The sequence below is a fragment of the Vibrio sp. 10N genome, assembly GCF_036245475.1.
Taxonomy (GTDB): Bacteria; Pseudomonadota; Gammaproteobacteria; order Enterobacterales; family Vibrionaceae; genus Vibrio.
The window spans coordinates 2,358,726-2,589,411 of sequence record NZ_BTPM01000001.1 but is presented as its reverse complement, the minus strand read 5'-3'; the positions used below and the strand labels follow the sequence as shown (position 1 = coordinate 2,589,411).

The following is a 230,686-nucleotide window of genomic DNA, read 5'->3' as shown; positions in this document are numbered from 1 at the left end:
GGACTTCCAACTCGGCTGGTTTGGTAAAGTATGGCCTTGGTACGTGAAGTTTGTCTGTCCAGTGCTTGTCGTTACCGTGATTTGGGCGTCATTTGGCTAATCACTGAATGAATCAAGAATGAAAAAACACCGCTGAGGGAAACCTAGCGGTGTTTTTGTTTATCGGAACTGACCTGCATCTTCTAGGAAGTCAAAGCCAGCACTGGCAAGCTTTTCGATAAGAGCAGTTTTGCTGATGTCGAAGTAGCTGACGAGCTTATCTAAATCCCCGCCAAAGTCGTCACGCAGTTTCATGTTGACGATACTCATTAGCATCACAGGATCCATAGTTTCAAAATTGGCTAGATTCATCTTTAAATCTCTACTTGTCTTCAAAATCCGAAATCAATAAGTTCGCCGCCGCGAATGCCGCTTGCTCACGGACATCTTTTGGTAGGCTTTCATTTGCAGCTACTTCGTTTAGCGCACGAACAGCACATGAAATTGCTTGTGGAATGTAGGCTTGATCGCCACTGCCAATTTGGGCGTAGATTTCGCGAACCAAATCACAACAACCGTAAACTTGCATAATGTTTTTCTCTATAAATGATAACTGGTCTCAATATACACAGGCTGCAGAGGAAACTCAAAAGGCACACTTGATGTGAAACAAAAAAGCCGATGTTTTGGTTAAACATCGGCTTATCAATCGCAATATTGGCTAAATTACGCTTTAGCAGGAATCGCTTCTAGTAGGGCTACCATTTGGTTCCAGAATAGCTCTACCGTGTCGATTTTTACTTTCTCGTCAGGCGAGTGAGGGAACTTAATGGTTGGGCCGAAAGAGACCATGTCCATGTTTGGATACGGTTCTTTGAATAGGCCACACTCTAGGCCTGCGTGGATCACCATGATGTTTGGTTTGTGACCGTAGATACCTTCGTACATATCGCGGAAGATAGCCATGATCTCTGACTCTGGGTCTGGTTTCCAACCAGGGTAAGCACCAGAGCACTCAATCGTCGCACCGGCAAGCTCTGCGACTGATGCTAGCATGCCTTCTACTTGAGAGCGGCCAGAATCGATAAGCGAGCGAATAAGGCATAGCACTTCAACTTTATCCGCTTGCGTTGTGATCACACCAACGTTGAGTGAGGTCTCAACGACACCTTCAATATCGTCACTCATACGAATAACGCCATTCGGGCAAGCATTCAGTGCAGCGATAAAGCGTGATTGAGCGTTAGACTCAAACACATCGCCAAGATCAGCGGCTTCGTTAAAGCTAACGATGTCAGTTTCAATAGCGCCTAGCTCAGATTTCAGGAGCTCAGTGTAGAAGCTGTAAAGTTCTTCTAGCTTCGCTAGGTTTTCTTCTGGTAGTGCTAGAGTAACAAAACCTTCGCGTGGAATAGCGTTACGTAGGCTGCCGCCACGGAATTCAATTAGGCGAGCATCAAGCTCTTTTGCGTGACCCGCAAGGAAGCGGCCAAGCAGTTTGTTGGCGTTGCCGCGACCAGTGTGAATATCGCAGCCAGAGTGGCCGCCTTTCAAACCTTTGAGGGTTAGCTGACGTGCAACATAGCCTTGAGGAGCTGCTTCGCGAGTGATATCGAACGTGATAGCTGCGTCGATGCCGCCAGCACAACCCATGTACACTTCGCCTTCTTGCTCTGAGTCAGTGTTTAGAAGAATGTCTCCTTCTAGCCAACCTGCCTCTAGGCCGAATGCGCCAGTCATGCCTGCTTCTTCATCGATAGTCAGTAGAACTTCTAGTGGACCGTGTTTGATTTCATTTGAAGCAAGCACAGCTAGGCACGTTGCCATACCGATGCCATTATCAGCACCTAGCGTGGTGCCTTTCGCAGTTACCCATTCACCATCAATGTATGGCTGGATTGGGTCTTGAGTGAAATCGTGGTCAGTGTCTTCATTTTTCTGAGGCACCATGTCGATGTGCGCTTGTAGAACCACACCTTTCTTATTTTCCATGCCTGCCGTTGCTGGCTTTTTGATAAACACGTTGCCTGTCGCGTCGCGCTTAACATCAAGACCTTGCTCTTTGGCCCAGCCGATAATGTACTGTGCTAGGGCTTCTTCATACTTTGAAGGGTGAGGGATTGAGCAGATTTTGTCGAAAAATTGCCAAACCGGTGCCGGTGACAACTTGCTGATTTCAGAATGGAATTCAGACACGGAACTCTCCTTTATGCAGACTAGGCTAGATTGTTATTCCTCAGATGTTTGAATTCAAGGTGAGAACATCTGGTTTTCTAGCTTATTTAAGATAAAGCCAAGGATACCATTAGTTGTAAACAACGAGTAGTAAAAGCAAGACAATTATGTAATAGCGCCTGTAACTTGGATACCACTCGATGGGTGTTCTGGTGCATATTAATGACAATATTATCCGTAATAAAATTACAAAAATGACGGTAGATTACAGGTAATATGAATTTTATGTGACTTAGGTCGCTATAAGTGTTGTAATTTAAATCCAATATGGTATTCTTTTGAACAGTTGAGTGATTCAACATAGCTTGTTCAAGGATTGAGCCCGATTTATCGCCTCCAAGGAACCGAGATTCAAAGCAACTTTATCCATTATTTGTTTTGTTAGAAGGTGATGTTATGCAAGGTTTAGCAAGCGCGATGTTTTGGACCAACCAAAACGTATACACGAAAGACTTCGCGTACAATGTCTACTACGGTAGATAGTAATTAAGATTTTCCCCTAAATTGAGAATTTATTGTTGGTTATATACCCCAATTGATGACCAAATTATTCTACCGCCACTCTCTGGAGTGGCGTTTTTTTTGCCTTTTCTCTAAGAAATGCCATCTTTACGTCAAAAAAGTTGGTGGATTTTTGTTCGGTTATCCCACCTTATCGCTATGATGAAATAGGGCGCAGATGCGGTAACTATTTCAATTTGTTAGCAGTCGTTACCGGATGGGTTTCATATCAAGCGGAAAATATGTTGATTAGAGTCTAAATTCTAGCTGGAATTTGCGTTTTGATAACCTTATAATTCGCGCCAATCGTTTACGCAACCGTTTACTTTTTACACTTTTTAGGGATTCGATTATGCTCGAGAAGCTGTTCAAGCTCAGTGAAAATGGCACCACAGTGCGCACTGAGATTATCGCAGGTATCACTACCTTCCTGACGATGGCTTACATTATTTTTGTTAACCCAGCAATTCTAGCTGATGCCGGCATGGATCGCGGCGCAGTATTCGTTGCAACCTGTCTAGCAGCTGCGATTGGCTGTTTTATCATGGGTTTTGTCGCTAACTACCCAATTGCTCAAGCGCCGGGTATGGGTCTAAACGCCTTCTTTACCTATGCAGTTGTATTGGGAATGGGTTATACATGGCAAGTCGCGTTAGCGGCGGTATTCTGCTCTGGTATTTTATTCATTCTATTGAGTGTGTTTAAGATCCGTGAGTGGATTATTAACTCCATTCCTATGTCGCTTCGTACTGGTATCTCAGCGGGTATTGGTCTGTTCCTAGCGCTGATTGCACTAAAGAACGCGGGTATCGTAGTTGATAACCCAGCAACGCTTGTATCTCTGGGTCACATCACTTCTCTACCAGCTACGTTAGCTGCTGTAGGTTTCTTCATTACTATCGCTCTTGTTCACCGTGGCGTGAAAGGTGCGGTAATGATTGCCATCCTTGCAGTAACTGGTCTAGGCCTTATTTTTGGTGATGTTCAGTGGGGCGGCATTATGTCTACGCCACCAAGCATTGCACCAACGTTCATGCAGCTTGATTTCTCAGCAGTATTCGAAATCGGTATGATTTCTGTCGTGTTTGCTTTCCTATTTGTTGACTTGTTCGACACGGCAGGCACGCTCGTGGGTGTGGCTCAAAAAGCAGACCTTATTGGTAAAGATGGCAAAATTCCTCGCCTAAACAAAGCACTACTGGCTGACTCTACTGCAACTTCAGTAGGTGCACTACTAGGTACTTCGAACACGACTTCTTATGTAGAAAGTACAGCAGGTGTTGCAGCAGGTGGCCGTACTGGTCTAACTGCAGTTGTCGTTGGCATTTTGTTCGTACTTGCTTTATTCTTCTCGCCTTTAGCGGGTATGATCCCAGCTTATGCGACAGCAGGTGCGCTATTTTATGTAGCAATTTTGATGATGTCTGGCCTAGTTGGTATCGACTGGAGAGACATTACTGAAGCAGCACCGGTTGTTGTCACTTGTTTGCTGATGCCATTTACATTCTCAATTGCAGAAGGCATCTCACTAGGTTTCATCGCTTACGCTGCTATTAAAGCATTGAGTGGTAAAGGTCGCGACGTATCTATGAGCGTATGGGTAATGTCAGCTATCTTTGTCATCAAATACATTGTGGCTGCTTAAGTCACGGACACGTTTCAATTAGGTTATTATTATGGCTAACAAATTCATCATCACTTGGGACAATATGCACGCATATTGCCGTCAACTAGCTGAGCGTCAAATGCCGGCTGAGCAGTGGAAAGGCATTATCGGTGTAAGTCGTGGCGGTCTAGTACCAGCAGCGATCCTAGCGCGTGAGCTAGGTATTCGTTTTGTAGATACAGTATGTATCTCTAGCTATGACCACGATCACCAACGTGATATGACGGTTCTTAAAGCACCTGAGCATGACGGTGAAGGTTACCTAATCGTTGATGATCTTGTAGACAGCGGCGATACAGCACGCAAAATCCGCGAAATGTATCCAAAAGCTAAGCTGGTTACTGTTTGTGCTAAGCCAGCAGGTGTTGAACTTGTGGATGAGTACATTGTGGACATCGATCAAGATTGTTGGATCGAACAGCCATGGGATATGGCGTTGTCTTACGTTGAGCCAATTAACCGTAAGCAAAAATAAACAGTGATGTTTGAAAAACCGCGATAGTTGATATCGCGGTTTTTTTTCGTCTGGTCATTGGTTTATCTTTTGAATTTTACTCCGCCGGTTTGTTGGTTAACGGGCTTTTAGGAGCTTGGCGTCGATTGGTACCAGTTTAAGGTTTGTGGCATAGAGTCACGTACCGTACAAGCTATTGGGGGCGTATCGGTGACGTTTGAGCACGGCCCTGAGATATTAGAGCAAGCCGATACCATCATTCTTCCTGGTTGGCGAGATGTGGATGAGCAGCCGCCAGAGGTATTGGTGAATGCACTCAAGCGCGCACATGAACGTGGTGCACGAATTTGCAGTATTTGCACCGGGGCATTTGTGCTTGCGGCAGCGGGATTGTTAAACGGCCGCGCGGCGACAACACATTGGCACCACTCACACCTACTTTCACAGCGCTATCCAAGCCTTCGGGTGTCATCATCTTCGTTATACATTGAAGATGGGAACATTGTGACCTCTGCGGGCTCGGCCGCCGGGTTGGATATGATGCTCTATATTGTGCGTCAGGATTATGGTTATAGAATTGCCAATATGGTGGCACAGCGCTTGGTTATACCTGCATACCGAGATGGTGAACAGTTACAGATCGTTGCGCAAGAGGCGATGGCGACATCGCAGACTAAGATTGCAGAGGTCATGGATTGGGTGAGAGAGCGATTGTCTGAACCTCACAATGTGGACTCCCTTGCCAGTCAAATGGATATGACGCCGCGCACCTTCCAGCGAACGTTTAAAAATGTTGTAGGGCTTCCAGTGATTGAATGGTTAACGCGAGCAAGAGTGGATGGCGCTAAGGAGTTGCTTGTCACTACTTCTTCAACGGTGTCACACATTGCCTACCATTGCGGGTTTGCGTCTGAGAGTACCTTTCGACATCAGTTTCGAAAGCTAGTAAGTCAAACACCCACTGCATTTCGGCGTCAATCATCGAGTCATTTGCAGCAAATGCGAGACAAAAACACTGAATATTAGCGATTATTCGATTATATTGTTGCTGTTAACACGTAATGCTAGGTGCGCGTATGTCCGAAGAAGTCAGCAAAAACATCTCTGAAACCTTGTTTGAAAAAAACAAGCAGGCCAAAGAAACCTCTCACCTTATCCGGTACATGCCAAGCAGTATCCGTGTGCTTGAGGAACGTCAATCAAAGCAGCCAACCTCTTGGTATCGTAATTTGTTGCGTCTGCAGTGGGTTTGGCAGGGCATGGATCCGATTGAGCTAGAATCGGTACTGGCAAAAATTGCCTCTTCGGATCATTCAAGAACCGTTGATGAGTGGCTTGATACCGTCATGGGGTACCACGGTGGTAACTGGAACTACGAGTGGACTAAGCATGGCATGATGCATCAAAAGCGTGCCAACGATTTGCAAGGTGATGCAGCGGCGGAAGAGCTATTTAAAGCATCTCTAAGTTTTAGCATCGCAGGTTACCCGCATCTTAAAAATGACAACCTAGCTCTGCAAGCACAAGTGCTGGCAAATAACGCCTACAATGAGGCTGCGAAACGCACCAGTCACACCATCAAGCAAGTAGAGATCCCGTATCAGAATCGACGCATTACCGCCAATCTTCACTTGGTAAGTACCGATAAACCTCAGCCGGTTGTTATTGTGAGTGCAGGGCTTGATTCGTTGCAAACAGATATGTGGCGACTGTTTAGAGACTACCTAGCGCCTGCAGGTATCGCCATGCTTACCGTAGATATGCCATCAATAGGACACAGCTCTCATTGGCCGTTAACCGAAGACACATCATGTCTGCACCAGGCGGTATTAAGTGAGCTTCCGCATATTCCTTGGGTGGATCATTTTAGAGTCGGTTTGCTCGGTTTTCGCTTTGGTGGCAACGCCATGGCGCGTTTGTCGTTTCTTGAGCCAGATAAAATCAAAGCGTGCGTGACGCTTGGCGCGCCCATTCACCATTGCTTGGCGACACCGCAGATCATTCAATCAATGCCAAAAATGTACATCGATATGCTCGCGTCACGACTTGGTAAAGATGCGGTGGACATAAACAGCCTTGCCGGACAACTGATGGCGTGGTCGCTGAAAATCCAAGGATTCTTATCATCTCGCCGAACCAAAGTGCCGATCCTGGCAATGAGTATGGAAGGGGACATAGTGTCACCGCTGTCCGATAACCGCTTGTTGGCGATGTTTAGTCAATATGGCAAAGCGCGTGAGATACCAGCGAAAGGTATCGCAAAGGGGTATGCGCAATCCCTCGAAATGGCTATTAAGTGGTTGGAGGACGAACTTTTAAAGTGACATTTGTGCAGATTTAGTGAACTATGTGAAATGATTGTGTAATCAAGTGCATGATAAAAATATAAATTCAACACAATTTATTATCGCTATTTATGTTTTACCCCTATTTTACATAGAAACGGAGTTTCACTATGTCAGAAACGGCGAAAACCCCTACACACTATCGCTTAATTGCTGCGTTTAAAGCTATTGGGCCGTATTTGCGAGAAACCTTGTGCAAAGACGGTACCTATCATTTCGATTGTCTTTCGGTTTGCGTGGATGATAGCAAGTCACCAGAAGACAGAGAGTTTTGGGGCTGGTGGCTTGACCTAGCGCTAGTCGATGGCGAGTTTGAAGCGACTTATCAAATTGGTCGTTACAATCAAACTGGCGAGTGGGTTTTGGAAACAGCACCAAAATCGGCTATTGGTGAGATAAATCGCACCCAAGAGGTGTTTCATCAAAAATTAGTCGCGACACTAGACGATAAATTTGAATTGGCAGTCTCTATCCACGACGACTCGGTAGAGTTCGTATAATCGCCTGTTGTTAGGCTCCAATGCCTGCTTTAAGCAGCGCTGGAGCCTTTTTTGTGTCTCTTTTCCCCTCGCTTCGCTTTTTTACTTGTACAAATGATGTTTGATTGCTAAAACATCACTCCTTATTAAATTTTTCACGTCAAACAAGTAGAGATGACTTCGGATATTACTCGTCAAACTGCCGACAAGAAAACGGTAGTGGTGAAGTTAGGTACTAGCGTCCTAACAGGTGGTTCCCTAGCGCTAAATAAAGCGCACATGGTTGAGCTGGTCAGACAATGTGCTGAGCTGAAAAAGCTTGGACACTCCGTTGTAATGGTATCGTCTGGTGCTATTGCCGCGGGTCGCGAGCACCTAGGCTACCCCGAACTTCCCAAAACGATGGCGAGTAAGCAGCTTTTGGCCGCCGTTGGTCAAAGCCAGCTTATCCAAGTATGGGAGTCTTTGTTTGCTATTTACGGGCTTAAAATCGGTCAAATGCTGCTAACGCGTGCCGATCTTGAAGACCGTGAACGCTTTCTTAATGCGCGCGATACCATCAATGCTTTGGTTGAAAACGACATCATCCCAGTTGTGAACGAAAACGATGCAGTCGCGACCAGTGAAATTAAGGTTGGCGATAACGACAACCTATCGGCATTAGTGGGGATTTTGTGTGGTGCGGATAAGCTATTGCTGCTTACCGACCAGCGCGGTTTGTTTACTGCCGATCCTCGCAAAGACCCAAATGCAGAGCTGATCCGCGAAGTGACAACGATTGACGAAACGCTTCGCAAGATCGCAGGTGGCAGCGGCACCACTTTAGGTACTGGTGGCATGGCCACCAAGCTGCAAGCGGCTGACATTGCTCGCCGTGCGGGTATTGAAGTGATTATTGCTGCCGGCAGTGCGGAAAACGTCGTATTCGACTCTCTGTCTGACGAGCCTCAAGGCACCCGTTTCTTGCCGCTACCAGAAGCGCTGGAAAATCGTAAACGTTGGATACTCGCAGGTCCTGCAGCAACCGGTAATATCGTTATCGATTCGGGCGCAGTGAATGCGGTAATAGGCAAGGGCAGTAGCCTTCTTGCTAAAGGGGTAATAAAAGTTTCAGGCCGCTTCGCTCGTGGTGAAGTGGTACGTGTGACGACCAATGACGGAGCTTTGGTTGCAAAGGGAATTTGTGGCTACTCCGATGTGGATCTGGCCAAAATAGCTGGCAAGCACAGTAAAGAAATTGCTGATACGCTTGGCTATGATTATGGTGCAGAAGTGATTCATCGCGACGATATGGTCGTCATTCAAGATTAAGAATAAAGGGAACCGTTATGGACATGATTAAATTAGGCCAAAACGCGAAGCAAGCCAGCTTTGCTTTGGCGACCGCGTCAACGGCGCAAAAGAATCGCGCACTGCAAATCATCGCCGATGAACTTGAAGCAAACGCCGACGTCATTTTGGCCGCGAACGCGAAAGACATCGACCTAGGCCGCGAAGCCGGTCTAACTGATGCGCTACTTGATCGCCTACTTCTGAACGAACAGCGCCTGAAAGGTATTGCGGATGACGTTCGCAACGTTATCACGCTGTCTGATCCTGTTGGCAGTGAAATCGACAGTAAAGTGCTTGAAAACGGCATGAGCCTATCGCGCCGCCGTGTGCCACTTGGTGTTGTTGGCGTAATTTATGAAGCGCGTCCAAACGTTACGATTGATATCGCAGCACTGTGCTTGAAAACCGGTAACGCCAGTATTCTTCGTGGCGGTAAAGAGACGTTCTTCTCTAACATGGAATTGGTTAAAGTGATTCAGTCTGCACTTGATAAAGCGGGTCTGCCTGCTGCATCAGTACAGTACATCGAAAAACCGGATCGTGAGCTGGTTTCTCAGCTGCTTAAACTGGATGATTACGTAGACATGATCATCCCGCGTGGTGGTGCTGGCCTGCACAAAATGTGTAAAGAGAACAGCAACATCCCAGTGATCATCGGTGGCTTTGGCATCAGTCATATCTTCGTGGATGACAGCGCGGATCTTACTCGCTCTTTGGATGTGGTTGAGAACTCAAAAGTGCAACGCCCATCGGCATGTAACTCATTAGATACTCTGCTTGTGCACGAGAACGTTGCTGCTGAGTTCCTTCCAATGATCGCCGATCGCTTGAAAGGTAAAGTATCACTGGTTGCAGAGCCAAAAGCGAAAGCGATGTTGGCGGGTTTTGATGACTTGCGTGATGCCGGTGAAGGCGATTTCGATACCGAATGGCTAAGCTTCACTTTAGGCGTGAAAGTCGTGGCTGATGTTGAAGAAGCGATCGACCACATGCGAGTTCATAACGCTAGTCACTCAGATGCTATCATGACTAACAGCCTAGTGAACTCAGAGAAGTTCATTAATTCTGTTGGCTCAGCGGCAGTCTACGTGAATGCCTCTACACGCTTCACGGACGGTGCGCAGTTTGGTCTTGGTGCCGAAGTTGCAGTATCGACTCAAAAACTGCACGCTCGCGGCCCTATGGGCTTGGAAGAGCTAACCAGCTACAAGTGGGTGGGTAAAGCGGATTACTTACCGCGCCCTTAAGCAAATTTAATATAAATAGAGTCAGCGCACCGTGCGCTGACTCTATCACTCTCAGCATTCTTTCCAACTCTCCGCGCAATTACGTTTCCACACAAAAAATACACTTTGGATACCCTGTACTACTTCATCTAGCTTCTTTTGCTGTACTATCATGAAGATAACGCGTTCTTTAGAGGAAAGGTGTCACATGCAATCTAAATTGGAAGAGCTTGATCTCAATCTACTCAAGTTGCTTCGTGTCGTCGTAGAAACTCGCAATACCTCGCAAGCTGCTGAAATCCTGGGCGTGTCTCAAACCAGTGTCAGCCGCGGCATGGCAAAGCTAAGAGAAACTTTTGGCGATCAATTGTTTATTCGAAAGGCTCACGGTGTAGAGCCTTCTGAGCTAGCAGAGAAGCTAGCCGAAGCCGCAGAAAACATGTTAAAGCCATTTAGCGAGGTGTTGGAAGCCTACCAGACATTTGACCCTGAAGGGTACGATGGCAGTGTATCTATTGCTGTTGAGCACAGCCTGCTGGAGATATTTGGCCCTGGACTGTATCGAGCTCTAAGTCAGGCATTACCCAATGCGTTAATTAGATTGGTATATTGGAAGGAAGACTCGCTTCATCATATGTTTGATAGGCAACTGGATTATGTAATTCACTACACTTTACTCCCGCTGCCACAAGACATTTATGTCCATCATTTATCGGAAATTACCCTCAGTCTCGTCGCTCGAAAAGATCACCCTGTTCTCAGTCAAACTACCCAATGGGAGGATATTCATCATCTTCCCTTGGTTAAGTTGGTGGCGGAAGCAATGAAAAGTAAGCACGACCCTTTTGATGAGCTCTATGTTAACAAAGGGTATGATCCCAAGATTTGTTTAGTTACCCACAGTGTGCCAATAGTGGTGGAGAAGTTGCTGAATTCTGATGCGATTAAATTCAGTAGTAGCTATTTGCTTTCACACAGCGATGAGCTCGAATGTTACCCGTTGCCAACCATACCAAGAGATTTAAGGAAGTTCAGTGTCTCTGGCAGTTATCTACAATCAAAGCGTGGCTACCCAATCAATCAATTTTTGCACCAAACACTACAAAGCTTCTTCAATTCCATTGTACAGCCTATGAGTCACTAATTTTCAGATAGTGCGAGACTTTAATCCAACGGGTCTCGCCTCTCCCTCGCTCGATATCTTTCTCTTCCATCGACTACTTTTACGCTTCGTAGCCGTTTGCTGCTCTGATACATCAATTTTGAATTTCTGATATACGTTCATTTGCTTCTATAACGCCCTTAAACTCCCTCCCAACAAAACATCTCGTTTCATTAATTAAGAAGCGTTTGATGGCAACGAAATTTAAGGAATATGAATTTCAGAACTCACAAAGGATGGACATAAATTAAATATATCAGAAGCAGAAACACTATAATGACTACTCTAATCAGACCTGTGCTTGCCGCATCGGTAATACTAAGCGCGCCTGTTTTATCCAATGCACTGCCACTAGATAGTGACCAACAGCAATCTCAGCTAATCGAACACTGGGAAGCGTCACTGACCGAGTTCTCAGAGATCGCACAGCCTCAGAGTTCAGGTTTTACTATCCGAACTCACCCAGAGAAGTCCAATACAGCATGGGAAGAGCTTTCAGACACCAACCACGTTTACAGCAACCCTTATCGTGTGTCTTTATTCTCTCCTCAAAATGGTGAAGATGGCGCTAGGCTATGGTCGCAAACAAAGTCAATTGCTGCCTATGGTGTAGGTGTAGCGGGTGCTTTAGCTCTCATGCCAGAGTCCATCACAAATTGGGAAAAAGGCGGGGACGATCTGTTTAGTAAATGGGTTGATAACGTTAGCAGTGGTCCTACTTGGGATCGCGACGACTGGGCTATCAACTATATCGGCCACCCTTATTTCGGAGGAGTGTACTATCAAGCTGCTCGTAAATCTGGTTATCGACAGTGGGATTCGTTTGTATACTCAGCCATGATGTCGACGTTTTATTGGGAATATGGCATCGAAGCCTTTGCTGAGGTCCCTTCTATTCAGGATCTTTTTGTTACGCCTATCCTAGGTTGGGTATACGGCGAGTGGGCGTACAATAAAGAGCAAGAAATCCGACTGACGGGGGGAACGGTCTGGGGTTCAAAGTCACTGGGTAACATATCGATGTTCTTACTTGACCCTGTTGATGGTCTTGGAAATGGCGTTAACCATCTGGCAGGAAAAGAGATTGTAAAAGCAGGTACTGGGTTTATAGGGGTACAAAATGTCAACACGCCGAATGGTGTTTCTGAGCGTCAATTTAGGTTTGAAGTGCAGTACGCCCTCGATACGACGCCAGGCTCGTCACGAACCAGAAAGAGCTACCACTCTCAAAGCAGTGAAGACCCTGTGACTTATAGTATCGTTGGAGTTTCGGCGGGTGCGAGTTATGTAGAGCCATCGGATTACTGGGAGCTAGACTCAGGTATGGGTGCCTCCTTCACGGTGGGCTTACACTTCAGCCCTGCACTGTCTGGACACCTAACTTATACTCGGGCGTCGCTGAATGACCGAAACACTCGTCAATCTGTGACCTACGAAAGCTACAGTGCGAATGGCCTCTATTACTTTAATACGGATTCCAAACTACGCCCATTTGTGACGGCTGGCTTTGGTGAAAGCTTGAAAAATGAGGACACTAAAACCAAGCAGTTCAAGCTAAACGCTGGAGCAGGGTTGCATTACGCACTTCACCCAAACTGGGCTCTGCAGGCCGAATGGAGACACTCAGGGCGACCTTCAGCCAAAGCAAGTGAAAGCATAGCGACTGGTCGATTGGTATATCGGTTTGGCAAAGGCGAACAGAGGTAGTGCTAGTGTAACGAAACTGCACCAGAATAGTTGTGTTGCTCTGGTGCGGTTTTCTATGGATTCTCCAGCCTTTGTTGATGACCATGTTGCCAAATGTTATTTTTATGTTTGATGAATGGCATTGGAAAAGGCTTCATGGATGAGCAAATCAATAAAAAATCTTGATTTAAATCTCTTAACGCTTTTAAAAGTGGTTGTTGAAACACGAAACGTTTCTCAAGCTGGTGAAATACTCGGGATTTCTCAAACTAGCGTTAGTCGCGGCATGGCAAAGTTAAGGGAGACTTTTGGCGACCAACTTTTTATTCGCAAAGCGCACGGTGTAGAGCCATCAGAGCTTGCTGAAAAGTTAGCAGAAGCTGCAGATAATATGTTGACTCCGTTTACTGAAGTGCTGGATGCTTACAGCTCCTTTGAACCTCACAATCACGAAGGCTCAATTGTGATCGCATTTGAGTTAAGTTTGCTTGAAATATTTGGACGAGGGATATACCAAGCTTTAGCCGATGCCTTGCCTAAGGCAAGCTTGTCTATGGTTTACTGGCAGCAGGACACACTTTCACAAATACTCGATCGTCACGTAGACTATCTGGTTCATTTTGAGCCTTACTCGTTGCCTCAAGACATCTATACGCATCATTTATCTGATATTAAAATCAACCTAGTTGCACGAAAAAACCATCCTGTATTGAGTCAGACTTCTGACTGGGAGGTTATTCATAAGCTTCCAATGGTTAAGCTTTTTTCGGATGCTGTGAGTGCTAAGAGTGATCCTTATACAAATGCACTTTTTACTTCAAAAGGTTACACGGCTAATATTGTGCTGAATACGCACAGTATTCCTATCGCAGTAGATAAACTAACCAAGTCGGATGCGTTCAAGTTTAGTAGCAGTTACTTGCTCACCCACAGCGATGAGCTCTCCTGCTATCCACTTCCGATTATGCCCAAAGAGTTAAGAAGCGTGTCTGTCGTTGGTGGTTATTTGCAAGCCAAGCGTGGCTATCCTCTCAATCAGTATTTACACCAGACAATACAAAGTTTTTTTAACAAAGTTCTGCAACCTGACATAGAGCTAGACAAAACCTAGTTTGATATCAGGTGATACCTTGAATCCACTTCTTACTTCTTATTCTTAGAATGGAGCTCATACACTTAATGAGCTCCCCAAGCAAAAATAACAAGAAGACTGATAACGGTCCGATATTAAGGTAATAAACGGCCAGAAATGATATCGGTATCGTGATTAACCATTGCGCAATGAGATCTTGGTAAAGGCAAAACTTGACGTCTCCTCCAGCGCGTAGAATCCCTGTAATTGCCATCATAGGAATAGAGCGAAGCATAATCCCCAAGCACAAGACAAGAATAAAATACTTTGCCAGCTCGAACGATTCTTCGGTGAGCGCTGGAAACATTGAGAGCAGCAAATTTTGAGATAGATATACGGTCAGTGCGACGACTGAAGCACAACTGATATTGAGTACCATTGCGCTTTTGGCATAGATCCAACTGCTCTTGTACTTTCTGGCTCCAAGGTTGTTGCCTATCAAAACACCAGCAGCACTTGAGAGTCCTATCACGACAGAGAGAGCAAATGATTCAATTGGCGCCACTACAGATAGAGCAACGAGCCCTAAGACTCCAGTCTGTCCCATGATGGCGTGGCAGGCAAATAACCCCGCAGCCCACACTAGGAAATTCAGAGTTGTAGGGGCAGATATCTTCATAAAGTGAGATAGCTGTTTGACTTGAATGCAGTTAACTACATCTCGAGAACTAAAAGCAACCGTATATTTTTTACTGTAGATGAACATATAGAGCAAAAGGAACTCGGCGATCCCACTTAATAGAGTTGCAATGGCCGCGCCTTTAAACCCGAGCTCAGGAAAGCCCAGATGTCCAAAAATGAGTACCCAATTGAGAAATATATAAATCACCAAGCCTACGGCACTAAAAAAGGTACTGACACCGGGCTTATGCATCGCTCTCAAGCCAAACAGCATCGTGGTTATGAAGGCCACGCTTAACATGCTTGGCGCGGCAATAGATAAATACAACTTCCCTAGTTTGATAACTGAGTTATCCTCAGTCACTAGTGACACTATCTGAGTAGAGAATAGTAGAAATATTGATGCGCAAATTACCCCTAGAATACTCGATACAACCCATGTCAGGGCTGTGTTTTCTCTAACTCCTTTCTCATTCTTTGCTCCCCAATATTGAGCTGTTATTAACGCGCCTGCCGTCGTAGTGCCCACTATCATGATAGTGGTAACAAAAATGGCTCGTGCTGCCACACCAATGGCGGCTAATTCTATATCTCCCAAATGACCAAGCATGATGACGTCGATAAGACCTCGGCTTGAGTAAAGTACATTCTGGAAGGCAATAGGTAGAGCGATGAGTATCATCTTTCTGATGAAATGGCTACGGAGTGAGAGAGCATTCATTAAATTTAACAACACCAGAGGCGATCCTTGCTATATCTGAGTGGCTATTCTTAACCCTATCACAGCGCAGAAGTGTTTGTTGTTTTTATGTTAAGGAGGTTTGCTGGAAAAGTGATTATTAGTTGCCATGTACTAAAAATAAAAGCTGAACCTCATAAAGGCTCAGCTTTTTGGCGCGGCTACATTCTTTACTTGACTCAATTCACACAGATTTCGCCACACTGACGAACCGCAAGTCGTTTTTCTATAAAAGACAGATCCAGGCCATCAAGTGTCGTATCAAATATCACACAATCTAGCCAGAATACGTCCAATAGTAGGTGAATATCATCGGCTAACTGTTCTAGTTCTTGCTTAGTTAGTGCGTGGCTATCATGGCTCCAAGACTTTGAAATATCGATTACAATTCTTCGACCAAGTCTCGCGTTTTTGCTGTAGTCAGCTTCATTTATTCCTGCTACAAGAATCACTTTGCAAGCTCCGTCCCCAATGTCTAATAGGCCATAGGGCCTGTCATTGAGATGGATGGATTCTTGATAGTAGGTTTGCCGTAGTGGGTGCCTACTGTTCATTTTTACCTCTTAATACAGTCAAGTTTTCACTGTAAGCCTACTTAGCAACCGCCACAAACTGAACGAATAAGAGTTATTCATTATTGCAAAAAGCCAAGTTGCAAATATGAATAACTGCTAAACGTAGCGCGGTGAAGGGAATTCTTTAAACTGCCAGCCAACAGACAAAAATGTCTAAATCTTATTCGACACTTTAAAGAATTTTTGGAGAGAACCGTGAATCGCCCAATGTTGTCAGCCCTTTTTAATACCAAACCTCTTTTTGTGGCAGTTGGACTTTCCGCTTCGGTATTACTCACCGGATGCAAGAGCGAGCAGGCTGCAGAGCAAACTGCCCCTGTCGTTCGTCCTGCTTTCACTGAAACTGTTACTGCGCAGGCTGTAGCAGATTTGTACTTCAATGGTGTGGTTCAGTCTTCTAACCGCGCAGACCTATCATTTCGTACCTCTGGTCGTCTTGATGAACTCTTGGTTCAGCAAGGAGATAGGGTTTCTAAGGGTCAAGTGATTGCAAAACTTGATTCTGTTGATGCAGAGATCACGTTAACTGCAGCCAAAAATGAGTTGGTAAACACGCACACAGAATACCAACGCGCTTTGCAGCTATATAACGGTAAACAAGCTATTTCAAAAAGCCAATTAGATGAAATTAAACTTCGTTATCAGCTATCAGAAAGCAAGTTGGAAGATGCTCAGCGTCGCCTAGAAGACATGACATTGAGAGCACCATTTGACGGCATGGTTAGCCGTAAAATGGTGGACAATTATACTCAGGTTCAAGGTAATGAAACGATTGTTTCCATCCATGATTTGAGCCTGCTAGAAGTAATGATTCAGGTTCCCGAACGAATTATGGCGCAGTCAAATGGTGCTCGAAAAGTGCTAGCAAGTTCGTCTTTGTTCCCAGGTAAAACCTTTGACTTGTCAGTGAAGACATTTGAAACCGAACCAGATCCAGCATCGCGAACGTATGGTGTCACGTTGAAATTTGAAGATACGCAACAGGCGGCTCTGCTTCCTGGCATGACAGTACGAGTATTTTCTGTGTCAACCGAAAAAGAAAACGGCATGCTGACTGTTCCACTTTCTGCTATTTCGCCGGACAACCTAGGGAATCAGTATGTATGGGTAGTGGATAGTAACAATATTATTCATCGTCGAGTGATTGAAACGGGCTCTATGGCAGGGGATCGCGTGGAAGTATTATCAAAGCTCAATTCTGGAGAGAAGGTGATTACAGCAGGCACTTTGGGCTTGTCCGAAGGGCAAGAAGTTAGACCAATGGCAACTGAGGTAGCAGAATAATGAACATCGCAAATTTCACCATAGCCAAACGCACGAGCGTTTGGGTATTAATCGCGCTGACTCTTATCGGTGGATACATCAGCTACTTAAAGCTTGGTCGATTTGAAGATCCAGAGTTTGTTATTCGCCAAGCCGTGATTGTCACCCCATACCCAGGAGCTACTGCGCAAGAAGTTTCTGATGAGGTTACTGACGTTGTAGAGGGGGCTTTACAGTCTCTGCAAGAAGTGAAGGAAATCACTTCGGTGTCGAAACAAGGCATGTCAGAAGTCACGGTTGAAATCAAACGTGCATTCTCCAACAACGAAGCGGAATTGCAGCAAGTTTGGGATAAAGTCAGACGCAAAATTGGTGATGCTGAGCGTTCCCTACCTCCTGGCACAGGAGCGCCGATCGTTAATGATGATTTCGCCGATGTGTTCGCCCAGTTCTATGCTGTTACTGGCCGAGGTCACAGTGATAAGCAGTTGCAGGACTACGTAGATACGTTACGCCGAGAGTTGGCTTTGGTACCGGGTGTATCGAAAACGGCTACGTTAGCCGAAAAAAATGAGGTTATTTTTGTTGAGATTGCCAGTGACCGCCTTGAGCAGCTTGGTGTGTCTGCCGACCAGGTTTACAACGTATTAGAGCGTCAGAACATGGTTTCTACCGCAGGCACTATCAACACCAATACGATGCGTGTTGCAATCACTCCAGTGTCTAGCATCAGCTCATTTGAACAACTAAAAAATCTGAAAATTGCCATTGGTGATAACAATACGATCATGAAGCTGTCGGACGTCGCCAGCATCACTCGTGGCTACGAAGAGCCATCATCAGTGCTTATGCGTTACAACGGCAAACGTGCAGTTGGCCTTGGAATATCCAACGTTGCTGGTGGCAACGTAGTTGAAATGGGCGATGCAGTAAAAGCGCGTATTGCTGAACTAGAAAGTCAGCGTCCTCACGGGATTGAACTGCATGAAATTTCGATTCAGTCTGATTCAGTACGTGACTCAGTTTCTGAATTTATTAATAACCTGATTGCCGCAGTCGTTATTGTGTTTGTTGTTCTGCTGCTATTTATGGGGGTAAGAACGGGTCTCGTCATTGGTTTTGTTCTGGTGCTGACCGTGGCAGGTACGCTGATCATCATGTTGATTGATGACATTGCGATGCAGCGTATTTCACTGGGTGCTTTGATCATTGCTCTTGGTATGCTGGTCGATAACGCAATCGTAGTAACGGATGGTGTCCTCACTCGTCTACAGAAAAATCCAGATGCTGACCGCAATCAAGTCGTTGCCGATATTGTCAACGAAACTAAGTGGCCACTACTTGGCGGTACAATCGTTGGTATCTGTGCATTTAGCGCTATTGGTCTTTCACCATCGAACATGGGTGAGTATGCAGGGTCGCTATTCTGGGTAATTCTGTACTCTATGATGCTTAGCTGGGTGCTTGCGGTAACCGTTACGCCAATGCTTTGCCATGATTATCTGAAAGTTAATGCGAATAAAGTATCAAAGCCAAGTAAGATCAGTGCTGCGTATCAGCGTGTACTGCAAGCGGTATTAAACAATCAGAAAAAGAGCTTAGTCGTTGTTGTTGGTCTGTTTGCTGTTGGTGTTGTCACTTTCAGTCACGTACCTCCAGGCTTTATGCCAGAGTCACAAAGAGAGCAGTTTGCTATTGATATTCGTCTGCCACAGGGAACAGACATCGAGCGTACGCATGAGATCGTTGCGCAGATTGAAAAAGACGTATGGGAAAAAGCCAATATCACTGGCACGACAAGCTTCATCGGTTCGGGCGGGCTTCGTTTTATGCTGACGTACTCTCCGGAACCACCAAACTCGAGCTATGCGCAAATGTTGGTGGACGTGGATGACTACAAAGTCATAGAAACGTTAGTCGCTGAGCTACAAATTGAACTGAATGAACGTTATACCGATGCTTCAATTAATGCTTGGAAGTTTATGCTTGGCCCTGGCGGCGGTAAAAAAATCGAGGTTGCTTTTAAAGGTCCTGACAGTGAAGTACTGAGACAACTGGCTGAACAAGCAAAAGAGATTATGGAGCAGTCACCTGCATTAGTAGCGATTCAGGATGATTGGCGTCAACAAGTGCCAGTCATTAGGCCAGTCTACTCAGCAGAAAAAGTGCAGAGTTTTGGTTTGACAACGGTAGAGCTAAATCAAGCGATTCAACAAACCTTGTCAGGTCGCAATGTGGGTGTTTACCGTGAAGGCAATGATCTTATCCCGATTGTGGTCCGTTCTCCAGAATCAGAGCGTCACCATGATCGTGTGATTGAGAATACCAAAGTATATAGTGCCGCGATTGGACAGTTTGTTCAGGTAGAGCAACTGGTTGAAAGCTCAAGCGTTGAATGGCAAGACGCAATGCTGCGCCGTATTGACCGAGTGCCAACTATTATGGCACAGGCTGACCCTGCGACTGGTATTCTAACGTCAGAAGCGATGGAAATGGTTCGTACAGATATTGAAAACATGCCATTACCTGTAGGGTATGAACTGGAATGGTTCGGTGAGTACAAAGATGCCAAAGAAGCCGACGAAGGACTCAAGATATCTGCACCTTACGGTTTCACCGCCATGGTTTTAGCCGTAGTGTTTATGTTTAACGGTATTCGTCAGGCTCTGGTAATTTGGTGTACGGTACCTTTAGCCGTGTGTGGTGTGGCAATTGGACTGGTGACCTTCCAGACACCTTTCGAGTTTATGGCAACTCTGGGTTTCTTGAGCTTGATAGGTATGATGGTGAAAAATGCCATCGTTCTGGTCGACCAAGCTGACAAGGAGATAGCCTCTGGTACGCAGCCTTATGAGGCCATTATATCGGCAGCAATGAGCCGTGCTCGACCGGTTATCCTTGGCGCTGCTACGACGATATTGGGTGTCGCTCCTCTGCTTGTTGACCCGTTCTTCAAGAGTATGGCCGTCACGATCATGTTTGGTTTGTTGTTCGCTACGGCGTTGACATTGCTGGTGATTCCTCTGAATTATGCGCTGTTCTTCAGAATCAAGCAGCCAACCGAACCACAAACGAACTAAGTTACGCAGAGAGCCTGAGTCAAGTACTCAGGCTTTTTTTTATTTGCAATATTGCTTTCTCATGCGTTAAACCAAACTTGGTGTTATTTCCTCTTTGATTGCACTTTTTAAGACCATAATAATCACATTGTGAAAGCCACATACACACTCTGTTACTTTTGGTTAGTCAAATACTGGTGATTAACCCATTTATCATCCCCTTAGTGCAAATATGAATAGCTCTTATTCATTCCACTGGAAAATGAAATCCGTATACTTATCCTCATTGAAGGGAATCAGACAAAACATAAATTCAATATTTACTTAAAAGAGATACACAAATGAAAAAGTCTAAATTAACTATTATTGCCGCTTCTATCGTAATGTCTGCTTCTGCAATTGCATCAGAGCGTGTGAATTTTGCTAACCCTTATGAGCTTTATACTGGTGCTTCTGTTGGTTATGGTTCTGATGGTGCGTATCTAGCGGCTCAGTTTGATACTCAAATGTCACGAAACTGGTCTGTACTGGGTAAGTACACGACAGAAGATAGCTTCGATAATCACAACATTTCTCTTAGCGCAATCAGCAAGACAGGTCTAGGTTGGACACTGGCTTATGACCACGACAAGAACTACAAAAATGAGAACTTGACGGCAAAATCTACTGAACTATCAGTGCACTACATGTTCGGCAATAACATTGGCTTCTCATTCTTGCCTGAGCTTTCTGTAGGCTCAATGACCCACAATGAAATGTCAAACCGTGCGTATTACAGTGATTTAACGTTGAACGCAATCTACAACACATCATCAGGCCTATGGGCTAGCGTAGCACCAACATATAGCTACAGTTATAACGACCTAAAAACCAACCAGGGTAACGAGAGCCTACGAGGTTGGGATGTAAAAGCGAGCTTAGGTTACACCTTTATGAACAATCACAGCTTGGCTTACGAATATAAGCGTGAACATGGTGACAATCTGTCACTAATTAAATACTCATTTGGATTCTAATGATAGTGAGGCCTGATTATTCAGGCCTCATTGTTTCTATTAGCAATCAGCCAAGTTGTTTATTTATGAAAAGTCACAGCATTAAAAAATATGTCCATATTGCTTTCATGTTCTCACTCTATTTAACATTCTTTTACGTGATGGCAGCTAAGTTCTCTTAGTCACTTATTTAAAATACAGAAACACACCAAGGTAAATAAAATGAATATTATTGAAGTGGATAGCTTCCTTGCTTTCACTCTAGCCATTGTTCTTCTTTTTGTCGGTAAGTTAATGACAAAAAAGTACGAAATATTAAGGAAATACAGCATACCTGAGCCAGTGATTGGTGGCTTTGCATGCGCCATTGTCGTCGCTGTCATTTATGCCTTTTTTGATACCACAATTAGTTTTGATTTAGGCATACGTGACGCGTTGTTGCTTTATTTCTTTGCTGGTATTGGTCTGAGCGCAAACTTCTCTACTTTGCTTAAAGGTGGTAAGCCACTATTAATCCTTACTGCATTAAGCGTGGTCTATATCACGATCCAGAACGGTATTGGAGTGAGCGTTGCTACCATGCTTGGCCTAGAGCCAGTATTGGGTCTGATGGCGGGCTCTATTTCACTTATCGGCGGTGTGGGTACCACGATGGCATGGGCGCCGAGCTTCAATGAGATGGGTCTAGAGAGCGCCGCTGAAGTTGGACTCGCAAGCAATACTCTTGGATTGATTTTCGCCTGTTTAATTGGTGGCCCGATTGCCAACTATCTAATCAAAAAACATCGTCTTCAGTCACAGGGTGATACTCAACTGGACATCGGTATTTGCCACAACCAAACCGTAAAGCTCGATCACTTTGGTTATCTCTACGCATGGTTGATGCTGAACCTCAGTTTGATCCTTGGTTACTTTATTGACATGGGGCTTAGCAAGATGGGGTTGCAATTGCCAATGTTCGTGGCTTGCCTAGTTGCGGGCATTCTAATTGGTAACTTTAAGCTTCTGGTTCTTAAAAAGAAAGTGAGTGAAAACGCGCAGTTAGGTCAAACTCTGATTTCTGATATCTGTCTGGGAATGTTCTTAACCATGGCACTGATGGGGCTTCAGCTTTGGCAACTGCAGAGCACCATGCTGTTCATCGGTACTGTTATGTTGTTCCAAGTTGCAGCATCGATTTTGTTCACCCTCTTTGTCGTATTTCGCTTCATGGGGAAAGATTACGAGTCGGCGGTTATTAGCTCTGGTTTTGGCGGGATCACATTAGGCTCAACAGCCACAGCCATCGTTAATATGACGGCAGTAACACAACAATATGGTGCGGCTCATAAGGCCTTCATTATCGTACCTTTGGTATGTGGTTTCTTTATCGACATTGCCAACGCCCTAATTATAAATACATTTTTGCAATTTTTGTAACGGTCATCGTTAGACCGTTCATGTTTTAAATTTAAATATCAGAAAGGTAACAAAATGAAACCGTTCATTGTTTTGGTGACAGTTTTAACGCTGTCATCAACCAGCTTGGCTCAGGATTCAATCTTCCCAATTTGGGGAGAGCAAGCGGCGCAGCGTGGCTACACGCTACCAAAGCCCTATGGCTTGTCGCTCTCTTATATGGACATAAGTAACCCAGTCACTATTGATAACATCAATCTGGCTGGTGGGGTTGGCGATATCATTGATATAGACGCGAAACAGGCGCAGTTTGAAGGCTCTAATGTCACCCTACGTGGCGATGTTTGGTTACTGCCTTTTATGAATGTGTATGGAATTTTGGGGTATACACAAGCGCAAAGTACCGCAGACATTGATTCTATCTCCATCATCGGTATTTCTATTCCTGTAGAAGATGCCAAGTTCACTTTGGATATGAGTGGTATTACTTATGGCGTTGGAACTACGGTTGTTGGTGGTATCAATAATTGGTTTGCACTACTGGATTTGAATTACACCTATACCGACATTGATGCTATTGATGGCAGTATAAAGACGTTTGTTGCTGCGCCGAGAGTAGGACATCGCTGGCAATACGACGGTGGTCGAGAACTCAGAGTGTTTGTCGGTGCCATGTATCAAGATGTTCAGCAACATCTCTCTGGAGATATCAAAGCACTCGGGCTGGACTTGGGTGACATGAACTTTTTAATCGACGATACACGATTTGAGGTCAGCCAACGAAGCGAACAAAAATGGAATGCACTGGCGGGCTTTCAATACTCACTCAACCGTGATTGGGATGTATTGGCAGAAGCTGGGTTTGGCCAACGTAAATCCGCCTTTGTATCTTTGGGGAGACGTTTTTGATGAAACTCAGACTGCTTCTCTTTGCTGGGTGCTGCACATTGCTGACGGCCTGTGCACCTAGTATGCAAAGAAATGCGCTCACACCTGATATGGCGGTTGCTGATGAGGCGATGTTTGATCCCAGTATTCGTACTTGGGGGGACTTAACTCATAATTATGATATCGGGCAGCAGGGAGCGCATTCGCTCCATACACAGCTAGACAAAAGCCTCTTGAATGATATGGGGAATCAAACCAAATCCATAGATCATTTGAGTATCTCTGGTGGCGGTGCAGAAGGCGCCTATGGTGCGGGTTTACTCAACGGATTATCTGATAGTGGACAGCGACCAGAATACCGCTTGGTGACAGGCATTAGTACTGGAGCGATCATCGGTTTGTATGCATTTCTGGGGCAAGACTTTGATCCGGCACTGAGAGAACTGTATACCCAAACATCAGACGAAGACATCTACAATAAGAGAGGTTTGTGGGCTCTCACTCACAGCCCATCTCTCATTGATACGACGCCGTTTGAACAGATGGTGAGAGCGTTTATAGACCAAGATGTGTTAGATAAGGTAAGAGAGCAACATCTGCGAGGACGATTGTTTTTGGTTAAAACAACCCACTTAGATGCTCAGCGCTCAGTCATCTGGAATATGGGGGAAATCGCCTTACATCCAGGAGATAAATCAGTAGAACTGTTTCAGGATGTCATCATTGCTTCAGCGGCCATACCCGGTGTATTTAACCCAGTGTTAATTTCGGTAAATATTGATGGTGTTAAATATGACGAGATGCATGTTGATGGCGGCGTAGTGTCCCAAGTATTTTTTCTGCCTGATTATTTTGATGCCTCAGAGGCTGTCGACAATACTCGAGAACTGATTGAACGACTTGAGTTCACAGAAGAGACGCATATCAACAGTCACGTATGGGTTATCAGTAACACGCGCTTAGGTGCGAAGTGGAGTGAAACGATGCCTTCGTTCACGGGTATCATGGGACGTTCGATACAAACTATGATCAAATATCAACGACGCAACAATATTGCCCAAATCTATCGTCAGGCTCAGGAAACGGAGAGCGAGTTTCGCCATAGTTACCTGCCACATTTAATCCCCGAAGCTCAAACGGATGAACCATTTAACGCGGGCTATATGCAGTATCTGTATTGCTACGGCTATCTTAGAGGGTTTGACTATCAGCACTGGGAAGGTACCCCACCTGACTATTGGCAGATGCAAAATGAAACCAAAGAAAAGCTAAAGAGTTCAAGCGCTGTTGGACATATAGAACAGTTTGACTGGGATACATTGGAGCCTGGGCTGCACAAAAGAATGAAACAATGTTTGGTCACTGTCGCAGTTAAGCCTTAGGAACGATGAATCTAGAAAGTAAATTGAGCACGAGTGATTGCGAGACATTTGCCTAGCAATCACATCTTACGAGGCGCCTTTAGCGTGTTGCTCGAGCTAAAAAACGATCCAAATGATTGGCAAACTCGCGGCGCTCTGTCTGCCCAAGGGGGGCAGGACCGCCAGTTTGAACACCACTAGAGCGCATGGTATCCATAAAGTCACGAATATTGAGGCGAGCCTTAATCGTATCTTTGGTGTAAAGCTCACCGCGTGGGCTGAGCGCCACAGCGTTTTTGGTGATGACTTCATCTGCCAATGGAATATCGGAGGTAATAACCAAGTCACCGGCGTTCACTCTTTTGACGATTTCATTGTCCGCAATGTCAAACCCAGCAGGTACGGTTAGTGAGTGGATATTGTCTCTTTTTGGCACAGGCACGGTGTGGTTAGCCACAAAGGTGCAGGTTAAACCAGTACGCTCAGCGGCGCGGCACAGTGTTTCTCGAATCACTTTTGGGCAAGCATCAGCATCGACCCAAATCTTAACAGCTTGTTTTAACGGTTCAGTCACGAGATTGCTCCAATGCAGTCAATCGCTGAGTCAGCGCGGCAACTTGTTGTTCTAATTCCTTCACTCTTAGCTCGATAGGTTGCTCGGCCTTTTCAGCCGCGATTTCTACTTTAGGTACGTGCTGACTGCTCTTCCAAGATTTGATCACGGTGATCAGCGCAGGCATAGGTACTTTTGTCTTCAAACGCGCCTTTACTAGGGCAACGGTCGGCTCTTTTCCCTCAGCATGCAATGAGCTGATTGCAGCTTCAATCTCAGCAGAGACATCTTTGGTAATCATGGTGGTTATTCCGTTAAATAGGCTTTGCATTAATAGTACCTTCGAATCTAAGGGAGGTACAGGCGGAGCTTATGTGACGGGCATCACCAGTTAACGGTCACACGCGAATCTAAGGTATTAGCCAATTTGGAAACCCCCTGTGCGAGATCTCTCACACGAGCTGTGAGATAAAGAGAAAAGATCGCCAGAAATTTGGAAGGAAAAATCCTTAAGCCTTTGTTTAGTATAGTATTTAACCTTGATTTAACAGTGTCGGTGCAAAACTTTTTGTATTGGGTAGATTGTCCAAAATCGCCATTAGGGTAAATTAGAACCTGTCGGAAGGATGCTGACACGGAACAGGAATGACATTGGAAGGTCATCTTCAGGAAGAAGATTTGGTTACCAAGGGAAACGTAACCAGCACGGAAGTTAGGATAGCGCGGGAAGCGAACAATCATCAGGACGGTGATTTTTAAGGAAATGGATATACTCAGGAAGAGTGCAGGAACCCCATCAGGATGATGGTCAAGGACACCGCTCAAGGAACAAGTGAAGCGAGCTGACTGGGATGGTTAGCGTCATTGGATGAGATGGACACCGCTAGGACGGCGACGAATGGATATAGCTGAAGGATTCAGCCACTATTACGGATGATGCATGGAGCATTTTTAGTAGCCGGACTGCTGCGAGTAAGACTATAGCCCCAATACGCAAGTGTTGGGGCTTTTCTTATATATAAGCCCTAAGTTTTATATTTATGATTTAAGTGTCGCATTTACTCCAAGGAATCATGAAGTTATCTTGATGGTTATCAACGAAAAGGAAGTCAATGACAATAGTTACTCGCAGAACCATTCTCGTCCCCTATACCGACTATTTAGAGTCGGATTTTCTGATGCTTAACGTGTGCGCGAAAAATCGCAAACACATGAATGGTCCTCATACACTAGCGACTGCACGCCAGTTATTTCAAGCGATACTAAGTGAACCTAAGCTCTTTGCGATGGCGGTATTGGATCTGCGTACGCGCGACTATATGGGGCACATTTTTATTGAGCGCGGCGCGGAGGGTGAAGGAGAGATAGGCTATATCTTTGATAAGCAATATTGGAACAAAGGGATTGCGACAGAGGTACTCAGAGCCTTTATTCCCGATGCGGTACATACCTTAGGGCTGAAAAGGCTAGAAGCAAGCGTCGATACAGACCACGATTCTTCGATTCGGTTACTGAGTAAACTCGGGTTTGAGCAGTACGGACAAGCGGAAGATGAGCATGGCCCGTACTATCAGTTTCAATCTACATTCGGTGTGCTGGAAAATGAAAGTTCAGCACATGAAAGCCTTTCATCACCAGCTTACCTTGATAATAGTCATCACCAAGTGCTGAAAACTCAAACTCATAAATAGTATGCCAACCGAAGCGGCCGTTGGCATCTCTGAACCTGTGAGCGCCAAACGAGACGCTCAGCATTTGTAGATCCAACTCTTTACAGCGACGCGTTACCGCCGCCTTAGCAATCTCAGATTGACGCCGCTGCTGCCAAAATACAAAGCAGAACATACTCAGCGCCAATATCATCAAAAGATTATCTATCATTTCACTTTCCTAGTGAGTTTTTCCTTGTGTTGCCGCCTGTTGTAGCGCGACCAATGCGCTGGCGAGCTCTGGTGATGGGCTAGAGTGCAGCAATGGCAAAAGCACCAAACGCAGGCTCGGCATCATCACCAGATCGGCAAATAGTTGATTAAACAAGCCTTGGTTACCAGTTTGTGCCAAACGTACCAAGAACTTCTCGGCTAAGGCTGGGGTAGTCAGAGGCTGCCATGCTCGGCCAGCAATGGCGATCAGCACTTCTTGGTGGCTCAAACGCGCACTGGCCAAAATTTCAGTCACCAGTGACTCAAGTTGCTCAGGCTTGCCACCTGATAGCGCGCGAGCATAGGCCGCTAACAAGAACAGATCCGGATCATCGGACTCACATTCAAATTGAGCAAGTTCGCGTAAACTTGTGGAGAGCTTTTCTGGCAATGCCACATGTTCAAGTGCACCAAGCAGAGCATAGCGTGGCTCGCTGGCGAGGTGTCGCAGACTGGTGCGGATCAAACGGCCATTTTCTTCTTGCCCAAGTCTTGCTGCCATATCTGTGATGCCTTGCAGTCCAACCGTTTGCCAGTTTTCCCAGCCAAGGTCGCCGCGGAAGTAATCACGAGCATGCTGGTAGTATTGGCTGGTGGTGAGATCGAGTTCTGCTCTCAATAAGCTATGGAATACAGCTAACTTGTCGTCTGTAGGCTTAAACGTAAATGGGTTGTTGGACAGCTTTTGTTGCTGCTCTTCACTCATTTCTTTTCCAAGACGCGTTCCCATAGCTTCAAGAACATATTTTAGAAACTGGCCAACATCACCTTGGCTTAGCAAACCACGCTCATCAAGCTGGAATTTTAGGAACCAAATCCAAGGCTGTTTTTCTTCGTTCCAATAGGCGATGGCAAACTGAGCCTGTCTTTGAATCGGATAAGGGTAAGGCTGGCTAGCACGTTCGACGGCAGCAAACTGGTCGTTATCAATCAGTTGTACGCGTCTTGAGATATCGTAGATATGATATTGGCAGCCACTGTTGACCAATAGATCCGTCAAAGTATGAATGGTTTCCATGGAGGGGTTCCTAGTACGGTTTGGGTATAGAACAATAGATGGTATTCTATCGCCAATTTTCAAGTCATTGACGACCATTTTCAATAGCGATGATGCAAAGTCGTGAAATAGTTCGTCGCGCTACTAGATAGATCTATGAAGTTATTACTTGTTGAGCTGAAACAGCAGCTTAAAAAACACGCACTTTGGCAGCAGCATGCCCCAGATGCTCAGGCATTGAGTAGCCAACAGCCGTTCGCAGTCGATACCCTTGAGCCCCAAGAGTGGTTGCAATGGATTTTTATTGCCCGAATGGAGTCTCTGATTGAGGCAGGTGGCGACACGCCAAAAGGGTTTGAAATCACGCCATACTTTGAAGAAGTGTGGAAACTGCGCCCGGAGTTGGCCGAGGTACTAACGGTGCTTAAACAAATAGACGAGGCCGCAAAATGAGCGAATCGACTGCTTTGCCAGAGGTGGAGCCACTAGAGATTGTCTATCGAGATGAGTACCTCATCGCGGTGAACAAGCCTGCGGGTATGTTGGTACACCGTTCATGGCTCGATAAAAACGAAACACGTTTTGTCATGCAAACTCTGCGCGACCAAATTGGTCAGCATGTTTTCCCTTTACACCGCTTGGATAGACCGACATCGGGAGTGCTGTTGTTTGCGCTTTCCAGTGAGATAGCTGCAAAAGCGATGCCGATGTTTGCCGAGCACAATATTGAGAAAACCTACCATGCTATCGTCCGTGGCTGGATTGAGGCAGGAGATGTTTTAGATTACCCACTGAAAGTGGAATTAGACAAAATAGCCGATAAGTTTGCCGATCAAGACAAAGAGGCGCAGCCAGCAGTCACCGCATATGAGCCTTTGGCCAAGGTTGAAGTGCCTTACTCAACAGGACGTTTTCCAACCAGCCGCTACTGCTTAATGGAAATGAAGCCGAAAACGGGTCGCAAGCATCAGCTTCGTCGTCATATGCATCATTTGAGTCACCCCATTGTTGGTGACACGACTCATGGTGATGGCCGACATAACCGCTTGTTTAGAGAGCATTACGATGCCCATCGTTTGCTGCTGCATGCCTCTTGTTTGGCGTTTAACCACCCAATAACGGGCGAGCCTGTTCGCATTCAAGCAGGGTTTGATCCAGTTTGGTTGGGACTGATGAGCGAATTTGGTTGGCAAGAGTGTGACGCCATCCAAGATTACACCTAATTACGTTACTTTACGGGTTAATTAGTGGATTTCTTAATAGGTGAATTTTCGCTAAACTGTGGGCTTAACCATAGGAGGTGTTATGCATTGTCCATTTTGTTCAGAAAATGACACAAAAGTTATCGATTCCAGACTGGTAGCCGATGGCCATCAGGTGCGCCGTCGTCGTCAATGTTTGGCGTGCAGTGAACGCTTCACCACCTTTGAGACTGCCGAGCTTGTGATGCCAAAGGTGATTAAATCTAATGGTAATCGTGAGCCGTTTAATAAAGATAAGATGGTGGGTGGCATTCAGCGTGCGTTAGAAAAGCGCCCAGTGAGTGCTGACGCGATTGAACTTGCGATCAGTCATATTGAATCTCAACTTCGTGCTACTGGTGAGCGTGAAGTCCCAAGCGAAATGATAGGTAACCTAGTGATGACCCAGCTAAAAGAGCTGGATAAGGTGGCGTATATTCGTTTCGCATCTGTTTACCGTAGTTTTGAAGACATTCGCGAGTTTGGTGAAGAAATCGCTCGCTTGGAAGACTAACGGCTTACCCCATTCAGCGATAGGTATGGATTACTATGAGTCAGTTTAGCGCTATTGACTATCAGATGATGAGTTTAGCGATTGACCTTGCCAAGAAAGGCCGTTTCACCACTGCCCCAAACCCCAATGTGGGCTGCGTGATCACTCAAAATGATGTCATTGTCGGCCACGGCTACCATAAAAAAGCAGGGGAGCCACATGCCGAAGTGCACGCGATGCGTATGGCGGGTGATAAAGCCAAGGGCGCAACGGCGTATGTCACCCTAGAGCCTTGCTCTCACTATGGCCGCACGCCACCTTGTGCTGAGGGGCTAATTAAGGCAGGCGTTGCCAAAGTTGTTTGTGCCATGTCCGATCCGAATCCACAAGTTGCTGGACGTGGTTTTGCGATGCTTGAAGAGGCGGGTATTGAAGTGCAGGTTGGTATCTTGGAGCAAGATGCGCGAGCACTGAATCGCGGTTTTCTAAAGAAAATGGAAACCAATCGCCCCTTCGTTCAGCTTAAAATGGCGGCCAGCCTTGATGGACAAACTGCGCTTGCTAACGGTAAAAGTCAGTGGATCACAGGCGCTGAAGCGCGCCGCGATGTGCAAGCCTATCGCGCGGAAGCTGGGGCAGTGTTGTCTACTAGCCGCACTGTTATTGATGACAATGCATCTTTAAATGTTCGTTGGAATGAACTGCCAAGCCAAGTGCATTCAGTGATTGACTCCACTGAGCTTCGTCAGCCTGCACGAGTGATTTTGGATAGACAAAATCAGCTCAGCCCCGATTTAAAACTGTTTAGCACCGAAGGTGCCATCATCCGTGTTGCCCATGAAGGTAGCGACCTCAATATCCCTGAAGGGGCGAGTGAACAGCTAGACCTCGCTCAGACGTTAGATGCATTGGCGGCAGAGCACCAAATTAACCATGTCTGGGTCGAAGCTGGAGCGACGTTAGCACGTTCCATGATTGAGCAGCAGCTTGTCGATGAGCTTATTGTCTATTTAGCGCCTAAGCTTATGGGGGCTGATGGTCGAGGACTGATCGGCGCGCTTGGGCTTGAGTCGATGCAACAGGTTATCGATCTCGACATTAAAGATATTCGTATGGTAGGTAACGATATTCGAATCGTTGCCACGCCACAGCACATTAAGAAATAGAAGATGTTTACAGGAATTATTGAAGCCGTTGGTACTCTTAAAGCGATCACGCCAAAAGGGGAAGACATCAGTGTTACCGTTGAGGTAGGCAAACTGGACATGGGCGATGTGAAGCTCGGTGACAGTATTGCGACCAACGGCGTATGTTTAACCGTGGTGGACTTCTCTGAGAATAGTTACCAAGCGGACTTGTCGCTGGAAACCCTCAAGAAGACAGGGTTTGCTCACTACAGTGTGGGCGACAAAGTGAACCTTGAAAAAGCGATGCTGCCGACCACGCGTTTCGGTGGCCATATTGTCTCTGGCCACGTTGATGGCGTGGGTGAGATTGTCGATAGACAACAAGTCGGCCGAGCGGTTGAGTATTGGGTGCAGATGCCATCGGAGATCACTAAGTATGTCGCCGAAAAAGGCTCGATTACTGTAGATGGTATTAGCTTGACGGTGAACGACCTTCGAAAAGATGCGTTTAAGCTAACTATCGTGCCGCATACCTCGGAAGAGACGACCATCGACCAGTTCCAGGTTGGTCGAAGAGTAAATCTTGAAGTCGATGTCATGGCTCGCTACATGGAACGCTTGCTGCAAGCGCAGACTCACTCTGAGCCTGAGTCGAGACTGACGATGGAATTCTTACAACAAAACGGTTTTGCTTAATATCGCGAATCTGATTCTCGAAAACCTATGATTCGCAAAAACCATGAGTCGCAAAACCCAGATAACAACAAGCGCAATAACAGGAACGTGAAATGCCAATTAGTACGCCGCAAGAAATCATTGAAGATATCCGTTTAGGAAAAATGGTCATCCTGATGGATGATGAAGATCGTGAAAACGAAGGCGACCTTATCATGGCCGCTGAACATATTACTCCTGAAGCCATCAACTTTATGGCCACCCATGGTCGCGGTCTTATCTGCTTAACCATGACCAAAGACCGCTGTGAAACGCTGGGTCTGCCACCTATGGTGCAAGACAATAACGCGCAATACACCACAAACTTTACCGTGTCGATTGAAGCGGCTGAAGGCGTCACCACAGGTATCTCTGCTGCTGACCGAGCGCGTACTGTGCAAGCGGCTGTGGCGAAAGACGCAAAAGCGGCCGATCTTGTTCAGCCAGGGCATATTTTCCCACTTGCTGCTCAAGATGGTGGTGTACTGACTCGCGCAGGTCACACCGAAGCGGGCTGCGATTTAGCAAAATTGGCGGGTCTTGAGCCAGCATCGGTGATTGTTGAGATCTTAAACGACGACGGCACCATGGCTCGTCGCCCAGATCTTGAAGTCTTTGCTGAAAAGCATGACATCAAGCTAGGCACGATTGCTGATCTAATCGAGTACCGCAACAACAACGAAACAACGATTGAGCGTGTGGCTGCGTGTCATCTGCCAACTGAGTTTGGTGATTTTGAGCTGGTCACTTACCGCGATACCATCGACAACCAAATCCACTACGCTATGTGCGCTGGTGACTTGACGGCAAGCACGCCACTGGTACGTGTTCACTTGCAAGACACGTTCACTGATATTCTGCGCTCAAACCGCAACTCAGATCGCAGCTGGACTCTGGACAAAGCGATGAAGCGCATTGGCGATGAAGGTGGTGTGCTAGTGATTCTTGGTAATGAAGAGAGCACAGACTTCTTGATTCACAAGATGAAAATGTTCGAACAGCAAGACAGCGGTACTGCGCCAACCATGGCGAAAAAGCAGGGTACATCACGCCGCGTAGGTGTGGGCTCGCAAATTCTAGCCGACCTTGGCGTGCATGAAATGAAGCTGTTGTCATCGGCAGATAAAAAATACCATGCACTTGGCGGTTTTGGTCTGACAGTAACCGAGTACGTTACAGAATAATCAAACAAGCCTTTGCTTCTGATAAGCAAAGGCTTTTTCTCATCAAGACCGCGCGCTATTTTGGGCAGCTTTGTCAAAGCCTTGTCTCGGCAAAGTTAGCGGTAGATATTAATAAAAGACTTGTGCTAGAATCCGTCGATTCTCGCGCGATGAACATAGTTTATAAGGAAAGCATATGAAAGTTATCGAGGGTGGCTTCCCAGCACCGAACGCAAAGATTGCTATTGTGATTGCTCGTTTCAATAGTTTTATCAATGAAAGCCTATTGTCAGGTGCTATCGATACTTTGAAACGTCACGGTCAAGTGAGCGAAGACAACATCACGGTTGTACGCTGCCCAGGTGCAGTAGAGCTACCGCTTGTTGCTCAACGTGTTGCAAAAACAGGCAAGTTTGATGCAATCGTATCGCTAGGTACAGTCATTCGTGGCGGTACACCACATTTCGACTATGTTTGTAGTGAGTGTAATAAAGGTCTTGCACAAGTGTCTCTGGAATATAGCCTACCAGTAGCCTTTGGTGTATTGACTGTTGATACCATCGATCAAGCTATCGAGCGTGCAGGAACCAAGGCTGGTAATAAAGGTGCAGAGGCTGCACTAAGCGCGCTTGAAATGATCAACGTTCTTTCTGAAATCGATTCCTAATGGGGGCCAGTGTGAAACCAGCCGCACGTCGTAATGCACGTCAATTTGCTCTGCAAGCAATTTATTCTTGGCAAATTACTAAAGAAAATGTTGCCACTGTTGAAGAACAGTTCTTATCAGGTGGTAAGTATGATGAAGAAGAACATCATGCTGCTGAGCCTGCGTTGACTGCGCCAGAGACTGACGTTGTATATTTCCGTGACCTACTCACGGGTGTCGCGTTGAATCACACGGAGCTAGACAGCAAGCTACGTCCATTTGTTTCTCGCCCAATGCAAGATCTAGACATGATGGAACTTGCGCTACTTCGCCTAGCGATGTATGAGATGACAAGCCGTGAAGACGTACCTTACAAAGTGGTTATTAACGAAGCGATCGAACTTGCAAAAGTATTCGCTGCAGAAGACAGCCACAAGTTTGTTAACGGTGTACTAGATAAAGCCGCACCGCACGTTCGCAAGAAGTAACAAACAACGTTTGTCTATTCGTAAAAAGGTCAGCAATTTGCTGGCCTTTTTTATATACTCTGTACACCTTTTCGTTGCCAAGTCGACAAGATGTCTGGTGAATTTAGTTTAATCGATAAGTACTTTGCTCATAAGCAGCAAAACCGCAAAGATGTGATTCTCGCTCAAGGAGACGACTGTGCGATTGTCGCCCCTCCAGCAGGCACTCACATTGCTATTAGTACCGACACCTTAGTGGCGGGTACTCACTTTCTCGCCGACGCCAATCCAGCGCAAATTGCTCACAAAGCCCTCGCGTCAAACATCAGTGATCTCGTGGCCATGGGCGCTTCCCCCGCTTGGGTTTCTATGGGTATTTCGTTACCTGAAATCAATACGGCGTGGTTAGAGCGTTTCTCTAATGCGTTTTTCAAGCTTGCTGACTATTACGGTATTCAACTGATTGGTGGCGACACCACTAAAGGTCCTCTCACCATTACCCTTACTGTTCAAGGTACGCTGCCAGAAGGGAAGGCGCTGACTCGCCATGGTGCGCAGTCCGGAGACTGGGTCTATGTCACAGGCCTTCTTGGTGATGCCAAAGCTGGACTTGATGTGATTTTAGAAAACAACATCAGCGCGGATAACAGCCTTAACCAAGAATTGCAGCGACGTCACTTTGAAGCCACACCACGCGTGCTCGCAGGAATAGCCTTGCGAGATGTTGCATCAGCGGCTATCGATATTTCTGATGGGCTGGTGGCCGATTTGGGGCACATTCTAAAACGCTCTAAGGTTGGCGCAAGGCTTAATGTTGCTGCGCTTCCTGTATCTAAAGAGTTACTTCAGTTCGTTGGTAGCAGCGCCCGTGCTCAGCAATATGCATTGACCAGTGGTGAAGAGTACGAGCTATGCTTTACGGTACCAGAGGCCAATCGCGGTCAACTTGAAGTGGCGTTAAGTAACACGCCGTTTACCTGTATTGGGCAACTGACCGGCACCGAATATTTAGAGCTTCATAACGACGATGCGCCAGTTGACTGGCAACTCGATGGTTTTGATCATTTTAAGGGAAATCAATGAGCAATCCTCTCGACTTAATCTCACTTAAAAACCCTTGGCACTTGTTAGCAACCGGTTTTGGAAGCGGTCTGTCGCCGATTATCCCCGGCACCATGGGAACACTCGCGTCGATCCCTTTGTACCTGTTACTGGTTCAGCTACCGTTAAGCGTTTACCTCATTGCCGTGGTTATTGCTTGTATCATTGGCATCAAAATTTGCGACGTCACCTCGCAAGACATGGGTGTGCACGATCATGGCTCAATCGTTTGGGATGAGTTTGCGGGCTTTTGGATCACCATGGCGATTGTCCCAGCGCTAAAGCTGCCCGCCGATGATTGGAAGTGGTTAATCACAGGCTTTGTGCTGTTTCGCTTCTTTGACATGGTAAAACCTTGGCCTATCGGCTGGCTCGACAAACGGATGCATGGCGGATTGGGTATCATGATTGATGATATTGTTGCCGGCATTATGGCTGGGCTATGTTTGTACTTAGTTGGGCATTTCGCTGGCTGGTTGGCTTAAATGACGAGCTTTAGCCTTGTGTGTTCACAAGGCTTTTTCATTTCTGGTCGGAGGACTATGGTTCGGTAGCTTTATAAGCTTTTGTTATTTAAGTGTTTTATTGGACTGATTCTACAAATTCATATCTGGATGACAAAGCTTTACTATACGTTTGGTCAAAAGTTGCTATGATTGCCGCCTCTTTTACGTTCTGTAACAATTGGTATGTTTAGCAATCTACGTCTGTTTATTAATTCTTTTCTTGTCATGGTCAATACGGCTATTACGGCTGTGGTGGTTTGTACATTCTCGATCATCAAATTAGTTCTACCTTTCGCGTCTGTTAAGACCCTGATGACAAGCTTATCGAATAAGCAGATGTGGCTTTGGGCAACGATTAATTTGTGGCTTCTTAATCTGAACAACAATATCGAATGGGATGTAGAAGGCGGCGACGATCTGACGCCAGAACAGTGGTACATGCTACTGTCTAACCACCTTAGCTGGGCAGACATTGTTATCATTACCTCAGTAATGAAAAACAAGATGCCAATGTGTAAGTTCTTACTTAAACAGAGCCTGTTGTACGTCCCGTTCGTTGGCCTTGCGTGCTGGGGACTCGATATGCCATTTATGAAAAGGCATTCACAAGCTTACCTTGTAAAGAATCCAGAGCGCCGCAACGACGATTTCAATGCGATTCGCAAGGCGTGTAAGAAGTTTGAACATGTACCCACCACTATGATCAGTTTTGTTGAAGGTACGCGTTACAGCGAAGAAAAACTAGCAACGGTTAAAACGCCTTATAGACATTTGTTGAAGCCAAAAACAGGCGGCGTTGCGTTCACTCTTAATGCAATGAATCACCTGTTAGATGGTGTCGTCGACATTACACTAGCGTATCCAGAAAACCGCGAAGATCCGTTTAAGGACTTGTTGAAAGGTAAACTGACCAAAGTAGTGGTTAAGATAGATGTCTACCAAATGGATGAGAATCTAAATGGGGATTACTTTAATGACAAAGTATTCAAGCGCCGTTTCCACAATTGGCTTAATGATGTCTGGAAACGCAAAGATGAGAAGCTAGAAGCTATCTACTCGCAAAGCTAAGTTGTTTCAGAGACAATAATGCCAGATACAAAAAAAGGTCTACCCTAAGGTAGACCTTTTTAATGCGACTAAAACAGTTAAGCAAACTGTCTAGGTATCACTCTGCAGCACTTTTCGGCTTCGTTAATTAACACCGATACTGCATGAGTATGGTAATTCTCACCGCTCTTCCAAACGGTTTCTCCGAATATCTGACACAACTCAAAATCAGAAATAGTTCCCTTCATTTCCTTGTAGGCGACGGCTGAGATGATTTTTTGCTCTAATGCTTTAGGGCAAGATTCAACACGCCAACGACTCACTTGAATATTCGGCAAAGCACACTCCTTTGTGGTCACATTTTCGTCATCGAAACCACGATAACACCATGAAAAAGCACGATCAAGGTGATCTTACTCACATTTTTATAGGGTGTATGACGTGCTAGAGCTAACTGTTTGTAAACCTGAGAAGTTCTGCCTATAAGGTGAAAGAATAAACTTTTGGTGGACGAATTAAGCATCCACCGTTAAAAGTGACAAGTGTCTAATTTTTAAGCGAACTGCCTTTTGCCAATGATGATTTGCTTAGCTCGAATTACGAGTGAAGGAATACACCATGTCATCGCAATAGGGAATGCAAAACTACTTAACATATCTACGAAGGCGGCGGTGTCTTGATCGCCCTTAGACAGTTGGTTTGGGAGCACAAAAGCTAACAGTAGGTAGGTAAATGCGACTAATAAGACGCTAAACCACCATGGATCGCTATCCTGATATGTGATCACTGTGGTTGCGTTGCTGTGAGTTTTTTGCTGATTTTCCTTAATCATGGATTCTACTTCCTATTCATCCAATCTAACCGTTTCATTCAACCACGCGAATGGCTCAAAACAAGTAACACAGCTCAATAACGTAAGCGACATCGAAAAAATTAGTGATTGTATTGTCAGTTTTGGTCAGATGTCACATTCGGTTCGGCTGATTGTCGCAATGTATGAATGAGGCGGGGCGCTATACACGATGGGGCTCTCATAATTGAGTAAATATTCTAACGCTTCTTTCAGCCGTCACTACACTGATGAAAAAGCCAGCAAAATAAAGGAATAACGATGGACTACAAAAGGATCAACGTGAGCCGCACGGAGGATGTGGTGACTGTGGCGTTAAATCGACCTGATAAGCTCAATGGCGTTGACATGGGGATGTTTGAAGAGCTGATTCACGTGAGTCGCGCGCTACGTAAAGATCGTCAGCTCAGGGCGGTGATTTTGACGGGGTCAGGGGAGAACTTTAGTTCGGGTCTCGACTTCAAATCTATGATGACTAATAAAAGCAATGCGGCGAAGTTGCTGTTCAAATGGTGGCCGGGTCAGTCCAATCGAGCTCAACAGGTAAGCAGTAATTGGCGCAAATTATCCGTCCCAGTCATTGCCGCAATCGACGGTTATTGCTGGGGCGCAGGGATGCAAATTGCGCTCGGAGCAGATTTTCGTATTTGTTCGCCAAGGGCGAACCTATCCATTATGGAATCAAAGATGGGGTTAACATCGGACATGGCAGGCTCTATTGCGCTGCGTGAGGTGATGCCAAAGGATAGAGCGATGCTCATCTCTATCTGTGGCCATGAGTTGTCAGCGGAAGAGGCGTTAAAATATGGATTGGTAACAGAGGTCAGCGAAGACCCATTAAACGCTGCTCAAACGCTCGCAACTAAAGTAAAACGCATGTCTCCCGATGTGAACGCAGCCATGAAGCACATGTACACCCGATATTGGACAGCGCCAGCTTGGAAGCTATTGGCCTACGAAACCTACAGTCAAATACGCATCATGTTGGGAAGGAACTTTGGGCGGATGCAAAGTGCGTTAAGAAAAAAAACGCCGCCTGAGTTTCAGCCCAGACAGCGTTATTGGTAGCGGGGGAAACTAACGGACGATCAGATCCTCCCCGCAAACTCGGCAGCGGAAAAGCTCTTTGATGCCAGAGAGCTTTTGCCATACACTGCGCTTGATTCTAACGATCGCGACTCGTCGTTTACACTTGCACATGGAATATACCTAACGTTGTTATTATGTGATCTTAGTTCAAATTTTATATAAGCCATGTATATAGTTACAGTTCTATAAATAAAAGTGAATAGCGGAAAACTCTGTTGTGTTATTTAATTAAGTTAATAATTTTAAATTATTTTTAGTGCAAATTTATTGGTTTTTATTATTGGCCTGGGTGATGTATCGTGCGAGGAAACAAACCGCGTAGAAGTCAGTGGTTACCTGCAATTGGTCGAACGAAAGCTTGACTGCTGAGCTCGCTTTTATTGTTTTATCCTTTGACGTTAACTGCGTCGCAAAATATGGTTTTGGTTAATGCTGTTGTCTATCAGCATCCAAAAGCCAATAGCGTAGTGAAGTTAACCTTGACCCAAGGTGAAATTGTCTTTCAGTGGACTGATCAGTAATCAAAATTGTTTGTTCGATGAACAATTGCTCATATTTATCAATATTATGAATGTGGCTGTGTGACCTATTCGCTATGATAGAGGGTACTCTATTAACGCGAATGGTTTCAGGGAGCCCTTAGTGAGCGAATTTCAAGATCTCTCAATTCACATCGATCAAATCTCACAGGCCGAAGACACGCAGCAGCCACAGATCCTCAATCAATATATTGAGCAAGGTCTAGATGCCGCATCGATTGCGCTTATTCTAGAAGCGTTTCCTATTGAGCAAAGGGTCAGGCTTTGGCGTGAACTGCCGCTCGAAAGCCACATTGATGTCCTTACCGAGTCTCGTGGTGAAGTGCGTGTATCGATCCTCGATGCTCTATCAGAAACCGAGTTAAAGCTTACTCTTGCTAAGCTCGACAACTTATCTTTGATTGAATGGGCAGACTCACTGCCTGACGAGATCATCGAAGAGGCCATCTCCCTCCTAGAGCCCGCAGAGCTAGAGCTTTACGATCTTGCGAATGAATACCAAGAAGAAGAGCTGGGTCGCTGGGTTGAGCGTAAAGTGGTGGCACTGCCATTTAATATTTCCGTCGCTCGTGCCAAAGTGCTGGTGGACAAGTACACCCATGAGCCATCGGGTTACGTTTATTTGATCGATAAGCAGCACCGCTTTCGCGGTATGGTCGAATACGCTGAGTTGGTCGGTGCAGAGCCATCGACACGCGTCAAGTCCTTAGTGCTGGAACATGTGAGCACGTTAAGTGCCACGCTAGAGCTCACTGAGGCCGTAGATGCCATGGAGCGTTCTGCGTTTACCTCACTTCCCGTACTCGATGAGCGTAAGCGGTTGCTGGGCGAGATTGATTGGAAGTTTGCGTTAAGCACTCAGCGTGAAATTTATGAAACTCGCCTTATGGCGGGTACCGGTATGGACGAAGGCGACGATTTGTTTGCGCCGATCCTCAAAAGCTCACAAAAACGGGGTGTGTGGCTCGGTATTAACCTGCTTACCGCCATTCTTGCTTCTGTAACGATTGGTCTGTTTGAAGATGTCATTGCTCAAGTGGTCGCACTGGCGGTTCTGATGCCGATCGTGGCCTCAATGGGCGGCATTGCGGGTAGCCAAACTTTGACCTTGATGGTGCGCTCTATGGCGCTGAATCAGATCACCTCAGGAAACCGGTTTGCGCTGATAAAAAATGAGCTTGGTATTGGCGCGATTAACGGCCTGCTTTGGGCTCTGATTATTGGTGCCGTAGCTGGCCTGTGGTTTCAATCGCCTCTGCTTGGTGGCACGATTGCCCTGGCGATCGTCGTTAACATTATCACCGCAGCCTTGTTTGGTGTGTTGATTCCCCTGATCCTCGATAAACTGGAACTTGATCCCGCACTGGCAGGTTCTGTCATCTTGACCACAGTGACGGATGTGGTTGGCTTTTTCGCCTTCTTAGGGACAGCAAGTTTAGTGCTGTTGTAGGAAAAGGCGGAGTTAGTTTGTATTTTTGTAACCAGCTAGTGAATATATTAGCTGGCTTACAAAAAACGAATTTTAAGTAACATATTGAATAAAAGTTAGTTTTATCCTCATTTTGGTACAAATATTGGTGAATTTGATCACCTTTGTTAACGCGTCTACTTTTCCTATTTTGCTTATCTAGCGCTCTGTTTGATTGGCGTTATAATTCCGCGCCATTTATTGGTGGTGAGAATGAAAGCATCAGTGGTATTGACTGGTGTTTCTCTAATGATTTCAATCAACTTGCTTGTCTTTGAATACGTGGACAGGCAATAGGTGTTTAAGTGATGAAACTGATCAAAACAACAATTGCTGCGGCGTTAATGTCTACTATGCTAACAGGCTGTATCGGCCAAATGGCGACAACAGGTGCACTTATGTATGAAGTGAACCTAAAAGGTGTTGATAACCGTTACGCGCGTGCAGGTCTTTACACTTTGATGTCACCAGTGTACGCGATCACAGCGGCTGCTGACCTATTTGTTGTTAACTCTATTGAGTTCTGGACGGGTACGAACCCTATCACTAAGAAAAAAGCAGTAGCGGACACACCTGCTGAGGCTTACATCAAAGTAAACCACAAAGTGGGCAAGAAGTTCTCAACAGCGCCAGTGAAGCTATCGAAACTTGACGACAGCACAATGCAAATGGAATTTTTGGATGATGCTGGCAAAGCACGTACATTAGTGGGCGTAACTGGCCAAGACAGCGTTGACTTCTACCTAGATGGTCAGTACGTGACAACCGCGACGCACCAAGAACTAGAGCAGTACGCGACCGCTTCTTAATGTTTTTGGCTTGATAAAGCTCGAACAAACAAAAAGGCCGACTGGGTGCTGATCCCGGTCGGCCTTTTTACCAATTAATAGGATGCGGAAAAGGAGCGAATTGGTATAACACGATCTTACCATGCTGCTCAAAAAGCGCGATGAGCAGAGCGTGGCAGAATGTAAAATTCGGTATGTAATCTTCTCTGCAGAAATACTTGTTAGCGTTTAGATACCTTGAATGCGCTTGGCGGTAACAATCAGTCCCTGTGTATAACTAAAGCCGTAACCATAGCCATAACCACCGTAGCCGTTTTCGCCTCTTCCACCTGCCTCAAGTATCGCTTTATAGTCGTAGTCACCACTCGTGATTGGGGTAATAGAGACCACCTCAAAGCCATCATGATTTAGCGTGGCGACCGCTTTTTGCAGATCTTCTGCGAGACGGACGCTATCCACTACCGATTTCGAATACCCCGTTTTTCGCCACACGGGAGAATCGCTATAGTCGACAGCTTCATGTTTCCCCACTTCGCAAAAATGCGCGGGTACATGAACGATTCGATTCATTTGATTACCTTACTGCTATTGTTACTCTGATATGCCTGACGGGTTAGTCTGACGCTAACTCTCATCAAATAGGCTTGGCGAGTTTAACTTACTCTTGTGCCGATATGCACAAATTAGTCATTTATTCATACAGTTAAATGTTGTAAGTGAGCTATGTCGCACAATTAGCGTTCGTTCGGTAATGTCTGTGCTTTAGGGCGTTACTTCGTGAACATGGCGAAATACGCAATCTCATACATAATTAATGTGTCTTTTGTAAGTAAGGAGACATCGTTATGAAATGGATAATTGCAGCGGGTATGGGAATGCTACTTATGTTCTCAAGTGCCAGTGTTGCCGGTTATAGTAGCGGAAAAATTGGCTTTTTAGTCGACTGCGCCGTAGACGGTAAAGTGACTCGAATGCCAATGACAGCATGCAGACAAAAAGGGGGCGAGGCCAGATAGCCTACAGTGCCAGTTCGCCTTAGCGATGACTTAAGAGTCAAGATTTATGAGCTAAGGCGAACCTAGATGAGGAAAAAGTTAGAACTCCGCTTTAATCCAAATCATACGGTGATCGGACGAGACATCCTTACCGTTACCCCATTTGCCTACGCGCGAATCGTTAAACAGCAAACGACCTTCTTCGTAACTTGCTGCCCAGTAAACCCCGGAATCAACGACGTTTAACGTCTGAGAAGGGAGTGCATAGTCCACAGCTAGGCCAAAGGTTGAAGTGAGGCGATTAGGCGCTGGGTGTGTAGAGCTGTTGTCAGTGGCATGTTCTGCCGCCCCGAAGCTTGTCGGGTACAGTTCACCGTTAGAAACCGCTTGATTGACGAGTGGGTCGTTGTGTAACGCTTGCATAACCGCGCTGATGCCATCGCCTGCGATAGGGTCAAGGTTTTGGTCACCCATCATCACAAATTTGGCACCGCTATCAAGCCCACCTGTGCTACCTTCATCGTCGTAGAAGTAGTCTTTACCTTGAATGTAGTCATGCCAAAACGTCACTTCCGCTGCATTTTGCGCTTTGTTTTTGCCCGTATCGAAAACTGGTGGTGTAGGGTGAGACATTAACAAATGTACCACTTCATCACCATCGGCTGTTGGAATGATAATTGGTGCATCTACATGGTTTTTGGAAGACAGTCTAACTTGTTGCCACTCTTCATTGGTATACCAGTTGTCACCGCAAGCCATACCAGCAGGAATTGGGTTGTTGGCGTCATCGCATAGAGTAATGGTTGGTATCTCTGCGCCTACCATGTCTTTCCATTTGAACTCTTGGAATGTGCGTGTATTCGCCGTATCTATCTGATACTTGGACATCAGCGCAAACGCATACTGGCCGTGATAAAAACCAAAGCCCCATGCGTCGCCGGGTAACTGGCCTGCAACGCCATTGTTATCAAGATCAAGTTCTGAAAGTAGGCCAGTATTGGTCGCGTAAGACTCGGAAAAAGGGTACTCAATCGGCTCTAAGTTAGCATCACCGCCCGCACCATCTAGGCTTTGAGCGACCGAGAGGTAGTTGGTTTGAAAGCCGATCAGCGCAGTTTTATCTTCACCAGTACCGTCATTGTTGTACTCGGCCATCATCAGCACGTCAGGACGGTTTTTCTGAATAATCGCCGCAACATTTCGGATTTGAATGACCTTTTCTGCTCGGCTTTTGTCAGCATCGTCGATAGTGCCATCAAGGTAGCTGGTAACAAGCTGCTGCTGAGTCTCTGGGGCTATTTGCATTTCCGCAACCAAATCGTCAAAGGTCGCACGATCAAAAGAGAGGTTATAGGTCGCAATTTTCACTTGAGTTGCCTCTGTCACCGTCTGCTCGTCGGAGTCCTTACAACCAGAGAGCAGCACTGCTCCTACAAGTAATGCGAGTGTTGTTTTTATTGTTTTCATAAATTATCCCTAGCTCTATAAATTTGAGGCCGAAGTCTACTGTCATAGAGAGTGCATTTGTGTGATCTTTGTTGCATTTTGTTTGTGCAAAGCAGTCGTATTTCAACAAATTGTGATATTCAGCGCATGTTTTTAAGCTCATTTATGACATTTGAGTATTGCTGAGGATGCAGTGCGGATGAGTTTAGTCGTTGATAAGCCGTAATCATGATCACGATAGATTTTATTGTTTGGAGCCGCCGGATAAGGTTGAGTTAGACTCCGCCAAATTCTTTTTTTGTTAGATGGAATGCCGTTTAGCAGTAATGGCTTAGGAACATAATGAACATCAAAGCACTTTCTATCTTGGTTGGTTTGGGATTGATGCTGACTGGCTGTAGCCAAGACAGTGATACCAACGAATCCAGTTCCTCTTTTTCGACAATTCAAGGGCTAGCCTCGGCCGGTGGTGGGATCAAAGGGCGTATTGCCTTAGCACAGGTTGATGCAAGCCCTGATAGAACAAGTGTTCTCAACAGCATGGTGTACACAGTGCCAAAAGGTGGTGAATTTACCATCGCTAATGCTGGGCAATTGGTGTATCCAACGCTGCTTAAGATTGATGGAGCATCTGGCGTTAAAGCCATTAGCGAGTACACCATTTTGATGGACAACAGGTCTCAATACTTGAACCTAAACCCGCTGACCCGATTGCTTATTGGTAAGGTCGCGGGTATCGATGCCGAGCTTGTGTTTGAAGATTTTGAGCAGCATCAGTCTAAGTTTACTGCGACAGCGATTGAAGCCGCACAAGTTGAGTTGAAGTCCACACTAAAACCATTGTTTGAAGCTGCGGGAGTGAGCCTAAATAGTCACTTGCTTCGTGAGCATTATCCTGCTGACCACACTAAATTGGACGCAGTCTTATCCGCTTTAGCGTTAGAGTATCACTCTGACGGCGCTGTGGTGACTTATCGACCTAATCATAAGCACACTCTAACGCTTACTTATGCGCAAGATTGGCAAGGGGAGCAGTTGTTGCCTGAGGACTATGGGATGGAGGCGCTCAAGTTAGAACTGGCGCTGCTTAATCAAGCCTCGCAGATACTCGAAGCAATGATTCTTCTCAAAGATGATCAAGCCGGGTTTGAAGCATACCTAGCGCCAGAAGCACATTGGTTTGGAGCAAACCGAGCAGAGCTACATCAAAACTATTTTAATGTTTTGCCGAATGAAAACGATGCGTCTTTAGAGCGTTATCGCGATTTAGTGCTGCTTGACAGTCAGCCTGAGAAAAAGCGTTATCTGGTAGGGTATACGACGGCATTTGAAGCCAGCACGTCTAGCAGCATTGCGCGAGACCAAGCTTGGTTTGAGTTTGATGAAGGTAAGCTGAAGTTCCTTGGTGACGATAAGGCCTACCCGACTTCATTTTATGCAGTATACAAGTTAAACCAAGCAGCCAAACCTTATAACTGGGGTGAGTTTGACACCTTTGATTGGGTGTTTGAAACGTCTGGCTTTTTAACGGCATCTGACTGCGAGTCAGTCCCTGAAGTGGGGGAATGGCAATTCGGCAATCCAGCATTTTTCGATAAGTTAGCGCCGCTAAGCTCGATTATTGATGGTCTAAACTTTGTCACCGTGATATCGCCGTCTGACCAAGTGATTCAAATGGACAAAGTCTACCGTACGCCGAACTCGACCAGTTGCCATCTCGTTGATAGTGGAAACTTTGTTAGCGGTATGCTTTCTGGATACCCAATAAGTGAAGCAGGTTCAATCCCAAGCAACCAAACATATACAGTGGCATTCCACTTTGATGATCAAGTTTTGGACAAACAGATTTATCTGACTGAGCCGCCAGCATCACAGCCGGAAATGATGCCGTATTTAGCAAAAGTACAGCAACTTGATGGACGTAAGGATGAGTTTGTCTACCAATGGTCAAGACCAAGTACGTTTGTCACTGAGGGTGATTTGTATCTGTATTATCCCCAACAAGAAGGCGAGGGCAGCCGCGTCACTATTGGTGAGGGGATGACCGAAGTCTCAGAGCCTCAAAAGAACGATGTGGTTCGAATATTCCATAACGCTCTTGACCCATATGGGCGTATTATCAACCAGTACTATGTGTCGGCAGATGATACGCCGCTCGGCACCAATCAGTAACGGATACCTACCTGTAAAAAAGCCAGCAATATACATTGCTGGCTTTTGTTTGTATGACACTAACGGGTCGGTGATTAAGCTTGTCCCTTAGACACAATCCGACTGATGCGTGAGTAATGGAGGCCAAAGTGAGTGCCAATCTGCTTTTGTGTGTAGCCACCACTGCGAAACGCGAGGCAAATAGCTTCATCTCGGCTATTGGCTTTCTGCTCATATTGTTTCAGGCTGAGCGGAGCTGCGCGTCGCTGGGCACTTGGGATCTCACCCATTGCTTCGGTAAGTGACCCTAATTGCGTTAAGTGACGCTGAATAAAGGCCTCATCACCTAAGAAGATTTGGCGTTTTAAGTGTTGCCATGGATTGTAGTCTTTACCTTCGAGCACAAACTGCTTGTAGTGGCTAAGCGCTTGCTCGCGCTCCGTGCCAAACGATTTGAGAGTTGGTTCGATGACAAACCATGCAGGTTTAGATTTGCTGTCGTTTAGGTAACCCCAACTGCTCCACGGGTAACTTTCTGGATCCACAACCATATTGGCCTTGACTGGGCTGAGCAAAATATCGCGTCCGACATCAAGGAAGTGTGCGTCTCTATCAATAAGAATCGATTTAAAGCGACCCTGATACAAATGCCCACTGCGACCGTGTTTTTGATTGAAGCGCTGCGTATAGACACCGTTGAGCTGACGCATACCAATACTTAAGTTGCCATCTGGCGTTTCAATCAGCAGGTGATACTGATCTTTCATTAAGCAGTAACCATGAACCATCCAGTTGTAGCGCGTTGCCGTGTGATCGAGCACTTGAAGAAACAGCTCAAAATCTTCGCGGTCTTGAAAAACAGACTGTCCGTCGTTGCCTTTCGAGTTTACGTAATAGAGGGCGCCTGGGTATTCGATTCGTAGTGGTCTGCTCATAACGGTGTCGGTCGTCTCATAAGTGTATGAACGTTCTACTATAAAGGATCAGCTTTGAAAGGCAAAACGCAAGACTTGACCCCTATTGGATTTGCTCGTGATGCGTTGTCCAATATGTCAGCACTTTTGATAGGAGCGTGCTGACACATTGGATTGTGAAGATTTAGTGGCTTACGCAACCGCCGCTTTGGTGATACTAAGTGGTGTCACGTTGTGTTTATTGCGTTGCCATACACGCTCATGGAAGAAGTAAGCAACCGAGTTAATGGCTGGCTCAATCGTTGCCATTAGACCGCCAATAAAGGCATCGCCAGTCAGTAGGTAAGTAACACTGAATGCTACGCTAAAGTGAATAACAGCAAAGCTGGCCGTTTTCACTTGAGTCTTTGACTCACGTCGTTTTAGGTAAGGCAGTTTCTGCCAAAGCTTCTCATGAAGATAAAACGCGCCGGTATTGATAGTCGGCTCCACCATAGCGACCAGACTACCAAGCAAGAAGTCTCCAGTCAGAGCGAACGCAACCATGGTTGCGATAGAGAAGTGGATACCTGCAAAAGTAAGTGTCTTGATCATTACGTTACCCTCATGAACGTTAATCTGTGTCGATGAATTCATTATTGATAATAATTCTCAGTAACAGAAGTAAATTACTCCTATTTAGTTGATAGTTTTTTCCTATCAATGTCTTTAGATTGGGTTCGATGTTGAGGGTTGTTTTGCTGAAAGCCCCCAGATTCAGTGATGAGGTGTTGCTGCTTTCAACTTTTTCTCGGGATCTAGGCGCTTACTCTTTGACTTTGTTTGATAGTCAAACTAAATTGATAGTCAAGTATTTTGATAATCAAACTAAGTGTATCCCATGTCTTTTGAATCTGCGCCTCACTCTCATGACTTTTCTAGTCATAATCACCAAGGTGAAAAACGAACGCTCTATGTGCTGCTGCTGACGGTCACCACTATGGTCGTCGAAATAGTGGCAGGAACCTTTTACGGTTCGATGGCACTCTTGGCGGATGGTTGGCACATGGGCACACACGCCGCGGCCTTCTGTATTACGCTATTTGCCTATCGTTATGCGAAGAAACATCAGAACAATGAGCGTTTTTCATTTGGTACAGGTAAAGTCAGCGTGCTTGGGGGTTATACCAGTGCCATTGCACTGGGTATTGTGGCGCTTATGATGATCGTTGAATCGGTGCATCGATTGTTCAATCCACAGCCGATTTATTTTAATGAGGCTATTGCTGTTGCTTTTATTGGACTTGCGGTGAATGTCGCGAGTATGTTTTTACTGGGTGAGCACCATCATCACGATCATCATTCGCATGACCATGACCATGACCATGACCATGACCATGACCACGGGCATACACATCATCACGACCACAATCTAAGAGCTGCCTACTTGCATGTTTTAGCGGACGCATTGACCTCCGTGCTCGCCATTGGAGCCTTAATTCTCGGTAAGCTCTATGGCTGGAATTGGCTGGATGCATTTATGGGCATTGTTGGGGCTCTGGTTATTGGTAAGTGGACGCTTAATCTTTTAAAACAAACCAGTCCTATTTTGCTCGACGAGAGCGTAGAGGAAACGTATCGAACTGAGATTCGTCATGAACTTGCCCCCTCAGCAGAGGTGGTTGATTTGCACATGTGGAGAGTGAGCGGTCATCATTATGCTGCGGCCATTACCTTAGTGTCTCAAGACACGCTTTCTTTGCAGGCGTACAAACAAAAACTCAGCAAGTTTGATAAGATTAGCCATCTCACATTAGAAGTACGTTCGACTTAATGCAGGATCTAGAAACGCTAAACCAGCTATTGACCGAGTTTTACGACAAGATGTCATCTTGGGAGCAGTCCGTTGTTAAAGAGACGGGATATTCATTGGCGCAAGTACACACCATAGAGGTTTTGGGTGTGCATGGTGCAATGCGAATGAAAGAGCTTGCCGATAAACTGGGGATCACAACTGGTACCCTGACGGTACAGGTCGATAAGCTGGTTGCTGCAAACTTGATTGAGCGTTTCCCACACCCTAATGATCGCCGCGCGATTGTGGTGGGTTTGACGGAAGAGGGGGAAGCGATTCATCGTCATCACAACCAATTGCACCTGAGTTTGGTCAAAGACATCACCCGCCATTTTGATGAGGGGCAAGAGGCTTTGCTTATCTCGTGCTTATCGAAGATGAATCGAGAGTTCTAAGCCAGTTAAGAGTCGTTATTTTCTCATTGCTTTTTTGAGCGCTTAGCAGTACATATAAGCAGATCCCACTACTAGGCTTTCTGTGTGAAGCGAACGATTAACTTCTTCCCATTACTGCTGACTTTGCTAACGATGTTGCTTTTGAGCAGCGTCGCCGAGTCTATTAGTGAGATGACGTTTTCTTATCAGCCTGCGGTGGTAAATCCAGAGCGGGCGCCCGACCTCGCCAACGAGAATCAACTTTTACGTCCTTCTACATGGCGAGTACCATTACACAAAGCCCAGTTTCGACCGAGCGATCCCTTGCCTTGGTTGATGGTTGCGTTTTCATTGACGACGTGGCTTATGCTTGCGCAGCTAAGGCGTACTACCCCAAGTAGCTATCTCGCCTTTGCTAACCCTCGACTCGGTGGCTGGCAAGAATCCAACCTACAATTTCGTTTCATCCACTCGCGTTAGTCACGTTTTCAAAGATTTAACTTTCTTATTTCGTTAAGCTTTTGGAGTGTCTATGTTTGATGCGACTCAAGAGGTGTTGATTGCTATTTGGCATCAAGACTTCGACGCACTGCTGTCGCCTGGCAGTGCCGTACTGATCTATGTTTTGGTCTCTTTGTTTATTTTTCTCGAAAGCAGCTTCCTGCCTGCTGCACCTTTGCCATGCGATAGTGTCGTAGTGCTGGTGGGTACCTTGTCTGCAGTAGGGGTTCTTAACCCATTTCTCGCGTTTGCGCTGCTTATCATTGCCGCTTCCGTGGGCAGCTGGCTTGCGTATTTACAAGGGCGCTGGCTAAACCGCCTGCCGGTTGTCCAAGGTTGGGTAAACAAAGTCCCCGAGAGCAACATGAAGATGGTGGATAACCTTTTGGGTCGCCATGGGCTTATTGCTCTGTTCATGGCTCGATTTGCCCCAGGTGTTCGCTGCTTAGTGCCGATGGTGATGGGGATTCGACTGCATGAAGTGCAGCGTTTCCATTACTTTGCTTGGTTCAGTGCCAGCTTGTGGATTGCCTTGCTGGCCGGTGTAGGATTCCTCTTACCATCTCTACCTGAACCTATTAGCCGTTTTGCCACCATGGTGTTAATGGCAGCGCCTGTCGCAACGCTCTGCGCGGCGATCTTCACCTTTGCGACTTGGCGTCTACGTCGGCTTATCGGTGATAAAAAACGTCGCCTCAACAAGCTTTAATAGCTTTCTATTTCCTAGTTAACACATAGGAGGCGTTAGCAGCGCCTCTGATTAGAATCCCATGTTGAAAAATTTTAAGACTCCTCAGCTCGATCTTAGTATCTTGCTGGCGATTATCTCGATCATGATGCTTGGCTCGCTGACCATTTGGAGTGCCAGTGGTTACAGTGAAGCGATGATGACTAACCACTTGATGCGCTGTGGCATCGCACTGACCTGCGTGCTGATCATGGCGTCGATACCGGCGAAACAGTATCGACGTTTCTCACCACACCTCTATTTACTCACCATTATCTTGCTAGTCGGCGTGGTGCTGGCAGGAGACAGCAGTAATGGCTCTCAGCGCTGGCTCAGTATTGCTGGGGTTCGGTTTCAGCCCTCAGAGTTGGTAAAGCTGGCTATTCCAATGATGGTAGCTTGGTTTATTCAAAGGGAAGGCACAAGGCCAAGTGGCTTGCGGCTGATTGCAGCTATTTTGATGACCGCCATTCCGGCAGGTCTCATCTTTATTCAGCCAGACTTGGATGGGGCCATCTTCGGTGTGATTTACATGCTGTTCGTGCTCTATTTCGCTGGCATGAGTTGGAAGATCATCGGAGGCTTTGTCGCTTTGGTGGCAACCTCAGCCCCTTTGCTATGGTTTTTTGTGATAGAAACGTATCAAAAGAAACGCATATTGCAGTTTTTGAATCCGCAAAGTGATCCGCTTGGCTCGGGCTATCAGATTATCCAGTCTCATATCGCCATTGGTTCTGGTGGGGTGACGGGGACGGGCTGGACCAATGCGACTCAAAGCTCGCTAGGCTTTATTCCAGAAAGTCACACAGACTTCATTTTCTCTGCGTTTGCAGAAGAGTGGGGGTTTGTTGGCTGCGTGTTGCTGCTGTCGCTCTACCTGTTTATTACGCTGAGAGCGCTATGGCTTGCCTGCCACTGCCATCATGCCTACAGCCGTTTGGTGTGTGGTGCACTAGCGCTCAGTTTCTTTTTGTACGCGTTTATTAACACTGGCATGGTCAGTGGTCTATTACCTGTTATGGGCAGCCCGCTGCCGTTTTTTAGCTATGGTGGTACCGCAATGATCACGCAAGGCGTGTGTTTTGGGATCATTATGTCTCTCTGCCGAGCGACATCACGTTACGATTAAAATGAGGTGAGAAAAAGCGCCTTACTAAAAGAAGGCGCTTGAGTGAGAGTCGATAACGTAGGGCTAGTTACCAATCAAAGCAGGGATACCCGGTAATTGACCAACGACCGCGAGTGAGCCAATACAGATTACAAACGCAAGACCTGGGATCAGGTACTTGTCCTTTTTAGACAGCGTTTTAGCGCGCTCGCTATCGCCAATGAAGCCCATGTTGTCGAGCAGCATAGTCGTTGCCCAGCCAAATACAGGGTTCACAAAGGCACACGAGAAGATACAGATACCGGCGCTGAGTGAGTCTTTGTGTTTGTGAATCATCTGCATGCCTGCTTCAAGCAGAGGCAGGAATACACCAACAATCAAAGCGACGCGCAGCACTGGCTCCCACATGGCTAAATCCATTGGATAGCCCAGCACTGAGGCCAAAATACACAAAATACCCGTAAGCAGTGCGCCGCCTGGAATAGGGCGTTTGGCAATTGCTGCCGGGATCATGTAGGTACCCCAAGAGGACGCAAGGTTTGAGCCGCCAAGTAGCGAGCCGACACCTTGACGAATCGATGCCACCATCATGGTGTCGTCAACGTTCATCAATACGCCCTTGGCTTCTTTTGGATAGTTCAACTCTTGGAACACACGGTGACCCAAATAGTCAGGCGACCACATCGCCACAGCCAACAGTGCAAATGGTACAACCGCAATGTAGTGCTCCAGTGTCGGCCAACCTAGTTTCCAGCCGGTGTCTTCACCCCACCAGTAGAATGGACTTAAATGTGGCAAGCCGGGTTCGGTGGTAAAGGCAAATTCAGCGCCCATGGTGTACGCGACAATACCAGCAATTGCAGAGCAAAGCGGGATAGCGAGCCAGCGTTTGTTCACTTTGGCTAGGTAGGCGTACACCAACACAGTCACGCCAATCACCGCAAACGAGATATAGCCATGACCACTAGCACTTGCCCATGCTTCGGTTTTATTGATTTGACTGATTAGGCCGACGGCACCCAAATAAATCAGCAAGCCTCCCCGTACACCAACCCCGGTGAGGGTCATCAACTTGGAGCCCCCTTTGGTGAGCGCGAGTATCATCCCGAATGCGCACACCATTATACCGAGTGCGAGTGGGTGTCCACCTGCGGCAGCCACAAGGGGTATCAGCGGTATCATCGGCCCATGCGTTCCAGCAAGGTTCGCATTAGGGTTAAGAATCGCAGAGAACAAAATAACGAATAAAGCGCCCGCAATAAGCAGCTCATAACGTACGTTCTCTGCGACAAACTCTGGTGATAAGCCAAATTGAGCCGCAAACACAGCGACCATGGCCGTCACCATGACCACTTTACCTATGGTGGCGGCAATCGCCGGTACCCAGTCCTCTATTTCGATACTGTAATCACGAAAGGGTAAGTGGATACCCCATCGTCTGAAGCTCATGATCTTAAGATCATGGTTCAGAAACTCTTCCCTGCTTTTAAACTCTTGAGCCTTGCGGCGCATATCCCTATAAAAGGTTTTACTACTTCCAGACATTCGTCTTTTTTCCTTATGAGAGGGAGAACAACCAGTCTTCAATCAAGTCTACTTGCGCTCGGTATACCAACCTTCGATTGATACGAGTCGGCATCCCAGCCGCTACCGAACTCCTTCTTTTTATGCCAGAAGGGAGACTTGAATACTTGGTTTCTCCTTAGTGATAGCCAGTGCCAATCATCAGCACTGGCTGGATCCGTGTTTCACTATTGAATGAAAGGTAAATAAATTGAAAATGCCTTTTATTGATTTGGATTAGCATGTCACCAATGATCGCGGGGTAAAGTGAGTTTTTTGTTGTAGTTGCGAGTCCGAGCACAGGTTCTTGCTATTAACTTATGAAATCAAACACCTAGCAATAATGAAGATATCAGAGCACGCCAATCGAACGGAGCAATTATTCGGACTCCGCGCCGAAGACATTCATAAATGGATCGATGGTTTCTTCGAACACGATCGATTTGATCATGCTCTAAAACAGGGGGCAGTGACTCGTGATCCCTACGATCATCGTCGGTTTCGACACTGTAAAGAAGCGCTGAATGAGGCGTATCAAGAGTTCAGTGGCCAGTATTCGCGCCAGCAGATACGCAATGTGTTTGAAACTCATATTCGTGATGATTACGACGGCTATATTCCTTCCCGTGCAGATTTTGAAAACGGCACGTTTCAAACCAAATACCACGATGCCCATGATGGCGATGAACTCAGTGCTGTGCTGAGTGCGAATGAGTTAATGGATTACTTTGATGGGTTGCATGCTCGTCATACCGAAAGTCGCGGTGTTTTTAATCGTTTTACTTTGCGCATTGTCGCACCGTCGATATTGGCGCTGATCTTGTTTGTCGCGGCGATAATTTTTGCCATCGTCCCTTTTGTTGAACAGTCGATGGTTGAGCAAAAGCGCAATATGTTAGCGCAGCTCACTTCCTCTGCGGTAAGTATTGTTGATAACTACATTGAGCTAGAACAAAAAGGTCAACTGAGTTCCGATGAAGCAAAGCGCCGTGCCAAGAATGAAGTTGAAACTATGCGCTATGGTCCCAATAACCGTGACTACTTCTTCGTTATTGATACCCAGCCTAGCATGGTGATGCACCCCTATCGCGCCGATCTGACTGGGCAAGATCTCAGTGATTATCGAGATAGTGATGGTGTCGCGGTGTTTGTTGAATTTACTAAGCTGGTCGAGAATCACCAACATGGTTTTTTAGAATACCTGTGGCAGTGGAATGACCAAGCGGATGTGACCACGCCGAAACTGACCTATGTGCAAGGCATTGACGAGTGGCAATGGATCATAGGTACAGGTGTTTACTTGGATGACGTCCAGCAAGGTATCGATAAGCTTGAAGGCACGCTTTACACCATTTTTGCGGCCATTTTTGCCGGTCTTGTGGTCTGTATGGGCTTTGTGATGTCGCAGAGTAAAGTGATTGAAAATCGCAAAAAACGTGCAGAAATAGCCTTACATGAAGCAAAAGATCGCTATCGTGCGTTGGTGGAGTCGTCTAACGAAGGTTACCTCCTTGAAACCGATGGGCAAATCATATACTCAAATGCCTGTCTGCATCGTATGGTTGGCTTTAGCGAGCACGACCTCGAAAAGCAAGGCAGTTGGTCTCGTTTGTTTTCTAACTCGCCTCAAAATGCCAAAGTGTTGGCGCACCTTGAAGCGTTATTTGATGGCCAGGCGGAGCCAGCAGAGTTTGAAGCGCAGCTAACCACCAAGCATGGCAACACCCTAGATATTATATTTAGCTCGTCGCGTATATTTTTGTCCGAGAAGCAGGGACACGTTCTCTCGTTTCGCCCGATTACGCGTAAAATCTATGGTGGCAGTTTTGGTGTGGTCGATGAAGTGCGAGACTATCAGCCAATCGGTGCCGATATCATTCGTAAAATTGAGCAGAGCCATTCGTCGGCTCATGTGGTGGAAACGCTCAATCAATTAACCTTGGTCATCAGGCAGATGATTGAATCGGGCTGCCGACCTGAGTTGTTACGTCGCATCATCGGTACCGCCTATGATGCGGCCATCTGCCGATTTATCGATCTGGCGATTGCCAAGCTTGGTGAGCCGCCAGTGCCATTTGCGTTTATCTCATTTGGAAGCAACGCCCGTCATGACATGACATTGTTTTCTGACCAAGACAATGCGATTGTTTTTGATGCTGCCAAACTAGAACCTTCTGATCTAAGGCGGGTTCGACGTTACTTTCTGAGTTTGGCAGAAAATGTCTGTTCCATGTTGAACCGGGCAGGGTACCGTTACTGTGAAGGGCTCATCATGGCGTCCAATCATCAGTGGTGTTTGAGTCTGGATGAATGGAATCACAATTTTGAACGCTGGATCACCGACGCAACACCTGAGTCGATACTTGAACTGAATGTGTTTTTCGACATCCGAGCTACCTATGGTGAGCGCCTGTTGGTGGAAGCGATGCACGATAATATTCAGCAGCAACTTAAACGCCGACCACAGTTCTTTACCACTTATGCGCAAAACTGTTTGCAGCATGACATCCCACTTACGCAGTCAAAACAGATCAAAGCGGACAATCATCAAGGACAGCAGACTTTAAACCTCAAACAATGTTTGAGGCCGATGGAGATCTTCTGCCGCTTGTACGCACTAAAACATGACATCCGAGAAAGTAATACGGTTACCCGCCTTAAACTGTTGGCTGCTCGTCAGGAAATAGAAGCATCTACACTGCGTGACATGCTGTATGTATTTGATCACATCTGGCAGCTGCGATTTATGAACCAAATTGATGAATACACTGACCTTTGCAAAGTGAATGATGACATTGTTCTTGCTAAGCTCTCAACATTGGAGCGGCAACACTTAGAGTCGGTGCTAGAGCGTGTCAGTTTATTTCATGACAAAGTGGAGCGTGACTTTTTACGGTTATAGCACTTAGGTTCTTTGTGCCTTTTTGAGCAAGCACAGTGCTTGTATTGCAGCCATTGCCGTCGTTCAGCGGCGTGGGCTCACACAGCAAAGTAATATATTTGGTTCTTGGAATATAAATCGATAGACTTCGCGCGTGATTGGATGATGTTTTGTGTGAGGAAGTTTTGGCGAAATACCTAGTAACGGCGGTATTACAACTTATCGGTACGGAAGGCTTAACAAGCTTGAGTTGGAAATCGCAGAGCAAAAGCCTGGCACTATGCTCACATTGAGTGAGAGTTACTCCAAGGGTGCAGCACAAGAGTATCAAGCTCAAAATGGCCAATATCAATACACGTTTTTAGATGCGTTGTATGGCGATATGGAAGCGCCTTATTTGCTATCAGAAATGGATCATCGAGGTTACGACGTTCCTTGGATTAGTGAGAGTACGTTAGCCCATCATACAGTCGATAAGCACCTGACGGTGTCTCACAGTAGCAAAGGCGATTTGACTCGTCTTTATTGCAAAGATGATGACCACTTTTACGGACAGCCCCATCAGCAGGCGCAGTACATTCACATTTTGCGTGATACGACAGACAAGTACCGAATCGACGTGCCAGAAGAGATAACGGAGTGTCAATCCGAATCAAAAAACTGTTTTTCTATCTACGAAGACTACAAACAAGAGTTTGCCGTACTCTACTTTCCACCGATAGAGAGCAGCGCATACGTTAATGACACCGCCTATTTGATAAAAATGAACAGCGGCGCAATGGTGAAGTTGGCACTGAAAGATCTCATTGGTGCCGAGAACCAAAAAGCTGAACCAAAAGCTATTGGATAGCTCTGAAAGCATTCACCTGATTTTGGATAACCAACAAACCGTGATTAGCTTGGATGTGCAGTAAGTGCTGCTAGTTTGAGGCGCTGTAAGAAAGATGAAGCCGACCTTTTAGATCGGCTTCGTGATTTATAAGCCTTGTGTTTTCGCCATGCTATTGGCGATTTTAGGCGCGTACCAAAGACTTGGGGCGATAATGAATGACGCCGGTACTGCGGTAATCACAATGAAAGATTGCAATGCAGAAATGCCGCCACTGCCCATCGAAATCAACACGATCGCTACCGCACCCATGATGACACCCCAGAAAGCGCGAATCAGCGCATTCGGCTCTTTGTCGCCGGAGATCACCATAGTAATGGTATAGGTCATTGAGTCACCCGTGGTCACAATGAAGGTGGTGGTCAGAATTAAAAACAGGATTGAAATCAACAACGGAAACGGCAGTTGCATAGTGATTGCCAATAGCGCGCCTGGCATATTGAACCCTTCAAATCCGGCCTTAATGATACCAGGGGTAGCCAGCTCAAAGGCCAGCCCAGACCCACCCACGATGGTAAACCAAAAACAGGTCACCAAGGGAGCAGCAATACTAATGGAGAGAATTAATTGTCGAATGGTGCGGCCGCGTGAAATACGCGCAATAAAAATAGCCATCATTGGTGCATAGCCAATAAACCAGCCCCAGAAGAACACGGTCCACCAACTCAGCCATTGAGTATCACCGCGGTACATCGCCATCGGCACAAACTGATCAATCATGGTACCGAGACCTTGAACATAACTGTCGATAATAAAACCAGTTGGCCCAGCGATTAGGATGAACAAGATAAGCGCAGCAGCAAGTATGACGTTGTAGCGGCTGACTAATTGAATGCCACGATTAACACCACTCAGTGCAGACAAGGTATAAAACAGCATCGCAATGATGACCACCGTCGCCTGAGTGGCAAAGGTGTCGGGAATAGAAAACAGAGCTTGCATCGCATAACTGATCTGAAGGCCAAGAAACCCAATCGGACCAATGGTGCCCGCCGCCACAGCAATGATGCTCAAGGCATCGATGGTATTACCGACCCAGCCTTCAATGGCGCGCTGTCCAAGCAATGGGTAGAGCAGAGTGCGGGGTTTAAGTGGTAGGCCTTTGTCGTAATGCAAATGCATCAGCACTATCGATGACAGTCCACCCAATACTGCCCATGCGAGAAAGCCCCAGTGCACAAAGGATTGTGACAGCGCGTTAATTGCGTTGTTTTCTGGTGATGAAGAACCAAATAGCGGTGGTGGAGATAAGTAGTGAGCGATAGGTTCGGCTGCGGCCCAAAAGACGCCGCCACCTGCGAGCAGAGTACAAAGTACAATCGACATCCACTTGAAGCTTTCAACATCAGGGCGTGCCATTCCACCAAGCCTTACATCACCAGTGCGACCAAAGCAAAGAGCAAGACCGATGATGAAATTTGCCATCAAAAGCAGTTGCCAAAAGGCACCAAAATAACGGGTGGCAAGGTCAAAGCCTGAATTTACGGCGTTGGAGAGGGCGGCGGGGTGCGTCAATGCAAGGAGGACAAAGAGTGTTAAGAAAGAACCGCTGAGCCAGAATACAGGGTTGTTCATTTCTAGCTTTTCAGCAAGGCTCTTGATGCGTTCAGGTGGATGAATCGCATCATACGCGGATATTGATGCGGCTGAGCAAGCCTCAACCGTATTGGAATTTGACATTAAATTATCACTGTTCACGGAGCGCGGAATATCTGTCGCGCTGTGGATTTCAATGTGGTCACGTGGTTTAAAATGTGACCTGCATCATAAAATGGTCGGGCATCCTAACATAAAGCCTATTCAGGATCAGAAGTTTTTTTGAACGCTCAAGCTGTTGCTATGAGTGAGGTGTTGTATGGAAGTGGGGCTTTGGGGGGTTAGGTATTTGTTGGTTGAATGGCTTTATTTGACTAGAACAACGAATCGCTGGCGCCGTATCACCTTATGGTCTTAGCTGCTCTATAAAACCTTGATAGTCGAGATAAGCTTTACGAACTCTTTCGGGTATGGGTTTTTCATAGACGCGGGCATCATCAATTTTAGCCATCGACCAACCTTGGAAAATAGGCTCCTCATAACAGTTCATCGTTCCTTGGCGAGGAGTGGAAAGCAGTGCATGGCGCAAGTTCTGCACATGATACCAAGGGGAGCTTTTGCCTCTGAAATGGTTAAGGATAGGGTATTGAATCAGGAAAATTTCGCAGCACAGTAACTGCGCGAGCAAACAGTCAACGCTTATACGTGCCTCCTCAGGATAGTAGTGGACGACTTTATTGAGTTCTCGGTTACATTCTTGGATCACACTGGCCAAATATCCCTCCTAAACCAACGGCATAGGTGCTCAACCTTAACAGCAGAACTTAACGAGCACTCTATACACAGTAAGCCACGAATCTGATGATCGCCAGTAAAGTCTGATTTTAGATTTGATTGCAGGGAGTTACGTGATCGCAGGGAGTCGGGTAGGACAAGGGAGTGTTGGTTATTCTTCTTATTAGAGCCACTGTTTTCGAGTACGCCGACTTACTCGGTGTAAGCCGGCGTGCGGGGTTGGATACATAAACCTAAAGCAAGTCCACTAATCCAAGTGAAGCTCTAGTGCTGGAGCAACCTACAGAATAGGATCAATGTTTTGTTCAGTGTATTGACCTTCTTCGACATCAACAGGAGTGTAGTGTTGATAGATCAAGAAGCCTTCTTGTTCGGTTTCTTCAGTACTAGGTTGGTCAATGTATGCGGTACATGTGTAGCCAATGCTGTAGGTGCCTGCGCCTACGTGTCCAAATTCGTAGCTATAGGTTGTATCGCCGGACTGGTCTTGACCCGTGACTACAGTCGCAACAGCAACCGGAGCCTGTCGTTCACCGGTGGCACCAACGTCACCCATTGTGGTGCGATCTCTTGAGCCAGCATACAGATAGACTGCATGCACAGGGTCAGCGTTGCCAATGGCATTGTATGATGCACTGTCTGCTTCACAAGCTTGGTATTGAGTAGGGTTCACATTGCCGCGTATATGGCCAGCTTGTGACGCGTTAATCAGTGTTACGCCATTACGGTTCATCAACATGTGGTCGAGACCTTGTGGGTCGGTTAGCGCCGTTCTTAAGTCAAACTCAACGATATAGCTGTTTATGCCTGCAACAATCTCAATCGATTCACTTGGCTTGGCGAATGCCAGCGTGCCTTGATCCGGATCGAGTGGTTTAAAGCCAAAGCAACTGCCTCTGTTGGGTACTACCAGACCTTTTAGGCTGCCATCGACTCTTTGTACATAGGAAGTGGAATCATCGTTAAGGAAAAGGCCGTCTTTTGCGTACAAACACATCGCGTAGTGACCCGTCTTGATTTCGTAGTCTCGTATGATGGTTTCGGCATTGCTACCTTGGTACTGCATTAAATCGATCTGACGAAGAGTTCCTTCTGGTTTAGAGACATCCAGTAAGATGTGCTCGCCGATCTTCTCGCCACTTTGAGGGTCAATAGGGACGAGTACAACGTCTTTAAAACCAAGAACCACTTTTTGAGCGTCATCGACAGGAGCATCTGACACTCCTAATGAGAACTTACCCGTACTAGGTGCAGGAGAAGAAGACGAAGAATCGCCACCACCACAACCTACCAAAAGAGTGGTTGTAGCGATAGCAAGGGCAGTGAGTGAAAGTTTCATAGTAGCATCCGAGCAATTACTGATTTATTTGTCATTAATTGTAGTTGCTATGCATGCCAGCCCCTGTCAGAGGGATGTTAAGGGTGTATTAAATTTTATAAATTTCAAATCTGAGACAGCTACTAGTATTTACTGGGCTGAGGTGTGCCTCGTGAGCGTTTTTTCACTTTGTTTAATAGTGTTAGTACCCCATAAGTCACGAAGAAAGGGACGGAAGTGAGTACAATTAGCTTGATAAATGACATGGCGAACATAAACAGAAATGGTGCCGACTTTTCATCATTTTGGGGTTCAAGTGCCATGGCTGACTCGTTTATCGACTCTGCCCATGATGAGAATTCAACACTCCACATCAGCCCACTGACAATCAATGAGATTAGTAGGATAACTGCACTTCTTTGTTTCCAGTTTTTGGTTAAATATTTCATTGAGTCCCTGCCTTTCTATTGCGCTGCGGCATCATTTTTTTGGTCATTGTTTTGATCCAAGTCCAATGCAAAGCTAGGTGCACACCAAGCATCGGCATCACCAGATTACCAAGGTCGTGGTGCAGTTTCGCCCAAACAGGCAAGATATCGATAGGTAGTCCTAGTCGCGGGAGTAGGGCTTCCGAAACTAGGAAGCCACTCAATGTCGCCATCAGCATAACCAGATAGAAAAGGGCATCCCAAATAGCGTTGAATCGATCTTTGTTGGATTGACGATGGACAAAATTCTTAGGTAAGGCAATCAGCCAATCCCAGTGAAGCAATAAATGTATAATCAGCGGGACAATGAACAGTAGGCTCAACCACTCGTGAGCCCATGTTCCGGTGACTTTTGGAATGCAGACTAAAATGAAGCCGATCAGTAATACGCCATCCATCACGTATTGTGTTTTGACTAAGCTGTCTTTCCAAGTTCTTGTTTGCATAATGAGGCGTCCGAATCAAACTGCGTGCGTTAAGAGTTCATGTCTATACGCTACCAATTTAAAGTCGTGATTCAATTTGTTTTACAGTGATTTACAAATTGAGCCTCTTCACTAGCCTTTGACGCTGGAAGGCCATCATACTCCATTTTTAAGAATGTACTCTCGACACGCGCGATACGTCTGAGCTCCCTCTTTACTTTGAGGAGGCACATTCCTCATTTTGTGCATTTGTCGCAATACCTGGTTTCTTTTGCGGCGATCGAAGTTGATGCGTGTTTCTGCTAAGCCGCCAAATTTCACATGATCATAATGAATGTGCCAATACGCGCCTTTCCCCGCTTTGTAGGCATTGGCTCCACCGGCCAGTTGTAAAACGTTGGCTTGTAATTGCGACACCGGACTAGAGCGGTTGTCCTGCAAAGGTGCTGCATGTGATGTGAGCTTGCGGCGTTGAACTAGGGCTGCTCTCGCGGCGTGGTGGCTTTGCTGCGAGTCTGAGGCTTGATGGGAATACATCCGCTGTTTCTCCTTGATTACTATGCGCTCTTTTTGAGCTTAGATATATCTATAGGAAACGAGCGGATGAAAATCAAAGTTAGAACTGATAACCCCATCCAACAAATGCAAACTAGTCACGAGTGATTTTCGTTCTACTTACACGAAAGCGCCTTTAGTAAGCGGTGCCATCAATATAGGTTTTTAACCATTCGTAGGCTTGTGAGCCGATAGGGTCACCAATTGCCTGACCTGCGGGTATGGAGTCGTAGAAATGCACGCCAGCCCATAGACGACTGATACCGCAATCATCGGAGAACCCATCCCATGTATTCCACCCAAGTACGGTATGAGATTGTGGTGTAACACCGGGCTCAACGAGAGATGTGCCAGGCTGCTTGTCTAACACGGCAAACTGAGGTGGAAGGAACCCTGGAACCCAAAAGCTGAGATCGTTTGCCTCTTGCGAAGTTAAGCCAATTTGCTCAGCCAAATAACGCTTCGTAGAGGTGGCGTGTGCTCGGCAGAAACTTGCACTGGCTGATGGGTATTCAGGATGGTTGGCCGATTGAAGGTAAGGACGCCATTCACTGCCTTGTAGATCGTTGACAATCCCCTTGCCCGGACCGCCCCAAGCGCTGATGGCTTCGTCTCCGTATAGGTAGCCGATGGCGCTAAATGGCCTTACCGCATCGTATTTCCTTTTGTTGTCCCAAATGGTGATCCCTGTGTCGAAGGCTGCCACGTTCACCAGAAAATCGAGTTGAACAAATTGTTCGAGCGACAAACCATGATAGAAGGTCGCCGCGAGGGTTGAGTACCCCAAACTAATAATTTTATTGTCATAGAACTCAGACAGCAGCTTTTGCTCATCGGTTAAGTTGATTTGTGCGTCAATGACTTCATCCGCTTGCTGCTTATAAGCAGCCAAGGGAGTACCCGAGAGTGAAACTGCATAAGATTTGTTGGGAAACGGTGCTTTTAGCGTTGGGGTTTCATAGCTAAATGGTGTGGTTTGACCAAACTGCGGGACAACAAACTGCTGTGAGAAAAACAGGCCGTTTCCAGAACTCAACGTATCTGGTTGCCATCGTCGTGGGTTGATGAGTGCTTCCGCTTTGTTTCGCGGTCGATAGCCTGTGCAGTCAGCATAAGGTTTAGGGAAGTACTGGTTGCAATCGGTACCAAGCTGATTCATACCATCGGCCTCTCGAGCGGCAACAATGGCTTGACCAGCGGTGTTCCCAACGCCAGCAGGCTGGCTGAGATCTAAAGTTTGATTGTCTGGATCCAGTCCGACTGAGGTCAGCATCTGGTCCCAGTCGTTGGCATATTGCGGCATCAAACTCATCAATATCTTGTGACTTGCGTACATAATGGCGATGTTTCGCTTACTGTCCCCGTCACCTGCATCGATACGCCCTAAGTTCGAGTGGACACCTAAGCTCTGTGCGCTATACGGAGCAATGGCGTCAAACCATGCTGCTGTAATTAAGGTTGTGGTGCGCAAGACAATAGGCGCATCACCGGGTGCGACCGTCGACAACAGATTGGGAACGGTAGCCTCAATGACCGTAGCGGGCGCACAAATGTTTGGAGCCCCTTGCGGACACTCAAACGCATACCCAATGCTTGGCAGTGAAAATAGGATGGGTGGAAGGACTCGCCTTGTAAAATAATTCCTAGCTTTCATGTTGTTATCCTTTTCTACATGTTTGTGGTTGCTATCAACACGTTTCAAACTAGCTATAGCAACGTGTTGATATTATTGGATTAACATTGACAGACGTTGTTGTACCTATCACGGAGATAGGTGATAAATATGTTAATAATGAAGTGCTCAATAACGAGGAAAAATCGTAGTTGTGGAACCAAAATCACGAATACTTTAGGGGCTTATTTGTAAGGGAAGTCGGTTTTGTGGAAGTGAAAACAGAGGGTTGATAACGTTCGAACAAAAAGCGCTCTCGGGGGTAATTGCCCCCGAGCTGAGTTGGGTGCCTAGCGCTCTATCTCGGTGTTATTTCTTCACTACTAAGTTGAGCAAAAGTAGCAAACCAATCGGGAATAGCGATGCAATCAACATCCAAGTCCAGCCTTGCGTAAACAGCACGATGCCAGCACCGAGTGAACCAGAAGCTTGAAAAGCCGTGATGGAAAAATCGTTCACCGCCTGAACCTTAAATCGCTCGCTTGGATTGTATGTCTGGGGTAGCAGCGATGTACCGCCAATAAAGAGGAAGTTCCAGCCGATACCTAAGGCCACTAACGCCCACCAATAGTGATGAACCGAGTGACCAAGCAGTGCAACGGCGATACAGGTAAGAAAGACCACACAGCCAAGCGTAATGAGTTTATAGACGCCAATGCGTTTTATGATCATAGGTGTGACAAGAGAAGGGAGATACATTGCCATGACATGACTCTGAATAACCCATTTGGCGTTTTGAATATCATGTCCATGTGCAGACATCGCCAGCGGGGTTGCTGTCATCAAAAACGCCATCACAGCGTAAGCGGTTAAACCAGAACCGATTGCCAGCCAGAGCAGAGGCTGCTTAAAAAGCACAGTAAGATCTCTGGACTCCCCCTCTTCAGATTGACTCTCTTGTAGGTTAAGCGGCTTCATCGCAATGGCAAGGATAGCCGCGCCAATAAGCTCCAAAATACCCAGCGCCGCATAAGCTCGTGCATACTCAGAGTCGAACAAAGGGATAGCCTGACCAATGTTGAGCAACTCTGGCCCCAACCACGCTGCAGCGATGCCGCCCACCAACACTAAACTAATGACACTAGGGTGCTGAGCAGGGCTTTTACAGCTTTCAATGGCAGCAAAACGATACTGACCCACGTAAGCTAATTGGGTGCCGAGCAGAAATGCACTGAGACAGAATCCCCAAAAGTGGCTCGACTCTATGCTCCAAGCGGCACATAGGGCACTAAAGCTGCTCACAATGGCTGCCAAAACAAACGCTCGCTTTCTACCGAGCTTTCTCTGTATTCGAGCGGCGGGGAAAATGTTCAGCGACACTCCGACGATGAGCGCCGTAACAGGTAAAGTTGCGAACGTTGGATCGGAGTGAAGCTGCGCGCCCACAATGCCCCCGAGAAACACATTCAGTGCGCCTACAGACAAGACGAAAGGTTGCACAGTAGCAAGTAACCAGGCATTCCATGGTAGTGATTTCATTGTTTTTCTTAGGTAGTGCTTTTGATGGTGCTAATGGTGAAGGAATTTAACAGAAAAGCAATCGCAGTGTTTTCGAGTTTAAAAAAGGCTCGTTATATTTGATACTATCAGTATCAAGGAAAGCAATTTTGTACAAAAACCTTTAGGTAATACTCAGTGTCAAGGAAAGAGCGAGCAAACTACAGGGTTACTGAAGCACTCAATGGTATAGAAATCGTTGATGCTCAATATACGCATCAGACATTCTCAAAGCATGTACATGAAGGGTATTGTATTGGCGTGATTGAGGAGGGAGCACAACGCTTCTTTCGCAGTGGTGCTAATCATATCGCGGATGAAAGCAGCATTATTTTGGTCAATGCTGATGATGTGCATACCGGCGAGTCTGCGACACAGGATGGATGGAGTTACAAAGCACTTTACCCCACGCCGGAGCATTTTGAACTTATCTCGCAAGACTTGCTCGGTGGGAAAAGCCTCATTCCTTATTTTGAAGACTCTGTGATCTCTAATAAAAAGATCGCGAGTCAACTTAAGCTGATATTCAATCAAATAGAGGCAGGCGCCTCGGTACTGCTTGTAGAAACGCTGATCTATAGCACGCTATTGATGCTCGCGACTCAGCATGGTCGTTCGATGGATTTACCTAAAGATGTCGGCCTGAATCGAGCTAAATTGCTTCTCGCTAGAGAGTTTTTAGATGCACACCCAGAGCAAGACGTGACGCTTGAGCAACTCGCCACGATTGCTGGCTGCAGTAAGTACCACTTTGTGAGGCAGTTTGGGAAAACATTTGGCATTACCCCTCATGCCTATCAAATACAAGTGCGGCTCATCAAAGCAAAGGCTCTGTTAAAAGCCGGGATATCCATCGCTGACACGGCCATGGACTGCGGATTTCATGATCAGAGCCACTTCTCTCGACACTTTAAAAAAGCATTGGGAACAACGCCCAAGCATTTCCAACACCAAGCAACTTTGTACAAGAAACCTTAGTGCGGGGCGCTTAGTCTTATCCTATCTCAATGGATGGAAACGGCTATGGACCCAAAAACACAATCAATGTCGCGAACTCGGCTCTTCGAATCTTTCTCGATAATTTACCAAGCATGTCTTGCTATTTTCCCTTTATGCGCTGCCGTCATTCCGTGGGGCGTATTGTGTGGCTCTTTGGGGATACAAGCGGGTTTGTCCCCGTTTCAGGTACAAGCGATGTCTTTATTTGTGTTCGCCGGCGCGGCCCAATTGGCAGGTGTCTCTCTTATCGGTTCAATGAGTCCATCGCTACCTATTTTGTCGTCGACTTTTGTGATTAGCTCGAGACACTTGCTCTATTCAGCCGTGTTTCACGATAGGGTAATTGGTTTACCTTGGATAAAACGCGTTGTGTTTGCATTCTTTCTCACCGATGAAATGTTCGCAGTGACCAATGATTACATAGCCAAGCAACGCCGCTTTAGCTACTTATACGCCGTGTCATCGGGAATCATGTTCTATGTAATGTGGAACCTCTCAACCTTACTTGGCATAGTGGCGGGGTCAAGTATTGATAACTTAGAAGAGCTCGGTCTTGAGTTTGCTATCGCCGCCACATTCATCGCGATTGTGATTCCTTCCATAAAGAGCAAATCGACGTTGTATGCGGTTGTGACGAGTGGGGTATCGATGCTGCTGTTGGAATCCACCCACTTCAACTATTCACTCATCGTGTCCTCTTTACTCGGTATGGCCGCAGGCTACCTAACTAGCGAGAGATCAAATCATGCTTGATACCAACCTCTTAATTTTATGTATGGCGGCGATTACTTTCGCCTGTCGATACTTGTTCTTTATGAAGTCTATTCCCATCCGTTTAGGTACCAATGCCAAGAAAATGCTGAGCTATAAAGCACCTTCCGTTCTGACGGCGATGTGGGCTCCTATTGTTTTTCTCGGACATCAAGGAACAGACATGACATTCGCATCAAGTCCATTCTTGTACGCTGGATTGGTGACGGTCGCGATTAGCCTAGTCGTTAAAAATACGCTGTTCGTGGTTGGCGTTGGAATGGCAACCTTTGCCGCGTTTAGCTGGTTGATTTAAAGCAGGCAGTGACGAGAGGTGGTTAATGGCTGCTGTCGAACACGCCTTGCCAGATCGCCAGCATCTCATCGCCAAACAGGTAAAAGGTCATGGTTAGTGACTGATACTCATCTCGTCGGCAAACCTCGAGGGCAATTTGCGCGGCTTCCTGGGGCGGGTAGCCATAGATACCGCATGAGATAGCGGGCAGAGCAACGCTCTTACAGTCGTTTTCAAGCGCCAGATCGAGTGACTGTTTGTATGCTGAGTCTAGCACCTCTTCCGGATGAGCGAATTTATCGTAAATCGGCCCCACAGTATGGATAACGTAGCGGGCATTCAAGTTTCCTGCGATGGTGATGCGTGCATCACCAAACGGACAGCGTTTGCCATCCACTTCTTTCACGTCATAGCAGGCTTTAAGCAGCTCAGGGCCTGCAGCGCGATGAATGGCACCATCGACACCTCCGCCTCCCAGCATTCTGGTATTGGCGGCATTCACAATGGCATCGACGTTAGCTTTGGTTATGTCACCGTCGATTAAAAAGATATTTTGCATAGCTCAAGCCCTTAACATGATGTGTCATGATGCATTTTAAACGACATTACGCAAAGGTGGCTAACGGTGACTTCTCGATCTTAGCTCTGTCTGAGGATCACTCTTCATACATTGAGTAGAATTTCTCCACCTCGCCGATAGTTTCCCAAGTGCCCTCAAAGCCAGCAGGGATAACGAACGCATCACCTTGTACCACGGTTTCACTGTGACCCGCTTGATCGGTGATGATGGCCTTACCTTTAATGATGTAACAGAACTCATCTTCACTATAGCTGATGGTCCACTTACCTTCTGTTGATCCCCAAGTACCACAGAAAAAATTCTCTTTGCTGTTAGCGAATTGATTGTGAACTCGTTGAATAGGGTTGCCGGATAAGCACTTTTTAGGGTCAGTGCTGGTGGCTTGTTGTTGGCTCAAATCTGGTGAGATTCGTCGTAGTGTTTTCTCGATTGTCATAGTCATTCCATTTAGTCAGGGTGAGAAAGAGTAACGCTCAGTTCTATCATCGACGCGCTGTTGTACCACGCTAACGGATTAACATTAATTTAACAACATTTGTTCTATACAACTTTTGGGTAACACGAAGCAGCCAATTGATGGCTGATGAGAGTTCTATTACCTATACTTTGTATGGTCTTTAGCAAACGGAGGTTTGTATGACGATCTCAACTCGGTTAGACCATTATTTGCGCGAACATGATATCCCTTATCAAACCATTACTCATAACCACAGTCGCAGTTCATTGCACAGTGGGGTTGAAGCGGGAATCCCCTTAGTAGCATTAGCAAAAGGGGTGGTGCTGGAAGATCATGAAGGCCATCACATGATGGCGGTATTACCTGCAAATAATAAGGTCAGTTTGTCAAAGCTGAATGATGAGCTAAATGCCAGTTATCATTTAGTGAAGGAAAGACAGGTCTATCAACTTTTTGAAGATTGTGACCACGGTGCCGTCCCTCCAGTAGGAAGTGCGTACCATATGTCGACAGTATTTGATGAGCTACTTACCCATCTTGATCATGTGTACATCGAAGCGGGTGATCACGAAACCTTACTGAAACTAGAACGAGCAGCATTTCAAGAACTGATAGCGGACAGGCGATGCTTCAGGTTCAGCAGTCAGGTTTTTCATTAATGATAAGCGACCTATTTAGGTCGCTTTGTTTTAAGCAGCAAGTTTATTGCAACTTGTGTCGTGATCTTTTTTTGATGAGGTGAGTGTCCCGTCAACCTCACAACTTCATTAGAAACGAGAAACTATATACAAGATATTACATGAATTTTCCCTCAGCTCTTGAGTAGCACTCTCCATCGATGTATATGCGACTTTGAAGTAAATACACCCCTCTTTTATGGGTTAAGCAATGAGCTTTAACCTGAATTAATGTGTAGAGAGGAATGGGCTTAATAAAGCGAACATTAAGTTGCGCTGTCATCGCATGAACGTCACGAGAAAACAGACAATGGGTCATCGCCGTATCGTGCAAGGTAGTAATCGAACCTCCTTGCATAACACCTTGGTAACCTTGTACTTGTTCTGTTGGCACAGTCTGTCCGTGCACTCCTCCATCAGGCATCAAAGATAAGTTTGGCAGGACACACACCAAAAGTATGAAAATAGTATGATTTTTCTTAATTTGGCGGCGTGTCAACGGTGTTTATTGTGATTGACTGCTAGAGTTCCTTCAGACTAAATGGAGGATGAAACGTTGACAACGGCTCGAAAACAACTTGTTTCGATAGATGCAACATCCTATTACCACTGCGTTTCTCGCTGTGTTCGTCGTAGTTTCCTCTGTGGTGAAGATGCCTCAACTAACACGAGTTATGAACATCGACGTAAATGGATTGAACAGAAGATTTATACGCTTGCTCAAGTCTACTGCATCGATATTTGTGCTTATGCCATCATGAGTAATCATTATCACTTGGTTTTGAATATCAACAGGGAACGCGCCCAAGCACTTACTCTTGATGATGTAGTCGAGCGTTGGGGTATGGAGCACAAACTGCCTAGTTTAATTCAACGTTGGCAGACTAAGCAGCTCTCGTCTCACCTAGAGGAAGAGAAGTGTCTTGAGATAATAGAAGCGTGGAGAGAAAGACTGTGGAACCTTAGTTGGTTCATGAAAGAGCTTAACTATGATATCGCCTGTAGAGCAAACCGAGAGGATAATTGCACTGGTCACTTTTGGGAAAGCCGATTCAAAAGCCAAGCTTTGCTTGACGAAAGAGCATTGGCCGCCGCAATGGCTTACGTCGATCTAAATCCCGTACGGGCTGGAATAGCCAAAACGCCAGAAGATTCCGAATATACTTCCATACAGGCCAGAATTAACTCACTCAATAGCAATCAAGCAACAGCGCCTTGTCTTCATCCATTTGTGGGTAATCCTAGCAATCGTATGTTGGATGGTATCCCGCTTCGGTTAGTTGACTACATAGAGTTAGTTGATTGGACCGCTCGTCAACTTAGGGATGGGAAAGCTGTCATGAGTGACAAGATCCCACCAGTATTGGAGCGTCTCAATATCAATCAATTAAATTGGCTAAAAGTATGTACGCAGATGGAGAAGTCTCGGGCAACCGCACTCGGGGCGCCCATTTTGGCTGAACAAACGAAAACAGTGCTAAACAAGCAGAAGCTCTACATGTATCGTTTAGAGTAAGCTCAAAGTTTAGAATCAACTTACAAGTCAATTTAAAGTACCACTCAGTGCTTGCTTTATGAGTGCCTGATAAACGTCTTTACTCTCATCAAACTACTTCCTACACGTACTCACATACACAAATCTTCCATGTTTTGTCTTAACGAGAGGGCTGTCTGCTAACGCTTCAGTTTTGAGTGCGAGTGATTTTCTGAAGTGTGTGTCCTTCCAATGTGAGAGTAAGCTCAAAGTTTAGAATCAACTTACAAGTCAATTTAAAGTACCACTCAGTGCTTGCTTTATGAGTGCCTGATAAACGTCTTTACTCTCATCAAACTACTTCCTACACGTACTCACATACACAAATCTTCCATGTTTTGTCTTAACGAGAGGGCTGTCTGCTAACGCTTCAGTTTTGAGTGCGAGTGATTTTCTGAAGTGTGTGTCCTTCCAATGTGTTGAGCAACTTAACGCAGACAAAACAATTTGCCACTCTTGTAAAGTGGGAGTCCTTAAGCCTCGCGTGGGTCAATACGGCAAGTTCATGTCTTGTACGCTATTCCCACGTTGCAAGCACAAGGAAACGCCCTGTGATAAGTGCGCTAGTCCTATGAGTCACGACATCAAAGAGGGTTATCAAGTTTGCATTAATTCTAGTTGTGAACACGAGCGTCCAGTGTGTTTAAACTGCGGTAGTGAGATGAAATTGAGGCGCGGTAAGTATGGTGCGTTTTGGGGGCGTTCGACTTATCGTAGGAACATTGAAAATAATTGTTCCTATAAGATCAACGCTGCTTAGGTAGCAAAATCTAATCTGCTACATATTTGCTATACAGAAAGCCAAAAACAACAAAGGGCTAGCAGTCACTAACTTGCTAGCCCTTTTAATATGGCGCTCCCGACAGGATTCGAACCTGTGACCTGCCCCTTAGGAGGGGGCCGCGCTATCCAGCTGTGCCACGGGAGCTTAGGGCTTATATTACTCAATTATATGAATAAGTTAAGCCCGTTTTCCTACTATTCACTCTGTTTGTGCATTACGTCGCCAATCTGAATACTGTTGGCTAACGTTGGCTGATCAACCGTCGCTTCAGCGTCACGCTCATAAACGCGAGAGACGGTTAAGGTAATGTCGCTGCGGCTGACTTTATTGCGGGGTAGGCCGTTTTGGTCGATGAACGAGCCTGTGTGCCATAGGCGCAGTTTGTCACCGGCTTGTACGCCGTGTACGCGGCCAAGGTCGATGGTGACTTTATTGCCGTAGGAGGCAACCACTTCAGGCAGTGTCATCTTACAAGAAATTTCCGCTTCTAAGTCGAGCATAATGTTGCGACTGATTCGTTGTAGCATTTCTCCGTAGGTCGAAGTCCAGAAGCGGGCACTTTTGGTGTCGACTTTACTGGTCTTTGCAAATGGCCATTGGGCAATCTCTCGATAGGTATGCTGGAAGATTTCATGACCAGTTTTGCCATCAAAGATAGCCATATCCATCGCGAACTGGCGGTTGATGCGATCGTCTCTTAATAGACCACCCTGGTCGATGGTCGCGGTGAGATCTTTGATTGCACCCGTCACTAGGTACTGCGCGCCAAGATCGTCGGCGATCATTTTGATTCGCTCTGGCTGGCGCTTATTGATTTCGTAGCGCGTGGTGCCGACAGAGACAAAGCTATAAGAGCGTGCGGCAAGCTGTTTATCGATGACGGCGCTGTAATCTTCACCCAGTTTATAGATTTGCCCCATTACCGCTTGCTGCGGATCAACAATGTCGAACATGGCAACGCCAATGGTCTTCTTATATTGCTCTTTATGGCAAGCCTTTGCCGTTGGGTAGATGTCGATGCGCGCTTTTACCACCATCTGATTGCCGCTTACGTATTTGTCGTCAATGACGATGTGGCGAACTTCAGAGTCAATGAACTGGTACTGCTCCTTATCGTCTTCTAGCATTGGCGCCAGTGTCGATAGGCTGCCAATGTCGGCGCCAGAGAAGTCGACCGCTTTGTATACGGCATCTTCAAGCGCGTAGATCCTTGCCGCCTTCTCAGAGGAGACAATGGTCGACGTACCCGTGACTTCATACCACTCGGCATAGGCATTACTGGCACTCAATGTCAGTAATGCTGTTGAAATTAAAGAAGAAACGATTTTTTTCATACAACCTTTCCAAATGCGGAACAATATTTGCTTACTATTTTCTAGCGAATATTGGAGCGGGCTTTCTTATTTAGGACAGAATGAGAAAAGCAAAGATTGTTCCAACCTGAATCAAGGTTGCCACAATTGACCCAATTAATAACTTTTGGAGAGTGTGTAATGAAAAAGTGGCTACTGATGGCGTCAGTGTTAACGCTGACAGCTTGTGCCTACTCACCAATCTATAACGGTAAAGAGTCGTACTCGGGCAGCAAATTCATGCTGATGGAGAGTCCTCGTCATACCATGGATTACTTTGTAGAAAGCTTAACGGAAGAGTTGGTGAATTCGAACACCAGTGTGTCATCACGCACACCGGTTGCCGTGGCTTCTTTTGTCGACTTGCAGAATATGGATGCGACTAACTGGCTGGGTAACTCTGTGTCAGAAGGGTTTATTCATCAGTTGCAGCGTCGCGGTTTTAAGGTCGTAGACTTTAAAACCACAGGTTCCATCCAGGTGACGAACCAGGGTGACTTTGCACTCAGTCGTGACTGGAAAGATCTTGCCCAAGAGCAACAAATTCAATTTGTCCTGACGGGTACCATGCTGCGTCAAGAGGGCGGAGTGTTGGTAAACGCTCGTGTGATTGGTATGCAATCGAGAATTGTTGTGGCATCAGCACAAGGCTTTTTGCCAGCGGATCGAATTGGCCGCGACCTCGATACGCTCAATCAAATGCGTACTGAAGATGGTGTGTTGATTCGCTCAGACCCAACTATGACAACACCAACCACAGTGATTTTACGCCCATAGGACATGAAGATGAGAGTAATTTTTGCCGCTTTAATCGCAATGGTCATGATTGGTTGTACCCCAATCGGCGCGATGGATCAGAATACGTTAACCGCGGTGGGCTACGCCAGTATCAGTGAGCAAACTGGCCGCAATGATGAAGAAAAGCAGGTGCGTGCGATGCGTGCCTCAAAGATTGATGCTTACCGTGAATTGGCTGAGCAAGTATACGGCTTGCGCGTATCGGCCAGAGCGGATCTTCAAGACCAGCGTCTTGGTGTTGAATCAACAACCGGAGCTGTCGATGGCGTGATCCGCGGAGCAGAAGTGGTACGCAGCTATAAAGTTGGCGACAGCTATGTCACGGAATTGATACTGGACATCGAGAAAATGGACAGACTTCGTGACTACGGTGAAATCCGCCGTGTACCAGAGAAGAAGCGCCAAACCTTGTTCTAAGCGTTAAACTCTGTGCAAAGGATGATTTGCGAATAACGAGGCGGCAATGCGAAGCATTGCCGCCTCTTTTTTATACTAGGCCATGGCAATTTTCCTAGGCGCACCAAAAAACAGCATGTCTGAGATACCCAGCTTATTCTCGAACTGAATACCGACTCGTAGCTGTCGGCTACCTAGAATTTGGCTGCCAAATACCACGTGCCCGGTGTACTTTTTATTGCCCAGCTTCACTTCGACGCGTTCGCCCACCAACAGTACTTTACGACATTCCACACCGATGCCGCCCTTGGAAATATCGATGATATTGATCGCACTGTAGCTTGAGAATAGCCCAACTTTTTTGATTGCCCCTTTGGCATAGCGCATCGCAAAGCGAGGGTGTTCCCTCAGCTCGCTGGACGCGATGACTTTATGATAATTTGTAAGCGCTTTCATTTTAATGTTGCACATCCATATGTTTAGGTGAGAATAAATGGATCGTTAGGTCATTTTTATGTTTACCTTATCAATCTGGTTCAATGGATGGCTAGTATTGTGATTCTGTTTTGTGAGCTATCGAAATAAATGCTTTAACTCATTAATTATAATCGACTATATGGAATTGTGTAAGGTATCAATACACCTTTATAAAAAGTGAACGTAATGGTTTCGAACGAGATAAAGGCCAAGCGTTGTGTGATTACAAACACGATTTTAAGCTGAGATTTGGCTGATTTCGCGCAATTGTTGTCAACCTAAGATACCCTACAATTGGTAAGCGCTTTCTTTCAGGGAGGGAAGTATAGTGCAGTGGTGGCGTCTTATAAGAAGAGAGAATGGCTACGCGGTGTTAGCCATATTAAGTTTAAGTTTTCTGGCATGGTATCACTGGGGAATGAAGGTCACGCATCGAATCGACCTCGATGTCCCAGGGGTGACGATGATGAACGATGTTATCAATGGTGGTAACTCACTTGGTCATTTTGTTCAACGAGAGCAAACCTTGAGCTTTTCCTGTCAAACTCGTCGATCCAACACTTTTCCTTTTTGTAGTGTCGTGATCCCTACGTCGCCAAGAGCCATAGATGGGCTTGATTTGCGACGTTTTCATTCGGTCAATATTAAGCTTTCTTACTCAGAAGCCTCCGATCTTAAAGATTCTGTGTTGGTGTATCTGCTCAATGCTGAGCGCGATACCATTTCAACAGCAACAATTTCTCGCGCCAATTTGCAGACGATCATTCCAGTGAATCAACCTACGTACTCCTACACTCTGCCCATTGCGAACTTCTATGTCCCGTCGTGGTGGTCGTTTTTGCACGCCAAGATCTCGGATCATTCTGCGCGCCTAGATAATGTCACCGATATTCAGATTGCCACTGGAGACAGTCATGCTAGAAAAAACACCACGATAACCATAAGGGCGGTTGAATTTGTGGGTAAATGGCTGACATTACTAGAGGTGCAATTTCTGTTGGTGGCTGGATGGGTGTTGGCAGTTACGGTGGATGTGCTCACGCGTCTGGTTGCGCTTAAGCGCTCCCTTCAGGCGAACCAAAGCCGCGCTTCATTTTTGGACTTGAGCTTAACTCACGCCAATCAAGAGCGAGATAAATATCGAAAACTCGCTTCATTGGATAAATTGACTGGCCTCTATAATCGTCAGGGGATACAAGAGCGCTATTTGCAGCGACTGGAGAGTCAAGGCTCACTGTTTCTGATTATGTTGGACATTGATAACTTTAAACACATCAATGATACCTATGGGCACAACGAAGGGGATGCGATCTTAGTGAATCTTGCGACCGCTTTGTCTGCTCATTTACGTGAAGACGCCGTGATTGGGCGTTGGGGAGGCGAAGAGTTTGTCGTCATTTGTGTTGCGAAAAACCATACTGTGGCCACCCGCATCGCAGAGCGTGTTCGCCTGGCCATTGCAGAAAGCCAGCTGAGCCTGTATCTGCGGGTTACCTGTTCGGTAGGGGTGACCAATGTTGATAAAAGCGCAACGCTACAAGAGAATCTCGAGCGAGCCGATAAAGCGTTATATCAATCTAAACAAGAGGGCAAAAACCGAGTATCGACGGGATTCTATCTCACCGCAGAACCCCTAGCATAGAGAGGATAAAACTACGCCTGTTTTTTATGGTTTGAGGTTTTCAGGTTTGGATTACAGGCTAGGGAGCAGCGCCTAGGCTTTTAGGTTGGTGCCCAGCGTAGACAAGGTATGCGTTTGGCCGCCAGCGTTGTAGGTCATGCCTATTTTGCCGTGGCTTTGCTGCATAAGGTTATTGAGTTTGTTGAAGCTTAACTGAGCGCGCTGCAAGCTTTGGCCGTTGATGTCGTTGAGCTGCTGACAGTCGAGAACGATCGACTTAATGTCCGCCACTTTTTGGGTCAGTGGCGCTTCGTCGGTGAGGCGGTGAACGTCTTGGTGTTCACTTAAACGCTTGTCGGTCTGCTGTAACTGCCCAACGAGCGTCATCTTTTCTTTGGCGATGCGTTCAATCTCGCTCGATTCGCGCGCCGCGATGGCTTTGGTCTCTTCAGCAAGAAGAAGAGACAGGGCTTTTGCGTTTTTGAGTTGGTAGTCAATCAAATCGACAAGTGCTGCCATTACCTTTACCTAAAATTCAATCAGTCTGCGGACTCGATTATCGTAATCCGCCAAGTTCGTCTTCAAACTTCATCATATTGTCAGCCAGCTTTTCAGCATCGACGGTGTAGGAACCGTTGGCGATAGCATCTTTAATTGCTGCGACTTTTGCTGAGTCGAAGCTTGGCTGGCTAGCCATTTGCTGATGCATTTGGCCAAGGGCTTTGCCGCCTTGGCTTAGCGTAACAGCGTCTTGTTTTGCTGAAGGTTGACCAACTTGAGTTGACGCGCTCTCTTTGCTGGCGTCCGAACGAGCAGGAGCGCGACTTGTCGTCGTTAGCGTCTGTCCAGATCGAATGTTATCAATGCCTGCCATAGTTTCGCCTTTTAAAATTGCTCAATATTGCGTTGGTTGTGGCCACGTATTGCAGCCCTGAATGTCACACATAGTATTTGTGTATACCGTCCATATCGACGGGCAATTGAAAATCTTTAGAAAAAAATCAAAAATTCACAGTAATTTCTGCAACACCGGTGACAATTCCCTCAATTATACGCTGAGACCTATCATTTTTCACTCTTACTTGGTCACCATTTGAACCGTCTGATAACGCTGTGCCTTTGGTTGAGATGGTCATCTCGCCTTTCACTGCTCGAATCACCACTTTCTCGTTACGGCATACGACACACACGTCATTGCGTTCAATGACATCCCCAAGCTTTACATTCCGTTTCAACTTAGCACCGACAACATTGTTCATGTCACTGAACCCACCGCGTCGAGCGCGGTTTCTATCGACCATGGTCATGGTGACGTCTTGAGCTTCCACTAGGCTGCCGCGGGTAAGCGGTCGAGTCGCGGTAACCAAGGGCATAGAAATCGCCATACGCACCGGAACGTAGATGCGCCAATCGTCGTCAGGACATTCTACCAACACCGTCACGTTGCTGCTGGTATTGCGCGTGGTCGAAGACGAGGTCACGAGCGGAGAGGGGCAATCAGTTGCATGAATGCGACTGTCGATACGACCAGGGGTTGCGATGATTTCTCCACCAACAGGTTGCTCAATGGTATCTAAAACATGAGCTTGGGCAGCCTTTTGAATGTTTTCTATTTGCTCAGGCGTTGCTGCGTGCGTTAATACGCTAAAGAATATCGAGAGCCAGACGATAAAGAGGCAAAGCCAGTGAGACTTTTGCCAAAAAGTGCGACTGGATGTATGCAAAAAAGATGTCTTATAATACAGCATTCTGTTACTCGGGTTCTCTGAGGCGCAGATAGACTATCACTTTTTTAGCTTAAAAGTTTGAGATGGAGATGAACTTATGACCGGTATCTTGGATTCGGTGAATCAACGAACGCAGCTAGTAGGTCAAAACCGACTAGAGTTGTTGACCTTTCGTTTGATGGGCCGCCAGCGTTACGGCATTAACGTGTTCAAAGTTAAAGAAGTGCTGCAGTGTCCAAAGCTCACCCGTATGCCTAACCTAAACCCTTTAGTGAAAGGGGTGGCGCATATCCGTGGTCAGACTATTTCAGTGATTGATTTAAGCTTAGCGGTCGGTGGCAGACCAACGACCGATATTGAAAACTGTTTTGTTGTCATTTCAGAATTTAACCGCAGTGTACAAGGCTTTTTGGTAAGCTCTGTTGAGCGCATTATCAATATGCACTGGGAGTCGATTTTGCCACCGCCAGAAGGCGCAGGTAAAGAGAACTACTTAACCGCAGTCACCAACATCGACAACGAGTTAGTTGAAATTCTCGATGTAGAAAAGATCCTCGCTGAGATTTCACCTGTACGTGAGACGATGGATCACCGTATTGCGGATGAAATTGCCGTGGCAGAGCAAAAAAAGCAGAAGCCAATGGTAAAACGCATTATGATTGCCGATGACTCCGCTGTTGCGAGAAAACAGGTACAACGAGCGATTGAGTCTATTGGCTTTGAAGCCATTTTGGTTAAAGATGGCAAAGAGGCATACAACAAGCTGGTGGAAATGGCCGCGGAAGGTAATATCCATGACCAGATTTCGCTGCTTATCTCTGATATTGAGATGCCAGAGATGGATGGTTACACGTTAACGGCAGAGGTTCGCCGCCATGCCGAATTAAAAGATTTGCACATTATCCTTCACACCTCATTAAGTGGGGTATTTAACCAAGCGATGGTTGAGCGAGTTGGCGCCAATGAGTTTATCGCCAAGTTCAACCCAGAAGAGCTTGGAGGCGCTGTAAAAGCCGCAGTCATCGCTGACTAAAAAGTAAATAACAATGAGAGCTTGTCGGCTGTGGGAAGCACAGCCGAAAAAAGCAAGCCTTGAGTAAAGTAGTATAGAGAGTTGAATGACAGCGATAACCATTAGCGATCAAGAGTATCGTGATTTTAGCCGCTTTTTGGAATCCCAATGCGGTATTGTGCTTGGCGATAGCAAGCAATATTTAGTGCGTAGCCGTTTGAGTCCATTGGTGTCAAAATTTGGTCTGGGCACTTTGTCACAGCTGTTAAAAGAAGTTGTCATTGGACGCAACCGTGAATTACGTATTGCCGCCGTCGATGCCATGACCACCAACGAAACTCTGTGGTTTCGCGATGGTTATCCGTTTACGGTGCTGGCCGATAAGCTGTTGCCAGAGATGGCCGCCAACAAAAGGCCAATTAAAATCTGGTCAGCGGCAAGCTCATCCGGTCAAGAGCCTTACTCGATGGCCATGACCATTCTAGAAACGCAAACCAAGAAACCGGGTTTACTGCCAAACGTCTCAATCACCGCTACCGATATTTCAAACACCATGCTCGATATGTGTCGAGTGGGTGAGTATGACAACTTAGCATTGGGCCGAGGTTTGTCGCCTGAGCGTCGCCGTGTATTTTTTGAAGATGCGGGCAACGGTAAAATGAAGGTCAAAGACAATGTGAAACGTTTGGTCAACTTTAGACCGCAGAACCTGATGGATTCTTACGCCTTGCTCGGTAAGTTCGATATCATTTTTTGTCGTAACGTATTGATTTATTTTTCACCGGATATGAAGGCTAAAGTGCTAAATCAAATGGCGCGCAGTTTAAATCCGGGCGGTTATTTGTTGTTGGGCGCTTCAGAATCGCTGACAGGCCTGACCGATCAATTTGAGATGGTGCGCTGTAATCCGGGCATCATTTACAAGCTCAAATCCTAGCCGCTAACGTTAATCGTTATCTCTTGCTAAAGCCTTGGTGTATCACCAAGGCTTTTTTATTTGCTATGCTCACCCATAGCGCTGCTGTGGATGAGCAGCGCTATGACATTCCTAATCATCCAATGGGTTATTGGCGCAGTGTTTGCAAGACGGTTTTCGCCATAGCACTTGCTCAATGGCCGGCTCGCGAGAGAAATGAATGCAATTATTTACAATGGCAAACATTTTTGGCGCGGATATTGCTTTGTAACTACGACAGGCACCTGTTTTTGAACGATGAGGTTTCAATGGCCATCTCTTTTAACAATGCACTAGGCATTCACCAACATACCGTCGGGGTACGTGAAAAGAATGCAGAAGTCATCTCTACCAATATTGCACAGGCAAATACCCCTGGCTTTAAGGCGAAAGGGATGGACTTTGACCGTGCGTTAAAAGCGGCAAGCTCAGGGGCAAGTATTGGTCTTAGCCGCACCGATGGACGGCACATTTCTGCCTCCACTAATGTTTCTGGCGAAGTGTTGTACCGCACTCCGACTCAACCAGATACGGGCGACGGTAATACCGTCGATGTGGATCTAGAGCGAAACTTGTTCATGCAGAACCAATTGCGTCATCAAGCTTCGATTGATTTTCTAGGAAGCAAGTTCAAGAACATGACCAAAGCGATCAAAGGGGAGTAATTTAGATGAGCTTATTTAACGTTTTCAATGTAACGGGTAGCGCAATGAGCGCCGAATCGGTTCGTCTGAATACCACCTCAAGTAACCTCGCTAATGCCGACAGTATTAGTAGTTCAGCGAAAGACACCTACAAGGCACGCCATGCTGTGTTTGGTGCTGAGCTGAACAAAGCAAAATACAACCGCGACCACACAGTGCCGGTGAAAGTGATGGGCATTGTGGAAAGTGATAAACCACTAAGCGCGGAGTACAACCCAGATCATCCATTAGCGAATGATGAAGGCTACATCTACAAGCCGAACGTCAACGTGATGGAAGAGATGGCAAACATGATCTCAGCGTCACGCTCATACCAGACCAATGTTCAGGTGGCGGATGCGAGTAAGCAGATGCTCATGAGCACGCTGCGAATGGGTAAATAGAGATAGGAGATAGCACATGGCTGGAATCAACAATGTTGGTCAAGGCAGTTTATCCTACCTTGACCAATTAAAAAAACTGCAAGATCAAAGCAAGACTGAAGAGAGCACGGGTAAACAGGATCTGAAACAAGAAGATTTCCTGTCATTACTCACTAAGCAGTTGTCTCAACAGGATCCGTTTAAGCCGGTCAGTAATGACCAAATGATTGCGCAAATGGCGTCATTCGCGACCGTGGATGGCATTGGCAAAATGAACACTCAGTTCGAAAGCCTCAACTCATCAATGACTTCTAACCAAGCGCTGCAAGCGTCTTCGTTAGTGGGACGTGACGTGCTGGTACCGGGCGCGGCAGGTATCAAACCTGCTGATGCTGGTATGGCCGCAATGGTGAAACTGCCGCAATCAATGGATAACGTGCTTGTTCGTGTAGAAAATGAAATGGGTCAATTGGTTCGTACCTTCGATGTGGGTGCACAGCCTGGCGGCGATGCACGCGTAGAGTGGGACGGCAAAGATGATCAAGGTAATCCAATGCCTGCTGGCAAGTACAGAGTGAAAGCCTCTGGCTTGATGGAAGGAGAAAGCCGAGAGTTTGAAGTGTCGACGTACGCCAACGTCAACAGTGTACTTCTTGGTAAAGGCGATGGAAACGTACTGCTCAACCTAGCTGGCTTTGAAAGTCCAGTTCGACTGGCAGAAGTACTGGAAGTCGGCAAAGCATAACCGCTGGTTAGATTAGGAGATTAGGAATGTCATATGTATCTTTAAGCGGTCTATCTGCGGCACAGCTAGATCTGAATACCACCAGTAACAACATTGCCAACGCCAACACATACGGCTTTAAAGAGTCGCGTGCGGAATTTGGCGATGTGTACTCAAATTCTTTGTTCACTAACGCAAAAACCACCCCAGGTGGCGGTGCGCAGGCGAGCAAAGTCGCGCAGCAGTTCCATGAAGGGTCGAGTATTTATACCAACAACCCAATGGATCTTCGTATCAGCGGCACAGGTTTCTTTGCAGTGGCAAAAGATCGCCTCACTCCGCAGCAAAACGAACTGACGCGTAACGGTGCGTTTCACTTAAACAAAGATAACATGCTCGTGACGTCTAACGATGAGTTCCTGCTTGGTTACAAGGTCGATCCAAAAACCGACCAAGTGACTTCTTATGAAGCAGAGCCGATTGAAGTTCGAGCGGAATATGGTGTTCCTGAAGCAACCAAAAACGTTGAGTTAGGTGCGAACCTGCCAGCGAGCGCGGAAGAAAACGATCCGACACAGTTTAACTTTAACGATGAAACGTCTTATGACCGTGCCACATCGGTAACAGTGACGGATTCAAAAGGTCAGTCATATAAAATGACCACCTACTACCTAAAATCAAGCAACCCAGCGACGCCAAATACTTGGAATGCGTTCTACACGCTAACCGATGGTCAGGGTGAAAAGCCGCTGAACATTGAAACGGGTGATACGACGGCAGCAAACGGCCACGTGGGTCACTCCATCACATTCAAAAATGACGGCACCTTTAACCAGGTGAACGGCGGTGCACCAGTGAAAACGGTCAGCTTTGCGGATGCGGGCATTGACTTGAACGATGCAGATCCTTCACAGGCGATCAACATGAAGCTAGGTACGCATACGTCATTTGCAGCCCCATTTGAAATCACTAAGCTTGATGAAGATGGTGCGATGCCAGGCTTTTTGACCAAAGTCGACTTTGACGAAGCGGGTAACGTACTGGGTACTTACTCAAACGGCAAAAACGTCAACCTTGGCCGTGTGGCATTGGTTCGTGTTGCTAACGAGCAAGGTCTTGACAAGAAAGGCGGCACTCAGTGGGATGCGACTTCTGCATCTGGTGAAAAGATCTGGGGTGAATCCAACAAAGGCTCTTTTGGTACGGTTAATAACGGCACCCTAGAGCAGTCGAACATCGACATGACCCAAGAGCTCGTGGATCTGATTTCAGCGCAGCGTAACTTCCAAGCAAACTCGCGTGCATTGGACGTACACAACCAGCTGCAACAAAACATCCTGCAAATTCGTTAATCGCAGTTAGCTCGATAACTGGGTTTTAATAGCTGGGTTTTTATAATAAATAACCGCGTGATAGGTTTTTACCTGTCACGTGGTTGTGTGTGTTTTTTCAGCAATGTTTTGCCGCCCGGTGCCGCGTTGCCGTTATTCCTTGCCATTGCCGCGCCTGCCTCCCTTGCCGATCTGGCAATTACTGACTCTAAATTACTGTATCCATCTGATAAATATAGAAAATAAATATTGGCATAGAGATTGCTTTATTGCTCTCGTACTTTGAATATTGGAGCTATCAATGGATCGTGCCCTGTATCTCGCCATGAGCGGTGCAAAGCAAAATATGCAGGCTTTGCAACTAAGAGCGAATAACCTTGCTAACGCAAGCACACCTGGCTTTCGTGCCGACCTTGCCCAAGCGCGCTCAATGCAAGCTTATGGTGAAGGTTTGCCAAGCCGTGTGTTTAGCATGACAGAGCGTCCTGGACATAGCTTCGAGCAGGGCAGTGTTGTGACCACCGGTCGCGATCTCGATGTGACTATTGAAGGCCAAGGTTGGATTTCTGTGCTGGATAAAACTGGTAAAGAGGGCCTTACTCGAAATGGCAGTCTACGAGTTGATCAAAATGGCTTGTTGGCGAACAGCAATGGTCATTTGGTATTAGGCGAGCGTGGCACACCGATTACTGTTCCGGTGCCATTGAGAAAAATCGAAATCGGTCGCGATGGTACTGTATCGGTTATCCCTCAAGATGCCCCTGCCGATGAAATGGAAGTGGTGGATCGTATCAAGCTCACTAACACCGATAATCGCTCACTATTCAAAGACACCAACGGTTTGTTCCGCAGCAAAGATCCTGCACTTGGTTTTGAAGCCTCTGCTGCTGTGCAGTTGATGACTGGCGCAGTGGAAGGCAGTAACGTCAATGCCGTTGGTGAAATGACAAGTTTAATCGATCTGCAGCGTCAGTTTGAGATGCAGGTGAAACTCATGAGTACAGCAGAAGACATGGACAAAGCGTCTGATTCACTGCTGCGCATGGGTTAATGGTAAGGACATAGGGGAAGAATATGCATCCGGCACTTTGGGTAAGTAAGACTGGCTTAGACGCGCAGCAAACCAATATTTCAACCATCTCAAACAACTTGGCGAACGCCTCAACCGTTGGCTACAAGAAAAGCCGAGCGGTATTTGAAGATCTGTTTTATCAGAACATCAACCAGCCTGGCGGTCAGTCATCGCAAAACACGGAGCTGCCAAGCGGCCTAATGTTGGGTGCTGGTTCAAAAGTGGTTGCGACTCAGAAAATTCACACTCCGGGTAATGCGCAAACCACCACCAACAGCCTAGACATGATGATCGAAGGCGATGGCTTCTTCCAAGTGTTAATGCCAGACGGCAACATTGGTTATAGCCGTAACGGTCAGTTCACGCTAAACGATGAAGGCATCATTGTGACGTCCGGTGCCGGTTATGCCCTAGAGCCAGAAATTGCCATTCCAGAAGACGCGATTTCGATTACTGTCGGTACCGATGGCGAAGTGTCAGTGCGAGTGCGTGGCCAGCAAGATAACCAGGTGGTGGGTAACATCACGACCGTTGACTTTATTAACCCAGGCGGCCTTGAGCCGATTGGTCAAAACCTTTACTTACCAACGGGTGCCAGTGGCGATCCAAACGAAGGCGTTCCAGGTCTTGATGGCTTTGGCAAAATTCGTCAATCAACGCTAGAGACTTCAAACGTGAACGTGACGGAAGAGCTGGTTAACATGATTGAAGCGCAGCGCGTTTACGAAATGAACTCCAAAGTGATCTCGTCGGTCGACAAGATGATGAGCTTTGCTAACCAGCAGCTATAGTAAGAGGTCTGACTTATGAAAAAACTGTTTTGTATCTCGCTATTGGCAGTCTTGTCTGGTTGTGCGCAGTTTGGGCCACAAGAAACCGTCGACGAAGTCGCGGATAGCACTACGGCGGTTGATGCGGTAGAGGGCGATCGTTCTCAATCAACAGGCATTGTAGATACTCTGCGTGGCCGTACGGATCCAGTCGCAGACGACCCAGCTTGGGCACCGATTCATCCGAAGAGCAAACCAGAGCATTACGCGGCGGCAACAGGTTCGCTGTTTAACACCAACTATGCACGTGATTGGTATGACGACTCTAAACCACGCGGTATTGGTGACATCATTACTGTCGAGTTGAATGAAGCGACGAAAGCGGCAAAAAGTGCCGATGCGGATTTGTCAAAAGCCAACGACTCATCAATGGAACCTCTGGCTGTCGGTGGTCGTCCGGTGACGATTAACGACTATGATTTTTCTTATGAGCTGAAAAACGACAACAGCTTTAAAGGCAATGCGTCAGCAAACCAAAGTAACAGCATTTCCGGTTCGATTACCGTAGAAGTCATCGAAGTACTTGCGAACGGCAATCTGGTGATTCGTGGTGAAAAATGGCTAACATTGAACACCGGTGACGAGTACATTCGTTTAAGTGGCACGATTCGCCCAGATGACATTGAGTTTGATAACACCATTGCGTCAAACCGTATTTCTAACGCAAGAATTCAGTATTCTGGCACTGGAAACCAACAAGATATGCAAGAACCTGGATTCTTGGCACGATTTTTTAATGTCTCCTTATAGGAGTGGATTAATCGAATCGTAAGCGGCAAACCCTCTCCTAAGAGGGTTTGTTTGTTTTTAGGGTAACATCATGAAAAAGTTTACGTTTTTACTATTGGGTTTGTGCTTTGCCGCGGCAAGTGTACAAGCGGCACGCATTAAGGATGTGTCAGAAGTTGCCGGTGTGCGTAGTAACCAATTGGTGGGTTACGGTCTGGTAACGGGTTTGCCGGGTACCGGTGAAAAAACACCGTTCACCGAGCAAAGTTTCCGTTCGATGCTGGAAAAGTTTGGCATTCAAATGCCAATCGGATTTAAACCTAAATTCAAAAACGTTGCAGCGGTTATCGTAACTGCAGAGCTGCCTGCTTTCTCAAAGCCGGGGCAAAAAATTGATGTCACCGTGTCGTCTATCGGGGCGGCAAAAAGCCTCCGCGGCGGCACACTGATGCAAACCTTTATGCAAGGCTTGGATGGTGAAGTTTACGCCGTTGCTCAAGGTAACTTAGTTGTGAGCGGATTTAGTGCTGAAGGTCTCGACGGTTCAAAGATTGTGGGTAACAACCCTGTAGTTGGCATGATCTCAAGTGGTGCGACGGTAGAGCGTGAAGTACCAAGCCCATTTTCTCGCGGCGATTACATCACCTTTAACCTGCTAGAGTCAGACTTTACTACGGCGCAAAACATGGCCAATGCCATTAATGACTTCTTAGGACCGCAAATGGCGAACGCATTGGATGCAACTTCGGTACGCGTTCGTGCGCCACGTGATTTAAGCCAGCGTGTTGCCTTTCTATCTGCGGTGGAAAATGTGGAATTTGATACCGCCGACAGCGGCGCAAAAATTATTGTTAACTCACGTACTGGCACCATCGTAGTGGGCAAACACGTCAAGCTGAAAGCGGCGGCTGTGACCCATGGTGGTATGACGGTAGCGATCAAAGAGAACCTTCGCGTTAGTCAGCCAAATGCTTTTGCTGGTGGTGAGACGGTGGTTGTACCGAACTCGGACATTCAAGTGACCGAAGGCTCGGGCAAAATGTTTAAGTTTGAACCAGGTTTGACGCTTGATGACTTGGTGCGTGCCGTCAATGAAGTTGGTGCGGCACCATCGGATTTGATGGCGATTTTGCAAGCGCTAAAACAAGCTGGCGCTATCGAAGGCCAGCTGATCGTAATCTAGGAGCGCTAACATGATGAAAAACCCCAACGATATCGGATTTATTCACGATATCGGCAGCCTAGACAAACTTCGTCAGCAAGCGGTCAGCGGCAAAGAAGGTGACGATGATGCAGCACTGAAAGCGGCAGCGCGTCAGTTCGAATCTATCTTTACCACTATGATGCTTAAGTCGATGCGTGATGCGAATACGCATTTCGAGTCGGACTTATCTATGAACCAAAACAGCCAGTTCTATCGCCAGATGCTCGATGAGCAGATGTCGAGTGAGTTAAGCGCGAATGGCTCCCTAGGGCTTGCGGACATGATTGTCGCTCAGCTAGGTGCTGCGCGTGCGCCAGAGTCGCAAGCGGCTACCAACCATGAACTTCGCGTGCGTAATGAGTCGTTTGATTTGCCAGAGCGTGAAGCTAAGTACGATGAAGCCAAAGCGCGCCGTACGGCTGCAGCATTGGGACTCGATGGCACAAGAACCAACGCCAAACAAGTCGACTTTGCAACGCCAGAGCGTTTCGTGAGCTCGCTGAAACCTTATGCCGATCGTGCGGCGAAATCGCTGGGCGTGGACTCTTCGCTACTGTTAGCGCAAGCGGCACTAGAAACGGGTTGGGGGCAAAAAGTGGTCAACAACAGCCAAGGTAGCAGTAACAACCTATTTAACATCAAAGCCGACCGGAGCTGGGGTGGTGACAAGGTGGCAACGCAAACCTTGGAATACCATCAAAATGTGCCGGTGCAAGAGCGTGCCGCATTCCGCTCTTATCGCACCTACGAAGAGAGCTTTAATGACTATGTGAAGTTCTTGAATGAAAACCCGCGCTATCAATCGGCACTGAATCGCAGTGAAGGCTCTGAGTCGTTCATTCGTGACATTCATAAAGCGGGTTACGCTACCGACCCAAGTTATGCCGATAAGGTACTTAGGGTGAAAAAGCAGATTGATGATATGGCGCTTTAGTCTACATCAACATTCCAATAATCATCGCTCGGCTCACAGGCCGAGCGATGTCGTTTCTAGCATAAAAAACGACAGAGTGCTGGTCGTTTTTTGTCCATAAAAACATCTACTTCCGACTATTTCTACCAACTGGCATACATGTTGCATTTTAACTGTCAACGACGGGCAAATCATGACGATTATTGCCCGATATTGAGGTTTTTGGGGGCGATATGGCGTCAGATCTTCTGAACTTAGGTACACAAAGTGTACTCACAGCTCAGAGACAGTTAACTACGACTGGTCATAACATTTCTAATGCAAATACAGAAGGTTACAGCCGTCAATCTGTGGTTCAGGGTACCAGTGATCCTAGGCAGTTTGGTGGGCAAACCTACGGTATGGGTGTGCATGTGGAAAATGTTCGCCGCTCTTGGGATCAGTTTGCCGTCAAAGAGCTCAATATGGCCACTACTCAGATGAATTTCCGCAATGAAAGCTTGTCGAACATCGACTTGTTGTCGAGCATGCTGTCATCGGTGGCGTCGAAAAAAATCCCTGAAAACCTTAATGATTGGTTTGACTCAGTTAAAACGCTCGCTGATACGCCGAATGATGTAGGTGCACGAAAGGTGGTGCTGGAGAAATCTGAGCTGATACGTCAAACCATGAATAACTTCCACGAGTCTATTCGACAGCAAGCAGATACGGCAAATAAGAAGCTCGATATGAGTATTGAGCGCGTCAATCAGCTGGCATTAGAAATCAGAGATGTTCATCGGTTGATGACCAAAATGCCAGGACCACATATTGACCTCATGGATAAGCATGAGATGTTAGTCAAGGAGCTGTCAGAATATACCAAGGTGACAGTGACCCCAAGAGCTGAGTCAGAAGGATTTAACGTCCACATTGGTAATGGTCATACCCTCGTTTCTGGAACTGAGGCCAGTCAGTTGAAGATGATCGACGGTCACCCCGACGTTCACCAACGGCGCTTGGCGATGATAGAAGGTAAAGGTATTAAAGCCATCAAGCCCGATGATATTGGCGGAAAAATTGAAGGGATGCTGAACTTTAGGGACAAAGATGTACCTTATTTGATGGACGAGTTGGGAAGATTGTCGACGGTATTTTCTCATCAAGTGAATAAGCTACAAAGGCAAGGTATTGATCTGAATGGTCGTATCGGTCGGGATATCTTCGTTGATCCTAACAGTGACCGCATTGCCAAATCTCGAGTTGTGACTTCAAAAGACTCTGAAGCTGATATTGCTGTGTATATTGCTAACACAGAACAGTTGAAGGGGGGGGAATATGCGGTTCGTTATGACGGTAACAACTATATCGTAACCAAACCAACGGGCGAAACAGTGCAGGTTGAAGAGAAGGATTCAGGTTTTTATCTAGACGGCTTTTTCGTGGCGATCAATGAGGAACCAGAGACTGGCGAACGATTTCTAATTCGGCCGACTCGTCATGGTGCTGCACAACTCGAGATGCAAACCACCGATCCAAGTCGAATTACCGCTCAGAGCTTTGAAGCTTCGACAACTCAGGCCCTAGGTACGGCGAGTTTTAAACTTCTTGCGGCGGGTGAGTTACGTGAGTTTGAAGTGATCGTTTCACCAACGGGTGAGGAATTCGCAGTCACGGATACAAAAGGCAATGTCGTTCTTGAACCTCAGTGCTATCCCCCTGAGGAGCCTGTCACCGTGATGGGGACGACCTTTGAACTGTCCGCCGGTGCTTTGCCGAATGATAAGTTTACCGCTAACCTGACCGTTTCGGTGGGTGATAACGGGAACTTGCGCAAGATGCTTAACATTCAAACCGATAAGTCCGTCAATGGTGGCGACTCTACAATCGTTGATATCTACCATAACTTGAATACTGATGTCGGTTTACAGGCCTCTACAGCGGCGAGATTACAAGAGGTCGCTAACCTTGAGCACGAATCTGCTAAAAGTCGGGTTGCGTCCATCTCTGGGGTCAATCTCGATGAAGAAGCGGCCAATATGATGAAGTTTCAGCAGGCGTATATGGCCTCATCTCGCGTGATGCAGGCGGCCAATGAAACCTTCGATACCATTTTGGCATTGCGATAGGAGGTGATGGAACATGATGAATCGCATTTCTAGTTTTCATAACTATCAAACTGTTCAGAATGACCTGCGTCGTCAGGAAAACAAAATTCACCATAACCAAGCGCAACTTGCGTCGGGCAAACAGCTACAGAAGCCAGCGGACGATCCGCTCGCGGTTCACTATTTGCAAAAAGTGGGTCAGCAGTCTAGGCAGTTGGAGCAGTATAACGATGCCATCGTGCTGACGAGAAATAGACTGGAGAATCAAGAAGTCATGATCAGAGAAACGGAACAGTTCTCTGATAAAGCAAAGCGATTGACCATGGAGTCGATCAATGGTGCCTTATCTGCCCAAGATAGAGAGGCCAAAGCGCGTGAAATAGAAGAGCTTGCGAGGAACTTCATTGCCTTGGCGAACAGCCAAGATGAATCGGGAAACTACGTGTTCGCGGGCACCAAGCCGAAATTCCAGCCATTTCTTCGCGATAACAACGGTGATGTTCGCTATGTAGGAGATGACTATCAGCGAAAAATGCGTATCTCTAACAGTATGGAGATCATCACCAGCGACCCAGGTAGTAAGTTGTTTATGGAAATAGAGAACCCATTCGGTGACTATCAGCCAGACTACTCGCTAACCAATAAATCAGAGCTCCTTCTCAATCGAGCTGAGAACGAAGACTCCAGAGACGACGGTACATATAAGGTGACCTTTGTTGACATGGGGCAGAATAACTTTGCGTATCAGTTGGAGCGTAATGGAAAGGTTGTTCAAGTCGAAGACTATGAGCCGACCACTGGCATTGTCTACAAAGATCTCACTGTTACAGTTAAGGGACAGATCAGTGCTGGCGACAGTATTGAACTCACACCAAAAAAACAATTTAGTGTGCTTGATACGTTTAATCAAACGATTAAGTGGTTAGACAACGATGTTTCCGATGCGTCGGCAACCGCTAAGCTGCACCAGTTTACGGAAGAATTCCATCAAGCGTTCTTGCATTTGACAAAAGCCAGAACGGATATCGGTGCAAGGTTGAATACGCTGGACATACAAGAATCACAAAATGAAGACTACAAGCTCGCTTTAGCAAGATCGAAAAGCCACTTTGAGGATCTTGATTACTCCAAAGCGGTGATTGAATTTGAAGAAAATACGAGAGCGCTGCAAGCATCACAGCAAGCGTTTGGTAAGACCAAAGATTTGACTTTGTTTAACTATCTATAATTCAGCGCGTTGTGTTCTCGGTTGCCCTATGTGCCAAGCCTTAGGAGCAGGAACGCAAACGAGTAAATGAGATGTTGTGTGAAGTCGCAGAGTAGAGAGCGGCAAAGCAGTGTCCTGCTAGTTTGCCACTTCAATCAATAGGTTGTCTGTCGGTTATTTGCTGGGTGAATTGAGTGCGTCTAAATTATTGATTGTTAATAATTAAAATAAAATTCGATTCGTATTTTAAAACTTGGCACGTGATTTGTATTAACTAAGTTGAACCACTGTGCTTTGCCGTTTTGGCAGGGCTCAGGCAGTGAATTTGAACAGATACTCCATCTGATACGGGGTATCAGGTGGATGTAGACGGTCAGTCGTTGCCAACGGCTATCTGGCCGCGTCGCAATCCAACTTGAAGCGCTTGCGAACTCATTTAGGAGAGCAAAATGGCAATTACAGTAAGTACTAACGTTTCTGCGATGACCGCACAGCGTTATCTCAATAAGTCCTCGAATGACTTAAATACGTCGATGGAACGTTTGTCATCAGGCCATAAAATTAACAGTGCCAAAGACGATGCAGCAGGTTTGCAAATTTCTAATCGCCTAACCGCGCAGTCTCGTGGTTTGGATGTGGCAATGCGAAACGCTAACGACGGTATCTCGATTGCACAAACCGCAGAAGGGGCGATGAATGAGTCGACCAATATCCTGCAGCGTATGCGTGATCTGGCGATTCAATCGTCAAATGGCACTAACTCGCCATCAGAGCGTCAAGCTATTAATGAAGAGTCGATGGCATTGCAAGCGGAATTAAACCGTATTGCAGAGACCACATCGTTTGGTGGCCGTCGCTTGCTTAACGGCTCGTTTGGTGATGCCTCATTCCAAATCGGTGCCAACTCTGGTGAAGCGATGATCATGGGGCTGACCAGCATCCGCGCTGATGATTTCCGTATGGGCGGTACCACGTTTACTGCAGCAAATGCGAAAGATTCAAGCTGGTCGGTAGACCCTAACGCTGCCGACTTAAAATTCGAGTTCACCACAAAAGCAGGTGAAGCGGTAACGGTAGACATTGCTGCGAAAACGGGCGATGACATCGAGCAACTAGCGACTTACATCAATGGTCAATCTGACTTGGTGAATGCATCGGTTGGTGATAACGGTGAGCTGCAAATCTTTATTGCTGAGCCGGACCTAGAGGGAGATGTAACTATCTCTGGTGGTCTTGCGACAGATTTAGATCTGACCAACACTGGGGTGCAAACCACAGTACAAGATATCGATATGACCACGGTAGCGGGCTCACAAAACGCTATCTCGGTACTCGATTCAGCCCTCAAGTATGTCGACGCGCAGCGTGCAGACCTAGGTGCCAAGCAAAACCGTCTGAGCCACAGTATTAATAACTTGGCGAACATCCAAGAAAACGTTGAAGCGTCGAACAGCCGCATCAAGGATACGGATTTCGCTAAAGAGACCACCGCTATGACTAAGAACCAGATCCTGCAACAAGCAGGTACCTCGATTCTTGCTCAAGCGAAACAGTTGCCTAACTCTGCGATGTCACTACTACAATAGTAAGACGTCCAGATAAAGCAGAGGATACCTAGCCAGACGTGGCGTAATTATCTTATTGCTTGGCAAGCATACCTTGTGAAAGTGTTGGGGCTCTCTCTCTCTCAACCTGCCCTGATACGGCCATGAGGTATGTCGGAACGCCGGATTGTGTTCATTTCTCTTGATCTCCACACAGGCCATGGCTTCCATCCAGCCCCAGTTCTCTCAAAGGAATAGGGGCTTTTTCTTTTTTGGGCTCTAGGAAACTGTTCATTCTATTAACCCCTTGTAACCTTATCCCCCCAACCCCTGATATTCCGTACTTTCCGAGCTAATTTCCAAGCAAAAATCTGACTGTTTCGGCCGCCGATTACAGATCTTTAGGGCTTTTTTGGCAAATTGTTGCCGTTTGCTCATTTCCTAATCAAACGGATGTTTTATCTAAATTTTTTCCGTTTTTTCCTAAAGGTTTTTTTCGCCGTGTCGTTAAAAGATTAACTTTGAGAGAACTACTTGGTTTTCCGAGACGTCGGAAACCGCTACACCGGAAAATCAATTGGAGAAACAACATGGCAGTGAATGTAAATACAAACGTATCAGCGATGACAGCGCAGCGTTACCTAAATAACGCAAACCAAGCTCAACAAGCTTCAATGGAGCGTTTGTCTTCTGGCCACAAAATCAACAGTGCTAAAGATGACGCAGCGGGTCTACAAATCTCTAACCGTTTGAACGTACAAAGCCGTGGTCTTGATGTTGCTGTACGTAACGCTAACGATGGTATCTCTATCGCACAAACTGCTGAAGGTGCGATGAACGAGACCACTAACATCCTGCAACGTATGCGTGATCTATCACTTCAATCGGCAAACGGCTCTAACTCAAAAGCTGAGCGTGTTGCGATTCAAGAAGAAGTGACGGCACTGAACGACGAACTAAACCGTATTGCAGAAACCACGTCTTTTGGTGGTAACAAGCTACTTAACGGCACACACGGTACTAAGTCATTCCAAATCGGTGCTGACAACGGTGAAGCGGTGATGCTGAGCCTACGTGACATGCGCTCTGACAACGCACAAATGGGCGGCACTAGCTACCAAGCTGCGAACGCGAAAGACAAAGACTGGAGCGTAGCGGCAGGTGCTAACGACCTAACGATTGACCTAACAGACAGCTTTGGCGACTCACAAACTATCACCATCAATGCGAAAGAGGGTGATGATATTGAGCAGCTAGCGACGTACATCAACGGTCAAACTGACATGGTAAAAGCGTCTGTAGACCAAGACGGTAAGCTACAAGTATTTGCTGGTAACAACAAAGTTGACGGCACTGTGGCTTTCTCTGGCGGCCTAGCAAGTGACCTAGACATGCAAGCAGGTCAAGCGGTAACGGTTGATACGATTGACGTAACATCTGTTGGTGGCGCTCAAGAATCAGTTGCTATCCTAGACTCAGCACTAAAATACGTGGACAGCCACCGTGCAGAGCTTGGTGCATTCCAAAACCGTTTCAACCACGCAATCAACAACTTGGATAACATCAACGAGAACGTGAACGCGTCGAAGAGCCGTATCAAAGATACTGACTTCGCGAAAGAAACGACGGCGATGACTAAGAACCAAATCCTATCGCAAGCATCAAGCTCAATCTTGGCGCAAGCGAAACAGGCGCCAAACGCGGCACTAAGCCTACTGGGTTAATCAAAATACCCAACCAGCTATACAAACCAGAGCCTAGGCTCTAATGCCGTTCACTTAAGGTGAGCGGCATTGTTTTTTCTCGGGTATCGGCTTGGCTTTTTCTTCACTACCCTTGGGAAGGATCTTTCCCGCCTAGGCTCAAGTATTAGGCTCTCGCTCATTGAGTAGAAGTTTTGGAGTTGCCTCGGTATTGCTCCTGGTGACGAGTATGGAAGCCCCACTATCAGGCGCATGATGTGAGCTAATGCTCCATTGAAGCTAAGTTGGTATGGTAAGTAGTCGCCATTCAATGTGTTACACATCTGAACCATTTGATACCTGACTAAGTTGTATGTCAGTAATATCCCCCAGAGTTCTTGTTTAACGAGCTCTGGGAGTCGGCTGCGCAGCGTAAGGCGATTCCCTAGCATATATTGTTTTTGCTCCCTGTAGCCGAGTTCAATTTCCCAACGATACCCATATAAACCTACAATATCTGCTTTTGGATAAAGCATAGGGTCAAGCATTGAAGTGAGAACATCGTATTGCTTGCCGTCTTTGACTCTCGTGATTAAACGTACAACAACCTCTTGTCCTAACTTCGGCCATTTCTTACGCGCTTGCGGATTGCTCTTCAGCTTTATTAGTTTGTCTTGTCGGCCAAGAGACTGAACGACCTCATAATTTAGACCTTTCTTCATCGGGATAAGCCAATGTCGATTGAGCCCCTGTGAGCTCCATGCATCCAGTAAACCAAGAGAGTAAAAGCCTTTATCGAAGAGCGTTAAGCTATTATCAGGCGTTGTTTCTATGAGTTGTTCTGCTAACTTCATTTCATTGACGCTATAACAGTCAAAGGCACTGCCTGTGATTAAATGACTGCTTAATTCCATCTGACATACCATGCGAACCTGTGGATACTGCGTTTCTATACCGTCTCGATTGGTGGGCTTGGCAAAAGCGCTAGCGTTATCTTCCGTGTCTTCAGTGCGCCACAAGACCCCGTCGACACCTAACAACGTAAGCCCATTCCAATTTGGAAGGTTAGCGTGTGCGAACCAATGGCTTTGAGTACACTCAAAAAGAGCTTTAGCGGCAGATTCACCGAGACTTTTTCTGCGCTGTGTTAGTGCGCTTGGAGCAACAAACGGCTTACCCGAACGGTCAACAATGTCGAGCATATTTACGATATCAGCCATAGACTTGTCGTTATAGATAGCCATTCCAACTAACAGCCATGCCATCGATTCCAAAGTCAGTTTTCGTTTTCTAAGGGTGACAGTATCTGTCAGTTCATAGGCTTCTTTGATGAGTTCAATAGGTAAGAGGTCTGCGAGAGTTTCAACTTGATTTGGTTTGTAGTTGTTGATGATGTCGAGGGCTTGAGAAACGTGCATAAAAAAATCCGATAAACAGGGTCTATCGGATTTTTACACACTGGTGGGATCATTCAATTGATCTGCCGATTAATGTTTAACTGATCGGCATTAGAGCCTAGGCTCTGGTTTTTTTTTGCCGTTTTGATGCTCCCAAGTTCAGCTCTTTCTTACTTACGATACGCTCTGCCAATTACGATCAAGCTCACATTTATTCAATCAATTGAATTTACGACAAAAAAATCGCATTTTTTTTCTAAAGCTTCTAAATGAATCGCCGTTACAGGGATTGAGAGAAATGAAATCAGATGTGCCAACGTGAGGTGAGAGACACAGAGGCCATCTACCCCTAAATGCCTAAGGAGATCAATATGGCAATTAATGTAAACACTAACGTGTCTGCAATGACCGCCCAGCGCTACCTAAATACCGCTGCGGAAGGTACACAAAAATCAATGGAGCGTTTGTCTTCTGGCTATAAAATCAACAGCGCAAAAGACGACGCTGCGGGTCTACAGATTTCTAACCGTTTGACGTCACAAAGCCGCGGCCTAGACATGGCGGTGAAAAACGCGAACGATGGTATTTCTATCGCGCAAACAGCAGAAGGTGCGATGAATGAGACCACCAACATCCTGCAACGTATGCGTGACCTATCGCTTCAATCGGCTAACGGTTCAAACTCAAAGTCAGAGCGTGTTGCTATTCAAGAAGAAGTGACAGCGCTTAATGACGAACTAAACCGTATCGCAGAAACCACCTCTTTCGGTGGTAACCGTCTTCTTAACGGTACTTACGGCACACAATCTTTCCAAATCGGTGCGGACTCTGGTGAAGCAGTTATGCTTTCTATGGGTAACCTACGTTCTGATACTGCAGAAATGGGTGGTAAGAGCTACGGTTCAACCGTCAGCGCAGACGCAGACTGGGCTGTTGGTGCAGGCGCTAACCTGACCATGTCGTACACCGACAAACAAGGTGAGGCTCAAACTCTAGATATCCAAGCTAAAGAAGGCGACGACATCGAGCAGCTAGCCACGTACATCAATGGTCAAAGTGAAGATGTGAAAGCGTCTGTTGGCGATGATGGCAAACTGCAGCTTTACGCTTCAACGCAAAAAGTAACGGGCGATGTGACGTTTGGTGGTTCTCTAGCTTCTGATCTTAGCATCGGCGCGGGTCAAGATGTGACAGTGAAAGATATCGATGTGACATCGGTAGCTGGCGCTCAAGAAGCCGTTGCAGTGCTTGACGGCGCTCTTAAGAGTGTTGACTCTCAACGTGCTGAACTTGGTGCTTTCCAAAACCGTTTCAACCACGCTATCAACAACCTAAGCAACATCAACGAGAACGTGAATGCGTCTAACAGCCGCATTAAAGACACGGACTACGCAAAAGAGACGACATCTATGACTAAGAATCAAATCTTGCAACAAGCAAGTACCTCGATTCTTGCTCAAGCGAAACAGTCTCCATCGGCAGCACTTAGCCTACTAGGCTAATTGCGTCGTAGACCTTAGGCAGGTTGGTTGGCGGTAACATCCCTTTACCGCCAACTTCCAATTTCAATGCTATTGCTCAACAAGAAGTACCACTGTTGGAGTTGGACAATACAAGGTTAGAACCGGGAGAGCGAGAATGGACATTTCATCCTACGCATCGAACCTTCAGCCTTTTGCCTCATCGAGTGGCACAGAACTTGCTTCAAAAAATACTAAAGATGCCGCCTCGCAACAGGTAACGACCGAGAATAAAGAGAAATCTCAGTCGGTTGACGAGGTCAATAAAACCGAGACGCCGGAGCTGACTAACAAGAAAGCCACCGAAGTCATTCAACGCATTGCCAATGAGCGACAGCAACTTAATGATGCTGAACGCGAGAAAATGGTCGAGCGACTGGATAAGTTTTTGAGCGACATGAATACGGGATTATCGTTTCGTGTCGACGAAGAATCTGGCCGCAACATTTTCACTGTGTATGCCAAGGAAACCGGGGATGTGATCCGCCAGTTTCCGGATGAAGAACTGCTCGACGTTTTACGCCGCATCGAACAGCATGGCTCGTTAACCATAGACATGCTGGTGTAATGCCTGACTCAATCGAGTTCAGGTGGGTATAGATTTGAAGTAGTTTGGTGAATAATGGGCCCGATAGGGATGTCATCTGGCATGGATATCAATTCCATGGTGAGCAAAATCGTCGATGCGGAGCGCATACCAAAGCAGCAACGTATTGATTTTGAACGCGCAAAAATTGATACCAGTATCAGTGCCTATGGACGGCTCCGTGAATCACTCGATACGATGAAAAACCTGATGGCAAATTTTCGTCAGGAAAAAGCGTTTGCCCTGCGCAGCGTAAATAGTACTGAAGAAAATATTGTCACAGCCACAGCGACCACAGATGCGATCGCTGGCAAATATGCTGTCGATGTCTTGCAGCTTGCACAAAGCCACAAAATTGCCTCGGACGTCATCCCTGATGACACGCGATTTGGCCCGGGTAAGCTGCAAATTTCTCTTGGCGACGAGCAGTTCGATTTATCCCTTCGTAAGAATTCCAGACTCACCGACGTGGTGAGAGCCATCAATGGTGCCAGTGATAACCCCGGCGTGAGAGCGTCCATCATCAAAGACCGTAATGGCCCAAGGCTCATTGTTGCTTCTGATCAATCTGGTGCTGAAAAAGCGCTAACGATTGGCGTTGAAGCAGAGCCTGGCAATGACTTGTTTCGTTTTGAGTACAAAACCATAGAGCAGCGTGTGCGCGATCTCGAACAAGCGCAAGCAGAAGCGCTGAGCGTATTAGGTTTGCCACCACAAGACGGTGATGAGGCCAATCAAGCGCAAGCGGTTGGTGAAGGGCAAGAAACTGAGCAATCTGGCGAAGAAACCGTTGATGGCCAAATCGTTGATGGGAAGGCAGTTGAAGACGCGAAAAGTGCCGAGCAAGCCGCGCAAGAAGGCGAAACGAGTCCCGAAAACGCTCAGGAGGCAAATTCTGGCCGCCCTGAAGATACCATTCCTGGCTGGACCGAAACGGCCTCTGGCACTCTAATGGATTCCTACCAAGCTCCAGAGCCTGAGCTTGATGAAAAAGCGCTTGAAAAGTCCAAACAAGTACCGGGTTGGTCGAATACTGCCTCCGGTACCTTAACCGACTCTTATGTCACTCCTGAAGAAGCGCAAGCCAAACTCGAACAAGAGCTCGAAGCTGAGAAAGCAGCCATTGCCAAGGCGGTGGCCGATGGCGAAATGACCGAGGAAGAAGCCAAAAAACTTGAGCGTGAAAAACTGTCGCCAGAAGAGCGTGAACGGTTAGAAAAAGTTGAGGCTATCCAGTCAGAACTTGCTGAAGCTCAGCGTTCGATGCAAATTTACATGGGGATGTCTGAAGTTCAATCGGCGCAAGACTCGGTTGTCCTTCTCGATGGTGTTGCCGAGCTCTCAAGCCACAACAATGTGATAGAAGATGCCATTGAAGGTGTCGATCTTACCTTAAAAGGCACCACTAAGCCTGGCGAACGTGCCGCAGAGATTGGCGTTGAGTACGACAGAGACAGCGTACGTGCTGATATTGAACAGTTCGTCAATGCTTACAACCAGTTCTACCAAGTTTCGCAAGACTTATCCAAGGTTGACCCGACAACAGGGCGAGCAGGACCGCTGGCCGGCGATAGTATCGTGCGCAGTGCCGACTCACGGCTAAAAAGTGTGTTTTCAAGCAGTGTCGAAGGGGCGCCGAAAGATCTTCAGTCACTGACTGAGTTTGGCATTACCACCACACGGGAAGGGCGCCTTGAAATCAACTATCAGATGCTTGATAAACAGCTCAATAACAACTTTGGTAAATTGGGCGACTTTTTCGGTGGCAATAATGGTTTTGCCAAAAAAGTCGAAGATGCGATTCATAGTATGACGGGAATGACGGGCTCGATTCGCACCCGAGAAAAGAGCTTGTCGGAGCAAAACTATCGCCTCAATGATGACCAAGCGTCGCTAGATAGGCGTATGCAAGGTATTGAAAAGCGTACCCAGGACAAGTTTGCAGCGATGCAAGATGCGACGGGTAAGATGCAAGCTCAGCTCGCGGGCATGATGAATGCCTTATCATGATGATTATCCGTACGGAGTTAATTAAATGCTTATTTTCAATGAGTTAAGTGATTTAGATCACCGTTTATTATCTCTGATAGAAAATATCGACCCAGAAACTGAAGAAATTCATCAGTTGGTCGATAAAAGAGAACAGTTAATCAAAACCATTATTGATGTCTGCAAAAGGAATCCGAACCTGCAGCAAAGTGCTCAGTGGCAGCAGGTGGTCGAGTCGACTCGCCATATTGCGCAGCTGATGGAATCAAAAACGGAACAATTGGGACAGTCGTTAAGAAAATACCGACACGGTAAACGTTCCTTACAGCAGTACAAAAAATTTATTTGAGAGGATAGTGATGCGTGGTTCATTGCAAGCATACAAGAAAGTTTCTGTAGACAGTCAGTTAACGGCTGCCTCGCCGCACAAAGTTATCCAAATGCTTATGGGTGGCGCTATCGAAAGGCTAATCCAAGCAAAAGCGGCGATGGAGCAGGGCAACATTCCTGTTAAGGGTGAGCGCATTGGTAAAGCTCTGGACATCATTATCGCCCTTCGTAGCTGTTTATCTATGGATGACGGCGGCGATATCGCGAAAAACTTAGATCAATTGTACGAATTTATGATTGGTCAAATTACCGCGGCAAACCATGAAAATAACCCGCAGCCGATTGATGACGTGATTGAGATCATCCGTGAGATAAAGTCTGCGTGGGATCAAATCCCAGCGAATTATCATAACTTAACTGCTCAAGAAGTAGGTATTTAAGCGGAATAAACCTCTTAAACTGGCAGTGCGTCAGTTGCCTTCTTATATTAATGCCAATAGAATAGACGCCATTCTTAGCCTAATGGCGTTTTTTGTACCTAAACATCTGTTTTATAAAACGCAAGTGGTGTTTATAGAGCCTGTTTATTGCCTCTATTTTAGATGCGTAAAGATGCATAGGTTGACTTATCAAGGCATTATTCCTGACACATGCAAGACTTAGCTAAACTTCTTGTTATTGCTGACGATTCGCAAGTGCGCAATAACCTCCAGACTATCCTAGAGTTTGTGGGTGAGCACTGCGTTGCAATTTCATCGAACGACATCAATCAAATTGATTGGACTCAGACTTGGTCTGGGTGCATCGTCGGTGCACTGCAAAGCGCAACACTATCCAATGCGTTGCTGGCTCAGCTTGCTGTGTCAAATCACATTCCACTTCTTGTCACCAGTGAGTTTACTGGCGCCGTTGAATCACTCACCAGCTTTGTCGGTGAGCTTGAATTCCCGCTTAATTACCCGCAGCTTAGTGATGCTTTGCGTCATTGCCGTGAGTTTTTAGGACGCAAAGGCGTTCAAGTACCATCGGCAACGCGTAAAAACACTCTGTTTCGCAGCCTAGTAGGTCAAAGCTCCGGTATCCAAGAGGTTCGCCATCTGATCGAGCAAGTCTCTGGATCGGAAGCCAATGTATTGATTTTAGGTGAATCTGGTACGGGCAAAGAGGTAGTCGCGCGTAACATTCACTATCATTCCAGCCGTCGTAAAGGCCCGTTTGTACCAGTTAACTGCGGTGCGATCCCCCCAGACCTATTGGAAAGTGAACTGTTTGGCCACGAGAAAGGGGCGTTTACCGGTGCGATAACTGCACGTAAAGGGCGCTTTGAGTTAGCGGAAGGCGGCACGCTGTTTCTTGATGAAATTGGCGATATGCCAATGCCAATGCAAGTGAAACTTTTGCGTGTACTTCAAGAGCGTGTTTTCGAGCGCGTAGGTGGCACGGCAGTGATCAAAGCGAATGTTCGCATTGTCGCGGCAACGCACCGCGATCTCGACAGCATGATTCAGGATACTCAGTTCCGTGAAGATCTCTACTATCGCTTGAATGTATTCCCAATTGAGATGCCATCACTTCGTGAGCGCAAAGAAGACATTCCATTACTACTTCAAGAGCTTCTAGCGCGTATGGAAGCAGAAGGCGGTCAACCAATTTGCTTTGCACCGCGCTCTATTAACTCGCTGATGGAGCACGATTGGCCGGGCAATGTCCGTGAACTTGCTAACCTTGTTGAGCGCATGGTCATCCTGTATCCAAACAGCCTAGTTGATGTAAACCATCTACCGGTGAAGTATCGCTACAGCGATATCCCTGAGTTCCAACCAGAGATGAACACGCTCAAGACCATTGAAGAGCAGGAGCGAGATGCACTGGACAGCATCTTTTCAGATGACTTCTCTTTCGATGATGAACCTGAGTTTGAATCACAGCATGCACCTCAGTCACTGCCACCAGAAGGGGTCAACCTGAAAGAGATGTTGGCAGAGCTTGAAGTGAACATGATTAACCAAGCTCTGGACGCACAAGACGGTATCGTTGCGCGTGCTGCTGATATGCTTGGGATGCGTCGCACGACTTTGGTCGAGAAAATGCGCAAATACACCATTCATCGTTAATCGCGTAGCAAAATTTGACACCGCTCACGCTAGAAAATTGACGACAAATAATTGACGCATTTAAGTGTCTGATAAATAACAAATATAGCCCGGCATGCCTTTTGCATTCTCGGGCTATAGTCTTTTTTGGGCTTACGTATTTCTACGAGCGGTATTAATGGAAGGAAAGCCTCGTACATGAATCAGATGGTCAACGAAACTTCTCAGTCTGAGCCACAATCCAGCTCGCACCTTGACTCTCTAGAGTCGCAAGTCGAGCGTTATCAACAAGTCATTGAAGCGATGCCGGCGGGCGTGATTTTGCTTGATAGCCAAGGGGTAGTGCGTGAAGCGAACCCAGAAGCACATCGTATTCTGGAGATCCCGCTGGTGGGTCAAAAATGGTTTCACCTTATCCAAGTGGTATTTGATCCTAGAGAGGATGACGGGCACGAGGTATCTCTGCGCAATGGCCGCAAAGTACGGTTGGCCATTTCAGCATCCACAACGGGGCAACTGATCCTAATTACCGATTTAACGGAAACTCGCTTATTGCAATCACGAGTCAGTGATTTGCAGCGCCTGTCGTCTTTAGGGCGCATGGTGGCTTCGCTCGCCCACCAGGTTAGAACGCCGCTATCGAGTGCGATGTTATACGCCTCAAACCTAGCCGCGCCGAACCTTCCACAGGCGACGCGCGAACGTTTTCAGGTCAAGCTAGTCGATAGACTGCATGATCTCGAGAAGCAAGTTAACGACATGCTGCTGTTCGCTAAGGGTGGCGACAACAAGGTGATAAAGCCATTTACGATTGGTGATTTGGTCGCCGAATATCAACCTATGGTCGAGACCACGCTTAAAAGTAATCAAATCGACTACTGCTTGGAAGTTGAACAAGAACAGACACCGCTATTAGGCAATGTGAATGCGCTAGCGTCAGCACTGAGTAACTTAGTGCTTAACGCGGTTCAAATTGCAGGCAAGGGCTCTCAGGTCGATGTGTTCTTTAGACCGGTAAATAACGAGCTAAAAATCTCGGTACAAGATAGCGGCCCTGGCGTACCGAAAGAGCTGCAACAAAAAATCATGGAACCATTTTTCACCACACGCTCTCAAGGCACAGGTCTTGGACTTGCTGTAGTGCAAATGGTGTGTCGTGCCCACGAGGGACGATTGGAATTAATATCAGAAGAGGATGATGGTGCTTGTTTTACCATGTGTGTACCACTGGCAGATACACCGTCGAATCAAGAAGTAACGGACAAAGGACATAACTGATGGCTCAGAGCAAAGTATTGATCGTTGAAGATGATGAAGGTCTGCGCGAAGCATTGGTCGACACGCTGGCGCTCGCTGGCTATGAATGGGTTGAAGCGGATTGTGCAGAAGACGCGTTGGTGAAACTAAAAACGCAGCCGGTAGACATCGTGGTGTCTGATGTTCAGATGGCAGGCATGGGTGGTTTAGCGCTCCTTCGTAACATCAAGCAGCACTGGCCGAATCTACCTGTCCTCTTAATGACGGCCTATGCCAACATTGAAGACGCCGTGGCGGCAATGAAAGAAGGGGCTATCGACTATATGGCGAAGCCTTTTGCCCCAGAAGTACTGCTCAACATGGTTAGCCGTTACGCGCCCGTTAAGTCGGACGACAATGGCGACGCAGTGGTTGCGGATGCGAAAAGTATTCAGCTGTTAGCACTCGCGGAAAAAGTAGCCAAAACCGATGCTAGCGTCATGGTGCTTGGCCCAAGTGGCTCGGGTAAAGAAGTGATGTCTCGTTACATTCACAATAAGTCACTGCGTGTGGACGGCCCATTTGTCGCGATCAACTGTGCGGCCATCCCAGATAACATGCTCGAAGCAACGCTGTTTGGTTACGAAAAAGGGGCGTTTACCGGTGCTATTCAGGCTTGCCCAGGTAAGTTTGAACAGGCGCAGGGCGGCACTATCTTGCTCGATGAGATCAGTGAGATGGATCTTAACCTGCAAGCCAAACTGCTGCGTGTTCTGCAAGAGCGTGAAGTAGAGCGTCTTGGTAGCCGCAAAAGTATTGCACTTGATGTTCGCGTTTTGGCGACCAGTAACCGCGATCTCAAGCAGTATGTGCAAGAAGGCAACTTCCGTGAAGACTTGTATTACCGTTTGAATGTATTCCCTATCGCTTGGCCTGCACTGCGTGAGCGTACTGGCGATATCGCTCCGTTGGCTCGTCACCTGACTGAGCGTCACTGTAAGAAATTGGGTATGCCAGTGCCAGAGTTTACTGAGCAAGCGTTAGCGAAACTGCAAAGTTACCCATGGCCGGGTAATGTCCGTGAACTTGATAATGTGGTGCAGCGTGCATTGATTCTCTGTGACCAAAGCCGTGTCTCGGCAGAGCACATTTTGTTAGAGGGTGTAGATTGGCAAGATGCATCAAGCTTGCAAATGGCAGTATCACAACCTACATCTGTGGCTGCGCCGACGGTCGCGCCAGTCGCTGAGGTGGATTCTGAGCTGGCTCGCCCGGTGGCAAGCAGCGAAGGTCTAGGTGGTGAACTGCGAGACCAAGAGTTCGCGATTATTCTCGATACACTTAACGAATGTGAAGGTCGTCGTAAGGAAATGGCGGAAAAGCTCGGCATCAGCCCACGAACCCTGCGTTACAAGCTCGCAAAAATGCGTGATGCAGGAATTGAGATCCCTAGCTAATCGTCACAATTTATTTATCCCTGATGCTGGTCAGCATTGGGGGTAGCGTGGCATAATTTTTGCTGTTTTATTTCTATAAACCAGAAAAATCAAAATTAAGAAAGGAAGCTGTCAATTTATTGACAGAAGATGGTACAGCATGAAAGTTGACGGACTACACCATGAAATGCAGGCGATGATGTTTGAAGCCTCAAACGCAAAGCCGACAGCGACCGCCCATCAAGTGGGGGCCAATTTTGGCGACATGCTGTCTCAAGCAGTAAATAACGTAAATGGTCTTCAAAAAACCTCTGGTGATCTACAAACCCGTTTCGACCGCGGCGACGCCGATGTCTCATTGTCAGACGTCATGATTGCGCGTAACAAGTCGAGCGTCGCTTTCGAAGCAACCATCCAAGTGAGAAATAAGCTTGTTGAAGCCTATAAAGAACTCATGAACATGCCCGTGTAATCTAGGTAATAAGAAGTGGCTCAAGATAACCAGTCGACCGACGTCGCAGTCATGGATAGTGGTGCGGATACCGCAATGGTCTCCAGCACAGACATCTCAACCGACAGTCAAAATCCTGACATCAATGAAAAAAGCAGCTCTAAGTTTGATTTAGCGGTTGGCGATCTCGATCTGCTACGACAAATCGTGCTGGTGCTGTCTATCTCAATCTGTGTCGCTTTGATTGTGATGCTCTTTTTCTGGGTCAAAGAGCCAGAAATGCGCCCACTTGGGGTGTACGAAACCGAAGAACTGATCCCAGTTTTAGACTACCTCGACCAGAAAAAAGTGGCGTACAAGCTCAATGGCAATTCGTTGAGCGTACCTGCAAGTGAATACAACAGCTTAAAACTCGACATGGTGCGTGCAGGACTTAACCGCTCCTCAAACGCTGGCGACGATATTCTGATGCAGGATATGGGGTTTGGTGTGTCTCAGCGTCTCGAGCAGGAACGTTTGAAACTGAGCCGAGAAAGGCAGTTGGCGAAAGCCATCGAACAAATGAAGCAAGTGCGCACCGCGCGTATTCTGCTCGCACTACCAAAACAGAGCGTGTTTGTACGCCACAATCAAGAAGCCTCTGCTTCGGTGTTTTTAACACTGGCGATGGGTGCGACCCTCAAACAGCAAGAAGTCGATTCTGTGGTGGATATGGTCGCGAGTGCGGTACCGGGCATGAAGCCGTCACGCATTACCGTCACCGACCAGCATGGCCGACTGCTCAACTCTGGCTCGCAAGATGCGACCTCAATGGCAAGGCGTAAAGAGCAAGAGTTAGAGCGTAACCAAGAGCAAGCGCTGCGTGAGAAGATTGACTCGGTGCTTATTCCAATTCTAGGTCTGGGTAACTATACCGCTCAGGTTGATATTGAACTCGATTTTAGTGCCGTTGAGCAAACGCGTAAGCGTTTTGACCCTAATACCCCCGCAACGCGAAGTGAATACACGCTTGAAGATTACAATAACGGCAATGTGGTTGCCGGTGTTCCGGGTGCGCTGAGTAATCAGCCGCCAGCAGATGCGTCCATTCCAACCGACGTCGCACAGCTAAAAGACGGCTCTGTGATGGGGCAAGGCTCAGTGCACAAAGAGGCGACGCGCAACTTCGAGCTTGATACCACCATCAGTCATGAGCGCAAGCAAAGCGGCGTGGTTAACCGTCAAACCGTTGCGGTTGCCATTAAAAATCGTGCGAAAGTTAACCCTGATACTGGTGAAGTAACTTACGAACCGCGCTCTGAAAGTGAGCTGGCGGCGCTGCGCCAAATTCTAGTGGGGGCAGTGGGCTTTAATGAAAATCGTGGCGATCTGCTTAACGTACTTAGCATGACGTTTGAAGAGCCTGCCGCTGAGCTTTTGCCTGATGTGCCAATTTGGGAGCATCCAAACTTTAACGATTGGATCCGTTGGTTCGCAAGTGCGCTCGTGATTGTGGTTGTGGTGATGGTGCTTATCCGTCCTGCGATGAAGAAACTGCTTAACCCTGCTGCGGCCGAAGAAGAAGATCAGTTGTATGGACCAGATGGTCTGCCGCTCGGTGCAGATGGTGAAACCAGCTTGATTGGTACCGATATTGATGGCAGTGAGCTGTTTGAGTTTAGCTCCGGCATTGACTTGCCGAACTTACATAAAGATGAAGATGTGTTGAAAGCCGTGCGTGCACTGGTGGCCAACGAACCTGAACTGGCTGCGCAAGTAGTGAAAAACTGGATGGCTGAAAACTAATGGCAAACGATATTGTAGCGGCCAATGGTGGCCAAATAGTGGAATCTAGCGTTGATATCTCGTCGATCGGCGGCGATGAAAAAGCGGCAATTTTGCTGCTGAGTCTCAATGAGTCTGATGCGGCGAGCATTATTCGCCACCTTGAGCCTAAGCAGGTTCAACGTGTTGGTAGCGCCATGGCGAAAGCCACCGATCTGAGTCAAGACAAAGTCGGCGTTGTACACCGCGCGTTTTTGGAAGACATTCAGAAATACACCAACATCGGTATGGGCAGTGAAGACTTCATGCGTAATGCGCTTGTTGCTGCACTCGGTGAAGACAAAGCCAATAACCTGGTTGACCAAATCCTGCTGGGTACCGGTTCAAAAGGTCTCGATTCACTGAAATGGATGGACCCACGTCAAGTGGCGAGCATCATCCACAACGAGCACCCACAGATCCAAACCATCGTGCTTTCTTACCTAGAAGCGGATCAATCAGCGGAAATCTTGTCACAATTCCCAGAGCGTGTGCGCCTTGATTTGATGATGCGTATTGCCAACCTAGAAGAAGTTCAGCCGTCTGCACTTGCAGAGCTAAACGAAATCATGGAGAAACAGTTCGCAGGCCAAGCGGGTGCTCAAGCGGCCAAGATTGGTGGCCTGAAGGCAGCGGCCGAGATCATGAACTACCTCGACAACAACGTCGAAGGTATTCTTATGGATCAAATTCGCGACCAAGATGAAGACATGGCGACACAAATTCAAGATCTCATGTTCGTATTCGAAAACCTTATCGAAGTCGACGACCAAGGTATTCAGAAGCTGCTTAGAGACGTGCCACAAGATGTGTTGCAACGTGCACTGAAAGGTGCGGATGAAGGTCTGAAAGAGAAGATCTTCAACAACATGTCGAAACGTGCAGCCGATATGATGCGTGAAGACATTGAAGCGATGCCGCCAGTGCGTGTCGCGGATGTGGAAGCGGCGCAAAAAGAAGTGCTCACCATTGCAAGGCGCATGGCAGACAACGGAGAGCTTATGCTGTCCGGTGGCGCAGACGAGTTCTTGTAATTCCAGTTAAAGGAAGAATAGCCCTATGTCTGGTGATAGAAAACGCGGCTTTTTACGCCCATCTGAAGATAATACTGTAGAGCAAGCCCATTCGTGGGGCTTGCCTGATTACACCTCTCAAGTGACTCAAGAAGCTAGAGAAACGGCGTTCAATTACGACCCAAGCTGGACTCCACGTGAAGAGCCGGCAGCCGAAGAAGAGCCGTTGATGCTCACCGAAGAGCAAATCGAGCAAATCAAACAAGGCGCTTACCAAGAAGGTCTGTTTCAAGGCCAAGAAGCGGGCTTTAAGCAAGGCTATGACAAAGGCAAAGAGGAAGGCCTTGCTGCCGGTCATAGTGAAGGTTTAGAGCTAGGTAAAGCAGAAGGTGTTGCCGCGGGCGAAGAGTACATAAAGCAGCAAGTCGACACCTTCATGGAGCTAGCAAATCAGTTTGCCAACCCTCTTGAGCTGATGAATAGCCAAGTTGAAAAGCAGCTGGTGGACATGGTGCTGGCACTCACCAAAGAAGTGGTGCATGTAGAAGTACAGACCAATCCACAGATCATTCTCGATACCATCAAACAATCGGTAGAGGCGCTGCCTATCTTAGGTCATGCTATTACGTTAAAACTCAACCCTATCGATGTTGATATCGTGCGCGCCGCGTATGGTGACGAAGAACTCAACATTCGCAATTGGACATTGGCCGTAGAGCCGTCGCTCAACCGTGGTGATGTGTATATTGAAGCCGGTGATTCCAGTGTGAGTTACAAACTGGAAGATCGCGTTAAAAACGTTTTGCAAAGCTTTTGCGGTGCCAATCGCCACCAAGGGGGCGAGTAATGCAGCCGCTGGCTCAGCGACTGGCCAATTACAAGGTCGAAGGCCATAAATCTCGCGCCACGGCGTCTGGAAAACTGGTGCGTGTGGTTGGCTTAACGCTAGAAGCCATTGGTTGTAAAGCACCGATTGGCAGCCTGTGTAAAGTAGAAACCATGCACGGCGATATGGACGCCGAAGTGGTGGGCTTCTCAGGTGAACATCTCTATTTAATGCCCAGTGAGCAAATTACTGGCGTGTTGCCAGGAGCAAAAGTCACTCCAATGGCGTCTGAAACCGGTCTTCCTGTCGGTATGGAACTGCTTGGTCGTGTGATTGATGGTGTTGGCAATCCGCTTGACGGTCTAGGTGACATCTATACTGAAAAGCGCGCTTCGTTTAATGCTGAACCCATCAACCCGCTAGCAAGAAAGCCTATCACCGAGCCTTTGGATGTCGGTCTGAAAGCCATTAATGGCCTACTGACCGTCGGCAAGGGTCAGCGTATTGGTCTCTTTGCTGGTTCAGGTGTCGGTAAATCCGTGACCCTTGGCATGATGACGAGAGGCACAACCGCACAAGTGGTGGTCGTTGGCCTTATTGGTGAACGTGGCCGTGAAGTAAAAGAATTCATCGAAGAGATTTTAGGTACCGAGGGGCGTCAACGCTCAGTCGTTGTGGCTGCCCCCGCAGATGCCTCGCCTTTGATGCGTCTCAAAGGCTGTCAGACGGCCCTTACGATTGCCGAGTATTTTCGCGATCAAGGGTTAGATGTGTTGCTGCTAATGGACTCGCTAACCCGTTTTGCCCAAGCTCAGCGTGAAATTGCACTCTCTGTCGGTGAACCGCCGGCGACTAAAGGTTATCCACCATCGGTGTTCGCCAAATTGCCTGCTTTGGTTGAGCGCGCCGGTAATGGTGATGTCAATCAAGGCTCCATTACCGCATTTTTCACAGTACTGACCGAAGGCGATGACTTACAAGATCCCATCGCTGATGCTTCACGCGCGATTCTCGATGGTCATATTGTGTTGTCGCGTGAAATGGCCGATGCGGGTCACTACCCAGCGATTGATGTCGAGAAGTCTGTCAGTCGTGTCATGCCGCAAATTACCGATGATCAGCATGTCCTAATGTCAAAGGCAGTGCGACAAATTCTGTCTGTATGTCGTAAAAACCAAGACTTGGTATCGATTGGTGCCTATAAACCAGGAACCGATCCTGCCATCGACAGCGCGTTTACCTTGAAGCCCAAACTTGATCAGTACTTGCAGCAAAGTATGCGCGAGAGCGTACCTTATGATATGTGTCTTGGCATGTTGAAACAGCTTCTGTCAGTAGAATCGTAATTGTATGGAAAACGCCTTAGAGTTCTTGTTAGAGCAAGCTAAAGATAATGAACAACAAGCAGTGCTCGCCCTTAACAAAGCGCGCACTGAGCTGGAAGGTTATTATCAGCAAGTACAGCAGATAGAGCAGTATCGCTTAGACTATTGCAACCAGTTGGTCGCTCGTGGTCAAGAAGGACTGACGGCCAGCCAATACGGACACCTCAACCGCTTCCTTACTCAACTTGATGAAACACTCACTAAGCAAAAGTCGGCCGAAGGCCACTTTAAGCAGCAAGTGGACGACTGTGAGGAATTTTGGCACAACACTCGTAAGCAGCGTCAGTCTTATGAGTGGTTGATTGAGAAAAAAGCCAAAGAAAAAGCCCAGCTAGAAGCTAAACGCGACCAAAAGCAAATGGATGAATTTTCAAATTTGTTGTTTGCCCGCAGGCGTCAAACACGTTAATTCAGCTACCCCATCCAGGCTATTGTCGGTATAAAAATTGCATTGACTAGCCTAGAGAATGTGGGCGGCAAGTTTCCGCCGAATCAGCAACCTTTATAAGTAACGGGCCTAAATGGAATGAGTCTGTCGATTTCAAATAACAGCGTATCGAATAGCGTACTGCCAAAGAGTGAAGGTAAACCTTCAGTCTCTGAGAGTGATGCTGGCGAAAATCCAGGATTTTGGGATAAGTTTAAAGACGCGCTATCTACAGAAAAGTCTGAATCTGATCAAAAGGTTGAGGGTACATCCGTCAAATCGAAAACGGGATCTGAATCGACCGAAGCCCTGCTTGAAGATGCAGCGACTCAGAGCAAGTCAGGCGAAATCAATGAGTCTGATGAAGACAGTTCTACGCTTAAAACGACTAAGGAAGATAAGTCCGCTGACGTATCCGAGGGCGATGAATCTTCTGCGTCTGTCAAAAAAATGACAGACGAAGCAGCATTAGCAAGTGCTGCTAAGGTAAGTTCGGATGAAAAGGTCGTTTCCGGTACCGCTACCGCTTCCGGTGACAAGCCGGGGAGTGCTCAAGCAAAGGGCAATACCGAAGCAGAGCAAGCCGTTTCGGAGAATGCTGAACTGCTATCACGTCTGGATGAGTCCAATAAAGCATTGCAAAAACCAGCTGGTGCAGAAGCGGCTGCTGGTGTCGCGGCAGCAAGTGTTGCTGCTGAGCAGGTGCAAGCCGCTGCAGCGAAACCTGAGCCATTGAGTTCGTCACAGGGACTGTCAGGCGAACCGTCAGAACTTGTGACCCAGTCACCGCAAACTAGTAATGCATCAATGACAGCCGCAGGCCTTGCCGGTTCACAAGTTGCTGATGGCAAATTGACTCCCGCTAATGAGGGTAAGCCGGCCGCTAGCATCGATGGTGAAAATAAGGCTCAGGCAAATATTGCCTGGAGTAAATCAGATGCTGAACTTGCTGCTAAGTCTGAAGCGAAAGCGGCACTCGCAGGAGCCGCGATTGCCGCGGATAAAGTGCCGCAAACGACCGCTAATGCGGCGACTCAGACACAGCTTGCAGCTCAATCTTCGGTTGGTTCGCAAGCGAATGCCTCACAAGGTGTCGTTGCACAAGGGACAGCAGTTAATGGCCAAAGCGCTCAGGTCGCGAGTCATCCAACCGGTGATATGGCTGCCGCTGCCGCTATGATGGCCGCAGGCAAGGAGAATACAAAAGCTGCCGCGCCAATGGGTGCGCAAGTTGCTAACGCTAATATTTCAGGAGTGAAGGGCAGCAATAAGACCCAGCATCCTGCGAGTCTCGGCAATGACAGTGCATTACACACGGCAGGTGCACTGACCGCTACCCAACAGCTTCGCGCAGAGCAGCAGTCAGCGGCAACCGCTTCGGTTCAATCACCAATGGTTTTGACTAAAGAAAACGCCAGTGATCAGGTGGCTGAACGTGTGCAGATGATGATGTCTAAGAATCTAAAGCACGTAGATATTCGTCTTGACCCGCCAGAATTGGGCCGCATGCAAATTCGTATGAGCCTCAACAATGATTCCGCAACGGTGCATTTTACCGTTCAAAACCAGCAGACCCGCGATATGGTCGATCAAGCGATGCCAAGACTACGTGAAATGCTGTCCCAGCAAGGTATCCAATTAGCGGATACTTCTGTTCAACAGCAAGGTCAGCAGCAGCGACATGCATCGCATGGTTCGGGTTCCGGTGGCTCGGGTAACGGGACATCGAATGCAGCTGGTGATGTCGATAGCGTAGAAAACGGGTCCAGTGTTGAAGTCGCCGTGAAACAGAGTAACGATGGCATAAGTTACTATGCCTAATCACAAGTTAAAGCAGTAGAAGAAATATGGCAGAAGAAAGTTTACAACCCGCAAAAACCAACAGCAAAAAGCTGCTGATCATCATAGTTGCCGCCATAGTGGTGTTATTAGCCGTTGGCGGTGGTGCGTTTTGGTTTCTGAGTTCTGATGATGGTGCTAGTTCATCGCAATCGGCGCCTAACGCGAGCGGTGCGGCCGCTGTACCTGTTGACCCAATTTCTTATGTGAACCTAGCACAGCCATTTGTTTTCAATGCGCCGGGTAAACAGCGCGATCGCATGGTACAGATCAAAGTTCAGCTTATGGTTCGAGGTTTAGACAACGAAAGCCAAGCTCGTTACCATTCACCACTGATTGAAAGTACGTTGCTGTCGACGTTTGCCTCTGCGACGGTTGAGCAGTTGCGCAGTACTAGTGGTCGTGTAGAGTTGCGCGATCAGGCGACTAGCGATGTCCAAGCGAGCTTAAGTCAGGTGGTTGGCACACCTGTCGTTGAGCGTGTGTTATTTACCGATTTTGTAATCCAATAGGTGCATTGTGACCGATTTATTAAGCCAAGATGAGATTGATGCGCTACTGCATGGAGTGGATGACGTCGATGAGGTAGAGGACGAGCTGGATCAAAATCCGGCGGATGTGGTCCATTTCGACTTTTCATCGCAAGACCGCATCGTTCGTGGTCGCATGCCAACACTTGAGCTGATCAACGAGCGTTTTGCGCGCCACATGCGCATCAGTCTGTTTAACATGCTACGTAAAACCGCCGAAGTGTCGATTAACGGCGTGCAGATGATGAAATTTGGCGAATACCAAAACACGTTGTATGTACCGACCAGTCTGAACATGGTGAGGTTCCGTCCGCTAAAAGGCACGGCACTGATCACCATGGAAGCTCGATTAGTCTTTATCCTGGTAGAAAACTTTTTTGGTGGTGACGGGCGTTTCCACGCCAAGATTGAAGGTCGAGAATTCACACCAACTGAGCGCCGTATCATTCAGCTGTTGATGAAAACCGTGTTTGAAGACTACAAAGAAGCATGGTCACCGGTGATGGGCGTTGAGTTTGAGTACTTGGACTCAGAAGTAAACCCGAGCATGGCCAATATTGTCAGCCCAACGGAAGTCATTGTGGTGAGTTCATTCCACATTGAAGTTGATGGTGGCGGTGGTGATTTCCATGTGGTGATGCCGTATTCCATGGTTGAACCGATTCGTGAATTACTCGATGCGGGTGTTCAATCGGACAAGATGGAAACCGATGTGCGCTGGAGCAGTGCGCTGCGCGAAGAGATCATGGATGTACCGGTGAACTTTCGCGTCAACCTTCTGGAAAAAGATGTCTCACTGCGTGACCTCATGGAGCTGCAGGCCGGTGACATTCTTCCGATAGAGATGCCAGAAAATGCCACCATGTTTGTCGAAGATCTGCCAACTTTCCGCGTGAAGATGGGACGTTCGGGTGAGAAAGTCGCGGTGCAGGTATCGGAGAAAATCCGCCGTCCAGACGTGGTGAAGACCGATTTGGCGTTCCTTGGCAAAGATATTATGGCCGAGCTTGAACACGTCGAAGATTTAGACCAAGAATAGCAGGATCGCGCTTAGGCGCGGTACAACAGAACAATAGAAGTAGAGATAACCAATGACAATCAGTGATGACCAAAAATTAGCGGATGAATGGGCAGCGGCGCTGGGCGAAGATCCGATGGCCCCAGATGTGGATGTCGACGAGGTTTTAGCTGCGCCACTGGATGAGCTAGAAGATTCACCAGCGCCAATTAGCGACGATGAGCGCCGTAAGCTTGATACTATCATGGACATTCCTGTCACCATTTCGATGGAAGTAGGACGCTCGCAAATCAGTATTCGTAACTTGTTGCAACTTAACCAAGGTTCAGTGGTAGAACTTGACCGAATTGCCGGTGAGTCACTGGATGTCATGGTAAACGGCACTTTGATTGCGCATGGTGAAGTGGTGGTGGTCAACGATAAGTTTGGTATTCGCTTAACTGACGTGATTAGCCAAACAGAGCGCATTAAGAAACTTCGTTAATAGAGTTTTCGTTATTCGAACCATTCGTGAATAGAACTGAGTACATGACATTGAATCGACGTTTGTCGTCCATGGTTGGGACGGCGCTGTTTTTGGCTTCTGGGATGACGTATGCCGCGCCCGAGGTATCGCCAAATGGGGGCTCGCCGTTTGACTTTGCGGCGACGCTTGGCTCACTGGTGTTAGTGATTGCCGTTATTTTAGGTTTGGCATGGGTGTTAAAGCGCATGAAGGTGCCTTCTCTGGTCAATCAGCAAGGGCTTAAAATCGTACGTCAGATCCCCGTTGGAACCAAAGAGCGTATTGCGATTGTAGAAGCGGGTGAAGAGCAGTTTTTAGTGGGCATTACCGCTCAATCGATTCAACTGATCTCAAAGCTAGAGAAGCCACTCGAAGAGAGTGAGATAACTCAGCCAGCGTTTGCCAGTCAGCTGTCGAAAATTATGAAAAAGCAGACTCAGAATGACTAATTGGATCCGACTCTTTTTTGCCTGTTTGATGTTGGTGGTTGCGCCATTAAGTGCGGCTGAAGAAGCGCTGTCTACCCCAATTCCAAGTAATGCTGCACCGAGCAGTAGCGTCACTGTCGCTGAAATGCGGAATGACCAAGGAGCGGCTGGTACCAGTAGTGCGAGCGCGTTTGGCTCCGGCCCAGGGATACCCGCGTTCACTATGACGACTAATCCTGACGGCAGTGAAGACTATTCGGTCAACCTGCAAATACTGGCGTTAATGACCATGCTGGGCTTCTTGCCTGCTATGGTGATTTTGATGACTTCATTTACCCGTATTGTCGTGGTGATGTCGATATTGCGTCAGGCGATGGGTCTGCAGCAAACACCATCGAATCAAGTCATTATTGGTATCGCCATCTTTTTGACCTTTTTTATCATGTCGCCAGTGCTTAATCAGGTGAATGACAGAGCGATCCAGCCATACCTCAATGAACAGATCAATGCCAAGCAATCCTTTGAGCAGGCTCAAGCGCCGATCAAAGACTTTATGCTGAAACAAACCCGCGTAAAGGATTTAGAGACGTTCGTTGAAATGTCGGGCTCTACTGCGCAAAATCCGGAAGACGTTTCCATGGCGGTACTGATCCCGGCGTTTATTACCTCAGAGCTAAAGACCGCATTCCAGATTGGCTTCATGCTGTTTTTGCCGTTCTTGATCATCGACTTGGTGGTTGCATCGATTTTGATGGCGATGGGTATGATGATGCTCTCGCCGATGATCGTTTCATTGCCGTTTAAACTGATGCTGTTTGTGCTGGTGGATGGGTGGAACTTAATTCTTTCCACCTTAGCCGGCAGTTTCGCCTTGTAGCTGGAGTAGCATTATGACTCCTGAGATGTTTGTTGAACTGTTTAGAGATGCGCTATGGATGGTACTGCTGTTGGTGTGTGCCATCGTGGTACCGAGTCTTTTAGTCGGCCTTATCGTGGCCATCTTCCAAGCTGCAACATCGATCAACGAACAGACCTTGAGCTTCTTGCCTAGGTTGATTGTCACCATTTTGGCACTGATGGCGTTTGCCCATTGGGGGACGCAGATGATGATGGAGTTTTTCTATGACATCATCGAACGACTCCCATTGGTGCTTTGGTAACCGAGTATGGAATATCCAGCGAGTGACGTCCTCGATTGGTTAGCTAACTTCTTTTGGCCTTATGTACGCATTTCCGCCATGTTGATGGTGATGTCGGTTACAGGGGCGAACTTTGTTTCACCTCGCATTCGACTGTTCTTAGGGCTCGCGTTGACGCTGGCGGTGTCTCCATCCATCCCCGCTATTCCGCAAACTATCGAGTTATTGTCTTTTCAGGGATTTCTTACCGTTGCTGAGCAAATACTGATTGGCACTGCGATGGGTATGGTAACGGTCTTTATGGTTCAAACCTTTGTAATGCTTGGTCAGATCTTGGGTATGCAGTCGAGTCTCGGCTTTGCCTCTATGGTTGATCCTGCGAATGGCCAAAACACACCGGTACTGGGTCAGCTGTTTCTGTTTCTTACGACGATGTTTTTTCTTGCGACTGATGGCCACCTTAAGATGATCCAATTGGTGGTGATGAGTTTCAAAACCTTGCCTGTTGGCTCGGGACATCTCTCAAGTGCGGATTTTCGCGAGATGGCCGGATGGTTGGGAATCATGTTCCAAACGGCATTGAGTATGGCATTGGCCGGGATCATCGCTCTGTTAACGGTAAACCTTTCTTTCGGCGTAATGACTCGTGCGGCGCCGCAACTAAACATCTTCTCGCTCGGCTTCGCGTTTGCGCTACTGATCGGTTTGATGATCTGTTGGTACATCATGGCGGGGCTGTATAGTCACTATCAGCTCTATTGGTTACAAGTAGAAGGTCAGGTGTGTCGCTTGATCGATCTCGCGTGCTAGGGGAGGGCTAACCATGGCAGAATCCGACGGCCAAGAACGCACCGAAGACGCCACCCCCCAGCGGCTTAAACAAGCTCGCGAAAAGGGGCAGGTGGCGCGCTCCAAAGAGTTGGCCTCTGTCTCGGTCCTGATAGTTGGTGCACTTTCGCTGATGATGTTCGGCGAGGGGTTAGCGCGGGCGCTATTTAGCTCGATGTCGAGGCTATTCACCCTAACCCGCGAAGAAATCTACGATCCCACCAAGCTGTTTGATGTGGTACTCGGTGCGCTGTCGAGCTTGCTGCTGCCATTGACGTTGATTCTGGTGGTGCTGTTTGTTGCTGCGCTTATTGGTGCGGCTGGCGTTGGAGGCATCAGTTTTTCTGCGGAAGCGGCGATGCCGAAGATGTCGAAAATGAACCCACTTAGCGGTGTAAAGCGTATGCTTGGCATGCAAAGCTGGGTGGAGCTGATCAAATCGATTTTAAAAGTCGCCTTGGTTGCCGGAATGGCGTTTTATTTGGTGAATGCCTCTCGAGCGGATCTATTCCAGCTCAGTATGGAGGTGTACCCACAAAACATCTTCCACGCGCTGGATATCTTACTTAACTTTATTTTACTGATCAGTACTACGCTGCTTATCGTGGTGGCGATAGATATTCCATTTCAGATTTGGCAGCACGCCAACCAACTGAAAATGACGAAACAAGAAGTGAAGGACGAGTACAAAGACACCGAAGGTAAACCCGAGGTGAAAGGGCGTATTCGTATGCTGCAACGTGAAGCAGCACAGCGCCGAATGATGGCAGAAGTGCCTCAAGCGGACGTTATTGTCACCAACCCTGAGCACTTCTCCGTGGCACTGCGCTATAAGCAAGGCCAAGACAAAGCACCGATTGTGGTCGCAAAAGGTGTGGATCACATGGCGCTGAAAATTCGTGAAGTGGCAAGAGAGCACAATATTTACGTGATTCCTTCGCCGCCATTGGCGCGCTCGCTTTATCACACCACTGAACTTGAGCAGGAAATTCCCGATGGGCTGTTCGCCGCGGTGGCGCAAATACTGGCCTACGTTTACCAGCTTAAACAGTATCGTAAGAAAGGCGGACAACGACCGAAGTTGCAAAATGACCAGATGACCATCCCGAAAGATATGCGCTATTAACGCAGCCATATTTACGTTGGTGTCAAAAAAATGGCGGACGTTAATGGCGTAATTCTTGCACATTAGCCTGTATTAAAAGAAACAACCCGCGTCTCCAAGGAAAGTGGAGACCTGCAGTGAACTATCCGTAATGAAATTGACGTTACCTTTTACCGATAAGTTGCCGAACATTCCGCGTCGTGCGCTACCCGCTATCGGTGCACCGGTTATGGTGCTTGCCGCGCTTGCGATGATTGTATTGCCGATCCCGGCAATTTTGCTCGACTTGTTCTTCACGTTTAACATCGCATTGGCCATGGTGGTCTTGCTGGTGTCGGTCTATACCCGTCGTCCTCTCGATTTTGCTGCGTTCCCTACGGTACTGCTGATTGCAACGCTGCTGCGTCTGGCATTGAACGTGGCCTCTACTCGTGTGGTATTACTTTATGGTCACGAAGGGGGCAGCGCAGCCGGTAACGTGATTGAAGCGTTTGGTAATGTGGTTATCGGTGGTAACTATGCCGTCGGTCTTGTGGTGTTTATGATTTTGATGATCATTAACTTCATGGTTGTTACCAAAGGTGCGGGACGTATTTCTGAGGTAAGCGCTCGCTTTACACTTGATGCCCTACCAGGCAAGCAGATGGCGATCGACGCCGACCTTAACGCCGGTCTCATTGACCAAGACCAAGCGCGTCTGCGCCGTTTCGAAGTGACCAAAGAGGCCGATTTCTACGGCTCGATGGATGGTGCGTCTAAGTTTGTTAAGGGCGATGCAATTGCCGGTATCTTGATCCTGTTTTTGAACATCGTCGGTGGTTTAAGCATCGGTATGATGCAGCACTCTCTTGGGTTTACGGATGCGCTGCAAATCTATACTTTGCTCACCATTGGTGATGGTTTGGTTGCCCAAATCCCGTCTCTACTATTGTCTATTGCCGCCGCTATCATGGTGACCCGTCAAAATACTGACGAAGACATGGGGCAGCAGGTCGTATTCCAGCTATTTGATAACCCTAAAGCACTAACCATTACCGCAGGTATCTTGGGTGTGATGGGTATTGTGCCGGGTATGCCGCACTTTGCCTTCCTTCTTTTGGCGGCCCTTGCGGGTGGTGGTGCGTACTGGATGCATCGCAAGCAACAAGCCAAAGAAGATGACAAGAACCTTCCTGCCGAGGTGGGTGCGAACAGTAATGACCCTGCTGCACCGCCTAAAGAGCTGTCTTGGGATGACGTTCAACCTGTTGATGTTATTGGTCTTGAAGTGGGTTATCGCTTAATTCCATTGGTAGACAGAGACCAAGGTGGTGAGCTGCTAGAGCGAGTGAAGGGCGTGCGTAAAAAACTCTCCCAAGATTTTGGCTTTCTTATTCCCGCAGTACACATTCGTGACAACTTGGAACTTACGCCTAACTCTTACCGAATTACCTTGATGGGTGTCGCGGTGGGTGAAGCGGAAATTCGCCCGGATCAGGAACTTGCCATTAACCCAGGGCAAGTTTATGGCCTGATTGATGGTGAGCAGACTATTGACCCTGCATTTGGCCTCGAAGCGGTTTGGATCCAAGAAGCGCAGCGAGAGCACGCACAGGCGCTGGGTTATACCGTTGTTGACTCATCGACTGTTCTTGCTACTCATTTAAGTCAGCTTTTGACCAACAATGCAGCGCAGCTATTGGGTCACGAAGAAGTCCAGAACCTTCTGGAAATGCTTGGCCGAAGTGCACCGAAACTGGTGGAAGATTTTGTCCCAGAGCAGTTGCCATTGGGTACCGTGGTCAAGGTGCTGCAGAACTTGCTGCATGAAGCGATCCCTATCCGCGATATTCGTACCATCGTCCAAACTTTGGCGGAATACTCCGGCAAGAGTCAAGAACCTGACGTATTGACGGCTGCCGTTCGTATCTCACTCAAACGCCTGATTGTTCAGGAAATCAACGGTATAGAGCCAGAACTTCCAGTGATTACGCTGATACCTGAGCTGGAACAAATTTTGCATCAAACAATGCAAGCGTCTGGCGGTGAATCCGCTGGCATTGAACCTGGATTAGCCGAAAGACTTCAAGCTTCGCTGACACAAGCGACTCAAGAGCAAGAGCTAAAAGGAGAGGCAGCTGTGCTGCTAACATCGGGCGTATTGCGTTCGACGCTCGCTAAATTCGTGAAAAATACCATTCCGAACTTACGAGTCTTGTCGTACCAAGAAATCCCTGATGAAAAACAGATTAGAATCGTGCAGGCCGTAGGTAATTAACCTTAGCGCTGGCGCCGGTCTTGATATCGGCGAACCGTCGAATCGGATATTGCACATTGAATGGATGTAACACTTGAAAATTAAACGATTTTTCGCCAGAGATATGAGGCAAGCTCTGCTACAAGTTAAAGAAGAACTTGGCGCAGATGCGGTGATCATGTCGAATAAAAAAGTGGCGGGCGGCGTAGAAATCGTTGCTGCAATCGATGGCGATACTGCGCAGCCAGAACGTCAAATGGGTAGCAATGCACTCGCTGCACCAGCACGTTCGGCCTTGCCGAATTACGGTCGTGACCTTAAAGACGATGTGGTAAACCTGCAGAAAAGCAGTGCCGCACCTAATGGCAGCACTCCACCATCGATGACCGATCGTTTCGCCAATATGCTTAAAAGCTATCGCGGTAACGATAACGAGCAAAGCAAACCAAAGAATACGCCACCCGATTCACTTTCAGCGTTACTAGAGCGTCAGTCGGAGCGCAGTAAGTCTGCGGGTGATGCCCGTTCGACGAGTGATGGCTATCAAAATAGTGACCGCTTGCAGTATGCGCAGCAAAACCGTTCTGAGACCGCTTTTCGTGATCGCCAAGATAGCGCTCGCCCCTCTTATCGCTCAGACGACAGCTATTTAGAAAACGCTCGAGAGACACGCAGACCAAGTAGCGGCCGTGACGGCAAGTTTGGCGAGGAGCTCGAAGCGATGAAAGAGGATATGTCCTCGATTCGCCGTCTACTTGAGCATCAAGTTTCCGGATTAATGTGGCAAGAAGTTGAGCGTCGTGAACCGCTGCGCGCCATGTTGATTAAGCGCCTTGAGCGCATGGGAATCTCCCCTGAGCTTTCTGACCAGCTGGCTTGTTATATTCCAGAAGACACACCGCCACAAAAAGCGTGGAAAGCGCTGCTGTCTTTAGTTTCCGATCAGATTGTTATTAGTAAGCAAGACATTCTCCGCAAAGGCGGCATTGTCGCGCTGCTTGGCCCCACGGGCGTGGGTAAAACCACCACGGTCGCAAAACTTGCTGCGCGCGCGGCGATGGAATATGGCTCAGACAATGTCGCCCTAGTGACGACAGATACTTATCGTATCGGCGCTCATGAGCAGCTATCGATTTACGGTCGAATTATGGGCTGCCCAGTAAGAGTTGCTAAAGATTCTGAAGAATTGGCCGATGTACTCTATCAGTTGAGAAATCGACGTTTGGTGTTGATAGATACTGCCGGCATGGGACAACGTGACGTGCGTTTGTCTGAACAGTTAGACACTCTGATGCAAGAAAGTGGTGAAGTGATCCACAGTTACCTTGTTCTTCCTGCCACAGCGCAGAGACAAGTACTGCAGGAGACACTCGATCACTTTAGACGCATTCCGCTATCTGGTTGCATTATGACTAAGCTGGATGAGTCGTTGAGTTTGGGTGAGTTTATTAGTGTCGTTGTACAAAATGCACTGCCGGTGACCTACATTGCGAATGGTCAGCGAGTACCGGAAGACATCGTGATCGCGCAGCCAAAATACATGGTTGCGAAAGCCAACGAATTATTAGAGAAGTCGACAGAGAATGAACCTCACTTCTGGAACAGTGATATGGAGGGGGTTTAGATGCAAGCGAAAATGACAAATAACATGATACATGATCAGGCCAGTGGCCTAAGACGTTTGACTAAACCAACTTTAACGAAAGTTATCTCTGTCACTGGTGGCAAAGGCGGCGTTGGTAAATCCAACGTGACGCTTGGATTGGCGATTTGTATGGCGCGCCAAGGCAAAAAAGTGATGGTTCTCGATGCCGACTTGGGTCTTGCGAATGTCGATGTCATGCTTGGCATTAGACCAAAGAAAAACCTAGGTCATGTGCTGGCGGGCGAATGCGATCTTAAAGACGCCATTGTTGAAGGTCCACACGGCATTAAAATCATTCCTGCCACATCCGGTACCCAAAGCATGACGGAGTTAAGTCATGCGCAGCATATGGGGCTTATTCGCGCTTTCGGTAGCCTAGAAGAAGAAATGGACGTGCTGCTGGTGGATACCGCAGCGGGTATTTCTGACATGGTCGTGAGCTTTTCACGTGCGGCGCAAGATGTGGTTGTCGTGGTATGCGACGAGCCAACGTCGATTACCGATGCCTATGCGTTGATTAAACTGCTTAGCCGCGAACACCAAGTGCAGCGCTTTAAAGTTGTGGCGAATATGGTGCGTAGCTATCGCGAAGGCCGAGAATTGTTCACAAAATTGACCCTAGTCACAGAGCGATTCCTGAATGTGAGCCTTGAGTTAGTCGCCTGTATTCCATTAGATGATAAAGTGCGACAAGCGGTGAAGAGACAAAAAATTGTCGTGGATGCGTTCCCACGTTCACCCGCAGCGTTGGCGATGAGTTCGCTGGCGAATAAAGCGCTCACTTGGCCAATTCCAAAAGTGCCAAGTGGCCATTTGGAATTCTTTGTCGAGAGATTACTCAACAGACCCCAAGTATTAGAGGAACCGTTTGGTGAATAAAGCTTTGACCTATGACCAGCATGCCAATTTGAGTGGTCAGCAAGCTTTCTTGGAGAAATACTCAGTATTGGTGAAACGAATCGCTCACCACTTAATTGGGCGTTTACCACCTAACGTGTTGGTTGAAGACTTGATTCAGGCTGGGATGATTGGCCTGATTGAAGCACAAAAAAATTATGACGGTAGCAAAGGTGCAAGCTTTGAGACCTACGCTGGCATTCGTATTCGAGGTGCGATGCTGGATGATATTCGTCGTGGAGACTGGGTGCCGCGTTCGGTACACAGGCACAGCCGTGATATTTCGCAGGCAATTTCGGTATTGGAAGTGGAGCTCAACCGAGATCCAACTGATATGGAAGTGGCCAACCATTTGGGAATGAGCTTGGAGCAATACCATAAAGCTTTGTCAGACATTAACTGCTCAAAACTTGTTGGCATTGAAGACCTTGGCATTTCTGAAGACTCTGTATCTGTTGCAGATGAAGAAGATAACTCACCTTTTCAGGGTGTCGCAGATGATGCATTTCGCGAAGCGTTAATAGAATCAATAAAATCGCTCCCGGAGCGTGAAGCGTTGACGTTATCCCTGTATTATGACGAAGAGTTAAATTTGAAGGAGATAGGTGAGGTATTGGGTGTCAGCGAATCGCGCGTTAGCCAAATACTGAGTCAATCCATGCAGCGTCTTCGAACCAAGCTTAGTGCTTGGACTGATAATAATTAATAAACACTGATCTTGCTTTCAGTGGAGGCAATTTTGAACAAAAACATGAAAATCTTGATTGTTGACGATTTTTCAACAATGCGTCGTATCGTTAAAAACCTATTGCGCGACTTGGGTTTTAGCAACACGCTGGAAGCCGACGATGGTTTGACGGCTTTGCCAATGCTCAAGAAAGGCGACTTTGACTTTGTCGTGACTGACTGGAACATGCCAGGTATGCAAGGCATTGATTTGCTTCGTCACATTCGTGCTGATGAAGAGCTAAAGCACCTACCTGTTCTAATGATCACGGCAGAAGCTAAGCGTGAGCAAATTATTGAAGCGGCGCAAGCGGGTGTGAACGGCTACATCGTTAAGCCATTTACCGCTGCAACACTAAAAGAAAAACTAGATAAAATCTTTGAGCGTTTATAAGACGCCATAAATAGCAGACGGCTATATCAGAATGATTTCATTGGAACAAGCTAAGCAACTTGTTGATTTGTTGGAACAAGACAAACAGCAAGAAGCGGATGAGCTGGTCATGATGATTCAAGGTGGGAACGACCGCAAAGTGCTCCAAGAAGTAGGTGCATTAACGCGAGACCTACACGATGCTCTAACGGAGTTCAGTTACGATACGCGTCTTAACGAAATCGCGACTGACGAAATTCCTGAAGCGCGTGATCGCCTTGAATACGTTATCAACAAGACCGAAGTCTCAGCGAATACAACCATGGATGCGGTGGAACGCTGTTTGCCAATGGCAGACAGTCTACATGAGTGTTTAACTCAGGTACGCCCTCAGTGGAATGAGCTGATGCATGGCAGGCTCGAGCTACAGCAATTTAAAGACCTGTGTCATCGCATTGATGACTTACTCAGTCAGGTGGAAGGGGACAGTACCGAACTGCGTACTCAACTGACCAATATTCTTATGGCGCAGGACTTTCAAGACCTTACTGGACAGATCATCCGCCGCGTAATCACATTAGTGAGTGAAGTGGAAACGCGGTTGGTAGACATCTTGAAAGTGTTCAGTGACGAACAACAACCAATAACTACAAAACCAAAGCAAGCGACCTCTGGCGTTGAAGGACCAATCATTAATCCTCATGAGCGTGACGATGCTGTTGCTTCGCAGGACGAAGTCGATGACTTACTGTCAAGTCTTGGGTTTTAGGGGTGACGAATGAGCTACGAATTAGATGAAGAGATCCTTCAAGACTTCTTAGTGGAAGCCGGGGAGATCCTAGAGTTACTTTCTGAGCAACTTGTTGAGCTAGAAAACAATCCAGAAGATAAAGACCTGCTAAATGCGATATTTAGAGGTTTCCACACCGTCAAAGGTGGAGCTGGATTTCTAGCGCTGACAGAGCTGGTCGACACGTGTCACGGTGCGGAAAATGTGTTCGATATTTTGCGTAACGGCCAACGCTCGGTGAATGCCAGCCTAATGGATACGATGCTAAAAGCATTGGATACCGTCAACATTCAGTTCCAATCGGTTCAGAACATGGAACCTATCGATCCTGCGGATCCTGCATTACTTGAAGAGCTTCATCGTTTAAGTAGCCCAGAGACAGCAGACGAAGCTGCTGCTCCCCCACCGCCACCGCCTGTCGTAGATGTGACGCCTGAGCCAACGCCGGAAGTAGAAGCACCCGCACCAGCGGCTGAAATCTCTTCGGGCGGTTCGATTGACGATATTACTCAAGATGAATTTGAACGTTTGTTGGATGAGCTGCATGGTAAAGGTGGCAGTCCAACGAAATCGACAGCCAAGCCAACCATGACTGTGGTGGAAACGCCAGCTCCAGCATCAGCACCGAGCGATCTCCCTTCGTTGGATATTACCGATGATGAATTTGAAAAGCTTCTCGATGAGCTGCATGGTGTCGGCAAAGGCCCATCGGCAGCGGATGCTCAACCTTCGCCTGTTGAGTCAGCAAAACCAGCTTCAGCGCCAGCTCCTGCCGCTACTCCGGCTAACGATGGCGGCGACCTGATGACTGACGAAGAATTTGAAAAGTTGCTGGATGAACTGCATGGCGTGGGCAAAGGTCCATCTCCTGACGAGCTCGATGTTGCAACCAAACCCGTTTCGATGAACGATGCGCCAGTAGAGCCAAAACCTGCTGAGCCTGCTGCTCCCGTTGCTGTATCTGAGCCGGTAGCGGCACCAGTGAGCACTGAAAAGTCGCTACCAGCAGAGAAAAAAGCCACGGCTGTTGCCACTAAAAAACCTCAAGCGGAAGCCAGTGTTCGTGTTGATACTTCAACGCTTGATACCATCATGAACATGGTGGGTGAGTTAGTACTGGTGCGTAACCGTTTGGTCAGTTTGGGGCTCAATAGCAACGACGAAGAAATGTCGAAGGCCGTTTCTAACTTGGATGTGGTGACAGCCGATTTGCAGGGTGCGGTGATGAAAACGCGCATGCAACCAATCAAGAAAGTGTTTGGCCGCTTCCCACGTGTGGTTCGCGACTTGGCTCGAAGCTTAAACAAAGACATTGTGCTTGAGATGCAAGGTGAAGACACCGATCTCGATAAGAACTTAGTGGAAGCGCTAGCGGATCCATTGATTCACTTAGTGCGTAACTCGGTTGACCATGGCATTGAAATGCCGGACGTACGTGAGTCGGCAGGTAAAGCGCGTACAGGTAAAATTACCCTGTCAGCGTCGCAAGAAGGCGATCATATTGAGCTTGCCATCATTGATGATGGCGGCGGTATGGACCCAGATAAACTGCGCGCTATTGCCGTTAAACGCGGAATGATGGATGAAGACGCTGCGTCTCGCTTGACGGATAAAGAGTGCTTCAACCTTATCTTTATGCCTGGCTTCTCAAGTAAAGAGAAAATCTCGGATATCTCTGGCCGTGGTGTGGGCATGGACGTAGTGAAAACCGCCATCAATACCCTTAATGGTTCGATTGATATCGATTCTGAGCTTGGCACAGGTACTAAGATCACCATCAAAGTGCCGCTTACGCTGGCGATTTTGCCGACCTTAATGGTTGGCGTTGGTAAAAATCCATTTGCGCTGCCATTGGCGAGTGTGAATGAGATTTTCCACCTTGATCTCAGCCGTACCAACGTCGTCGACGGTCAACTGACGATTATCGTGCGCGATAAGTCTATTCCGCTGTTCTATTTGCAAGATTGGCTTGCACCACATGCTGGTCGTGCGCAGCAGCGTACCGGACACGGCCATGTGGTTATCGTGCAAATTGGCAGTCAACGTGTTGGCTTTGTGGTCGATACCTTGATTGGTCAAGAGGAAGTGGTGATTAAGCCGCTGGATAGCTTATTGCAAGGGACACCAGGTATGGCTGGTGCAACGATTACCAGTGATGGTCATATTGCTCTGATTCTTGACGTGCCAGACTTACTTAAACAGTACGCTGCAGCATCGCGTATCTGATAAGGAAGTCTATGTCGTTAAAAGTATTAGTTGTAGATGATTCTAGTTTCTTCCGTCGCCGAGTCAGTGACATTATCAATGCTGCGCCACGTCTAGAAGTTATTGACGTGGCCGTCAACGGCAAAGAGGCGGTAGAAAAAGCGTTGGCGCTTAAGCCTGATGTGATCACCATGGACATAGAAATGCCTGTCATGGATGGCATTACTGCCGTGCGTGAGATCATGAGCGCTCAGCCGACCCCTATTTTGATGTTCTCGTCATTAACGCATGAAGGCGCGAAAGCGACCTTAGATGCGCTGGAAGCGGGAGCATTAGACTTTTTACCGAAGAAGTTTGAAGACATTGCACGCAATAAAGATGAGGCGGTCACCTTGCTTCAGCAGCGCGTGCAGCAGATTGCGAGTCGCCGCGCTCTATTGAGACGCAGTGCGATTCGCAGGCCACTGACGGCGGCGAGTGCGGCTCCAAAGACAACGGCTCGACTAGGTGAAGAGTCGGTTTCGCCGAAGGTTGCAACGCCAGCCGCCCGTTTTCGCAGTAGTGGCAAGAGTTATCAGTTGACGGCGATTGGTACCTCGACAGGCGGCCCAGTTGCTCTGCAAAAAATTCTGACTAAATTACCAGGCAACTATCCTCATCCCATTCTGCTGATTCAGCACATGCCAGCGACCTTTACCGCAGCATTTGCGGCTAGGCTTAATTCGCTTTGCCAAATCACGGTGAAAGAGGCTGCTAATGGCGATGTATTGCAACCAGGCGTGGCTTATCTTGCTCCCGGTGGTATGCAAATGATGATCGAAGGGCGCCCTGGGAGTGCGAAAATCCGTATTCTCGATGGCGGTGAACGCATGAACTACAAACCTTGTGTTGATGTGACTTTTGGCTCTGCGGCTAAGATTTATCACGACAAAGTACTGTCGATGGTACTGACCGGAATGGGGGCTGATGGCCGCGAAGGTGCTCGCATGCTGAAGTCGGCAGGTTCGACGGTTTGGGCTCAAGATGAAGACTCTTGCGTGGTTTACGGTATGCCTCAAGCGGTTGCTAAGGCGGGGATCTCCACAGAAGATCTGCCCCTTGATCGTATTGCCGAGCGCATTTTGGTTGAGTTGAAGAGGTCGTAACATGATCGTATGGAGTGTTGCTAACCAAAAAGGCGGTGTCGGTAAAACGACCACTACTGTTACGTTGGCGGGGCTTTTAAGCCAGAAAGGCAATCGTGTCTTGCTTATCGATACCGATCCTCATGCCTCATTGACCACTTACTTGGGTATGGATTCAGATCATCTGTCACACAGTCTATTTGATCTGTTCCAGCTTAAAGAGTTTAGCGATAGCCGAGTAAAACCGCTGATACACAATACCAATATCGATAATATCGACATTTTGCCAGCTCACATGTCGCTGGCAACACTTGATCGAGTGATGGGTAATCGTAGCGGTATGGGACTTATCCTCAAGCGCGCTCTAATGACCATTCGTGATGATTACGATTACGTGTTGATTGATTGCCCACCTATTCTTGGGGTCATGATGGTGAATGCCCTGGCGGCAAGCGATCGCATTCTAATTCCGGTCCAAACAGAATTCTTAGCGATGAAAGGCTTGGAGCGTATGGTGCGCACACTTGCGATTATGCAAAAGTCTCGTCAGCGTCCGTTTAAGGTTACCATAGTACCCACGATGTACGACAAACGTACGCGAGCATCGCTGCAAACCTTAACTCAGCTTAAACAAGATTACCCATCGCAGGTGTGGAGTTCGGCCGTACCGATCGACACTAAATTTCGCGATGCCAGCTTGAAGCATTTGCCTGCATCACACTTTGCCGCGGGAAGTAGAGGTGTCTTTGCTTATAAACAATTGCTGATTTACTTGGAGAGGCTAGCGCAAGATGAAAGCTGATACTGGGCCGCTTTCAAGTGAACAGGCGCTGGATGACTACTTTGCGTCTCTGCTTGGTTTAGAACAAGACGAGTTATTGCTTGACGAAGAGCAAGTGCTTGAAGATGCTTCTGTTGAGCCAGAGCCAGAGCCAGAGCCAGAGCCAGAGCCAGAGCCAGAGCCAGAGCCAGAGCCAGAGCCAGATTGGAATGCGACACCACCACCTCTTATGACACAGCCCGCACCCACTGTGCAGCAGTCGGTGGAGGAGGAGTTTGAAGCCTTTGCCGAGCAACCCGATCTGCAACATTTGGAAAAACTGTTCAGCGGTCTTCAGCAGCAAGTGGATATTGAAATTGAACCGCAAGCTGAGCCAAATAGTGTTGTTGAGCCAAGCTTGGAACAACCGGTCGTAGATACGGCCTGTGATAGTGAGATCCAAGGTTGGGATGTTGACACGTTAGAAGCTGAGATCGTCACCAAGCCTGAACTGAATGAACTTGATGCTCTACAGTCGTCAATCAACGCTCAAGAGTCGTTGGAAGTCGCCGATAGTATAGAAGTGGCTGAAAGCGTTGAGGTTGAAGCTCAGCCTGAAATCGCTAATGGCGGCGGTGCAGATAAAGCTTGGGTGAATAACGAACGTACCGAAAGCTTTCAAGTGCTCTACTTTGATGTTGGCGGGATGACGTTCGCGGTGCCATTAGATGAGCTAGGTGGTATTCATCAAATTGGCGAGTTAAGTCATTTGATTGGGCGACCTGCTTGGTACTTAGGTCTGCAGTCGAGCCGTGAAAACCAACTTGATGTCGTCGACACAGCAATGTGGGTGATGCCGGATGTGCTCAAAGATGATAGTTACAAAGAAGACTATCAGTACATTGTCATGCTCGGTGAGAGCAACTGGGGATTGGCTGCCACAGAGCTTAAGGGCACGGAACAACTTCAGCCTGTCGCGGTACGTTGGCGTGAGAAAGCAGGTAAAAGGCCGTGGCTTGCAGGCATGGTGAAACAGCAAATGTGTGCGCTGGTTCATGTGTCTGAACTAATAGATATGCTTAACGCTGGATTAGATGTTAAATCAGTACAGTGATTGAATAAATTTGATGTCAAACGGCGCAGTGCGTCGCTTATCAGAATGAAATTGAGAGGAAGACTATGTCTCAAACGATGGATGTTGAACTAAGAAAAGAACAATCAAACGATGAAGTTCTTCAGTGGGTCACGTTTCAACTAGAAGAAGAAACCTACGGCATCAACGTAATGCAAGTACGCGAAGTATTGCGTTACACTGAAATCGCTCCAGTACCAGGCGCACCAGATTACGTGCTAGGTATTATCAACCTGCGTGGTAACGTTGTCACTGTTATCGACACTCGCTCTCGCTTTGGTTTAATGCAAGGTGAAATTACAGACAACACACGCATCATCGTGATTGAGTCTGAGCGTCAAGTGATTGGTATCTTGGTGGATAGCGTTGCGGAAGTGGTTTACCTACGTTCATCTGAAATTGATACCACACCAAGCGTAGGTACCGATGAAAGCGCTAAATTTATCCAAGGTGTTAGTAACCGCGATGGCAAGCTGCTTATCCTTGTTGACCTTAACAAACTGCTCTCAGAAGATGAGTGGGATGAGATGGCTTACCTATAATGTTTGACGCTGTGTCTTTAACGTCACCTCTTCTTTGGGGAGGGGTGACGATTGTCGTTGTCCTTTTCGTTTGGTTGGTGAAAGTGCATCGTAGTTTAAACATGCACAAGGCACACACACGGCAACAAAAGCGATCGCTAGAAAAGGAAGTCGAGAAGTGCAATAAGCAGTTACTTGAAGTCCGTTCTGTATTGGTGGGACTTGGACAAAAGGTTTCTGAACAAGAAGAAATCATTGTTCACCTAACCGAACGTATTATTGAGCTTGAGAACGTCGATAACGACGGACGCTTGTATACTCGTGCTAATAAGATGGTTCGTTTGGGTGCTGACATTAACGAATTAATCGAAGAGTGTGAGCTCCCTAAGGCTGAAGCCGAGTTAATGCTGTCTTTGCAGAAAAAAATTGCGGGTAAAGAGAAGGTACCACCGCTTAACAAACCGCGATCTCAACCTACTCGCCGACCGGCAACGAGTTATCCGCCACAAAAACGACCTCGCTAGTGGATCTGTCTGTTTACAGGGCGTTAATGCTGATTGACGCCCTAAAAACATCCTCATAACAATCGTAACACTCTCTTACGCTTTCCAATTAGCCGACTAAATGCAGTCTGGTATCCTATTATGCGTCCGAATGTGAAGTTTTATGTTAATATATACCACTTTGTGGGTAGTTATTTCAGTTAGAGAACAGTAATTTATTGTTTATTACTAAGTTTCGTGAAGCCGATTTAAACATTACACTTTCACGCATAAGTAGCTATGGTAAGATGAACGCCCAGTCGAACCAGTGTTTAATTGAATGTTAGAAGTTACAAATTTAACCGCGATTCGAGATGAGCGTGTACTGTTCGAAAATTTATCATTTTCGTTACAAAGCGGCGATCTCGTACAGATTGAAGGTCGCAACGGGACCGGTAAAACGACCTTAATGCGAATCGTTGCGGGATTGGGAGATAAAGAGGAAGGCGCCATCAAATGGAATGGTGAGTCTATCCAATCCAATCGAGAAGACTTCCATCAATCACTGCTGTTTCTAGGTCACCAAACTGGTGTAAAGCGCGACCTCACTGCGTTTGAGAACCTTAGATTTTATCAATCGATACACGCACCTCACACTTCGGATCAACAGATTTTTACAGCGCTAACGCAAGTTGGACTTGCTGGCCGTGAAGACGTGCCTGTAGCTCAGCTATCTGCAGGTCAACAGCGCCGCGTGGCTCTAGCACGATTGTGGTTAAGCGAACAAATGTTGTGGATCCTTGATGAACCGCTGACGGCGATCGATAAGCAAGGGGTTAAAGTACTGGAAAACTTGTTTTTGGAGCATGCCAATAAAGGTGGAATCGTGTTACTGACCACGCACCAAGACATGTTTAGTGATAACCCGAAACTTAAAAAAATTACTTTGGGAGTTTAAGCGATGATGTTGACTTCCATGATGAAAATCATTCGCCGCGAACTGTTAATCGCATTTCGACGCCAAGCGGATATTTTCAATCCATTGTGGTTTTTTATCATAGTGATCACGCTGTTTCCGCTAAGTATCGGACCAGAGCCTAATCTGCTGGCGCGAATTTCAGCGGGAATCGTATGGGTAGCTGCGCTGTTGTCTGCGCTGCTCTCCCTAGAGAGGTTATTCAAAGATGATTTTCAAGATGGCTCTTTAGAGCAGATGATGCTGATGCCTATCCCGCTGCAGCTGGTGGTGATGGCGAAGATCATCGCGCACTGGTTGCTTACCGGCTTGCCACTTATCATCATTAGCCCTTTGTTGGCTATTTTGCTGTCGCTGGATAGCAATACTTGGATAGCGGTGGTACTGACCCTGTTGGTCGGTACACCAACTTTAAGTTTTATTGGAGCGATTGGGGTAGCTTTGACTGTAGGGCTACAAAAAGGAGGCGTACTGCTGAGTTTGCTGGTGCTGCCACTTTACATCCCAATTTTAATATTTGCTACGTCAGCGATTGATGCTGCCTCCCTGGGGGTTGCGTATAATGGTCAGTTAGCTTTGCTAGCGGCCATGCTGGTGGGCGCTATGACCCTGACTCCGTTTGCCATCAGCGCAGCCTTGAGAGTCAGCGTCAACTAAAATAAAAAACGCTAACATCATTGTCTAAAGCGAATATCACGGCTTAAAGCAATGGGAAAAATGTCGTCAAAGAGTGAGAAACACTATGTGGAAATGGCTTCATCCTTACGCCAAACCCGAAACCACTTATCAGCTGTGTGGCAAATTACTTCCTTGGTTTGCCACCATCGCATTGCTGTGCCTATCGATCGGTACCGTATGGGGGCTTGCTTTCGCGCCTTCGGATTACCAGCAAGGGGACAGCTTTAGAATTATCTATATCCATGTCCCTTCGGCAATTTGGTCGATGGGTGTGTACATGTCGATGGCCATCGCCGCTTTTGTTGGTTTAGTGTGGCAGTTAAAACTCTCTAGTATGGCCGCTCTCGCTATGGCACCTATCGGTGCGGTCTTTACTTTCATTGCGCTTCTCACTGGCGCGGTTTGGGGTAAACCAATGTGGGGCGCATGGTGGGTGTGGGATGCACGCCTGACCTCTGAGCTTATATTATTGTTCCTATACCTTGGCGTTATTGCGCTTTACCACGCGTTCGATGATCAAAAAACGGCGGCTAAAGCGGCGGGTATTCTTGCGATCGTTGGTGTGGTGAATTTGCCGATTATCCACTTCTCAGTGGAGTGGTGGAACACGTTGCACCAAGGCGCGACCATTACTAAGTTTGCTAAGCCGTCTATCTCCAGTGATATGTTGTGGCCGCTGCTGCTGAATATTTTTGGATTCGCATTTTTCTTCGGTGCGCTGACGATGATCCGTCTGCGTAACGAAATAATTAGTAAAGAAGGCCACAGACCATGGGTGGTTGCGTTGGCTGCGCAATCAAGCAAGAAGGGGTAATCACCATGCATTTTGAATCCTTGAGTGACTTTTTTGCCATGGGCGGCTACGCAGCATATGTGTGGAGTGCCTTCGGTATCACTTTCTTATCGATGTTTATTCTTTTGTTTACCAGCGTGTCACGCGGCAAAAAACTGCTTAAAGATGTGCAAGCTAAAGTCGATAGACAAGCGCGCATCGAAGCGGCGAAAAATATGGAGAACACACTATGACCCCAAGACGTAAGAAAAGGCTTGGCATTATTTTAGCCATTTTCGTTGGCATCAGTGCGACGGTTGGGTTGATTCTCTATGCACTTAATCAAAACATGGATTTGTTCTACACACCGACGGAGTTGGTGAACGGTAAAGATAACGGCGTTAAACCAGAAATTGGCCAGCGCCTTCGTATCGGCGGCATGGTTGTGGCTGGCTCTGTAAGCCGTGACTCTGAGTCACTACGAGTGAGCTTTGATTTGGCGGATGTCGGTCCTAAGGTTACCGTTGTTTATGATGGCATTCTTCCTGACTTGTTCCGTGAAGGCCAAGGTATTGTTGCTCAAGGCGTATTGATTGAACCGACGAAAATCGAGGCATTCGAAGTCCTTGCTAAGCACGATGAGGAATATATGCCACCTGAAATTGCTGAAGCGATGAAGAAAACTCACGAGCCGCTGCAGTACTCTAAAGAACAAAAACAAGGAAGCGGTCTATGATTGCTGAAATCGGCCACTTTGCGCTGATACTTTCACTCAGTTTGTCTGTGTTGTTGAGTATTTTGCCGCTGTTCGGCGCTTCTCGAAACAACACTATGCTAATGAACACTGCCAGACCGCTGTCTTGGGGTATGTTCATTATGCTGCTTATTTCATTCCTAATTTTGGAATGGGCGTTTTATGTCAATGACTTCACGATACAGTACGTCGCGAACAACTCAAATACCCAACTGCCTTGGTATTACCGCTTAACGGCTGTTTGGGGCGCTCACGAAGGTTCGTTGCTGCTTTGGGTATTGATCCAAGCAGCGTGGACGGTGGCGGTAGCGACGTTTAGCCGCGGCATGCCACAGGAATCAGTGGCGCGCGTACTTGCGGTAATGGGTATGATCACTGTCGGCTTCCTGCTGTTCATTATCGTAACCTCGAACCCGTTCCTAAGAACCTTGCCATTCTTCCCTGTTGATGGCCGTGACCTAAACCCACTGTTGCAAGACCCCGGTTTGATCATTCACCCGCCGATGCTCTACATGGGTTACGTAGGTTTCTCAGTTGCCTTCTCCTTTGCGATCGCTTCGCTTATGTCAGGCCGTTTAGATACAGCGTGGGCACGTTGGTCTCGTCCATGGACAACAGCGGCGTGGGTATTTTTAACCATGGGTATCGCGCTTGGCTCTTGGTGGGCGTATTACGAACTTGGCTGGGGTGGCTGGTGGTTCTGGGATCCGGTCGAAAACGCCTCGTTTATGCCATGGCTTGCTGGTACTGCACTGATGCACTCATTGGCAGTGACGGAAAAGCGCGGCACTTTTAAAGCATGGACAGTATTGCTAGCAATCTCCGCATTCTCGCTAAGCTTACTCGGTACCTTCTTGGTTCGCTCGGGTATCTTGGTATCGGTTCATGCGTTTGCCTCTGACCCATCACGCGGCATGTTCATCCTTGGCTTCTTGGTGTTTGTCATTGGTGGTTCGCTATTGCTGTTTGCTCTCAAAGGCTCGTCAGTGCGCGCGCGTGGCAACTTTGACTTGTTGTCGCGAGAAAATGCGTTGCTTGGTAACAATGTCCTGTTAATGGCGGCGTTAGTTGTTGTGCTTGTTGGTACTTTGCTACCACTAGTACACAAACAAATTGGCTTAGGCTCGGTATCTATCGGCGCGCCTTTCTTTGATATGTTGTTTGCATGGCTGATGATTCCGTTCTCGTTCCTACTCGGTATCGGTCCGCTGATCCGATGGAAGCGTGACAAACTTTCGACGCTTGCAAAACCTATGATCGTATCCGGTATCATCTCGATTGCTTTCTCTGCACTGATGATGGTTGTCCTAGCCGAATACTTCACTGGTATGGCGTTCCTTGGTTGGTTGATGGCTTCTTGGATCATTACGATGCACGGCTTCGAGCTTTATGAGCGTGCAACGCATCGCCACTCGTTTGTCGAAGGTGTGAAGAAACTGCCACGCAGTCACTGGGCAATGATCCTTGGTCACCTTGGTCTTGCGGTTAGTATTATCGGTATCGCAATGGTGCAAATTTACAGTGTTGAACGTGATGTTCGCCTAGCACCTGGTGAGAACTATCAGGTTTACGATTACAACTTCTACTTCCAAGGCGTACGTGATAAAGACGGTCCGAATTACGACGGTTACATTGCTGACTTTGAAATCACCAAAGATGGTAAGTACATCAACACGTTGCACGCAGAAAAACGTTTTTATCGCACCGCGAAATCTATGATGACCGAAGCGGCGATTGACCGAGGTGTTACGCGCGATCTGTACATCGCAATGGGTGAGCGCCTAGATGACGGTAAGTCATGGGCAGTGCGTATTTATCACAAACCATTCGTACGTTGGATTTGGTTTGGCGCTATCATGATGTCGATTGGTGGTGCGCTGGCAATCAGTGACAAACGTTATCGATTTAGAAAAACGGGTAAGGCTGAAGGAGAGGCATCATGAATAAGAAAATCCTATTTATTCCGTTAGTTGCTTTTCTAATTTTGGTCGCGGTGTTTGCTGTTCAGTTAGGTCGTAACCAAGCTGGTGACGATCCGACTAAGTTGGAATCGGTGTTAATTGGCAAGCAAGTACCACAGTTCCGTCTCGAAGACTTGGCAGAACCTGGCAAGTTGTATGACCAAGCGGTATTTACTGGTGAGCCTTTACTTCTTAATGTATGGGCAACTTGGTGTCCAACCTGTTACGCCGAGCATCAGTACCTCAATGAACTGGCTGCAAATGGCGTGAAGATCATTGGTCTTAACTACAAAGATCAACGCAACAAAGCGGTACAGTGGCTTAATGAACTGGGCAACCCTTATCTAATCAGTCTTTTTGATGGCGATGGTATGCTTGGTCTCGACCTTGGTGTCTACGGCGCCCCTGAGACTTTCCTAATCGATGCTAATGGCGTAATTCGTTACCGCCATGTTGGTGATGTGAATGTGCAAAACTGGAGTGAGAAGCTTCAGCCACTGTATCAACAGATGCTAGAGGAGGCGAACCAATGAAAAAATGGTTAGTTGCACTGGTATCTAGCTTTGCCCTAGCGTTTGCAGTCAACGCGACGATTGAGATCCATGAGTTCGATTCTCTAGAGCAGGAGAATCAATTTAAGGAGCTGAGCCATACGCTACGTTGTCCTAAGTGTCAGAACAACACGATTGGTGATTCGAATGCTGAACTGGCGCAAGACTTGCGCCAAAAAGTGTATGAAATGACCAAAGAGGGTAAGTCGAAACAAGAGATTGTCGATTACATGATTGCCCGCTATGGCAACTTTGTGACTTACAATCCACCGCTAACGCTCGCAACGTCAGTACTTTGGTTAGGACCTCTTTTTGTTATTGTTCTTGGCTTCGGACTGATCATTGTCCGTAGCCGCAATAACCGTGCGCAAAAAGTTCAGCAAGATGAGCAGTGGAGCGCAGAGAAAGAAGCCAAATTGAAAGCTTTACTGGATGACAAAGAGACTGGAGATAAGCAGTAATGACACTATTTTGGATATCAACAGTCGTTCTTGTTGTCGTCGCGATTGTGTTGTTAGCTCTGACGCTTAACAGCAAAAAATCGAACAATGACGAGCAACTTCGTGATGAGCTCAACAAAGCATTCTATAAAGACCGTCTAACGGAGCTTGAAGAAGAAGCCAACGAAGGTTTGGTGGAGAATCAACAGGATCTGATTGAGGATCTCAAGCAATCATTGCTGGATGACATTCCTAATCAAGCGGATGAGAAGAAAACGTCCCTGTCACCGATGACGATTCTTATCCCTTCTGTGGTGTTGGTTGTTGTGATGACATACGGCATGTATATGCATTTTGGTGGTGCAGGTAAAGTGCAAGATTGGCAAGAGGTCTCTGGCCGACTTCCTGAGTTGTCGAAACGTTTGATGGGCGACTCTGCTGAGCCAATGACCGAAGATGAGATGCAAGATCTGACGTTGGCACTTCGTACCCGATTGCATTACCAACCGGACGACTCGACTGGCTGGCTGCTACTTGGGCGCATTGCACTCGCGAACCGTGATGTCACAACAGCAACCGATGCGATGGAAAAAGCCTATCGTTTAGAGCCAAATGATTCAGATGTTCAACTCGGCTACGCTCAGGCTCTGATGATGTCGCAAGATGAAATGGATCAGAACCAAGCGCGCAGCTTACTTACTGGTCTTCTGAAACAGGATTATGTCGACTTACGTGTGTTGTCTCTATTAGCGTTTGATGCGTTTGAGCGTGAAGATTACCCGGCAGCCGTGCGCTATTGGTCGGTAATGCAGCGTATGATCGGTCCTGAAGATAGCCGCTATGAAATGCTGACACGCAGTATCCAAAATGCACAGGCAAAAATGGGTGAGCCGATTGTAGAAGGCAAGTCTGTAGCGGTAACCATCAACGTTGCTCCGCAAGCAAGCTTCCCTGAAGATTCGGCTTTGATCGTCTCTGTTCATCCTGCTGATGGTTCTCCGATGCCTGTGGCTGCTGCGCGTTTCCCTCTGGGTACATTCCCGCGTACGGTTGTGCTCGATGACAACAACAGTATGATGCAAGGTCGTAAGTTATCGAGCCTTGAAGGATTGATTGTTCGAGCTCGTATCGACAGTGATGGTAACGTAGCGACCCGAGATGGCGATTGGTTTGGTGAGAGCCAACCTGCCGCATTAGGCGACACGGTTGAGCTGGTTATTGACCAACAGTACTAAATAGACCGTCTATGCATAACCGACTCGTAGCTGGCATGCGATTAAATTAAATGTGACCAACTTGTTGCTTTAGCTAGCTTGCAAGGGCGCATGCCGCTATACTCATCCATAGTGGTTATCAATACAATCTGACGTTAATTACTTATTTATCAAGTAAATAGAAAAACAATTAACATAGCAAATAAAGATTGTACTAGCTTATGGATGAGGTTATGCAATTAGCAATAACCGGCAAAAAGTCTACGCTTTTTGCCGTTTTTGTATCTAGCGTATTTCTGTTTGGTTGCTCTTCAGCACCCAAGGATGAGCAAGAGTTTACAGATCAAGGAGCGCTCTCCGGCTCCAACACGTCACAACAAAGTGTATCGTCAGAAAACGGATCTGAACGCGATACGCTCCCAGCGAATAATGAAGCGCAGGCCAATACAGCGCAAACTGGTATTGATTTCAGTACCGAAGCTTCTGTCGGCACCGACGTCTATGACCCCTTTGAAGGCTTTAACCGTGTAATGTGGACCTTCAATTATGATTACCTTGACCCATACTTTGTCAGGCCAGTGTCGCTTGCTTATGTGAATTATACTCCCGTGCCCGTTCGTTCTGGTGTGAGTAACTTTCTTGCCAACTTAGATGAGCCGTTTAGTGCGGTCAACAATGTGGTGATGGGTAATGGTTCGAAAGCCCTCGACCATTTCAATCGTTTTTGGATCAACAGTACGCTTGGCCTGCTCGGTTTTATTGATATCGCCTCGGCGGCCGGCATTGAAAAGCACGACAAGAAAGAGTTTGGCGACGCCATTGGGCACTATGGCGTAGGTACTGGTCCTTATTTTATGGTTCCTGGCTACGGTCCGATCACTTTGCGTGAAGGTGCGGATGTAGTCGATGGTCTTTACCCACCTATTTCTTTCCTGAACTTCTGGGCAAGCCTAGGCAAATGGGCGTTAGAAGGTATGGAGAAACGGGCACTTGTTGTGTCTCAGGAGGCAACGCTAGAGCGTTCACCTGATCCATACGCGTTAACGCGTGATATCTATATTCAGCGCCAGAACTATAATGCTGAAGTGGTCAGTGATGAGGTTGATGAAGAGCAAGAAGCGTATATTGATGATTACTTGGATAGCTTTGATGAGTAGGACTAAAGAGCAGTAACAATGGCTTAGGATATAAAAACGTCACTCAAATGAGTGACGTTTTTTTTTAGAAATATCTCAGGCCGTTGCCGTCATCTTCACGCAAGTGAAGATCTCACCAAGCGCGTGACCAACATTAATTGATAGGCTTACTTACCATTTAGGTTTTCAACGCGCTGTATGAGATCCCCTTTTGCAAGGGGATGACGATCAATTTACTGCTTTTGTCGTAAATCAGGAGATTAGAAGTGGTAGTTCGCTTGAATACCTGCAATCCATACATCACCAGAAATTTCACCTTCGAATGTGCCAAACGCAGCAGCGCTTTGGTCTAGCTCATCACGTGGCTCAACAATAGAGGCATCACGAGCCATGATGTAGGTTAGGCCGCCATCCAAGGTAAATTGCTTGGTAAATGCGTAGCTAACACCCGCACTAAGCCAAGTACGGTCTGTTTCTGGAATCGTTGTAGTACGGTATTTGTCATCAACTGCAGACATGTCATAAGCCACACCACCACGTAGGGCAAGTTTGCTGTTTAGCTGGTAAGTTGTGCCCAATGCAAAGCGATAGCTGTCTTTCCAGTTCTCGTTCTTGATAGGAGACGTCACACCATCTACAAACTTAGCTTCCAGCTTTTCAAAGCTGCTCCACTGGGTCCAGTTAATGCTTGCATGCATCGCCCATTGGTCAGTGAGTTGGTGGAAAGACGCAAGTTCAGCGGTTGCAGGCAGAGCTACGCTAAGCTTGCCGTCGCGACGACCTTGGAAGTGGAAGACTTCGCCCTCGCCGTATCCATCAAAATCCATCATCACTTCAGATTTATAGGCAAAACCGAGGCGATGGCTGTCGTTGATTTGCCATGCCGCACCGAGGACATAACCCCAAGAGCTGTCAGTGCCTTCGACATATTTAAGGTATGAGCCTTTTTGAATTGCTGTAGTTGCTGATGTAGGTAGTGTGAAAGGTGCTGTTGCCCCAATCTTACCTTCACCAGTAACAAAACGGATACCACCACCAACACTGAATGCATCATTGATTTGGTAACCAAGGTTTGCCACTGCTTCAACAGTCATGATTTTCGCTTCATTACCATATTGAGTCGCTTTGAAGTCGCTGCCTAGGTCCGTTTCCATACCATAGTTAGACCCTAACGCTAAGCCTGCAAACCATTGGTCGTTGATTTGATGAGAAACATAAAGGTTAGGGACTGGTGCACTGTTCGCAATGTCTTTCGCTTCTGTGTAAACAGGTTGGCCGCCTATCGTCGCCGTACCTTTAACATCAATATTAGGCTCAACGTACAACACACCACCGGAGATTTGTGTACCTTCTAAGTAGGTAAGTATTGCAGGGTTGCGCCATTGTGCTCCAGCATTATCCGCCATCGCTGCTTCACCAGCGTAAGCACGGCCTAGACCAGTAGCAGAGTATTCCGCAAGTTGGAAGCCTGCCGCAGACGCAGTCGTAGACGCTAGTGTTCCCAATACCACTGCAATAGCAAGGGGAGAGTATTTTGTATTTATCATTATTGTTCGCTCAAATTAATTGCGTTTAGAGCGCAGATTCTATTTTTAGAGCAATAACTTTAAAACTATTTTGTGACTGAATGTGCATTTTTAAGATTATCTATCGGCAGATGGTATTTTGCAGGTGAATGTTCTGGTTGTTATCGAGATGTTGTAAAGTTTGAGCGTACAGTTGTAAGGAGGGAAGGGGGTAATATATGCAGAAAAGCAAAAAGGGCCGATATATCGACCCTTTTAAGATATTGGAAGCTAGTGCTTAGAAGCTGTAGCTGTATTGGATACCAGCTAGGATCGCATTTGCTTGTGTTGTAGCTGTAAGAGTAAGAGGACCTGAAGTCTCCGTTACAGAAACGTCTCTACCCATTAAGTAAGTGAAGCCAAAATCTACAGTGTGGTGTTGCTTGAAGTGGTAGCCAAATCCAGCAGAGAACCAGTGGCGATCTGAGTCAGGAACAGAAATGGAAGTTAGCTGATCTTGAGCTGCAGTATCGTACATGTAGCCCGCACGTAGTTCCCAGTTGTCATTTAGATAGTAAGTACCACCTAGAGAAGCATGGTAACCATCTTTCCACTCGTAATCTTTTAGAACCGTACCACCAGTCGTTTCTAACTGGTCGAATACGCTCCAACCGATCCATTGTAGACTATAGTGAACAGCGAACTTCGAGTTTTCGATTCTGTGGTAACCAGAGAACTCCAACATACTTGGCAATGCCAGCTTAAGCTTATCTCCATCGACTGCATTAACACCCACAAAAGCCGGGTTACCTAATGCGACACCAGCGTCTGCATACACAGTGCCATCTGCTTCGATTTCTGGGCTGTAATGATATGCAAGACCGAAACGGTTGTTCTCATTTAGTTCAAATACAGTGCCTAAGTTGAAGCCAAGACCCACACCACTAGCGTCTACGTTCAGTGCTGTTGTTTGACCGAAACCTGGAGTACCTGGAGATGTTTCACGCTTAAGTTCACCAGATCCGCTAACAATATCTAAGCCACCGCCAACACTCCATTGATCGTTAATACGATACGCAGCATTAAGTGTGTAGTTGATACTGGAGATCTTTGTTGTACCACCAAAGACTTTACCAAGGTTGGCATTGCCAAACGAGCTATCGAACTCATTGGTAGTACCAAAGTTAGAATATATACCTGCACCTAGCGCCCATTTATCATTCAGTCTGTGGACATAATAAATATTTGGTACAGGAGAATTTGCTGTGTTGTTAGCATTTGGTTCGCCAAAACCAACACCACCAATGTCTTTCACATCGATGCTTGAGCTAATTACGTTCAAACCACCAGAGAATTGGTGAGTATCAAACAGCGTCATAGCTGCCGCATTACGCGCCATTACCGATGCGTTGTCGGCGATTACTGCATCACCTGCAAACGCACGGCCTAGACCGGTTGCAGATTGAGAGTTGAGCTGGAAGCCAGCGGCTGCTGCTTGTTGAGAGGCGAACGTGAGTGACGAGACTGCCACTGCTAATAGTGTTTTTTTATACAGACGCGAAGTAGTCATTTAGTATACATCCTTTTTTGTAATCGCCTCTTATGGGCGTTAGTGTAAATTGAGTTAAAACTCAATTCGGGGCTGATCCTAATCGCTAGTATAGACATTAGAAATCTGACCAGTAATAAAAATGACGCAAAAAGTATATAAATGACGACTAACTGGCAGTAAAAGCATCGAATATGTCGATATTTAGAGTTTGTACTCTAAAGTGGGGTAGGGATACAAAAAAAGGCCTACCCTTAAGGATAAGCCTCATTAAGTCTACATTTCTATGCAGGATTCATGATGTTTTTGATTTTTTCGCCGATCTTCGCTAAATCTTCGCCTTCTTCTCCAACAAGGACAAAGCTACTGTCGCCCATTGGTTTAACCATGCCTGCCATGCCATCTTTATCGAAGCTCTCCACTTGGTCGGTAGCAATGGTGGTAACGAACATAGTTACTTTGCCTTTTTCACCTTCAAATACAATGTGCATAGCATTTGAGTCACCGAACCCACAATGATTAATGTAAAACACGTGGTACGGAAAGCTTTGTCCTAACTGGTAGGCAAACGGCAATAGCTTGGCATTGATTTGATCTACTGAGGGATTTTCATCCAAAGACTCAATAAAGCTTTTCTCAGCATTAAAATGCGCCATGGCCATATCTGGCAGCGATGCTTGCGCATCAGATACAACAACATTGCCCCAGTTAACCTGACCAACAAGCAAACCAAATGCAAACATCACAGAGGCCGCCAATGATAGCGCTTTTTTACTAAAGCTTACTTTGACGACATTGTTTTCTGGTGGCTGGTTGAACAAAATACGATCGGCAAGGTCATCAGGCACGTCAACTTTCATTGCCTGTTCGATACGCGAATCTAAGCCCAGAATATCATCTAGGTATTTGGCGTTCGCCTCACTGTTTTTGGTCGCCTCCAACAGCTCTGGATCTCTTGCCTTAGGATCGGACATAACGCGACGACGGAATTCTAACTCATCCATTTTGTTGCCCCCTATGTGCATCCTCAGACTCAAGCATCTCTTTAAGCTGGTTTCGAGCTCTAAATAATCGAGTCATAACGGTATTCTTGTTTAAGTCGAGTATGTTGCCAATTTCCTCACCACTAAAGCCACCGACGACTTGAAGGAAAAGCGGTTCGCGATACTCAACATCGAGTTTCATGATTTGTGCTTGAAGCCACTCCTGTTGGTGGTGCGGGTCATCGGAAACTTTGGCATCATTACCGTAGTCATCAATATCGACCAGATCGAATTGCTTACGCTCGAAACGCCTCGCATTCTCTCTACGCAGGATAGTGATAAGCCACGACTTTGCGGCCTTTTCATCTTGCAGGCTATCTAACGATTTCCATGCACGTAGGCAAGTTTCTTGAACCAAATCTTCCGCGATAGGCTTGTCTTTACACAGCCAATACGCGTAACGATACAGGTCTCGATGATAAGCACGCACCAGTGCTTCGTATTTTCTTTGTTTGTCCATATCCGAGTTGACCGGACGTTTGGAGAATTTCTTTCCAAAATTTTTAATTAATGACACAGGAGCCCCCATTTTCGCTCTGTGAACCGTGTTTTTTGTTCTGCAGTGTCAGTAAAGTCACACAAAATTGATCTAGTTCAAAATTCCGACCTGTGGAGCAGTTATAGTGAACCCTGTCATCTCGTTGGTCTTTCGGGACTAACATGTTGAGCAAGATGACACTTCCTTTTGAAGGCTGACTTTACTTTCTCCTAATCAGGAAACTGATTATTTTCAATTGGCGCAAGTTAATTGCTTTAGAGATTCCAACCACACAATTATCTGTGTGGTTTTTTTTTGCCTGAAATCCTGCCGATATCTTCTTGTTTTCCCACATCATATTGTTGCTGACATTACGTAAATCTCATATTCCATTTTGGTCGACCCTATCACGTTATTCAATAAAACCGGTGATATTTGTCAAACGGTTGTTTTAAATCCTTAACAATCTCGTTACAATGTATGTGGTCAGACCTCTTTAGGAAGGAGAAACTATGAGCAGTAAGGACGTGGGGAAAATCGATCTCACCACTCGAAACGGTGAGCGAATTGCTGTTGTGGCGGGGCTTCGAACCCCTTTTGCCCGCCAAAGTACCGAATTTAGTCAAGTACCAGCGGTGGATTTAGGAAAAATGGTCGTAGCCGAAATGATGGCACGCACCAACATTGATCCTAAGTTGATCGACCAAGTGGTGTTTGGTCAAGTAGTGCAAATGCCGGAAGCGCCAAATATTGCTCGTGAAATTGTTCTGGGCACTGGAATGGACATCCATACCGATGCCTACAGTGTGACTCGCGCTTGTGCGACCAGTTTCCAAGCCGCGGCTAACGTTTGTGAAAGCATTATGGCAGGGACCATAGATGCGGGTATTGCTGGTGGTGCAGACTCGTCGTCGGTGCTGCCAATTGGCGTATCCAAGAAGCTTGCTGCAAACTTATTGGCTCTGAGTAAAACCAAAACTGTCGGCCAAAAACTCAATATTCTTAAAAAGCTATCGTTTAAAGATTTGATGCCAGTACCTCCTGCAGTCGCAGAGTACTCGACAGGCCTTTCTATGGGACAAACTGCCGAGCAAATGGCAAAATCACACGGCATTACTCGTTTAGAGCAAGATGAGCTTGCTCACCGCTCTCACACTCTTGCTTCTCAAGCATGGAAAGAAGGCAAAGTGCGCGATGAAGTGATGTCTGCATTCCCAGAGCCTTATAAAAAGAGCTTGGATGAAGATAACAATATTCGTCATGACTCTGAGCTTTCCAGCTACAGCAAATTACGTCCCGCATTTGATAGACAATACGGCAGCGTAACGGCAGCAAACAGTACGCCGCTTACCGATGGCGCAGCAGCGATTATGCTGATGCGTGAAGGGCGAGCGAAAGAGCTTGGGCTTGAAATCAAGGGCTACATCCGTTCTTACGCCTTCTCAGCAATTGGCGTTCGTGAAGACATGTTGATGGGGCCTTCTTACGCGACCCCTATGGCATTAGACCGCGCAGGGATTTCATTGTCCGACCTGACACTGATTGATATGCACGAAGCCTTTGCGGCGCAAGCACTATCCAATGTGAAGATGTTTGCCAGCGATAAGTTCGCTCAAGAAAAACTGGGTCGCTCTCAAGCGATCGGTGAAATTGATATGGATAAGTTCAACGTACTAGGTGGCTCGCTTGCTTATGGTCACCCGTTTGCCGCCACAGGCGCGCGAATGATTACACAAACGTTGAATGAACTGAAGCGACGCGGGGGAGGGCTTGCCCTTAATACGGCGTGTGCAGCAGGTGGCTTGGGTGCAGCAATGGTTCTGGAGGTAGAATAATGAGTGAACAAAAAGCCTTTCATCTTTCCGTAGATGAGCAGAACATCGCTTGGCTTGGCATCGATGTGCCAGGCGAAAAAATGAATACGTTACAAGCTGCGTTTGCCGACGAAATGGCGCAGCTGTTTGAAGAACTAGAGCAGAAAAAATCTGAGTTAAAAGGACTGATTGTCCACTCGCTTAAACCGGATAACTTCATCGCTGGTGCCGATGTAAGAATGCTTGATGCGTGTACTTCAGCTGAAGAAGCTCAGTCTTTAGCAGCTAAAGGACAAGAGATGTTCCAGCAGCTTTCAGACTTACCCTTCCCAGTCGTTTCGGCTATCCACGGACCTTGTTTAGGTGGTGGTCTTGAGCTTGCGCTGGCGTGTGATTACCGAGTCTGTAGTGATGCGGTTATCACTAAGCTTGGCTTACCAGAAGTGCAGCTTGGCTTATTGCCAGGCTCTGGTGGTACTCAGCGCTTGCCACGTTTGATTGGCTTGCTGCCATCGTTGGATCTGATCCTTACAGGCAAACAGCTTCGCGCCAAAAAAGCCAAAAAGCTTGGCGTGGTTGATGCAAGTGTACCGAAGACTATCCTGCTAGATGTCGCTAAACAGTTTTTGGACAAAGGTAAAAAGCGTAAAGCCAAGAAACTGAGCAAGAAAGAAGTTCTCATGGCAGGCACTGGCCTTGGCCGCAAGGTGATTTTTGATCAGGCAGCGAAGAAGACCAATGAAAAAACGCGCGGCAATTATCCAGCAGCAGACGCTATTTTGGATGTGATTCGTTATGGCCTAGAAAAAGGCATGAAGAAAGGGCTGGAGAACGAAGCGAAGCGTTTCGGTGAGCTCGTTATGACATCTGAGTCAAAAGCGCTGCGTTCTATCTTCTTCGCAACCACGGAAATGAAGAAAGAGTTTGGTAGCGATGCTGAGCCAAACACGGTGAATAACGCCGTTGTTCTTGGCGGTGGTCTAATGGGTGCGGGTATTACTCATGTCACCGTTAGCAAAGCGAAAGTGCCAGTACGAATTAAAGATGTCTCTAATGATGGCATCGTTAATGCGCTAGGTTACAACTACAAACTTCTAGAGAAAAAGCGCAAGCGTCGCATCATCTCTAAAGCCGACTTACAAGCGCAAATGCTGCAAATGGCGGGCGGTACCGACTTTACCGGATTCGATAAAGCGGATGTGGTGGTTGAAGCGGTATTTGAAGACCTAGGTCTTAAGCAGCAAATGGTCAGCGATGTGGAAACCCATGCGAAGCCGACCACAATCTTCGCAACCAACACATCTTCGATTCCAATTGCGCAGATTGCAGAAAAAGCGGAGCGCCCAGAAAACGTGGTCGGTCTGCACTATTTCAGCCCTGCAGATAAAATGCCGCTTGTGGAAGTCATTCCGCATGAGACGACCTCTGAAGAGACCATCGCCACTATGGTCCAGTTTGCAAGAAAGCAAGGTAAGACACCGATTGTGGTGAAAGACCAAGCGGGTTTCTATGTAAACCGCATTCTTGCGCCATACATGAATGAGTCGGCGAACGTGCTTCTTGCGAACGAACCTATTGAGTCATTGGATAGAGCATTACTAGACTTCGGGTTCCCAGTAGGGCCGATTACGCTGCTTGATGAGGTTGGCGTGGATATTGGCGCTAAGATCATGCCGATTTTGGTCAATGAACTTGGTGAACGATTCCAAGGCCCTGATGTGTTCGACAAACTGCTAAACGATGGTCGTAAAGGTCGTAAGTCTGGCAAAGGCTTCTACACCTACAAAGGTAAGAAGAAGACCGTTGATAGCTCGGTGTACAGCGTGCTCGGTCTTAAGCCGGAAGCAACGATGGCAGAGAAAGATATTGCTATGCGCTGTGTGCTGCCAATGTTGAACGAAGCAGTTCGTTGCTTGGACGAGGGTATTATTCGCAGTCCAAGAGACGGGGACATTGGGGCTATCTTTGGTATTGGCTTCCCGCCATTCCTAGGTGGGCCATTCCGTTACATGGACTCACTGGGTATTAAGAAAGTGGTCGCACTTATGAACGACCATGCTCAGAAGTACGGTGACCGTTTTGCACCTTGCGATGGTTTGGTAACCCGTGCTGGTCTGGATGAAGGCTTCTATAAATAAATTGGAGAGCACCTAGGGTCTACAAACAGTCACCCCCTCATATGAGGGGGTGTTTTTTTATCCTAAGTCGGTATCTTTCGGTCTCAACTGGAACTCTTCAATAGAGCCGATCTCGCGGCCTAATTCGAGCTTTTCTGCATCGACATGTGCTTTGCCTTGGCTGTGCATGATGAGACGATTGGCGGTACGAGGTTTAAGTTCGTTTACCACGAAACGGATCATGTCAGCACGCGTCAACGATTTCAGCTCTTCTAACACTTTCTCTCGTTGGCTAAAGCTGGTGTCTTTATTCCCTATGGCAATCCACAATCGCTGCGCGCGGCCTCGTAACGTGGTATCAGGCGTTGCGATTTGGTTCCAAAGCCCTTTCTTGCTGCTGTGCCATTGGTAGTCATTGAGCTCAAGTAGCACCATGTAGACCGCGTTTAGAAACTCATCGATTGAACGGATAAGATCACTTGGAGCTGCGTTGGGTGATTGGACATAAAGCACAATACCAGGGTGACGGTTAAGTGGCATGTTACCTGTACCGACCATGTAACCGAGCTGCTGTTTGGTTCGGATTTCATGGAAGAAGGTCGCCGACATCAAGTGGTTGGCAAGTGAATACAGAGCGATGCTGCGTGGATTGATGTCTTCACATTGGTAATAAACCACAATCGCAGAGTCATCTTGGTCGCAAAACACTTCTTTTTGGAAGCTGCCGCTGCGACCCAACATCACCAAAGGTCTGAGGCTCTCTTCGTATTTTTGATTGTGAATACGCAGTGCATCTTTGAGTGTCGTTGCGATGTCATGAGCGCCTTGTTTGTGCCAGTCACCATAGACAAACATATCGATGTGCAATTCTGACAATATAGCTTGCACAAAGTTAGGAAGCTCGTCGACGGTAATGGTCTCTAGCGCGTCAAGCAGCACGGAGTTTGGTGGATTGTTAGGCTGTAAGATCCCCGTCATGGCATTAAATAGCTGTGAAATCGGACGATCTTTCGCGGAGTTACGCCAGCCTCTCATTAACTGAGTTTTAATACTATCAAAGCGAGCGGGGTTGAACTCACGAGAAGCGAAGCGCTTGAGGATCATTTCCAGAAGCTGTGGCTGCTTTTTACTAAACCCAGAAATCGATAAGGTAACGCCGCCTTGGTGGGCATACATATCATAACTTAGACCGGCAACTTCAGCGGGATAGGTCTCTTCTGATAGCGAGTCTAAGAACATTTCCACACATAGGCGTGTTTTAACAATGTTACGCGCAGAAGCAACCGAGTATGGGCTATCAATGGCGATGAAGACGACACCTTTCGGAACTTTGAATTGACTGTCTTGCAGATGCCATAAACGGAAGCCTTCTAAGTCCTCAATTAACTGCGGGTGCGCTTCTTGGCTCTCAAGCGGGTAAGTGGATAAATCGTAATTGATGAATGGGTTTTTATCTGGCAAGCAGAAAGGTTGTTCGCCATCCGAGAGTGGTTGATTAAAAAACGCCAGTTCGTCGTCAGTAAACTTAGTGACTGAGTAAGGGGTAAAGTACCACTTGGCTTGTTTATCGTAGTGTTGATCTTTGGCGACAAGTGTTGCTTTGAGATTGTTAGTGGTTAGAAATTGCGCGTACTCAAGTAGCATGGTTTCGTCGTAACCGGCCATTTTGTAGTCGCCATAAATCACATCTTCCTGTGGGTAGTGCTGCATGTTCATCACTAGGTGGCTAACCATGTCCATTTGCCTTGCTGGCTCTTGGAATTGGAACGCAGACTCCATGACCGCACGCTTTTCTAAGTAGCGCCATTCTTGCATACCTTGAGTTTTGATAAGCTCAAGGTATTGGAATACCGCTTGAATCATCTCATTGACGTGTTCGAGACCGATTTGCGTTAACGTCATGCTGACGCTAAATTCGCGATAATTGCTTCCCGATGCGCCGCCACCTGCAGACAGTGAGGTGATCCAGCCGCGCTCTTTGAGGTGCAACATCAAACTGCCTTTGCCTTCGTAGCCGAGTAGGTTGGCGAAATAGGATAACGGCTTTTGATGATAGTGCTGTTGTGTGGCTGGAAATGGAAACGCCAAGATCAATTTACGAAGCTCCTTGACGGGCTCAACGCAAACCATAACTTGTGTATTGTCTTCGGTGGTAAATGGCACCTCAATCGATTTGTTGCTGCGCATGTTATTGACGATGTCAGCAAATTTATCGGTGGCCCACTGCTCTAATTCATCCAACTCATGTGGACCAATCATCGCCAATGTCATGATATCAGCCGAATATTGCTGTTGATGGAAACGAAGGATCTCACCTCGAATGCTCTCGCCATTGCGGTCGCTGAGTGTTTCGATGTTACCGACAGAGAATTTTGAAAATGGGTGCGCTTGGTTGATGGTCTCTTTTTGGACCTGATACAACCTGCGGCCATCTTCATTGAGCTTTAGCTTATATTCAGAATCGACGGCTTGGCGCTCTTTGTCCAACGCTTCTTCGTTAAACAGTGGCGCACTGAAAAACTGGCTAAATCGGTCGAGACCTTTCTCGAACGCATTAGGATAGATATCAAAGAAGTAGCAAGTATGCTCAGTGCCGGTCCAGGCGTTGTTACTGCCACCATGTTGACTGATGAAGGATTGAAATTCGCCCACTTTAGGGTACTTCTCCGTACCTAAGAACAGCATGTGCTCAAGATAATGGGCAAGACCTTCACGATCTTCTGGATCGTCGAAGTGGCCAACATTAACAGCGAGTGCGGCCGCGGACTTTTGAGCTTGCTCGTCTTTGACGAGCAGGACGCGTAACTCATTACTTAGAGTGAGGTAGCGATATGAGCGATTATCATTTGGACTTATATGCACGTATCTTCTCCGGATTAAGCGGTGGCTTGGGACAGCTTAACCAAGCGTCTGGCGACAAAAGCAATGTCTCACAATTGGTACTAACAAGGACAACCAATAACTATTTACAAACTTTAAATGGAGACAGACAAAAACTAACTTACAATCTTTTTAAGTATGAACATGTAAATTGTTAAGAAAGTCGAAGCCTTTAGCAAGTGAATTGATATAATTAATTTTTTTAAATAAGTATATACCCTAGTCATCGAGTTATGCAGGCAATTGCGACAGACAGTACAGGGTCATAGCGCTAGAGGTGGTTGCTATGTGCGACCATTGAATAGGCGGGTGTTAATATGAAAGTGTTTATTATGCGTCATGGCGAAGCCGTCCATTACGCACCAACGGATGAGCAGCGTGCTCTTACTGAGCATGGCAAAGAAAATTCTATTATCGTTGCCAGAGCGTGCAAGCAGCAGGGGCATGGCCGGTTTGATAAGGTGCTAGTGAGCCCTTATCTGCGAGCGCAGCAAACGTGGTCGGCGATTAGCCAAGAGTTTAGTAGTGATGATGTGGTTACCTCGGATGACATCACGCCTTATGGCCAAGCGGAAGATGTGGTGGAGTATGTGTCGGCTATTGCTGAGGTTGAGAACCTAGAGTCGCTGCTATTGGTCTCTCATTTGCCTTTAGTTGGCTATTTGACAGCGGAGTTTGTCGGAGACATCAGCGCGCCTATGTTCCCAACGTCTGGTTTGGTTTGCATCGAATACGACGTGCAAAGAAGACAGGGCGAAGTGCTTTGGCATATTCACCCATAATCTAATTTGCCTAGTCAGAAAGGTTTGCCGCTCAAAAGAGGGCGCCTTTGAGGAGATAGGTTACTTCTCCGGAATAGAGAGTAGAACCAACAGCGCGCCATCGCCGCCAAATTCCAGCGGCGCTTGGTGGAAAGCCATTACGTCTGGATGCTGAGCCAGCCAAAGGGGCGCTTTTTGCTTCAGAATGTGCTTGCCGATGCCATGCATAACGCAAGCACAGTGCACATTTTCTCGTATACAATGGGCGATCATGGCTCCCAACTCGCGCTTGGCTTCTTGCTGCGTCATACCATGCATGTCCAAAAACACATCCGGTACATACACACCTCGTCTTAAACGCTTCACTTCATAGGTGGACACGTCGTCACGCGAATAACGCGTTGGGCCATCATCGCTCAAGTGCGGCTCAAACTCGTCAGAGAAGTAAAACTCCGCATCTTTTGCTTCACGGTTAGTTCTTTTCTGCTCTTTTTGTTTCTTATTTCTGTTTGGCTGCTGGACTATGGTATCCTGTTGCAACTTTTTTACGCCTTGTACTGCGTCCCTAAAAAGGGCGAAATCGTCATCAGCGTTGGTGTCTTTTTTGCTCATAGACTGGGACAACTTAATAAACATCTAGATTGGCAGTATTGTAGCGCTTTTTGGAGGCAATTTTGGATAAGATTTTTGTGGAAGAAGCCGTTTCTGAGCTTCACACACTTCAAGACTTGATTCGTTGGACCGTAAGTCGATTCAACGCAGCGGGTCTGTTTTACGGCCACGGCACCGACAATGCTTGGGATGAAGCGGTTCAGCTGATCCTGCCAACGCTGTACTTACCGATTGATGTGCCACCTCATGTTTTAAACTCGCGCTTGACTAGCAGCGAGCGTCTGCGTGTTGTTGAGCGCGTTATCAAGCGTATTAACGACCGTACACCAACGGCTTACCTAACCAATAAAGCGTGGTTCTGTGGCCTAGAGTTCTTTGTCGATGAGCGCGTATTGGTGCCACGTTCACCAATTGGTGAATTGATTGAAGCTCAGTTCCAGCCATGGCTAGCAGAAGAGCCAGTGCGTATTATGGATCTTTGTACGGGCAGTGGCTGTATTGCGATTGCCTGTGCACACGCTTTCCCAGAAGCAGAAGTGGATGCGATAGATATCTCAACGGATGCTTTGGAAGTGGCCGAGCAAAACGTTCAAGATCATGGTCTAGAGCAGCAAGTATTCCCAATTCGCTCGGATCTATTCCGCGACTTGCCAAAAGAAAAATACAACCTGATTGTCTCTAACCCACCTTATGTGGATGAAGAAGATATGAACTCACTCCCAGAAGAGTTCACGCATGAGCCAGAACTTGGTCTTGCAGCGGGTACTGATGGTCTGAAACTGGTACGCCGCATTCTTTCAAATGCACCGGATTATCTAACTGACGACGGTATTCTTATCTGTGAAGTGGGTAACTCAATGGTTCATATGATGGAGCAGTATCCACATATTCCATTCACATGGATTGAGTTTGAAAACGGCGGTCACGGTGTGTTCATGCTAACGCGTGATCAGATTGTTGAACACGCAGAAGAGTTCTCGATCTACAAAGACTAATCGGGCACTGACTCTAAGATAGAATAACGCTGCAATGAGAATTGCAGCGTTTTTTCGTTTGGGGGTTTACAACGTCAGCCTTTGTCGTCACTATGAATTCACGAAGAATAGACAGGCAAAGGACAAGCTGCGGACATTGCGCTTGTTCGGACAGACAGAGGAAGTAATGGCAGGAAATAGCATCGGACAACATTTTCGTGTAACCACATTTGGTGAGAGTCACGGCATCGCACTCGGTTGTGTGGTGGACGGTTGCCCTCCTGGATTGGAAATCACGGAAGCCGATCTGCAAGTTGACTTAGATCGTCGTCGTCCAGGGACATCAAAATACACTACTCAACGACGTGAACCTGATGAGGTAAAAATCCTTTCAGGTGTGTTTGAAGGTAAAACCACAGGCACGTCGATTGGTCTACTGATCGAAAACACCGATCAACGCTCAAAAGATTACTCAGAAATCAAAGACAAGTTCCGACCAGGACACGCGGACTACACTTATCACCAAAAATACGGTATCCGTGATTACCGTGGTGGCGGCCGTTCGTCAGCTCGTGAAACAGCGATGCGTGTAGCAGCGGGTTCAATCGCCAAGAAATACCTCAAGCAAGAGTTTGGTGTTGAAATTCGTGCTTACCTATCACAAATGGGCGATGTGTCTATTGATAAGGTAGATTGGAACGAAATCGAAAATAACCCGTTTTTCTGTCCAGATGTCGACAAAGTAGACGCTTTTGACCAGCTTATTCGCGATCTTAAAAAGCAAGGTGACTCAATTGGTGCCAAGCTACAAGTGGTCGCGACGAACGTACCAGTGGGTCTGGGTGAGCCGATTTTTGACCGTCTTGATGCGGATATCGCCCATGCGCTAATGAGCATCAATGCAGTTAAGGGTGTAGAGATTGGCGATGGCTTTGATGTAGTGAATCAAAAAGGCAGTGAGCACCGCGATCCACTGACGCCGCAAGGCTTTAGCAGTAACCATGCTGGTGGCATCTTAGGTGGTATCTCTACCGGCCAGGATATTGTTGCCAATATCGCACTGAAGCCAACTTCAAGCATCACTGTACCGGGTGAAACCATCACTAAAACCGGTGAACCAACGCAATTGATCACTAAAGGTCGTCATGACCCATGTGTGGGCATTCGCGCTGTGCCAATCGCTGAAGCGATGTTGGCGATTGTGTTGCTTGATCACCTGTTGCGTCATCGTGGTCAGAACCACGGCGTGCAAACAGAGACACCGGTTATCTAACATAATCGTGCGTTTTTTATTGAGCCTCTTGGGTAACTCCAAGAGGCTTTTTTTTGGTGTAAATCACGGATTGGATAATAAATAACCTCAACTGTGGAGGTTATGAAATTAGTCACAATATTTGTATGGGTATAGGTTCACACTAGGTACTCAGCCATCACGTGGGAGTGCATTGTTTGGACAGAAGGATCCGAAAAATGACTTGGAAGACGAGTAGGCGGGAAACCGCCGACTCAATGTAACAGTGCTTGTTTCCAATCATTTAAGGAGCCTCCTATGTCTCAACATGAAATTAGAAATATTGCCTTTGTCGGTCAAACAGGAACTGGCAAAACCAGCTTAGTTGAACGTCTGCTTTTTGAGTCCCACGCTATTAATAACCTAGGTCATGTCGAAGATGGTGACACGATCACCGATTTTGACGACCAATCTATCCACTATCAGCACAGCGTTGAAGCGACCCCAGTCACCCTTTCGTGGCGCAACCACCAAATGAACTTTATTGATACTCCTGGGCAAGCAGAGCTTCTTGGCCGCACTTTAAGTATCTTTCCTGCGGTTGAAACCTCAGCTTTGGTGCTTGATGCGGGAAGTTCCATCAACCAAGTCTCAGAGCGTCTGTTCCAGTTCGCAAAAGAGCAGAAAAAGTGCCAGATGGTGATCATCAATAAGATCGATCAGCATCCCGATAAGCTTTTGGCGCTACTCGAAGAAATTGAGCAGCGCTTCGGTGCACAATGTCTACCGATTAATTTACCTGGTGATAAGCCTGCCGAAGTCATTGATTGCTACTTTGAGCCAAACCCTGAGCAAGCCACTTTGTTCAGTGGCGTCGATGAAGCCCATGAGCTGCTCGTCGATCAAGTCGTAGAAATGGATGAATCGTTAATGGAGCTCTATCTAGAGCAAGGCTCCGAGTTGACGCCAGAACAGCTTCACGATCCGTTTGAAAAGGCACTCCGAACAGGGCACGTAGTACCGGTCTGTTTTGTCTCCTCAGATACGGGGGCTGGATGCGAGTTGTTACTTCGTACCTTGGCAGAAATTATGCCGATGCCAGACGAAGGTAATCCTCCGATGCTTGAGAAAAATGGTCAGCAAGTAGCGATTGATTGTGACAAACGCGACCATACTGTCGCACATGTCTACAAGGTCAACGTGGATCCTTATATGGGCAAGCTTGCCTACGTACGTGTTTTCCAGGGGGAAATTACCGCGGGCAGTCAGCTTTTCATTGGTGATAGCAGTAAAGCGTTTAAAGTTGGCCATCTCTACAACTTACAAGGTAAGAAACGTCAAGAGATCACCAGTGCTAAAGCAGGCGATTTGTGCGTATTGGTGAAAGTGGATGATCTTGCCTTTGATTCGGTGATTCATGACTCACACGATGAAGATGGTGTGCAGTTCAAAACGCTGAACTTCCCAGAGTCGATGTACAGTCAGACGCTGAAGCCGAAGAAACGTGGTGATGAACAAAAGCTGTCTGATGTCTTAGCCAAAATCGCCGCAGAAGATCCGTCGCTCAAAATAGAACACCGTACACGGACCAATGAAACTGTGCTTAGCGGCCAGGGTGAATTCCATCTCAAGATCGCGCTTGAGAAGATGCAACAAGTCTTCAAGTTAGATGTAGAGACCAGTCAGCCAAGCGTTGAATACTTCGAAACCATTACCAAGCCTGCAGAAGCACAATATCGCCATAAGAAACAAAGTGGTGGTGCGGGGCAATTTGGCGAAGTGCACTTGAAAGTCAGACCATTGGAGCGTGGCGCAGGGTTTCAATTTGTGAATAAAGTGGTGGGCGGTGCGATTCCAACCGCGTTAATTCCGGCGGTGGAGAAAGGCATAATTCAAGCGTTGGAAGAGGGAGCCATATCAGGCAACCCTATCAAAGACATCGAAGTGACGGTGTTTGACGGTAAGTACCATTCTGTTGACTCGAAAGAGATAGCGTTTGTCATTGCGGGTAAAAAAGCGTTCTTGCAAGCAGTAGAGGCGGCGGGGCCGATAGTGTTAGAGCCTATCGTCGACTTGTCTTTGGAGATCCCAACGCATTACGTCGGTGATGTCTCTGGGGATCTTTCTGCTAATCGAGGACTCATCGTCGGAAGTGAGCAAGGGACTTTTGGCAGCACTATTTTGGAGGCCAAATCGCCGATTAACGAGTTAGCAGATTACTCGCGCAGGCTAAAAGCGTTAACGGGTGGAGAAGGGCGCTTTAGCATGACTTTGAGTCATTATGAGCCGGCACCGCCAATGATTCAAAACCGAGTGTGTGAGGAGCAAGAGTAAAAAAATAATGGCTCCAACGGGAAACCGTTGGAGTCGAATGCTTAAGTTAGTGCACTGCTTCTTCACTGTCTAGTTGGAATGAAGGTAAACGCCATTTAAAACGTACCGCTGCCATACGCAATGTATAGCCGATCACCAATGTGATTACGGTGGTAGACAGCGTTGACAATCCGTATTCAAGCAGCGCCAAATATAGGCAGGCTGCGACAACAGAAATAGACGCATATAGCTCCTGATGAAGCACCAACGGCGTTTGGCGACAGATCAAGTCACGCAGTAAGCCACCAAAGACGCCAGTGACGAGACCAGATACCACACAAATGAATGGGTGTAAGCCCATACTCAGTCCTACATTGGTGCCGATAATGGTAAACACCACTAAACCAAGTGCATCGAGTCTTAGGAACACACCTTTAAATTTAATAATCCATTTTGCCAGTCCCGTTGTCAGGATCCCAGCAAGGCAAGTAATGGCCAAAAACTCAGGATGTTTTACCCATCCTAGTGGATAGTGGCCAAGTAAGATATCACGAACCGTACCGCCACCAATCGCGGTCGCACTGGCAACGAGCATGACACCAAACCAATCCATGTTGCGTCGGCCCGCACTAAGCGCGCCAGTCATCGCTTCTGCCGTGATGCCGATGATGTATAAGACAGTGAGCAACATAACTCAAAACTCGAAAAAATGAAGATGCGACAGTGTAGTGATTTGCGTCAAGGTTGACGAATGAAATGTTTTACTGCGCAAACGTTTTTCGGATTAATTTAACTAATCAATTTGAGTGATATGTCGAGATTTGGGAGGGGGTGGAATCAGAGATGAGTCCAGTTAAGTGAGTTTACTCTTTACCTCGGTTGCGAATGAATAGACAATAACGCCAATTGTTATTGCTACACAAACGTTATGCACCACGAGTATCAAGATCTCATCACTATTTTCAATCAAACTTTCTTTGGTGACTATCGCACCAAACTTGAGTTGGGTGGCGACGAGCCTATTTATCTGCCTGCTGATGATAAGGTGGACTATCATCGAATTGTTTTTGCCAGAGGTTTTTACGCGTCTGCGCTGCATGAAATAGCTCACTGGTGTGTCGCAGGGCCACAACGCAGACTGCTGGAAGATTTTGGCTATTGGTATCAGCCAGATGGACGCACCCAAGAAGTTCAAAGTGAGTTTGAGAAAGTTGAAATTCGCCCACAAGCCTATGAGTGGATACTCTCAGCCAGCGCTGGTTTCCCGTTTACGGTCAGTTGCGATAACCTGAGCGGCGACTTTGAGCCTGACCGAGTGGGTTTTATGCAAAAGGTACGCGCTGAGGTGCTGAGCATTTTAGAGGCGGGCATTCCGCTTCGCGTTAAGATGTTGTCTGAAGCGTTACGCGCCTTTTACAACACACCTGAGCTTTCTCACAATACATTCGTGGTTCGCTAGTTGCGAACCATCCATATTAGATAACTAAATCTGAGCCTCAACATGATTATTGAATACGAAGAAAAACTACTAGAAACCATTGATTCTCGAATTACTCAAGCTTCGGATGATGAGCTGTTCGCTGGTGGTTACTTACGCGGTCACATTTCACTGTCTGCGGCATCGTGTGAAGAAGATGGCATTGCCGATATTGGTGAGTTTAAAACCCGCATCCAAGCAAGCCTTGATGAAGCCAAGTCAGAGCTGAGTCCAGCAGATCGCGTTATCGTTCATGACTTGTGGACCGAGTTACAGGCTATTATCTAGCGACTAAATCGCCGCTAGGAGGCACTTGTTCGAAAAATTCGATGAACTAGATAGGATTTTCTCTCTTGCTGGAGCAAACAGATAGGTTAACCTTTAATCAAACAATACGTGAGACAAAAGGGAATTAACTATGAAAGTTATTGCATTTGGCGCGAGCACCAGCAGTACTTCTATCAATAAAGCTCTAGCGACGTACGCGGCCAGTTTAATTGAAGGCGCTGATGTTGAGGTGCTCGATCTGACTCAGTTTGACGTGCCACTTTTTTCTGAAGATAAAGAGAAAGAAATTGGCCAGACAGAAGGTGCAAAAGCGTTTCTGGATGCGATTGCAACCGCGGATGCACTCGTTATTTCCTATGCTGAGCACAACGGACACCACCCAGCGGCTTACAAGAATTTGTTTGATTGGGCAACGCGTATTGACCGTGAAGTCTTCAAAGGCATTCCTGCGGTGTATCTTGCTACCTCACCTGGGCCGGGCGGTGCAGCGAATGTGCTTGCAGCGGCAACCAACTCTGCCCCTTATTTTGGCGGAAACGTGAAAGCGAGTGTTTCCGTACCAAGCTTTTATGATGTGTTCGACTTAGAGGCAGGCAAACTGACGGATGCCGCGTTGATTGATAAGGTTCAATCAGCAATCGAACAGCTATAATTGGTTAAAATACAAAAGCGCCCTACGGGGCGCTTTTTTTCTACCTTTAAACCACCGATCTGATAGTGAGGATCTGTATTGGCATTCAAGGCCTCACAGAGTACTCTAGCGACAACAATAAATACAAAGATAAACAAAGGAATACCTATGCTTCAGCTTGCAATCATCGGAACCAACTGGATAAGCGAGAAATTTGCTCGCGCAGCACTGCAAAGTGAGCAGTTCGTTATTCGAGGGACTTATTCACGTACTATAGAAAAAGCACAAGCATTTGGTGAGCCACTCGGTGCGACGCTATTTTTTGACACACTAGCAGAACTGGCAGCGTCGACAGAAATTGATGCGGTCTACATCGCTTCTCCAAACAGTCTGCACTGTGCACAAGCGATTCAAATGATGGAAGCGGGCAAGCATGTGATTTGTGAAAAACCGTTGGCATCGAATCTTGCTGAAATTGAATCTATGTTCGAGGTCGCTAAGGCAAACAATGTGATTTTGATGGAAGCCTTTAAAACCGCTTATCTTCCTAATTTTATCGAAGCCAAAAAAGCGCTAGCCAACATAGGTAAGCTGCATAAAGCTCACTTAACGTATTGCCAGTACTCTTCTCGTTATCAAAAATACCTAGATGGTGAAAACCCAAACACCTTTAACCCGGAGTTTTCAAATGGCTCAATCATGGATATTGGTTTTTACTCCGTCGCAGCCGCAGTGGAACTGTTTGGTACACCGAGCCAAATTCAAGCAAGCGCTCATTTGTTGGAGTCGGGTGTTGACGCTCACGGCAGCGTACTACTTCGCTATTCAGAATTTGATGTCACCTTAAGTCATTCGAAAGTGAGTAACAGTTATTCAACGAGTGAGATCCAAGGGGAACAGGGTAGTCTGCTACTTCCTGATTTTTCGGAGTGTTTAGGCTTTGACTTGTATGCTCGAAATGGCGAACGCACTCATTTTGAAACTGAGCAAGTTGAGAACAGCATGATGTATGAAGCTAAGGCTTTTGCATCGATGATTTTAGCGGGAGCTATGAACGAACAGGCGACAAAGCGCTCGCTCACGATTGCTCATATCATTACTGAAGTGCGCCGTCAGACTGGAGTGGTATTTCCGGCAGATAAGCTGTAGAGAAAAATAAAGCGCCGGAGAGAGTCTTGGTCTCTCCGGCGCTTTATCCTAGCCTAAATGTCTAAGCCTTTTGCTGTTCAGAGCTGTTTTCGTTAGCAACACCACGGTCAATCAGTTTGGACTTACCTAAGCCAATGAATACCATCACCGTTGCGATTGCGATACATACCGCCCCCACACCAACTTGACCTTGGAAGTCGCCCGTCGCTGTCGCCGCTTGTGCGACAATAGGACCCGCCGCCAGACCCACAGTACCAATTTCTGGGCCGTATGAGCTGAAATATCCAGACTTATCGGTGGTGGCAAGTGCGGTGTAGTAGCGAGCGTACATCATGTTCCAAAGCATAATATAGAATGCTGAGAAGCCGAGGAATGACGTCGTGTCATTGGTGCTTGCCATACCAAAGCACACCGCAGCGTTGATGACACTAAGTGAGACAATGATCGTTGTGTGGCTGTATTTTTTGTCCACGACAGCAGTAAGAATACCCCCTACAACTGCCATTACTGAGCCTACCGCTAACACTAGGCCGACATCTTCCGTTGATGCTTGCATGTCAGCACCGATGATCTCGATATAAGGATAGATAATGCCAAGGCTTAAGCTGTATACCAAAAATGCGCCACCTACCCAAATCATAGGTACGACATATTTCTTTTTGTCCACATTGTCGCCATGGGTCGAAGAGATTTCTTGGTCTTTCTCTACTCGGCCGTTGTCAGGATAGAACCAGAAAGCAACCAGACACAACGCAGAAGCAAACATGAAGAATTGATAAAGGGCATTAAGACCATACTCTGCCATTAACTCTGGGATCAAAATGAACCAAGTGATTAGCCAGATGTTAAGTGCGGCGATCATGTAGCCAAAGTTACGTCCTGGGTGTCTGGTTACACTCATACCAACGAGACCTAGTGAGTAGCCGATACCCTGTCCGCTACCAGCGATGAGGCGGCTGGTAATGAAGCTATCAAAATCTTGAGCGGTCATACTCATATAGTTACCGGCAATCAGCGCGATAGCCGCAATGTAGCCAATGTAGCGCCAGTTTACGCGGCGAATCAGCAGTAATGAGAAAAGTAGTGAAGAGAGGGCAGTAGCGAGCAGTTCATACATGGCAATGCTTTCAATTTGAGCATCATCGAGGGCCATGGCTTCGGCTGCGCCGCCAAGCATAAAAGGTAAAAAGTTGAACGCATTGGGGGCAAACATTACCAGCATCATAGCGGCGATAATAAGTGCCTTGGAATCAATCGTCCTTGTTGGGCTTATAAAGGTGTTTAGCATGTTGAGCTCCTATCCTTCCTTGAACAGCTTTGTTATAGATATGTTAATAGTGAGCGCTAAACAGCAAATGATGTAGTACCCTTTTGGGTTACAGGAATGTTAAAGTTGTAGTTGTTATGTTTTATGTCAAAGAAGAACAAGGGCCTTTGTGGGTGTGCAAAGGCCCATTAGAATAGGGAAGGGTGAGAAGGTTAACCTAATACATAATCTGCGTATTTGCTGCGTAGATCTTTTTTACTTAGCTTTCCTGTTGCTGTGTGAGGCAGTTCTTTAATGAACTCAACGGCATCTGGGATGCAGAATTTAGCGACTTTACCTTCGAAGTGCTCAAGCAGCTCTTCGGCAGAGATCTCGACATCGTGAGTCACAGCAATGAGCAGCGGTCGTTCGCCCCACTTCTTGTGAGGGACACCAATTACTGCAGCTTCTTTGACGTCAGGATGACCAACGGCGACGTTTTCAAGCTCAATCGAGCTAATCCATTCCCCACCAGATTTAATCACATCCTTAGAGCGATCGGTAATGAGCATATAGCCGTGTGGGTCGACACTGGCTACATCTCCGGTATCGAAGTAACCGTTGCTGTCGAGTGATTCTCCTTGCTTGTAATAGCCGGAGGCGATCCAAGGACCTCTGACTTTCACGGCACCAAATTGATGACCATCCCACTCAACTTCCTGACCTTGCCAATCTTCGATTCGCATATCGACACCAAAAACAATACGACCTTGTTTCAGCTTGTAGTTCATTTGCTCTTTTTCGGATTGTTGTTTGAGGCTTGGTTTGAGTTTGTTGAAAGTGCCAAGCGGGCTCATTTCGGTCATTCCCCAGGCATGCTGTACCGAAACGTTAAACATCTGGTCAAACTCATTAATCAGCACTTCCGGGCATGCTGAACCACCGACGACGATGCGATCGAGTGTCGGTACCTGAATATCGTTGTTTTTTAGATGCTCTAGTAGCATTAGCCACACGACTGGCACCCCGGCTGTCATGGTGACACCCTCGCTATTAATCAGATCGCTTAACACTTCACCATCGGCCATCTTTGGCCCTGGCATCACGAGTTTGGTACCAGTCATAGGCGCACTGTATGCGAGGCCCCAGCCATTCACATGAAACATAGGTACGATCGGCATGACAGTTTCGTCGATGGACAGTGAGAAGGCATCGGGTAATGCACTGCCCAAAGAGTGGAGTACGGTGGAGCGATGTGAATACAGCACGCCCTTTGGATGGCCAGTTGTACCTGAGGTATAGCACAGAGAACTTGCATCGTCTTCGGCAAGTTGCGGCCAGTCAAATTGATCGCTTTGGCCCTCAATTAATGACTCATAATCCGTTAGGTTAGCAATATCAGCCGAGGGCAGGTGTGCTTTATCACACAGGGCGACATAGTGGGTCACCGTAGGAAACTTATGCTGCAGCTTCTCTATCAGGGGCGCAAAAATAGGATCAAAGAACACGATAGTATCTTCGGCATGATTGACGATGTACTCAATTTGCTCCGGGAATAATCGTGGGTTAACAGTGTGCAACACGCCTCCTGAGCAAGAAATAGCATAATAAAGCTCAAGGTGGCGATAGTCGTTCCAGGCAAAGGTCGCGATTCGCTGGCCTTTTTCTAAACCAAGTGATTGTAGGGCATTGGCAAGTTGGCGGGTTCTCTTAAAGGCGTCGTTAAGGGTGTATTTGTGTCGAGGATTGTCATAAGTCACTGAGACAACTTCAGTATCACCGTTCACTTTATCAGCATGGCGCATGATTTCGGTAATGGTGAGAGGGACGTTCATCATTTGACCTTTCATTATGCAACTCCGTTATTGTTATTGAAATGTGAACATTATGTGATCGTAATTAGTTTGGGTATGTACCCCAATAGAGTTACGAACAGAGATGTGATGGTGCTCGATGTTAAAAAAAAGATAAGAAAGTTTGATTTAGCCCCTCAAAAGCAGGGTAATTTACTTTTTATCAGTAAATATATTTGTCAGGATGGAAGAAATATTTGATTCAATAGTGCGTTCCAATAGCACAATCGAATGGTTCAGGGGTTTATGACTCAATAAAGCAGAATGATCAACCAGTGCCTTGTTGAGTGAGCATTAGGAATCATGGTAATTGAATAGGCATGTGAAGCTAAGATAAGGAGTGTCTATGTCTCAATCTACGACAATGACGGAACAAGCGGCTGTGTGGACTGAGTTCAACCGCCACTATCCACGCTTAATTGCATCCATCGGCGATGCAACTTTCTTGCAGCGCTTATCTGAGCTTACAACAGCGATCGTCGGCTATGACAGTTTAGTTGTGATGAGTTTTGATGGCGATAAAGCACCGGTTGTACTCTATAACGACACTAACTTCTTTGAAGACCACGCGTTAGATAAAGAGTTCATGAGCACGTTAGGGTTGGATCCGTTTTATCAACTGATCCGCCGAGGGGTAAAAGAAGGGGTGTTCCGCCTTGATGAGATTGCACCCGATGAGTTCTACAGTAGCGATTACTACCACAAGATCTACAAGCAAACGGGTTTACAGCAAGAACTCGGAGTGATTGCAAGCTGTGGCGATAAGCTTCGTTTGGTGTTGTCTATTGGGTTGCGTAACAGAGCGTCAGTGGATGTGGATGAAGTACAGGTCGTCAGCGGATTCTACGAGTTGATTACTGCCGCGATTTGCAAGCATTTTGAAGTTGGGCACCCAGATCAGCGCACGATAGGTCATCAACTGAATGACATCTTCAGTAACTTTGGGAAAGACTTTTTGAGTGAACGTGAATGTCAGGTGACTCAATTGGTGCTGCAAGGGTACTCTACTAAGGCGATTGCACCTTTGTTAGAAGTATCGACTGAAACCGTCAAGGTATACCGCAAGCGAATCCACAATAAGTTAAAAATATCTTCCCAATCGGAACTGTTTTCTCTGTTCTTGGAGGCGGCCTCAACGGTACCTGCGGACAGTAATATTGACCCTTTAACCCTGTATTTTGGGGGTAAGAGCGTACATTGATCACGCGTTATCCCCTATTAGGGTTATTGGGCTAAATGTTAAATATATTTAACATAGTGGCTGTTGGAACCAGTAAGCGCGATCCCGTTGCGTCTGCTAGTGACACATCTCCTTATCTGAGCGCACGCTTGAGCCGCGTAGCGCCGTCAGTTTACCCGATCTCTTGGTAGTCAGAGGTCGGGTTTTTTTTGTGATCTTAATCCGAGGTTGGGTGAAAGTAGCCAAATGAGCGTGATTTAGATCACATTTGGTTTTTTTTAGGTATTTGATAATCCTGATCGGCAGGTAAAATGAAAACGAATTGTTAAATGGCGTGGTGGAAAATTAGTCAAACATGCTGTTTAGTGGTTAAAAATTAGAATTATCAAGATATATCTCTGAAGTGAATTTAGTCACCAGTGATATGGCTTAGTAACTCCGCCTTTTAGCGGAGTTTTTATCTATTATTTATCTCTCCTAGGAGAATTATGCCATTTTTGCTACAAAAATATGGCAAATTGCTTTGAAGATTGGTAATGTGAACCGCAATCTTCGTAAGGATTTAGAATATTATGCTTACTTTGTGAGCTAAATAATTCTAAAATGCTGTCCGTTCTAGCAATTCTTCGAAGAAGTCATGGATGCAAAAATAAAACTTGGAGTTAAATGCATGTATAAGAATAAGATCACGCGAGCGATACTTGTAGGCGCAGGTATGTCGCTAGCGCTAGTAGGTTGTGGCGAAAAGCCAGAGGAAAAACAAACTCAACAACCTGCACCGGCTGCAGTGGAAAATACATCAGAAGTTAAATTGGCGGCTGTTCAGGAACTGGTTCGTGGTAACGGTACTGAAGTTGCGTCGATTGACCCTCACAAAACTGAAGGTGTTCCAGAGTCTCACGTAATCCGTGACCTTCTAGAAGGCCTTGTAAACCAAGATGCAGACGGTAACACTATCCCTGGTGTTGCAGAGTCTTGGGAAACGACAGACAACACTAAGTTCACTTTCCACCTTCGCAAAGACGCTAAATGGTCTAACGGCGACCCGGTTACTGCTCAAGATTTCGTTTACAGTTTCAAGCGTGCAGTAGATCCAAACACAGCATCTCCATACTCGTGGTACCTAGAAATGACCACAATGGAAAATGCGGCTGACATCATCGCTGGTAACAAAGACAAAGAAACACTTGGTGTGACTGCGACTGATGACCACACTCTTGTTGTACAACTAGAGCAAGCGGTACCTTACTTCGTTAAGATGATGGGTCACACAACCGTTAAGCCAGTACACCAAGCAACGGTTGAGAAGTTTGGCGATCAGTGGACTAAACCAGAAAACTTTGTTGGTAACGGTGCATTCGTTCTAGACAAGTGGGTAGTTAACGAGCGTATCGAGCTTAAGCCAAACGCACAGTACTGGGATAATGCTAACACTAAGCTAACCAAAGTAACGTTCCTACCGATCGAAAACCAAGTTTCGGAAATGAACCGTTTCCTATCTGGTGAAATTCAGATCACAAACGAACTGCCGATTGAGCACTTTAAACGTCTTCAGAAAGAGCACCCAGAATCGGTTAACGTGAAAGGTAACCTGTGTTCTTACTACTATGGTTTCAACAACCAAAAAGCACCTTTTGACGATGTTCGCGTTCGTAAAGCACTCTCTTACACTATCGACCGTGACGTAGTTGCTAATGCAATCATGGGTCAAGGTCAAAAGCCAGCTTACTTCCTAACGCCAGAAATCACTGCGGGCTTCAACCCAGCACTTCCAGCGTACGGCAACATGACTCAACAAGAGCGTATTGCTGAAGCGAAGAAGCTTCTTGCTGAAGCAGGTTTCGATGAGGGCAACCCTCTAAACTTCACACTGCTATACAACACGTCTGAAAACCACAAGAAAGTAGCAACTGCTATCCAATCTATGTGGAAGAAAGACCTAGGTGTTAACGTTACTCTAGAAAACCAAGAGTGGAAAACGTACCTAGATACTCGCCGTCAAGGTGACTTCGACGTGACTCGTGCTGGTTGGTGTGGTGACTACAACGAAGCTTCAAGCTTCCTGTCACTAATGCAATCTAACAACAGCTCAAACGATCCTAAGTACCACAGCGAAGAGTACGATGCGGTAATGGCGAAAGCAATGGCTGCAACTAGCGACGAAGAGCGCGAAGCGCTATACATCGAAGCTGAAAAACTGCTAGCGCGCGATATGCCAATCGCACCAATCTATCAGTACGTTACATCTCGTCTAGTATCACCTAAAGTCGGTGGCTACGCGGTGAACAACGCTGAAGATAAGCTGTTCTCTAAAGATATGTACATCGTAGAGTAATTGCTTCTCAAGTAATTCAATAGAGTAATTTCTACTCATATAAAACTATAACTATGAAGGCACTGCATGTGGAAACACATGCAGCGTCTATTGCTATTTTTAATTGTCACAGACTGGATGGATGAGTTTATGTTTAAATTCATTATGAAACGGATTTTTGAAGCAATACCAACGCTATTGGTATTGATCACCGTATCTTTTTTCCTGATGCGTTTTGCACCGGGTAACCCTTTTTCAAGCGAACGTCCGCTACCTCCAGAGGTAATGGCGAACATCAACGCAAAATATGGCCTAGATAAGCCGGTGTTTGAGCAATACACCACTTACCTAACCAACATCTTGCAAGGTGACTTCGGTCCTTCTTTTAAATACAAAGACTTCACTGTAAATGAGCTGGTATCCAATGCACTGCCAGTATCAGCAAAAGTGGGTTTCCTCGCGTTCATCTTCACCGTGATTATGGGGGTGAGTGTTGGAACCATTGCCGCATTGCGGCAAAACAGTTGGCTCGATTATGGAGTCATGGCCACCGCCATGCTCGGGGTGGTTATGCCCTCATTCGTACTCGCGCCGGTACTGATTTACATCTTCTCTATTAACCTTGGTTGGCTCCCAGCTGGTGGCTGGAATGACGGCTCATTTAAATACATGGCGCTGCCGATCATTGGTATGTCTCTGCTCTACGTGGCTACGTTTGCTCGTATTACCCGTGGTAGCATGATTGAAACGCTCAACAGTAACTTTATTCGTACCGCTCGTGCGAAAGGTTTGAGCTACCGCTACATCATTCTTAAGCACGCGCTTAAGCCAGCTCTACTGCCAGTGGTATCGTACATGGGACCTGCATTTGTAGGTATCATTACCGGTTCGGTGGTTATCGAGACCATCTTCGGTCTACCTGGTATCGGTAAGCTGTTTGTTAACGCAGCCTTTAACCGTGACTATTCGTTAGTAATGGGTATCACCATTTTGATTGGTTTCCTATTCATTCTGTTCAACGCAGTCGTGGACATCTTGCTTGCCATGATTGACCCGAAAATTCGTTACTAAAGGAGCTGAGTAATGATGCTAACGAAGAAAGAAAACTTAGAAGCAGTTGAAAAGTTTTCAGAAAATTTGGAAGTTGAGGGTCGCAGTCTTTGGCAAGATGCACGCATTCGTTTTATGCGTAACAAAGCCGCGATGGTCAGCTTGTTCATCCTAACCTTGATGACACTTGCGGTTATCTTCCTACCTATGTTCGCTCAATACGCATTTGACGATACCGACTGGTACGCGATGCATGCAGCACCAAGCGCAGACCACTGGTTTGGTACTGATGCACTGGGTCGTGACTTGTACGTCCGTACCCTGGTTGGCGGTCGTATTTCACTGATGGTTGGTGTACTAGGTGCGTTGGTTGCAGTAGTTATCGGTACCCTCTACGGCGCAGCATCAGGCTTTATTGGTGGCCGTGTCGACCGCATTATGATGCGTATTCTTGAAATCCTGTACGCAGTACCGTTTATGTTCCTAGTTATCGTACTAGTGACATTCTTTGGTCGCAACATCGTGCTTATCTTTGTGGCCATCGGTGCGATTGCTTGGCTCGATATGGCGCGTATCGTACGTGGTCAGACTCTGAGTCTGCGTAGCAAAGAGTTCATCGAAGCTGCGCACGTATGTGGTGTGAGCAAGTGGAAAATCATCACTCGTCACATCGTGCCAAACGTACTGGGTATCGTAGCGGTTTACTCAACACTACTTATCCCAAGCATGATTCTGACTGAGTCATTCCTTTCATTCCTTGGTCTAGGCGTACAAGAGCCTATGACAAGTTGGGGCGCACTACTACAAGAAGGTGCAAACACTATGGAAGTTGCTATCTGGCAGCTTATGTTCCCAGCAGCATTTATGGTGATAACCCTGTTCTGCTTTAACTATGTGGGCGACGGTCTTCGTGACGCGTTGGATCCAAAAGACAGATAATAAAGACTAAGGAAGTAATATGAGCTTATTAGATGTAAAAGATCTGCGTGTCGAATTTACCACGCAGGACGGTATTGTTACCGCTGTTAACGACCTGAACTTCTCACTAAACCAAGGCGAAACGCTGGGTATCGTAGGTGAGTCTGGTTCCGGTAAATCTCAGACGGTATTCTCTATCATGGGTCTGCTTGCGAAAAACGGCATTATCTCTGGTAGTGCTAAGTTTGAAGGCAAAGAGATCTTAAACCTGCCTGAGAAAGAGCTTAACAAAGTTCGTGCAGAACAAATCGCGATGATCTTCCAAGATCCAATGACCTCGCTAAACCCTTATATGAAGGTGAGCGATCAGTTGATGGAAGTACTCATGCTTCATAAAGGCATGGGCAAAGCAGAAGCATTCGAAGAGTCTGTTCGTATGCTAGAAGCGGTTAAGATCCCTGAAGCGCGTAAGCGTATCACTATGTATCCGCACGAGTTTTCTGGCGGTATGCGTCAGCGTGTAATGATTGCAATGGCGCTACTATGTCGTCCAAAGCTTTTGATTGCCGATGAGCCAACAACGGCACTCGATGTAACCGTTCAAGCACAGATCATGGATCTTCTGAACGAGCTTAAATCAGAATTTAACACAGCGATCATCATGATCACCCACGACCTGGGTGTCGTTGCGGGTTCATGTGACAAAGTATTGGTGATGTACGCGGGTCGTACTATGGAATACGGCACTGTAGATGAGATCTTCTACAACCCAAGTCACCCATACGCAGAAGGTCTGCTAAAAGCGATTCCTCGTTTGGATACTGAAGGTGAAATTCTACCGACGATTCCAGGCAACCCACCAAACTTGCTACGTCTACCACCAGGCTGCCCTTACCAAGAGCGCTGTCACCGCGCAACACCTCAGTGTAGCGTGGAAGCACCAAAGCTAGAGAACTTTGGTCAAGGTCGTCAACGTGCGTGTTTTTCTGATTGGGAGGCTTGGGCCAAATGAATGCAATGACAAATAACAAAGAACTTCTTTTAGACGTTAAAGAGCTTAAGGTTCACTTTAGTATTGCTTCCAAGTCTGCTTGGCCTTGGAGCAAACCAGCCAACCTTAAAGCGGTAGACGGTGTGAACGTTCGCTTGTACGAAGGTGAAACGCTGGGTGTAGTAGGCGAATCTGGTTGTGGTAAATCAACATTTGCACGTGCCATCATCGGCCTGGTTGAAGCGACCGATGGTGAAGTGATGTGGCTTGGTCAAGATCTGACTAAGATGCGTGAAGTTGAGCGTCGCAATACGCGTAAAGAAATCCAAATGATTTTCCAAGATCCTTTGGCATCGCTTAACCCACGTATGACAGTGGGCGATATCATCGCAGAGCCTCTTGAGACTTTTTATCCAGAGCTGTCTAAGCAGGAAGTGAAAGATCGCGTTAAGGAAATGATGACTAAGGTAGGTCTACTACCTAACGTTATCAACCGTTACCCACACGAGTTCTCTGGTGGTCAGTGTCAGCGTATCGGTATCGCTCGTGCGCTTATCCTAAAACCTAAGATGATTATCTGTGATGAACCGGTATCAGCACTGGACGTATCGATTCAGGCCCAGGTAGTTAACCTTCTGAAGGAACTACAAAAAGAGCTAGGCTTGAGCTTAGTTTTCATTGCCCACGATTTGTCGGTAGTAAAACATATCTCCGATCGTGTATTGGTGATGTACCTTGGCAACGCTGTTGAGCTAGGTGAATCGGAAGCACTGTTTGCAGATCCTAAGCACCCATACACGCGTGCGCTGATGTCAGCAGTACCTATCCCTGATCCTAAGTTAGAACGCTCTAAGACAATCCAAATGCTGGAAGGTGATCTGCCTTCTCCAATTAACCCACCATCGGGTTGTGTGTTCCGCACGCGCTGTCCACAAGCGACAGAGCAGTGCGCGCAACAAAAACCAACAATACAGGGAACGGACGTACACGCAGTGTCGTGCCTAAACGTAACCGTTTAGAGTATCCCAGTAATGTATAGCAAGGAAAAGCCTTAACCATTTGTGTGTGAGTGGTTAGGGCGGCTATTTTCAGCCTGTGACGGGCCTAAGCGCGACGAGATTTTTGGTCGCGCTTTTTTTGTATCTGCGATCCGCAATCGAACGTCTATGTCACCAGTTATTCAAAGAATTTGAACGACATAGTTAAAGCTATCCCATCAAGTTATTTTCCTGTTCGCTCTATACTTAGAATTATCAACAGCATCTAGAGGAACAGAGTCATGGGGAAATTAGTAGAAGGTGTTTGGCACGATGTTTGGTATGACACGAAAACATCTGGCGGTAAATTTGTCCGTGAAGACGCCGGGTTTCGCAACTGGATTGAAAACCGAGCGGATGCCGAGTTTCAACCTGAATCTGGTCGCTATCATCTGTATGTGTCGCTCGCTTGCCCTTGGGCACATCGTACTCTTATCTTCCGCTCTCTTAAGGGGCTCGAGCCGCACATTGATGTCACTGTCGTTTGTCCGGATATGCTTTCTGAAGGTTGGAACTTCGGCTTGCCTGAGCCTTTATTTGGTTTTACTAAGTTGCACCAGGTGTATACACAAGCTAAACCTGACTACACTGGACGAGTCACAGTGCCAGTACTGTGGGATAAGAAGACCAATACGATTGTCAGTAACGAATCCTCTGAAATTATTCGTATGTTCAACTCTGCGTTCAATGATTTAACTGGGAATCATGACGACTACTATCCAGAATCACTGCGTGCTGGCATTGATAACTGGAACGAGTTTGTCTATCCCAACATCAATAATGGCGTGTATCGCTGTGGTTTTGCCACCACGCAAGACGCCTATGAAGAGGCGTTTCACAATCTATTTGATGCTTTAGATAAGATCGACGCGCACCTTGCCACGTCTCGTTACCTCGTTGGAGAGAGTTTAACTGAAGCCGACTGGCGCTTGTTTACCACCTTAGTTCGTTTTGATGCCGTGTATGTCGGCCACTTTAAGTGCAATAAGAAACGCATCGCGGATTACCCGAACATTCAAGGCTACCTAAAAGAGCTGTATCAAGTTGAAGGGGTGAGTGCGACGACGGATATGTATCATATTAAGCGTCACTATTACTTTAGCCATACGGGCATCAATCCAACGCAAGTGGTGCCGCTTGGACCTGAATTGGATCTTGATTCGCCGCATGGACGTGAATCCATTGGTGGATAGGGCAGTGGTTGAAATATTCGGATAACAGAAACGAAAAAACCGACTCAAGCGAGTCGGTTTTTCATTTGTATGGTGGGGGGGGACGGATTCGAACCATCGAAGGCAGTGCCGGCAGATTTACAGTCTGCTCCCTTTGGCCACTCGGGAACCCCCCCAGGGGTTTTATACTTGGTCGATGTTTTCCCAACGCGTCGATTCAAGTTGGTTAGCTAATCTCATTAACTAACAAAATATGGTGGGGGGGGACGGATTCGAACCATCGAAGGCAGTGCCGGCAGATTTACAGTCTGCTCCCTTTGGCCACTCGGGAACCCCCCCAGGGGTTTTTATACTTGGTCGATGTTTTCCCAACGCGTCGATTCAAGTGAGTTAGCTGATGTCATCAACTAACAAAATGTGGTGGGGGGGGACGGATTCGAACCATCGAAGGCAGTGCCGGCAGATTTACAGTCTGCTCCCTTTGGCCACTCGGGAACCCCCCCAGGAGTTTTTATACTTGTTTGATGTTTTCCCAACACATCCCTCAAGTGCGGAGCGCATCATAACAAACTGCGCATGGCTGTAAACCCTTTTTTGCTGATTTTGAATCGAATGGTGCCTTTTTGGGCAGAGATGGCTAAAAAGCGTGTTTTTAGTCATTATTATTTGTACAGCAGCAAGTTATATTGATTGTACGCGATGGCGAAAAGTAGAGATTGCCCTAAATTGTAAATGAGTTGCAGTGGTTAGATTTACACTTCTTGACGTTACAGGGCGTATAACTCGTTAAAATAACCTCAGTTTTTAGACCATAAGACACATACAATGAAAAATAAAACCATAACGGGCTTGCTCGCACTGTCTATTCTGTGTGCCTCTCCAGCAAGTTTGGCCAAAAGGAGTTTTGGCGCTAAAGCAGTGTCGGTTGTGACCGAACCTGTTGCCATTCACCAAGTCTCGCAATCGCTTTCTTTAGTCGGCAAACTCGAAGCTGATGAGTCCGTCATTATTGCGTCTGAGGTGAACGGTATTGTTGATAGCATTCAAGTGACTGCTAACCAAACCGTTGAAAAAGGCCAGCTATTGGTTCAGCTTAATGATGACAAAGCATTAGCCGCTGTCGCAGAAGCTAAAGCTTATGTTCGTGACCAAAAACGTATTCTTGCGGAATTTGAACGCTTAGTGGATCGCAACGCGATAACGAAAACCGAGATTGATGCCCAAAAAGCGGTGGTTGAGATTGGTAACGCCCGTTTAGATGCCGCGAATGCCAATCTAAATGACCTTTATATAGAAGCGCCATTTTCTGGCACCGTGGGTTTGATTGATTTTAGTCGCGGTAAGCTGGTGAATGTGGGCACTGAGCTGTTGACGTTGGATGACCTCTCTGTGATGCAGTTGGATTTGCAAGTGCCAGAGAGCTACTTACCAATGCTTGAGAAAGGCATGGCGGTGACGGCGCGCACTTCAGCGTGGGGTACACGCATCTTTTCCGGTAAAGTTGTCGCCATTGATACCCGCGTTAATCAAGAAACGCTCAACCTTCGCGTTCGTATCCACTTCGACAACGAGGAAGCACGTCTTAAACCTGGCATGTTAGCTCAAGCTCGCATGGAGTTCCCTCCTATTGAAGCGCCAATTATCCCTGTCCAAGCCTTAGAGTATTCAGGCACTAAGCGTTATGTTTATGTTGTTGATGAGAACAATAAAGCACACCGCACCGAAGTGTTCCTAGGTGCCCGTGTAGGTAACCAAGTGGTCATCGAAAGTGGTCTAGAGATTGGTAAGCGTATTGTCGTTCAAGGTATCGTCAACATGCGCGATGGCGTGTCCGTTTCGGAAGTGGACGCAAGCGGCAGACCTGTTGGCGGCAAAGGCGGCAAACCTGAGGGTGCGACTAAGCCTGAAGAGAAGGAAACCAACTAATGTTGTTATCTGATGTTTCTGTAAAACGTCCGGTAGCCGCGATCGTACTTAGCTTACTGCTGTGCGTATTTGGTCTGGTTTCATTTAGCAAACTGGCCGTACGAGAAATGCCGGACATCGAAAACCCTGTGGTGTCGATCTCTACTCGCTATGACGGTGCATCCGCGACCATTATTGAAAGCCAAATTACCTCGGTGATTGAAGACCAGTTATCGGGTATTAGTGGTATCGACGAGATTGAATCGACCACGCGTAACGGCAGCTCTCGTATTACCGTGACGTTTGAACTTGGTTATGATTTGAACTCCGGTGTCAGCGATGTCCGCGATGCGGTCGCAAGAGCGCAGCGTGCACTGCCAGATGAAGCGGATGATCCACTGGTATTTAAGAATAACGGCAGCGGACAAGCTTCACTCTATATCAACCTCAGCTCCTCTGAGATGGATCGAACTCAGCTTACCGACTACGTAAACCGTGTGCTTGTTGACCGCTTTAGTCTGATATCCGGCGTGAGTTCGGTGGATATTTCTGGTGGTTTGTATCAGGTGATGTACGTCAAGCTTAAGCCTGCTTACATGGCTGGGCGCGGCGTGACAGCATCGGATATTACAACCGCGCTGCGAAGTGAAAACCTCGAAAGTCCGGGCGGTGAAGTTCGCAATGACGCGACCGTGATGTCGGTACGTACTGCGCGCGCTTACAATACGCCGATAGATTTTGAATACTTGGTGGTGAAGCGTGCGAGCGACAACACGCCTATTTACTTAAAAGATGTGGCTGATGTTTACGTAGGCGCAGAGAACGAGAACTCGACCTTCAAAAGCGATGGTGTCGTGAATGTGAGCATGGGTATTGTGCCACAATCGGATGCGAACCCGCTCGAAGTGGCGGACTTGGTTCATAAAGAAGTGGAACGCATGCAGCAGTTCCTTCCAGATGGAACGCGTTTGGCGATTGACTACGATTCTACCGTATTCATCGACCGCTCGATCTCAGAGGTGTACAACACCCTGTTTATCACCGGTGGTCTGGTTATCTTAGTGCTGTACATTTTCATCGGACAGGCGAGGGCGACGCTCATTCCTGCCGTAACCGTACCGGTATCGTTGATTTCATCGTTTATTGCGGCGTACTTCTTTGGCTTTTCCATCAACCTTATCACGCTAATGGCGTTGATCCTGTCGATAGGTCTGGTGGTGGACGATGCCATCGTTGTGGTTGAAAACATCTTCCACCATATCGAGAGGGGTGAATCTCCATTACTTGCGGCCTATAAAGGTGCCCGCGAAGTCGGTTTTGCCGTGGTAGCCACCACCTTGGTACTGGTGATGGTGTTCCTGCCAATCTCCTTTATGGACGGCATGATTGGCTTGCTGTTTACCGAGTTCTCGGTGTTGCTGGCGATGTCGGTGATATTCTCCTCGTTAATAGCGCTCACACTGACTCCAGTTCTGGGCAGCACTATCTTGCGTGCTAACGTTAAGCCGAACCGATTTACTCAGTTTATTGACCGTGGCTTTAAAAAGCTTGAGGGTGGCTATAAGTCACTGCTGGCGAAAGCGCTGAAATGGCGTTGGCTCGCGCCGATTGTGATTATGGCGTGTGTCGGTGGTAGCTTCCAACTGATGCAGCAAGTGCCTGCGCAGCTGACTCCTTCAGAAGACCGTGGTGTGATTTTTGCCTTTGTTCGCGGCGCAGATGCGACCAGTTACAATCGCATGGCGGCGAACATGGACGTGGTGGAAGAGCGTCTGATGCCACTGCTTGGTCAAGGTTTCTTAAAGTCATTTAGCATCCAATCGCCAGCATTTGGTGGTCAAGCGGGTGACCAAACTGGCTTTGTGATCATGATCTTAGAAGATTGGAATGATCGAGATGTTACGGCTCAGGAAGCACTGGGTGAGGCGAGAAAAGCTCTCGCTGGTATTGCTGATGTGCGTGTGTTCCCGTTCATGCCGGGCTTTAGAGGCGGTTCGAGCGAACCTGTGCAGTTTGTGATTGGTGGCTCCGATTATTCAGAGCTGCAAACATGGGCGGATAAGCTAGAGCAAGCGGCAGAGCAGTCACCTTATATGGAAGGGGCGAGTACCAACTACTCAGAAAAAACGCCTGAGCTGGTGGTAAGTATCGATCGCGAACGTGCGGCTGAACTGGGTATTAGCGTTTCTGATATTTCTGAAACATTGGAAATCATGCTTGGTGGTAAAAGCGAGACCACTTATGTCGATCGCGGTGAGGAGTATGATGTTTACTTGCGCGGTGATGAAAACAGCTTTAATAACGCGAATGACTTAAGCCAAATCTACATGCGTACTAAGTCTGGCGAGTTAGTGACGCTAGATACCGTGACTAAGATTGAAGAAGTGGCATCATCGATCCGTTTGTCTCACTACAACAAGCAAAAAGCGATCACGATTACCGCTAACCTTTCTGACGGTTACACCTTAGGAGATGCGCTGGACTTTTTGGATAGTCAGGCAATTGAGATGCTGCCAGGTGACATTTCGGTGAGCTATGCCGGTGAGTCAAAAGATTTCAAAGAGAACCAATCGAGCATTCTTGTGGTGTTTGGTCTAGCGCTTTTGGTTGCTTACTTAGTATTGGCGGCGCAGTTCGAGAGTTTTGTGAACCCATTGGTGGTGATGTTTACGGTACCTATGGGCGTATTTGGCGGCTTCTTAGGGCTGGTTATCATGCAGCAAGGGCTCAACATCTACAGCCAAATTGGCATGATCATGCTTATCGGTATGGTAACCAAAAACGGCATCTTGATTGTTGAGTTTGCCAACCAACTTCGCGACAAAGGCATCGAGTTTGAAAAAGCCATCATTGATGCTTCGGCAAGGCGTTTGCGCCCAATCATGATGACAGCATTTACTACGCTAGCAGGTGCCATCCCGCTCATCCTTTCAACGGGGGCGGGCTATGAGAGCCGAGTAGCAGTAGGTACGGTTATCTTCTTCGGTATGGCGTTTGCGACCTTGGTGACTTTGTTCGTTATCCCTGCGATGTACCGCTTGATATCGGCGCGTACTCAATCGCCTGGTCACGTAGAGGCAGAGCTCAATAAAGCGCTTAGCCATGATGTGAAAGCGCGAACCAGCCATGGTGAGTTAAACGACGTATAGGTCATAAATGCCCAGTTTCGACTGGGCATTTTTTTGTTTGTTGGTTAGGATGGTGAGAGAAAAACCAACAAGAAAAGGAAAGTAGAGTGGCTGATTTCAAATACAAAGATTTACCACAAGAGCAACAAGATAAGCTCGACGCTGCGGTATTTCGTCGCCTTCTTGAGCACCTAGACAGCAATAAAGATGTGCAAAACATCGACCTTATGATTTTGGCAGGCTTTTGCCGCAACTGTTTCAGTAAGTGGTACAAAGCAGAAGCGGAAACCGCTGGGTTGGACTTAGACATCGATGATGCGCGCGAGCGTGTCTACGGCATGACTTATGATGAGTGGAAAACCAATCATCAACCTAAGGCGACACCAGAGCAGCTAGCCGCGTTTGAGGCAAGACAAGCGAAGAAATAGTCTTGGATTCATGAAGATACAAAAAAGGCTTGGTCAATGACCAAGCCTTTTTACGATTTAGCGTATATCGATAGCTAAAGGTTGTGACTACAGCACCATCGCCGCAATCCAACCAAATACGATCAGTGGGATGTTGTAGTGGATAAAGGTAGGTACCACTGTTTCCCAAATATGTTCGTGCTGACCATCTGCGTTTAGACCCGATGTTGGACCTAAGGTTGAGTCAGAGGCTGGCGAGCCCGCATCACCAAGCGCAGCCGCGGTACCAACCAGTGCAACTGTTGCCATTGGCGAGAAGCCAAACGCGATAGCCAGTGGTACGTAAATCGTTGCGATAATTGGGATGGTCGAGAACGAAGAGCCGATACCCATAGTCACCAGTAGACCAACAATAAGCATCAGTAGCGCTGCCAGTGGCTTGTTGTCACCAATGCTAGTAGATAGCGCTTCAACCAGAGTTTCAACGCCGCCAGTTTGCTTCATCACTGCTGCAAAGCCTGCCGCTGAAATCATGATAAAGCCGATCATTGCCATCATGTGTACACCTTTAGTGAACACATCTTGCGTCTCTTTCCATGCGATCACACCGCCGAAAGTGAACACCATGAAGCCTGCTAGTGCACCAATAATCATTGAACCAGACGTTAGCTGAACCGCTAGCGCTGTAACAATGCCCGCTAGAGCAATAACAATGTTCTTCTTATTGATGTGTGAAGGCTCTTCATCAATCTGTGTTAGCTCAGTTTCCGCGTATTCGCGAGGTTTACGGTAGCTAAAGAAGATCGCCAGTAGTAGACCTGTGATCATGCCGGCAGCTGGTAGCAACATCGCCATTGGAACTTGCGCTGCTGTAATTGACTCAAGGCCATTGTCGTGCAGGTTCTTAAGCAGGATGTTGTTTAGGAAGATGCCACCAAAACCGACAGGCAATACCATGTAAGGCGTTACTAGACCAAAGGTCAGCACACACGCCACTAGACGGCGGTCTAGCTTAAGTTTTGCGAATACGCCTAGCAAAGGTGGGATCAAAATTGGGATAAAGGCGATATGAACTGGAATGATGTTCTGTGACGACATAGTCACTAGGATAAGCGCAGCAAGAACCGCGTATTTAAGACCAGTTGTGCCCGCAGAACTCTCTTTGCCATGAATGCGTTTGATAACGCTTTGTGCAAGGAGATCGGTAATGCCAGACTTAGAAATCGCCACAGCAAAAGTACCGAGCATCGCATAACTAAGCGCGATAGTAGCACCGCCACCTAGACCACCTTCAAAGGCACTTACGGCTTCGGTCAATGACATACCAGATACGACGCCACCAACAATGGCACTGAATGTTAACGCAACGACAACGTTAACGCGCATCAATGCCAGAACCAGCATAATGCAAACGGAAATAACGACAGGATTCATATTAATCTCTAAAAAGTTGTGTTTGTTTATTCTTGGTTGTCGTCAACAATAGGCCAGCCACCAAGAGCTTTCCATTTATTGACGATTCGGCAAAACAGCTCAGCCGTCTTTTGAGTGTCGTAAAGAGCCGAGTGGGCTTCCTTGTTATCGAACTCCATTCCTGCGACTTTACAAGCTTTTGCCAATACCGTTTGACCATAAGCAAGACCGCTCAATGTGGCCGTGTCAAAGGTTGCAAACGGGTGGAACGGAACGCGCTTTAGTTTGGCACGCTCATTTGCCGCACTTACAAAACTGTGGTCGAAATTCGCATTGTGCGCCACCATGATGGCGCGATTGCAATCGTGTTGCTTCTGCTCTTTTCGAATCACTTTGTAGATTTCTTTTAACGCTTCTTGCTCCGATACCGCACCACGAAGTGGGCTGAATGGGTCACGAATACCGTTAAACTCCAGCGCTTCCTTCTCTAAGTTGGCGCCTTCGAATGGTTCAATGTGATAGTGCATCACAGTGGCAGGCTCAAGGTTACCTTCTTCGTCCATCTTTAAAGTGATGGCACAAATTTCCAGTAACGCATCAGTGCTAGCATTAAAACCTGCTGTTTCCACGTCGACAACAACGGGAAAGTAACCACGGAATCGCTTTTTAAGGGTAAGAGCTTCGTTTTCTACAGACATGTTTGAGTTTTCAAGTGTGACGAAGCGGGCATTATTGCAGATTCTGTCAGCATAAAAAACTAAACCGAGCATTTAATTTGCCTTCTATACGGCTATTGATAGTGAATACACATCGCTCTGTTTCAATATCTCAGGTGAAGCGATGAGATTGGTTGAGTAAAAGCAGCATAAAAAGTGGTCAGCATCAGCCGTGTACTTAGAGGCGGATTCAGGAAAACCGAGTCGTGCTTTCTGTAAGTGATATGTTGGCGGGGAAATTGCAATGACCTATGTGGAGATCCATCTAAATGCCTTGGCGGCAAGGACATGCCGCTATCGCAAATGCTATCGAGTTATCTATCTATATGAAATTAAAAGCTTTACTTACTGCTATTCTTTTACCTACGCTGGCAATCCCTATGGCGAATGCGGCAATGGAAAAGCGCTATGTGGCAACACCCACTCAGTCGCAGTGGGAAATGGTAAGTAATACACCGCTTGAATGCCGCCTTGTACATCCGATCCCAAACTTTGGTGATGCGGAGTTTGTCGCTCGTGCCAGTAAAAAGAAGAACCTCGATTTTGAACTTAAAATGCGCCGCTCAATGGGGGAGACGCGTAACGTGAGTTTAGTGTCTATGCCGCCACCATGGCGCCCCGGTGACAGCGCAGACCGCATCACCAACTTGCAGTTCTTTAAACAGTTTGATGGTTACGTCGGTGGGCAGGCCGCTTGGAGTATTTTGAGTGAGCTAGAAAAAGGTCGTTATCCAACGTTCAGTTATCAGGATTGGCAAAGCCGAGACGAGCGTATCGAAGTGTCGTTATCTTCTGTGCTGTTTCAAGCCAAATACAATGTGTTTAGTGATTGTGTCGCCAACTTGTTGCCATACAGCTTTGAAGACATTTCTTTCACCATTTTGCACTACGATCGCAACAGCGAGCAGCTCAACAAGACCTCACAGCATCGCTTACAGCAAATTGCTGAGTACGTGCGCTACAACCAAGATATCGACTTGGTCTTAGTGTCGACCTTTACTGATTCTTCTGAGTCGAAGAGTGAGAGTCAGCAGCTATCGGAAAAACGCGCGATGATTTTGCAGGACTATTTCCACTCTTTGGGGTTGCCGAAAGACCGCATTCAGGTGCAAGGTTATGGTAAGCGTAGGCCGATTGCGAGTAATGCGTCACCAGTGGGTAAAGCGAAAAACCAGAGGGTGGTGATTTCGTTTGGGCGGACTGAGGTTTAGGGGCTGCTTTAGGTTGGAGATATGGAAACCAGTGGTTGTGAAGCCGCTGGTTTTTTTGTTTTGGGATGATTCGTGTTGATAGAAGAGTTTTTTGGTATGTGGTATTGCGTGCGTTTCAAATATATCGTCATTCCGCACTCGATGGGGAATCAACTCAAAGCGCGTAGAAAAATGCAAAGAGACGCTGTTGGTGATTGTTAGTGTATTGCAGGGGGGGGGAGTGTGAGCGATCTCTAGCAAGTTTTTGGACAAAAGTAGTCTAAGTCCGTTCGTATTTAACATGCCCCTAGTAGCCGTCATCCTCACGGAAGTGAGGAACTCCTACCGCGTGTAGGCAACTGAAAATCTTCGACTAAGTCACGTAAATTAACTTGATGACGCGCTGAATGAGATTCCCTTTTTCAAGGGAATGACGCTGTTATTTGTTGGGTTTGATACGAGAAAAGGGGCACATATGAGTTTTCTTGATGTAGACAATTTTGTCTGTATCTATAGAAAACCACTTGAACATAGACAATCAGTCCCTTCTCTTTAAGTTTCCCGACGTAGAAGTCATCCGAAAAATAATGAACCTTTATACTTAGATTGATCTTTTCGTCAGAATCGCGAGCTAGCCTAGTGTGAAGTGTGAAGTGTGAAGTGTGATGACAGTGAGAGTGCAAATGAAATGTCTACTAATGTCGTAAAATCGTGTGGGTGATCGTAACTCGCTAACTCTTAAATCAAACTCTGGTGTTGGTAAGTTATACAATACGCTGCATCAACCACACAAGAGAAGCCATATGCTCGAATTTACATTTGTATTAAATGGAAAACCGTTGAGCGCATTAACCACCGGTTCAGCATCCTACCCCGCGTTCTCAGGTTCTGGCAGTGACAAAAATAAGAAGCTTATGGCAAGGTAGTCGTTAAATGAAATCGGTTCTTTATAAACTATTGGTAGCATCGTTTCTTACGTTAGTCCTCTCATTCATGTGGTTGAGATACCCATATGTTTTTCCAAGAGTATCTGAGAATCAAGCGATTGCCTTGGCTGAGTATTTTGGGACGAGAAACGGTGAAGAGCTTGCTGATCTGGAAATGTATTTGGTTTTGTTTTGTTCGTTAGTTTTTTCTTTGGTACTGGTGTTTGTGGTTTCTTGGGTCAGAGGGCTAGGGGGCAGAACTTCGGGAGTTGGGCGGTAATATTTGAGTACAGGCGATCAATGCCCCCTCTCTCGCTCCCCCTACGTTGCGTTTGTCAGCATGGCAATAGGCTATGGTGTTTAGGGTGAGAACGTTCTTTTTTGTTGGGATAATTGAGGCAGGTTTATAGTTTTGGAACTTGGATAGGTAGTAAAAAGCCAGTGGTTAATGTCCACTGGCTTTCTTATTTTAGCTTGGCTGAATCAGCGCTTAACCTTCAAGGCCAGCACTCGCTTGCTTGTTCTGAATCAACTCTATCATGTAGCCGTCGGGGTCTTTGACGAAGGCGATCTGAGTGGTGCCGCCTTTAACAGGGCCCGGTTCGCGAGTGACGTTGCCGCCTGCCGCTTTGATGGCGTCGCATGTGGTGTAGATGTCGTCTACGCCGATGGCGATGTGGCCATAGGCGCTACCTAGATCGTATTCGGTGACGCCCCAGTTGTAAGTTAGCTCTATCACTGCACCTTCAGACTCATCACCAAAGCCTAGGAAGGCTAGGGTGTATTTGTATTCGGTGTTTTCATTTTTGCGCAGCAAATTCATACCAATGACGTCGGTGTAGAACGAGATAGATTTATCTAGGTCACCTACACGTAGCATAGTGTGAAGGATACGGCCGTTAGACATAACATTGCTCCTTAATATTAATTGTCTGGATAGACTTTTTCTTTGAATTCGCAGAGGTCCTCGATGATGCAGCTGCCGCAGCGCGGTTTACGGGCGACACAGGTATAGCGTCCGTGAAGGATCAACCAGTGATGCACATCAAGCTTAAATTCTTTTGGAACGACTTTGAGTAGTTTCTCTTCCACATCGTCGACGGTTTTGCCCATCGCGAATTTAGTGCGGTTTGAGACGCGGTAGATATGGGTGTCTACGGCGATGGTTGGCCAGCCGAAGGCGGTGTTGAGTACCACGTTGGCGGTTTTACGTCCTACGCCAGGTAGCGCTTCTAACGCTTCACGGTTTTCCGGGACTTCGCTGCCGTGTTTTTCGATCAGGATCTTACAGGTCTTGATGACGTTCTCGGCTTTGGAGTTAAACAGACCAATGGTCTTGATGTACTCTTTGACGCCATCAACACCAAGCGCCAGCATGGCTTCTGGTGTATTCGCAACCGGATAGAGTTTGTCAGTGGCTTTGTTAACACTGACATCGGTTGCTTGCGCCGAAAGTAGAACCGCGATCAGCAGTTCGAAAGGCGAGCTCCAGTTCAGCTCAGTCTCTGGTTTGGGGTTGTTTTCGCGAAGCCGCTCTAAAATCTCTTTTCTTTTGGTGTTGTTCATTTGCTGACTAATTCTTCCGCTGATTGCTTGTACTCAATGTTTGAGTACCCAGTGTGTTTTTATTATAAAAATGCCCGAAAATCTCGGGCATGAAAAGCTTTAGTTAGTAACGCGAGCGCGTTCAATCTCTGGTTTTTCTTGTTTTGGTTGACGCTGCTCGATTTGCTTATCAATGACGTTCTTAAGAGCAATCAAGAAGCCGACACCGATAAACGCGCCTGGTGGCAACAAGGCCAACAAGAACTGACTATCAAATTGGAACACTTCAATGCGAAGGGCTGCCGCCCAGTCACCTAGGAGCAGGTCGGCACCATCAAACAGGGTGCCGTTACCAATTAGCTCACGCATCGCGCCAAGCACGACAAGTGCAGAGGTCATACCCATGCCCATCCATAATCCATCGAGAGCAGCAGGGCCAACCGCATTTTTAGAGGCGAACGCTTCTGCACGGCCGATGATGATGCAGTTGGTCACGATAAGCGGGATAAAAATACCCAATGACAAGTAAAGGCCATAGGCGTAGGCGTTCATCAGTAGCTGAACACACGTTACCAGCGCTGCAATGATCATTACGAACACAGGGATACGCACTTCTTTTGGCACATAATCTCGAACCAAAGAGACAGTGACGTTTGAGCCAACCAGTACCAATAGCGTCGCCAGTCCTAAACCTAATGCATTGGTTACAGTGGATGAAACCGCAAGCAGAGGACACAGACCAAGCAGCTGTACTAAAGCTGGGTTGTTGTCCCACATGCCATTTTTAAAGAGTTCTTTTGAGGTTGTCATTACTCACCTCCACAGTTACGTGGCTGGTTTAAAATGGAATCGCGATTGTTGTTCACGTATTCCACTGTATTTTTGACGGCTTTCACCACTGCTCTTGGCGTGATGGTCGCGCCAGTGAACGAGTCGAACTGACCGCCGTCTTTGCGGACTGCCCACTCACCCAGGTTGTCTTCGGTCACTTGCTTACCAGAGAAACCCAAAATCCAATCGGTGATTCTAAGGTCGATTTTATCGCCCAGTCCCGGAGTTTCTTGGTGCGCTAATACGCGTGTACCTAAGATAGTGCCATCGACATCAACACCGATGATGAGCTTGATGGCACCGCTGTAACCATCAGGAGCAATGGTTTCAATCGCCAGTGCTTTTGGTTCATTGTTGATGGTCGCAATGTAAGCTGGCTGCGCTGCAGTGGTACCAAGGGCCGGATCGCTGACCAAGGTGCAAGCGGCATACAGCTCATTGTCATGCAGCTCATGAGGGATGACCTCATTTAGAGTCGCTTGAAGCTGTGCGCGTTCTTGGCGCAAAATCTGATCTTTAGTCAGATACTGGGTAATGGCAACGACACCAGTTGATGCACAAGCAAAGATAGCCAGTGTTAAGCCGTTTTTTCTAATTGCATTCAACATGATATCAGTGCCCGTAAGTTCTTGGTTTGGTGTAGTAATCGATCAGCGGTACGCACATGTTGGCAAGCAGAACGCCAAAGGCAACGCCATCTGGGAAACCGCCCCAAGTACGGATGATAAACACCATCACGCCAATGAAAGCACCAAAAATCAAACGGCCTTTCACTGTGGTTGATGCTGAAACAGGGTCGGTGGCAATAAAGAATGCACCGAGCATAGTCGCACCCGACAACAAATGCAGTAGTGGCGAGCCTGTTTCGCCAGGCCAAATCATTGCAAAGAAGCCGCTGACAATAGTCAGTGAAACTAACATTGCAACGGGGATATGCCATTGGATTATACGCAGTTTAAGCAGAGCCAAACCGCCCACTAGGTAAGCCAGGTTAACCCACTCCCAGCCAATACCGGCCAAGCCACCAAAGATTGGCTGGTCTAGCACTTCACCAACGGTATTGCCGTTGCTAATACCCGTTTTGAAAGCATCAAGTGGCGTCGCCATGGTGATGCCATCAATGCCGGTTCGGATTTGCTGTAGTGAGTAGCCATCCATATCAAAGCCACCAAAAATCAGCGAGAAGGCATCAGCAAAGCTAACTGGTTCATTCGAAATTGAGATGGGTGTGATCCAGCTTGTCATCTCTACAGGAAAAGAGATAAGCAATACCACATAAGCGACCATCGCAGGGTTAAATGGGTTTTGACCCAACCCTCCATAGAGGTGTTTAGCGATGACGATAGCGAATAGTAGACCAATCACGACTACCCACCATGGAGACAGTGGTGGGATTGCAATAGCAAGAAGCCACGCGGTAACCAAAGCACTGTAATCGCGAAGTGCCATCGCAGGGGAGCGTTTACGAAGCAGCATGACCGCAGCTTCAAGTCCCAATCCGACAATAATAGCTAGCGCCAGTTGGATAATAGTGCCCCAACCAAAGAAATAGGTTTGAGCGACAAGGCCTGGCAGAGCACACAGCGCCACGCCTTTCATAATATCTGGTGTGCGCTTGCGGCTATGAGCGTGTGGAGAGCTAGCAATAAAGAACGACACTAGTTGTTCTCCTTATCTTGTTCTTGTTGGCGTTTTCTGGCTTTTGCTCGAGCAATGGCGGCAGCAACGGCCGCCTTTTTCGGATCGTCGGATTCCGAAGTGGTTGTCTCTGGCACCATTTCTTTAGGTTGTTCAGCGTCCACGGTTTCTGCGCTAGCGGCTTGCTTGCGAGCTTTGGCACGAGCAATCGCGGCGGCAACGGCTGCTTTCTTAGGATCTTCTGTATCAGCAGCGGGAGTTTCGCTTACCGTTTCAGCTGGCTCGGCTTGAGCCGCATGTTTGCGAGCTTTAGCACGGGCGATAGCGGCGGCGACCGCAGCTTTTTTCGGGTCGTCAGACTCAGCAGTTGGCGTGTCGCTGTTCGCTTCTTCTGGCTCAGCTTGAGCCGCTTGTTTGCGAGCTTTGGCACGAGCAATAGCGGCGGCAACGGCAGCTTTTTTCGGGTCATCAGACTCAGCAGACGGTGTGTCGCTGTTCACTTCTTCAGGCTCGGCTTGAGCCGCTTGTTTGCGAGCTTTAGCACGGGCTATAGCGGCGGCAACCGCAGCTTTTTTCGGGTCTTCAGACTCAGTAGCTTGCGTGTCGCTGTTCGCTTCTTTTGGCTCAGCTTGAGCCGTTTGCTTACGAGCTTTGGCACGAGCAATTGCAGCGGCAACGGCTGCTTTTTTCGGGTCTTCAGAGGCGACCGTTTCTTGCTCTGCCTCTGTTGGTGCCGCTTGAGCTGTTTGCTTGCGAGCTTTTGCACGGGCAATCGCAGCAGCGACGGCGTCTTTTTTCGCTTCTTGGCTACCTGAATCAGCAGGCACATCTTGCTGCTGTGCGACTTTCTTCGCTTTCGCACGAGCTAAGGCTGCGGCAATCGCGGCTTTCTTCGGATCGACATCTGCGCTGGTTTCAGCAGTCGAGTCTTCTGGCGCTACAGCTTTCTCAGCTTTACGCTCTCTGGCTTGACGCTTACGCTCTTCGCGCAGTTTAGCCATTTCTGAATTGTCGGGTTCTGCTTGACCTTGTTTAGCGGCTTCCGCTTGTTTGGCTTTAGCGCGGGCAATTGCAGCGGCGACCGCTGGTTTTACCTCGTTGCTGGTTTCAGCTTTGGCTTTTTGCGCTTTGACGCGTTCGATAGCAGCAGCGATAGCGTCGTCGCCACCAGACTTACTCATCTGTTTGCGGCGATCATCAGCGGCTTTCTTGAATCGATTCTCACGTTCCGCTTTGTCACGCTCCATGCGCGCTTTTTTCTCTTCAAAGCGGACTTTGGCGCGTTCAGCTGCGTCGGCATCTTGCTTACGAGTGCGGATTTCGGCTTTAGCTTGACGATAGTATTGAACCAGCGGGATTTCGCTTGGACAAACAAATGCACACGCACCACATTCGATACAGTCTTTAAGGTTCAGCTCTTCGCACTTGTCGTACTCTTGCGACTTTGCATACCACTGCAACTGCTGTGGAAGCAACGATGCAGGGCAGGCTTCGGCACATTGGCTACAACGTATACAGGCGATCTCATGGGAGCGCGGGTCAATTTCGCGGAACGTTGGAGCCAAAATGCAGTTTGCAGTTTTGGTAATAGGCACGTTGGCATGCGGAAGGGTAAAGCCCATCATCGGACCGCCCATGATAAGACGCTGTGACTTTTTATCAGCCTTGTAACCAAACTCATCCAGTAGCGCTTGTACTGGGGTACCGATACGAGTCCAAACGTTGCGTGGCTGCTTGAAAGTTTTACCCGTTAGCGTCACAACACGTTCAATAAGTGGCTCACCCTGACACACGGCACGCTTAATGGCATACGCTGACCCAATGTTTTGTACCATGAGACCAATATCAGCAGGAATGCCCCCGACAGGTACTTCAAGATTGGTTAAGATCTTGATGAGCTGCTTTTCACCACCAGAAGGGTATTTAGTTGGGATCACGCGGATCACAATGTCTTCGTTCGCTGCGGCTTTCTCTAATGCTTTAATCGCTTCTGGCTTGTTATCTTCAATACCGATGATGGTCAGCTTTGGCTTCAGCATGTGCTTGAGGATGTTGATGCCTTCAATGACTTCATCCGCGCAGTCTTGCATTAAACGATCGTCAGCCGTGATGTAGGGCTCACACTCAGCAGCGTTAAGGATCAAGATTTCAGTGCGCTGAAGACCAGATTGGATTTTCTTCGCGGTTGGAAAGCCTGCGCCGCCCATACCAGAGATACCGGCAAGACGAATGGTCTCAATCAACGCGTCTGGCTCAAGTGCGCGGTAGTCTTCGGCAGGAGAAAGCTCAGTCCAGGTGTCTTCGCCATCGGCTTCAATCACGATACATAGATCGCTTAACCCCGAAGGGTGAGCAATAGTGCGAGGTTCAATCGCTTTGACAGTACCAGACGTTGGCGCATGGACAGGCAACATAAAGGCCGCGTTGACTTGGCTCAGTGCCTGACCTTTAAGTACTTTATCGCCAACATTAACCAATAGGTCGCCTGGCTTACCAATGTGCTGTTTTAGAGGAATAACGAGTTCGTTCGGTACAGAAGCGCGCACAATCTCATTGCGGTTAGATTGCGTCTTGTTTTCTTGCGGGTGTACGCCGCCAGGGAAGTCCCAAAGGGAGCCTGATTTAATTTGTTCGATGAGTGATAACATAATGCTCCCTACTTACCGTTTAGTTCTGTCGTTGGTTCGGTAATGTTGACGACAGGGATAGCATCCATTTGCCATTTCCATGTATCCGCAGTGGTTTCTACCGGGATCATTTCAATACAGTCGGTTGGACACGGGGCGACACACAAATCACAACCCGTACACTCATCCTTGATAACTGTGTGCAGCGCTTTCGTGCCACCGACAATGGCATCTACTGGACAGGCTTGAATGCACTTAGTGCAGCCAATACACATGTCTTCGTGAATAAAAGCGACTTTCTTTATTGATTTCTCAGCGTCGTGAGCAGAATCTTCAACTTCGACTCCCATCAGATCGGCCAATTTTTCGATTGTCGGCTGACCTCCGGGAGGACATTTGTTTATGGCATCACCGTTAGCTATCGCTTCAGCGTATGGGCGACAACCTGGGTAACCACATTGACCACATTGAGTTTGTGGCAGGATACTGTCGATTTGGTCGACAATCGGATCGGCCTCGACTTTGAATTTGATGGATGCAAACCCCAGCACAGCACCAAACAGGCCAGCCAGGATAACGACAGCAACGATGGCAATAAGGATGGTACTCATTATAGTTTCACCAACCCTGTAAAGCCCATGAATGCCAGAGACATCAGTCCTGCGGTAATCATTGCGATAGAGGCACCTTTAAATGGTGCTGGTACATCAGCAGCGGCAATGCGCTCACGCATGGAAGCGAATAAGATTAATACCAGAGAGAAACCAACCGCTGCACCGAATCCGTAGATGATCGATTCTATGAAGTTGTGGTTTTCATTGATATTAAGCAGCGCTACACCAAGCACGGCACAGTTGGTCGTGATCAATGGTAAGAAGATACCTAACAGTCTGTACAAGGTAGGGCTGGTTTTGTGCACCACCATTTCGGTGAACTGAACCACCACTGCAATGACGAGAATGAAACTCATCGTTCGCAGGTATTGGATGCCCAACGGTACTAGGACGTAGGTTTCAACAAGGTAGGCGCACACCGAGGCCAAAGTCAGTACGAATGTTGTCGCAAGACCCATGCCGATGGCTGTCTCGAGTTTTTTAGATACGCCCATGAATGGACATAACCCAAGGAATTTTACCAGTACGAAATTGTTGACGAGTACTGTGCCCACCAACAACAAAAGATATTCGGTCATAATAAAAAGTGTAAAGAGCTCCGATCCCGATATTATCCAGTTTTGAGCGGTGAATAACAACCTGTGAAATCTATGGTTTTGCTCGTTTGTACGAAAAGTATAGGCATTCGGGCTAAAAACAAAAAAAAGCCGTACAGATTAGAGGGCGCGTGAGTAGGCAAGAAGAGTATTAATGGAAAAAAATTTGTGAGACGCAGATACGAAAAAGCCGCGTCTTACGACACGGCTTTCTCTAGAATTTGGCTCCCCCTGCGGGACTCGGATGCGGGCGGCGAGCTCTGCGGCATAAAATCCTGCAAGGATTTCTGTCGCTCAGATACGAGAAAGCCGCGTCTAATGACACGGCTTTTTCTGAATTTGGCTCCCCCTGCGGGACTCGAACCTGCGACATACGGATTAACAGTCCGCCGTTCTACCAACTGAACTAAGGGGGAATTGCTTTAAGCGGGGCGAATCTTAGCTACCCTAGATGTATGAGTCAATGGTTTTTTTGAAAATTTACTGCAAAAAAAATTTCAAAAATTTCTTTACTTTTCTGAGAGCCTTATCGCTCATAAGGTTGTTTTACTTATCCACCAAATTTGTGGATAAATGTGTTAATTGTACGGTAGAGATTGTTGAATTGAGTAATTACTCATTTTTAAGGGTGTGTATAACTGAGTGGTAAGTCAATTAAAGCATTGATTAAATGATGGTCTTTATTTGTGCTTCTTGATGTGTCAAAAGTGAGAATAATATTAGTAACAGAGCTGGAAAGGTTGATTGGGGAAAAGCCGTGGATGGTTTGATAAGCGGAAGGCAATAGAAGATTTTGCAAGGGTGCACACAATAGCAAATTGCTCGTACAAAGGCGAGCTTTCGGTTGCAAATTAGTGGCGCTAGCGCTCAAATAGTAGGGTTGCAGATAAGGAACATAAACAGATGGCAAAACAGTTCGAATTGGTTTCCGATTATCAACCGTCGGGAGATCAACCCACCGCGATTACGCAGTTAGTCGATGGTTTGGATTCAGGCCTCGCTCACCAGACATTGCTCGGGGTAACCGGATCGGGTAAAACCTTCACGTTGGCAAACGTTATTGCCCAAGCACAAAGACCCGCAATTTTATTGGCGCCAAACAAAACGTTGGCGGCGCAGTTGTATGGCGAGATGAAAGCATTTTTTCCCAATAATGCGGTTGAGTATTTTGTCTCTTATTACGATTACTACCAGCCAGAGGCGTACGTGCCGACCACGGATACGTTTATCGAAAAAGACGCGTCAGTGAATGCTCACATTGAGCAAATGCGTTTATCGGCCACTAAAGCGCTGTTAGAAAGAAAAGATGCCATTATTGTTGCGTCTGTTTCTGCCATCTATGGTTTGGGTGATCCAGACTCGTATTTAAAAATGATGTTGCACGTCACTCGAGGTGCGGTGATTGACCAGCGTGACATCTTGCTTCGATTAGCTGAACTGCAATATTCACGTAATGATGTCGCCTTCGAGCGCGGTCAATTTAGAGTGCGCGGCGAAGTGATTGATATCTTCCCTGCTGAATCTGATCAAGAGGCGGTCCGCCTTGAAATGTTTGATGATGAGATTGACTGCATCAGTCTTTTCGACCCACTGACGGGAGTGATCACTCAGCGCGATATCGCCCGCTATACCATCTATCCGAAAACTCACTACGTCACGCCACGAGAACGTATTCTAGATGCGATTGAGGAAATCAAAAAAGAGCTCGCCAGCCGTGCTACTTATCTCAAAGAAAATAACAAGTTACTTGAAGAGCAGCGTATTTCGCAGCGTACGCAGTTTGATATTGAGATGATGAACGAGCTGGGCTTTTGTTCAGGCATCGAGAACTACTCCCGTTACTTGAGTGGTCGTAAGGAGGGCGAGCCGCCTCCGACACTGTTCGACTATTTGCCGCCTGATGGCCTGCTAATCATTGATGAATCACACGTGACCGTGCCGCAAATAGGCGCGATGTATAAAGGTGACCGCTCTCGAAAAGAGACGCTGGTGGAGTTTGGTTTCCGCTTGCCTTCCGCATTGGACAACCGTCCAATGAAGTTTGAAGAGTTTGAGATGATTTCGCCGCAAACCATCTTTGTCTCGGCAACCCCAAGCGCTTATGAACTAGAGAAGTCGAATGGTGATGTGGCCGACCAAGTAGTGCGTCCGACCGGCCTTCTGGATCCGGAAATTGAAGTGCGTCCTGTTGCCACACAGGTGGATGACTTGCTCTCTGAAGCCAAAGCTCGCGCGGCCATTGATGAGCGCGTATTGGTGACGACGCTGACGAAACGTATGGCGGAGGATTTGACCGAATATCTTAACGAGCATGGCGTGAAGGTGCGCTACTTGCACTCAGATATCGACACCGTTGAGCGTACTGAGATCATTCGTGATTTACGTTTAGGTGAGTTTGATGTGCTGGTGGGAATTAACTTGCTTCGAGAGGGTTTGGATATGCCAGAAGTTTCGTTGGTGGCCATCCTTGATGCTGACAAAGAAGGTTTCCTTCGCTCGGAGCGCTCTTTGATTCAGACCATTGGACGTGCTGCACGAAACATCAAAGGCAAAGCGATTCTGTACGGTGACACCATCACTAAATCGATGCAAAAGGCTATCGATGAAACCACGCGTCGCCGCGAAAAACAACATGCCTACAACGAGAAGATGGGCATGGTGCCTACTGCACTTAAACGCAACATCAAAGACATCATGGAAATTGGTGGTGCAGTGAAAAGCGGTAAGCCGAAAAAAGGCAAACAAGTCCCCCTTTCCAAGGTGGCCGAGCCTTCACAAGCTTATGTGGCCTTGTCCTCACAAGATCTTGAGAAGCAAATTCTGAAACTTGAAGGGGAAATGTACCAACACGCCCAGAACCTAGAATTTGAGTTGGCTGCCGAAAAACGTGATGAAATAGAGAAACTTAGACAACACTTCATCGCAAATAGTTAACAAGCCTTGAGCAGTCTGGTAGGCTGCTCAAGCTTTAAACAGCAAAATAAAAATGGTTTTTCTTAGTCAATAATTGCAAAATGCGAATATGCTTATAGAGTAACCACATAAAGCAAACATAATAAAACAACAGTTAGCTAGGATTTATGCAACCTTTATTCGACGAGCCGAAGTCTCGCTACCTCCTGATGGTAGAAGATACGGCCTCCGTTGCTGCATTGTATCGCTCGTATCTTTCTCCATTGGGGATCGACATCAATATCGTGGGTAATGGCCGCGATGCGTTACAAAGCTTACAGCACCGGACGCCTGATCTCATACTTCTTGATCTGCGTCTTCCCGACATGACGGGAATGGATGTGTTGGATGCGGTGAAACAGTCTCATCCCGATGTGCCTATCATCTTCATGACGGCGCACGGCTCCATTGATATCGCGGTTGACGCGATGCAACATGGCGCGCAAGACTTTTTGATCAAGCCTTGTGAGGCCGACCGTCTGCGCGTCACTGTGACCAATGCCATTCGCAAAGCCTCCAAACTACGCGATGAAATAAATGATACCGGCAGCCCAAGTTACCAAGGCTTTATCGGCAGCAGTCAGCCGATGCAAGCCGTGTATCGCACTATCGACTCCGCCGCGTCCAGTAAAGCGAGTATCTTTATTACCGGTGAAAGTGGTACCGGTAAAGAGGTATGTGCCGAAGCGATTCATGCCGCGAGTAAGCGAGGCGATAAACCGTTTATAGCGATTAACTGCGCCGCGATCCCGAAAGATCTGATTGAAAGTGAACTGTTTGGTCACGTCAAAGGTGCCTTTACGGGCGCTGCGGTTGATAGACAGGGGGCGGCAGAGCTTGCTGATGGCGGGACGCTGTTTCTTGATGAGCTGTGCGAGATGGATCTCGAACTGCAAACTAAGCTGCTGCGTTTTATTCAAACCGGTACGTTCCAAAAAGTGGGCTCGTCACGGATGAAGAAAGTGGATGTGCGCTTTGTGTGTGCGACTAACCGCGATCCATGGAAAGAGGTGCAAGAAGGGCGGTTTAGGGAAGACTTGTACTACCGTTTGTACGTCATTCCACTGCATTTGCCGCCGCTTCGCGACCGTGAAGAAGACGTGATTGAAATTGCTTATTCTCTATTGGGCTTTATGTCCCACGAGGAAGGTAAAAGTTTCGTGCGTTTCGCTCAGGATGTGATAGAGCGATTCATTCATTATGAGTGGCCGGGTAATGTGCGTCAGCTACAAAATGTGCTGCGCAACGTAGTAGTATTGAATCACGGTAAAGAAATCACCTTAGATATGTTGCCGCCACCGTTGAATGAGCCAATGGTTGTTGCTAAACCCACGGCATCGATCGCGGTCTCGTCATTTGGCCCTCAAGATATCGTGCCGCTGTGGCAGACTGAGAGACGTACGATTGAACAAGCGATTGAAGCTTGTGACGGTAACATCCCACAGGCCGCTAAGTTTTTGGATGTAAGTCCATCGACCATTTACCGAAAAATTCAAGCATGGAACGCGAGTGAGACCAAAGCATGACGTTTATGAATCAAGAGCGAGTTGAACAGCTTACCAGTGAGATTGGAGTCGCTAACATTCCGATCTTACTCGGGATTTTTACCGGCGAGCTGGTTACCTATCAAACTCAACTTAGTGAAGGTCCGTTGGCGGAGAAAATGGAGCAGTTGGCTGAGATATGTCATGCCTTAAAGAGCAGTGCCGCCAGTTTTGGTGCAGAGCCTTTGTGCCAGTTAGCCATCCAAATTGATACCAAGTCGAAACAGAATGATTTGACCGAAGATCAAGCGCTGATTGATCAGGTTTTAGACTTACTTGCTAACACTCATACAACTTATATGCGCTACTTGGATGCGTTAGAGCAATAAGAAGTGGATACCAGACACAGTAAAAATGCAGCCTACAGGCTGCATTTTTTTATCGCTGGTGTGGAAGAAACAGCTTTAGAGGTGCAATTTTCTTAACTCTTTTTTATCCACTTTGCCGACACTGGTTTTGGCAATACTATCGACAAACTTGATCTTCATAAGCAGCGCCTCTCTGGCGAGAATCCCCTTGCTAATAAAGCCTTTGGCGAAGCTAACGAGCGCTTTATCTGTTACGGAGTGATCGGCTTTGAGTGTGACCAGCGCCAGTGGTACTTCACCCCATTTGTCGTGAGGCATACCAATGACAGCGGCCTCAGAGACGGCTTTGTGCTGATGGAGTATATCTTCGAGCTCGAGTGAGCTGACCCATTCACCGGAGATTTTAATCATATCTTTGACGCGGTCGGTGATCTTGATGAACCCTTCTGGGTCGATAGTAGCGACATCACCAGTATGTAAGTAACCACCACGCCACAGAGCTTTCGAGTTTTTATTGTCTTTGTAGTAACTCGGTGTCAACCAAGGTGCTCGAACCACAATTTCGCCCGTAGTCTCACCATCATGAGGGAGAGGAGCCATTTGTTCGTCGACGATTTCCACATCGACCATCGCGACTTTTTTCCCTGTTTTAGCTCGATATTCAGCTTGCTTGTCCATGTCTAAGTCAAGGTGCTCAGGTGTGAGCTGGACTATCGAAAGAATCGGTCCGGTTTCACTCATGCCATACCCAGCGAAGACGTCGATATCACGCGCTAATGCTGACTGGCAGAGTGCCTTAGGCAATGCTGCTCCCCCAATGACAACTTTCCAGCCAGCGAGATCCACCGATGACGACTTCGGTGCGTTAAGCAACAAATGCAAAATGGTCGGAACGCAGTGAGAGAACGTCACCTTTTCTTGCTCAATCAGCCCAAGCAGTACATCGGGAATGTACTTACCGGGGTACACTTGTTTGATGCCAAGCATGGTTGCCATATAAGGCAGTCCCCAAGCATGAACATGGAACATTGGCGTAATAGGCATGTAAATGTCGCCCTGATGAAGCCGGCCTTGAACGGCATTGGTGCCGAGTGAGCTTAAAATACCTAAGGTGTGGAGCACCAATTGACGATGGGTAAAGAACACTCCTTTAGGTAGGCCAGTAGTGCCCGTAGTGTAGAAGGTCGTCGCTACGGTATTCTCATCAAAGTCAGGAAAGTCAAACTCGGTAGGTTGCGCTGCTAACAGCGTTTCGTATTCACAATCGCCCTCATCGCGCAGAACGACGTAGTCATTAATGGTATCAATGCGCCCTTTGATTTGATCCAAAATAGGTAAAAACTCTTCATGGATGAGCAGTACATCATCTTCCGCATGGTCGATGGTGTAGAGAATTTGCTCTGGTGAGAGGCGTACGTTGATCATATGCAGTTTGGCACCAATCATTGGGATGGCAAAGTAGCATTCTAGGTAGCGATGGGAGTCGTAATCCATCACGGCGACAGTGTCACCTTTATTAACCCCCATCGCGGTTAACGCATTGGCTAGTTGACGCACACGATCATGAAAGGTTTGATAGCTGTGGCGACGATAGTTGGCGTAAACAATTTCTTGGTCTGGGTCAAAGGCAACGGGGGAGAAAAGTAAGTTTTTGATCAGCAATTGATAATTGGATGGGTCATTCACGTACTGGTTCATGTCGATACTTCGCTATTTTGATTTTTGTGATGCTAGAGTGAGGCATTCATGGCAGCGCAACAATTTGCTTGGTTAGCAATTGTTAACTAAGTAGGGTTTTTATCAGAATAGCAGTGAGGAAGTGTGAGTGAATACTTACCTTGTATACAAAAGAGCCCCAAACTAGGTCTAAGTGACTGAGTGTGAGGCTCTTTGTTGTGAAGTATGTGTATTATCACAAGGTCATTGAAGTAGTGATTCAATCGCTTCTTTGAGTTTATTCCTATCGTGACGCCAGTCTCGATTCGGGGAAGCCAGTGGTTGCGTCATACAATTCCAGCGTGAACAAATATCAGGGTGTGCCTGCTCACCTAAAATGACATCAAGTTTTCTGCCTTGTAAGGCGCGTTCACACCAAAGCAGCTTCTGTTCCAATGTCATTCGTCCAGCCGGACCATATTCTGGAGACAGGTTCTCAACAAATACCACCTTAGCTTTGGTATTGCTATTGATGGCTTGGCTAAGGTCTGCAAGCAATAGTGGTGGCATGATACTGGTTAAAAAGCTTCCAGGACCAAGCACAATGCAGTCTGCTTGATGAATGGCGTCGACCGCTTCTTTGGTCGCCGGTACCACGGGTTCTAAATCAAGACGCTGCAGATCTTGTTCCATTTCATCGACCGAGGTTTCGCCTGTTACCCATTTTCCTTCTATCGAAAGAGCTTTGAGATCGGATGGGTGTTCGGACATCGGAATGATGTTCACGTCGACTTTGAGTAGGTCTCTGATTAGTTCAATAGCATCAAGCGGGCGCACAGATAGGTTGTCCAGTGCAGTAAGCATAAGGTTACCTAAATTGTGACCATTGAGATCACCGGTGCCTTTGAAACGGTACTCAAACATCATTGAACCGATGGATGGATCCGTAATCAGCTGATTAATGCAGTTGCGAGTATCGCCCCAAGCAATACCACCTTGGCATTCACGAATGCGGCCAGTGGAGCCGCCATTATCAGTGGTCGCAACAATGCCTGTGGCATTGGAGCCAAACTCTTTTAGCGCAGCCAACATACGCCCTAAGCCGTGACCACCACCGATCGCCACGATTTTTTTTGATGAATAGTTGCTCATCTTATTCTACTTTTGTGTTACTTCGTCGTCGTAACATAGGGTAAATTGTTCATTTGCGATACTCAACTATAATAAAAATGACGAATAGATAAGGTTTTTTGATTACAAAGCTGGAAAACCCTGTCGTTATTGAGTATTTTACTCTCACGCTGTTAGGGACTCATGTCGCTAACTGCCATAACTCCGAGCTCACGACGCTAAGTCTTTTTCGAACCCATCCTGTTGGTAACGTTAATTAAGATAAGCGTGTTGAGCCAGTGACAAGAGGTCACAAGGGCATGATTGGAAATGATCACGCCTCCCGTGTTTGGAAAGGTGTTCCGTGGCGCAACAATTCGAAGATAAATTCCATCGCAAGTTCTATTACTTGCGCTTGTCGGTTACAGACGTCTGTAATTTCCGATGTACATATTGCCTCCCTGATGGCTACAAACCGCCTGGTCAAAAAAGACCGGCCTTTTTAACGCTGCCTGAAATTAAGCGTGTTGTCACTGCATTCGCAGATTGTGGCACGTCAAAGGTGCGTATTACTGGTGGTGAGCCAAGCCTTAGGAAGGATTTCCCTCAGATCATTGAAACGGTCGCTAATACTCCTGGCATCAGCAAAGTGGCTACGACAACCAATGGTTATCGTATGGCAAAGCAAGTTGATACATGGCAGCGAGCGGGTTTGACTCATATTAACGTCAGCGTTGATAGCCTTGACCCTCGTATGTTCCACCAAATCACGGGTGAGAATAAGTTTACTGAGGTGATGGCGGGTATCGACCGCGCGTTTGAGATCGGCTACGAGCAGGTCAAAGTCAATGTGGTGTTGATGAAAGATCTCAACGCTAAAGAGCTGCCGTCGTTCCTCAATTGGATCAAAGATCGTCCTATCCAACTTAGGTTTATCGAACTGATGCAAACCGGTGAAATGGACGAGCTGTTTCAAAATCATCATGTCTCAGGTGTGGACATTCGCAATCAACTCATCGCTAACGGTTGGATACTTAAAGCGCGTCAAAACAACGATGGCCCAGCTCAAGTATTCGTGCATGCCGATTATAAAGGTGAGATTGGCTTGATCATGCCATACGAGAAAAACTTCTGCGAAAGTTGTAACCGCTTGCGTGTCTCTGCAATGGGTAAGCTGCACTTATGCTTGTTTGGCGAGCATGGTGTCGAGCTGCGAGACTTACTGCAAGAGGATGCTCAGGAGCAGGCGCTTATTGAGCGCATTCAAGCACAATTACAGACCAAGTCGGTCAGTCACTTCCTACACGATGGCAATTCAGGAATGACGCCTCACTTGGCATCCATCGGCGGCTAATTCGCGTCGCCGATTTTAATGTTTACAGTTTTTATAGGGTGAAAATCATGGGTCACGCAGAGAGCAAATTTGTGCCTGCGAATATCGCAGTGCTAACCGTTTCAGATACACGTACAGAAGAGAACGACACATCGGGTCGCTACCTCGCAGAAAACCTGCAAGAAGCAGGACACACGCTAGCAGACAAGAAAATCGTTATTGATGATATCTACCAAATCCGTGCTGTAGTATCACAGTGGATTGCGGACGAAAGCGTTCAAGCAGTAATGATTACTGGTGGCACGGGCTTTACCTCTCGTGATAGCACGCCAGAAGCGCTGGTTCCTCTTTTCGATAAGCAAGTGGAAGGCTTTGGTGAGCTATTCCGCGCGGTATCTTACGAAGAAATTGGTACCTCGACGATCCAATCTCGTGCAATTGCTGGTTTTGCTAATCACACAGTGATCTTCGCGATGCCTGGTTCAACAGGTGCGTGTCGCACGGGTTGGACGAAAATCATTAAGCAGCAGCTCGATGCAAGTCATCGCCCTTGTAACTTTATGCCCCACCTAACTAAGTAAGTGTCGGGGTTAGCCATGTCGGAATTTACACATATTAATGCCTCGGGCGAGGCCAATATGGTTGATGTGTCAGCCAAGGCTGAAACGGTTCGCGAAGCGCGCGCTGAAGCGTTTGTGCATATGGCACCGGAAACGCTTAAGATGATCACGTCTGGCAACCATCACAAAGGAGATGTGTTTGCCACTGCGCGTATTGCAGGTATTCAAGCCGCGAAGAAAACTTGGGATCTGATCCCGCTATGTCATCCGCTACTGCTTTCTAAAGTGGAAGTGCAGCTAGAAGCGCTAGAAAGTGAAAACAAAGTACGCATCGAATCCGTGTGTAAGCTTGCAGGTAAAACGGGCGTAGAAATGGAGGCGCTAACCGCTGCCTCTGTGGCGGCGTTGACGATTTATGACATGTGCAAAGCGGTACAAAAAGACATGGTGATCGACAGCGTGCGATTGCTGGAAAAAACCGGCGGCAAGTCAGGTCACTTTAAGGTGGAATCATGATCAAAGTATTGTTTTTTGCTCAAACACGCGAGCTAGTTGGTGTTGACGCACTTGAAGTTGATGCCAGCTTTGACACGGTAGAGGCCATCCGTGCTCATCTTGCAAAGCAAGAAGGTAAATGGGATTTGGCTCTCGATTCAGGCAAGCTGCTGGCAGCGGTGAACCAAGACATTGTGCCGTTGACGGCCACGGTCAGTGATGGCGATGAAGTGGCGTTTTTCCCTCCGGTAACTGGGGGCTGATATGACGATTCGAGTATCGGTTCAGCAGCAAGATTTTTCCGTCGGTGCTGAGTATGACGCATTAGCGCAAGGCAGTGCATCGGGTGCGATTGTAACGTTTACGGGCAAAGTGCGTGATATGAACTTGGGCGACGATGTGCAAGGCATGTCGCTTGAGCACTATCCGGGAATGACCGAGCGTGCATTAGAGAAAATCTGCAACGAAGCGGAGACGAGATGGATGCTAAACGGGATCCGAGTTATTCACCGTGTGGGTGATCTTGATGCGGGTGACCAAATTGTGTTTGTTGGCGTTTCCAGTGCCCATCGAGGCGCAGCCTTTGAGGCATGTGAGTTCATAATGGACTACTTGAAGACCAAAGCACCGTTTTGGAAAAAAGAGCGTACTACCGAGTCAACTCGCTGGGTTGAGTCTCGTGAGTCTGACACACAGGCCGCTGAGCGCTGGCAAAAATAACAAGAGCATGCCTAGGCATGCTCTTTTTTTATATAGCGAACCCTATTTTCTGACGTTTATTCAGCAACAGAAAGTTCAGCATCAAGAAATGCGTTGACCGCTTTAATCACACCATCTTCTGTGTTGCTCGGTGCAGAGAAGCGAGCAAGCTCTTTGACGCCAGGATGGGCGTTTTCCATTGCGTATGAGTAATAACTTTCCTTCAGCATTTCAGCATCATTAAAGTAGTCCCCAAAACTCATGGTTTGTTCAAAGGTAAAGCCGAGCGTATTTTGAAGGTGGCGAATGGCGCTGCCTTTTGATGCGACTTTGTTCATCACATCGAGCCAAATTTTAGCGCTAACGACAACCTGAAAATCTTCGCCAAAAGCGGGACGGATAACGGGATCAATGTGAGCTTCCGAGCCGTCAAAGTGCAGTAAAGCAATTTTAATAAACTCATCATCGACTGCGAGTAAGTCATCTACATATTGGCAGCGGTGATAGTACTTACTGATTTCTTCTAGTGCTTTGGGATCTTGCGTTTCAATGTAAGCACTCTTTTTACCACACAGTACAATATAGCCACCAGAGATGGTACGAGCCTGGCGAATGATACTAGGTACTGAAGCAGGGTCTAGATCGCAGCTATACAGCTCTTTATCTTGATGCATGACCACGGTGCCATTTTCAGCAATGAACAACATCTCATCTTGAAAGTCAGCGAAAGTATCGCGCAAGCTATAATATTGGCGCCCAGAGGCTGCAGCAAATAGGATGCCTTGAGACTTTAGCCTTTGAAATAATTCGGGAAATTGGGCAGGGAGCTGGCCTTGCTCGTCCAACAAGGTCCCATCCATGTCGGTTGCGATGAATTTGATTTTTGAAGCTGTCATAGTTGAACGCGAACTCTTTGAGAAAAGTTAGAGTTTAACGCTCATGATGCGGTAACGGAAGTAGATTACTGGCAGTTACCCATACAAATAATGTGTAATCCCGCCCACTAATTGTGCGTTTCCCCATTCTGGTGCACCTCAAAATCCCTGGCTTAATGTAAGATATTGAAAAATAGACGTAAAATAGTTGGAACTAATCTTGCTGATAGTATTTTATAGGCAGTGCCATGTCTCATGAACAAGGCAGATGACCGTGAACAATAACTAACTCGTCAATGGCAAAGGCGCCTCTTCTTGAAATAAGAAGGGGCGCTTTTTTTATCGATGTCGCCAGGCTTAAGGAGAAGCTATGAAGCCGAGAAGTGTCAAAACAACCTGTCCTTATTGTGGTGTGGGCTGCGGCCTAGTGGCCAAATGTGTCAGCCAACCGAAACAAGCCTCCACGAACGGCGACTATTCGCACCCAGCAAATATGGGGGCACTGTGCATTAAAGGGTCCTCTTTAGATCAAAGCCATACAGGACCTGCAAGGCTGCTCTATCCCCAAATTAACGGCAAACAAGCGTCATGGACGGAAGCGATCGACACTATCGCCACCCGGTTTTATGACATTCAACAGCAACATGGCAGTGATGCACTATCCATGTATGTGTCGGGACAGCTACTGACCGAAGATTACTACGTTGCTAATAAGCTTATGAAAGGCTTTATTGGCAGCGCTAATATTGATACCAACTCTCGCTTGTGTATGTCTTCGGCTGTTGCTTCTCACGTTCGCGCGTTTGGTGAAGATGTGGTGCCTGTGAATTACCAAGATCTTGAACTGGCAGAAATGATTGTGCTGGTTGGTTCGAATGCGGCATGGACGCATCCAATCGTGTTTCGTCGAATTCAACAGGCAAGAGAGTCAAACCCGAATCTAAAACTGGTGGTCATCGATCCTCGTAACACGATGACAGCGGAACAGGCCGACCTACATCTCCCCCTTGTTAGCGATAGTGATGTAGCGCTGTTTATGGGGCTCGCGCGGTATTGCGATGACACGAACCAGTTGGATAGTCGCTACATCGACCAGCACACGCAGGGCGCTGACGCACTGATGAAAGCATTGAAGCAAACGTCTTGTTCTCTCGATGCCGTTGTGGAGCAAACTCACGTCGACAGAACAAGGCTCAAGCAGTTTTATCATTGGTTTGCGACCAAAAAGCGTGTGATCACGCTGTATTGTCAAGGGGTGAATCAAGCACCAAATGGTACTGACAAAGGCAATGCGATTATCAACGCACACTTGCTAACGGGCAAGATTGGTCGTGAAGGCTGCGGGCCATTTTCAATCACCGGTCAGCCGAATGCGATGGGGGGACGTGAAGTTGGAGGGCTTGCTAATCAACTTGCTGTGCATCGCGGGTTTGATCCTCAATCAATCGAGCAAGTTCAAGCGGTATGGCAGGCGCCGAATATGGCCACCAAGCCCGGATTAAAGGCGGTAGATTTATTTGATGCCATCGAGCGCGGTGAAGTTAAGGCGGTATGGATCATGGCGACCAACCCGGTGATTTCTTTGCCTCAAAGTCAGAGAATTAAGCGCGCGCTTAAGCGTTGTGAGCTCGTCATTGTATCGGATATCTGCGCCGATTCAGACATCGCTCAGTACGCTGACATTTTATTGCCCGCTGCAGGGTGGGGAGAAAAGCAGGGCATGGTTACGAACTCAGAGCGCATGATGTCACGGCAGCGTGCGTTTTTACCCTTGCGAGGAGAAAGCAAACCGGATTGGTGGGCGGTCTCCAAAGTTGGCCAGGCGTTGTGCCGCTTAATGGGCGTGACAGATGGGTTTAGTTATCACAGTGAATACGACATTTTTAAAGAGCATATTGCGCTATCTGCGATTAATAAGAGTGCTCCCTATGTTTTTGACCTGAGTGCGCTCAGTTCGCTAAGCGAACAAGAGTACAACAATTGGCAGCCCACTCAGTGGCCGCTCAGTGGTGAGAGGCCGTTCTCGGATGGCTGTTTTGCAACGTCAACTGGACGCGCGAAGTTGATTGTTCCAGAGTCGAATCAGCAGGAGCTGCCACGTGGGCATCAGGAGTTTATTCTTAATACGGGTCGAGACCGCGACCAGTGGCATACGATGACGCGCACTGGATACGTCCCTGCGTTAACACAAAAAGAGGTTGAACCGACGCTTTACCTCAATCCACTATCCATTGAGCGAGCGGAGCTCAAAACCGAACAACTGGCCCAAGTGGCACTTGCTGATGGCAGCAACAGTATTGTTGCCCGCATCAAAGCCGACGACGGTTTAGGTATGGACAGTGTGTATTTGTCGATGCACTGGGCAGGCGAATTTGGCGCTGGCAGTGCCGTTAACCAAGTAACGCCATCTGTTGTTGACCCTATATCCGGCCAGCCAGCGTTCAAATCGGCCATAGTTAGTGTCACGCCGTACAGAATTGGCAGTTATATGGTTGCCATAGGCGAGGGTAGCGATAAGTTATCGGATATCGCTGATTTTGCATCGATGCAAGTGACGGACACTGGCGGAGCTGGACATCGTTTGTGGCGTTATGCCAGTCAGTCGGTGTTGAGCAAGCAAACTTGGAATGAGGCCACAATCACGGCACTAAAAGGCAAGCTTTTGATGATGGATACCGAGCATGGTTGGGTAACTCTGAGCTGCGCTGATGATGCTGGATTGACGGTAAAAAGCGTTATTCAAGTGGAGAGCAAAGCGTTTGATGCGGATGTTGAGCAGTTATCGCAACTGGTGGGACAGCCATTTTCGTTGGCAAAAACTCTCAAAGCCATTCAAACCGGCACGAGCAGTCAATTGGTGTGTAGCTGCTTTAGAGTGACGGAAAAGCAAATCATCGATGCTATCCAAAACCAACATCACACCAGTGTCGCTCAGCTTCAAAATCAGTTGAAATGTGGCAGCAATTGCGGCTCTTGTCTGCCGGAGGTAGAGAAGCTCGCCAATCAGCATTTTCAGCACTCTCAGCACATCGACGTGATAGTGAAATAATGCATCAGTTAACAAAGGAGTTGTAGGATGAATACTCAAAGGAATGAGCGTGCATACCGTCCGCATCAGCAACAAAATGTCGGTTTTATCGATGAGTTGCCACATAAATCAGCGCAAGGCTTTGTTTCAATAGTGGGTGCAGGACCGGGCGATCCAGACTTGTTGACGATGGCGGCGTACAAACGGATTAATGAGGCAGACATCGTGGTTTACGACCGTTTGGTCAGTCAACAGATTTTGGATTTAATTCCCAGCGATACATTAAAATTTTATGTTGGAAAACGTTGCGGTATGCCTAGCCTTAACCAAGAATCTATTAATGCAATCCTAAAAGACTGCGGTCATAAAGGTTATCGCGCAGTACGTTTAAAAGGTGGCGATCCATTTGTGTTTGGTCGAGGTGGAGAGGAAGCGTTGGCACTGAAAACGGCGGGCATTGAGTTTGAAGTGATCCCCGGTATTACCGCTGCGCTTGGCTGCTCTTCGAGTGCACTTATCCCACTCACGCATCGCAAAGTGGCTCGAAGTGTCACCTTTGTTACCGGAAATGTCGTGTCTGGAGCCTTGCCAGCATGGTCATCGCTGATTGCTCAAGGGCAAACATTAGTCTGTTACATGGGGCTGGAAAAAAGTCTCGATATTCAAAATGGTCTAATGCAAGCTGGGCTGAGTGCTTCTACGCCTGTTGCTATTATCGGTAAAGGTTGTAGCGCAGAAGAAGAAGTATATACTTTCGAGCTATCGCAACTGAATCAAATTGCTGAGCAGCTTCGCGGCTTGAGCCCGGCCTTGATGGTCATCGGTGAAGTGGTGTCGATTCGCCAGCAGCTTGTTGATATAGCAAAAGAATATACCCCAGACGAACGATTAGTTTCGTCGCTTTGATGTTCCGGCTCATTGATGTCACCCCTTTAGATGTCGAGGTCGGGAAAGTCACATTAAGTAGGAGAAGATGTGTCGTTAATTCAAGAATGTATTCGCACGGTTGGTCGTGGTTCACGAGGTCGAGGTCCGCTGACGCAAACTCAGGCACGTGAAGTTATGGCCGCGTTTATGAATGGTGAGGTCGGTGATGACCAAATGGCTATGCTGATGATGCTCATTCGCGTAAGAGATGAAACGCCAGAGGAGATTGCAGGCTTTGTGCAGGCGCTGAAATCTTCATCAGAGAGTTTTGCTGATCTCGATTGGCCATTGTATGCAGGAAAACGCACTGGCCAAACGTCAGGCTTACCGTGGCACTTAATCGCGGCCAAGATATTGGCGGACAGCGGCGTGAAAATCTTGCTCCATGGTGATTTGGATAAAATGCATAACCGCTTGCACGCGAGAGACTTTTTAAATCAGCTCAATATCAACACCGCAAGCAGTCTTGCGGATGCGCAGCAACAACTTGATCAGTTCAACATCGCTTATTTACCCCTAGAGAGTTTTCTGCCACAAGTTAAGACCATGCTCGATTGGAAACATCGTTATGGACTCAGAACCCCCGTGAATACCGTCGCTCGCGCTTTGAATCCAGCGAATGCGCCGTTTGCACTGCGCGGCAGTTTCCACCCAGGCTTCCAAGAGTTACACGCGAAAGTCGAATCTCTGGTACACCTACCCACGGCACAAACTCAGCGAACGGTCTCTTTTAAAGGTCAGTCGGGTGAGACTGAATATAACCCCAAAGTAAGTCAAACCATCTGGTGGGCAGAAAACGGTAAGGTGAGCTCGAGTTACATTGAAGAGAGCATGACCCAGCAACGTGAGATTTCTTGTCCGCTGGGCACGCCTGAGGATGAGCAAGAGCTGATGGCCAATACCGTGATTAGTACGATGACGGTGGCGCTGTTTACCTTGTCAGCAGATTGGAACAAGGCACAAACCAAAGCCCAGCAACTTTGGCATACATATTGCGATGGACTAACGAGTGAAGGAACACTATGTTAGGGAAAACGTATGCCAAAAACACCAGTCTTAGTTTGTTGCGATTCAATCGCCGAACAGGCGCATATAAGCGCTAGGCTCGCCAAAGACTTCGATAAAATCATGGGCTGCCAGCTATCACTGCTGGAGTCCATGCTTGAAAAAGAACCCACAGCCACTCTTGTCATTTCTTGGCAGCAACCTTGTGCCGAATTGTCGCTGATCATTGACGTTGCTAAGCAGCTGAAGCGTCCCCTTTTAGTCATCTTAAAGCAGCTTAATGATAGTGATATCAACCGCTTACCGGTGAGTAATGATTATGTTCTGCTACCTCATGACTCCCAATTCGAACTGAGTGCGTGGGTGGTTCACGCCAGACAAGTGCGCGAGAAATCCATTCAAGATGACCAAAAAATCGCCGCGCTGAATCTTAAACTCGAAGAGAGAAAAGTGATAGAGAAAGCGAAAGGCTTGTTGATGAAGCACCACCAACTTGATGAACAGACGGCGTTTTCTGCGCTTCGAAAATCAGCTATGCAGTCGAGTTTATCGCTTGCCCAAGTGGCAAAGAACCTGATCAACACCTTAGAATCCATCCATCTCTGATTACCACTTTAGGGTTAATGATAATTCATTCAATTGGTGCAGGGTGCACACTGGAGAAGCAAAAAACGGTTAGGATAGAGGTTTCAATTAATTAAGTGTCTAATTTTAAAGGGGAAATGAAAGTTGGCACGCAAATTGGATTATTAATACTAACTACAATACCCCCGCCCCTAAGTGGGCAGCTCCTGAACTCATCAACGGCGGTGAATGAAAGGTTGGCGACGGCGTTACTGCTTATATCTAGCAGTAGCGCCTTTTTTTTTGGAAAAAATTTTTAAGCATCACACGGAGATAGTGTTATGAAAAAATGGACGCAACGAGCAAACAAAGTGGGTAAGACGTTTCACCGCGTCAGCACCGCGACTATTGCAACGGCAACGCTACTAGTTGGCACATCGGCTTGGGCTGAGTTGGGTGAGCCGGAAATTGAAGAGCTCAAGTTTGGCTTTATCAAACTGACCGATATGGCACCACTGGCGGTCGCTTACGAAAAGGGCTTTTTCGAAGATGAAGGTCTCTATGTCACCTTGGAAGCACAAGCGAACTGGAAAGTACTGCTAGATCGCGTCATCGACGGCGAGCTAGACGGTGCGCATATGCTGGCTGGTCAGCCTCTGGGAGCGACGATCGGTATCGGTACCAAGGCGGAGGTCATTACCGCATTCAGTATGGATTTAAATGGTAACGCCATCACCGTTTCCAATAACACGTGGGATGCGATGAAGCAGCACATTCCAAAGCAGGCCGATGGCAAACCCGTTCATCCAATTAAGGCAGATGCGTTAAAGCCAGTGGTTGAGGGATATCTTGATGAAGGTAAGCCGTTCAACATGGGTATGGTGTTCCCAGTTTCAACTCACAACTATGAGCTGCGCTACTGGTTGGCAGCCGGGGGAATTCATCCAGGTTACTACGCACCGAAATCAGGTGATAACAGCGGCCAAGTTAATGCCGATGTTCTGCTCAGCGTGACACCTCCTCCTCAAATGCCAGCGACGATGGAAGCGGGCACGATTGAAGGTTATTGCGTAGGCGAACCGTGGAACCAGCAAGCGGTGTTTAAGGGTATTGGTGTTCCTGTGGTTACAGACTACGAGATTTGGAAAAACAATCCTGAGAAAGTATTTGGTGTGTCGAAGTCTTGGGCTGAAGAAAACCCAAATACCCATATCCGCGTGGTGAAAGCGCTTATCCGCGCCGCCCATTGGTTGGATGAAAACAACAATGCCAACCGTCAAGAAGCGGTGAAGATGCTCTCGAAAAGTGCCTACGTTGGCGCAGATGCAGAGGTTATTGCCAACAGCATGACGGGTACGTTTGAGTATGAGAAAGGTGATAAGCGTGATGTGCCTGACTTTAACGTGTTCTTCCGTCATAACGCCACTTACCCATATTACAGTGATGCGATTTGGTACCTAACTCAGATGCGTCGTTGGGGACAGATTGCAGACTCGCAAGATGACCAATGGTACATGGATATCGCGAAAGAAGTGTACCGCCCAGATATCTATCAACAAGCGGCTGAGGCCTTGGTAGAAGATGGCGTGCTAACGTCGAAAGACTTCCCTGATTTCAACAATGAAGATGGTTTCCGCGCCCCACAAACTCACTTTATCGACAACATCGTTTATGACGGTACTAAGCCGAACGAGTACCTGAAAAAATTCTCTATCGGTCTGAAAGGTAACGACAAAGTGTAGACGTAAGCGTCATATCACGAACGTTAAAGCGAGTAAGCCAAGAAAAGCTAAGGAGTATAGGTGATGGCAACGAACGTAATTTCACTTAAGCCAAGCCGCGACATGGTGGTGAACCGCAGCCGAGTGCTGCTGTTCCCCCTCATTGGGATTTTGTGTTTCCTAATGATGTGGCATTTGGCAGCAAAACAGGTAGAGACGTCTTTAGGTACCTTACCAGGTCCAGTTCAGACGTTTGCACAATTCAAAAACCTAGCTGCAGAACATGTTGAGGAGCGTGATAAGGCGGTAGCCTTTATCGAGCGTCAAGAAAAGCGCAATGCAGCCAAACTGGCGAAAAATCCGGACGCGAAAGTGAAGATCCGCCCTTACACAGGGAAACCAACTTTCTTTGACCAGATTGGTACTTCACTTATTACTGTGGCGGGCGGATTTATCTTGGCCTCAGTGATCGCCATTCCACTTGGGATTGTGCTCGGTCTTAATCAAGGCGTGTATCAGGCATTTAACCCAATCATTCAACTACTAAAACCGGTGTCACCTTTGGCTTGGCTGCCTATCGTGACCATGGTGGTGAGTGCGACATATGTGAGCGACGACCCTTTGTTTGCGAAATCTTTTGTCAACTCATTGATTACCGTTGCCCTGTGTAGCCTATGGCCAACACTCATCAATACCGCTGTTGGTGTCACTAGCGTGGATAAAGATCTTCTTAACGTGAGTAAGGTGTTGAAGCTCTCTTGGTGGCAGCATATTCGCACCATTGTATTGCCTTCTGCGATTCCTATGATTTTCACAGGTCTTCGACTTTCTCTAGGTATTGCTTGGATGGTGTTGATTGCCGCAGAAATGCTGGCTCAAAACCCAGGGCTTGGCAAATTCGTCTGGGATGAGTTCCAAAATGGTAGCTCAGCGTCACTCGGTCGCATCATGGTCGCGGTGATCACCATCGGCTTTATCGGTCTATTGCTTGATCGCGGCATGTTGCTGCTGCAAAAGCATTTTTCTTGGAACAAACAGCAATCGCTCCGCTAACTAGGCCCTGTTGTCACTCTGCTCTCATTGAGAAGAAATGACGCCTTGATTATCGAATAAGGAAGTTAATGATGTCGAAACCTTTACTTGACCTGACCCAGCTAGGAATGCGGTTCCCCACGCCACAAGGGGAGTTTGTGGCACTCAAGAATGTCGATTTACAGATCCAAAAAGGGGAATTTATCTCGCTAATTGGTCACTCAGGCTGCGGTAAGTCCACGGTACTGAACTTGGTCGCGGGTCTGCATTTCCCCACCGACGGAGGTGTGATTGTCGATGGCCGTGAAGTCGATGGTCCTGGTCCTGAGCGAGCGGTTGTGTTCCAAAATCACTCATTACTGCCTTGGCTTTCGGTGTATGAAAACATCGAGCTTGCAGTAAAGCAGGTCGCGAAGGGCAAAGATAAAGCCTGGGTGAAAGAGCAGGTTCACCATTATCTCGACCTGGTTGAAATGGCTCATGCGGCCGACAAGAGGCCAGATGAAATTTCTGGCGGTATGAAGCAACGCGTTGGTATTGCCCGCGCCCTAGCGTTAAAACCAAAAGTTCTGTTGATGGATGAACCGTTTGGCGCACTCGATGCACTGACGCGCGCCAAGCTGCAAGATGCGCTAATGGCGATTCAAGCGGAGCTCAACAATACCGTCATTATGATCACTCACGATGTGGATGAAGCCGTGCTTCTCTCCGACAAGATAGTGATGATGACGAATGGACCGGCAGCGACGATTGGTGAAGTGTTAGATATCGATCTGGAACGACCTAGAAATCGCGTCGCGATGGCCGACAATCCGCAATATCAGAAATACCGTCAAGCCGTATTGACCTTCCTGTATGAGAAGCAAGCCAAAAACGAGTTGTCAGCAACGGCAGAAATCAGCAAGCAGCAAGACGCGAAGAAAAGCGCATAGGGAGACGAGATATGGAACATATCGTTGTAGTCGGTAACGGCATGGTTGGGCACCATTTCATCGCTCATCTCATTAGCCTTCAGGGACATTTAAATTATCAAATTACGGTGATTGGTGAGGAGCGTTATGCGGCCTATGACCGTGTTCAGCTCTCATCGTTATTTTCGGGTAACTCGCATGATTCTCTGATGCTTGGGGATGAAGAGTGGTACAAAAAATACGGCGTTGAGTTGGTATTAGGAAGTCGAGTCACCAGCATTGATAAACAGAGCAAGCGCATCACTCTCGATGATGAGGATATTCTAGGCTATGACCACTTGGTTTTGGCGACGGGCTCTTATCCGTTCGTACCACCGATTGAAGGAAAAGATCGCGATAACGTGTTTGTATACCGAACGTTGGACGATCTTTCTGCGATTCGTAAAGCGTGTGAGGGGGCAAAAACGGGCGCGGTCATCGGCGGCGGTTTGTTGGGACTTGAAGCGGCTAATGCCTTAAAGCTCCTCGGGCTTGAAACTCACGTTGTGGAGTTTGCACCAAGATTAATGCCAGTACAGCTTGATGATGGTGCTGGTGGACTTTTGAAGAACAAAATTGAAGATCTCGGGCTAACGGTTCACACCTCAACCGGTACCGATAAGATCTGTGATGGTGAAACCGCGTATCACCGTATGGTGTTTAAAGATGTTGAACCATTGGATGTAGACGTAGTGGTATTTTCCGCCGGTATTCGTCCCCAAGACGCACTCGCAAGAGAGGCGGGTTTAGATATTGGTGAGCGTGGCGGCATCGTGATTAACGATCATTGCCAAACCAGTGATGAAGCTATTTACGCTATCGGTGAATGTGCGCTTTGGCAAAATCGTATCTTTGGCTTGGTGGCACCCGGTTATGCCATGGCGCGCGCAGTCGCAGACCAGCTTATGGGTAAAGCGGCGACGTTTGAAGGTGCCGACATGAGCACCAAACTCAAGCTACTAGGGGTCGATGTCGCTTCCATCGGTGATGCGCAAATGCAAACGCCTGGGGCAAAAGAGATGGTGTTGCAAGATACCGCGCAAGGCACTTATAAAAAGCTTATCGTCGATGAGAGCAGTAGCCGTTTGCTCGGCGCGATCCTGGTTGGAGACACCACCGATTACGATTTGCTCTTGCAAGCGTATCTCAATGAGAAAACTCTACCCGAGCATCCAGCAGAGCTGCTGTTTGATACCAGTTCATTGTCTGGTGGTGCAAGCGCCTCAACCATGATCTGTTCTTGTCACAATGTAACCCGCGGGGATTTGGTCGAAGCCATTCATGCTGGCGCTCATGATCTTGCGACGTTAAAAGACGAAACCAAGGCTGGAACCGGCTGTGGTGGCTGCGCCAACATGGTGAAAAGCGTTCTTGATGAAGAGCTGGTGGCGATGGGGCAAGAGGTTAATAACCATCTTTGCGAACACTTCGAATTTTCAAGACAGGAGCTGTTCCACATCTGCCAAGTGGATTCCATTAAGAGCTTCGATGAACTGATTGAAAAGCACGGTAAGGGTAAAGGCTGTGACATTTGTAAGCCTACAGCGGCTTCTGTGTTTGCCTCTCTGTGGAATGAGCATGTGTTGGAAGGCTCACATCGTGGATTGCAAGACTCGAACGATCTGTTTCTTGCGAACTTACAAAAAGATGGCTCTTATTCCGTCGTGCCACGTGTCCCCGGTGGTGAAATTACTCCTGAAAAACTGATTGTACTGGGTGAGGTGGCGAAGAAGTTCGATCTCTACACCAAGATTACCGGTGGTCAGCGAGTGGACTTGTTTGGTGCTCAGGTGGAGCAACTTCCAGAAATTTGGGACACGTTGATCTCCGCAGGCTTTGAAACTGGCCACGCTTACGGTAAGTCGCTGCGCACAGTGAAATCGTGTGTGGGTTCGACGTGGTGTCGTTATGGCGTCGACGATTCAGTGGGTCTCGCTATCGACCTTGAAAATCGCTACAAGGGCCTTCGAGCTCCCCATAAGATTAAGTTTGCGGTGTCAGGTTGTACCCGTGAATGTGCTGAGGCGCAAAGTAAAGATATTGGTGTGATTGCCACCGAAAATGGTTGGAACTTATACGTATGTGGCAATGGCGGGATGCGCCCACGCCATGCGGATTTACTCGCATCTGATCTAACCACAGAAGAGTTGGTCACTTTGATCGACAGAGTGTTGATGTTCTACGTTAAGACGGGCGAACGTCTGCAGCGTACGTCGGTTTGGATGGAAAGCTTAGAGGGCGGGCTAGATTACCTGAAACAAGTGGTGATTGACGACTCTTTAGGCATTAACACGCAGCTTGAAACTCAAATGCAGCACATTGTTGATACCTACCAATGTGAATGGAAAACCGCCGTCGAGTCAGAAGAAAAACGCGCGACGTTTATGCCTTTTATTAACAGTGACCAGCAAAGTAAAGATCTTGGCTACCAGCGCGTTCGAGGTCAAAGGATCCCTGTGACTATCGTTGACCCGCAACTGGAGGATTAATCATGTGGAATAAGATTTGTGACGTGGCTGACTTGACCCCTTATCAAGGCCGAGGTGCATTGGTTGGCGATGCGCAACTTGCGCTGTTTTACTTGCCAGAGACAGAGCAAGGTGTGTTTGCGATTGATAACTGGGATCCGATTGGTGAAGCCTTTGTGTTGAGTCGCGGGATTGTCGGTGATATCGGCGGACGCGATTGCGTGGCGTCGCCCCTGTACAAGCAGCACTTCGAACTCAGCTCTGGTGTATGTATTGAGGAGCCAAAAATCAGCGTGAAAACTTGGCAAGTGGAAGTGCGTGGTGAGGAAGTGTGGGTGATGTCAGCGTAAGCGATGACCCAGTAACGATGAGGGTGAGACTATTTCACCCTCATAAGCTGGTGAGTGGTTTCACCTAACTCAACAACGAGCACTTGAGAGCGCCTCATTGTCTCGACTTTGTCGAGCATGTTTTGAGAGTAGCCACGGCTTTTCATCCAAGATAACGGGCTTGAAAACTGATCTTCATTGACCACAAAGGATTGGTCTTTAAGAAACGATTCTGAGATGTGAACCACCCAGATGCGCGAGCGAAATTCAACAGCATCGGATAAGGATTGAAGCAGCTTTTTAAACATGATGGCGCCGGTAACGGAAAATCTAATTCACGGGATTGTTACAAAATTCTTATCGATAAGATAGGCAAAATCGAAAAAACCGTCTTACGCTTAGAAATATCAATGCAGTGGAATCAAGGAGTTTCCGCTGTGATAGGAATTCACTATCGATAGTATCGATAAGTCCCATTTCTACCTTGTGATGGATTGCACCAAAATGAACGTACAAGTTTTAGATATCGGGAAGTAAGGAGAGTGCTATGGAGTCGCTAAAAGTAAAAGATTATATGACGCAAAGAACGGTCACGTTCACGGAAGACATGTCGCTCAGTGCAGCACTCGACAAAGTGATGCAATCGACCCACTTAGGCGGGCCTGTTATTGATGATAAAGAGCAGGTGATTGGGTTTATCTCTGAACAAGACTTGCTTGAGAAGTTAGTAAAAGTGAGTTATCACTGTCAGGATACGCATACGGTAGGGGATTGTATGTACCGTGAGGTACTGTCTGTCGCACCGGATACTTCCATTATCGAACTGGCTGATATGATGAAAGTGGGTAAGCCAAAAATGTACCCTGTAATCGACAATGGTCGTTTGGTCGGTGTGATTACCCGTCGTGATGTGCTGCGTGCTATTGGTAAAACTATTGAAGCATGCTTCAAACACCCAGTATAAACTAGATATTATTCGAAACGGGCGCTGCGGCGCCCTTTGTTGTTTGTAGAGCGTTTGTAAGCAGAAAGGGAATTCAATGGCTGAACAGTCTGCCAAGTTTGTTGAAGGTTCGACAATGCGCCACATTTTAGTGATGTCCGGAACATCCACCGTGGGCATCATGGCGATTTTTGTGGTTGATTTGCTCGACATGCTGTTCATCAGTATGTTGGGACAAGCCGAGCTCGCGGCTGCAGTTGGTTTTGCTGGTACGCTGACGTTTTTTGCAACGTCCGTCAGTATCGGCACGTCTATCGCAATGGGCGCACTGATGTCAAAGGCCATTGGCGCGAAGAACATGGCTTATGCTCGGGAGATTGGCAGTAGTGTATTAGTGATCTCCTTTCTGATTAGTGCGGTAGTGACAGCATTGATGTGCGCTTATATTCCTGAGCTACTTACGGCTATTGGAGCAGAAGGAAGAGCTCATGAACGTGCCGAAGCTTATTTATGGATCTTGCTGCCGAGTACCCCGTTGATTGCGTTAGGAATGGCGAGTGGTGCAGGCCTTCGCGCCGCAGGCGATGCAAAACGCTCAATGTGGGCAACGTTAGCGGGGGGGCTAGTCAACGCGGTGCTCGATCCTATATTCATTTTTGGTTTTAACTGGAATGTGGAAGGTGCGGCGGCGGCATCAGTAGTGGCGAGATTTGCGGTGTTTTATTTCTCATTTATGCCTCTACTTAAGGTCCATCAACTGCTCGATAGACCCAGTTTCGCCTCTGTTCGACGCGATACTAAAGTGATGTTGGCGATTGCCTTGCCAGCGATTGTCACCAATACCGCGACTCCGATTGGTAATGCCATTGTGACGACCGCCATTGCGCAATATGGTGAAGATTACGTTGCTGGCTTTGCTGTCATCGGGCGCATCATTCCGGTGTGCTTTGCGTTTATCTTTGCGTTATCCGGTGCGGTTGGTCCTATTGTTGGGCAAAACTTTGGTGCCGTCAGAATCGATAGGGTTGAAGAGACCCTTAAGAACTCGTTAATTGTCACCACTATCTACACGCTCATCGTATGCATGTTGCTTTATTTAGTGCAAGAGCCATTAATTGCTCTGTTTTCATTAACGGGCGACGCGGCATTAACGGTCAGCGCATTTGCAACATTTGTCGCCATTACCTTTGTATTCAACGGAATATTGTTTGTCGCTAATACCTCTTTCAATAACTTGGGAAAACCTTTGTATTCAACCGCGCTCAACTTAGGAAAGGCGACGGCCGGAACTCTGCCATTCGTTTATCTCGGGTCGCTATGGTTTGGTGCTCTAGGTGTGCTCTATGGGCAGGCCGTCGGTAACGTTGTTTTTGGTATTCTTGGTTACATTGTGCTGCGTTTTCATATTGCTGATCTTCGAAAAACAGGGGAATGTTCACAAGCCAAAGACCCCAGTATTGTTAGCGTTAACTCTCAGCCGTTCTGCACCCACGATCCTGTGATGATTGAAGAGGTGTCAAAAGTCGACAAGCAACTTGAGTCTCCCACGCTGTCGGGCTAACTTTTTTCTTGACCTTGGAGCTAGCTCCAAGGTTTACACTTGGGGTTAAGGATATGAAAAGGAGAGTCCCATGTGTAATAAACATAAAGCATGCAGTTCGCAAAATATTAGCGCTATTCGTCCGGCGAGCGATGCATGTGATGCGCCAAAGATCGCTCAAGTCACCACCATCGCAAGCGTCGAGTCGGAAGAGTGCCAATCAGGTGATGGTTGCTGCGCGGCTGACCCAGAAGAGCCCGCGGCCTCCAGTGGCCATTCTCAAGCATCAAAACAAGAATCAGGTTTACTAAAATCTTGGAGGGTTGCCGGTATGGACTGCCCAGCCTGTGCTCGAAAAGTGGAGACCGCGACCAACAGAATCCAAGGCGTTGTGAGCTCAAAAGTGATGTTCGCTACCGAAAAATTGGTCGTGCGAGTCGATGAGCCTGCATTGTTTTCGCAAGTTGAAGCGGCAGTAATGGATGCCGGTTTTACCCTCAATGCATTAGATGGCAGCTCGCCTAGTCAAACCCAATCTAAGCCTAAAGGCTGGAATAAAACCCTTAAAGACAATGTTCATATCCTTGCGATATCCACTGGTATGGCTATCGCTGCCGCATTTAAAGGTAGTTATCCTCAGATAAGTGAATGGTTGTTTACACTGACCTGTCTTATTGGCTTAATGCCGATCGGCGCTAAGGCGATTAAACTTGCCAAGTCAGGCACTCCTTTTGCCATAGAAACACTCATGAGCGTAGCCGCGATAGGTGCTCTTTACCTTGGTGAGACCGTTGAAGCGGCTATGGTACTGCTGCTGTTTTTGATTGGTGAGCGACTTGAAGCGTTTGCTGCTTCCAGAGCCAGAAGCGGTGTTCAGGCACTCATGTCATTGGTGCCAGAACAAGCTACCGTTATTGTTGATAATAACCGCCAGACCAAAAGTGCCGCAGCTTTGGAACCTGGCGATATCATTGAAGTTGCACCAGGTGATCGAATGCCTGCGGATGGTGAGCTTATCAGTTCCAATGCGAGTTTTGATGAAAGCGCGTTAACTGGTGAGTCGCTGCCTGTTGAGCGTGTGGTTGGCGACACTGTCATGGCAGGTGCAGTACTTGCAGATAAAGTTGTGCGTCTCAAAGTGACATCGAAGCAGGGTGAAAATGCGATCGATCGTATTTTGCATCTAATTGAAGAGGCGGAATCTCGCCGAGCACCGATAGAACGTTTTCTAGACAAGTTTAGCCGCTGGTATACGCCGCTTATGATGCTGGTGTCTCTGTTGGTTATTGTGACTCCACCGCTACTGTTCGCTCAGCCTTGGGAAACTTGGACCTACCGAGGACTTGCGCTGTTATTGATTGCTTGCCCATGTGCTTTGGTGATCTCTACGCCAGCCGCCATTACCTCTGGCTTGGCCGCGGCTACCAGACGTGGTGCCCTGATTAAAGGTGGGGCCGCGCTTGAGCAATTGGGTAACATCGAGTCTGTTGCCTTCGATAAGACCGGAACATTGACCTTAGGTAAGCCTCAGGTCACCGATGTCATTGTGACTGGCTCGATAACAGAAGATGAACTTTTGACGGCGAGTGCGTCAATCGAGCAAGGTTCGAATCACCCCCTCGCGACCTCATTGGTTCGCTATGTTGAGAGCAAAGCACTGATCATTCCAGCAGCAACAGAGCAAAAGGCGCTTGTCGGGGTTGGCGTAGAAGGGTGGATTGATGATGTGAAATGGGTGTTGTCGGCACCTTCAAAACTGGATGTGTCGATTGATTCTGATGTTAATCAAAAAATAGCCGAGCTTGAGAGCCAAGGGAAAACGGTGGTTGTCGCATTGCGCGAGTGGAACCAAGCATTCGCAGTGCAGGGTTTGATTGCATGGCGAGATGAAATGCGACCAGATACCGCCGATGCCGTCGCTAAACTCACTAAGCTTGGTATCCGCACCATTATGTTAACCGGTGATAACGAGCGTAGTGCGGCGTCTATTGCTGCCCCGTTAGGTATGGACTATAAAGCACGTCTACTTCCGGGCGATAAAGTGGGCTTTATAAATGAACTAGCCAGCCAGCACCGAGTCGCTATGGTAGGGGATGGCATCAATGATGCGCCCGCGATGAAAGCGGCGAACATTGGTGTTGCGATGGGGGGAGGCACGGATGTAGCGCTGGAAACGGCGGATGCAGCTCTGACTCACAATCGCTTGACTGAGTTACCGGCGATGATTGAGCTATCGCGCGCGACGTTAAACAACATCAAGCAAAATGTTGCTCTTGCCCTTGGTCTGAAAGGCGTATTCCTTGTGACAAGTTTACTGGGTATTACAGGGCTTTGGGTGGCTGTGTTAGCTGACAGTGGTGCAACGGCGATCGTTACCTTGAACGCATTAAGGTTGCTCCGTCATAAATCTTCGCTGGAATAATTGGCATTTGCTTATTACGGCCGCTGTTTGAATTGATTTCAGACAGCGGCTTTTTTGTGAGCGAAGAAACTTAAGTTGTGCAAAATCGACGCTAATTCGACATGAAAGTGTGATGCAAACCGATTTAATTTGAAATTCCAAAGTTTTTGCATTGGATAATTGTGATCTGCGTACGTTTATTGAGGGCGCTATCTTATAAGCTTAAACCCATACCCAAGAGACAAAAGGAGTCCCCCATGTCCCAAGCTGTTTTCCATCTCGGAGTAAATAAAGAAGATCTACAAGGCGCGACAATTGCCATTATTCCAGGTGACCCAGCTCGAGTTCAGAAGATCGCTGAGTTGATGGATGAGCCAGAGTTTTTGGCAAGCCAACGTGAGTACACTGTGTACCGTGCAAAACTAGACGGTAAGCCAGTGGTGGTTTGTTCGACTGGTATCGGTGGTCCATCAACATCAATCGCCGTGGAAGAGCTAGCGCAACTTGGCGTGCGTACCTTCTTGCGTGTTGGTACCACAGGTGCGATTCAATCACATGTGAATGTGGGCGATATGATTGTGACCACAGGCTCTGTTCGCCTTGATGGTGCAAGCCTACATTTTGCGCCAATGGAATTCCCAGCGGTTGCGGACTTTGATGTAGCAACGGCAATGAAAGAAGCGGCGATTGAAGCAGGTTCAACAGTGCACACTGGCGTGACAGCATCAAGCGATACGTTCTACCCAGGCCAAGAGCGTTACGATACGTTCTCGGGTCGTGTGGTACGTCGTTTCCAAGGTTCTATGGAAGAGTGGCAACAAATGGGTGTGCTTAACTTTGAAATGGAATCCGCCACACTACTAACAATGTGTGCAAGTTCAGGTCTACGAGCTGGCTGTGTAGCGGGCGTAATCATCAACCGTACGCAAAAAGAGACACCGGATCACGATACGTTGAAACAAGCAGAGACGCGTTCTATTCGCGTTGTTGTGGAAGCGGCGCGCAAGCTACTTGATTAACAGTCGTCGCTGTTAGAGAGAGATTATAGAAAAGCGGAGCAGGAAACTGTTTCGCTTTTTTGTTACTTATCTATCGGTGTGATTATCTAGGTGGCAGATACGAAAAAGCCTCTCAATTGAGAGGCTTTTGTCCGTCCAGAAGCCTTAAGAATTAGGCTTTACGCTGCTTCTCAAGTTCTGCTTTTGCTTTTTTGAAACGCTCTGGAAGGATTTGCGTAGCAAATACGTCTTCCACAGTTTCAGCGCGCTTGATTAGCTCAGCTTCGCCGTCTTTAACTAGTACAGTTGCAGGACGAGGAAGAGAGTTGAACTGGCTCGCCTGAGATTCTGCGTAGTGACCTACATCCATGATAGCTAGAACGTCTTTTGGCTCTAGAGCTGGCATGCGTGCACCGCTTTCCCAGATAGATGGGATACAGATTGGACCCGCTACTTCAGTCGTCTTCTCTTGAAGAGGCTGAGTCATCTTGTTCGCTGGTAGAACAGGGTTCTTAGACTCTTGAGACTCAACTAGCGTTGCTAGGTAAGTAGACGCGTCAACCATTGTGTAGGTGTAGTCCATCTCTTGGTCATCTTTTACTACGTATACAGACGTTAGTAGTGTACCGATGTTACCTGCGATGTAACGACCAGGCTCTAGCCATAGTTGTGGGATCTCGAAGCCTTCTTTGTTGAACTCTTCTAGCATGCCCTTACATACGATAGACGCGTAGTCTTCGATTGTGTTCGGGTTCATCATGTGCTCAACGCTACGACACTCTGGCTCACGCTCGCGTGGCCAACCGCCGCCAAGGTCGATTTGGAATGGTTGAACGCCACATTCACGAGAGATCTCGATAACATTGCGTGCGTACTCACGGTATAGTGCATCCCAACCTTCAGGTTGCTTAGAGAAACGACCTAGGTGAGTGTGGAAACCGTAGAATTCGAATGCATCGATTTCTTTAACGCGGTTAACGATTTTCTTCGCTTCTTCTTTTAGTAGACCGAACTTGATCCACTTCATCGCGCCGATGAAGTTAGGGAACGGGTATGCATCTGGTTCGAAGTCGTTGAAGAAATCTTCAGGGATAACTTTTAGACGTACCGCGATACGTACTTTTTCTTTTGGCTTAACTTCTGCAGCAATGCGCTCTACGATTTCAATTTCTTCGTAAGAGTCTAGGTGGATTGCGTAGCCGTACTCAATCGCTTTGCGGATAGCTAGTTCAGGCTTAACTGTACCGTTAAGTGCGATAGTTTTTGGATCCGCACCTGCGATGTGAGTTGCTTCAACTTCACCAGGACCGAAACAGTCACCACCAACGCCTTCTTCGTTACAGATAGCACGAACAGCGTAGTTAGTGTTTGATTTGATAGCGAACATTACGTTCACAGGCTTTGGCCAGTTTGAACCGAATGCTGCTTTAACGCGACGTAGGTTGCCACGTAGAGTGTCTTCGCTTAGTACGAATAGCGGGCTGCCGTATTGTTCGATTAGATCAGTTGCTTTACAGCCACCGATGTATAGGTCATCACCTTTAGTGCTTAGTTCATCTGTTGGAGTAAGCAGGTTTTGTAGGCGCTCAGCGTAGTTTTGGTTCGCTTTGTGCTCAGCAAGAAGTTGCTTTTGCTCTTCAAGTACAGTGTTTAGGTTTTTTACACTTTCTTCTAGGCGATTTTGGATTGTCATCGTCGACCCTTACTTAATAGTAGTCAATGTTGTATCTACTTTGTGATTCAGAAACTTAAGCTTCTCAATCACTGTGATTAGCTGAAGCCAGTATAGGGTATGGTCATGAAACAGGGCACTTCACTCAGCGTCAAAAAAACTTACTCTAGTGTCCGCACTACACTTTGCAACTGACAATTTGACATTCACACCATGAATACCACTCTTGATGTTCTAGCGATTATTAAACACCGAATCGTAAGCTATCAGATTGATAGCTGCTGTGAATTTATTGCCAACTTACGCTGTGTTACTCAAATCTCCATAGGTAAATTACCTAGTGAAACGGGTGTGTTACCTTAATTCTCGCTTGTTACGTTCGCTCTTCAATATTTCAATTTATTTCTCTAATTCAGTGAAATCTGTGATAGCAACCTGCTTCTATAGTTGCTGGTGATATGAATGCTGCCGATCTATTCACGGTCAAATAAATGTTACCGTAAATCGGTCAAAAAAACTGACACTGAGTGACGTTAATTTCGACAATACCTACGATAAATTCAATCCATCCTTTCACGAGGGTCTAAAAAATAATTCGCTTCAATTGCTCCACAATAACGAATTGTTTTTAGAGATAAGTGTTTATCGATAATAGAAAGAGGGCGAGTGGCTCTCTTCTTAAATATAAGGTATCGCCCCTATGTACAATAAAGACTTCTTTATTCAGCAAGCTAAAAAGTTCGGTAAGAAGCAACGCATGGTTGTTGCAGCAGCGCACGATGATGCAACGCTAGACGCAGCAAACAACGCATTCCAAGAAGGCATGGCAGATGTGATTCTTGTTGGTGAGCGTGCGCTAATCAACGAAGCAGCAGCAAAAGCAAACGTTGATCTAGCAAACTTCGACATTATCGAAGCTGATGGTCTAGAAGCAATCGCAACTGCAGCAGTCTCTGCAATTGCTGAAGGTAAAGGCGACCTACTAATGAAGGGTCTAATCGACACTTCAGTTCTACTAAAAGAAGTGCTTAAGAAAGAGCACGGTCTTCGTACTGGTAACGTTCTTAGCCACGCAGGCGTTCTATTTAAAGAAGGCGGCGACAGCTTCCACGTGTTCACTGACGCAGCGATGAACATCATGCCAACGCTTGAGCAAAAAGCAGGCATCATCAAGAACGCAGTGAGCCTAGCACACTCTGTAGGCATCGAAGAGCCTAAAGTAGCTAACCTATGTGCGAAAGAGAAGCCATACGACAAGATGCCAGCGACGATGGACGCGGCAGAGCTTCAAAAGATGAACCAAAACGGTGAAATTGAAGGTTGTATCGTTTCAGGTCCTATCTCTCTAGATATCGCGGTATCTCAGTACGCTGCAAACCTTAAAGGTTACGAGTCTCCAGTAGCGGGCAACGCAGATATCCTAATGGTTCCAAACATCGAAGTAGGCAACGTATTTGCTAAAGCACTTCAGTACATGGCTGGCTTCAGCATGGCGGGTGTTCTACTTGGTGCACGTATTCCTGTTGTTCTAGTTTCTCGCGCTGACGGCGAAGCTGAGAAGACAGTATCTATCGCGCTTGCATGTTCTGTAGCGGCTATGAGCCAACAGAAAGAAGCAGCAGACGCGTCTGCTTAATTATAACTAGCAATAACTTAATTTAGGTTTATAAGTGATGAAAATTCTAGCTATCAACCCAGGCTCTACGTCTACAAAAATCGGTCTTTTCGAAGGTACAACTGAACTGTTCGAGAAAACTCTACGTCACAGCGCTGAAGAGCTAGCGCCATTCGGTGCAGTTGTTGCAAACCAAAAAGAATTCCGTAAAGAAGCAATTCTTGCGGCTCTAGAAGAAGCTGGTGTTAAAGCTTCTGAGCTAAACGCTATTGCTTGTCGTGGTGGTGTTCTTAAGCCAATCGCTGGCGGTACTTACAAGGTTGACGATGCAGTAATCGCAGACCTTCTAGAAGCGCAAATCCAGCACCCAGCAAGCCTTGCAGGCATCATCGGTAAAGAAATCGCTGATGAGAACGGCATTGAAGCATTCTTCACAGATGCACCGGTAACTTACGAGCTATCTGAGCTAGCGTCTTTCTCTGGCCACAAAGCTATCAAGCGTAAAGGTCGTTTCCACGCTCTTAACCAAAAAGCTATCGCGCGTAAATTCGCTGAAGAGCAAGGTAAGAAGTACGAAGACGTTAACGTTATCGTTTGTCACATGGGTGGCGGTATCACTGTAGGTGCTCACATGGGCGGCCAAACTGTTGACGTAAACGACGCAGTTTCTGAAGGTCCATTCACTCCAGAGCGTTCTGGTGACCTACCAACTCGCGAGCTAATCGACATCTGCTTCAGCGGCGAGTACACGCACGCTGAGATGAAAGCATTCATCCAAGGTAAAGGCGGCGCATTCAGCTACACAGGTAGCATCGACATGCGTGAAATCGAAGAGAAAGCGGAAGCTGGCGACGCTGAGTTCAAACTAGTAACAGACGCGATGGCTTACCAAGTTTCTAAGCAGATCGCTGCTATGGGCGCGGTATTCGGCGGTGAAAAAGTTGACGGCATCCTGCTAACTGGTGGTATCGCATACAGCAAGTACATCACAGCTGAAATCACTAAGCGCGTTGAGTTCATCGCTCCTGTAACTAAGTTCCCAGGTGAAGTTGAGCTAGAAGCACTAGTACTAGGTACGCTACGTGTAGTGAACGGCGAAGAAGCTGCTCAAGTATACGCTTAATTGAATAAAGATTAGGAGCAGGCCAAGAGCCTGCTCTTTTTAAGTGGCTTGCCACCGAATACTTTAAGAAGGTAATAATAATGTCATTCGATATCAACAACGCACAAGGCGTTTTCGAAACTGTAGAAGCTGCAATCGAAGCAACTCATAAAGCTCAAGTTGAGTTCTACGCTAACTCAACTAAAGAAGGCCGTGAAGCTATCCTTACTGCTATCCGTGGTGCAGTTCTAGCTAAAGCTGAAGACTTCGCGAAGATGGTTCGTGAAGAAACTAAACTAGGTCGTGTTGAAGACAAGATCGCTAAGCACCAGCTAACTGCTGCTAAGACTCCAGGTACTGAAGTTCTAGAAACTAAAGTATGGTCTGGTGACAACGGTATCTCTCTAGAAGAGCGTGCACCTTACGGTGTTATCGGTGCTGTTACTCCTGTAACTAACCCAACTGAAACTATCGTTAACAACGCTATCTCTATGCTAGCGTCTGGTAACGCGGTAACGTTCAACGTTCACCCATCTTCTAAAGTTGTTTCTGCGATGATGATCGACATGATCAACAAAACTATCGTTGAAGCAGGCGGCCCAGCTAACCTAGTTACTATGGTTAAAGAGCCAACTCTAGAAACTCTAAACGAAATCGCTAAATCTCCACTAGTAAACATGCTAGTGGGTACTGGTGGTCCTGGTCTAGTTAAAGCAATCCTACAATCTGGTAAGAAAGGTGTAGGCGCTGGCGCTGGTAACCCACCTGTCATCGTTGACGCTTCTGCTAACCTAGACCTAGCTGCGGCTGGCGTTTACGGCGGTGCATCTTTCGATAACAACCTACTATGTATCGGTGAGAAAGAAGTATTTGTTGAAGATTCAGTAGCGGACGAGTTCCTAGCTAAGCTAGAAGCAACGGGCGCTTACGTTCTTTCTGCAGAAGAAGCTGAGAAGCTAACTGCACAAATCCTAACTATGGACGAAATCGACGGTGCTAAGCCATGTACTGCGCAAGAAATTGCTCGCGTATGGCACCCAGTTAAGCAACACGTTGGTCAAGACGCAGGTGAGATCCTTAAGTCTATCGGTGTTGAGTCTGAGACTCGTCTAGCGGTTATGGTTGTTGAGAACGATCACCCACTAGTACACGTAGAGCAAATGATGCCAGTACTTCCAGTTGTTCGTTGTGCGAACATCGACGAAGCTATCGAGCGCGCAGTTGCTGCTGAGCGTGGTAACAAGCACTCTGCATGTATCTACTCTGGTAACATCGAGAACGTAACTAAGTTCGGTCGTGCTATCAACACAACTATCTTCGCTCACAACGGTCCAACACTATCTGGTGTAGGTTACAACGCTGAAGGTACTTCAACGTTCACTATCGCTGGCCCAACTGGTGAAGGTATCACAAACGCGTACTCGTTCACTCGTGCACGTCGTTTCGCAATCGCTCAAGGCGGTCTGCGCATCGTTTAATCGATTTACCCCAATCGATAAAACGAAAAAGCCGAAGCATTTGCTTCGGCTTTTTGCATTCAGAGAACGAAACGAATAAGTTCTCAGAACCTACTCGTTTACTCTTAAAACAAGTCGTAAATCCCTTCTTCAATTCCATCTATCAACGCCTGACGAGTTTCGACGGTATGATCATTCGGTCTCGACATTTCACCAAAGCTCTCGTAATACATACCATTTGGATGCTTTAGCACCACAAGGTGCTCTTTACGCAATTCTTGTTTTACCAACGTTTCTGGAATAATGCCCCAGCCTAAATTATCCACGACGGCCTCTAACACTTCTTGGTAGTTAGAAAAGCTCATAGTGCTGCTGGAAATTGGGCGGAAATCTTGGTGAATCTCATCGAAAAGGTGCGACAAAACGATCTGACGATAGGCGGTGATGTCGGTACTGGTCACGTTAGCGAGTTTAGCGAGATCATGTTGTGGGGAGCACACAGCCATCATGCGGATACGATGCAGAGCACGAACTTTGATCATTGGATCGTCGCCCGAGCTAAACACGAGTCCGTAACCGAGATCGACGTGATTTTCCTTTACTAGCGTCGGGATGTCGGCACTGGATGCTTTGATAGCCGTTAGTGAAATATGGGGAAACTCGTCGGAGAGTGCGACTAACTGACGTCGCCAAAATGTCGATGGCAGCGTATCGTCATAAGCAATACGGATTTTGTCGCTGTCACCTTGGCGGAACTGTTCTGCTTTTGAGTATAAGCTTTCGGCCATATTGAGAATGTTGCGACAGTCGGGCAGTAAAGCGGCACCGGCATCATTCAATACTAATCGGTTACGAGTGCGCTCAAACAATTCAACACCGAGTTCATCTTCTAGGCTAGAGAGCGCCATACTCAAAGATGTGCGGGTTTTACCCATGATGTTGGCAACTTTAGTGAGCGAGCCATGTTCGGCAGTCAGAGCAAACACTCGCAGTTTTGTAAGGTTCATAGGGGAAACTCCCACCAAAAGGATTAGCGTGTTTATCAGTCGCTAATGAGTTTATTGTTATGATGCGTAGAGTATAGCATTTCTGACGCCCAGTGAAGCGTTATGTTGACAGTGGGGAGTCAACACTATTACAGCTAATTTGAGAGCTTGATATGATTGCGGCCCTTAAACGCCCGCCGCAATTAGAGGACGCAAGAGTAACAGATTCGTGCTAGAAACGTGTACTAGTATGTTACTTATTAATGCTGATTGTGAAGGCTATGATGAGTATGGCTGAAAAAAGGACTCTTTTTGCTGTATTACTCCTTAATTCCAACAACCCTATGGATGACTCCTAATGAGGTCTGCAACATGTTGAAAAAACTCGGCTTAGAAGGCTGGTTCTCAGCGCACTTTGCTTACGGCATCGTACAAATCGTATTTATTCCTATGATGGTACCATCATTTATTCTTGCTCGTACGGGCAGTGCAACCGACGCTGGTTTGGCGATGGGTCTATTTGGTCTAGCTGGCCTTTTCGCTCCAATTATCGGCATGCTTGCAGACAAATATAAAGCGCACCGTTTAGCTCAGCTTTTTGGCATGGTCTCTTACCTATTGGCCGGCGCATGCTTCCTGGCAGCAGGCAGCAACTTTGCAATGATGGCGGTAGGCTCAGTGTTCTTTGGTACGGGTTCTGCCATTCTTCTAATGCTTAACCCAGTGTTTATTACTTTCGCGGGTTACGATGCAAAGACAGAAGCGTCTAAGCTAGGTCGCATGGCTCAGGTTCTTATCATTGGTTCGTTGCTGTCTGGTATCGCGCTTGCTTACGTAACCGAACTGGGTTGGTCTTACGAAATGCGCTTTATGGCAATGATGGCGATTGTTGCTGTACTTGCTGTTATCACTATGCTAACCAATAAGAAGCCAGCGCAGCGCATTCTTGACAATGCGGAAGCGATGGCGGCTGCAGCGGCAGAAGACGACGCACCAAAGGTTGGCTTTGTTAAGGTTATCTTCTCTAACTTTGGTCTATTCCTACTCGCGGTTGGTCTACTGTGTGCGGGTCAAGGCGCATTCCAAGCACAATATCCAAACCTACTAGAGAACGGCTACGGTGTGGCTCAGTCACTATCTGCAGCGAATCTTTCAGTGGCGTCAATTCTTGGCCTAGTGATTCTTGTTGCGGCAGAAAAATTTGTTGCTCGTTTTGGTAACCTAAGCCTATTTAAACTGTCTGCAGTCGCGTCGATCGTGGTGATTGGTATTGCGTATGTGATTGCAGAAGCGGGTATGTCTCTACACTACATCATCCCACTGGCGCTTTTCCTTGTTTATCTTCAAGGCATCACAGTAACGGACATGATTTCCCCAGCAATTGCGGCGCGTCTAACGTTTGTTGGTGGTGGTTTGACTCAAGGTCTGATGATGTTCTTCATCTCTCTTGGCTTTGGTCTTGGCAGTGTGATCAGTGGTATTGCTGTTGATGGCTACGGCTGGGCAGCGCTACCATTTGCTATCCTTGGTCTAACAATTGCGGCTTATGTTTGTGTGGTCATCGTTGGCATGAAGCACAATGCAGCGGTAAAGCGTGAGCAAGTGAAATCAGCATAATTTAGATTTCGATAGTAAAAGGCTTGGCATATTGCCAAGCCTTTTTTGTACGTGCTAGTTGTAAATTAACTTAAACGTGCGCGCTCATCGATGCCGCCAGCGCCTTGGAACCAAATAGTGAGGTGGTGTTTAAGATCTTTGAGTTCGTCCGGGCCGATAAGTGCCAGTCCTAGATCTTCTGCGCGAGTGATGTCGTTATGACGTAGGGGTCTAAAGCTCACTAGCATGGCACGTGCTTGCAAGCCGCCCAGAAGATCGCGCAGCGATTCGAGCTTGTAGAGCGTATCGTCGCCATCATCTCGCATGCCTTTAGTCTTACATTCAATAATGTGCAGCTTGTTGTTCACCACTGACGCAACATCTAATTCATTGCGGACTTCACGTTCACCCAGTTGGCGGTATACCTGTACGTTGAGTGAGTGGTCTTGAATGGTTGGCAAGTCATCACGGATCTGTTTTACCGTGCTATGCACTAAGTTCTCAAGCCATTCACCGTTTGAGAAACGGCGCGCGTCTTCACTGATAAAGGTCAATACACCGTTGTCGTAGCTTGCGATTTGAGATTCCACCAAGTCACTGATGAGCATATTAAGCTCTCGGTATCCCTGCTGCTTTTCAGATAGGGCGACATCGAGCTTCTGCTCTTTACGGCATGTGGTTGCAAGATAATTGAGGGTCGCTAGACCTGGGCCAAGTTCTAGCGCGTTACTCGCCCATTTCTCTCCAAGTTCGTACAGCTTTTTATCCAACTGTGGCGGGAGATCATAATCGGTGAACTCACCTCTTGCACCGAAGATGGTCAGATAGTCGCCGATGGTGATGTGATCTTGCACTTGTGCATCTTGCGCACCTTCAGGATAGAGCCAACACATTTTGTCGCTGTTCGGCTCAACGACAAAAATCGGCCAGTGGAAAGTACGAAACACTTCATAGACAGAGAGCAAGCGGTGTCGTAGGCCACAACTCGCATTGAGCTTCACTTCTAGATTTTTCTCTTTGAGCGTATTGGCGAGAGTCAGAATTGATTGTTTGATGGCTGAGGTGTTGACGATGTCAGGGATCTCAAAAAACTCGGAGGTAATATCACGCTCTCCCAGTACCGCGCTTAAACGCTCATACATGTCGAACTGGGACTCGTCGCCAATAAAAATGATATGACGACTGACGGTGCGGTCATCGAGTAACGGGGTGACCAAACGGATGGGATCTTGGTCAATGATGCCTACATGAACGGCCATAGTGTTTCCTTCAACATTTGGCTTGCCGAAGAAAAGAGAAGACGACGCAACGCAATCCTGCGCTAGGTCTTTAAAAAGTAAAGCAAGCCATACTCAAGATATAATGGCGTTAGGTTTAAAAAACAAGAGCGAGACCCTAGGAATCTCGCTCTTGATGAATTATTTACGCTTTGTTGACTAAGTTAAAGCTTAAATCGGTGTACTAACTCACCTTGTTGGTTAGCCAGACTCGTCAAGCTTTGGCTCGTCGAGGCAATTTGTGACATCGCTTGATAACTGTCATCTGCGATGTGATTGATTTCTTCAATGTTCTTCGCGATGTCAGCGGTAGTCTCACTCTGCTCTGCAGCGGCTTGAGAGATGTGAGTACTCATTTGGCTGATTTCAATAATGAGCGCCTGAATTTCTTCCATCGCGCCATTAGCACTTGAAGCTTGTTCAACCGACAGTTCCATGTCTTTCATACAGCTTTCAATCACAGAGCCTGCACTCTTAGAGCTGGACTGCAAATTGCTGATCATGGTTTCAATCTCAGTTGTCGATTCAGTGGTCTTTTGTGCCAACACTCGAACTTCATCAGCAACGACTGCAAAGCCTCGACCTTGCTCGCCGGCACGTGCAGCTTCAATCGCTGCGTTGAGGGCGAGTAGGTTGGTTTGTTCTGCAATGTTGCGTATCACATCAAGAATGCTACCAATTTGGCTACTCATACGTTGCAGCTCACCCACCGCTTCAACCGATTCATTGAGGCGTGTCTCTAGTTGGTTGATGGTGCTGATGTTGGTGCTCATGATCTGACGACCAGATTCAGATGCAGACTCTACGGCATGTACTTTTTCTAGTGAACTTTGTGCGCTGTTTGCCACTTCTTGTACCGAATGGGACATTTCGGTCATTGCTGTGGCGACATTGGCCGTTTGCTCACGCTGTGCGCTCAACTGTTGCTGGGCACTGGCTGATGTCGATTGGTTGCTGCTTGCGGTATCTGTTAGGTTGTCTGACGCATCGTTAAGCTTGACCAGAACGTTGTGTAAGCTGTCCGCGAGGGTATTAATATGGTTACCCAGGCGGCGGAATTCGTTGTTGTATTTCACTTCGATACGCTGAGTCATGTCGCCTTCGGTTAGGCTCTCTAATGTCTTAAGCGTACTGTTAAGTGGCTGGCGTACACTTTGCGCAATGTGATAGCCAATACCAACCGCAATCAATGTCACGACAAAACCGATGCTGACGGCTTTAATGACACCTTCGTTGTAGATGTCACCGGCGTGAGCCAAGGATTGATTAAGGTTACTGGTTGCAGTGTCACTGAAGCCGTTTAGGGTCACCATTGCTTCGTCAACCACTACGGCTAGACTTTCAATGTTCTGGTATAGCGCATCTTTAGCAATCAGGTAGCTGTTGTGTTGATCGAGTACCCCGCCTTTTCGGCCAACGTCCTGAGTAAATTGAGCAACTGACTCAGCAAAAGCGTCTTTTAGCTCCGGCATCTGACTCACCAGGCCGTTGAAGGCGTAGTTTAAGTGGCTTACCGCTTTGCGGTTTTTGTTTACTGCTTGCTGTACAAATTCCGTGTCGCTGCTCGCCAGTGCATCGGATGTGATGATCTCTGCGTCTTTTAGTTTAATGAAATAGCTTTTCGCCATTACTTTAACTGAGATGCTCGATGAATCATCGACATACTCTTTCATACCCACTGACAGGTCAGCGTGCAGTTTTTGGAAGCGACGAGTCGATTGCTGAACTTGCTCTTGTGCCGCAAACATGGATTGGTAGTTGTCCATCGCGGTTTGCGCTTCTTGGTCATAGCGTGTTTGAACGTCACGTAATTCAGTAATCGCAGCTTCAAGCTCTGGGATACCCTGGCTTACTTCAGAAAGCTGAGTGAGCGCCTCGCCAAATTTTT

The 230,686-nt window shown here is 47.2% G+C and carries 216 protein-coding genes, 5 tRNA genes and 1 riboswitch (2 of these 222 only partly in view); of the genes, 156 read left to right on the top strand and 65 right to left on the bottom strand.

The window, feature by feature from the left end; translation table 11 throughout:
• Positions 1-100: the 3' portion of a sodium-dependent transporter gene (locus tag AAA946_RS12075; RefSeq protein WP_338165070.1), read on the top strand. 1,262 nt of this gene lie to the left of the window's left edge; the window shows 100 of its 1,362 coding nt (coding positions 1,263-1,362); the start codon falls outside the window, past its left edge; its stop codon occupies positions 98-100.
• 59 nt (positions 101-159) lie between these two features.
• Here the strand turns inward: AAA946_RS12075 and AAA946_RS12070 are convergent, their stop codons facing one another.
• From AAA946_RS12070 to AAA946_RS12060, 3 genes are all read right to left on the bottom strand, one after another.
• Complete coding sequence (locus tag AAA946_RS12070; RefSeq protein ID WP_112478261.1) at positions 160-351, bottom strand: DUF4250 domain-containing protein; 192 nt, start codon at positions 349-351, stop codon at positions 160-162.
• Between the two features lie 10 nt (positions 352-361).
• Positions 362-568 carry a YaeP family protein gene (locus AAA946_RS12065; protein ID WP_338165069.1) on the bottom strand — a complete coding sequence of 69 codons (207 nt, stop codon included), beginning with the start codon at positions 566-568 and terminating at the stop codon, positions 362-364.
• 137 nt (positions 569-705) lie between these two features.
• Positions 706-2,175: an aminoacyl-histidine dipeptidase gene (locus AAA946_RS12060; RefSeq protein WP_338165068.1), complete on the bottom strand. Its 1,470-nt coding sequence runs from the start codon at positions 2,173-2,175 to the stop codon at positions 706-708.
• A gap of 892 nt (positions 2,176-3,067) precedes the next feature.
• On the opposite strand from AAA946_RS12060, the gene AAA946_RS12055 reads away from it, so the two are divergent.
• The 10 genes from AAA946_RS12055 to AAA946_RS12010 all read left to right on the top strand — a co-directional run bounded on the left by AAA946_RS12055 (position 3,068) and on the right by AAA946_RS12010 (position 14,176).
• A complete protein-coding gene (locus AAA946_RS12055; RefSeq protein WP_112462098.1) occupies positions 3,068-4,360 on the top strand; it encodes a solute carrier family 23 protein in 1,293 nt (430 codons plus the stop codon).
• 31 nt (positions 4,361-4,391) lie between these two features.
• Positions 4,392-4,856 carry a xanthine phosphoribosyltransferase gene (gpt, locus tag AAA946_RS12050; RefSeq protein ID WP_338165067.1) on the top strand — a complete coding sequence of 155 codons (465 nt, stop codon included), beginning with the start codon at positions 4,392-4,394 and terminating at the stop codon, positions 4,854-4,856.
• Positions 4,857-5,006: 150 nt separating this feature from the next.
• Positions 5,007-5,861: a helix-turn-helix domain-containing protein gene (locus AAA946_RS12045; protein WP_338165833.1), complete on the top strand. Its 855-nt coding sequence runs from the start codon at positions 5,007-5,009 to the stop codon at positions 5,859-5,861.
• Between the two features lie 50 nt (positions 5,862-5,911).
• The gene (gene frsA / locus AAA946_RS12040; RefSeq protein ID WP_338165066.1) at positions 5,912-7,159 is read left to right on the top strand and encodes an esterase FrsA; all 1,248 of its coding nucleotides are present in this window, start codon (positions 5,912-5,914) and stop codon (positions 7,157-7,159) included.
• 131 nt (positions 7,160-7,290) lie between these two features.
• Entirely contained in the window at positions 7,291-7,680 is a 390-nt protein-coding gene (gene crl, locus AAA946_RS12035; RefSeq protein ID WP_338165065.1) for a sigma factor-binding protein Crl, read from the top strand.
• Positions 7,681-7,833: 153 nt separating this feature from the next.
• Positions 7,834-8,970 carry a glutamate 5-kinase gene (gene proB / locus AAA946_RS12030; protein ID WP_338165064.1) on the top strand — a complete coding sequence of 379 codons (1,137 nt, stop codon included), beginning with the start codon at positions 7,834-7,836 and terminating at the stop codon, positions 8,968-8,970.
• Between the two features lie 17 nt (positions 8,971-8,987).
• Positions 8,988-10,238, top strand: coding sequence for a glutamate-5-semialdehyde dehydrogenase (locus AAA946_RS12025; protein WP_338165063.1), 1,251 nt, complete (start codon positions 8,988-8,990; stop codon positions 10,236-10,238).
• 187 nt (positions 10,239-10,425) lie between these two features.
• The gene (locus AAA946_RS12020; RefSeq protein ID WP_338165062.1) at positions 10,426-11,361 is read left to right on the top strand and encodes a LysR family transcriptional regulator; all 936 of its coding nucleotides are present in this window, start codon (positions 10,426-10,428) and stop codon (positions 11,359-11,361) included.
• 294 nt (positions 11,362-11,655) lie between these two features.
• Entirely contained in the window at positions 11,656-13,086 is a 1,431-nt protein-coding gene (locus AAA946_RS12015) for a DUF3943 domain-containing protein (protein WP_338165061.1), read from the top strand.
• A gap of 115 nt (positions 13,087-13,201) precedes the next feature.
• Positions 13,202-14,176 (top strand): LysR family transcriptional regulator, encoded by a 975-nt coding sequence (locus tag AAA946_RS12010; RefSeq protein ID WP_338165060.1) that lies wholly within the window; start codon positions 13,202-13,204, stop codon positions 14,174-14,176.
• Between the two features lie 7 nt (positions 14,177-14,183).
• On the opposite strand, the gene AAA946_RS12005 is transcribed toward AAA946_RS12010, so the two are convergent.
• Complete coding sequence (locus AAA946_RS12005) at positions 14,184-15,539, bottom strand: MATE family efflux transporter (protein ID WP_338165832.1); 1,356 nt, start codon at positions 15,537-15,539, stop codon at positions 14,184-14,186.
• Positions 15,540-15,736: 197 nt separating this feature from the next.
• A complete protein-coding gene (locus AAA946_RS12000) occupies positions 15,737-16,111 on the bottom strand; it encodes a hypothetical protein (RefSeq protein WP_338165059.1) in 375 nt (124 codons plus the stop codon).
• A gap of 216 nt (positions 16,112-16,327) precedes the next feature.
• Between AAA946_RS12000 and AAA946_RS11995 the strand changes: the two genes are divergently transcribed.
• The 6 genes from AAA946_RS11995 to AAA946_RS11970 all read left to right on the top strand — a co-directional run bounded on the left by AAA946_RS11995 (position 16,328) and on the right by AAA946_RS11970 (position 25,117).
• Entirely contained in the window at positions 16,328-17,416 is a 1,089-nt protein-coding gene (locus AAA946_RS11995) for an efflux RND transporter periplasmic adaptor subunit (protein ID WP_338165058.1), read from the top strand.
• Positions 17,416-20,475 (top strand): efflux RND transporter permease subunit, encoded by a 3,060-nt coding sequence (locus AAA946_RS11990; protein WP_338165057.1) that lies wholly within the window; start codon positions 17,416-17,418, stop codon positions 20,473-20,475. The genes AAA946_RS11995 and AAA946_RS11990 overlap by 1 nt, the downstream gene beginning before the upstream one ends.
• Before the next feature lie 320 nt (positions 20,476-20,795).
• On the top strand, positions 20,796-21,470 hold the full coding sequence (locus tag AAA946_RS11985; RefSeq protein ID WP_107306754.1) for a hypothetical protein: 675 nt from the start codon (positions 20,796-20,798) through the stop codon (positions 21,468-21,470).
• 201 nt (positions 21,471-21,671) lie between these two features.
• Positions 21,672-22,868, top strand: a complete 1,197-nt coding sequence (gene gltS, locus AAA946_RS11980) for a sodium/glutamate symporter (RefSeq protein ID WP_338165056.1) — start codon at positions 21,672-21,674, stop codon at positions 22,866-22,868.
• A 54-nt stretch (positions 22,869-22,922) separates the two neighbouring features.
• Positions 22,923-23,756, top strand: coding sequence for a hypothetical protein (locus AAA946_RS11975; protein ID WP_338165055.1), 834 nt, complete (start codon positions 22,923-22,925; stop codon positions 23,754-23,756).
• Positions 23,756-25,117, top strand: coding sequence for a patatin-like phospholipase family protein (locus AAA946_RS11970; RefSeq protein ID WP_338165054.1), 1,362 nt, complete (start codon positions 23,756-23,758; stop codon positions 25,115-25,117). Before AAA946_RS11975 ends, AAA946_RS11970 begins: the two co-directional genes overlap by 1 nt.
• Before the next feature lie 79 nt (positions 25,118-25,196).
• Here AAA946_RS11970 and AAA946_RS11965 read toward each other — a convergent pair whose 3' ends face one another.
• Both AAA946_RS11965 and AAA946_RS11960 read right to left on the bottom strand, forming a co-directional pair.
• Positions 25,197-25,670 (bottom strand): YaiI/YqxD family protein, encoded by a 474-nt coding sequence (locus AAA946_RS11965; RefSeq protein WP_338165053.1) that lies wholly within the window; start codon positions 25,668-25,670, stop codon positions 25,197-25,199.
• Positions 25,663-25,950, bottom strand: coding sequence for a hypothetical protein (locus AAA946_RS11960; protein WP_338165831.1), 288 nt, complete (start codon positions 25,948-25,950; stop codon positions 25,663-25,665). Before AAA946_RS11960 ends, AAA946_RS11965 begins: the two co-directional genes overlap by 8 nt.
• An 811-nt stretch (positions 25,951-26,761) precedes the next feature.
• Between AAA946_RS11960 and AAA946_RS11955 the strand changes: the two genes are divergently transcribed.
• Positions 26,762-27,340, top strand: a complete 579-nt coding sequence (locus AAA946_RS11955) for a GNAT family N-acetyltransferase (protein WP_338165052.1) — start codon at positions 26,762-26,764, stop codon at positions 27,338-27,340.
• On the opposite strand, the gene AAA946_RS11950 is transcribed toward AAA946_RS11955, so the two are convergent.
• Both AAA946_RS11950 and AAA946_RS11945 read right to left on the bottom strand, forming a co-directional pair.
• On the bottom strand, positions 27,231-27,530 hold the full coding sequence (locus AAA946_RS11950) for a DUF3301 domain-containing protein (protein ID WP_338165051.1): 300 nt from the start codon (positions 27,528-27,530) through the stop codon (positions 27,231-27,233). The two genes, AAA946_RS11955 and AAA946_RS11950, sit on opposite strands and share 110 nt — an antisense overlap.
• Positions 27,531-27,539: 9 nt before the next feature.
• Positions 27,540-28,589, bottom strand: a complete 1,050-nt coding sequence (locus AAA946_RS11945) for a DUF3549 family protein (protein WP_338165050.1) — start codon at positions 28,587-28,589, stop codon at positions 27,540-27,542.
• A 135-nt stretch (positions 28,590-28,724) separates the two neighbouring features.
• Between AAA946_RS11945 and AAA946_RS11940 the strand changes: the two genes are divergently transcribed.
• The 11 genes from AAA946_RS11940 to AAA946_RS11890 all read left to right on the top strand — a co-directional run bounded on the left by AAA946_RS11940 (position 28,725) and on the right by AAA946_RS11890 (position 37,094).
• Positions 28,725-29,021 (top strand): YqcC family protein, encoded by a 297-nt coding sequence (locus AAA946_RS11940; protein WP_112462103.1) that lies wholly within the window; start codon positions 28,725-28,727, stop codon positions 29,019-29,021.
• Entirely contained in the window at positions 29,018-29,791 is a 774-nt protein-coding gene (gene truC / locus AAA946_RS11935; protein WP_338165049.1) for a tRNA pseudouridine(65) synthase TruC, read from the top strand. The genes AAA946_RS11940 and truC overlap by 4 nt, the downstream gene beginning before the upstream one ends.
• A gap of 82 nt (positions 29,792-29,873) precedes the next feature.
• Positions 29,874-30,323: a transcriptional regulator NrdR gene (gene nrdR / locus AAA946_RS11930; protein WP_338165048.1), complete on the top strand. Its 450-nt coding sequence runs from the start codon at positions 29,874-29,876 to the stop codon at positions 30,321-30,323.
• 35 nt (positions 30,324-30,358) lie between these two features.
• Entirely contained in the window at positions 30,359-31,468 is a 1,110-nt protein-coding gene (gene ribD, locus AAA946_RS11925) for a bifunctional diaminohydroxyphosphoribosylaminopyrimidine deaminase/5-amino-6-(5-phosphoribosylamino)uracil reductase RibD (RefSeq protein WP_338165047.1), read from the top strand.
• Positions 31,469-31,471: 3 nt separating this feature from the next.
• On the top strand, positions 31,472-32,125 hold the full coding sequence (locus tag AAA946_RS11920; RefSeq protein ID WP_338165046.1) for a riboflavin synthase: 654 nt from the start codon (positions 31,472-31,474) through the stop codon (positions 32,123-32,125).
• Positions 32,126-32,217: 92 nt separating this feature from the next.
• On the top strand, positions 32,218-33,327 hold the full coding sequence (ribBA, locus tag AAA946_RS11915) for a bifunctional 3,4-dihydroxy-2-butanone-4-phosphate synthase/GTP cyclohydrolase II (protein ID WP_338165045.1): 1,110 nt from the start codon (positions 32,218-32,220) through the stop codon (positions 33,325-33,327).
• A 175-nt stretch (positions 33,328-33,502) separates the two neighbouring features.
• Complete coding sequence (ribH, locus tag AAA946_RS11910; RefSeq protein ID WP_004741508.1) at positions 33,503-33,973, top strand: 6,7-dimethyl-8-ribityllumazine synthase; 471 nt, start codon at positions 33,503-33,505, stop codon at positions 33,971-33,973.
• Positions 33,973-34,440 carry a transcription antitermination factor NusB gene (gene nusB / locus AAA946_RS11905; RefSeq protein WP_006069876.1) on the top strand — a complete coding sequence of 156 codons (468 nt, stop codon included), beginning with the start codon at positions 33,973-33,975 and terminating at the stop codon, positions 34,438-34,440. Before ribH ends, nusB begins: the two co-directional genes overlap by 1 nt.
• A 90-nt stretch (positions 34,441-34,530) precedes the next feature.
• A complete protein-coding gene (gene thiL / locus AAA946_RS11900) occupies positions 34,531-35,502 on the top strand; it encodes a thiamine-phosphate kinase (protein WP_338165044.1) in 972 nt (323 codons plus the stop codon).
• Positions 35,499-36,005 (top strand): phosphatidylglycerophosphatase A, encoded by a 507-nt coding sequence (gene pgpA, locus AAA946_RS11895; RefSeq protein WP_112462109.1) that lies wholly within the window; start codon positions 35,499-35,501, stop codon positions 36,003-36,005. The genes thiL and pgpA overlap by 4 nt, the downstream gene beginning before the upstream one ends.
• Positions 36,006-36,209: 204 nt before the next feature.
• A complete protein-coding gene (locus AAA946_RS11890) occupies positions 36,210-37,094 on the top strand; it encodes an acyltransferase (RefSeq protein ID WP_338165043.1) in 885 nt (294 codons plus the stop codon).
• Between the two features lie 77 nt (positions 37,095-37,171).
• Here AAA946_RS11890 and AAA946_RS11885 read toward each other — a convergent pair whose 3' ends face one another.
• Together AAA946_RS11885 and AAA946_RS11880 are read right to left on the bottom strand one after the other, a co-directional pair.
• A complete protein-coding gene (locus AAA946_RS11885) occupies positions 37,172-37,411 on the bottom strand; it encodes a hypothetical protein (RefSeq protein ID WP_338165042.1) in 240 nt (79 codons plus the stop codon).
• A gap of 215 nt (positions 37,412-37,626) precedes the next feature.
• A complete protein-coding gene (locus AAA946_RS11880) occupies positions 37,627-37,905 on the bottom strand; it encodes a hypothetical protein (RefSeq protein ID WP_338165041.1) in 279 nt (92 codons plus the stop codon).
• A gap of 279 nt (positions 37,906-38,184) precedes the next feature.
• On the opposite strand from AAA946_RS11880, the gene AAA946_RS11875 reads away from it, so the two are divergent.
• The 3 genes from AAA946_RS11875 to AAA946_RS11865 all read left to right on the top strand — a co-directional run bounded on the left by AAA946_RS11875 (position 38,185) and on the right by AAA946_RS11865 (position 41,828).
• Positions 38,185-38,991: a crotonase/enoyl-CoA hydratase family protein gene (locus AAA946_RS11875; protein ID WP_338165040.1), complete on the top strand. Its 807-nt coding sequence runs from the start codon at positions 38,185-38,187 to the stop codon at positions 38,989-38,991.
• 663 nt (positions 38,992-39,654) lie between these two features.
• Positions 39,655-41,001: a magnesium transporter gene (locus AAA946_RS11870; protein WP_338165039.1), complete on the top strand. Its 1,347-nt coding sequence runs from the start codon at positions 39,655-39,657 to the stop codon at positions 40,999-41,001.
• A gap of 326 nt (positions 41,002-41,327) precedes the next feature.
• Complete coding sequence (locus AAA946_RS11865; protein ID WP_338165038.1) at positions 41,328-41,828, top strand: DUF3332 family protein; 501 nt, start codon at positions 41,328-41,330, stop codon at positions 41,826-41,828.
• Positions 41,829-42,035: 207 nt separating this feature from the next.
• Here the strand turns inward: AAA946_RS11865 and AAA946_RS11860 are convergent, their stop codons facing one another.
• The gene (locus AAA946_RS11860; protein ID WP_338165037.1) at positions 42,036-42,377 is read right to left on the bottom strand and encodes a hypothetical protein; all 342 of its coding nucleotides are present in this window, start codon (positions 42,375-42,377) and stop codon (positions 42,036-42,038) included.
• Positions 42,378-42,652: 275 nt separating this feature from the next.
• On the opposite strand from AAA946_RS11860, the gene AAA946_RS11855 reads away from it, so the two are divergent.
• Positions 42,653-42,823 carry a hypothetical protein gene (locus AAA946_RS11855; protein ID WP_338165036.1) on the top strand — a complete coding sequence of 57 codons (171 nt, stop codon included), beginning with the start codon at positions 42,653-42,655 and terminating at the stop codon, positions 42,821-42,823.
• Positions 42,824-42,901: 78 nt separating this feature from the next.
• Here the strand turns inward: AAA946_RS11855 and AAA946_RS11850 are convergent, their stop codons facing one another.
• Positions 42,902-44,269, bottom strand: coding sequence for an endonuclease/exonuclease/phosphatase family protein (locus AAA946_RS11850; protein WP_338165035.1), 1,368 nt, complete (start codon positions 44,267-44,269; stop codon positions 42,902-42,904).
• 321 nt (positions 44,270-44,590) lie between these two features.
• Here AAA946_RS11850 and AAA946_RS11845 point away from each other — a divergent pair, with 321 nt between their 5' ends.
• Positions 44,591-46,420: a hypothetical protein gene (locus AAA946_RS11845; protein WP_338165034.1), complete on the top strand. Its 1,830-nt coding sequence runs from the start codon at positions 44,591-44,593 to the stop codon at positions 46,418-46,420.
• Positions 46,421-46,494: 74 nt separating this feature from the next.
• Here the strand turns inward: AAA946_RS11845 and AAA946_RS11840 are convergent, their stop codons facing one another.
• Together AAA946_RS11840 and AAA946_RS11835 are read right to left on the bottom strand one after the other, a co-directional pair.
• Complete coding sequence (locus AAA946_RS11840) at positions 46,495-47,334, bottom strand: transposase (RefSeq protein WP_338165033.1); 840 nt, start codon at positions 47,332-47,334, stop codon at positions 46,495-46,497.
• A gap of 171 nt (positions 47,335-47,505) precedes the next feature.
• On the bottom strand, positions 47,506-47,907 hold the full coding sequence (locus tag AAA946_RS11835; RefSeq protein ID WP_338165032.1) for a DUF2061 domain-containing protein: 402 nt from the start codon (positions 47,905-47,907) through the stop codon (positions 47,506-47,508).
• A gap of 286 nt (positions 47,908-48,193) precedes the next feature.
• Here AAA946_RS11835 and dmeF point away from each other — a divergent pair, with 286 nt between their 5' ends.
• The 5 genes from dmeF (at position 48,194) to rodA (ending at position 51,878) form a co-directional block, all read left to right on the top strand.
• Positions 48,194-49,126, top strand: a complete 933-nt coding sequence (dmeF, locus tag AAA946_RS11830; protein ID WP_338165031.1) for a CDF family Co(II)/Ni(II) efflux transporter DmeF — start codon at positions 48,194-48,196, stop codon at positions 49,124-49,126.
• Entirely contained in the window at positions 49,126-49,542 is a 417-nt protein-coding gene (locus tag AAA946_RS11825; RefSeq protein ID WP_338165030.1) for a MarR family winged helix-turn-helix transcriptional regulator, read from the top strand. The genes dmeF and AAA946_RS11825 overlap by 1 nt, the downstream gene beginning before the upstream one ends.
• Before the next feature lie 84 nt (positions 49,543-49,626).
• Positions 49,627-50,001, top strand: coding sequence for a hypothetical protein (locus AAA946_RS11820; protein ID WP_338165029.1), 375 nt, complete (start codon positions 49,627-49,629; stop codon positions 49,999-50,001).
• Between the two features lie 52 nt (positions 50,002-50,053).
• On the top strand, positions 50,054-50,731 hold the full coding sequence (locus AAA946_RS11815; protein ID WP_338165028.1) for a DedA family protein: 678 nt from the start codon (positions 50,054-50,056) through the stop codon (positions 50,729-50,731).
• Positions 50,732-50,792: 61 nt separating this feature from the next.
• A complete protein-coding gene (gene rodA, locus AAA946_RS11810) occupies positions 50,793-51,878 on the top strand; it encodes a rod shape-determining protein RodA (RefSeq protein WP_338165027.1) in 1,086 nt (361 codons plus the stop codon).
• Between the two features lie 63 nt (positions 51,879-51,941).
• Here rodA and AAA946_RS11805 read toward each other — a convergent pair whose 3' ends face one another.
• Complete coding sequence (locus AAA946_RS11805) at positions 51,942-53,402, bottom strand: DUF3360 family protein (protein WP_338165026.1); 1,461 nt, start codon at positions 53,400-53,402, stop codon at positions 51,942-51,944.
• Positions 53,403-53,763: 361 nt separating this feature from the next.
• Between AAA946_RS11805 and AAA946_RS11800 the strand changes: the two genes are divergently transcribed.
• Together AAA946_RS11800 and AAA946_RS11795 are read left to right on the top strand one after the other, a co-directional pair.
• Entirely contained in the window at positions 53,764-56,322 is a 2,559-nt protein-coding gene (locus tag AAA946_RS11800; RefSeq protein WP_338165025.1) for a DUF294 nucleotidyltransferase-like domain-containing protein, read from the top strand.
• 259 nt (positions 56,323-56,581) lie between these two features.
• Entirely contained in the window at positions 56,582-57,151 is a 570-nt protein-coding gene (locus AAA946_RS11795; RefSeq protein WP_338165024.1) for a hypothetical protein, read from the top strand.
• Positions 57,152-57,277: 126 nt separating this feature from the next.
• On the opposite strand, the gene AAA946_RS11790 is transcribed toward AAA946_RS11795, so the two are convergent.
• From AAA946_RS11790 to AAA946_RS11755, 8 genes are all read right to left on the bottom strand, one after another.
• Complete coding sequence (locus AAA946_RS11790; RefSeq protein WP_338165023.1) at positions 57,278-58,870, bottom strand: BCCT family transporter; 1,593 nt, start codon at positions 58,868-58,870, stop codon at positions 57,278-57,280.
• A 262-nt stretch (positions 58,871-59,132) separates the two neighbouring features.
• Positions 59,133-59,501, bottom strand: a complete 369-nt coding sequence (locus AAA946_RS11785; protein ID WP_338165022.1) for a hypothetical protein — start codon at positions 59,499-59,501, stop codon at positions 59,133-59,135.
• Between the two features lie 300 nt (positions 59,502-59,801).
• Positions 59,802-60,860 carry a DUF4382 domain-containing protein gene (locus tag AAA946_RS11780; protein WP_338165021.1) on the bottom strand — a complete coding sequence of 353 codons (1,059 nt, stop codon included), beginning with the start codon at positions 60,858-60,860 and terminating at the stop codon, positions 59,802-59,804.
• 122 nt (positions 60,861-60,982) lie between these two features.
• Positions 60,983-61,288, bottom strand: a complete 306-nt coding sequence (locus tag AAA946_RS11775) for a hypothetical protein (RefSeq protein ID WP_338165020.1) — start codon at positions 61,286-61,288, stop codon at positions 60,983-60,985.
• The gene (locus AAA946_RS11770) at positions 61,285-61,773 is read right to left on the bottom strand and encodes a DUF4405 domain-containing protein (RefSeq protein WP_338165019.1); all 489 of its coding nucleotides are present in this window, start codon (positions 61,771-61,773) and stop codon (positions 61,285-61,287) included. Before AAA946_RS11770 ends, AAA946_RS11775 begins: the two co-directional genes overlap by 4 nt.
• A gap of 135 nt (positions 61,774-61,908) precedes the next feature.
• Positions 61,909-62,289 carry a hypothetical protein gene (locus AAA946_RS11765; RefSeq protein ID WP_338165018.1) on the bottom strand — a complete coding sequence of 127 codons (381 nt, stop codon included), beginning with the start codon at positions 62,287-62,289 and terminating at the stop codon, positions 61,909-61,911.
• Positions 62,290-62,443: 154 nt separating this feature from the next.
• Positions 62,444-63,961 carry a DUF6851 domain-containing protein gene (locus tag AAA946_RS11760; RefSeq protein WP_338165017.1) on the bottom strand — a complete coding sequence of 506 codons (1,518 nt, stop codon included), beginning with the start codon at positions 63,959-63,961 and terminating at the stop codon, positions 62,444-62,446.
• Positions 63,962-64,288: 327 nt separating this feature from the next.
• A complete protein-coding gene (locus AAA946_RS11755; protein WP_338165016.1) occupies positions 64,289-65,458 on the bottom strand; it encodes an MFS transporter in 1,170 nt (389 codons plus the stop codon).
• A gap of 156 nt (positions 65,459-65,614) precedes the next feature.
• Between AAA946_RS11755 and AAA946_RS11750 the strand changes: the two genes are divergently transcribed.
• Genes AAA946_RS11750 through AAA946_RS11740 form a run of 3 tightly spaced genes read left to right on the top strand, consistent with a single transcriptional unit; the run spans position 65,615 to position 67,541 of the window.
• A complete protein-coding gene (locus tag AAA946_RS11750; protein WP_338165015.1) occupies positions 65,615-66,454 on the top strand; it encodes an AraC family transcriptional regulator in 840 nt (279 codons plus the stop codon).
• Positions 66,455-66,499: 45 nt separating this feature from the next.
• The gene (locus tag AAA946_RS11745; RefSeq protein WP_338165014.1) at positions 66,500-67,228 is read left to right on the top strand and encodes an AzlC family ABC transporter permease; all 729 of its coding nucleotides are present in this window, start codon (positions 66,500-66,502) and stop codon (positions 67,226-67,228) included.
• Positions 67,221-67,541, top strand: a complete 321-nt coding sequence (locus AAA946_RS11740) for an AzlD domain-containing protein (RefSeq protein ID WP_338165013.1) — start codon at positions 67,221-67,223, stop codon at positions 67,539-67,541. The genes AAA946_RS11745 and AAA946_RS11740 overlap by 8 nt, the downstream gene beginning before the upstream one ends.
• Positions 67,542-67,563: 22 nt before the next feature.
• On the opposite strand, the gene AAA946_RS11735 is transcribed toward AAA946_RS11740, so the two are convergent.
• The gene (locus tag AAA946_RS11735; protein WP_338165012.1) at positions 67,564-68,079 is read right to left on the bottom strand and encodes an O-acetyl-ADP-ribose deacetylase; all 516 of its coding nucleotides are present in this window, start codon (positions 68,077-68,079) and stop codon (positions 67,564-67,566) included.
• Positions 68,080-68,176: 97 nt separating this feature from the next.
• Entirely contained in the window at positions 68,177-68,536 is a 360-nt protein-coding gene (locus AAA946_RS11730; RefSeq protein WP_338165011.1) for a cupin domain-containing protein, read from the bottom strand.
• Positions 68,537-68,736: 200 nt separating this feature from the next.
• On the opposite strand from AAA946_RS11730, the gene AAA946_RS11725 reads away from it, so the two are divergent.
• Entirely contained in the window at positions 68,737-69,216 is a 480-nt protein-coding gene (locus AAA946_RS11725; RefSeq protein ID WP_112462158.1) for a YbaK/EbsC family protein, read from the top strand.
• Positions 69,217-69,352: 136 nt separating this feature from the next.
• Here AAA946_RS11725 and AAA946_RS11720 read toward each other — a convergent pair whose 3' ends face one another.
• A complete protein-coding gene (locus AAA946_RS11720; protein ID WP_445206106.1) occupies positions 69,353-69,553 on the bottom strand; it encodes a hypothetical protein in 201 nt (66 codons plus the stop codon).
• A 237-nt stretch (positions 69,554-69,790) separates the two neighbouring features.
• Between AAA946_RS11720 and AAA946_RS11715 the strand changes: the two genes are divergently transcribed.
• The gene (locus AAA946_RS11715; RefSeq protein WP_338165010.1) at positions 69,791-70,750 is read left to right on the top strand and encodes a transposase; all 960 of its coding nucleotides are present in this window, start codon (positions 69,791-69,793) and stop codon (positions 70,748-70,750) included.
• A gap of 421 nt (positions 70,751-71,171) precedes the next feature.
• On the top strand, positions 71,172-71,528 hold the full coding sequence (locus AAA946_RS11710; RefSeq protein WP_338165009.1) for a topoisomerase DNA-binding C4 zinc finger domain-containing protein: 357 nt from the start codon (positions 71,172-71,174) through the stop codon (positions 71,526-71,528).
• 91 nt (positions 71,529-71,619) lie between these two features.
• On the opposite strand, the gene AAA946_RS11705 is transcribed toward AAA946_RS11710, so the two are convergent.
• Both AAA946_RS11705 and AAA946_RS11700 read right to left on the bottom strand, forming a co-directional pair.
• Positions 71,620-71,696 (bottom strand) — tRNA-Arg (locus tag AAA946_RS11705).
• Between the two features lie 50 nt (positions 71,697-71,746).
• The gene (locus tag AAA946_RS11700) at positions 71,747-72,886 is read right to left on the bottom strand and encodes a flagellar assembly protein FlgT (RefSeq protein ID WP_338165008.1); all 1,140 of its coding nucleotides are present in this window, start codon (positions 72,884-72,886) and stop codon (positions 71,747-71,749) included.
• 159 nt (positions 72,887-73,045) lie between these two features.
• Here AAA946_RS11700 and AAA946_RS11695 point away from each other — a divergent pair, with 159 nt between their 5' ends.
• Positions 73,046-73,681, top strand: a complete 636-nt coding sequence (locus AAA946_RS11695) for a FlgO family outer membrane protein (RefSeq protein WP_338165007.1) — start codon at positions 73,046-73,048, stop codon at positions 73,679-73,681.
• Between the two features lie 9 nt (positions 73,682-73,690).
• The gene (locus AAA946_RS11690) at positions 73,691-74,119 is read left to right on the top strand and encodes an LPP20 family lipoprotein (RefSeq protein ID WP_338165006.1); all 429 of its coding nucleotides are present in this window, start codon (positions 73,691-73,693) and stop codon (positions 74,117-74,119) included.
• Between the two features lie 75 nt (positions 74,120-74,194).
• On the opposite strand, the gene AAA946_RS11685 is transcribed toward AAA946_RS11690, so the two are convergent.
• Entirely contained in the window at positions 74,195-74,554 is a 360-nt protein-coding gene (locus AAA946_RS11685; RefSeq protein ID WP_338165005.1) for a PilZ domain-containing protein, read from the bottom strand.
• Between the two features lie 349 nt (positions 74,555-74,903).
• Between AAA946_RS11685 and AAA946_RS11680 the strand changes: the two genes are divergently transcribed.
• Positions 74,904-76,217 carry a GGDEF domain-containing protein gene (locus AAA946_RS11680; protein WP_338165004.1) on the top strand — a complete coding sequence of 438 codons (1,314 nt, stop codon included), beginning with the start codon at positions 74,904-74,906 and terminating at the stop codon, positions 76,215-76,217.
• A 72-nt stretch (positions 76,218-76,289) separates the two neighbouring features.
• Here the strand turns inward: AAA946_RS11680 and AAA946_RS11675 are convergent, their stop codons facing one another.
• The 3 genes from AAA946_RS11675 to flgA form a co-directional block, all read right to left on the bottom strand.
• Positions 76,290-76,715: a flagella synthesis protein FlgN gene (locus AAA946_RS11675; RefSeq protein ID WP_338165003.1), complete on the bottom strand. Its 426-nt coding sequence runs from the start codon at positions 76,713-76,715 to the stop codon at positions 76,290-76,292.
• A gap of 37 nt (positions 76,716-76,752) precedes the next feature.
• The gene (flgM, locus tag AAA946_RS11670; protein WP_338165002.1) at positions 76,753-77,070 is read right to left on the bottom strand and encodes a flagellar biosynthesis anti-sigma factor FlgM; all 318 of its coding nucleotides are present in this window, start codon (positions 77,068-77,070) and stop codon (positions 76,753-76,755) included.
• A gap of 127 nt (positions 77,071-77,197) precedes the next feature.
• Complete coding sequence (gene flgA / locus AAA946_RS11665; RefSeq protein WP_338165001.1) at positions 77,198-77,944, bottom strand: flagellar basal body P-ring formation chaperone FlgA; 747 nt, start codon at positions 77,942-77,944, stop codon at positions 77,198-77,200.
• Positions 77,945-78,020: 76 nt separating this feature from the next.
• Between flgA and AAA946_RS11660 the strand changes: the two genes are divergently transcribed.
• From AAA946_RS11660 to AAA946_RS11590, 15 genes are all read left to right on the top strand, one after another.
• Complete coding sequence (locus tag AAA946_RS11660) at positions 78,021-78,956, top strand: chemotaxis protein CheV (protein WP_338165000.1); 936 nt, start codon at positions 78,021-78,023, stop codon at positions 78,954-78,956.
• Positions 78,957-79,041: 85 nt separating this feature from the next.
• Positions 79,042-79,872, top strand: a complete 831-nt coding sequence (locus tag AAA946_RS11655) for a CheR family methyltransferase (RefSeq protein WP_338164999.1) — start codon at positions 79,042-79,044, stop codon at positions 79,870-79,872.
• 287 nt (positions 79,873-80,159) lie between these two features.
• Positions 80,160-80,555, top strand: a complete 396-nt coding sequence (gene flgB, locus AAA946_RS11650) for a flagellar basal body rod protein FlgB (protein ID WP_042496988.1) — start codon at positions 80,160-80,162, stop codon at positions 80,553-80,555.
• A gap of 5 nt (positions 80,556-80,560) precedes the next feature.
• Positions 80,561-80,977, top strand: coding sequence for a flagellar basal body rod protein FlgC (flgC, locus tag AAA946_RS11645; RefSeq protein ID WP_338164998.1), 417 nt, complete (start codon positions 80,561-80,563; stop codon positions 80,975-80,977).
• Positions 80,978-80,993: 16 nt separating this feature from the next.
• The gene (gene flgD, locus AAA946_RS11640) at positions 80,994-81,701 is read left to right on the top strand and encodes a flagellar hook assembly protein FlgD (RefSeq protein ID WP_338164997.1); all 708 of its coding nucleotides are present in this window, start codon (positions 80,994-80,996) and stop codon (positions 81,699-81,701) included.
• A 26-nt stretch (positions 81,702-81,727) separates the two neighbouring features.
• Positions 81,728-83,032: a flagellar hook protein FlgE gene (gene flgE / locus AAA946_RS11635; protein ID WP_338164996.1), complete on the top strand. Its 1,305-nt coding sequence runs from the start codon at positions 81,728-81,730 to the stop codon at positions 83,030-83,032.
• A 280-nt stretch (positions 83,033-83,312) separates the two neighbouring features.
• Positions 83,313-84,062, top strand: coding sequence for a flagellar basal-body rod protein FlgF (flgF, locus tag AAA946_RS11630; protein WP_338164995.1), 750 nt, complete (start codon positions 83,313-83,315; stop codon positions 84,060-84,062).
• 23 nt (positions 84,063-84,085) lie between these two features.
• Positions 84,086-84,874 (top strand): flagellar basal-body rod protein FlgG, encoded by a 789-nt coding sequence (gene flgG / locus AAA946_RS11625; protein WP_338164994.1) that lies wholly within the window; start codon positions 84,086-84,088, stop codon positions 84,872-84,874.
• Between the two features lie 15 nt (positions 84,875-84,889).
• Entirely contained in the window at positions 84,890-85,663 is a 774-nt protein-coding gene (gene flgH, locus AAA946_RS11620; RefSeq protein WP_338164993.1) for a flagellar basal body L-ring protein FlgH, read from the top strand.
• A gap of 70 nt (positions 85,664-85,733) precedes the next feature.
• Positions 85,734-86,825 carry a flagellar basal body P-ring protein FlgI gene (locus AAA946_RS11615; RefSeq protein WP_338164992.1) on the top strand — a complete coding sequence of 364 codons (1,092 nt, stop codon included), beginning with the start codon at positions 85,734-85,736 and terminating at the stop codon, positions 86,823-86,825.
• A gap of 10 nt (positions 86,826-86,835) precedes the next feature.
• On the top strand, positions 86,836-87,780 hold the full coding sequence (flgJ, locus tag AAA946_RS11610) for a flagellar assembly peptidoglycan hydrolase FlgJ (protein ID WP_338164991.1): 945 nt from the start codon (positions 86,836-86,838) through the stop codon (positions 87,778-87,780).
• 212 nt (positions 87,781-87,992) lie between these two features.
• Positions 87,993-89,867 carry a flagellar hook-associated protein FlgK gene (flgK, locus tag AAA946_RS11605; RefSeq protein ID WP_338164990.1) on the top strand — a complete coding sequence of 625 codons (1,875 nt, stop codon included), beginning with the start codon at positions 87,993-87,995 and terminating at the stop codon, positions 89,865-89,867.
• Between the two features lie 13 nt (positions 89,868-89,880).
• The gene (flgL, locus tag AAA946_RS11600) at positions 89,881-91,074 is read left to right on the top strand and encodes a flagellar hook-associated protein FlgL (RefSeq protein ID WP_338164989.1); all 1,194 of its coding nucleotides are present in this window, start codon (positions 89,881-89,883) and stop codon (positions 91,072-91,074) included.
• Between the two features lie 428 nt (positions 91,075-91,502).
• Positions 91,503-92,639, top strand: coding sequence for a flagellin (locus AAA946_RS11595; protein WP_338164988.1), 1,137 nt, complete (start codon positions 91,503-91,505; stop codon positions 92,637-92,639).
• A 548-nt stretch (positions 92,640-93,187) separates the two neighbouring features.
• A complete protein-coding gene (locus tag AAA946_RS11590) occupies positions 93,188-94,321 on the top strand; it encodes a flagellin (protein WP_338164987.1) in 1,134 nt (377 codons plus the stop codon).
• A 50-nt stretch (positions 94,322-94,371) separates the two neighbouring features.
• Here AAA946_RS11590 and AAA946_RS11585 read toward each other — a convergent pair whose 3' ends face one another.
• Entirely contained in the window at positions 94,372-95,697 is a 1,326-nt protein-coding gene (locus AAA946_RS11585) for an IS4 family transposase (protein ID WP_338164986.1), read from the bottom strand.
• Positions 95,698-96,047: 350 nt separating this feature from the next.
• Here AAA946_RS11585 and AAA946_RS11580 point away from each other — a divergent pair, with 350 nt between their 5' ends.
• From AAA946_RS11580 to AAA946_RS11360, 45 genes are all read left to right on the top strand, one after another.
• Positions 96,048-97,178 carry a flagellin gene (locus AAA946_RS11580; protein ID WP_338164985.1) on the top strand — a complete coding sequence of 377 codons (1,131 nt, stop codon included), beginning with the start codon at positions 96,048-96,050 and terminating at the stop codon, positions 97,176-97,178.
• A 136-nt stretch (positions 97,179-97,314) separates the two neighbouring features.
• On the top strand, positions 97,315-97,764 hold the full coding sequence (locus AAA946_RS11575) for a flagellar protein FlaG (RefSeq protein ID WP_338164984.1): 450 nt from the start codon (positions 97,315-97,317) through the stop codon (positions 97,762-97,764).
• Between the two features lie 54 nt (positions 97,765-97,818).
• Positions 97,819-99,792, top strand: coding sequence for a flagellar filament capping protein FliD (fliD, locus tag AAA946_RS11570; protein WP_338164983.1), 1,974 nt, complete (start codon positions 97,819-97,821; stop codon positions 99,790-99,792).
• 25 nt (positions 99,793-99,817) lie between these two features.
• Entirely contained in the window at positions 99,818-100,120 is a 303-nt protein-coding gene (locus AAA946_RS11565) for a flagellar protein FliT (RefSeq protein WP_112461803.1), read from the top strand.
• Between the two features lie 10 nt (positions 100,121-100,130).
• Positions 100,131-100,541 carry a flagellar export chaperone FliS gene (gene fliS / locus AAA946_RS11560; protein ID WP_338164982.1) on the top strand — a complete coding sequence of 137 codons (411 nt, stop codon included), beginning with the start codon at positions 100,131-100,133 and terminating at the stop codon, positions 100,539-100,541.
• 210 nt (positions 100,542-100,751) lie between these two features.
• Positions 100,752-102,215, top strand: a complete 1,464-nt coding sequence (locus AAA946_RS11555) for a sigma-54 dependent transcriptional regulator (RefSeq protein ID WP_338164981.1) — start codon at positions 100,752-100,754, stop codon at positions 102,213-102,215.
• A 186-nt stretch (positions 102,216-102,401) separates the two neighbouring features.
• Positions 102,402-103,472: a sensor histidine kinase gene (locus AAA946_RS11550; protein ID WP_338165829.1), complete on the top strand. Its 1,071-nt coding sequence runs from the start codon at positions 102,402-102,404 to the stop codon at positions 103,470-103,472.
• Entirely contained in the window at positions 103,472-104,887 is a 1,416-nt protein-coding gene (locus tag AAA946_RS11545; RefSeq protein ID WP_338164980.1) for a sigma-54-dependent transcriptional regulator, read from the top strand. Before AAA946_RS11550 ends, AAA946_RS11545 begins: the two co-directional genes overlap by 1 nt.
• 139 nt (positions 104,888-105,026) lie before the next feature.
• Positions 105,027-105,338 (top strand): flagellar hook-basal body complex protein FliE, encoded by a 312-nt coding sequence (gene fliE, locus AAA946_RS11540; RefSeq protein WP_042497023.1) that lies wholly within the window; start codon positions 105,027-105,029, stop codon positions 105,336-105,338.
• Between the two features lie 15 nt (positions 105,339-105,353).
• Positions 105,354-107,102 (top strand): flagellar basal-body MS-ring/collar protein FliF, encoded by a 1,749-nt coding sequence (fliF, locus tag AAA946_RS11535; RefSeq protein ID WP_338164979.1) that lies wholly within the window; start codon positions 105,354-105,356, stop codon positions 107,100-107,102.
• Positions 107,102-108,154, top strand: coding sequence for a flagellar motor switch protein FliG (fliG, locus tag AAA946_RS11530; protein ID WP_338164978.1), 1,053 nt, complete (start codon positions 107,102-107,104; stop codon positions 108,152-108,154). The genes fliF and fliG overlap by 1 nt, the downstream gene beginning before the upstream one ends.
• A gap of 25 nt (positions 108,155-108,179) precedes the next feature.
• Complete coding sequence (gene fliH, locus AAA946_RS11525) at positions 108,180-108,980, top strand: flagellar assembly protein FliH (protein WP_338164977.1); 801 nt, start codon at positions 108,180-108,182, stop codon at positions 108,978-108,980.
• Positions 108,980-110,305: a flagellar protein export ATPase FliI gene (fliI, locus tag AAA946_RS11520; protein WP_338164976.1), complete on the top strand. Its 1,326-nt coding sequence runs from the start codon at positions 108,980-108,982 to the stop codon at positions 110,303-110,305. The genes fliH and fliI overlap by 1 nt, the downstream gene beginning before the upstream one ends.
• A gap of 4 nt (positions 110,306-110,309) precedes the next feature.
• A complete protein-coding gene (fliJ, locus tag AAA946_RS11515) occupies positions 110,310-110,753 on the top strand; it encodes a flagellar export protein FliJ (RefSeq protein WP_338164975.1) in 444 nt (147 codons plus the stop codon).
• Between the two features lie 117 nt (positions 110,754-110,870).
• A complete protein-coding gene (locus AAA946_RS11510) occupies positions 110,871-112,592 on the top strand; it encodes a flagellar hook-length control protein FliK (RefSeq protein ID WP_338164974.1) in 1,722 nt (573 codons plus the stop codon).
• Between the two features lie 26 nt (positions 112,593-112,618).
• Positions 112,619-113,122, top strand: coding sequence for a flagellar basal body-associated protein FliL (gene fliL, locus AAA946_RS11505; RefSeq protein WP_338164973.1), 504 nt, complete (start codon positions 112,619-112,621; stop codon positions 113,120-113,122).
• 7 nt (positions 113,123-113,129) lie between these two features.
• Entirely contained in the window at positions 113,130-114,179 is a 1,050-nt protein-coding gene (fliM, locus tag AAA946_RS11500) for a flagellar motor switch protein FliM (protein ID WP_338164972.1), read from the top strand.
• Between the two features lie 52 nt (positions 114,180-114,231).
• The gene (gene fliN / locus AAA946_RS11495) at positions 114,232-114,642 is read left to right on the top strand and encodes a flagellar motor switch protein FliN (RefSeq protein ID WP_338164971.1); all 411 of its coding nucleotides are present in this window, start codon (positions 114,232-114,234) and stop codon (positions 114,640-114,642) included.
• A gap of 44 nt (positions 114,643-114,686) precedes the next feature.
• Positions 114,687-115,112 (top strand): flagellar biosynthetic protein FliO, encoded by a 426-nt coding sequence (fliO, locus tag AAA946_RS11490; protein WP_445206078.1) that lies wholly within the window; start codon positions 114,687-114,689, stop codon positions 115,110-115,112.
• Positions 115,105-115,968, top strand: coding sequence for a flagellar type III secretion system pore protein FliP (gene fliP / locus AAA946_RS11485; RefSeq protein WP_338164970.1), 864 nt, complete (start codon positions 115,105-115,107; stop codon positions 115,966-115,968). Before fliO ends, fliP begins: the two co-directional genes overlap by 8 nt.
• A gap of 13 nt (positions 115,969-115,981) precedes the next feature.
• Positions 115,982-116,251: a flagellar biosynthesis protein FliQ gene (gene fliQ, locus AAA946_RS11480; protein WP_042497042.1), complete on the top strand. Its 270-nt coding sequence runs from the start codon at positions 115,982-115,984 to the stop codon at positions 116,249-116,251.
• A 6-nt stretch (positions 116,252-116,257) separates the two neighbouring features.
• Positions 116,258-117,040 (top strand): flagellar biosynthetic protein FliR, encoded by a 783-nt coding sequence (gene fliR / locus AAA946_RS11475; protein ID WP_338164969.1) that lies wholly within the window; start codon positions 116,258-116,260, stop codon positions 117,038-117,040.
• A 13-nt stretch (positions 117,041-117,053) separates the two neighbouring features.
• A complete protein-coding gene (flhB, locus tag AAA946_RS11470) occupies positions 117,054-118,184 on the top strand; it encodes a flagellar biosynthesis protein FlhB (RefSeq protein WP_338164968.1) in 1,131 nt (376 codons plus the stop codon).
• A gap of 130 nt (positions 118,185-118,314) precedes the next feature.
• Positions 118,315-120,420 (top strand): flagellar biosynthesis protein FlhA, encoded by a 2,106-nt coding sequence (flhA, locus tag AAA946_RS11465; protein WP_338164967.1) that lies wholly within the window; start codon positions 118,315-118,317, stop codon positions 120,418-120,420.
• A gap of 73 nt (positions 120,421-120,493) precedes the next feature.
• Positions 120,494-122,023, top strand: a complete 1,530-nt coding sequence (flhF, locus tag AAA946_RS11460; protein ID WP_338164966.1) for a flagellar biosynthesis protein FlhF — start codon at positions 120,494-120,496, stop codon at positions 122,021-122,023.
• A gap of 12 nt (positions 122,024-122,035) precedes the next feature.
• On the top strand, positions 122,036-122,923 hold the full coding sequence (locus AAA946_RS11455) for a MinD/ParA family protein (protein ID WP_338165827.1): 888 nt from the start codon (positions 122,036-122,038) through the stop codon (positions 122,921-122,923).
• Positions 122,916-123,647 (top strand): RNA polymerase sigma factor FliA, encoded by a 732-nt coding sequence (locus AAA946_RS11450; RefSeq protein ID WP_338164965.1) that lies wholly within the window; start codon positions 122,916-122,918, stop codon positions 123,645-123,647. The genes AAA946_RS11455 and AAA946_RS11450 overlap by 8 nt, the downstream gene beginning before the upstream one ends.
• Positions 123,648-123,692: 45 nt before the next feature.
• Complete coding sequence (cheY, locus tag AAA946_RS11445) at positions 123,693-124,061, top strand: chemotaxis response regulator CheY (RefSeq protein ID WP_006069980.1); 369 nt, start codon at positions 123,693-123,695, stop codon at positions 124,059-124,061.
• A gap of 31 nt (positions 124,062-124,092) precedes the next feature.
• Entirely contained in the window at positions 124,093-124,809 is a 717-nt protein-coding gene (locus AAA946_RS11440; protein WP_338164964.1) for a protein phosphatase CheZ, read from the top strand.
• 9 nt (positions 124,810-124,818) lie between these two features.
• Positions 124,819-127,056, top strand: coding sequence for a chemotaxis protein CheA (locus AAA946_RS11435; protein WP_338164963.1), 2,238 nt, complete (start codon positions 124,819-124,821; stop codon positions 127,054-127,056).
• Between the two features lie 11 nt (positions 127,057-127,067).
• Complete coding sequence (locus tag AAA946_RS11430) at positions 127,068-128,180, top strand: protein-glutamate methylesterase/protein-glutamine glutaminase (protein WP_338164962.1); 1,113 nt, start codon at positions 127,068-127,070, stop codon at positions 128,178-128,180.
• A gap of 1 nt (position 128,181) precedes the next feature.
• Positions 128,182-128,961 carry an AAA family ATPase gene (locus AAA946_RS11425; RefSeq protein ID WP_112461816.1) on the top strand — a complete coding sequence of 260 codons (780 nt, stop codon included), beginning with the start codon at positions 128,182-128,184 and terminating at the stop codon, positions 128,959-128,961.
• A complete protein-coding gene (locus tag AAA946_RS11420) occupies positions 128,951-130,033 on the top strand; it encodes a chemotaxis protein CheW (RefSeq protein WP_338164961.1) in 1,083 nt (360 codons plus the stop codon). The genes AAA946_RS11425 and AAA946_RS11420 overlap by 11 nt, the downstream gene beginning before the upstream one ends.
• Positions 130,034-130,098: 65 nt before the next feature.
• Positions 130,099-130,593: a chemotaxis protein CheW gene (locus AAA946_RS11415; protein WP_042478487.1), complete on the top strand. Its 495-nt coding sequence runs from the start codon at positions 130,099-130,101 to the stop codon at positions 130,591-130,593.
• The gene (locus tag AAA946_RS11410; protein WP_338164960.1) at positions 130,593-131,096 is read left to right on the top strand and encodes a DUF2802 domain-containing protein; all 504 of its coding nucleotides are present in this window, start codon (positions 130,593-130,595) and stop codon (positions 131,094-131,096) included. The genes AAA946_RS11415 and AAA946_RS11410 overlap by 1 nt, the downstream gene beginning before the upstream one ends.
• A gap of 298 nt (positions 131,097-131,394) precedes the next feature.
• Positions 131,395-132,012, top strand: a complete 618-nt coding sequence (gene ccmA, locus AAA946_RS11405) for a cytochrome c biogenesis heme-transporting ATPase CcmA (protein ID WP_338164959.1) — start codon at positions 131,395-131,397, stop codon at positions 132,010-132,012.
• A gap of 6 nt (positions 132,013-132,018) precedes the next feature.
• Complete coding sequence (gene ccmB, locus AAA946_RS11400; RefSeq protein ID WP_338165826.1) at positions 132,019-132,687, top strand: heme exporter protein CcmB; 669 nt, start codon at positions 132,019-132,021, stop codon at positions 132,685-132,687.
• Positions 132,688-132,772: 85 nt separating this feature from the next.
• Positions 132,773-133,522 (top strand): heme ABC transporter permease, encoded by a 750-nt coding sequence (locus AAA946_RS11395; RefSeq protein ID WP_338164958.1) that lies wholly within the window; start codon positions 132,773-132,775, stop codon positions 133,520-133,522.
• A 5-nt stretch (positions 133,523-133,527) separates the two neighbouring features.
• Positions 133,528-133,734 (top strand): heme exporter protein CcmD, encoded by a 207-nt coding sequence (gene ccmD / locus AAA946_RS11390; RefSeq protein ID WP_338164957.1) that lies wholly within the window; start codon positions 133,528-133,530, stop codon positions 133,732-133,734.
• The gene (ccmE, locus tag AAA946_RS11385; protein ID WP_338164956.1) at positions 133,731-134,216 is read left to right on the top strand and encodes a cytochrome c maturation protein CcmE; all 486 of its coding nucleotides are present in this window, start codon (positions 133,731-133,733) and stop codon (positions 134,214-134,216) included. The genes ccmD and ccmE overlap by 4 nt, the downstream gene beginning before the upstream one ends.
• Positions 134,213-136,177: a heme lyase CcmF/NrfE family subunit gene (locus AAA946_RS11380; RefSeq protein WP_338164955.1), complete on the top strand. Its 1,965-nt coding sequence runs from the start codon at positions 134,213-134,215 to the stop codon at positions 136,175-136,177. Before ccmE ends, AAA946_RS11380 begins: the two co-directional genes overlap by 4 nt.
• Positions 136,174-136,728 (top strand): DsbE family thiol:disulfide interchange protein, encoded by a 555-nt coding sequence (locus AAA946_RS11375; protein ID WP_338164954.1) that lies wholly within the window; start codon positions 136,174-136,176, stop codon positions 136,726-136,728. Before AAA946_RS11380 ends, AAA946_RS11375 begins: the two co-directional genes overlap by 4 nt.
• Entirely contained in the window at positions 136,725-137,207 is a 483-nt protein-coding gene (locus AAA946_RS11370) for a cytochrome c-type biogenesis protein (RefSeq protein ID WP_338164953.1), read from the top strand. Before AAA946_RS11375 ends, AAA946_RS11370 begins: the two co-directional genes overlap by 4 nt.
• Positions 137,207-138,421 carry a c-type cytochrome biogenesis protein CcmI gene (gene ccmI / locus AAA946_RS11365; protein ID WP_338164952.1) on the top strand — a complete coding sequence of 405 codons (1,215 nt, stop codon included), beginning with the start codon at positions 137,207-137,209 and terminating at the stop codon, positions 138,419-138,421. The genes AAA946_RS11370 and ccmI overlap by 1 nt, the downstream gene beginning before the upstream one ends.
• A gap of 212 nt (positions 138,422-138,633) precedes the next feature.
• On the top strand, positions 138,634-139,557 hold the full coding sequence (locus tag AAA946_RS11360; RefSeq protein WP_338164951.1) for an MlaA family lipoprotein: 924 nt from the start codon (positions 138,634-138,636) through the stop codon (positions 139,555-139,557).
• A 239-nt stretch (positions 139,558-139,796) separates the two neighbouring features.
• Here AAA946_RS11360 and AAA946_RS11355 read toward each other — a convergent pair whose 3' ends face one another.
• From AAA946_RS11355 to AAA946_RS11340, 4 genes are all read right to left on the bottom strand, one after another.
• Positions 139,797-141,080 carry an outer membrane protein transport protein gene (locus tag AAA946_RS11355; protein ID WP_445206105.1) on the bottom strand — a complete coding sequence of 428 codons (1,284 nt, stop codon included), beginning with the start codon at positions 141,078-141,080 and terminating at the stop codon, positions 139,797-139,799.
• Between the two features lie 259 nt (positions 141,081-141,339).
• The gene (locus AAA946_RS11350) at positions 141,340-142,611 is read right to left on the bottom strand and encodes an outer membrane protein transport protein (protein ID WP_338164949.1); all 1,272 of its coding nucleotides are present in this window, start codon (positions 142,609-142,611) and stop codon (positions 141,340-141,342) included.
• A 263-nt stretch (positions 142,612-142,874) separates the two neighbouring features.
• Entirely contained in the window at positions 142,875-143,594 is a 720-nt protein-coding gene (locus tag AAA946_RS11345; RefSeq protein ID WP_338164948.1) for a DUF3379 family protein, read from the bottom strand.
• On the bottom strand, positions 143,587-144,162 hold the full coding sequence (locus AAA946_RS11340) for a sigma-70 family RNA polymerase sigma factor (RefSeq protein WP_338164947.1): 576 nt from the start codon (positions 144,160-144,162) through the stop codon (positions 143,587-143,589). Before AAA946_RS11340 ends, AAA946_RS11345 begins: the two co-directional genes overlap by 8 nt.
• Positions 144,163-144,623: 461 nt before the next feature.
• Between AAA946_RS11340 and fadI the strand changes: the two genes are divergently transcribed.
• Both fadI and fadJ read left to right on the top strand, forming a co-directional pair.
• The gene (fadI, locus tag AAA946_RS11335; RefSeq protein ID WP_445206077.1) at positions 144,624-145,946 is read left to right on the top strand and encodes an acetyl-CoA C-acyltransferase FadI; all 1,323 of its coding nucleotides are present in this window, start codon (positions 144,624-144,626) and stop codon (positions 145,944-145,946) included.
• Complete coding sequence (fadJ, locus tag AAA946_RS11330) at positions 145,946-148,063, top strand: fatty acid oxidation complex subunit alpha FadJ (RefSeq protein WP_338164946.1); 2,118 nt, start codon at positions 145,946-145,948, stop codon at positions 148,061-148,063. The genes fadI and fadJ overlap by 1 nt, the downstream gene beginning before the upstream one ends.
• A 57-nt stretch (positions 148,064-148,120) precedes the next feature.
• On the opposite strand, the gene AAA946_RS11325 is transcribed toward fadJ, so the two are convergent.
• A complete protein-coding gene (locus tag AAA946_RS11325; protein ID WP_338164945.1) occupies positions 148,121-150,904 on the bottom strand; it encodes an insulinase family protein in 2,784 nt (927 codons plus the stop codon).
• A gap of 335 nt (positions 150,905-151,239) precedes the next feature.
• Between AAA946_RS11325 and sixA the strand changes: the two genes are divergently transcribed.
• Complete coding sequence (sixA, locus tag AAA946_RS11320) at positions 151,240-151,704, top strand: phosphohistidine phosphatase SixA (protein ID WP_338164944.1); 465 nt, start codon at positions 151,240-151,242, stop codon at positions 151,702-151,704.
• A 60-nt stretch (positions 151,705-151,764) separates the two neighbouring features.
• Here sixA and smrB read toward each other — a convergent pair whose 3' ends face one another.
• Entirely contained in the window at positions 151,765-152,295 is a 531-nt protein-coding gene (gene smrB, locus AAA946_RS11315; RefSeq protein WP_338164943.1) for an endonuclease SmrB, read from the bottom strand.
• A gap of 62 nt (positions 152,296-152,357) precedes the next feature.
• Here smrB and prmB point away from each other — a divergent pair, with 62 nt between their 5' ends.
• The 3 genes from prmB to fusA all read left to right on the top strand — a co-directional run bounded on the left by prmB (position 152,358) and on the right by fusA (position 156,834).
• Entirely contained in the window at positions 152,358-153,290 is a 933-nt protein-coding gene (gene prmB, locus AAA946_RS11310; protein ID WP_338164942.1) for a 50S ribosomal protein L3 N(5)-glutamine methyltransferase, read from the top strand.
• A 166-nt stretch (positions 153,291-153,456) separates the two neighbouring features.
• Positions 153,457-154,542 (top strand): chorismate synthase, encoded by a 1,086-nt coding sequence (gene aroC / locus AAA946_RS11305; RefSeq protein ID WP_338164941.1) that lies wholly within the window; start codon positions 153,457-153,459, stop codon positions 154,540-154,542.
• A gap of 276 nt (positions 154,543-154,818) precedes the next feature.
• A complete protein-coding gene (gene fusA, locus AAA946_RS11300; RefSeq protein ID WP_338164940.1) occupies positions 154,819-156,834 on the top strand; it encodes an elongation factor G in 2,016 nt (671 codons plus the stop codon).
• A 46-nt stretch (positions 156,835-156,880) separates the two neighbouring features.
• On the opposite strand, the gene AAA946_RS11295 is transcribed toward fusA, so the two are convergent.
• Positions 156,881-157,504 (bottom strand): trimeric intracellular cation channel family protein, encoded by a 624-nt coding sequence (locus tag AAA946_RS11295; protein ID WP_338164939.1) that lies wholly within the window; start codon positions 157,502-157,504, stop codon positions 156,881-156,883.
• A gap of 237 nt (positions 157,505-157,741) precedes the next feature.
• Between AAA946_RS11295 and AAA946_RS11290 the strand changes: the two genes are divergently transcribed.
• The 4 genes from AAA946_RS11290 to AAA946_RS11275 all read left to right on the top strand — a co-directional run bounded on the left by AAA946_RS11290 (position 157,742) and on the right by AAA946_RS11275 (position 160,358).
• A complete protein-coding gene (locus AAA946_RS11290; RefSeq protein WP_338164938.1) occupies positions 157,742-158,272 on the top strand; it encodes an elongation factor P hydroxylase in 531 nt (176 codons plus the stop codon).
• Between the two features lie 42 nt (positions 158,273-158,314).
• Positions 158,315-158,578 (top strand): YfcL family protein, encoded by a 264-nt coding sequence (locus AAA946_RS11285; protein ID WP_338164937.1) that lies wholly within the window; start codon positions 158,315-158,317, stop codon positions 158,576-158,578.
• A 130-nt stretch (positions 158,579-158,708) separates the two neighbouring features.
• Positions 158,709-159,230: an NADPH-dependent FMN reductase gene (locus tag AAA946_RS11280; protein WP_338164936.1), complete on the top strand. Its 522-nt coding sequence runs from the start codon at positions 158,709-158,711 to the stop codon at positions 159,228-159,230.
• A gap of 147 nt (positions 159,231-159,377) precedes the next feature.
• Positions 159,378-160,358 (top strand): Gfo/Idh/MocA family protein, encoded by a 981-nt coding sequence (locus tag AAA946_RS11275; RefSeq protein ID WP_338164935.1) that lies wholly within the window; start codon positions 159,378-159,380, stop codon positions 160,356-160,358.
• Positions 160,359-160,419: 61 nt separating this feature from the next.
• On the opposite strand, the gene AAA946_RS11270 is transcribed toward AAA946_RS11275, so the two are convergent.
• Together AAA946_RS11270 and AAA946_RS11265 are read right to left on the bottom strand one after the other, a co-directional pair.
• A complete protein-coding gene (locus AAA946_RS11270; protein ID WP_338164934.1) occupies positions 160,420-161,646 on the bottom strand; it encodes an MFS transporter in 1,227 nt (408 codons plus the stop codon).
• A gap of 191 nt (positions 161,647-161,837) precedes the next feature.
• Entirely contained in the window at positions 161,838-163,454 is a 1,617-nt protein-coding gene (locus tag AAA946_RS11265; protein WP_338164933.1) for a long-chain-fatty-acid--CoA ligase, read from the bottom strand.
• 349 nt (positions 163,455-163,803) lie between these two features.
• On the opposite strand from AAA946_RS11265, the gene AAA946_RS11260 reads away from it, so the two are divergent.
• The 7 genes from AAA946_RS11260 to AAA946_RS11230 all read left to right on the top strand — a co-directional run bounded on the left by AAA946_RS11260 (position 163,804) and on the right by AAA946_RS11230 (position 172,140).
• Positions 163,804-164,658, top strand: coding sequence for a helix-turn-helix transcriptional regulator (locus tag AAA946_RS11260; protein WP_338164932.1), 855 nt, complete (start codon positions 163,804-163,806; stop codon positions 164,656-164,658).
• Between the two features lie 649 nt (positions 164,659-165,307).
• Entirely contained in the window at positions 165,308-166,972 is a 1,665-nt protein-coding gene (locus tag AAA946_RS11255; RefSeq protein WP_338164931.1) for an ABC transporter substrate-binding protein, read from the top strand.
• A 129-nt stretch (positions 166,973-167,101) separates the two neighbouring features.
• Complete coding sequence (oppB, locus tag AAA946_RS11250) at positions 167,102-168,022, top strand: oligopeptide ABC transporter permease OppB (protein ID WP_338164930.1); 921 nt, start codon at positions 167,102-167,104, stop codon at positions 168,020-168,022.
• Between the two features lie 15 nt (positions 168,023-168,037).
• Positions 168,038-168,940, top strand: coding sequence for an oligopeptide ABC transporter permease OppC (oppC, locus tag AAA946_RS11245; RefSeq protein ID WP_338165824.1), 903 nt, complete (start codon positions 168,038-168,040; stop codon positions 168,938-168,940).
• A gap of 19 nt (positions 168,941-168,959) precedes the next feature.
• Positions 168,960-169,931 (top strand): ABC transporter ATP-binding protein, encoded by a 972-nt coding sequence (locus AAA946_RS11240; protein ID WP_338164929.1) that lies wholly within the window; start codon positions 168,960-168,962, stop codon positions 169,929-169,931.
• A 5-nt stretch (positions 169,932-169,936) separates the two neighbouring features.
• A complete protein-coding gene (gene oppF / locus AAA946_RS11235) occupies positions 169,937-170,929 on the top strand; it encodes a murein tripeptide/oligopeptide ABC transporter ATP binding protein OppF (protein ID WP_338164928.1) in 993 nt (330 codons plus the stop codon).
• 260 nt (positions 170,930-171,189) lie between these two features.
• Positions 171,190-172,140 carry a glutathione S-transferase family protein gene (locus AAA946_RS11230; RefSeq protein WP_338164927.1) on the top strand — a complete coding sequence of 317 codons (951 nt, stop codon included), beginning with the start codon at positions 171,190-171,192 and terminating at the stop codon, positions 172,138-172,140.
• A 70-nt stretch (positions 172,141-172,210) separates the two neighbouring features.
• On the opposite strand, the gene AAA946_RS11225 is transcribed toward AAA946_RS11230, so the two are convergent.
• From AAA946_RS11225 to AAA946_RS11215, 3 genes are all read right to left on the bottom strand, one after another.
• Positions 172,211-172,295: transfer RNA gene (locus AAA946_RS11225), tRNA-Tyr, on the bottom strand.
• 78 nt (positions 172,296-172,373) lie between these two features.
• Positions 172,374-172,458: transfer RNA gene (locus AAA946_RS11220), tRNA-Tyr, on the bottom strand.
• Positions 172,459-172,537: 79 nt separating this feature from the next.
• A tRNA-Tyr gene (locus tag AAA946_RS11215) sits at positions 172,538-172,622 on the bottom strand.
• Between the two features lie 322 nt (positions 172,623-172,944).
• On the opposite strand from AAA946_RS11215, the gene AAA946_RS11210 reads away from it, so the two are divergent.
• The 3 genes from AAA946_RS11210 (at position 172,945) to AAA946_RS11200 (ending at position 177,580) form a co-directional block, all read left to right on the top strand.
• Positions 172,945-174,045 (top strand): efflux RND transporter periplasmic adaptor subunit, encoded by a 1,101-nt coding sequence (locus tag AAA946_RS11210; protein ID WP_338164926.1) that lies wholly within the window; start codon positions 172,945-172,947, stop codon positions 174,043-174,045.
• Complete coding sequence (vexH, locus tag AAA946_RS11205; protein WP_338164925.1) at positions 174,045-177,173, top strand: vibriobactin export RND transporter permease subunit VexH; 3,129 nt, start codon at positions 174,045-174,047, stop codon at positions 177,171-177,173. Before AAA946_RS11210 ends, vexH begins: the two co-directional genes overlap by 1 nt.
• An 86-nt stretch (positions 177,174-177,259) precedes the next feature.
• Complete coding sequence (locus tag AAA946_RS11200) at positions 177,260-177,580, top strand: DUF1244 domain-containing protein (protein ID WP_042502329.1); 321 nt, start codon at positions 177,260-177,262, stop codon at positions 177,578-177,580.
• A gap of 87 nt (positions 177,581-177,667) precedes the next feature.
• Here the strand turns inward: AAA946_RS11200 and AAA946_RS11195 are convergent, their stop codons facing one another.
• Together AAA946_RS11195 and rnt are read right to left on the bottom strand one after the other, a co-directional pair.
• Entirely contained in the window at positions 177,668-178,993 is a 1,326-nt protein-coding gene (locus AAA946_RS11195; RefSeq protein WP_338164924.1) for a Na+/H+ antiporter family protein, read from the bottom strand.
• A 26-nt stretch (positions 178,994-179,019) separates the two neighbouring features.
• Positions 179,020-179,670: a ribonuclease T gene (gene rnt, locus AAA946_RS11190; protein WP_112462429.1), complete on the bottom strand. Its 651-nt coding sequence runs from the start codon at positions 179,668-179,670 to the stop codon at positions 179,020-179,022.
• A gap of 398 nt (positions 179,671-180,068) precedes the next feature.
• On the opposite strand from rnt, the gene motY reads away from it, so the two are divergent.
• Positions 180,069-180,899 carry a flagellar protein MotY gene (motY, locus tag AAA946_RS11185; RefSeq protein ID WP_445206104.1) on the top strand — a complete coding sequence of 277 codons (831 nt, stop codon included), beginning with the start codon at positions 180,069-180,071 and terminating at the stop codon, positions 180,897-180,899.
• Positions 180,900-182,294: 1,395 nt separating this feature from the next.
• Here the strand turns inward: motY and gloA are convergent.
• From gloA to AAA946_RS11140, 9 genes are all read right to left on the bottom strand, one after another.
• Positions 182,295-182,711: a lactoylglutathione lyase gene (gene gloA / locus AAA946_RS11180; protein ID WP_042502321.1), complete on the bottom strand. Its 417-nt coding sequence runs from the start codon at positions 182,709-182,711 to the stop codon at positions 182,295-182,297.
• 17 nt (positions 182,712-182,728) lie between these two features.
• The gene (gene nth, locus AAA946_RS11175) at positions 182,729-183,370 is read right to left on the bottom strand and encodes an endonuclease III (RefSeq protein WP_112480531.1); all 642 of its coding nucleotides are present in this window, start codon (positions 183,368-183,370) and stop codon (positions 182,729-182,731) included.
• Positions 183,371-183,469: 99 nt separating this feature from the next.
• Positions 183,470-184,159 (bottom strand): electron transport complex subunit E, encoded by a 690-nt coding sequence (locus AAA946_RS11170; RefSeq protein ID WP_042502317.1) that lies wholly within the window; start codon positions 184,157-184,159, stop codon positions 183,470-183,472.
• Positions 184,159-184,788 carry an electron transport complex subunit RsxG gene (rsxG, locus tag AAA946_RS11165; RefSeq protein ID WP_338164922.1) on the bottom strand — a complete coding sequence of 210 codons (630 nt, stop codon included), beginning with the start codon at positions 184,786-184,788 and terminating at the stop codon, positions 184,159-184,161. The genes AAA946_RS11170 and rsxG overlap by 1 nt, the downstream gene beginning before the upstream one ends.
• A 4-nt stretch (positions 184,789-184,792) precedes the next feature.
• Positions 184,793-185,839, bottom strand: coding sequence for an electron transport complex subunit RsxD (rsxD, locus tag AAA946_RS11160; RefSeq protein ID WP_338164921.1), 1,047 nt, complete (start codon positions 185,837-185,839; stop codon positions 184,793-184,795).
• A complete protein-coding gene (rsxC, locus tag AAA946_RS11155) occupies positions 185,839-188,466 on the bottom strand; it encodes an electron transport complex subunit RsxC (protein WP_338164920.1) in 2,628 nt (875 codons plus the stop codon). Before rsxC ends, rsxD begins: the two co-directional genes overlap by 1 nt.
• Positions 188,467-188,474: 8 nt before the next feature.
• The gene (gene rsxB, locus AAA946_RS11150; protein ID WP_112462411.1) at positions 188,475-189,056 is read right to left on the bottom strand and encodes an electron transport complex subunit RsxB; all 582 of its coding nucleotides are present in this window, start codon (positions 189,054-189,056) and stop codon (positions 188,475-188,477) included.
• Positions 189,056-189,637 (bottom strand): electron transport complex subunit RsxA, encoded by a 582-nt coding sequence (rsxA, locus tag AAA946_RS11145; protein WP_042476631.1) that lies wholly within the window; start codon positions 189,635-189,637, stop codon positions 189,056-189,058. Before rsxA ends, rsxB begins: the two co-directional genes overlap by 1 nt.
• Positions 189,638-189,995: 358 nt before the next feature.
• Positions 189,996-190,071, bottom strand: a tRNA-Asn gene (locus AAA946_RS11140).
• 487 nt (positions 190,072-190,558) lie between these two features.
• Here AAA946_RS11140 and uvrB point away from each other — a divergent pair.
• From uvrB to AAA946_RS11125, 3 genes are all read left to right on the top strand, one after another.
• The gene (gene uvrB / locus AAA946_RS11135) at positions 190,559-192,589 is read left to right on the top strand and encodes an excinuclease ABC subunit UvrB (protein ID WP_338164919.1); all 2,031 of its coding nucleotides are present in this window, start codon (positions 190,559-190,561) and stop codon (positions 192,587-192,589) included.
• 146 nt (positions 192,590-192,735) lie between these two features.
• The gene (gene luxO, locus AAA946_RS11130; protein ID WP_338164918.1) at positions 192,736-194,133 is read left to right on the top strand and encodes a quorum-sensing sigma-54 dependent transcriptional regulator LuxO; all 1,398 of its coding nucleotides are present in this window, start codon (positions 192,736-192,738) and stop codon (positions 194,131-194,133) included.
• Positions 194,130-194,480 carry an Hpt domain-containing protein gene (locus AAA946_RS11125; protein ID WP_338164917.1) on the top strand — a complete coding sequence of 117 codons (351 nt, stop codon included), beginning with the start codon at positions 194,130-194,132 and terminating at the stop codon, positions 194,478-194,480. The genes luxO and AAA946_RS11125 overlap by 4 nt, the downstream gene beginning before the upstream one ends.
• 75 nt (positions 194,481-194,555) lie before the next feature.
• Here the strand turns inward: AAA946_RS11125 and AAA946_RS11120 are convergent, their stop codons facing one another.
• Together AAA946_RS11120 and AAA946_RS11115 are read right to left on the bottom strand one after the other, a co-directional pair.
• Complete coding sequence (locus AAA946_RS11120) at positions 194,556-196,157, bottom strand: long-chain fatty acid--CoA ligase (RefSeq protein ID WP_338164916.1); 1,602 nt, start codon at positions 196,155-196,157, stop codon at positions 194,556-194,558.
• Between the two features lie 222 nt (positions 196,158-196,379).
• Positions 196,380-197,267 carry a YvcK family protein gene (locus AAA946_RS11115; protein WP_338164915.1) on the bottom strand — a complete coding sequence of 296 codons (888 nt, stop codon included), beginning with the start codon at positions 197,265-197,267 and terminating at the stop codon, positions 196,380-196,382.
• Positions 197,268-197,436: 169 nt separating this feature from the next.
• Positions 197,437-197,601: riboswitch (molybdenum cofactor riboswitch) on the top strand.
• Between AAA946_RS11115 and moaA the strand changes: the two genes are divergently transcribed.
• The 5 genes from moaA to moaE all read left to right on the top strand — a co-directional run bounded on the left by moaA (position 197,590) and on the right by moaE (position 200,333).
• Positions 197,590-198,579, top strand: coding sequence for a GTP 3',8-cyclase MoaA (gene moaA / locus AAA946_RS11110; RefSeq protein ID WP_338164914.1), 990 nt, complete (start codon positions 197,590-197,592; stop codon positions 198,577-198,579). Its footprint overlaps the riboswitch before it by 12 nt.
• Positions 198,580-198,626: 47 nt before the next feature.
• Positions 198,627-199,139, top strand: a complete 513-nt coding sequence (moaB, locus tag AAA946_RS11105; protein ID WP_338164913.1) for a molybdenum cofactor biosynthesis protein B — start codon at positions 198,627-198,629, stop codon at positions 199,137-199,139.
• Positions 199,140-199,154: 15 nt separating this feature from the next.
• A complete protein-coding gene (gene moaC / locus AAA946_RS11100) occupies positions 199,155-199,634 on the top strand; it encodes a cyclic pyranopterin monophosphate synthase MoaC (protein ID WP_042502300.1) in 480 nt (159 codons plus the stop codon).
• Positions 199,631-199,876, top strand: a complete 246-nt coding sequence (gene moaD, locus AAA946_RS11095; protein ID WP_338164912.1) for a molybdopterin synthase sulfur carrier subunit — start codon at positions 199,631-199,633, stop codon at positions 199,874-199,876. The genes moaC and moaD overlap by 4 nt, the downstream gene beginning before the upstream one ends.
• Before the next feature lies 1 nt (position 199,877).
• The gene (gene moaE, locus AAA946_RS11090) at positions 199,878-200,333 is read left to right on the top strand and encodes a molybdopterin synthase catalytic subunit MoaE (protein ID WP_338164911.1); all 456 of its coding nucleotides are present in this window, start codon (positions 199,878-199,880) and stop codon (positions 200,331-200,333) included.
• Between the two features lie 56 nt (positions 200,334-200,389).
• Here the strand turns inward: moaE and AAA946_RS11085 are convergent, their stop codons facing one another.
• Positions 200,390-201,208, bottom strand: coding sequence for a Cof-type HAD-IIB family hydrolase (locus tag AAA946_RS11085; RefSeq protein ID WP_338164910.1), 819 nt, complete (start codon positions 201,206-201,208; stop codon positions 200,390-200,392).
• Between the two features lie 349 nt (positions 201,209-201,557).
• Here AAA946_RS11085 and AAA946_RS11080 point away from each other — a divergent pair, with 349 nt between their 5' ends.
• The 9 genes from AAA946_RS11080 to nirD all read left to right on the top strand — a co-directional run bounded on the left by AAA946_RS11080 (position 201,558) and on the right by nirD (position 213,232).
• Positions 201,558-204,236, top strand: coding sequence for a nitrate reductase (locus AAA946_RS11080; protein ID WP_338164909.1), 2,679 nt, complete (start codon positions 201,558-201,560; stop codon positions 204,234-204,236).
• 27 nt (positions 204,237-204,263) lie between these two features.
• The gene (gene cobA / locus AAA946_RS11075) at positions 204,264-205,121 is read left to right on the top strand and encodes a uroporphyrinogen-III C-methyltransferase (protein ID WP_338164908.1); all 858 of its coding nucleotides are present in this window, start codon (positions 204,264-204,266) and stop codon (positions 205,119-205,121) included.
• A gap of 69 nt (positions 205,122-205,190) precedes the next feature.
• Positions 205,191-206,171 (top strand): glycosyl transferase family protein, encoded by a 981-nt coding sequence (locus AAA946_RS11070; protein WP_338164907.1) that lies wholly within the window; start codon positions 205,191-205,193, stop codon positions 206,169-206,171.
• A 9-nt stretch (positions 206,172-206,180) separates the two neighbouring features.
• Positions 206,181-206,753 carry an ANTAR domain-containing response regulator gene (locus tag AAA946_RS11065; protein WP_338164906.1) on the top strand — a complete coding sequence of 191 codons (573 nt, stop codon included), beginning with the start codon at positions 206,181-206,183 and terminating at the stop codon, positions 206,751-206,753.
• Between the two features lie 299 nt (positions 206,754-207,052).
• Positions 207,053-208,453 carry a CmpA/NrtA family ABC transporter substrate-binding protein gene (locus AAA946_RS11060; protein ID WP_338164905.1) on the top strand — a complete coding sequence of 467 codons (1,401 nt, stop codon included), beginning with the start codon at positions 207,053-207,055 and terminating at the stop codon, positions 208,451-208,453.
• A gap of 63 nt (positions 208,454-208,516) precedes the next feature.
• Entirely contained in the window at positions 208,517-209,485 is a 969-nt protein-coding gene (locus tag AAA946_RS11055; protein WP_338164904.1) for an ABC transporter permease, read from the top strand.
• 71 nt (positions 209,486-209,556) lie between these two features.
• Positions 209,557-210,396 (top strand): ABC transporter ATP-binding protein, encoded by an 840-nt coding sequence (locus tag AAA946_RS11050; protein WP_338165823.1) that lies wholly within the window; start codon positions 209,557-209,559, stop codon positions 210,394-210,396.
• Between the two features lie 11 nt (positions 210,397-210,407).
• A complete protein-coding gene (gene nirB / locus AAA946_RS11045; protein ID WP_338164903.1) occupies positions 210,408-212,903 on the top strand; it encodes a nitrite reductase large subunit NirB in 2,496 nt (831 codons plus the stop codon).
• Between the two features lie 2 nt (positions 212,904-212,905).
• Positions 212,906-213,232: a nitrite reductase small subunit NirD gene (gene nirD / locus AAA946_RS11040; protein ID WP_338164902.1), complete on the top strand. Its 327-nt coding sequence runs from the start codon at positions 212,906-212,908 to the stop codon at positions 213,230-213,232.
• 29 nt (positions 213,233-213,261) lie between these two features.
• Here the strand turns inward: nirD and AAA946_RS11035 are convergent, their stop codons facing one another.
• Entirely contained in the window at positions 213,262-213,519 is a 258-nt protein-coding gene (locus tag AAA946_RS11035; RefSeq protein ID WP_338164901.1) for a hypothetical protein, read from the bottom strand.
• 239 nt (positions 213,520-213,758) lie between these two features.
• On the opposite strand from AAA946_RS11035, the gene AAA946_RS11030 reads away from it, so the two are divergent.
• From AAA946_RS11030 to udp, 4 genes are all read left to right on the top strand, one after another.
• On the top strand, positions 213,759-214,175 hold the full coding sequence (locus AAA946_RS11030) for a CBS domain-containing protein (protein ID WP_112462425.1): 417 nt from the start codon (positions 213,759-213,761) through the stop codon (positions 214,173-214,175).
• Positions 214,176-214,251: 76 nt separating this feature from the next.
• Positions 214,252-215,715 (top strand): MATE family efflux transporter, encoded by a 1,464-nt coding sequence (locus tag AAA946_RS11025; protein WP_338164900.1) that lies wholly within the window; start codon positions 214,252-214,254, stop codon positions 215,713-215,715.
• Positions 215,716-215,785: 70 nt separating this feature from the next.
• Positions 215,786-218,116 (top strand): zinc/cadmium/mercury/lead-transporting ATPase, encoded by a 2,331-nt coding sequence (locus tag AAA946_RS11020; RefSeq protein ID WP_338164899.1) that lies wholly within the window; start codon positions 215,786-215,788, stop codon positions 218,114-218,116.
• A gap of 236 nt (positions 218,117-218,352) precedes the next feature.
• Positions 218,353-219,114, top strand: coding sequence for a uridine phosphorylase (gene udp / locus AAA946_RS11015; RefSeq protein WP_252011635.1), 762 nt, complete (start codon positions 218,353-218,355; stop codon positions 219,112-219,114).
• A 151-nt stretch (positions 219,115-219,265) separates the two neighbouring features.
• Here udp and AAA946_RS11010 read toward each other — a convergent pair whose 3' ends face one another.
• The gene (locus AAA946_RS11010; protein WP_338164898.1) at positions 219,266-220,786 is read right to left on the bottom strand and encodes a diaminopimelate decarboxylase family protein; all 1,521 of its coding nucleotides are present in this window, start codon (positions 220,784-220,786) and stop codon (positions 219,266-219,268) included.
• Between the two features lie 679 nt (positions 220,787-221,465).
• Here AAA946_RS11010 and AAA946_RS11005 point away from each other — a divergent pair.
• The 3 genes from AAA946_RS11005 to AAA946_RS10995 all read left to right on the top strand — a co-directional run bounded on the left by AAA946_RS11005 (position 221,466) and on the right by AAA946_RS10995 (position 224,960).
• Complete coding sequence (locus AAA946_RS11005) at positions 221,466-222,401, top strand: bifunctional enoyl-CoA hydratase/phosphate acetyltransferase (protein WP_042476694.1); 936 nt, start codon at positions 221,466-221,468, stop codon at positions 222,399-222,401.
• Between the two features lie 37 nt (positions 222,402-222,438).
• Positions 222,439-223,503: a butyrate kinase gene (buk, locus tag AAA946_RS11000; RefSeq protein WP_338164897.1), complete on the top strand. Its 1,065-nt coding sequence runs from the start codon at positions 222,439-222,441 to the stop codon at positions 223,501-223,503.
• 80 nt (positions 223,504-223,583) lie between these two features.
• Positions 223,584-224,960, top strand: coding sequence for an aldehyde dehydrogenase (locus AAA946_RS10995; protein WP_338164896.1), 1,377 nt, complete (start codon positions 223,584-223,586; stop codon positions 224,958-224,960).
• Positions 224,961-225,064: 104 nt separating this feature from the next.
• Here AAA946_RS10995 and AAA946_RS10990 read toward each other — a convergent pair whose 3' ends face one another.
• Complete coding sequence (locus AAA946_RS10990) at positions 225,065-225,946, bottom strand: LysR family transcriptional regulator (protein WP_338164895.1); 882 nt, start codon at positions 225,944-225,946, stop codon at positions 225,065-225,067.
• 351 nt (positions 225,947-226,297) lie between these two features.
• Between AAA946_RS10990 and AAA946_RS10985 the strand changes: the two genes are divergently transcribed.
• A complete protein-coding gene (locus tag AAA946_RS10985) occupies positions 226,298-227,542 on the top strand; it encodes an MFS transporter (protein WP_338164894.1) in 1,245 nt (414 codons plus the stop codon).
• A gap of 65 nt (positions 227,543-227,607) precedes the next feature.
• Here AAA946_RS10985 and AAA946_RS10980 read toward each other — a convergent pair whose 3' ends face one another.
• Together AAA946_RS10980 and AAA946_RS10975 are read right to left on the bottom strand one after the other, a co-directional pair.
• Entirely contained in the window at positions 227,608-228,780 is a 1,173-nt protein-coding gene (locus AAA946_RS10980) for a DUF1887 family protein (protein ID WP_338164893.1), read from the bottom strand.
• A gap of 182 nt (positions 228,781-228,962) precedes the next feature.
• On the bottom strand, positions 228,963-230,686 hold the 3' portion of the coding sequence (locus AAA946_RS10975) for a methyl-accepting chemotaxis protein (protein WP_338164892.1). The gene runs 268 nt beyond the window's last position; the window shows 1,724 of its 1,992 coding nt (coding positions 269-1,992); its start codon lies beyond the right edge, outside the window; the stop codon is at positions 228,963-228,965.

Bases quoted from the DNA above. Each gene is read 5' to 3' on its own strand.
- AAA946_RS12070 (WP_112478261.1), bottom strand. From the start codon at position 351: ATGAATCTAGCCAATTTTGAAACTATGGATCCTGTGATGCTAATGAGT.
- AAA946_RS12065 (WP_338165069.1), bottom strand. From the start codon at position 568: ATGCAAGTTTACGGTTGTTGTGATTTGGTTCGCGAAATCTACGCCCAA.
- AAA946_RS12055 (WP_112462098.1), top strand. From the start codon at position 3,068: ATGCTCGAGAAGCTGTTCAAGCTCAGTGAAAATGGCACCACAGTGCGC.
- gpt (WP_338165067.1), top strand. From the start codon at position 4,392: ATGGCTAACAAATTCATCATCACTTGGGACAATATGCACGCATATTGC.
- frsA (WP_338165066.1), top strand. From the start codon at position 5,912: ATGTCCGAAGAAGTCAGCAAAAACATCTCTGAAACCTTGTTTGAAAAA.
- crl (WP_338165065.1), top strand. From the start codon at position 7,291: ATGTCAGAAACGGCGAAAACCCCTACACACTATCGCTTAATTGCTGCG.
- proB (WP_338165064.1), top strand. From the start codon at position 7,834: ATGACTTCGGATATTACTCGTCAAACTGCCGACAAGAAAACGGTAGTG.
- AAA946_RS12025 (WP_338165063.1), top strand. From the start codon at position 8,988: ATGGACATGATTAAATTAGGCCAAAACGCGAAGCAAGCCAGCTTTGCT.
- AAA946_RS12020 (WP_338165062.1), top strand. From the start codon at position 10,426: ATGCAATCTAAATTGGAAGAGCTTGATCTCAATCTACTCAAGTTGCTT.
- AAA946_RS12015 (WP_338165061.1), top strand. From the start codon at position 11,656: ATGACTACTCTAATCAGACCTGTGCTTGCCGCATCGGTAATACTAAGC.
- AAA946_RS12010 (WP_338165060.1), top strand. From the start codon at position 13,202: ATGGCATTGGAAAAGGCTTCATGGATGAGCAAATCAATAAAAAATCTT.
- AAA946_RS12005 (WP_338165832.1), bottom strand. From the start codon at position 15,539: ATGAATGCTCTCTCACTCCGTAGCCATTTCATCAGAAAGATGATACTC.
- AAA946_RS12000 (WP_338165059.1), bottom strand. From the start codon at position 16,111: ATGAACAGTAGGCACCCACTACGGCAAACCTACTATCAAGAATCCATC.
- AAA946_RS11990 (WP_338165057.1), top strand. From the start codon at position 17,416: ATGAACATCGCAAATTTCACCATAGCCAAACGCACGAGCGTTTGGGTA.
- AAA946_RS11985 (WP_107306754.1), top strand. From the start codon at position 20,796: ATGAAAAAGTCTAAATTAACTATTATTGCCGCTTCTATCGTAATGTCT.
- gltS (WP_338165056.1), top strand. From the start codon at position 21,672: ATGAATATTATTGAAGTGGATAGCTTCCTTGCTTTCACTCTAGCCATT.
- AAA946_RS11975 (WP_338165055.1), top strand. From the start codon at position 22,923: ATGAAACCGTTCATTGTTTTGGTGACAGTTTTAACGCTGTCATCAACC.
- AAA946_RS11970 (WP_338165054.1), top strand. From the start codon at position 23,756: ATGAAACTCAGACTGCTTCTCTTTGCTGGGTGCTGCACATTGCTGACG.
- AAA946_RS11960 (WP_338165831.1), bottom strand. From the start codon at position 25,950: ATGATTACCAAAGATGTCTCTGCTGAGATTGAAGCTGCAATCAGCTCA.
- AAA946_RS11955 (WP_338165052.1), top strand. From the start codon at position 26,762: ATGACAATAGTTACTCGCAGAACCATTCTCGTCCCCTATACCGACTAT.
- AAA946_RS11950 (WP_338165051.1), bottom strand. From the start codon at position 27,530: ATGATAGATAATCTTTTGATGATATTGGCGCTGAGTATGTTCTGCTTT.
- AAA946_RS11945 (WP_338165050.1), bottom strand. From the start codon at position 28,589: ATGGAAACCATTCATACTTTGACGGATCTATTGGTCAACAGTGGCTGC.
- AAA946_RS11940 (WP_112462103.1), top strand. From the start codon at position 28,725: ATGAAGTTATTACTTGTTGAGCTGAAACAGCAGCTTAAAAAACACGCA.
- truC (WP_338165049.1), top strand. From the start codon at position 29,018: ATGAGCGAATCGACTGCTTTGCCAGAGGTGGAGCCACTAGAGATTGTC.
- nrdR (WP_338165048.1), top strand. From the start codon at position 29,874: ATGCATTGTCCATTTTGTTCAGAAAATGACACAAAAGTTATCGATTCC.
- ribD (WP_338165047.1), top strand. From the start codon at position 30,359: ATGAGTCAGTTTAGCGCTATTGACTATCAGATGATGAGTTTAGCGATT.
- AAA946_RS11920 (WP_338165046.1), top strand. From the start codon at position 31,472: ATGTTTACAGGAATTATTGAAGCCGTTGGTACTCTTAAAGCGATCACG.
- ribBA (WP_338165045.1), top strand. From the start codon at position 32,218: ATGCCAATTAGTACGCCGCAAGAAATCATTGAAGATATCCGTTTAGGA.
- ribH (WP_004741508.1), top strand. From the start codon at position 33,503: ATGAAAGTTATCGAGGGTGGCTTCCCAGCACCGAACGCAAAGATTGCT.
- nusB (WP_006069876.1), top strand. From the start codon at position 33,973: ATGGGGGCCAGTGTGAAACCAGCCGCACGTCGTAATGCACGTCAATTT.
- thiL (WP_338165044.1), top strand. From the start codon at position 34,531: ATGTCTGGTGAATTTAGTTTAATCGATAAGTACTTTGCTCATAAGCAG.
- pgpA (WP_112462109.1), top strand. From the start codon at position 35,499: ATGAGCAATCCTCTCGACTTAATCTCACTTAAAAACCCTTGGCACTTG.
- AAA946_RS11890 (WP_338165043.1), top strand. From the start codon at position 36,210: ATGTTTAGCAATCTACGTCTGTTTATTAATTCTTTTCTTGTCATGGTC.
- AAA946_RS11880 (WP_338165041.1), bottom strand. From the start codon at position 37,905: ATGATTAAGGAAAATCAGCAAAAAACTCACAGCAACGCAACCACAGTG.
- AAA946_RS11875 (WP_338165040.1), top strand. From the start codon at position 38,185: ATGGACTACAAAAGGATCAACGTGAGCCGCACGGAGGATGTGGTGACT.
- AAA946_RS11865 (WP_338165038.1), top strand. From the start codon at position 41,328: ATGAAACTGATCAAAACAACAATTGCTGCGGCGTTAATGTCTACTATG.
- AAA946_RS11860 (WP_338165037.1), bottom strand. From the start codon at position 42,377: ATGAATCGAATCGTTCATGTACCCGCGCATTTTTGCGAAGTGGGGAAA.
- AAA946_RS11855 (WP_338165036.1), top strand. From the start codon at position 42,653: ATGAAATGGATAATTGCAGCGGGTATGGGAATGCTACTTATGTTCTCA.
- AAA946_RS11850 (WP_338165035.1), bottom strand. From the start codon at position 44,269: ATGAAAACAATAAAAACAACACTCGCATTACTTGTAGGAGCAGTGCTG.
- AAA946_RS11845 (WP_338165034.1), top strand. From the start codon at position 44,591: ATGAACATCAAAGCACTTTCTATCTTGGTTGGTTTGGGATTGATGCTG.
- AAA946_RS11840 (WP_338165033.1), bottom strand. From the start codon at position 47,334: ATGAGCAGACCACTACGAATCGAATACCCAGGCGCCCTCTATTACGTA.
- AAA946_RS11835 (WP_338165032.1), bottom strand. From the start codon at position 47,907: ATGATCAAGACACTTACTTTTGCAGGTATCCACTTCTCTATCGCAACC.
- dmeF (WP_338165031.1), top strand. From the start codon at position 48,194: ATGTCTTTTGAATCTGCGCCTCACTCTCATGACTTTTCTAGTCATAAT.
- AAA946_RS11825 (WP_338165030.1), top strand. From the start codon at position 49,126: ATGCAGGATCTAGAAACGCTAAACCAGCTATTGACCGAGTTTTACGAC.
- AAA946_RS11815 (WP_338165028.1), top strand. From the start codon at position 50,054: ATGTTTGATGCGACTCAAGAGGTGTTGATTGCTATTTGGCATCAAGAC.
- rodA (WP_338165027.1), top strand. From the start codon at position 50,793: ATGTTGAAAAATTTTAAGACTCCTCAGCTCGATCTTAGTATCTTGCTG.
- AAA946_RS11805 (WP_338165026.1), bottom strand. From the start codon at position 53,402: ATGTCTGGAAGTAGTAAAACCTTTTATAGGGATATGCGCCGCAAGGCT.
- AAA946_RS11800 (WP_338165025.1), top strand. From the start codon at position 53,764: ATGAAGATATCAGAGCACGCCAATCGAACGGAGCAATTATTCGGACTC.
- AAA946_RS11795 (WP_338165024.1), top strand. From the start codon at position 56,582: ATGCTCACATTGAGTGAGAGTTACTCCAAGGGTGCAGCACAAGAGTAT.
- AAA946_RS11790 (WP_338165023.1), bottom strand. From the start codon at position 58,870: ATGTCAAATTCCAATACGGTTGAGGCTTGCTCAGCCGCATCAATATCC.
- AAA946_RS11780 (WP_338165021.1), bottom strand. From the start codon at position 60,860: ATGAAACTTTCACTCACTGCCCTTGCTATCGCTACAACCACTCTTTTG.
- AAA946_RS11775 (WP_338165020.1), bottom strand. From the start codon at position 61,288: ATGAAATATTTAACCAAAAACTGGAAACAAAGAAGTGCAGTTATCCTA.
- AAA946_RS11770 (WP_338165019.1), bottom strand. From the start codon at position 61,773: ATGCAAACAAGAACTTGGAAAGACAGCTTAGTCAAAACACAATACGTG.
- AAA946_RS11765 (WP_338165018.1), bottom strand. From the start codon at position 62,289: ATGTATTCCCATCAAGCCTCAGACTCGCAGCAAAGCCACCACGCCGCG.
- AAA946_RS11760 (WP_338165017.1), bottom strand. From the start codon at position 63,961: ATGAAAGCTAGGAATTATTTTACAAGGCGAGTCCTTCCACCCATCCTA.
- AAA946_RS11755 (WP_338165016.1), bottom strand. From the start codon at position 65,458: ATGAAATCACTACCATGGAATGCCTGGTTACTTGCTACTGTGCAACCT.
- AAA946_RS11745 (WP_338165014.1), top strand. From the start codon at position 66,500: ATGGACCCAAAAACACAATCAATGTCGCGAACTCGGCTCTTCGAATCT.
- AAA946_RS11740 (WP_338165013.1), top strand. From the start codon at position 67,221: ATGCTTGATACCAACCTCTTAATTTTATGTATGGCGGCGATTACTTTC.
- AAA946_RS11735 (WP_338165012.1), bottom strand. From the start codon at position 68,079: ATGCAAAATATCTTTTTAATCGACGGTGACATAACCAAAGCTAACGTC.
- AAA946_RS11730 (WP_338165011.1), bottom strand. From the start codon at position 68,536: ATGACAATCGAGAAAACACTACGACGAATCTCACCAGATTTGAGCCAA.
- AAA946_RS11725 (WP_112462158.1), top strand. From the start codon at position 68,737: ATGACGATCTCAACTCGGTTAGACCATTATTTGCGCGAACATGATATC.
- AAA946_RS11720 (WP_445206106.1), bottom strand. From the start codon at position 69,553: ATGACCCATTGTCTGTTTTCTCGTGACGTTCATGCGATGACAGCGCAA.
- AAA946_RS11700 (WP_338165008.1), bottom strand. From the start codon at position 72,886: ATGAAAAAAATCGTTTCTTCTTTAATTTCAACAGCATTACTGACATTG.
- AAA946_RS11695 (WP_338165007.1), top strand. From the start codon at position 73,046: ATGAAAAAGTGGCTACTGATGGCGTCAGTGTTAACGCTGACAGCTTGT.
- AAA946_RS11690 (WP_338165006.1), top strand. From the start codon at position 73,691: ATGAGAGTAATTTTTGCCGCTTTAATCGCAATGGTCATGATTGGTTGT.
- AAA946_RS11685 (WP_338165005.1), bottom strand. From the start codon at position 74,554: ATGAAAGCGCTTACAAATTATCATAAAGTCATCGCGTCCAGCGAGCTG.
- AAA946_RS11675 (WP_338165003.1), bottom strand. From the start codon at position 76,715: ATGGCAGCACTTGTCGATTTGATTGACTACCAACTCAAAAACGCAAAA.
- flgM (WP_338165002.1), bottom strand. From the start codon at position 77,070: ATGGCAGGCATTGATAACATTCGATCTGGACAGACGCTAACGACGACA.
- flgA (WP_338165001.1), bottom strand. From the start codon at position 77,944: ATGCTGTATTATAAGACATCTTTTTTGCATACATCCAGTCGCACTTTT.
- AAA946_RS11660 (WP_338165000.1), top strand. From the start codon at position 78,021: ATGACCGGTATCTTGGATTCGGTGAATCAACGAACGCAGCTAGTAGGT.
- AAA946_RS11655 (WP_338164999.1), top strand. From the start codon at position 79,042: ATGACAGCGATAACCATTAGCGATCAAGAGTATCGTGATTTTAGCCGC.
- flgB (WP_042496988.1), top strand. From the start codon at position 80,160: ATGGCCATCTCTTTTAACAATGCACTAGGCATTCACCAACATACCGTC.
- flgC (WP_338164998.1), top strand. From the start codon at position 80,561: ATGAGCTTATTTAACGTTTTCAATGTAACGGGTAGCGCAATGAGCGCC.
- flgD (WP_338164997.1), top strand. From the start codon at position 80,994: ATGGCTGGAATCAACAATGTTGGTCAAGGCAGTTTATCCTACCTTGAC.
- flgE (WP_338164996.1), top strand. From the start codon at position 81,728: ATGTCATATGTATCTTTAAGCGGTCTATCTGCGGCACAGCTAGATCTG.
- flgF (WP_338164995.1), top strand. From the start codon at position 83,313: ATGGATCGTGCCCTGTATCTCGCCATGAGCGGTGCAAAGCAAAATATG.
- flgG (WP_338164994.1), top strand. From the start codon at position 84,086: ATGCATCCGGCACTTTGGGTAAGTAAGACTGGCTTAGACGCGCAGCAA.
- flgH (WP_338164993.1), top strand. From the start codon at position 84,890: ATGAAAAAACTGTTTTGTATCTCGCTATTGGCAGTCTTGTCTGGTTGT.
- AAA946_RS11615 (WP_338164992.1), top strand. From the start codon at position 85,734: ATGAAAAAGTTTACGTTTTTACTATTGGGTTTGTGCTTTGCCGCGGCA.
- flgJ (WP_338164991.1), top strand. From the start codon at position 86,836: ATGATGAAAAACCCCAACGATATCGGATTTATTCACGATATCGGCAGC.
- flgK (WP_338164990.1), top strand. From the start codon at position 87,993: ATGGCGTCAGATCTTCTGAACTTAGGTACACAAAGTGTACTCACAGCT.
- flgL (WP_338164989.1), top strand. From the start codon at position 89,881: ATGATGAATCGCATTTCTAGTTTTCATAACTATCAAACTGTTCAGAAT.
- AAA946_RS11595 (WP_338164988.1), top strand. From the start codon at position 91,503: ATGGCAATTACAGTAAGTACTAACGTTTCTGCGATGACCGCACAGCGT.
- AAA946_RS11590 (WP_338164987.1), top strand. From the start codon at position 93,188: ATGGCAGTGAATGTAAATACAAACGTATCAGCGATGACAGCGCAGCGT.
- AAA946_RS11585 (WP_338164986.1), bottom strand. From the start codon at position 95,697: ATGCACGTTTCTCAAGCCCTCGACATCATCAACAACTACAAACCAAAT.
- AAA946_RS11580 (WP_338164985.1), top strand. From the start codon at position 96,048: ATGGCAATTAATGTAAACACTAACGTGTCTGCAATGACCGCCCAGCGC.
- AAA946_RS11575 (WP_338164984.1), top strand. From the start codon at position 97,315: ATGGACATTTCATCCTACGCATCGAACCTTCAGCCTTTTGCCTCATCG.
- fliD (WP_338164983.1), top strand. From the start codon at position 97,819: ATGGGCCCGATAGGGATGTCATCTGGCATGGATATCAATTCCATGGTG.
- AAA946_RS11565 (WP_112461803.1), top strand. From the start codon at position 99,818: ATGCTTATTTTCAATGAGTTAAGTGATTTAGATCACCGTTTATTATCT.
- fliS (WP_338164982.1), top strand. From the start codon at position 100,131: ATGCGTGGTTCATTGCAAGCATACAAGAAAGTTTCTGTAGACAGTCAG.
- AAA946_RS11555 (WP_338164981.1), top strand. From the start codon at position 100,752: ATGCAAGACTTAGCTAAACTTCTTGTTATTGCTGACGATTCGCAAGTG.
- AAA946_RS11550 (WP_338165829.1), top strand. From the start codon at position 102,402: ATGGTCAACGAAACTTCTCAGTCTGAGCCACAATCCAGCTCGCACCTT.
- AAA946_RS11545 (WP_338164980.1), top strand. From the start codon at position 103,472: ATGGCTCAGAGCAAAGTATTGATCGTTGAAGATGATGAAGGTCTGCGC.
- fliE (WP_042497023.1), top strand. From the start codon at position 105,027: ATGAAAGTTGACGGACTACACCATGAAATGCAGGCGATGATGTTTGAA.
- fliG (WP_338164978.1), top strand. From the start codon at position 107,102: ATGGCAAACGATATTGTAGCGGCCAATGGTGGCCAAATAGTGGAATCT.
- fliH (WP_338164977.1), top strand. From the start codon at position 108,180: ATGTCTGGTGATAGAAAACGCGGCTTTTTACGCCCATCTGAAGATAAT.
- fliI (WP_338164976.1), top strand. From the start codon at position 108,980: ATGCAGCCGCTGGCTCAGCGACTGGCCAATTACAAGGTCGAAGGCCAT.
- fliJ (WP_338164975.1), top strand. From the start codon at position 110,310: ATGGAAAACGCCTTAGAGTTCTTGTTAGAGCAAGCTAAAGATAATGAA.
- AAA946_RS11510 (WP_338164974.1), top strand. From the start codon at position 110,871: ATGAGTCTGTCGATTTCAAATAACAGCGTATCGAATAGCGTACTGCCA.
- fliL (WP_338164973.1), top strand. From the start codon at position 112,619: ATGGCAGAAGAAAGTTTACAACCCGCAAAAACCAACAGCAAAAAGCTG.
- fliN (WP_338164971.1), top strand. From the start codon at position 114,232: ATGACAATCAGTGATGACCAAAAATTAGCGGATGAATGGGCAGCGGCG.
- fliO (WP_445206078.1), top strand. From the start codon at position 114,687: ATGACATTGAATCGACGTTTGTCGTCCATGGTTGGGACGGCGCTGTTT.
- fliP (WP_338164970.1), top strand. From the start codon at position 115,105: ATGACTAATTGGATCCGACTCTTTTTTGCCTGTTTGATGTTGGTGGTT.
- fliQ (WP_042497042.1), top strand. From the start codon at position 115,982: ATGACTCCTGAGATGTTTGTTGAACTGTTTAGAGATGCGCTATGGATG.
- fliR (WP_338164969.1), top strand. From the start codon at position 116,258: ATGGAATATCCAGCGAGTGACGTCCTCGATTGGTTAGCTAACTTCTTT.
- flhB (WP_338164968.1), top strand. From the start codon at position 117,054: ATGGCAGAATCCGACGGCCAAGAACGCACCGAAGACGCCACCCCCCAG.
- flhA (WP_338164967.1), top strand. From the start codon at position 118,315: ATGAAATTGACGTTACCTTTTACCGATAAGTTGCCGAACATTCCGCGT.
- AAA946_RS11455 (WP_338165827.1), top strand. From the start codon at position 122,036: ATGACAAATAACATGATACATGATCAGGCCAGTGGCCTAAGACGTTTG.
- cheY (WP_006069980.1), top strand. From the start codon at position 123,693: ATGAAAATCTTGATTGTTGACGATTTTTCAACAATGCGTCGTATCGTT.
- AAA946_RS11440 (WP_338164964.1), top strand. From the start codon at position 124,093: ATGATTTCATTGGAACAAGCTAAGCAACTTGTTGATTTGTTGGAACAA.
- AAA946_RS11435 (WP_338164963.1), top strand. From the start codon at position 124,819: ATGAGCTACGAATTAGATGAAGAGATCCTTCAAGACTTCTTAGTGGAA.
- AAA946_RS11430 (WP_338164962.1), top strand. From the start codon at position 127,068: ATGTCGTTAAAAGTATTAGTTGTAGATGATTCTAGTTTCTTCCGTCGC.
- AAA946_RS11425 (WP_112461816.1), top strand. From the start codon at position 128,182: ATGATCGTATGGAGTGTTGCTAACCAAAAAGGCGGTGTCGGTAAAACG.
- AAA946_RS11420 (WP_338164961.1), top strand. From the start codon at position 128,951: ATGAAAGCTGATACTGGGCCGCTTTCAAGTGAACAGGCGCTGGATGAC.
- AAA946_RS11415 (WP_042478487.1), top strand. From the start codon at position 130,099: ATGTCTCAAACGATGGATGTTGAACTAAGAAAAGAACAATCAAACGAT.
- AAA946_RS11410 (WP_338164960.1), top strand. From the start codon at position 130,593: ATGTTTGACGCTGTGTCTTTAACGTCACCTCTTCTTTGGGGAGGGGTG.
- ccmA (WP_338164959.1), top strand. From the start codon at position 131,395: ATGTTAGAAGTTACAAATTTAACCGCGATTCGAGATGAGCGTGTACTG.
- ccmB (WP_338165826.1), top strand. From the start codon at position 132,019: ATGTTGACTTCCATGATGAAAATCATTCGCCGCGAACTGTTAATCGCA.
- AAA946_RS11395 (WP_338164958.1), top strand. From the start codon at position 132,773: ATGTGGAAATGGCTTCATCCTTACGCCAAACCCGAAACCACTTATCAG.
- ccmD (WP_338164957.1), top strand. From the start codon at position 133,528: ATGCATTTTGAATCCTTGAGTGACTTTTTTGCCATGGGCGGCTACGCA.
- ccmE (WP_338164956.1), top strand. From the start codon at position 133,731: ATGACCCCAAGACGTAAGAAAAGGCTTGGCATTATTTTAGCCATTTTC.
- AAA946_RS11380 (WP_338164955.1), top strand. From the start codon at position 134,213: ATGATTGCTGAAATCGGCCACTTTGCGCTGATACTTTCACTCAGTTTG.
- AAA946_RS11375 (WP_338164954.1), top strand. From the start codon at position 136,174: ATGAATAAGAAAATCCTATTTATTCCGTTAGTTGCTTTTCTAATTTTG.
- AAA946_RS11370 (WP_338164953.1), top strand. From the start codon at position 136,725: ATGAAAAAATGGTTAGTTGCACTGGTATCTAGCTTTGCCCTAGCGTTT.
- ccmI (WP_338164952.1), top strand. From the start codon at position 137,207: ATGACACTATTTTGGATATCAACAGTCGTTCTTGTTGTCGTCGCGATT.
- AAA946_RS11360 (WP_338164951.1), top strand. From the start codon at position 138,634: ATGCAATTAGCAATAACCGGCAAAAAGTCTACGCTTTTTGCCGTTTTT.
- AAA946_RS11350 (WP_338164949.1), bottom strand. From the start codon at position 142,611: ATGACTACTTCGCGTCTGTATAAAAAAACACTATTAGCAGTGGCAGTC.
- AAA946_RS11345 (WP_338164948.1), bottom strand. From the start codon at position 143,594: ATGGATGAGTTAGAATTCCGTCGTCGCGTTATGTCCGATCCTAAGGCA.
- AAA946_RS11340 (WP_338164947.1), bottom strand. From the start codon at position 144,162: ATGGGGGCTCCTGTGTCATTAATTAAAAATTTTGGAAAGAAATTCTCC.
- fadI (WP_445206077.1), top strand. From the start codon at position 144,624: ATGAGCAGTAAGGACGTGGGGAAAATCGATCTCACCACTCGAAACGGT.
- fadJ (WP_338164946.1), top strand. From the start codon at position 145,946: ATGAGTGAACAAAAAGCCTTTCATCTTTCCGTAGATGAGCAGAACATC.
- sixA (WP_338164944.1), top strand. From the start codon at position 151,240: ATGAAAGTGTTTATTATGCGTCATGGCGAAGCCGTCCATTACGCACCA.
- smrB (WP_338164943.1), bottom strand. From the start codon at position 152,295: ATGAGCAAAAAAGACACCAACGCTGATGACGATTTCGCCCTTTTTAGG.
- aroC (WP_338164941.1), top strand. From the start codon at position 153,457: ATGGCAGGAAATAGCATCGGACAACATTTTCGTGTAACCACATTTGGT.
- fusA (WP_338164940.1), top strand. From the start codon at position 154,819: ATGTCTCAACATGAAATTAGAAATATTGCCTTTGTCGGTCAAACAGGA.
- AAA946_RS11295 (WP_338164939.1), bottom strand. From the start codon at position 157,504: ATGTTGCTCACTGTCTTATACATCATCGGCATCACGGCAGAAGCGATG.
- AAA946_RS11290 (WP_338164938.1), top strand. From the start codon at position 157,742: ATGCACCACGAGTATCAAGATCTCATCACTATTTTCAATCAAACTTTC.
- AAA946_RS11285 (WP_338164937.1), top strand. From the start codon at position 158,315: ATGATTATTGAATACGAAGAAAAACTACTAGAAACCATTGATTCTCGA.
- AAA946_RS11280 (WP_338164936.1), top strand. From the start codon at position 158,709: ATGAAAGTTATTGCATTTGGCGCGAGCACCAGCAGTACTTCTATCAAT.
- AAA946_RS11275 (WP_338164935.1), top strand. From the start codon at position 159,378: ATGCTTCAGCTTGCAATCATCGGAACCAACTGGATAAGCGAGAAATTT.
- AAA946_RS11270 (WP_338164934.1), bottom strand. From the start codon at position 161,646: ATGCTAAACACCTTTATAAGCCCAACAAGGACGATTGATTCCAAGGCA.
- AAA946_RS11265 (WP_338164933.1), bottom strand. From the start codon at position 163,454: ATGAAAGGTCAAATGATGAACGTCCCTCTCACCATTACCGAAATCATG.
- AAA946_RS11260 (WP_338164932.1), top strand. From the start codon at position 163,804: ATGTCTCAATCTACGACAATGACGGAACAAGCGGCTGTGTGGACTGAG.
- AAA946_RS11255 (WP_338164931.1), top strand. From the start codon at position 165,308: ATGTATAAGAATAAGATCACGCGAGCGATACTTGTAGGCGCAGGTATG.
- oppB (WP_338164930.1), top strand. From the start codon at position 167,102: ATGTTTAAATTCATTATGAAACGGATTTTTGAAGCAATACCAACGCTA.
- oppC (WP_338165824.1), top strand. From the start codon at position 168,038: ATGCTAACGAAGAAAGAAAACTTAGAAGCAGTTGAAAAGTTTTCAGAA.
- AAA946_RS11240 (WP_338164929.1), top strand. From the start codon at position 168,960: ATGAGCTTATTAGATGTAAAAGATCTGCGTGTCGAATTTACCACGCAG.
- oppF (WP_338164928.1), top strand. From the start codon at position 169,937: ATGACAAATAACAAAGAACTTCTTTTAGACGTTAAAGAGCTTAAGGTT.
- AAA946_RS11230 (WP_338164927.1), top strand. From the start codon at position 171,190: ATGGGGAAATTAGTAGAAGGTGTTTGGCACGATGTTTGGTATGACACG.
- AAA946_RS11210 (WP_338164926.1), top strand. From the start codon at position 172,945: ATGAAAAATAAAACCATAACGGGCTTGCTCGCACTGTCTATTCTGTGT.
- vexH (WP_338164925.1), top strand. From the start codon at position 174,045: ATGTTGTTATCTGATGTTTCTGTAAAACGTCCGGTAGCCGCGATCGTA.
- AAA946_RS11195 (WP_338164924.1), bottom strand. From the start codon at position 178,993: ATGAATCCTGTCGTTATTTCCGTTTGCATTATGCTGGTTCTGGCATTG.
- rnt (WP_112462429.1), bottom strand. From the start codon at position 179,670: ATGTCTGTAGAAAACGAAGCTCTTACCCTTAAAAAGCGATTCCGTGGT.
- motY (WP_445206104.1), top strand. From the start codon at position 180,069: ATGGCGAATGCGGCAATGGAAAAGCGCTATGTGGCAACACCCACTCAG.
- gloA (WP_042502321.1), bottom strand. From the start codon at position 182,711: ATGTCTAACGGCCGTATCCTTCACACTATGCTACGTGTAGGTGACCTA.
- nth (WP_112480531.1), bottom strand. From the start codon at position 183,370: ATGAACAACACCAAAAGAAAAGAGATTTTAGAGCGGCTTCGCGAAAAC.
- AAA946_RS11170 (WP_042502317.1), bottom strand. From the start codon at position 184,159: ATGACAACCTCAAAAGAACTCTTTAAAAATGGCATGTGGGACAACAAC.
- rsxG (WP_338164922.1), bottom strand. From the start codon at position 184,788: ATGTTGAATGCAATTAGAAAAAACGGCTTAACACTGGCTATCTTTGCT.
- rsxC (WP_338164920.1), bottom strand. From the start codon at position 188,466: ATGTTATCACTCATCGAACAAATTAAATCAGGCTCCCTTTGGGACTTC.
- rsxB (WP_112462411.1), bottom strand. From the start codon at position 189,056: ATGAGTACCATCCTTATTGCCATCGTTGCTGTCGTTATCCTGGCTGGC.
- rsxA (WP_042476631.1), bottom strand. From the start codon at position 189,637: ATGACCGAATATCTTTTGTTGTTGGTGGGCACAGTACTCGTCAACAAT.
- uvrB (WP_338164919.1), top strand. From the start codon at position 190,559: ATGGCAAAACAGTTCGAATTGGTTTCCGATTATCAACCGTCGGGAGAT.
- luxO (WP_338164918.1), top strand. From the start codon at position 192,736: ATGCAACCTTTATTCGACGAGCCGAAGTCTCGCTACCTCCTGATGGTA.
- AAA946_RS11125 (WP_338164917.1), top strand. From the start codon at position 194,130: ATGACGTTTATGAATCAAGAGCGAGTTGAACAGCTTACCAGTGAGATT.
- AAA946_RS11120 (WP_338164916.1), bottom strand. From the start codon at position 196,157: ATGAACCAGTACGTGAATGACCCATCCAATTATCAATTGCTGATCAAA.
- AAA946_RS11115 (WP_338164915.1), bottom strand. From the start codon at position 197,267: ATGAGCAACTATTCATCAAAAAAAATCGTGGCGATCGGTGGTGGTCAC.
- moaB (WP_338164913.1), top strand. From the start codon at position 198,627: ATGGGTCACGCAGAGAGCAAATTTGTGCCTGCGAATATCGCAGTGCTA.
- moaC (WP_042502300.1), top strand. From the start codon at position 199,155: ATGTCGGAATTTACACATATTAATGCCTCGGGCGAGGCCAATATGGTT.
- moaD (WP_338164912.1), top strand. From the start codon at position 199,631: ATGATCAAAGTATTGTTTTTTGCTCAAACACGCGAGCTAGTTGGTGTT.
- moaE (WP_338164911.1), top strand. From the start codon at position 199,878: ATGACGATTCGAGTATCGGTTCAGCAGCAAGATTTTTCCGTCGGTGCT.
- AAA946_RS11085 (WP_338164910.1), bottom strand. From the start codon at position 201,208: ATGACAGCTTCAAAAATCAAATTCATCGCAACCGACATGGATGGGACC.
- AAA946_RS11080 (WP_338164909.1), top strand. From the start codon at position 201,558: ATGAAGCCGAGAAGTGTCAAAACAACCTGTCCTTATTGTGGTGTGGGC.
- cobA (WP_338164908.1), top strand. From the start codon at position 204,264: ATGAATACTCAAAGGAATGAGCGTGCATACCGTCCGCATCAGCAACAA.
- AAA946_RS11065 (WP_338164906.1), top strand. From the start codon at position 206,181: ATGCCAAAAACACCAGTCTTAGTTTGTTGCGATTCAATCGCCGAACAG.
- AAA946_RS11060 (WP_338164905.1), top strand. From the start codon at position 207,053: ATGAAAAAATGGACGCAACGAGCAAACAAAGTGGGTAAGACGTTTCAC.
- AAA946_RS11055 (WP_338164904.1), top strand. From the start codon at position 208,517: ATGGCAACGAACGTAATTTCACTTAAGCCAAGCCGCGACATGGTGGTG.
- AAA946_RS11050 (WP_338165823.1), top strand. From the start codon at position 209,557: ATGTCGAAACCTTTACTTGACCTGACCCAGCTAGGAATGCGGTTCCCC.
- nirB (WP_338164903.1), top strand. From the start codon at position 210,408: ATGGAACATATCGTTGTAGTCGGTAACGGCATGGTTGGGCACCATTTC.
- nirD (WP_338164902.1), top strand. From the start codon at position 212,906: ATGTGGAATAAGATTTGTGACGTGGCTGACTTGACCCCTTATCAAGGC.
- AAA946_RS11035 (WP_338164901.1), bottom strand. From the start codon at position 213,519: ATGTTTAAAAAGCTGCTTCAATCCTTATCCGATGCTGTTGAATTTCGC.
- AAA946_RS11030 (WP_112462425.1), top strand. From the start codon at position 213,759: ATGGAGTCGCTAAAAGTAAAAGATTATATGACGCAAAGAACGGTCACG.
- AAA946_RS11025 (WP_338164900.1), top strand. From the start codon at position 214,252: ATGGCTGAACAGTCTGCCAAGTTTGTTGAAGGTTCGACAATGCGCCAC.
- AAA946_RS11020 (WP_338164899.1), top strand. From the start codon at position 215,786: ATGTGTAATAAACATAAAGCATGCAGTTCGCAAAATATTAGCGCTATT.
- udp (WP_252011635.1), top strand. From the start codon at position 218,353: ATGTCCCAAGCTGTTTTCCATCTCGGAGTAAATAAAGAAGATCTACAA.
- AAA946_RS11010 (WP_338164898.1), bottom strand. From the start codon at position 220,786: ATGACAATCCAAAATCGCCTAGAAGAAAGTGTAAAAAACCTAAACACT.
- AAA946_RS11005 (WP_042476694.1), top strand. From the start codon at position 221,466: ATGTACAATAAAGACTTCTTTATTCAGCAAGCTAAAAAGTTCGGTAAG.
- buk (WP_338164897.1), top strand. From the start codon at position 222,439: ATGAAAATTCTAGCTATCAACCCAGGCTCTACGTCTACAAAAATCGGT.
- AAA946_RS10995 (WP_338164896.1), top strand. From the start codon at position 223,584: ATGTCATTCGATATCAACAACGCACAAGGCGTTTTCGAAACTGTAGAA.
- AAA946_RS10990 (WP_338164895.1), bottom strand. From the start codon at position 225,946: ATGAACCTTACAAAACTGCGAGTGTTTGCTCTGACTGCCGAACATGGC.
- AAA946_RS10985 (WP_338164894.1), top strand. From the start codon at position 226,298: ATGTTGAAAAAACTCGGCTTAGAAGGCTGGTTCTCAGCGCACTTTGCT.
- AAA946_RS10980 (WP_338164893.1), bottom strand. From the start codon at position 228,780: ATGGCCGTTCATGTAGGCATCATTGACCAAGATCCCATCCGTTTGGTC.